Raw genomic sequence first — 230,686 nt, forward strand, 5'->3', positions numbered from 1 at the left:
GATAACCACTTTACTGGCGTCTGGTGCGGTATAGTCGGTGATCAGCACAAAGTCATCTGATTCCGGACTGGTATTACCCGCCTCATCGGTTGCGGTGGTGGTGATATGGTGCTCGCCTTCCGGCAGCGCTGTGGTTGGCGTGAACTGCCAGCCACCATTCTCATCCACAACAGTGGAGCCAATCAGCTCGCCGTTGTCATAAATATCAACACGGCTGCCCGGCTCTGCGGAACCTTTGAAGGTTGGGTTCGCGTCATCGGTGGTGCTGCCGCTGCTGAGATCGCCACGGCTGGAGCCCACGTCATCTGTCGCAAGGCCCACGACCGGTTTTTCCGGTGCCACAGTATCTACCGTGATATCGAAGGCTGGAGACGTAACGTCGTTACCCGCCGGGTCTTTGGACACTACGGTCAGGCTGTGATCGCCCTCAGCAAGATCCTGATCTGGCGTGAACGTCCAGTTGCCATCCGGATCGACAACGGTAGAGCCCAGAACGTCGTCACCATCTTTGATGGTCACGGTGCTGCCTGGCTTGCCTTTACCGCCCAGTTCCGGACGCGCATCATCGGTCACGTTGCCTGGCTTCAGGTTACCCACGATCGGCCCCTGATCGTCCACCACTTCACCTACGGTGACCTGGTTTGGATCCGGATCGACGGTGAAGGAGATGTCCGGAGACGGTTCACTGGTGTTGCCTGACGGATCGGTGACCGTGGTGGTGAGCTCATGGTCACCTTTATCCAGCGGTTTGTCCGGCGTATAGGACCACTTGCCTTCGTCATCAACGATAACGGAGCCAATCTTCTCGTCGTTGTCGTAGATATCGACCACGCTGCCCGGCTCGGCTTCGCCGCTCAGGGTTGGAGACTGGTCGTCGGTGGTGTCACCCTCGCCTACCGGTCCCTGTTTGTCGCCCACGTTATCATCAAGGATGATATTGTCCGCCGGAGCCGGTGCCGTGGTGTCGATAACAATCGGGAAGCTGCCGCTGGTGCGCGCGTTGCCTGCCGCGTCGGTCGCGGTGACGGTGAAGGTGTGCTTGCCGTCAGCCAGCGCGGTGTCCGGCGTGAACGTCCACTTGCCGTTGCTGTCCGCGGTGACGGAGCCAATCACTTTACCGTTGTCGAGAATAGACACGGTATCGCCCGGCGCAGCGCTGCCGCTCAGGGTTGGAGTGGTGTCGTTGGTGGATTCGCCTTTCTGCAGCGGACCAACGTGCGGCTCTGAGTTGTCCACCACGCTGTTGATGGACGGCTCGGTGCTGACCGGGATCAGAACGGTAATGTCGTAAGACGGTGCTTCACCCGCAACACGGTTGCCTACTGCGTCCTGAGTTTCGAGCGTCAGCTTATTCAGCCCTTCCACCAGCGGAGTATCCAGCGCCAGCGTCCAGTTGCCTTCGCTATCAACCACAGCTGAGCCCAGCAGGTGTTTGCCGTTTGCATCCGTGCTGTAGACGAATACGGTGCTGCCCGCTTCGCCGATACCGTTGATAACCGGCTTGCTGTCGTCGGTAACCTCGCCGCTGGCGATATTACCCTGACGGCCGCCGACGTCATCCATCACGGAGGTAATGTTCAGTACATCGCTGGTTGCCGCAGGTGGCGTATAGTCCGTCACCAGCACAAAATCATCAGACTCAGGGCTGGTGTTGCCCGCCTCATCCGTTGCGGTAGTGGTGATATGGTGCTCACCCTCTGGCAGCGGCGTGGTCGGCGTAAACTGCCATGCGCCTTTATCATCAGCAACCGTCGAACCGATATGCTCACCATTGTCGTAAATATCGACACGGCTGCCCGGCTCTGCGGAACCGTTGAAGGTTGGGTTTGCGTCGTCGGTGGTGCCGCCATTGCTCAGATCGCCGCGGATAGTGCCCACGTCATCCGTTGCAGATCCCAGCACTGGTTTTTCCGGTGCGGTCGCATCGACGGTGATATCGAAGGACGGTGAGGTCACCTCGTTACCCGCCGGATCTTTGGACACCACGGTCAGGCTGTGATCGCCGTCAGCCAGATCCTGATCTGGCGTGAACGTCCAGTTGCCATCTGGATCGACAACGGTGGAGCCCAGAACGTCGTCGCCATCTTTGATGGTCACGGTGCTGCCTGGCTTGCCTTTACCGCCCAGTTCCGGACGCACATCATCCGTCACGTTGCCTGGTTTCAGGTTACCCACGATCGGCCCCTGATCGTCCACCACTTCACCTACGGTGACCTGGTTTGGATCCGGATCGACGGTGAAGGAGATTCCCGGAGACGGTTCACTGGTGTTGCCTGACGGATCGGTGACCGTGGTGGTGAGTTCATGGTCACCTTTATCCAGCGGTTTGTCCGGCGTATAGGACCATTTGCCTTCGTCATCAACGATAACGGAGCCAATCTTCTCGTCGTTGTCGTAGATATCGACCACGCTGCCCGGCTCGGCTTCGCCGCTCAGGGTTGGAGACTGGTCGTCGGTGGTGTCGCCCTCGCCTACCGGTCCCTGTTTGTCGCCCACGTTATCATCAAGGATGATATTGTCCGCCGGAGCCGGTGCCGTGGTGTCGATAACAATCGGGAAGCTGCCGCTGGTGCGCGCGTTGCCTGCCGAGTCGGTCGCGGTAACGGTGAAGGTGTGCTTGCCGTCAGCCAGCGCGGTGTCCGGCGTGAACGTCCACTTGCCGTTGCTGTCCGCGGTGACGGAGCCAATCACTTTACCGTTGTCGAGAATAGACACGATGTCGCCCGGCGCAGCGCTGCCGCTCAGGGTCGGGGTGGTGTCGTTGGTGGATTCGCCTTTCTGCAGCGGACCAACGTGCGGCTCTGAGTTGTCCACCACGCTGTTGATGGACGGATTGGTGCTGACCGGGATCAGCAGATTGATGTCGTAAGACGGCGCATCGCCCGCAATGCGGTTACCCGCTGGATCCTGCGTCTCCAGGGTCAGCTTGTTCAAACCTTCCGTCAGTGGGGTTGATGGCGTCAGGCTCCAGGTACCATCGCTGCCCACAACCGCTGAACCAATCAGGTGTTTACCGGATGAGTCGGTGGTGTAGACGAATACGGTGTTGCCTGCTTCGCCAATACCGCTAATGAGCGGTTTGCTGTCATCGGTGATTTCACCGCTGGCAACGTTGCCCTGACGATCGCCCACGTCATCCGCTACGGCAGTAATTTTCAGAACATTTGCTGAAGCATCAGGCGCGGTAGTGTCAACTTCAAACTCCAGCGCTTCCGAGGGATCGCTGGTGTTGCCCGCCTTATCCGTTTGCGTAACGGTGATGCTGTGGTCGCCTTCGCCCAGCGGTTTCTCTGGTGTCAGCGTCCAGTTGCCTTCATCGTCAATGACGGTAGAGCCCAGAACCTCGTCACCATCATAAATGGTCACGGTATCGCCAGGTTCACCTTTACCGCTGAATACCGGACGCGTTTCGTCAGTGACGTCACCGCCCTTCAGCTGACCGGTAATCGGACCGGTATTATCCTCAGCATCAACCCTATCCGGTTTTGCTGGCGGCGTAGTGTCAACAATGATCTGAATAGGATCGGAAGGCTCGCCGACATTACCCAGCGGATCTTCCTCAATCACCTCAACATTGTGCTCACCCTCGCTGAGATCTTTCTCAGGCGTGTAAGTCCATTTCCCTTCGTCGTCGACGATAACCGAGCCGATCTCTTTATCGTTATCTTTGATAACGATGGTATTGCCCGGCGTGCCTTCACCACTGAAGGACGGCTTGCTGTCATCAGTCACGTCGCCTGGCTTAAGTGGACCCGTTACCGGACCCGTATTGTCATTAACTTCAGGCGTTTCTGCTTTCCCAGGAGGTTCGGTCAGAACAATGAATTCACGTTCATCTGAAGGCTTGCTGACGTTGCCCGCTTTATCCGTCTGGCTGACCGTAATGCTGTGGTTGCCGTCCGCCAGGTTTTCGGAAGGTTTGAAATACCAACGTCCATCGTCGTTGACCGTGGTTTCGCCGATCTTTTTACCGTTATCGTAAATAGTAATCGTCGCGCCCGCTTCACCGGTGCCGCTCATTTCCGGTTTTGGATCGTCGGTGTAGGTGTCGTCAAGAATTTCGCCGGTGACTTTACCCACCTTATCCATGATGTGTTCAATCGTTGGCGCATCTGGCGCAACGGTATCGACAACGATGGTGATCGGGTCAGAAGGTGGGCTTTTGTTTCCGTCAGGATCTTCAACCACAACGGAGAGGTCATGTTCGCCGTCGCTCAGCGGTTTGTCTGGCGTATAGCTCCACTCGCCTTCGTCATCGACGATGACAGACCCGATTTCCTTATCATTATCGATGATATGGATGGTATCGCCCGGATTTCCTTTCCCCGTCAAAGACGGTTTGGTGTCATCGGTCACGTCACCTGATTTCAGAGGGCCTTTGATTGAGCCTTCATCATCAATTGTCTGGCCAATGCTCGGCTTTTCAGGTGTAGCGTGCTTGTCGCCATCCTCGTCATCGAGTTCGGACAGCGCAAAAGCCGCCCCTACGCCCGCCGCCGCAAGCGCAAACCATCCCAGCATGCCGAACAGCATGTCGTTGTCGTCATCAGGGGCCGTCAGAATTGGGCCACCAGCACCTAACGGATCGCCGCCCAGGGCAACCGGAGACATGCTGCCATCCGCAATGAGATAGCCAGTATCGTAGCTTTCGCCTGACACGGGAATATAGGCATACAGAAGCCCATCTTCTGCCATACCCATCAGCGTTGGGTTATTTTTATCACCATCGAAGTAATCCTCAATGATGATGCTAGGCTGTGTGTCACCTTCCTGAATAATATGTAATGCTTTACCTACACGTTGAAGGGTAATATTTTCTGGTGCGAAGTCGTCATTGACGTTCTTCAGCAGATACTTATTGCCGGCGATCAGCTTTATCTTAACCGTCCGGCCTGCGTCCGCTGTCAACAACCGAGTTTTTCCGTCTCCGCTGTTCACTGCTAAAATGACTTTACTTTCCGTCATATAAAAGTCCTTGGTGAATTTCACTCGCTAAATTAAGGACATATAAGCACTTCTGTGATTACATCCTTTACTGCTTTGCACTTATGTCTTCCATACATAATTCATGTCTATTGGGTTCATTGACATGATGCTTAAAAATATCATGTCTGGTTTCTTTATATGCTTAGGAAAAAACCACACAGAAATATACGCAGCATTAGGAATAGTTAACACCGGACAGGGAATTAATGAGAGGGTATGAAATAATAAAAGGAGCGAGAATTAATCGTAATTAACTTACACCAAAATAAAACAGAAATAAAAGTAATATATTAAAAATATAAAGATATCTTATTAAATAAGAGAAAAAGTAAGGGACGTGGTATGTCGAACCACTGCGGAAGTGGCAAGGGTGGAGACAGAAGGGAAAATGCATCGGAATGCAGAAATGAAAAAGGCCCACGTTATAAATAACGTGGGCCTGAATAGTGGCGGAACGGACGGGACTCGAACCCGCGACCCCCTGCGTGACAGGCAGGTATTCTAACCGACTGAACTACCGCTCCACTGTTCCCGCTTGGGGAACGAGGCGCATATTACGGTTTGCCTCTGGACTCGTCAACGCTTTTTCTCACGTTTTGAATCGTTTGCTGCAAAATTCACCCAAACGGTGATTTAACAAACGTTTCGGCCTCTTTTCAGGCGCGCCACATGCAGCTTCCGCCCTTCTTCTGCACCAGATCGAGCCGGGATTCATGGTTAAGCAGCTCTTCATCGCTGGCTAACACAACCCGCAAACGACTCGCCTGACGCACAACGCGCTGAATGCCCCCTGCGTCGCGCGTCTGCTGGGACTCATTTTCCATACTGAATTTCATCGACGTCTGACCGCCGGTCATCGTCAGATAAACATCCGCCAGGATCTGGGCATCGAGCAATGCGCCGTGCAGCGTTCGCTTAGTGTTGTCTATTTCATAGCGCGAGCAGAGTGCATCGAGGCTGTTACGCTTGCCGGGAAACATCTTCCTCGCCAGCGCCAGGCTGTCCGTCACTTTACAGAACGTGTTGGTCTTCGGAATATCACGATTAAGCTTGCTGAATTCATAATCCATAAAGCCGATATCGAACGATGCGTTATGGATGACGAGTTCTGCACCTTTGATGTACTCAAGGAATTCATCCGCGACATCTGCAAAGGTCGGTTTATCCAGCAAGAACTCATCCGCAATACCGTGAACGCCGAACGCTTCCGGGTCCACCAGCCGGTCAGGTTTGAGGTAAACGTGAAAGTTGTTGCCCGTTAGACGACGGTTCACCACTTCAACAGCACCGATCTCGATGATCTTGTGCCCTTCATAGTGTGCGCCGATCTGGTTCATACCGGTGGTTTCGGTATCAAGAACAATCTGGCGAGTAATTGCAGTGCTCATAGCGGTCATTTATGTCAGACTTATCGTTTAACTGAACGTTTCGAATACAGGAAGTCTACCAGAGATGCGTAAACAGGTAGAAATTTTCACCGATGGATCTTGTCTCGGCAATCCGGGCCCGGGCGGTTATGGCGCGATTATGCGTTATCGCCAGCACGAAAAAACTTTTAGTGAAGGCTATTTTCTCACCACCAACAACCGCATGGAGTTGATGGCGGCCATTGTGGCGCTGGAAGCCTTAAAGGAACATTGCGACGTGGTGCTGAGCACCGACAGCCAGTACGTGCGCCAGGGCATCACCCAGTGGATCCATAACTGGAAAAAGCGCGGCTGGAAAACGGCAGATAAAAAGCCGGTCAAGAATGTCGACCTCTGGAAGCGTCTGGATGCGGCCTTAGGTCAGCACCAAATCAAGTGGGAATGGGTAAAAGGCCACGCAGGTCACCCTGAGAACGAACGCTGCGACGAACTGGCTCGTGCGGCTGCGTCCAATCCCGCGCATGAGGATGCGGGCTACCAGCCTGAATCCTGATCAGGGTTTTCGATACTGCCGCGTGGCGCCGACGGTCTGACGAATTTGCGTTTTCGATTTGCTTTGCTTCATCGGATTCAGCGTCAAAGGGATTGTTCGCTTACGCGCCACGATAAACTGCATACAGCCCAGAGCGGGCAAATGGGTACTTAGCACAACGCCCCCCTGCCGTGACCAGGGCAGTACCTGAAATCCCCCGTAGCCGAGCACCTCAAAGTTAAGCAGTGAAAGCCAGTCCAGCTGGCGCATCATCGTGAACATGCGGCTGTTATACGGCGGGGTGCGGCGTAAAACCGGGACGAGCTTGCGCAGCCCCATCAGGCTCAGTGGATTGAAACCGCTGAGTATTAGCCAGCCATCATCAATCAGCACACGGTCAGCTTCGCGCAGCAGGCGATGGGGATCGCTGCACCAGGGCAACGTATGCGCCAGCAGACAAGCATCAACGGATTTTTCGGCAAAAGGTAAATGCAGCGGGTCGGCTTTCACCTGAACAGGCAATCCCGCGAGCGAAACGTTGACCTGATGCGAGATAGCGCAGCTTTCGGTATTGATTTCCGCGCTGAGATTGCCAATCTTAAGCAGGTGAAAGCCATACATTTTCGCGAGCCACGGCTTAAGCTGCTGTTCTAACGCCTCGCGATAGTACTCACCCCAGGGCAGGTCAGCCCAACGTTCCGGTGCTGCGACAGTCTGAGGTATCCTTGCCGGTTTCATCAACACATCCGCCACGCAGTTAGAGGTAATGTATGAATCTTATCAGTATTCCAGCCTTTCAGGACAATTACATCTGGGTATTAGTCGATGACGATCGCAGATGTATCATTGTCGATCCGGGTGAATCCGCGCCGGTTTTGCAGGCAATCGAAGAAAATGGCTGGCGTCCCCAGGCCATCCTTCTTACTCATCACCATAACGATCACGTGGGCGGCGTTCCCGATCTTGTGGCGGCCTTCCCGCATCTTGTGGTGTATGGACCGGCTGAAACACAAGATAAGGGCACGACGCAAGTAGTCGAAGAAGGCGAAAATATCCTCATAGTGGGATACGAATTTTCCGTATTTGCTACGCCAGGTCACACATTTGGACATCTGTGTTTCTACAGAAAACCTTATGTATTTTGCGGTGACACACTCTTTTCAGGCGGCTGTGGAAGGCTATTCGAAGGGACGCCAGCCCAGATGTATCAGTCATTACAGAAGATTAACGCATTGCCCGACGATACCCTCATTTGTTGCGCACATGAATATACATTAGGAAATATGAAGTTTGCCGCGAGCATTTTGCCGGACGATCTGGCGATTTTAGATTATTACCAGAAAGTGAAGGAGTTACGTGCAAAAAACCAAAAAACACTACCCGTTATTCTGAAAAACGAGCGAGAAATAAATTTATTTTTACGAACTGATGATATTGATTTAATTAATAAAATTAACCAAGAAACAAAGTTGCAACAACCAGAGCAGCGTTTTGCATGGTTAAGGTCAAAGAAAGATAACTTCAGATAATTGCGGGTTGCCTTTTCAAAATTTCGCCGTTATCATCGCTCGTCTTTTAAGCAACTATTGACACACACATGAAGGCAAAAGCGATATTACTCGCCTCTGTCCTGCTTGTAGGTTGCCAGTCGCAAAATGGCAGCAACGTACAACAGCACGCACAGAGCCTTTCTGCAGCTGGTCAAGGGGAAGCAGGGAAGTTTACAAGTCAGGCGCGCTGGTTGGACGATGGGACAACTTTCGCGCAGGAACAAGACTTGTGGGCCTCTATTGGCGACGAGCTAAAGATGGGAATTCCGGAAAACAGCCGGATTCGCGAACAGAAGCAGAAGTATTTAAGAAATAAGAGCTATCTCCACGATGTAACGTTACGGGCAGAGCCGTATATGTACTGGATAGCCGGGCAAGTTAAGAAACGTAACATGCCTATGGAGCTGGTACTCCTACCCATAGTGGAGAGCGCTTTTGACCCACACGCAACGTCTGGCGCCAATGCCGCAGGCATTTGGCAGATCATTCCGAGCACTGGGCGCAATTATGGTTTGAAACAGACCCGCAGCTATGATGCGCGTCGTGATGTTGTCGCTTCAACGACAGCCGCTCTCGACATGATGGAACGTCTGAACAAGATGTTTGACGGTGACTGGTTGTTAACGGTCGCAGCGTATAACAGCGGCGAAGGTCGTGTACTGAAGGCAATGAAAGCGAACAGAGCGCGTGGTAAATCTACCGATTTCTGGTCGCTCTCACTGCCACAGGAAACCAAGGTTTACGTACCGAAGATGCTGGCCCTGAGCGATATTCTCAAGAACAGCAAGCGTTACGGTGTACAACTGCCAACACCAGACGAAAGTCGTGCACTGGCGCGCGTTCGCCTTAGCAGCCCGGTTGATATTCAACAGGTTGCCGATATGACGGGTATGTCGGTCAGTAAACTGAAAACCTTTAATGCAGGCGTTAAAGGCTCAACCCTGGGAGCAAATGGCCCACGGTATGTGATGGTTCCGCAGAAGCATGCTGAACAATTACGTGAGTCTCTGGCTTCTGGTGAGATTGCCGCCGTTCAGTCTACGCTGATCGCCGATACCTCTCCCGTTTCCAGCCGCAGCTATAAGGTGCGTTCAGGTGATACGCTTTCGGGCATTGCATCACGTCTTGGCGTGAATGCGAAAGATCTGCAGCAGTGGAATAACCTGCGCAGCTCCGGTCTGAAAGTGGGTCAAACTCTGACGGTGGGTGCGGGTAGCAGCGCACAGCGTCTTGCCAGGAACAGCGACAGTATTACCTATCGCGTTCGTAAGGGTGATTCGCTGTCCAGTATCGCAAAACGTCACGGCGTGAACATCAAAGATGTAATGCGCTGGAATAATGATACTGACAATCTGCAACCGGGTGACCAGCTAACGCTGTTTGTGAAAAACAGCGCGACGCCAGATTCCTGATGAGACATTCCTGAGATAAAAAGGCACCGATTCCCCTCGGTGCCTTTTTTGTTTTAACCCGCCTTTTGCGCTTCAGCCATAATGGTGTCGCTGGTGAACGAGCCATCTTCCTGCAGTTCAAAGTAAGCCTTCACTTCCGCAGATGCGCTTTCCTGATATATACGAATCGCCCGGCTCAGCGCTTCCGGCGTGCGCATACGTGCGATCCAGGCGTTATATTCCAGCGGCAAGCGGTCTGTTATCAGTGAGCGGGAAATCAACCCGGCCTCCGTTATCAGCGATAACCATTGACCGCTGGAGTAGTTCTGCACGTGAGAAGTGTCGCGCAGCGCTTCAACCGTTTGCAGCCAGATATCCCGCACCGGATGACCCGGAGACATGACGTCCATAATGATGAAGACGCCTCCCGGCTTCAATACGCGCTTCACTTCCCGTAAGGCCTGGCCGACATCATGCCAGTGGTGGGCGGAGTAGCGGCTAATGACCACATCAAACGACGCATCGTCGAAAGGCAACGATTCGGCGTAACCCTGGCGCGTAGCCACGTTGCTCAGCCCTTTGGCTTTTGCAGCTTCTGCGACCACCTCGAGCATCTGGCTGGATAAATCATACGCGGTCACCTGTGCCACCTGCTGTGCGGCCGTAAAGCTGGCATGCCCTGCTCCACACCCTAAATCCAGCACGTGTGCCTGTGGGAATGCCGCCAGACGCTCCCCGAGACGCACCAGATCGCGCCCAGACGCATGCACGGCGCTGCTCAGATAAGCACTTGCCTGAGAACCAAACTGTTTTTCTACGTTGTCATGATGGGTGTGTGTTGTTGTCATCGTACTGTCCTTTTGTTGGTTAAAAAGTAAAGGGCAGCACCCGCAGAGGCCTGCCCCACGGCAGACCTGACGCACCATTATTTATCAGGTTTGCCGGGACTGAATTCAACGAGTAGAGGATTGTGATCGGAAGCGCGCGTTACCAGAACGGAGGCATCATGCACATTCAAACCACGATAGAAGACAAAATCGAGAGGACGACCAAACGCTTTCTTGCGCTGATCGTCGCTAAAACGGACCTCACGCAGCGACATTTCGCGCGCAAAGCGGTACAACGCATTCATGCGCGGGCGGCTCCAGGCATTAAAGTCCCCGGCCATAATGATCGGCCCGCTGTGATGGGCTATCTGATCGCCAATTGGGAGTAACTGCTTACTGTACACATCCACCCCCAGGCTAAAGTTCACCGCATGGATGTTTACCACCATCAACAGGCGCGTATCCGGTAACGGATAGACCGTCACCAGCGCCGACTTGGCCAGGCGCAAAATCGGCTCACGTTCACGCAGCGGGCAGCAATAGACCGGATGCGCGGCTGACAGAGTCATCACCCCAGAGGGGTGCTGCGGTAAGACGAACGCAGGGACCTGATCGGCGGCAAGATAGTTAGTCGTTGCAAACCTGACCAACTCCGGCGTGGTTTGTGCCTCTTGCAAGAGAACCAGATGCGCATCTTTACCGAAATTCTTCAGTACGGACAACCACTCCGCGCGCTGCTGCTTGAAGATGTTCCAGACCAGTACCCGGATTTTTTCGTCACTGCTTAAGGGTGTACCGGCTGGCAATGCCTGGCTAAGGCTCGCAAACGACCCCGGAGGCAAGATCCTCTCCGCGGGCATTCCGGCAACATAACGCATGGCATAGGTATTTTTTCGCACTTTTGGAAACGGCCTCTATAACGTGAACCAGCCCGGAAAAACGGACTGGTTCTAATGTTATAGGGATTTTAGGTCACACTTTCAACGCAATTACTGAGAAACCGCTTTCCAGTTTTGTAAGCAAGCACTTACTGCTACTTACCCAAGCGCAACACGAGCCGGTTTATCAAGCCGTCCACTGAGGCCAATCAGCAGGAAAGCGACAAGTACAATGACCGCACCAATCCACGGCGTTTGGGTTAACCCGAAGTGTTCTACGGTTTGTCCGCCTACGATGGAACCGATCGCGATACCAATATTGAATGCGGCAATGTTCAGGCCCGATGCAACATCTACCGCATTTGGCGTATACAGTTCGGCCTTTTGCACCACGTACACCTGCAGACCCGGCACGTTACCAAAGGCGAAGATCCCCATAACCAGCACGGTGATCAGCGCGGCGTACTGAATCGATGCGGTGAACTGGAAAATCATCAGCAGAACAACCAACGCTGCGAAGATAAATTTAAGAGCCGGTACCGCACCATGCTTATCCGCAAGTTTGCCGCCCCAGATGTTACCAATCGCGACAGAAATACCGTAGCCCAGCAAAATCCAGCTTACCGCCGTTGGGGAGAAGCCCGCCAGATCCTGCATCATGGGTGCCAGGAAGGTGAAAGCAGTGAATACGCCACCATAGCCAAGAGCCGTAACTGCGTAAATGATCAGCAGACGCGGATGCGTGAGCACCTTCAACTGATCGCTCAGGCTTGCGCTCGCCCGGCCAGGGATATTGGATGGCACCAACAGCATACTGGCGACCAGGGCAATCACGCCCAGCAGTGATACGGCCAGGAAAGTTTCACGCCAGCCAAAATGTTGACCAATAAAGGTACCTAACGGCACCCCAGTGACCAACGCAACGGTTAACCCACCAAACATGATGGCGATAGCGGATGCGGCTTTCTCTTTAGGCACCAGGCTGGTTGCAATGGTTGAACCGATGGAGAAGAACACGCCATGCGCGAGGCCGGTCAGAAGGCGGGCAATCACCAGCGTGGTGTAGTCCGGCGCCTGCCAGGCCAGCAGGTTGCCCGCGGTGAAGAGCACCATCAGGGCAACTAATAGCTGTTTACGCGGGAAACGCCCTGTCAGCGCGGTCAGTACAGGTGCACCAACAGCAACACCCAACGCATAGATTGACACCAGCAAGCCCGCAGAAGGGAGCGAGATGGCAAGTTGATTAGCGATGGTAGGAACCAATCCGACAATAACGAACTCGGTCGTGCCTATCGCAAAGGCACTGATCGTGAGGGCAAGTAGCGCCAGTGGCATAAAATACTCCGTCTTTACAGGATTAAGATGACAGGAAGTATGCGCCAGTGCTTAAATAACAAAAATGGTCAGAATATCAATTGAATTTTGCAGGTGGTGCAACAATGAAAGCAACCTCGGAAGAGCTAACAATCTTTGTCGCCGTCGTCGAGAGCGGTAGCTTTAGCCGCGCAGCGGAACAGCTGGGTCAGGCAAATTCCGCGATCAGTCGCTCGGTGAAAAAGCTGGAGATGAAGCTTGGGGTGAGTTTGCTCAACCGAACAACACGACAGCTGAGCCTGACGGAAGAAGGTGAGCGTTATTTCCGCCGCGTGCAGTCCGTCCTGCAGGAGATGGCCGCAGCGGAGACAGAGATTATGGAATCGCGCAGCACACCGCGTGGATTGCTGCGTATCGATGCGGCAACACCTGTGGTTTTGCATTTTCTGATGCCGCTAATCAAGCCCTTCCGCGAACGTTATCCAGAGATGACGTTATCGCTGGTGTCCTCCGAAACCTTTATCAATCTTATTGAACGCAAAGTTGATGTCGCGATCCGGGCGGGAACCCTGACTGATTCAAGCTTACGTGCTCGCCCCCTCTTTACCAGCTACCGTAAAATCATCGCGTCGCCGCAGTATATTGCTGAGCATGGAAAGCCCGAAACGGTAGAAGAGCTGGCGCAACACCTGTGTCTGGGCTTTACGGAACCGGTGTCGCTAAATACCTGGCCTGTCGCCTGTCATGATGGTCAGCTTCATGAAATTACCTGCGGATTATCCTCAAACAGTGGGGAAACGCTAAAACAGCTGTGCCTTACCGGAAATGGTATCGCCTGTTTGTCTGATTACATGATTGATAAAGAGATCGCACGCGGAGAGCTTGTGGAGCTGATGGCAGATAAACGTCTGCCGGTAGAGATGCCTTTTAGCGCGGTTTATTACAGCGACAGAGCCGTCAGTACACGTATTCGTGCCTTTATCGACTTCCTGAGCGAACATATAAAAACAGCTCCCGAAGGAGCTGTGCGAGGGTTTTAGAATACAGAGGGTTGGGTCAATATTAATCCCAGTTCGGCGCTAACCCTTCCGGGCTCACCAGACGATCGTTGCAATCCAGTGCCGCGATCGCTTTTTTATCATCTTCGTCCAGCTGGAGATCCAGTGCTAACAGGTTGCTTGCCAGGTTTTCACGCTTGGTTGAGGACGGGATCACGGCATAACCTTCACCCATTGCCCATGCCAGGATCACCTGGGCCGCTGTCGCGTTGTGTTTCTCCGCGATACGGGTAATCACCTCATCTTTCAGCGCTTTACCGTAGGCCAGCGTCATGTAAGAAGTAATATGGATACCGTGCTGTTTTGCCCAGTCCACTACTTTGCGGTTTTGCAGGTATGGGGACAGTTCAATTTGGTTGGTCGCAATATTTTCTGCGCCAACAGCAGCAATCGCTTTTTCCATCAGCGGGATAGTAAAGTTGGAGATACCAATTTCACGCGTTAAGCCCTGCTTTTTCGCTTCCAGCAGCGCCTGCATGAATTCTTCCACCGGGACGGCATCATTCGGTGATGGCCAGTGAACCAGCGTCAGGTCCACATAGTCAGTACGCAGTTTTTTCAGGCTCTCTTTCAGACTTGGGATCAGCTTATCTTTACTGAGATTCTCAATCCAGATCTTGGTGGTGATGAAAAGGTCGCTGCGCGGTACGCCGCTCTCTTCAAGTGCCTGGCCAACAGCCGCTTCGTTTTCATAAATCTGCGCCGTATCAACGGTGCGATAGCCAAGTTCAAGTGCAGTTTTTACAGATGCAATTACAACGTCGTCTTTCAGGCGGAAAGTGCCCAGACCAAATGCAGGGATAGTCATGTTATTCCTCGTTAATCATTATGTTCGTAAACTGAGGAAGATTATGGCGGGTAGTGTTATGAAGAAAAAGAGCGCAGAAAGCAGAGGATTTTTGCTAATTTCGCAATAATTAAACGGCAGATAAGAAAAAAGCCCTGAGCGTTAGCTCAGGGCTTTTAATAAGTGGCGGAACGGACGGGACTCGAACCCGCGACCCCCTGCGTGACAGGCAGGTATTCTAACCGACTGAACTACCGCTCCACCGAAGACTGCTTGTAACCACCGGATTAATGCACCGGCTTACTACTTAATTTGATGCCTGGCAGTTCCCTACTCTCACATGGGGAGACCCCACACTACCATCGGCGCTACGGCGTTTCACTTCTGAGTTCGGCATGGGGTCAGGTGGGACCACCGCGCTAAAGCCGCCAGGCAAATTCTGTTAAATCTGTATCAGGCTGAAAATATCGTGTCTGTCTCTTCGCCAAAACACCTTCGGCGTTGTAAGGTTAAGCCTCACGGTTCATTAGTATCGGTTAGCTCAACGCATCGCTGCGCTTACACACCCGACCTATCAACGTCGTAGTCTTCAACGTTCCTTCAGGACCCTTAAAGGGTCAGGGAGAACTCATCTCGGGGCAAGTTTCGTGCTTAGATGCTTTCAGCACTTATCTCTTCCGCATTTAGCTACCGGGCAATGCCATTGGCATGACAACCCGAACACCAGTGATGCGTCCACTCCGGTCCTCTCGTACTAGGAGCAGCCCCCCTCAATTCTCCAGCGCCCACGGCAGATAGGGACCGAACTGTCTCACGACGTTCTAAACCCAGCTCGCGTACCACTTTAAATGGCGAACAGCCATACCCTTGGGACCTACTTCAGCCCCAGGATGTGATGAGCCGACATCGAGGTGCCAAACACCGCCGTCGATATGAACTCTTGGGCGGTATCAGCCTGTTATCCCCGGAGTACCTTTTATCCGTTGAGCGATGGCCCTTCCATTCAGAACCACCGGATCACTATGACCTGCTTTCGCACCTGCTCGAGCCGTCACTCTCGCAGTCAAGCTAGCTTATGCCATTGCACTAACCTCCTGATGTCCGACCAGGATTAGCTAACCTTCGTGCTCCTCCGTTACTCTTTGGGAGGAGACCGCCCCAGTCAAACTACCCACCAGACACTGTCCGCAACCCGGATTACGGGTCTACGTTAGAACACCAGCCATTAAAGGGTGGTATTTCAAGGGCGGCTCCACGCAGACTGGCGTCCACGCTTCAAAGCCTCCCACCTATCCTACACATCAAGGACCAGTGTTCAGTGTCAAGCTATAGTAAAGGTTCACGGGGTCTTTCCGTCTTGCCGCGGGTACACTGCATCTTCACAGCGAGTTCAATTTCACTGAGTCTCGGGTGGAGACAGCCTGGCCATCATTACGCCATTCGTGCAGGTCGGAACTTACCCGACAAGGAATTTCGCTACCTTAGGACCGTTATAGTTACGGCCGCCGTTTACCGGGGCTTCGATCAAGAGCTTCGCGTTGCCGCTAACCCCATCAATTAACCTTCCGGCACCGGGCAGGCGTCACACCGTATACGTCCACTTTCGTGTTTGCACAGTGCTGTGTTTTTAATAAACAGTTGCAGCCAGCTGGTATCTTCGACTGATTTCAGCTCCACCCGCAGGGGCTTCACCTACACATCAGCGTGCCTTCTCCCGAAGTTACGGCACCATTTTGCCTAGTTCCTTCACCCGAGTTCTCTCAAGCGCCTTGGTATTCTCTACCTGACCACCTGTGTCGGTTTGGGGTACGATTTGATGTTACCTGATGCTTAGAGGCTTTTCCTGGAAGCAGGGCATTTGTTACTTCAGCACCGTAGTGCCTCGTCATCACACCTCAGCGTTAAAAGAGTTCCGGATTTACCTAAAACTCCCGCCTACATGCTTAAACCGGGACAACCGTCGCCCGGCTAACATAGCCTTCTCCGTCCCCCCTTCGCAGTAACACCAAGTACAGGAATATTAACCTGTTTCCCATCGACTACGCCTTTCGGCCTCGCCTTAGGGGTCGACTCACCCTGCCCCGATTAACGTTGGACAGGAACCCTTGGTCTTCCGGCGTGCGGGCTTTTCACCCGCATTATCGTTACTTATGTCAGCATTCGCACTTCTGATACCTCCAGCAACCCTCACAGGCCACCTTCAACGGCTTACAGAACGCTCCCCTACCCAACAACGCATAAGCGTCGCTGCCGCAGCTTCGGTGCATGGTTTAGCCCCGTTACATCTTCCGCGCAGGCCGACTCGACCAGTGAGCTATTACGCTTTCTTTAAATGATGGCTGCTTCTAAGCCAACATCCTGGCTGTCTGTGCCTTCCCACATCGTTTCCCACTTAACCATGACTTTGGGACCTTAGCTGGCGGTCTGGGTTGTTTCCCTCTTCACGACGGACGTTAGCACCCGCCGTGTGTCTCCCGTGATAACATTCTTCGGTATTCGTAGTTTGCATCGGGTTGGTAAGCCGGGATGGCCCCCTAGCCGAAACAGTGCTCTACCCCCGAAGATGAGTTCACGAGGCGCTACCTAAATAGCTTTCGGGGAGAACCAGCTATCTCCCGGTTTGATTGGCCTTTCACCCCCAGCCACAAGTCATCCGCTAATTTTTCAACATTAGTCGGTTCGGTCCTCCAGTTAGTGTTACCCAACCTTCAACCTGCCCATGGCTAGATCACCGGGTTTCGGGTCTATACCCTGCAACTTAACGCCCAGTTAAGACTCGGTTTCCCTTCGGCTCCCCTATACGGTTAACCTTGCTACAGAATATAAGTCGCTGACCCATTATACAAAAGGTACGCAGTCACCTAACAAGTAGGCTCCCACTGCTTGTACGTACACGGTTTCAGGTTCTTTTTCACTCCCCTCGCCGGGGTTCTTTTCGCCTTTCCCTCACGGTACTGGTTCACTATCGGTCAGTCAGGAGTATTTAGCCTTGGAGGATGGTCCCCCCATATTCAGACAGGATACCACGTGTCCCGCCCTACTCTTCGAGTTCACAGCAAGTGTGCTTTCGTGTACGGGACTATCACCCTGTACCGTGCGACTTTCCAGACGCTTCCACTAACACACAAGCTGATTCAGACTCTGGGCTGCTCCCCGTTCGCTCGCCGCTACTGGGGGAATCTCGGTTGATTTCTTTTCCTCGGGGTACTTAGATGTTTCAGTTCCCCCGGTTCGCCTCGTTAACCTATGTATTCAGTTAACGATAGTGTGTCGGAACACACTGGGTTTCCCCATTCGGACATCGCCGGGTCAAAGGTTCATATCACCTCGCCGGCGCTTTTCGCAGATTAGCACGTCCTTCATCGCCTCTGACTGCCAGGGCATCCACCGTGTACGCTTAGTCGCTTAACCTCACAACCCGAAGATGTTTCTTTCGATTCATCATCAAATTGCGAAAATTTGAGAGACTCGAACACACATAACATGTGTGTCGTTTCAATTTTCAGCTTGATCCAGATTTTTAAAGAGCAAATATCTCAAACGTCACCCGAAGATGAGTTTTGAGATATTAAGGCAGGTGACTTTCACTCACGAACCAGCAAGTGGCGTCCCCTAGGGGATTCGAACCCCTGTTACCGCCGTGAAAGGGCGGTGTCCTGGGCCTCTAGACGAAGGGGACACTGAAGTCTCAATCGCAAGACGCCTTGCTATTTACTTTTCATCAGACAATCTGTGTGGACACTACAAAGGCAGGTTCTTTAAGGTAAGGAGGTGATCCAACCGCAGGTTCCCCTACGGTTACCTTGTTACGACTTCACCCCAGTCATGAATCACAAAGTGGTAAGCGCCCTCCCGAAGGTTAAGCTACCTACTTCTTTTGCAACCCACTCCCATGGTGTGACGGGCGGTGTGTACAAGGCCCGGGAACGTATTCACCGTAGCATTCTGATCTACGATTACTAGCGATTCCGACTTCATGGAGTCGAGTTGCAGACTCCAATCCGGACTACGACGCACTTTATGAGGTCCGCTTGCTCTCGCGAGGTCGCTTCTCTTTGTATGCGCCATTGTAGCACGTGTGTAGCCCTACTCGTAAGGGCCATGATGACTTGACGTCATCCCCACCTTCCTCCAGTTTATCACTGGCAGTCTCCTTTGAGTTCCCGGCCGAACCGCTGGCAACAAAGGATAAGGGTTGCGCTCGTTGCGGGACTTAACCCAACATTTCACAACACGAGCTGACGACAGCCATGCAGCACCTGTCTCAGAGTTCCCGAAGGCACCAAAGCATCTCTGCTAAGTTCTCTGGATGTCAAGAGTAGGTAAGGTTCTTCGCGTTGCATCGAATTAAACCACATGCTCCACCGCTTGTGCGGGCCCCCGTCAATTCATTTGAGTTTTAACCTTGCGGCCGTACTCCCCAGGCGGTCGACTTAACGCGTTAGCTCCGGAAGCCACGCCTCAAGGGCACAACCTCCAAGTCGACATCGTTTACGGCGTGGACTACCAGGGTATCTAATCCTGTTTGCTCCCCACGCTTTCGCACCTGAGCGTCAGTCTTTGTCCAGGGGGCCGCCTTCGCCACCGGTATTCCTCCAGATCTCTACGCATTTCACCGCTACACCTGGAATTCTACCCCCCTCTACAAGACTCTAGCCTGCCAGTTTCGAATGCAGTTCCCAGGTTGAGCCCGGGGATTTCACATCCGACTTGACAGACCGCCTGCGTGCGCTTTACGCCCAGTAATTCCGATTAACGCTTGCACCCTCCGTATTACCGCGGCTGCTGGCACGGAGTTAGCCGGTGCTTCTTCTGCGGGTAACGTCAATTGCTGAGGTTATTAACCTCAACACCTTCCTCCCCGCTGAAAGTACTTTACAACCCGAAGGCCTTCTTCATACACGCGGCATGGCTGCATCAGGCTTGCGCCCATTGTGCAATATTCCCCACTGCTGCCTCCCGTAGGAGTCTGGACCGTGTCTCAGTTCCAGTGTGGCTGGTCATCCTCTCAGACCAGCTAGGGATCGTCGCCTAGGTGAGCCGTTACCCCACCTACTAGCTAATCCCATCTGGGCACATCTGATGGCAAGAGGCCCGAAGGTCCCCCTCTTTGGTCTTGCGACGTTATGCGGTATTAGCTACCGTTTCCAGTAGTTATCCCCCTCCATCAGGCAGTTTCCCAGACATTACTCACCCGTCCGCCGCTCGTCACCCGAGAGCAAGCTCTCTGTGCTACCGCTCGACTTGCATGTGTTAGGCCTGCCGCCAGCGTTCAATCTGAGCCATGATCAAACTCTTCAATTTAAGTTTGATGCTCGTGAATTAAACTTCGTAATGAATTACGTATGTTCACTCAGAGACTTGGTATTCATTTATTGTCCGAAGACATTAAGAATCCATGTCACTTTGAGTGCCCACACAGATTGTCTGATAAATTGTTAAAGAGCAGTGCAACGCGGCTTTCGCTCACCGTTGCGAGGTGGCGTATATTACGCTTTCCTCTTTCAGAGTCAACCCGTTATTTCAGGATTTTTTCTCTTCAACCGACCCGGTTGTTTGTGAAGTGATTCACATGTTCCGTGTCGATGGAGGCGCATTATAGGGAGCCGCCGAGGAATGACAAGCGGAAATATGCATTTTTATTTCGACCGCTCACCTTTTCACCAAAAAGGCTATTTTTGGTGCTTTTTAATCTCTTCAGGCAGGTCTGCCAGACTATTAATTACCCAATCTGCCGCATTCTCTGCTTCTGGCGTCACTGGCTTACCGGTGCGAACTAATATTTTGGTCCCAACACCCGCAGCAGCAGCTGCCTGCATATCTTCCAGTTTATCGCCCACCATATAAGAGGCAGCCATATCAATGTGCAGAAATTCCTGCGCAGAGATGAACATCCCCGGATGCGGTTTACGGCAATCACAGGTCTGGCGATACTCTTCTACCGTTCCCTGCGGGTGATGTGGACAATAATAGATGCCGTCGAGATCCACACCGCGATCGGCCAGCGACCAGTCCATCCATTCCGTCAGCGTCTCGAACTGCGCTTCGGTGAATTTACCGCGTGCAATACCGGACTGGTTAGTCACAACCACCAGCGCATAACCCCTCTCTTTCAGCTGGCGCATGGCATCTATTGCGCCCTCGATAAACTCGAACTCATCAATCTCGTGGACGTAACCATGATCCACATTAATAGTGCCATCACGATCGAGAAAAATTGCGGGTACTGATTTTGCCACCGGTTTGCTCCTGAAAAAGGCATGTTTCGCTAGTATCTCATGAATCGCAGCGCAATAAAGTGCTCATCGCACAGAGTTGGATTGATTTAGACGTCTGGATGCCTTAACATCCGTTTTGTTTACGGTCATCACCCGTATCTGGCAGAACAAAATGCCACGGCTAACTTACATATGATAAAAATAATCTAATGATTAAACTTTCCAATATCACCAAAGTGTTCCAGCAGGGGAACCGAACCATTCAGGCGTTGAACAATGTCAGCCTGCATGTTCCTGCTGGTCAAATTTATGGCGTCATTGGCGCATCGGGTGCAGGTAAAAGTACGCTGATCCGTTGTGTTAACCTGCTTGAGCGTCCAACCCAGGGCAGCGTTGAAGTTGGCGGGCAAGAACTTACCGCCCTCTCAGAGAAAGAACTCACTAAAGCACGCCGCCAGATTGGCATGATCTTCCAGCACTTCAACCTGCTGGCTTCCCGTACCGTTTTCGGTAACGTCGCATTACCGCTGGAGCTGGACAACACGCCTAAAGAAGAAGTGAAGCGTCGCGTCACCGAACTGCTCGACCTCGTGGGTCTGGGCGATAAACATGATAGCTACCCGGCGAACCTGTCCGGTGGGCAGAAACAGCGTGTGGCCATTGCCCGCGCGCTGGCAAGTAATCCTAAGGTGCTGCTGTGCGATGAAGCGACCAGCGCGCTGGACCCGGCGACCACTCGTTCGATTCTGGAACTGCTGAAAGATATTAATCGTCGCCTGGGCCTGACGATCCTCCTTATTACGCACGAAATGGATGTGGTGAAACGCATCTGTGACTGCGTGGCGGTCATCAGTAACGGTGAACTGATCGAGCAGGACACGGTAAGTGAAGTGTTCTCGCATCCGAAAACTCCGCTGGCGCAGCAGTTTATTCAGTCCACGCTGCATCTGGATATTCCGGAAGATTATCTGGAACGTCTGAAAACAGAAGCAACGGCAGACAGCGTCCCAATGCTGCGTATGGAATTCACCGGTCAGTCCGTTGACGCTCCACTGCTTTCCGAAACTGCACGTCGCTTTAACGTGAACAACAACATCATTAGCGCGCAGATGGATTACGCTGGTGGCGTGAAGTTCGGCATAATGCTGACGGAAATGCACGGGACTCAAGAAGAAACCCAGGCAGCGATTGCCTGGCTGCAAGAACACCATGTAAAAGTAGAGGTACTGGGTTATGTCTGAGCCGATGATGTGGCTGCTGGTTCGCGGCGTTTGGGAAACGCTGGCAATGACCTTTGTATCGGGCTTCTTTGGTTTTGTTATTGGTCTGCCGGTCGGCGTCCTGCTGTACGTGACGCGTCCGGGTCAAATCATTGAGAACGCGAAGCTGTATCGCACCCTCTCTGCGCTGGTGAATATCTTCCGTTCCATCCCGTTCATTATCCTGCTGGTATGGATGATTCCGTTTACCCGCGTGATCGTCGGGACGTCTATTGGTCTGCAGGCGGCCATCGTTCCGCTAACCGTAGGTGCAGCGCCGTTTATCGCCCGTATGGTGGAAAACGCCCTGCTGGAGATCCCAACCGGTTTGATCGAAGCCTCCCGCGCAATGGGTGCTACACCGATGCAGATCGTACGCAAAGTGCTGCTGCCTGAAGCGTTGCCTGGCCTGGTGAACGCAGCGACCATTACGCTTATTACGCTGGTCGGCTATTCCGCGATGGGTGGCGCAGTGGGCGCTGGCGGTTTAGGTCAGATCGGCTATCAATATGGCTATATTGGTTATAACGCTACCGTAATGAATACCGTTCTGGTATTGCTGGTTGTGCTGGTTTACTTAATCCAATTCTCTGGCGATCGCATCGTCCGGGCTGTTACTCACAAATAACGTTACACACAACACAAACTCGACGAGTTAAGGATAAAACATGGCGTTCAAATTAAAGACCCTTGCAGCGGTAGGCGCGCTGATCGGCTCTCTGGCACTGGTGGGTTGCGGTCAGGACGAAAAAGATCCAAACCACATTAAAGTGGGCGTTATCGTGGGTGCTGAGCAGCAGGTTGCTGAAGTTGCGCAGAAAGTGGCGAAAGAAAAATATGGTCTGGACGTTGAGCTGGTAACCTTCAACGATTACGTGCTGCCGAACGAAGCGCTGAGCAAAGGCGATATTGACGCCAACGCCTTCCAGCACAAACCATACCTGGATCAGCAGATCAAAGATCGCGGCTACAAGCTCGTTGCGGCCGGTAACACCTTCGTTTACCCAATTGCCGGTTACTCGAAAAAAATCAAATCGCTTGATGAACTGCAGCCTGGCTCCCAGGTCGCGATCCCTAACGACCCAACAAACCTCGGTCGCTCCCTGCTGCTGCTGCAGAAAGTGGGCCTGATTAAACTGAAAGACGGCGTGGGTTTGCTGCCGACTGCACTGGACGTTATCGAGAATCCGAAAAATCTGAAACTGGTTGAGCTGGAAGCGCCGCAGTTGCCACGTTCACTTGACGATGCACAGATCGCACTGGCGGTGATCAACACCACTTACGCCAGCCAGATCGGCCTGACCCCTGCGAAAGACGGCATCTTCGTTGAAGATAAAGACTCTCCATACGTCAACCTGATCGTGACTCGTGAAGACAACAAAGACGCGGAAAACGTGAAGAAATTTGTTCAGGCTTATCAGTCTGACGAAGTTTACCAGGAAGCCAACAAGGTGTTTAACGGCGGTGCTGTTAAAGGCTGGTAATCTCCTCTCAGTGTAATATCATCAGGACGGGCTTATGCCCGTCTTGTCATTTATGCAGGCAACTGATTCAATATCCGTTGTTTTGATTATCCATTGAGGAACTATTATGCGTGCTTTACCGATCTGTCTCTTAGCACTCATGCTGAGCGGCTGTTCTATGCTAAGCAGATCTCCTGTTGAACCTGTTCAAAGCACAGCAACCCCGCCAAAAGCGGAGCCAGCAAAACCGAAAGCGCCTCGCCCTGCACCGGTACGCATTATCACTAAAGCCGACGATCTCGTGGGCAAGCCATTCCGTGAACTGGGTGAAGTGAGCGGCGAATCCTGCCAGGCAACGAATCAGGACTCTCCTCCAAACATTCCAACGGCCCGCAAGCGTATGCAGATTAACGCGTCCAAAATGAAAGCCAACGCGGTGCTGCTGCACAGCTGTGAAGTGACCAGCGGTACGCCAGGATGTTATCGTCAGGCTGTTTGTATCGGTTCTGCACTAAACATTACGGCGAAATGAGTGCATTTCAGTTTGAGCAAATAGGCGTTATCCACTCTCCTTATAAAGAGAAATTCGCCGTACCGCGCCAGCCCGGTCTGGTGACACGGGGCGGCGGCGAGCTTCATCTGATCGCGCCCTACAATCAGGCCGATGCGGTACGCGGGCTCGACGCCTTCAGCCACCTGTGGGTTGTCTTTGTATTTCACCAGACCATGGAAGGTGGCTGGCGCCCTACGGTGCGCCCTCCCCGTCTGGGAGGAAATGCAAGAATGGGCGTTTTCGCCACCCGTTCGACCTTTCGCCCCAACCCCATCGGCATGTCGCTGGTTGAACTGAAAGGTATACGCTGTCAGAAGGATCAGGTGATCCTCGAGTTAGGCAGTCTTGACCTGGTGGATGGCACGCCGGTTATCGACATCAAGCCATATTTGCCTTTCGCTGAAGCGCTACCGGACGCCCGGGCAAGTTATGCTCAGGACGCCCCACAGGCTGATATGCCGGTACACTTCACGCCTGAACTCACCGTCCAGATACATCAGCTCGAGAAGCGTTATCCCCATCTTCGGGACTTTATCGTTGAAGTACTGGCGCAGGACCCTCGTCCCGCCTACCGAAAAGAAGAGGAAGCCGGTAAAACCTATGCCGTCTGGCTACTGGATTTTAACGTCCGCTGGCGCGTTACCGGGGCAGGTTTTGAAGTGTTTGCCCTGGAACCCAGGTAATTTTAACCTCCTCTCTTTTGGCATCTTTGCCACACTGGTAAACTAAACCACTTTTTTTGTGTCAGGTTGGCCTTTAAGCCAGCCCTACTCGTCGAAACGGAACCGTAACAACATGCGTACTAGCCAATATCTGCTCTCCACGTTAAAGGAGACACCTGCCGACGCCGAAGTGATCAGCCATCAGCTGATGCTGCGCGCCGGGATGATCCGCAAGCTGGCCTCCGGGTTATACACCTGGCTGCCGACCGGCGTGCGCGTCCTGAAAAAAGTCGAAAACATCGTGCGTGAAGAGATGAACAACGCCGGTGCTATCGAGGTGTTAATGCCGGTTGTTCAACCCTCTGAACTGTGGCAGGAGAGCGGTCGCTGGGAGCAGTACGGTCCGGAACTGCTGCGTATTGCCGATCGCGGCGATCGTCCGTTTGTCCTCGGCCCAACGCATGAAGAAGTCATTACCGACCTGATCCGTAATGAGCTGAGCTCATACAAGCAGCTGCCGCTGAACTTCTTCCAGATCCAGACCAAATTCCGTGACGAAGTGCGTCCACGCTTTGGCGTCATGCGCTCTCGCGAATTCCTGATGAAAGACGCCTACTCTTTCCATACTTCTCAGGAGTCGCTGCAAGAGACTTACGACGCCATGTACGCTGCGTACAGCAAAATCTTCTCCCGCATGGGTCTGGATTTCCGCGCGGTGCAGGCTGATACCGGTTCTATTGGCGGTAGCGCATCCCATGAGTTCCAGGTACTGGCACAGAGTGGTGAAGACGATGTGATCTTCTCTGACTCCTCTGATTACGCGGCAAACATCGAGTTTGCTGAAGCATTGGCACCAAAAACGCCACGCGCTGCTGCCACCGAAGAGATGAAGCTGGTTGATACGCCAAACGCGAAAACCATCGTTGAGCTGGTTGAACAGTTCAACCTGCCGATTGAGAAAACGGTAAAAACCTTGCTGGTGAAATCCACCGAGGGTAGCGCATACCCGCTGGTTGCCCTGCTGGTCCGTGGCGATCACGAGCTGAACGAAGTGAAAGCCGAGAAGCTGCCGCAGGTTGCCAGCCCGCTGACCTTCGCCACGGAAGCGGAAATCCGCGCCGTTGTAAATGCGGGTCCAGGTTCACTGGGTCCAGTCAATCTGCCGGTTCCGGTTGTTATTGACCGCACGGTTGCCGCAATGAGCGACTTCTCTGCTGGAGCAAACATCGACGGTAAGCACTACTTCGGCATCAACTGGGATCGCGACGTGGCGACGCCAGAAGTGGCTGACATCCGTAACGTGGTTGCAGGCGATCCAAGCCCGGACGGCCAGGGTACGCTGATGATCAAGCGTGGTATCGAAGTGGGTCATATCTTCCAGTTAGGCGATAAATACTCCCGCGCGATGAACGCTGCCGTTCAGGGCGAAGATGGCCGTAACCAGGTTCTGACAATGGGCTGCTACGGTATCGGGGTGACGCGTGTTGTTGCTGCGGCTATCGAGCAAAACTACGACGAGCGCGGCATCGTCTGGCCGGACAACATCGCGCCGTTCCAGGTTGCGATTCTGCCAATGAACATGCATAAGTCTTACCGCGTGCAGGAACTGGCGGAAAAACTTTACGCTGAGCTGCGTGCCAAGGGCATCGACGTGCTGATGGATGACCGTAAAGAGCGTCCTGGCGTGATGTTTGCTGATATGGAACTGATCGGTATTCCGCACACCGTTGTCATCGGCGACCGTAATCTCGACAGCGACGAGATTGAATACAAATACCGTCGCAGCGGCGAGAAACAGATGATCAAGACTGGCGACATTCTTGATTACCTGGTGAAAGCCATTAAAGGTTAAGAAACAAAAAACCCCGCTCCGGCGGGGTTTTTTAATGGCGTGACGTCAGCTTATTTACTGTCGCAGTTTTTACCTGCAACAAATTTCGCGTCTTTATCGGCCACCAGTGTTTTCACCATCTCACCGCTGTCCGGGTTCGGCTCCAGGGTAAAGTGACCATCCACCGTCAGCAGAACCGGCTTGCTGTCGTTGCCGCGCGCCACGGCGTAATCACGCTCCAGCTGAGCATTGTTTGCCACGCTGACTTTCTTACCGGTGACGCAATCGGTGAAGATTGCCGCATCTGCCATGTAGAAATACATTCCTCGCATCGCCATTGGCGTAGCAGGCAGTGCCGCTTTTACCGGGGCGAGCGTGTAGTTGAACTGAGACTCAATAGGATTGCCTTCACGGTCAAGCATTTCCATGCTGTCACCTTTAGGGCGGAACCAGGTTTTCTCACCGGTCGTATCCGTCAGGACCAGCTTCTCAGCCGTACGTGCCCAGGTTCCGTAAGTCCCAAACGAAGAAGGCTCTTTCGCGCCCTGATAGCGCTGGTTCATTACCCATGTGCCGTCTTTTTGCAGGAACAGGGATGTTTCAATGCCCTCACAGTCTGCACAAGGCAATACGCCACGCCAGCTCTGCTGCATCGGCTTTAATTCTTCGGTTTGCGTAGGCTGTAATACCTGCGTTTCCGAACGGTTGTTACACCCAAAAAGCGCAAACAGCGTACTCACTGCCAGCGCTGACCATAATACTTTTTTCACAATGAATTCCTTATGAAAAGTGTGTTCCCTTTCGTCACTCTGTAGGGCGACGAACTTTACCGCGTAGTGCTTTCACTGTGGATTTCTGCGCCTTTGACGACAGCCGGCGCTCTTTCGATGCACGTGTGGGCCGCGTTGCCCGACGGCTTTTCTGCACTGCCGTTAAGTCTTTAATCATCGCCACCAGCCTCGCAATCGCCGCTTCCCGGTTTAACTCCTGGCTGCGGTACTCCTGCGCTTTAATCACAATGACGCCATCGCTGGTGATCAGATGATGGCTGGCGGCAAGCAGACTTTCTTTGTAATACTCTGGCAGGCTGGAGGCCCGAATGTCAAAGCGCAAATGGATAGCCGTTGAGGCCTTGTTAACGTGCTGACCGCCCGCGCCCTGCGCCCGGATGGCAGTGATCTCCAGCTCGTTATCCGGAATGCTGACGTTTCGGGACAAAACAATCATGACGCCGGTTGCCACGCCGTTAAATGGATTTCCAGATTATTCTGAGAATCAGAAAGCCAGATCGCACCGTCCTGAATCGTCGCCTGCAGGACCATCGTTCGGCCAGCAAACTCGCTCAGCTGCGCCAGCTGCTCATCATCCAGATACCAGACGGTGAGATTTTTAAACTGTCCGCACTTGCTCTTGTTTTGCTGCCACCAGATCTCCGCAGCGCGTTGATTATACGCGAATAACGCCACGTCAGCGGACTGGGTGCACGCCTTTTTAATCCTGCGCTCATCCGGCAGGCCAAGCTCAATCCACAAATCGATACCGAGATGATCGTTGCGCAGCCAGGCTTCAGGTTCATCTTCCGCACTCAAACCACGCGTAAATTGCAAACGCTCGTCGGCGTATTTAATCCACGCCAGCAGGCGCAGCATCATGCGTTCCTGGGTTTCAGAGGGGTGACGCGCCAGCGTCAATGACGCATCAAGGAACTGGTTGCGGTCAAGATCCGCCACATTGACCACAGCTTTATAAATTGTCGCTTTCAGCGCCATCAGAGAACTCCTTTCGATTCAGGCGGACATTGTAGCGAAAACCGGAGCAAAACGCTGTTACGAGGTGATGAATAGTGCGCTATCAAGGCGCTGATATTGCTTAAATGAGTATGGTATAGTCACCTTGCTAAACCGAGTTTATCTTCGTAGGCTTAATGATATCTCACAGTAAGTCAGTGCGCTGGCGGGAGGGGATGTGAATAATTATTGTGAGTTAATTCGCAAACGGTATGCGGAAATCGCCAGCGGCGATCTAGGGTATGTCCCGGACGCGTTGGGCTGTGTATTGAAGGTGCTTAATGAAGTGGCCTCTGATGAGAGCCTTTCAGAGTCGGTCAGGGAAAAAGCAGCGTATGCTGCGGCGAATTTACTGGTGAGCGATTATGTCGATGAATGATACTTATCAACCCATCAATTGTGATGACTATGACAACCTCGAACTCGCCTGCCAGCATCATTTAATACTGACGCTGGAGCTAAAAGATGGCGAAGTGTTGAAGGCGAAGGCCAGCGATTTGGTTTCACGTAAGAATGTGGAATATCTGATAGTGGAAGATGCCGGCGCGACGCGCGAGCTTCGTCTGGACAAAATTGCCAGCTTCAGCCACCCGGAAATCGGTACCGTTGTGGTAAGCGAAACCTGATGACACTCACGGGCAGCCCGGCTGCCCGTTACGCATTCCACTCAAACGAAACGCCCTTTTCTGTCCACCCTTCTTCAGTGATAAACACGCCCGCAGCGGCAATAAGCGTCTCACCATAAAACAGCAGCGGCGTGGTATCGCGCAGCCAGGGCGGCACATTGTTCTCCTGCCAGATTTTCTTCAGCTTTCGTCCGCCATTACGCCCGACGATATGCAGCAAACCACCGGCTTTAAAACGCACCGTAACGGGCTCATCCGCTTCTGGCAGACGCACGTGACCGGCATTCGTCAGGGATACACTACCCGCGCCAGCGGGTAACATCAGCGCTTCCACCACGCAGGGCCAGTCGAGAACAACATCAGAAAGAGAAGAACGGGATTTAACCCACCACAGTTTCCCCTGATAGCGCCTGACCTCGAAGCCGTTCAGGTAGACGCTCGGCGTGGCATCTTCTCGCGCCTTCGCCACTTCATCCCATATTCTGCCGAGCATTGCTCGCGACGGCATGACGGCATGATGAGAGGCCAACCAGCGGCGTAAAACTGCAGCACGGCGTACCGCACTCATCGCTTCCAGCGGCGCAATTGCCACCGCGCCCTCAGAGGAAATCAGCTCGGCCAGCTCTTCACTCAGCAACTCATCCAGCAGGCTCTCCTGCTCGGCACAAAGCGTGGCGCTACGGGCCGTCGCTTCAGCAAAGTGCTCCCAGCGTTCGGTCAGTAGCGGTAAGACCCGCAGACGCAGGAAGTTACGATCGTAGCTGTCGTCCTGATTGCTTTCGTCCTCAATCCAGCTCAGCTGATATTCATGCGCCCAGGATTCAAGAGAAGCACGTGTTTCACCCAGCAGCGGGCGGATTAATTCGGTCCCGGCAAAACGCGCGCGCTCAGGCATGGCGGATAACCCCGCCGGACCACTGCCCCGCTTAAGCGCAAGTAAAAACGTTTCGCACTGATCGTCAAGATGCTGCGCCGTAACGAGTGCTTCACCGGGCCGTAAGGCGCGAGCAAAAGCGGCATAGCGGGCCTTGCGCGCCTGCGCCTCAATGCCCAGCCCTTCCTCGTGGAGAATCACGCGTTCAACCATCAACGGAATGCTCCACGCCTCACAGAGTGCTTCACAGTGCGCTCCCCATGCATCAGCATGAGGACTTAACCCGTGGTGGATATGTATCGCCCGGAGCTGGACGTCAGACACCTGGTCACGCCAGAGCTTAAGGCGGTGGAGCAACACGGTGGAATCCAGCCCACCGCTAAACCCCACCAGCAGCTGGCGGTACGGTGAAACGGCTTGTGCGATAGCGGGTAAGGTCATAGGAAATTACACATAAAAAATGCCCGGACTAAGCGGGCATTATCACACATGACGGCGATTACTGCTGGTAAAGCTCCAGCGGCAGGCCATCGGGGTCGCTGAAAAAGGTAAAACGCTTGTCGGTGAACGGATCGACGCGTATCGCTTCGCACATCACGCCGTGCGATTCCAGATGCTTGACCGCGCTATTAAGGTCATCAACGCTAAAGGCCAGATGGCGCAGGCCGCAGGCTTCCGGGCGGGAAGGACGCGCAGGCGGAAAAGGAAATGAGAACAGCTCAATCACATATTGCCCGTTTAACGCCAGATCGCCCTTCCAGGAGTCGCGCTCCTCGCGATAAGCCTCACTGAGCAGCGTAAAGCCAAGGATATCGCAGTAGAAGGACTTACTTTTTGCGTAATCGGTTGCAATAATCGCAATATGATGAACAGCTTTTAAACCCAGCATAGCTTCTCCTTTTTATGATGCCTGAACGTTACAACCGAAAACCCGCACCTTGCAAGCGGTCACCTTTATTTTAGGACTCGCACCCAGTACACACCCTGCTCATCGCGCTTCGCACCGTGGATATCGGTCTCAAAGCCCGGATAATGGCGTCCGACAGAGCAGAGCATCAACAGGAAATCGAGCACCGCCCGACTCTCCTCGGTGATCATCTCACCGGGCATTAAAAGCGGAACACCCGGCGGATAAGGCAGGATCATGTTGGCCGACACCCGCCCGACCAAATTTTCCAGCTCGATGGTTTCCACCTCGCCTTTCACCTGCCGCTGCCACGCTTTGTGTGGCGTGAGTTTCATTTCCGGTAGGACATCAAACGCCTGCAGCATCAGACGCGGCAGGTCGTGCTGGCGGATCAGTTTGTGGATCCCCTGAGCCAGATCCTGAATGCGCATATTCCGATAGAAGTCAGGATCCTCCGCGTAAAGATCCGGCAGCATGTTCTTCACCCGCAGGTTGAGATCGTAGGCGCGCTTAAACTCCATCAGGCCGCGCAACAACCCCATCGCGCGGGTTTTGTCGATCCCAATGCTGAACAGGAACAGTAGGTTATACGGCCCGGTTTTCTCCACCACCACGCCGCGCTCGTCCAGGAACTTCGCCACCAGAGCGGCGGGGATCCCTTCATCACCCATAATGCCCTGCTCGTCCATGCCCGGTGTCAGGATCGTCACTTTGACCGGGTCGAGGAACATATGGTCGGCATCGGCATCCCGGAAACCATGCCAGTCTTCGCCGGGCGAGACGGGCCAGCATTCAGCTTCATCAATCTCTTCCGGCTGCCAGATATCAAAGAACCAGCCGTCGGCTTCATCTTTCAGCCGCTGAACTTCTTTGCGGAAATGCAGCGCGCGCTCCACCGAGCGGTTGATCAGGCGTTTGCCCGGATTGCCACGCAACATCGCCGCGGCCGTTTCAATCGAGGCCACAAGCGGATAGCTCGGCGAGGTAGTGGTGTGCATCATAAAGGCTTCGTTAAACGTATCTTCGTCGTACTCACCTTTGATGTGAATTAACGAAGCCTGCGAAAACGCAGCCAGCATTTTATGCGTCGACTGCGTTTCGAAGAACACTTTGCCCGGCACACGCTCGCCGCTCATACCGCTTTTACCGGCGTAAATCGGGTGGAAATTGGTGTACGGCACCCACGCTGAATCAAAGTGGATCGACGGCACATCCAGCGTCTGCTTGATCCAGTTGGTGTTGTACAGCAGGCCGTCGTAGGTGGAGTTAGTGATCACCGCGTGAACAGGCCAGCTCGCGCCGGGGATCGTCGCGACCTTACCTTCTATGGCGTCATGCGTAAACTCACGACGCGGGATGCCGCCAAGAATACCGAGCGCGTTGCGCGTGGGTGACAGCCAGAGCGGCACGACGTCGCTCATCATCAGCAGATGCGCCAGCGATTTATGACAGTTGCGGTCAATCAGCAAGGTACTGCCTGCAGGGGCAGCGTACATCCCGACGATTTTGTTCGAGGTAGAGGTGCCGTTGGTCACCATATAGCTCTGTTCAGCACCAAAGGTGCGGGCAATATACTCTTCGGCCTCCAGATGCGGGCCGGTGTGATCCAGCAGAGAGCCTAATTCGGTGACTGAAATCGACACGTCCGCTTTCAGCGTGTTGCCGCCAAAGAAATCATAGAACAGGCAGCCCACCGGACTTTTTTGATAGGCCGTTCCTGCCATATGGCCTGGCGTACAGAAGGTATATTTGCCTTCCTTCACGTAGGTGAAGAGCGCGCGGGTAAACGGCGGCGTGATGTTATCGAGATATTCACCGGTATATTGCTGAATGCGGGTCGCAATATCGTCCGCCACGCCGAGCGAATATTCAAAGAACCACAGCGCCATTCGCATATCATTGGCGCTGACGTCCATCGTCGAGTGGGTATTGATGAACGCGTAAAGCGGGAGATATTCGTTCAGCTTGTTGATATCGCTGCACAGTTCGAGGTCATATTCATCCCAGTCGAAGATCACGCCACAGATACGCGGATTATGCTCGATGAACTTCAGCAGGTCGGCGCTGTTGTGCGGCCAGATTAGCTGATACCCGCGCGACTGCAGGGCTTGCTCCAGCTCCTTAATCGGCTCATCTTTATAAAAGACGCCGTGTGGCCCCATAATGGCAATGATTTTCATGGGCTTCCTCCTTAAAAAACATTAGCTAAGCATAGCCCGGCTAAACCGCAGGTATAAAAAAAGCCGCAACAGTGTGCGGCTTTTCAGATAATTATGAAGCTTACGCGTAACCGTAGGTCATCAGACGCTGGTAGCGACGGTTGAGCAGATCGTCTTTGCTCAGCACGTCCAGATCCGCCAGGTCAGCCAGCAGCTGTGCTTTCAGGGAAGCGGCCATCACTTCCGGCTTACGATGCGCACCACCCAGCGGTTCCGGGATGATGGAGTCGATCAGCTTAAGCTCTTTCAGGCGCGGCGCAATGATGCCCATTGCTTCTGCAGCCAGCGGCGCTTTGTCTGCGCTTTTCCACAGAATGGACGCACAGCCTTCCGGGGAGATAACGGAATAGGTGCTGTACTGCAGCATATTCACTTTATCGCCCACGCCAATGGCCAGCGCACCACCGGAACCGCCTTCACCAATAACGGTACAGATGACCGGCACCTTCAGACGAGACATCTCGCGCAGGTTGCGCGCGATAGCTTCAGACTGACCGCGCTCTTCTGCGCCCACGCCAGGGTAAGCGCCCGGGGTGTCGATGAAAGTGATGATAGGCATGTTGAACCGTTCAGCCATCTCCATCAGACGCAGGGCCTTACGGTAGCCTTCTGGTGCCGGCATCCCGAAGTTACGACGGATTTTCTCTTTGGTTTCACGACCTTTCTGATGACCAATGATCATCACCGGGCGTCCGTCCAGACGCGCGATACCGCCAACGATAGCTTTATCGTCAGCGTATGCGCGATCGCCTGCCAGTTCGTCAAATTCGTCAAACGCCAGGCGGACATAATCCAGGGTGTACGGACGCTGTGGATGGCGTGCCAGCTGGGCCACCTGCCATGCGCCGAGATCGGCAAAGATTTTGCGCGTCAGCTCTACGCTTTTCTCGCGCAGACGATGCACTTCTTCGTCGATGTTAATATCCAGTTTTTCATCCTGACGGCTTACCGCTGTCAGAGAATCGATTTTCGCTTCCAGCTCTGCAATCGGCTGTTCGAAATCAAGGAAATTCAGACTCATAGTATTCCTGTATTAGTCAAACTCCAGTTCCACCTGCTCCGAACCAATGAGGCCACGGAGATCGTTCAGTAAACGATCGCTCGGAGAGACACGCCACGTTGCACCAAAGCGCAACCGCGCACGTGCATCCGCCCTCTGATAGTAGAGATGTACTGGAATGGTCCCCGAGCGGTGGGGTTCCAGAGACTGACGGAGTCGGTTTAAAAGCTGGTCATCAATTTGCCTGTCCGTCAGCGAGATAGCAAGCCCGCGAGCATATTTTTCCCGGGCTTCGTCAATGTCCATCACTTCGCGGGCGGTCATTTTAAGCCCCCCGCTGAAGTCATCAAAGCTGACCTGTCCGCTGACGATAAGTATGCGGTCTTTTTCCAGCAAGTGCTGGTATTTATCCAGCGCGTCGGTGAATAACATCACCTCCAGACGCCCGGAACGGTCATCCAACGTACAGATGCCGATACGATTGCCGCGCTTGGTGACCATTACCCTTGCAGCAATCACGAGCCCCGCAGCCGTGGTGATTTTACCACGATCTGTCGGATGCATGTCTTTTAGCCTGTGGCCGCCGACATAGCGCTCAATTTCTTTGATGTACTGGTTGATTGGGTGCCCCGTCAGGTACAAGCCTAACGTTTCACGCTCCCCATCCAGTACCACCTGTTCAGGCCACGGCTGGCAGTTGGAGTATGACTGTTCAATCTGCTCTGGCTCTTCCGCCAGCACGCCAAACATATCCGCCTGACCAATCGCTTCCGCTTTTGCATGCTGATCCGCCGCTTTCAGGGCGTCGCCCAGCGAGTTCATCAGCGCGGCGCGGTGCGGTCCCAGCCTGTCAAACGCGCCGGACATGATCAGTTTTTCCAGCACGCGGCGGTTCAGTTTTTTGGTATCGGTACGGGCGCAAAGATCGAACAGCTCGCGGAAATACCCGCCGTTGTTACGCGCTTCGATGATCGCCTCGATCGGGCCTTCGCCCACGCCTTTGATCGCGCCGATCCCGTAAACGATCTCCCCGTCGTCGTTGACGTGGAAGTGGTAGAGACCCGAGTTAATGTCCGGCGGCAGGATCTTGAGCCCCATGCGCCAGCACTCGTCCACCAGGCCAACCACCTTCTCGGTGTTGTCCATATCGGCCGTCATTACCGCCGCCATAAATTCAGCAGGATAGTGCGCTTTCAGCCACAGCGTTTGATACGACACCAAAGCATAGGCGGCGGAGTGGGATTTGTTAAATCCGTACCCGGCGAATTTCTCCACCAGGTCAAAGATCTTAATCGCCAGTTCACCATCAACGCCGTTTTTTCTCGCGCCTTCTTCGAAAGTGCCTCGCTGCTTGGCCATCTCTTCCGGCTTTTTCTTACCCATTGCACGACGCAGCATGTCCGCGCCGCCGAGGGTATAGCCGGAAAGCACCTGGGCAATCTGCATCACCTGTTCCTGATACAGGATGATGCCGTAGGTTGGCTCCAGTACCGGCTTCAGGCTTTCGTGCTGCCACTGAACGTCCGGATAGGAAATCTCTTCGCGTCCGTGCTTACGGTCGATAAAGTTATCTACCATCCCGGACTGCAGCGGGCCCGGACGGAACAGGGCCACCAGTGCGATCATATCTTCGAAGCAGTCAGGCTGCAGACGTTTAATCAGATCTTTCATGCCGCGGGATTCAAGCTGGAAGACGGCGGTAGTCTCCGAGCGCTGCAGCATGTCGAAACTTTTTTTGTCATCCAGCGGGATAGCAGCGATGTCTATTGGCTCAAGGCCCTGCTTTTCCCGGCGCGGGTTGATCATCTTCAGCGCCCAGTCGATGATCGTCAACGTACGCAGGCCAAGGAAGTCGAACTTCACCAGCCCGGCGTATTCTACGTCGTTCTTATCGAACTGGGTAACCGGGTGCTGGCCCGCTTCATCGCAGTATAGCGGTGCGAAGTCGGTGATTTTGGTCGGGGCGATAACCACGCCCCCCGCATGCTTACCGGCGTTACGCGTGACGCCTTCCAGCTTGCGCGCCATGTCGATCAGCGCTTTAACTTCTTCGTCGGCTTCGTAGATTTCCGGCAGCTGAGGTTCGGCTTCAAACGCTTTTGCCAGCGTCATGCCCGGATCGGGCGGCACCAGCTTGGAGATACGATCAACAAACCCGTACGGGTGGCCCAGCACGCGGCCGACGTCACGGATAACCGCTTTCGCCGCCATCGTACCGAACGTAATAATCTGCGATACCGCATCACGGCCGTACATATCGGCGACGTGCTCGATCACCTGGTCGCGTTTCTCCATGCAGAAGTCGACGTCAAAGTCGGGCATGGAAACACGTTCCGGGTTTAGGAAACGTTCGAACAGCAGGTCAAACTCCAGCGGGTCGAGATCGGTAATTTTAAGCGCGTAGGCCACAAGCGATCCCGCACCGGAACCACGGCCCGGACCTACCGGCACGCCGTTATCCTTCGACCACTGGATAAACTCCATAACGATCAGGAAGTAGCCGGGGAAGCCCATCTGGTTGATCACCTGGAGTTCAATATCCAGACGTTCATCGTACGGTGGGCGTTTCTCTTTGCGAACGGCTTCATCCGGGAACAGGAACTCCAGACGCTCTTCCAGGCCTTCCTTCGATTTTACGACCAGGAAATCTTCCGTGGTCATGTCACCCGTCGGGAACTGCGGCAGGAAGTACTCGCCGAGACGCACGGTGACGTTACAGCGTTTTGCTATTTCAACGCTGTTTTCCAGCGCTTCCGGGATGTCAGAGAAGAGCTCACACATCTCCTCTTCGTTGCGCATATACTGCTGAGAGGAGTAGTTACGCGGACGTTTAGGATCGTCGAGGGTGAAGCCGTCATGGATCGCCACACGAATTTCATGTGCGTCAAAATCACCCGCTTCAAGGAAACGGACATCGTTGGTGGCCACCACAGGCAGACCGCGCTCTTCGGCGAGTGCCACGGCGGCATGCAGATAGCTCTCTTCGTCCGCGCGCCCGGTGCGGATCAGCTCAAGATAGTAGCGATCCGGGAAATACTCTTCGTAGAACGAGACGCACTGATCCACCAGCGCACTGTTGCCACGCAGCAGACACTTGCCGACATCGCCCATGCGACCGCCAGAAATCAGCAGCAGGCCTTCGTTCAGCTCTGCCAGCCAGTCGCGGTCGATCCACGGGCCCATCGCACCATATCCACGCTGATAGGCTTTAGAGATAAGCAGGGTAAGGTTCTGATAACCGGTGTTGTTCATCGCCAACACGGAGATCTGCGTCATTTCATCGCCGAGCAGCTCGCTCTGGACATGAAAATCTGCGCCGACAATTGGCTTTAACCCGGCACCATGCGCGGTTCCGTAGAACTTCACCAGGCCACACAGGTTGGTAAAATCGGTGATCGCCAGCGCAGGCATGCCAAGCGCGGCCGCCTTTTTTACCAGCGGTCCGGTCTTTGCCAGCCCATCGATCATGGAGTAGTCGCTATGCACCCGCAGGTGTACGAAACGTGGTTCAGCCATCTTCAGATTCCGCGTTACTTAATGACTTGCGTATTGATTCAGGACACCCGTCCCAGCGCGCGCTTCACCGGGCCAAAGCTGCGACGGTGGTGTTCGGTTGCGCCATGTTCAGCCAGCCTTTCCAGATGGAAAGGTGTGGGATACCCCTTATGCTGGGCGAAACCATACTGAGGGTAAGTGAGGTCCAGCGCGGCCATTTCGGCGTCGCGCGTCACTTTGGCAATAATAGAAGCTGCGCTAATTTCTGCGACCCGGCTATCGCCTTTGACGACCGCCATTGAAGGCATAGGCAATGCCGGACAGCGGTTTCCGTCAATCAGGACATATTCAGGAGAAATTTTCAGGCCCGCTACCGCACGCTGCATCGCCAGCATCGTAGCATGCAAAATATTCAGCTCGTCTATTTCATGCGGTTCAGCGCGCCCCAAGCTCCAGGCCAGCGCCTTCTCCTGAATCTCGCTAAACAACGCCAGCCGGCGCTTTTCAGACAATTTTTTAGAGTCGTTCAGCCCGATAATGGGACGAGCCGGATCGAGGATCACCGCCGCGGTGACCACTGCGCCTACCAACGGGCCGCGTCCTACTTCGTCCACGCCCGCTACAAGGTGGGTGTGAGGATAAACAAATTCCATCATTTTGCTAGCTCCAGCACCGCATCAGCCGCTTGCTCATCAGCATTACAGCGGATCAGTTGATGCAGTTCACGGAAGGTATCGTGCATCTCGTGGCTGGTCTTTCCGTTTGCCAGCAGCGGCAGCAGTGCATCCGCGAGCGCCTGCGGCTGACAATCATCCTGCAACAGCTCTTTCACCAGCTCGCGACCGGCAAGCAGGTTTGGCAGGGAGACATAATCCGTTTTCACCAGACGTTTTGCCAGCCAGAAGGTGAACGGCTTCATGCGATAACCGACCACCATCGGGCATTTCGCCAGCATACACTCCAGCGCCGCCGTGCCGGAGGCCAGCAGCGCGGCATCGCTCGCATACATCGCTTCCCGCCCTTTCCCGTCCAGCAGGCGGACGTGAAGATCCGGGGCGACTTCCGCTTTGATGCGCTCAAACTGCTCGCGGCGTTTGGCATTCACCAGCGGCACAACCACTTCAAGGTCGGGATAGGTCTGGCGAAGAATTTGCGCTGTTTTGAGGAAATCGGCGCTCAGCATTTCAACTTCAGCACCGCGGCTGCCAGGCAGCAGTGCCAGACAGTGCACGTCATGGGGAATACCCAGTACGTCGCGCGCCGCGTTTTTATCCGGATCCAATGGCATCGCATCCGCCATGGTATGACCGATAAAACGGCACGGAACATTAAATCTGTCGTAAAACGCTTTTTCGAAAGGCAGGAAAGCCAGCACCAGATCGGTGGATCTCCCGATTTTGAAAACGCGTTTCTGTCGCCACGCCCAGACGGACGGACTGACATAATGAATGGTTTTGATCCCCTGCTTTTTCAAATTCCCTTCGAGGGTAATGTTGAAATCAGGCGCATCGATACCGACAAACACATCAGGTTTGAGGTCGGTAAAACGGCGAGTGAGATCGGCACGAATATGAAGTAAGCGACGCAGACGCCCTAGCACCTCAACGATGCCCATCACGGCCAGCTCTTCCATCTCATACCAAGCTTCGCAACCTTCAGCCTGCATCAGCGGGCCAGCAACACCCACAAAGCGAGCATTAGGTACGCGAGCTTTTAGCGCGCGGATGAGACCAGCACCAAGAATATCGCCGGAGGTTTCTCCGGCGACCAGGGCTATCGTAAGCGGACGACTGTCGACCATTAACGAATCAGACCCCTTGTTGAACGGTCAAAGAACTCCATGAACGCGTTCACTTCAGGGTGTTTGTTCGCCAGCTCGGCAATTTCCGGCTTCGCCTCTTCCAGCGTTTTCCCGCTACGGTACAGCAGTTTGTACGCGTTGCGGATGGCTGTAATCGCTTCACGGCTAAAGCCACGGCGCTTGAGGCCTTCGATGTTCACGCCAAATGGCGTGGCATGGTTACCCTGCGCAATAACGTAAGGTGGAACGTCTTGCGCCACACCTGAGCAGCCGCCGACCATCACGTGTGCACCAATGATGCAGAACTGATGAACTGCGGTCATACCACCGATAATTGCGAAATCATCTACCGATACGTGCCCCGCCAGCGTTGCGTTGTTGGCGAGGATACAGCGGTCACCCACGGTACAGTCGTGCGCGATATGCGCATTAACCATAAACAGGTTGTCGCTGCCTACCTTCGTCAACCCACCGCCCTGTACTGTTCCACGATGAATGGTGACGCTTTCACGAATACGGTTACGATCGCCAATTTCCAGACGGGTGGCTTCACCAGCATATTTCAGATCCTGGTTAACTTCACCGATGGAAGCGAACTGATAGATCTCGTTATTACAGCCAATGGTCGTGTGACCATTCACCACAACGTGAGATTTCAGTACTGTACCCTCACCAATTTCGACATGGGGTCCAACAATACAGAACGGACCAACGTGGACGTTAGCACCAATGATGGCACCGGTTTCCACGATGGCAGTAGGATGAATAAAGGCAGATTTATCAATCACGTATCAGGACTCCCGGCTACGAGCACACATCATCGTCGCTTCGCAAACAACTTTGCCGTCAACCAGAGCTACGCCTTTGAAGCGAGTCAGGCCGCGACGCGTTTTTTCAAAAGTGACTTCCATGATCATCTGATCACCAGGCACAACTGGACGCTTAAAGCGCGCCTCATCGATACCTGCGAAGTAATAGAGTTCACCCGGCTCCAGTTTACCTACGCTTTTAAACGCCAGAATACCGGTTGCCTGTGCCATTGCTTCCAGGATCAACACACCCGGGAAGATAGGCTTACCAGGGAAGTGTCCCTGGAAGAAAGGCTCGTTAACGGAGACATTTTTCACTGCGCGCAGAAAACGACCTTCTTCAAAATCCAGCACACGGTCTACCAGCAAAAACGGGTAGCGGTGCGGCAGAAGTTCTAAAATCTCTTCAATATGCAGAGTATGAGTGTCAGTAGTCAAAATACTCTTCCTGTCAAATGTACTAAGTAGCAATAATAACACGGCCTGCCGGTTTATAAAAAAGCCGACAGGCCGGGAAAATTAGCGTTAAACGGATGAACGCTTAGTCTTGTTGATCGATTTTGCGCTCAATCGCTTTGAGACGCTTGCTCATATCATCAATATTCATCACCAGAGCAGCTGTTTTACGCCAGACCTTGTTCGGTTGCAGCGGAATGCCTGAGGAATAGACGCCAGGTTCAGTGATAGGACGCATAACCATGCCCATACCTGTCACCGTCACTTTGTCGCATATTTCCATATGGCCGTTGATCACGCTGGCACCGCCAATCATGCAGTAACGGCCAATTTTGAGGCTGCCTGCCATGATCACGCCGCCCGCAACTGCGGTATTGTCGCCAATCACAACGTTATGTGCAATCTGGCACTGGTTATCAATGATAACACCATTGCCAATAATGGTGTCGTCAAGCGCACCGCGGTCAATAGTGGTACAGGCACCGATCTCAACACGATCGCCGATAATCACGCGACCCAACTGTGGGATCTTAACCCAGTTACCCCGATCGTTGGCGTAACCGAAACCGTCAGAGCCAATCACCGTGCTGGATTGAATGAGGCAATTTTCGCCAATCTCAACCTCGTGGTAGACAGATACATTGGCCCACAAGCGGGACCCTGCACCAATCTTCGTATTTTTACCAACAAAGCAGCCAGGACCAATCACCACGTTGTCACCCAGCACTACGCCGGATTCAATGACAGCGTTTGCGCCAACTGCAACGTTGTTACCCAGCTGAGCCGTCGGATCAATTGAGGCACTAGCCGCAATGTTCTGCGCCGGCTGCGGCGTGGTATCAAGAATTTGGGCCATGCGTGCATACGTCAGGTAGGGATTTTTCACTACCAGAGCAGCGCCAGTGGCAAACGGAAGATCGTCCTGCGTCAGAACAACGGCAGACGCCTGGCATTGAGCCAGGTGTTCACGGTACTTAGGGCTTACCATGAAAGTGATGTTGCCAGCTTTAGCAGATTGCATGGACGCAACAGCGGTGATGACGATATCGCCATCACCGTGTAATTCTGCACCCAACTGCTGAGCTAAATCAGCCAGTCGAATTGAAGGCATTACTTATTTAACCTGTTTCAGAACATCAGCGGTGATGTCTTTAACATCGCTGCTGTTGAAAGCAACGGCGTTCGCATCAACAACCAGATCGATGCTCTGGTCGGCAGCAACAGCTTTAACTGCAGACTGAATGCGAGTAACCAGTTTACCGCGCTCTTCGTTAGAACGACGCTGACGATCCTGCTCGAAAGCCTGCGCTTTCTGGGAGAAGGTCTGGCGCTGAGCCATTACGTCTTTTTCCAGCTTGCTGCGATCGCTTGCTTTCATGGTAGAACCATCGCGCTGCAGACGCTGCATTTTAGTCTGGAGGTCGCCTTCCATACGTTGCAGTTCGCTAGCACGGCCTTTGAATTCGTTTTCCAGCGTCGCAGAAACGCCCGTTTTCTGTGCAACTTGCTGGAACAAATTACCCATGTTGACGATTGCGATTTTGTCCGCTGCCTGAGCAGAAGTTGCCATCGCTAAACCGAGACCTGCAGCTAATAACCACTTTTTCACAATTAACTCCTTACCATCCCATTGGCACCTGAAGGTACCGTTCTTTGCGTGGCAAGGCGATCGTGTTACCGATCGCCAGTTGTCAGCGCTACACTGCCAACGCATTCCTTTGCAGCGAATTATTACCAGGTTTTACCAATGTTAAACTGGAATTGCTCCGCTTTGTCTCCATCGTATTTCTTAAACGGCTGGGCGTAAGAGAAGACCAACGGCCCCAGCGGTGACATCCATTGTAATGCGATACCTGCGGACATGCGAATGTTGCCCGGATCGCTGTAGTCTGGAACACCTGCCGCACGCATCTGGGCGGTATTCTCCCAGTTGGTATCCCACACCGTACCCGCATCCATAAAGAAGGAGGTACGGACAGAGTTCGCGTACTTGTCGCTGATGAACGGCGTAGGCGTGATGAACTCAAGGCTCGCCACGGCCATGGCGTTACCGCCGACTGCATCATCAGAGCTACATACTTGTTTCGGATCACGGCTTGCGCAGTTATCTTCGTCATTACCGCCGTAGTAGACCGCTTTCGGACCAATGTTATTGGACTGGAAGCCACGAACGGTGCTGGAACCACCCGCATAGAAGTTCTCATAGAACGGCAGCTCTTTACTGCCAATCCCGTCACCGTAGCCCCAACGAGTACGACCCAAGACAACCCACTTGTGGTCATCATCAATTGGGAAGTAAGACGCCGTGTCCAGCGTCAACTTGTAGAACTCGTTATCAGAGCCAGGAATGGTCACTTTACCGTTCAGGTTGACGCGAGAACCTTCCGTAGGGAAGTAGCCACGGTCAAGGCGGTTATATGTCCAGCCGTAGTTGAAGGTGAAGTCATCCGCCGCGAAACCGTTGTCATCACTGGACGTACTTGCCGACTGGCCAATGGAATCCAGATAACGCCACATTGCCACCTGCGGCTGCATGTTGGACAGGTCGTTATGCACATAACCTAAGCCCGCACGCAGGGTGTTGTATTCGTTCACCGGGAAGCCGAGCGTACCGTCTACACCGTAACTCTTGTTGGTATAGGAGGACAGATCCGCGTCGTCTGCTTTAAAGTCGTTATAGAAGATACGACCACCCAGGCTCACACCGTCAACGGTGAAGTATGGGTTTGTGACAGAAAACTCAGAGTAGGTCTGGTAGTCGTTTTTGGTACCGTTGATACCAACAGAGTACCCCGTACCCAGCCAGTTATCCTGCTGAACACCGACCTGGAAGCTCACACCGCTTTCAGTACCGTAGCCCACACCGAAGTTGAAGCTACCGGTGTTACGCTCTTTTACTTTATAGACGACATCAACCTGATCCGGGCTGCCTGGTACACGCTGGGTATCAGTATCAACCGTCTCGAAGTAACCCAGACGATTCAGACGCTCTTTACCCTGGTCAACCAGGTCGCTACCCAACCACGCCCCTTCCATCTGGCGCATTTCGCGGCGCAGAACGGAATCTTTAGAAGTATCGTTACCTTCGAAGCGGATCTTACGCACGTAGAAACGGTTACCCGCATCAACGTTCACGTGCAGCTTAACGGTTTTCTCTGCGTCGTTGATTTCCGGCTGAGTTTGTACGCGCGGATAGGCGTAACCATAGCGGCCGAGCAGCTTTTTAATACTGTCTTCCATTTTGGTGACTTTAGAACCGCTATACAGATCGCCGGGCTGAATTTTGGTCAGCGACTCAATCTCAGCAGAATGCCCCGCCAGGTTTCCACTTACTTCAACGCCAGAAAGCTTGTACTGATCGCCTTCTGTGATGTTAACCGTAATGTAGATCCCTTTCTTGTCCGGAGTCAGACTGACCTGAGTTGAATCAATGTTGAAACGGGCATAACCGCGATCCAGATAATAGCTGCGCAGGGTTTCAAGGTCGCCTGCCAGTTTCTGTTTCTGGTATTTACGATCGCCCACCACGTTCCACCACGGCACTTCGTCACGCAGCTGGAACGTTGAGATAAGCTCGTCGGTGCTGAACGCGTGGTTACCCACAATGTTGATCTGTTGGATCTTCGCAGAAACACCTTCCTGGAAGACCAGTTTCAGGTCAACACGGTTACGCGGCAGCGGCGTCACTACCGCTTTCACGCTGGCGCTGTATTTACCGACGCTGTAATAGAAGTCTTCCAGACCTTTTTCAATGTCTGCAAGGGTTGTGCGGTCCAGGGACTCCCCCACACGAACACCGGATGCTTCAAGGTTTTGCTTGAGCATGTCATCTTTCACCGACTTGTTGCCGGAGAAGGTGATACTGGCGATCGTTGGACGTTCTTTTACCTGTACCAGCAGCGTATCACCATCGCGCAGAACGCGAACGTCCTCAAAGTTGCCAGTGGCAAACAGAGCACGGATGGTGTTACTGATATCTTCATCATTAACCGTATCGCCGGGGCGCACAGGCATACTGAGGAGGGCCGCACCAACGGCGACACGCTGGAGGCCTTCGAAATGAATATCTTTCACTACGAACCCGTCAGCACCGTATACGGTGGCGCTGCTAAACAGCAGCGACGCTATGAGCAACTTTTTCATCGCCATCGTTATTATGCGTTCTTCCTAACACTCTCTTACAACCGAGAGAAATCATTGAAAAGTGCAAGCCCCATTAACAGCACCAGCAAAATCGAGCCAATGCGATAACTAAAGTCTTGAACTCGCTCGGATACCGGTCCGCCTTTTAGCTTTTCAATGGCTAAAAACAGCAGATGGCCCCCGTCTAATACGGGAAGCGGGAACAGGTTGATTATCCCGAGGTTCACGCTAATGAGCGCGAGAAACATGAGATAGTAAATCACCCCGAACTCCGCTGACATCCCAGCCCCCTGAGCAATCGAAATAGGCCCACTGAGGTTGTTCAGTTTCACATCACCGGTTATCAATTTCCCCAACATGTTTACCGTCAGCTTCATCAGTTGCCATGTTTTATCCGTGGCTTCAAGGATGGCGCTGAACGGCCCATACTGGCGTATTGTCTTGTACTCATCTGGCAGTGGGATCACTTTCGGCACAACGCCTGCAAACCCTTCTGCCTTTCCGCTGCTCGATTTGGTATCCGGAATCAGCGTCAGTGAGAGCGGACTCCCCTGTCTTTCCACTTCCAGCGCGAGCGATGTACCCGGATTATCGCGTACCAGAGTAACAAAGGTCATCCATTGTGTTAATGGTTGACCATCGACTTTAACGATCCTGTCGCCCGCTTGCAAACCCGCTTTACTCGCTGCGGAGTTAGCCTGTACTTCGGCTAATACCGGTTCGATTTGCGCGCTGCGCGGCCGAATCCCCAGAGCGGAAACGGGATCTTCTTTGTCGGGTTCGAAACTCCAGTGGCGTAAATCCAGCACTTTTTCCTGCCGCTGGTCTGATCCAAAAGGCGACACGCTGACAGTCGTCTTCTCATCACCAATTTTCGCAACCAGCTGCAATCGCACGGCATCCCAATCAGGGGTTTCGATGCCATCAATCGCTTTAAGTTCCATCCCAGGTGCAATTTGCCCACTCGCTGCGATAGAGCCAGGGGCAATTTCACCGACAACCGGACGCACGCCAGGGACACCGATGATAAACACCAGCCAGTAAGCGAAGATAGCAAAGATGAAATTGGCTACCGGACCGGCAGCAATGATGGCAGCACGTTGCCCAACGGTTTTGTTGTTAAACGCGCTGTGTCTCAGTTCTGGCGCAACAGGCTCGACGCGCTCGTCGAGCATTTTAACGTAGCCACCCAGCGGAATAAGGGCGATGACAAACTCGGTGCCATGGCGATCGGTACGCTTCCAGAGCGATTTACCAAACCCGATGGAGAATCTCTCCACCCGCACGCCACAGCGTCGAGCAACCCAGAAATGGCCAAATTCATGCACGGTAATCAGTACACCCAGTGCAACAATGAACGCCGCCAGATTCCAGAGAATGCTCAGCATAAAACCTTCCGTTAAATCGTCCCGAATACCAGTAAAAGCAAGCAAGCAAACACTGGAACAGCCGCCGTCAGGCTGTCAATACGATCCAGTATCCCGCCATGGCCTGGAATCAAGTGACCACTGTCTTTAATCCCTGCTTCACGCTTGAACATACTTTCGGTGAGATCACCCAGTACCGAGGCCAGCGCAGCGAAAATTGAGCACACCAGCAATGTTGACGGTGCAACCTCCAGATTCGCCCAGAGGCCATAACCCCAGGAGATGATCGCCGCCGTAAATAGGCCGCCGATGAATCCTTGCCAGGTTTTACCTGGGGAAACCTTCGGCGCCAGTTTATGTTTGCCGAACAGTTTACCAAACATATAGGCTCCAGAGTCAGCCCCCCAGACGAGAATCATCACATAAAGCAGCCAGAGGGCACCGCTATAGTGGTTTTCGTCATAGTGCCAGGCGCGCAGCGCGACCATACCCCAGAAAAATGGAACAATTGTGAGCAGACCAAAAATAAGGCGCAACACTTTAGAATTTCGCCACAGCGCCGCAGAGCCTGGATAAAAAAGCACCAATACAAGCGCAGCAACCCACCATGCCAGCGATATCCATAAGGATCCGGCAACCAGCGGTTGGTGAATATCGTGATGATATTCAGGCAACGTGAACAGCATCAGGGCCAGGATAAAGCCACAAAGCACCGCCAGCCATACCCGCTGTGTGCGCGAGGTAAAGCCGCTAAACTGTCCCCATTCCCAGGCGGCAAGCATGCACACCACCAGCGTAACAATCGCGAATCCCACTGGGGGCAGTAAAAACAGCGCCGCAATGACAATGGGTATTAATACAAAAGCGGAAATCAGGCGATACTTCAGCAAAAGCTACCCCCATCAGGCTTTGTCGCCACCAGGCTCGGTGCCGCCGAAACGACGCTCTCGATTGGCAAAGGCATGCAGCGCACCTTCAAAGTCTTGTTCATCAAAATCGGGCCAAAGAACATCAGTAAAGTAAAGTTCGGCGTAGGCGATTTGCCAAAGCAAAAAGTTACTTATGCGGTGTTCTCCCCCTGTCCTTATTACCAAATCCACAGGCGCCAGTTCATTCATGCAGATTTGCCGACTGAGCGCCTCTTCATCAATTTGGTCGGGTCTCAACAGCCCTTCCTGAACCTGCTCGGCAAGATGCCGAACGCCCTGAATAATATCCCAGCGTCCGCCGTAATTCGCCGCGATATTGAGCGTCAGGCCGGTATTATTTTCCGTCAGCGCTTCTGCTTTGCGAATCCGTTCCTGCAAACGTGAGTTAAAACGACTGGTTTCGCCAATAATACGCAGGCGGACGTTGTGGCGGTGCAGGCTTTTTACTTCGCTATCGAGCGCCCACACAAACAGTTCCATCAACGCAGTCACTTCCTGCGGTGGTCGATTCCAGTTCTCACTGCTAAAAGCATAGAGCGTTAACGCATCAATGCCGTTATTGGCGGCAAAAGAAACGGCGCGGCGAACGGACTTCGCCCCCGCTTTATGCCCAAAGGCTCGTATCTTCCCTTGTCTTTTCGCCCAGCGGCCGTTGCCATCCATGATGATTGCTACATGACGACAGCCATGCGCTGGCAAGTTTTCGCTCATTGGTTGATTCGCAGACAACATAACGCGTTTTTAGTCCCTGAAAAGGATTTAACGGTACACAGGAATACTGAAGCCTATACATAAAAAAGCCGTGTCAAACCACGGCTTACCTGACCACATAAAGTCAAATACCTGCGATCAGGTGGCGCAGACTATATCACTGAAGCACAACGCTAACAAATAGCACGACGACTAGTGGCTGCTTTATCACCAGCTTGCGAGACGTGTCACCAGTTTACGCGCAACAATGCGAGCCTCTGCATCGACCGCCAGCACCTCTTCCACGCTTTGTGGCTCGCGCAAATCCATCAATTCAAGCACTGAAAGATTCATTGCTGCGATATCGGTAAAGCGGATCTGCTGATTCAGAAATGCCTCAACGGTCTCTTCATTCGCTGCATTCAGTGCCGTCGTCGCCGCCTGCCCTTGGTCAAAGGCCGTCATCGCGAGCTTAAGGCACGGGTAACGGTCGTAATCAGGCTCGCTAAAGGTCAGTGAACTCAGCTTGCAGAAATCGAGCGGTTTTGCCCCGGATATCACACGGTTTGGCCACGCCATGGCGTGAGCAATAGGCGTGCGCATATCCGGTTCGCCCAACTGAGCAAGCACGCTGCCATCCTGATAGCGCACCATAGAGTGAATCACCGATTGCGGGTGGATCAGCACTTCCATCTGTTTCGCTGACGCATTAAACAGCCAGCGCGCTTCAATGTATTCCAGACCTTTATTCATCATGGTGGCTGAATCAACGGAGATCTTACGACCCATCGACCAGTTCGGATGACGGCACGCCTGATCCGGCGTCATTGCGCTCAGTTCTGACAGTGGCGTTTCACGGAACGGGCCACCAGACCCGGTGAGCAGAATCGACACGACGCCATTCTGCTCCAGGTCAGCGTACCCCAGGTTCTGTTGAAAAGGTTGCGGCAAACTCTGAAAAATGGCGTTGTGTTCACTATCAACCGGTAAAAGACGTGCTCCGCGCTGCTTGACCGCCTCCATAAACAGGCGTCCGCAGGTCACCAGCGACTCTTTATTCGCCAGCAGAACATCTTTACCGGCATCAATAGCGGCAAGCGTCGGCAGGAGCCCAGCCGCACCAACGATGGCGGCCATCACCTGATCGACCTCATCCAGCGCCGCCATCTCGCATGCCGCCTGCTGACCGCTGAGCACCTCGGTGCGGCTGCCCTTTTCCTGCAGCTGCGCTTTCACCTGGCGAGCACTCTCTTCGTCATCCATCACCGCAAAGCGGGGCGTAAACTCCAGACACTGCTCCACCATGCGCTGCACGTTTTTACCGGCCACAAGGGCGGTCACGGTGTAGCTTTCAGGATTATGGCGAACCACGTCAAGAGTGCTGCAACCGATAGAGCCGGTTGAGCCAAGGAGTGTTAAATGCTTCATGAGATGCCCGGAAAAAAGTTAGACCAGATAAAAGCAAAACGCCGCCAGTAAGACACAACGTCCCCTGAACGGCGTTTATCAGTGTACGACAGAAATCAGAACTGCATCAGTTCCGCTTCTTTATCTGCCAGCGCCGCATCAATTTTCTTGATAGCCGCGTCGGTCATCTTCTGCACGTCATCCTGGGAACGACGGTCATCATCTTCGCTGATCTCTTTTTCTTTCAGCAGCGCTTTTACTTTATCGTTCGCGTCGCGACGTACGTTACGTACGGAAACACGACCTTGCTCAGCTTCACCGCGCACCACTTTGATCAGGTCTTTACGACGTTCTTCGGTCAGCGCAGGCAGCGGAACGCGGATGTCAGCACCCGCAGAGCTTGGGTTCAGACCGAGGTCAGACGCCATGATCGCTTTCTCAATAGCCGGGCTCATTGAACGATCGAATACGTTGATTTTCAGCGTACGGGTATCTTCTACGGTAACGCTCGCCAGCTGACGCAGTGGAGTTGGCGTACCGTAGTATTCTACGATGATGCCATCCAGCAGGCTTGGAGAAGCACGGCCAGTACGGATTTTGCTGATTTGGTTTTTGAACGCTTCTACGCATTTATCCATGCGTACTTCAGCATCTTTTCTGATGTCGTTAATCACGTTACGGATCCTTGAAAACTTGTCTCAGGCAGACTAACCGCCAGCACAGCGCTACAGGTGTGCTAAGTATAGTCGCGTTTAATTCATGACAACGCCAAAGGCGCGTCCGGGTAAGATACCACTACAAAGTAAAGCGGAATCTTACCTGTATTTATCGCCGACGGAAATTATTCCGTGATCAAAGTGCCTTCTTTTTCGCCCATTACAACGCGGCGCAGTGCGCCCGGCTTGTTCATGTTGAAGACACGGATCGGCAGTTTGTGGTCACGAGCCAGCGTGAAGGCGGCAAGATCCATTACTTTCAGCTCTTTATCCAGCACTTCGCTGTAGCTCAGCTGATCGTACATGGTCGCAGACGGATCTTTTGCCGGATCGGCAGTAAACACGCCATCCACTTTGGTCGCTTTCAGCACCACATCGGCTTCGATTTCGATACCGCGCAGGCAGGCAGCGGAATCGGTGGTAAAGAACGGGTTACCCGTACCGGCGGAGAGGATCACCACGCGGTTGTTGCGCAGCAGGCTGATGGCTTCTGCCCAGCTGTAGTTATCGCACACGCCGTTCAGAGGAATAGCGGACATCAGGCGGGCGTTCACATAGGCGCGATGGAGCGCATCACGCATGGCCAGGCCATTCATCACGGTTGCCAGCATACCCATGTGGTCGCCCACAACGCGGTTCATCCCCGCTTTCGCCAGACCAGCACCACGGAAAAGGTTGCCACCGCCAATGACCACGCCAACCTGAATACCCAGTTCGACCAGTTCTTTGATTTCCTGTGCCATGCGGTCAAGGATGCTTGCGTCAATACCGAAGCCTTCCGTTCCCTGCAGCGCTTCGCCACTCAGCTTAAGCAGAATGCGTTTGTACACGGGTTTTGCATTGGTAGCCATGTTTCTTTCCTGAGACTGTCAACGATTAAGATGGGGTTAATTCTGGCGACATGTTATGCCGCAAACCAGCGCAGGGATACAGTAACCTGTCTGATTTTGTATGACGGGTGACAAAAAGAAGCCGCCCTCAGGCGGCTCCTTTTCAATCATTAAGACTGCTTGGACATTGCAGCAACTTCTGCTGCGAAGTCAGTCTCAACTTTCTCGATGCCTTCGCCCACTTCGAAGCGGATGAAGCCAGTTACGTCAGCGTTGTGCTCTTTCAGCAGCTGAGCAACAGACTTGCTTGGATCCATAACGAAAGGCTGGCCAGTCAGAGAAACTTCGCCGGTGAATTTCTTCATGCGGCCTTCAACCATTTTCTCTGCGATTTCTTTAGGCTTACCAGACTGCATCGCGATGTCCAGCTGAACCTGGTACTCTTTCTCTACCACTTCAGCAGACACGTCTTCTGGCTTAACGAATTCTGGCTTGCTTGCAGCGATGTGCATTGCCAGCTGTTTAACCAGCTCTTCATCAGCGCCTTTAGCCGCAACCAGAACACCGATACGTGCGCCGTGCTGGTAAGAACCCAGTACTTCGCCTTCCAGGGAAGATACGCGACGGATGTTGATGTTCTCACCGATTTTAGCAACCAGCGCAACACGTTCTTCTTCGAACTGTGCTTTCAGAACTTCAACGTCAGTGATTTTGCCAGCAACAGCTGCGTCCAGTACTTTGTTCGCAAATGCCTGGAAACCGCCATCTTTAGCAACGAAGTCAGTCTGGCAGTTAACTTCCAGAATGATACCGTAGGTGCCGTCGATTTTAGTGATGATCACGCCGTCAGCAGCAACGTTGCCTGCTTTCTTAGCTGCTTTGATCGCACCGGATTTACGCATGTTTTCGATTGCCAGCTCAATGTCGCCGTTCGCTTCAGTCAGCGCTTTTTTGCAATCCATCATGCCTGCGCCAGTACGCTCGCGCAGCTCTTTTACCAGGGATGCGGTAATTTCAGCCATTCTTAAATCCTCGGGAGATGTGAACTGCCCGGCCATAAGCCAAACAGTATAAATTGAAAAAAGGGGCCGATAATTGGCCCCTATTCATACACGGTACTAATAAGGGGTAAAACCTTATTATTCAGCTTCTACGAAGCTTTCTTCCGCCTGAGAAGCCAGATCCTGGGAACGGCCTTCACGAACGGTAGCAGCTACAGCGCTCAGGTACAGGCTAACAGCACGGATTGCGTCGTCGTTACCCGGGATAACGAAGTCAACACCGTCCGGATCGGAGTTGGTATCAACGATAGCGAATACCGGGATACCCAGGTTGTTAGCTTCTTTGATTGCGATGTGCTCGTGGTCTGCATCGATTACGAACAGCGCGTCTGGCAGGCCGCCCATATCTTTGATACCGCCCAGGCTGTTTTCCAGCTTGTCCAGTTCACGAGTACGCATCAGCGCTTCTTTCTTAGTCAGCTTATCGAAAGTACCGTCCTGAGACTGGGTTTCCAGATCTTTCAGGCGTTTGATGGACTGACGAACAGTTTTCCAGTTGGTCAGCATGCCGCCCAACCAGCGATGGTTCACGAAGAACTGGTCGCAGCTGTTAGCAGCATCTTTCACAGCTTCGCTTGCAGCGCGCTTAGTACCAACGAACAGAATCTTACCTTTACGGGAAGAGATCTTGTTCAGCTCAGCCAGGGCTTCGTTGAACATTGGTACAGTTTTCTCAAGGTTGATGATGTGAACTTTGTTACGTGCGCCGAAGATGAAAGGCTTCATTTTCGGGTTCCAGTAACGGGTCTGGTGACCAAAGTGAACACCAGCCTTGAGCATGTCGCGCATGGAAACAGTTGCCATGTTTAAAACCTCTATAGTAAAAGTTGGGGTTATGCCTCCACGTATCCCATATTACCGACCCCAAAGGGCACCCCGGAATATGTGCCGATACGTGTGTGTTGTTACACAAAGTGAGATTTGTCGCTTCCGTCCAGCCTGTGTATCTGAAATGGATCGGAAGTCCGGCGCGCTTTATACCACAAAACACGGCCAGAAACCAATAATTGTTGACGGTGTGTGCTGTTAATGATTCTCAATTTGGCAGTGGGTGCGCCAGACTGTTACCATTGACGACACTTGAACTAGTATTGTCGAAAAAATCGACACCGATGGACAGATTACATGGCTATCTCTATTAAGACTCCTGAAGAAATTGAAAAGATGCGCGTCGCCGGTCGTCTGGCCGCTGAAGTGCTGGAAATGATCGAGCCGTTCGTGAAGCCGGGCGTCAGCACTGGCGAGCTGGATCGCATCTGTAATGACTACATCGTCAACGAGCAGCACGCGGTCTCCGCCTGCCTCGGCTACCACGGTTTTCCAAAATCCGTGTGCATCTCTATAAATGAAGTGGTTTGTCACGGTATTCCGGACGACGCAAAACTGCTGAAAGATGGCGACATCGTTAACATCGACGTGACCGTCATTAAAGACGAATACCACGGCGACACCTCTAAGATGTTCATCGTAGGCAAACCGACCATCCTCGGCGAGCGCCTGTGTAAAGTGACGCAAGAGAGCCTCTACCTGGCACTGAAGATGGTGAAACCAGGCATCCGTCTGCGCACTATCGGTGCGGCTATCCAGAAGTTCGTGGAAGCGGAAGGTTTCTCCGTGGTGCGCGAGTACTGCGGGCACGGCATTGGTCGCGTCTTCCACGAAGAGCCGCAGGTTCTGCACTACGATGCGGATGACGGCGGCGTGGTGCTGCAGAAAGGCATGACCTTCACCATTGAGCCAATGGTCAACTCTGGCGATTACCGCATCCGCACCATGAAAGACGGCTGGACGGTGAAAACCAAAGACAGAAGCTTGTCTGCACAGTACGAGCATACTATTGTGGTAACAGACAACGGCTGCGAAATTATGACGTTGCGCAAGGATGACACCATCCCGGCGATACTGACGAACATTGAGTGATAAAAGAGCCGGCGAATGCCGGCTTTTTTAATGGCGATAGCTTTTTCTTATGGGTGGCGCACGATGAGTAATCTTTTACCCGAACAGTATGCTAACACAGCCCTTCCCACCCTTCCCGACCAGCCCGACAACCCGGGCGTCTGGCCGCCGCATGAGCTGAAGTGTGCCGATATCAAAGCACATATGGATGTCTTCCAGCGCTGGCTCAGTAGCGCGTTTGACGCAGGCATTTCCGCCGAGCAGCTCATCGAAGCACGCACCGAGTTTATCGACCAACTGCTGCAACGCCTGTGGATCGATTACGGCTTCGGGCAGATTAGCGACGTCGCGCTGGTTGCCGTCGGGGGCTATGGTCGCGGTGAACTGCATCCGCTTTCCGATATCGACCTGCTGATCTTAAGCCGCAAAAAGCTGCCGGACGAACAGGCGCAAAAAATTGGCGAACTGCTGACCCTGCTCTGGGACGTGAAGCTGGAAGTGGGCCACAGCGTGCGCACCCTGGAAGAGTGTCTGCTGGAGGGGCTATCTGACCTGACCGTCGCCACCAACCTGATTGAAACCCGCCTGCTGATTGGTGACGTCGCGCTGTTCCTGGAGCTACAAAAACACATCTTTAGCGACGGTTTCTGGCCGTCAGAAAAGTTCTTCGCCGCGAAGGTCGAGGAGCAAAACCAGCGCCACCAGCGTTACCACGGCACCAGCTATAATCTTGAACCCGATATTAAAAGCAGCCCCGGCGGCCTGCGCGACATTCATACCCTGCAGTGGGTCGCCCGTCGCCACTTTGGCGCGACGTCAATGGATGAGATGGTCGGCTTCGGCTTCCTCACCGAGGCCGAGCGTAACGAGCTAAACGAGTGCCTGCACCTGCTGTGGCGCATCCGGTTTGCCCTGCATCTGGAAGTCACCCGCTACGATAACCGCCTGCTGTTTGATCGCCAGCTCAGCGTGGCTCAGCGCCTGAATTACCAGGGTGAAGGCAACGAGCCGGTTGAGCACATGATGAAGGATTTCTTCCGCGTCACCCGCCGGGTGACCGAGCTGAACCAGATGCTGCTGCAGCTGTTCGACGAGGCCATTCTGGCCCTGACGGCAGACGAGAAACCGCGCCCGATTGATGATGAGTTCCAGCTGCGCGGGACGCTTATCGATCTGCGCGACGAAACGCTGTTCATCCGCGAGCCGGAAGCGATTCTGCGGATGTTCTATACCATGGTGCGCAACAGCACCATCACCGGGATCTACTCCACCACCCTGCGTCATCTGCGCCATGCGCGCCGTCATCTGACTCAGCCTTTGTGCTATATCCCGGAAGCACGCGCCCTGTTCCTGAGCATGCTGCGCCACCCGGGCGCCGTCAGCCGCGGCCTACTGCCGATGCACCGCCACAGCGTGCTGTGGGCGTATATGCCCCAGTGGTCGCATATTGTTGGTCAGATGCAGTTCGATCTTTTCCACGCTTACACCGTGGATGAACACACCATCCGCGTCATGCTTAAGCTGGAAAGCTTTGCGAAAGAAGAGACGCGATCCCGCCACCCGCTGTGCGTTGAACTGTGGCCACGCCTCTCCCATCCTGAACTGATCCTGATCGCCGCCCTGTTCCACGATATCGCCAAAGGTCGCGGCGGCGACCACTCGGTGCTGGGGGCGCAGGACGTGCTGAAATTTGCTGAGCTGCATGGGCTGAACTCACGCGAAACGCAGCTGGTGGCCTGGCTGGTCCGTCATCACCTGCTGATGTCGGTTACCGCACAGCGACGTGACATTCAGGATCCTGAAGTCATTAAGCAATTCGCCGAAGAGGTGCAAACGGAAAACCGCCTGCGCTATCTGGTCTGCCTGACGGTGGCGGATATTTGCGCCACCAACGAAACCCTGTGGAACAGCTGGAAGCAGAGCCTGCTGCGCGAACTGTACTTCGCTACCGAAAAACAGCTGCGTCGTGGTATGCAAAGCACCCCGGACATGCGCGAGCGCGTGCGCCACCATCAGCTGCAGGCGCTGGCGCTGCTGCGGATGGATAATATTGATGAAGAGGCGCTGCATCAGATCTGGGCGCGCTGTCGCGCCAACTACTTTGTGCGCCACAGCCCAAACCAGCTTGCCTGGCACGCGCGGCATCTGCTGAAGCACGATTTGTCGAAGCCGATGATCCTGCTCAGCCCGCAGGCCACGCGCGGGGGCACGGAGATCTTCATCTGGAGCCCGGACCGACCCTATCTGTTTGCCGCCGTCTGCGCCGAACTGGACAGGCGTAATCTGAGCGTTCATGACGCGCAGATTTTCACCACCCGCGACGGCATGGCAATGGACACCTTTATTGTGCTGGAGCCGGACGGCAGCCCGCTGTCGTCGGACAGGCATGAAGGGATTCGTTTTGGTCTGGAGCAGGCCATTACCCAGCGCAGCTGGCAACCGCCGCAGCCGCGTCGCCAGCCTGCAAAATTGCGTCATTTTACCGTCGATACCGAGGTCAATTTCCTGCCGACCCACACCGACCGTAAATCGTTCCTGGAGCTGATCGCGCTCGACCAGCCAGGGCTGCTTGCTCGCGTCGGCCAGGTTTTTGCCGATCTGGGAATTTCGCTTCACGGGGCCCGAATTACAACCATTGGCGAGCGAGTAGAAGATTTATTTATAATCGCCACAGCGGACCGGCGTGCCCTTAATAATGACCTACAGCTTGAAGTGCAACAACGGTTGACAGCAGCCCTCAATCCAAACGATAAAGGGTGACGTGTTTTTTAGTGAAATGGAAAGAGTAAACAATGCAGCAGTTACAGAACGTTATTGAGTCCGCTTTTGAGCGTCGCGCCGAGATCACCCCGGCAAATGTGGATACCGTGACCCGTGAAGCGGTAAACCAGGTTATTTCCCTGCTGGATTCCGGCGCATTACGCGTGGCAGAAAAAATCGACGGTCAGTGGGTCACTCATCAATGGCTGAAGAAAGCCGTGCTGCTCTCTTTCCGTATCAACGATAACCAGGTTATCGACGGAGCAGAAAGCCGCTACTTCGATAAAGTGCCAATGAAATTCGCTGACTACGACGAAGCGCGCTTCCAGAAAGAAGGCTTCCGCGTGGTACCACCTGCGGCAGTGCGTCAGGGCGCGTTCATCGCACGCAATACCGTGCTGATGCCATCTTACGTGAACATCGGTGCTTACGTTGACGAAGGCACCATGGTGGACACCTGGGCGACAGTCGGCTCTTGCGCGCAAATCGGTAAAAACGTTCACCTGTCCGGCGGCGTCGGCATCGGTGGCGTACTGGAACCGCTGCAGGCTAACCCAACCATCATCGAAGACAACTGCTTCATCGGCGCACGTTCCGAAGTGGTTGAAGGCGTGATTGTGGAAGAAGGCTCCGTGATCTCCATGGGCGTTTACATCGGCCAGAGCACCCGTATTTATGACCGCGAAACCGGTGAAGTTCACTACGGTCGCGTTCCAGCGGGTTCTGTGGTGGTTTCCGGCAACCTGCCGTCTAAAGACGGTAAATACAGCCTGTACTGCGCGGTTATCGTGAAGAAAGTGGATGCGAAAACCCGCGGTAAAGTGGGCATCAACGAGTTGCTGCGCACCATCGATTAATCGGGTATAACAAAAAGCGGGGGCAACCCCGCTTTTTTTGTATCTGAGGGTGGCGAAAATAGATTTTTTCGTTAATTATTCAAAGGTTATGTTGAGATCAAGGGTACCGCTATGTACGATAATCTGAAAAGTCTGGGCATTACCAATCCTGATGAAATTGATCGTTACAGCCTCCGTCAGGAAGCCAATAACGATATTCTTAAAATCTATTTTCACAAGGACAAAGGTGAGTTTTTCGCCAAAAGCGTGAAGTTTAAATATCCACGCCAGCGCAAAACCGTGGTGGCTGACGGCATCGGTCAGGGTTACAAAGAAGTACAGGAAATCAGCCCTAACCTGCGCTATGTGATCGATGAACTCGATCAGATCTGCCAGCGCGACCGCACTGAAGTTGATCTCAAGCGTAAGATCCTTGACGATCTGCGTCACCTTGAAAGCGTTGTGACGAATAAGATCAGCGAGATTGAAGCAGATCTTGAGAAATTAACTCGCAACAAATAAGTTGGGTGCGGCCTGATGCCCTCACCCCGGCCCTCTCCCACAGGGAGAGGGTGAAAACCGTACACACCATCATCTCTGTTCGTCCAGCTGCAGCGCCACATACAGCAGCAGCCTGTCGTCAAAATTCCCCAGATCCAGCCCCGTCAGCTCCGAAATCCGGTTTAACCGATACTCCAGGGTATTGCGGTGAATAAACAGCGCCTTCGAGGTCGCCAGCGGCTGCACGTTGTGACGGAACCAGGCCTGCAATGTGCGGCGCAGCAGGCCGTTGTTGTCCATGGCTTTCAGGCGCACTAATGGCCGCGCCAGCTCGTTGGCCTGCCAGCCGCCGCGCAGGCTGTCGAGCAGCACCGGCAGCATCAAATCCTGATAGAAATAACTGCGGCTTTCCGGCATACGCTGTTTACCCACCATCATGGTGGTGCGTGCGGTCCGCCAGGAGCGGGCGATACTGCCCGGCCCGGTGAAGTAGTTGCCCAGCGCAACGCGAAAACGCAGCTGGCCGTTCTCCTGCATGCGTGCAATCAGCTGATCCACACGGCGGCGATGGTCTTCTGCATCCCAGCGGCCAAACTGATTGAGCGCGGGTTTAAGCACCACCATTTCAGTCAGAGACACAATCGCCACCAGGTTATTGCGTTCCGGCGTCGCCAGCGCATTTTGCAGCTGCTGCAACTCTGCCATGGCGCTGTCCACGCCAAGCTGGCCGCTATCGACCTCAATCACCGCCACCACGCGCGGCTGGTTCAGATCGATCCCCAACCGCTGCGCCCATTCGCTGAGTGCAGGCGTATGCTCATCCGCCTGTATGAGGTTCATGACCAGCTCTTCGCGCAGGCGGCTGTCCTGGGCGAGAAGGTGCATCAGGCGCGACTGCTCCAGCATCATCTCCGCCGTCATACAGACCAGCTCGCCGTATTTACGCAGCGACTCCGGCTCGCCGGTCAGACCGATTACCCCCACAATCTCACCTTCAAGGCGCAGCGGCAAATTGATGCCCTGACGTACGCCATGCAGGTGTTTCGCTACCGCATCGTCGATATCGACCACGCGGCCCTGGGAGAGCACCAGCAATGCACCTTCGTGCAATTCCCCAATACGCTCGCGATCGCCGCTGCCGATAATGCGCCCGCGAGCATCCATCACGTTGATATTGGTATCAATGATGCGCATGGTGCGCGCCACGATATCCTGCGCCATTTTGGTATCAAGATGCCAGCCAGCCATGTAACCCTCCTGTGAGCAGAGCTCAAGCATAGGGAAGTTCAGCGACGGCTGCATTGTGCGAATGCACAAAGAGAGAGGGAGAAGTATGGAGTTGTGGTAACAGTCACAGAAACGAGAAAGCCCCTGCGAACAGGGGCTTGAGAGGATTACTGCATCAGCAGATAAAGCGAGGTATCACCACGCTGGATATTCAGCGCCAGCACGGAAGGCTTGCTGTCGAGAATTTTGCGCAGTTCAGCGATGTTTTTCACCGGCTGCTGGTTAGCGCCCATGATCACATCACCTTTTTTCAGGCCGATACGGGCTGCCGGTGAATTCGCTTTCACGTTGTTCACCACCACGCCTTTATCTGCGCCTTTATTGCTCATCTCGGCACCTTCAATCCCGCTGAAGATGGTGCTGGAATCCACCTGATTCTGGCTGCTCTGCTGCAGCTCCAGGCTCACGTTAACCGGCTTACCGTCGCGCAGCAGGCCGAGGGTGACTTTGCTGCCAATCGGCATCGAGCCTACTTCGGCACGCAGGGCGGCAAAGCTGCTGATCGGCTTACCGTTCAGGGAAGTGATCACATCCCCCGCTTTAATGCCCGCCTTCGCCGCGGAGGAATTCGGCATCACCTGGCTGACGAATGCCCCACGCTGGGCGTCAACCTTCATCGCTTTCGCCAGCTCGGAGTTCAGCTCAGTCCCGAGGATACCCAGCTCACCGCGTTTCACCTGGCCATACTGCACCATCTGCGCGGTCAGGTTTTTCACCATGTTGCTCGGGATAGCAAAGCCGATACCGATGTTGCCACCGTCCGGTGCCAGAATGGCGGTGTTGATACCGATCAGTTCACCGTTCAGATTCACCAGCGCACCGCCGGAGTTACCGCGGTTGATCGCCGCATCCGTCTGGATAAAGTTTTCGTAGTTTTCCGCGTTCAGGCCGCTACGACCCAGCGCAGAGACGATACCTGAAGTCACGGTTTCGCCCAGGCCAAACGGGTTACCGATTGCCACGGTGTAGTCACCCACGCGCAGCGCGTCGGAATCGGCAAGCTTAATCGCCGTCAGGTTTTTCGGATCCTGAATCTGGATCAGCGCGATGTCGGAGCGCGGATCTTTACCCACGACTTTGGCATCGAATTTACGCCCGTCGCTCAGCTGAACTTTAATGGTGCTGGCGTTATCCACAACGTGGTTGTTGGTCACCACGTAGCCTTTTGCGGCGTCAATGATGACACCCGAGCCAAGCGCCATGAATTTCTGCTGCTGGCCGCCGCCCTGGCTGTCATCTCCTGCCCCACCGCCCTGACAGAACGGGGAACTCTGGAATGGCGAACCGTCCTGGCAGAACGGCGAGTTGTCGCCGAAGAACTGCTGGAAGTTACGCGGCATACGCGGCGTATTGACGGTCGTGCTGCCCTCAACGTTAATACTCACCACCGATGGCATCACTTTTTCGAGCATCGGTGCCAGGCTTGGCATCTGCTGCGCGGTTGCTGCCGACGACGCGGTCTCGGCTGCAGTAGCAGTCAGAGGAGACAGCGCTAAACCTAAACTCAGAGCCAGTGCACTCATTGCTAATGTGGTTTTTTTCATGTTTCTCAATCTCGATTTACCAGATAACGCAAAATTGCTGTGTAACTCAGATTCGTTTTATACCGCTTAGTTCCGGGATTAAGTTTATGGAAAAAGTAAAAATTTATTGGTCGTCTTTACAAAACTCAGCGCTTATTCCACGGCCATGAGCTTGCGGTACTCATCCCAGGCATATAAATCTGTCATGCCGCTGATATAGTCCTGGATAAGGCGACAGCGATAATAATATTCCATCACTGGCCATTCCGGGGAGTGGCGTTCCAGCTTACCAATCGCTTCGACATACGCCAGACGATGACGGGTAGAAAGTTTCTGATAAAGCCGGGATTCGATAGGTATTCGCCGCACGCGCTCGTGTTCCACCAGCTCGCTGAATTCATCGACTGATAAGTGAAGCAACGGGGAATAAATTTCCAGTAACCCACTGATCACCCGGTATCCTTGCAGCTCTAATTGCTCCACGTCCGGATGGCTGAACACATGGCGCATCGCCACATGTTTATAAAGCTCAAGGAGTTGACTGAAACTGCTGTCATCTTCCAGCAGCGCGTGATTGAATTCCCCGCTGAAAATCAGCGGCAAATTATCAATAAAGCGCGACGCCGCGTAAGGCACCAGCTTATTTAATGTATTGACCCGTAAATACATAAAGAACTGATCTTCGGTACTGCGGCTGAGGGAATTCGAGCGCGATTTTTCCCAGGCATTTTCGACGACCTGAGAAAACAGCGACCCTTTTTCATGTTTACCCCAGGCATCATAAAGATGCTGATAAAGCTCCTCGACGCTGAATATTCTTTTCTCAACGGCGTCTTCCAGGTCGGCCACGCAATAGGAAATGTCATCGGCGGCTTCCATAATCCACGTTAATGGGAAACGCCCCTTTGGCGTTAATGAAAGTTCTTTACGCAGCCGCTCAATATAGGCCTCTTCGGAGAGATAGTAGCCCGGCTTTTTCATCAGGTAGCTGTGCGTGGCAGGCGTTTCTTCCATCCACCAGGCCGGGCGCGTGTATTTGAGTATGCAGCCCACCTGCGCCCACGTCAGATTCATGCGCATCAGGGAGTGCACCAGGCGGATCCCCTGCGCGTTACCTTCAAAATGGCAGAGATCCTGACGGACTTTGCGACGCAGATCGTTAAGGCTCTCTTCACCCTCACGCAGGCGTAAATCCCTCACCACGCAGCGATCGTCGCTCAACGGCTGGCTTTTCGCGTCCAAAGGGAAAAGCCGCTGCTTAAACCAGTCGTTGATTGCCGCCTCGCCGAAATGCCCGAAGGGCGGGTTGCCGATGTCATGCATCAGGCAGGCCATCTCAACGATGCTTTCAAACGGCCCGGTCAGTTCATCCAGACCATAAGTTTCCAGCAGCCGCTGCTCTTTCAGGCGGCTCAAAATCTCTTTGGCAATGTAGCGCCCAACCTGCTGAACTTCCATAGAGTGGGTTAAGCGCGTGCGCACCGCGGCGTTACGCTCCAGCGGGAACACCTGGGTCTTTTGCTGCAAGCGCCGGATAGCGGGCGAGTTAATGATCCTCCCGCGATCGCTCTCGAAGATACGCAGGATCTCATGTTCGCTCTTTTCGCCCTGCGGCGAACGGAAACGTCGGTGCCAGTTAATTTTGGTGCGAAAATCGATTGGTGCCATGTGCTCCCCCGCGTGAGAATGCGTTTCCCCTTAACCGCATGATAGACTATGCATCTTAACAAGGCACATCGCGAGTAAATCTATGAAAATCGGCATTATTGGTGCAATGGAAGAAGAAGTTACGCTGCTGCGTGACAAAATTGAGAACCGTCAGACTCTCTCTCTGGGTGGTTGTGAGATCTACACCGGCCAGCTGAACGGTGTTGACGTGGCTCTGCTGAAATCTGGCATCGGTAAAGTTGCGGCTGCGCTGGGTGCGACCCTGCTGCTCGAACGCTGCAAGCCGGACGTGATCGTCAACACTGGCTCTGCGGGCGGTCTGGCGCCGACGCTGAAAGTGGGTGATATCGTCGTTTCCGACGAAGCACGTTACCACGATGCCGACGTGACCGCCTTCGGCTACGAATATGGTCAGCTTCCAGGTTGCCCGGCCGGGTTTAAAGCCGACGACAACCTGATTGCCGCGGCAGAAAGCTGCATCGCAGAACTGAACCTCAACGCGGTACGCGGCCTCATTGTCAGCGGTGATGCGTTCATTAACGGCTCCGTGGGCCTGGCGAAAATCCGCCATAACTTCCCGCAGGCGGTTGCCGTTGAGATGGAAGCAACCGCGATTGCTCATGTTTGCCATAACTTTAGCGTACCGTTTGTGGTGGTTCGCGCGATCTCTGACGTGGCAGACCAGCAGTCCCACATTAGCTTTGACGAGTTCCTTGTTGTGGCGGCAAAACAGTCCACCGTGATGGTGGAGCGTCTGGTGCAGAAACTGGCTCGTGGCTAAACATACCGTCAGGGCGCTGGCCGCCCTGCTTCTTCTCGCACCGGCATGGCTTTTCGCCATGCCGCGTGTGATTACTCTCTCCCCCGCGAATACCGAACTGGCCTTTGCTGCCGGGATCACCCCTGTGGGCGTGAGTAGCTTTTCGAATTATCCCCCCCAGGCCGCCAGCATTGAGCAGGTCGCGACCTGGCAAGGAATGAATCTCGAGCGCATTGTGGCGCTTAAGCCTGACCTCGTGCTGGCCTGGCGTGGCGGCAATGCCGAGCGGCAGGTCAACCAACTGACCTCACTGGGTATTAAGGTCATGTGGGTGGACGCAGTCAGTATTGAGCAAATCGCCCAGACGCTGCGCGATCTGGCCCCTTTTAGCCCCACGCCCAAAAAAGCCGAGGACGCTGCGAAACAGATGCTCAGCGACTATGCAGCGCTGAAATCCCGGTACAACACCCCCGCCAAAAAACGCATCTTTCTGCAATTTGGTAGCCAGCCGTTGTTCACCACCGGAAAAGGGTCGATTCAGAACCAGGTGCTGGAAATCTGCGGCGGCGAAAATATCTTTGCAGCCAGCCGGGTACCCTGGCCTCAGGTCAGCCGTGAACAGGTGCTTGCACGCCAGCCGCAGGCCATCGTCGTGGTCGGAAATGCGAGCGATATTCCTAAAGTTGAACACTTCTGGCAAAGCCAGCTTAAAATTCCGGTGATCCCGCTCAACGGTGACTGGTTTGAACGCGCCAGCCCGCGTATTATCCTCGCCGCAAAACAACTCTGTGCCGCGCTGGCAGAGAGTCACTAACATAGATAAATACTTTTCGAGGATTTAACGATGCTCGTGTATTGGCTGGATATTCTTGGCACAGCCGTTTTTGCTATCTCCGGCGTTTTACTCGCCGGAAAACTGCGCATGGATCCGTTTGGCGTGCTGGTGCTGGGCGTTGTGACCGCCGTGGGCGGCGGAACAATCCGCGATATGGCGCTGGCAAATGGCCCGGTGTTTTGGGTAAAAGATCCCACCGATCTGGTGGTGGCGATGGTCACCTGCATGTTGACCATTGTACTGGTTCGTCAACCCCGCAGATTACCCAAATGGATATTGCCTGTGCTGGATGCCGTCGGCCTCGCCGTGTTTGTCGGTATTGGCGTTAATAAGGCGTTTAATGCGGGTACCGGTCCGATGGTGGCGATCTGCATGGGTGTATTAACCGGCGTGGGCGGCGGGATCATTCGCGACATTCTGGCGCGTGAAGTGCCGATGATCCTGCGTACTGAAATTTACGCGACGGCCTGTATTGTAGGGGGAATTGTTCACGCCACCGCGTATTACACCTTTGCGGTCCCGCTGGAAAATGCCGCGATGCTGGGGATGGTCGTGACGCTGGTGATACGTTTAGCGGCGATACGCTGGCACCTGAAGCTGCCGACGTTTGCGCTGGATGAGAATGGCAGGTAAATGCAAAACGGTAACCGCAAGGTTACCGTTTTTAGCGTTTTGCCGGGGTGAGGGCATCTTCCCGCACCCTCTTAAATACTGAACGACGAACCACACCCACAGGTGCTTGTTGCGTTCGGGTTGGTCACCACAAAGCGCGAACCTTCCAGACCTTCGGTGTAATCAACCGAACCACCGACCAGGTATTGCAGGCTCATCGGGTCAACCACCAGCGCGACGCCCTGCTTCTCGATGGTCATGTCGCCCTCGTTCACCTGGTCGTCAAAGGTAAAACCATACTGGAAGCCGCTGCAGCCACCACCGGTAATATAAACACGGAGTTTCAGTTCCGGATTGTCTTCATCGGCAATCAGGACTTTTACTTTTTTGGCTGCTGCTTCGGTAAATTCGAGCGGTACAGCTACTACGTCATCACTCATCTTATGCTCCCATGAATACTGCATACTGCTATTGGGTAAAAATCACCCAATTCTTTTTTTCATTATCTAATACCCTGGTAATTCATTCAAGTATTCTGCGTTGAGGCCCGTTCAGCCTCCTGTTTCGCCAGGGTCCGTGCAAGAATGGTGGAGTATAGCGGTTTTCCACCCAGGAATTGGGCTAATAGTGTCGCGCCGAGACAGGTAATGATCATTGGCAAAATGAGCTGGTAATTGTCCGTCATCTCAAGCACCAGCACGATCCCGGTCAAGGGTGCACGCAGGGACGCGGCCAGCAACGCCCCCATTCCGGCGACGGCAAACGTCCCGGCTTCAAGATGATAGGCCGGGAAAACCACGGCCGCCGCCATGCCAAAAGCGGTTCCCAGCAGCGTGCCCAGCGCCAGCATCGGGGCAAAAATGCCGCCAGGCGCGCCGGAGGAGAAGCAGAGTACGGTAGTGATCACCCGCGAGATGAACATGAACAGCAAAAGACCAATGCTGAAATTCCCCGCTGCCGCAATGGGGATAAGCCCAAAACCGCCACCTGCCGCGTTAGGTTCGATAAAGCCCAGAACCCCGCACATGCCGCCGAGCAGCCCCCCCACCAGCACCCATTTGGTCGTGTTACCACCGTGGATCCGCTGGAACATGTCCTGAGCACGTAAAATAAGGCTGTTAAACAGCGGGCCAACAATGCCAAAAATCATGCCGAGGATCAGATACAGCCACAGCGTATTGACCGGCGCATTGGTGAGCTTTCCGACCTCGATGACCGCCCCTTCGCCATTGAAAAGGCGAAAGACGATGCTCGACATGATCACCCCGGTAAACACCGCTTTTATCGAGATCAGGTTATAGCGAAACTGAGCGCGCATCTCTTCGATAATAAACAGGATCCCCGCCAGCGGGGCATTAAACGCGGCGGAAAGCCCTGCGGCGGCACCGGTTGCCAGCAGCGTATGGCGGGCTTCAGCACTGCGCATCCTGAACAGATCGCTGACCATACGGCCAACATTACCGCCCAGTTGTACGGTCGGCCCTTCGCGCCCGAGCACCATTCCCGCACCAAGCGTCCCCAACCCGCCGATAAACTTCACGGGAAGCACGCGCCACCAGCGGACCGGACGCAGCTCTTCGAGCGCCCCTTCTATTTCCGGGATCCCTGAACCGCCCGCTTCCGGGGCAAATTTCCGTACCAGAAAATAGCCCATCATGGCGAGCAGTGCAGATAAACCAAACGCCAGGATCCAGACCAGCCATTCGCGATCGGCATAACCCGCAACGGTGCCAATACGCCAGTTAAGCACGCCATTGACGGCCTTTTCGAACGCGACGCCCACCAGCCCCGCCAGCGTTCCCACCACGGCAGCGCCCAGCAGAATCGCCAGCGGCGTCTTGTCGCGGTTGAGCAGTCGTCGGATGCTGATACGGTGTCGCGCGCGCGCAAACTGTTGTTCTTCAAATGAGGGTGAGTCTGATTTCATTGCCTGTTCTTTTCGTCATACAAATCGCCGTCAGGATTTTACCAGAGACCGCCCCACCGTCTCCTGAAAATTACTTAACAAATCTTAAAGCATTGCCAGGGTAAAAATTTCATAACCATCCCCGAATCACTTAGAATAGTGTGCTTAATCATTTTATACGAACCAGGAACGACGCCATGAGCAAGTCTGAAAACCTCTACAGTGCAGCCCGCGAGCTTATTCCGGGTGGCGTGAACTCACCTGTGCGCGCCTTTACCGGCGTGGGCGGCACGCCGCTGTTTATCGAACGTGCTGACGGCGCGTATCTGTATGATGTCGATGGCAAAGCCTATATCGATTACGTCGGCTCCTGGGGCCCGATGGTGCTGGGGCACAACCACCCAACCATTCGTAACGCGGTGATTGAAGCGGCTCAGCGCGGCCTGAGCTTTGGTGCGCCAACCGAAATGGAAGTCAAAATGGCGGAGCTGGTGACCGAACTGGTGCCCACCATGGACATGGTACGTATGGTGAACTCCGGCACCGAAGCCACCATGAGCGCCATTCGTCTGGCGCGTGGTTTTACCGGTCGCGATAAAATCATCAAATTCGAAGGTTGCTACCACGGCCACGCCGACTGTCTGCTGGTGAAAGCGGGCTCTGGCGCGCTGACGCTCGGCCAGCCAAACTCGCCGGGCGTACCGGCCGATTTCGCTAAGCATACCCTAACCTGCACCTACAACGATCTGGACACCGTTCGCGCGGCATTCGAGCAGTATCCGCAGGAGATCGCCTGCATCATCGTTGAGCCGGTTGCGGGCAACATGAACTGCATCCCACCGCAGCCTGACTTCCTGCCAGGCCTGCGCGCCCTGTGCGACGAGTTCGGCGCACTGTTAATCATTGATGAAGTGATGACCGGCTTCCGCGTGGCGCTCGCGGGTGCCCAGTCTTACTACGGCGTCGAGCCGGACCTGACCTGCCTCGGCAAAATCATCGGCGGCGGCATGCCGGTCGGGGCATTCGGTGGTCGTAAAGACGTCATGGAAGCGCTGGCACCAACCGGTCCGGTTTACCAGGCGGGCACGCTCTCGGGCAACCCCATCGCGATGGCAGCGGGTTTCGCCTGCCTGACCGAAGTGGCTCAGCCGGGTATTCACGAAACCCTGACCGACCGTACCACGCAGCTGGCAAACGGTCTGCTGGAAGCGGCAGAAGAGGCCGGTATTCCTCTGGTGGTCAACCACGTGGGCGGGATGTTTGGGATTTTCTTCACCGAGGCGAAAACCGTGACCTGCTATCAGGACGTGGTGAAGTGCGACGTTGAACGCTTCAAGCGCTTCTTCCACCTGATGCTGGACGAAGGCGTGTACCTGGCACCGTCAGCGTTCGAAGCGGGCTTTATGTCCGTGGCGCACAGTGAAGAAGATATCAATAACACCATTGACGCGGCGCGTAAGGTGTTTGCGAAGCTGTAAGGGCATTGCCGGGTGGCGCTAACGCTTACCCGGCCTACGATTGTTCTCCCTCTCCCCGTGGGAGAGGGCATCAGGCCGCACCTGACTACCGGCTCTGCTTTCTCAACAGATAAATAAAGTACGGCGCACCGATAAAGGTCGACAGCAGACCCGCAGGGATCTGATACGGGAACAGCACCATTCTTCCGCACCAGTCCGCGAACACCAGCATCACCCCGCCCGTCAGGGCCGACATCACGATATGCGGCATCGTCCGGCGGAAGCCCATCATTCTGGCAATATGTGGCGCCATTAACCCCACAAAACTCAGCGGTCCGATAGTCATGGTTGCCGTCGCCGTCAGGCACGCAGCCAGCAGCAGCAGCGCCACGCGCGCTGGCGTCAGCGCCATCCCCACCGCACGCGCGGTTTCACCGCCAAGCGGCAGGATGGTCATCCAGCGACGGCACAGCGGAACCACCGCCAGCAGCGCTATCATAACGATCCCTGACCAGACAACCTGACTGCCGGTGGCATTGTAGGTTGAGCCAGAAATCCATGTCAGGATCTTCGCCATACGCGGATCGCCGCTGGCCTGCAGCATCATCAGAAGCATCGTGAAGGCGGTGCTCAGCGCCATCCCGGCCAGCAGCATACGGTGAGGTGAAAATCCGCCGCGACCGGCAGCAATCAGGATAATCATCAGCGTGACCGCCGCACCGATACTTCCGGCTGGCAGTAGCCAGCCAAACGCATTGCCCGGCACGAAGAACAGCATCAGCACCACGCCAAACGCCGCGCCAGAACTGATACCCAGGACTTCCGGGCTTGCCATCGGGTTGCCGGTGAGACGTTGAATAATGCACCCCGCGACCGCCAGCATCACGCCTGCGATCAGCGCAGCGAAGATACGTGGCCAGCGCCACTGTAGCAGTTCATTGAGTAGATCACCCGTTGCCCAGTGCCAGCCCGAGGCATCGCGTCCGAAGGAGAGCGCCGCGAACGAGGCAATGATCAGTACCGCCAGTCCCGCCAGGCTAAACCACAGGACCGACTGCCTTTCAGCATGGACCTTATCACCCGCATCCATAGCGGGCGCGCTCATGCTGCGCAGGCGCGGCAGCAGCCACAGCAGCAGTGGCGCACCGACGAGTGCGGTCACCGACCCGGTAGACACTTCCATCCAGACTCGCGCCAGCCAGAGAATGATTTGATCGGAAAGCCAGAGGATCAGCGCCCCAATCAGTGGCGCCAGCATCAGACGCGTCAGCAAACGACGCGCCCCGAGCATTTTCGCCAGCAGCGGCGCAAACAGGCCGATAAACCCGATGATGCCGACCGCGTTTACCAGCAAAGCACTTAGCACAATCGCCAGCGCCAGCGCGCCCAGACGCGCCAGCGACAGGGCAAGACCCAGATTGCGCGCCACGCCGTCGTCCAGCCCCATTAGGGTCAGCGGACGTAGCAGCAGCAGCGTCAGCACCACGCCGCCAATCAACTGTGGCCACAGGCGCTGCACGATGCTCCAGTCGGTCTGGGTGAGCGTCCCGGTACTCCACATGAACATGCTTTGCAGCTGGTCGTGATGGAACAGCACCAGCAGCTGGTTGATCGCCCCGCAGTAAAGGCTGACCACCAGACCCGCGAGGATCAGCGTGACCGGTGAAAGACGTTTACCCCACGCCACGCCAAAGACCAGCGCGCCCACCACGCATGCCCCCGCGAGTGCTGCAAACTGCGAGGTTAACGCACCCAGTAGCGCCCACAGCGTGGTAATGGTGATCCCAAGCTGTGCGCCGGTTGCGACCCCCAGCGTGGTCGGTTCGGCCAGCGGGTTACGTAAAACCTGCTGGAACAGCACGCCCACCAGCCCTAAACCAGCACCGACTAAAAGGGAGATCGCCAGACGCGGCAGCAGGCTGTAGTGGAACAGCATTTGCTGAATATTATCGATATCCGGCGCGGCAAAGGCAGCGCCCCACTGTTCGCGCGGTAACGCGGTCGAGAGGTTGAACCAGGTTAACGCCAGCGCGACAAGGCAAAGCAGCGCCAGCAGAAGCGCCGGGAAACGGGCAATACGTGTACTCATGCCTTGCCTCCCATCGCGTTGTCCAGCACGCGGGCAAAATGCATCGCCGACAGCGTCGCGCCGTAGAACCACACCGCCGGCGCGCGCAGGAAACGTTTCTCGCGTACGAACGGCATCGCCTGCCAGAGCGGGGTCGCCATCAGGGTTTGCATTTCGCGCTCGTTGCCGTGATCGAAGCACAGCACGTCAACATCGCGAAATGCCGCAAGGCGATCAATGCCGACGGCGGTGCTCCCCCAGAAGGTCATCTCCCCTTCCCAGGCGTTGCGAATACCGAAGCTGTCGAGCACTTCCTGGAACAGGCAGTTATTACCGAAGACCAGCATATGTCGGGCATCCAGCAGCGTCACCATCAGTAAAGGACGGTCGCCCCGGTGAGCAAAGCGCGGCTTCAGGGAGTCAATCAGGGCATCAAATTCGTCGAGGTGTTTTTTGGCTTCCGCCTCGCGGTTGAGGAAATGCGCCATCTCGTTAATGGAGTTTTTTGCCATAGCCAGCGGTTTTTTACCGTCGCTGAAAGAAAATCCGCGTCCTGGCGCAATGCGCGCCATGGTCTCTTCTGACGGACCGTAGCCCGCTGACCAGAACAGGAACGACGGTTTCATCTGGGTAAGCAGTTCGAGGTTTGGCTCCGTTCGCAGGCCGATGTCGATGACCGAGTCCGGCAGCTTAGGCTCGTTCACCCAGAGGTTATAGTTAGGAATGTCCGCCACGCCATACGGCGTGACGCCGAGCGCCATCATCAGCTCGACCGGCAGCCATTCCAGCGCCACAATCCGATGTGGATCTATCGCGGCGGCACGGGCAGTATTCATTTTTAACAGCAGCGGTGACAGCGCCATCGCCATCAGCAGGCGACGGCGGCTCATTGAGATTGAATCCAGCATCAGTAGACGAAGCTCACCGGTGCAGCCCCGGCTGGGTGAGGCAAAATCCCCATCGGAATACCGTAAATGGTTTCCAGCGTTTCGCTACGCATCAGCTCGGACGGCGTTCCCTGCGCAATCATCTCGCCCCCGCGCAGCGCGACGAGATAATCACAGTAGCGCGCTGCCATGTTGATATCATGCAGTACCGCAATCACCGTCAGCCCACGCTGCTGGCTTAAACGATGCACCAGCGCCAGAACGTCGACCTGGTGGGCAATATCCAGCGCAGAGGTCGGTTCGTCGAGCAGCAGGCAACGGCTGTCCTGCGCCACCAGCATCGCAATCCACGCGCGCTGACGCTCACCGCCGGACAGGCTATCCACCAGACGGTGCGCCAGCGGCTTTAATCCTACCAGCGCAATCGCCTCTTCCACTTTCTCTCTGTCGGCCACGCCGAAGCGACCAAGCGCCCCGTGCCACGGATAACGACCAATCGCCACCAGCTCACGCACCGTCATCCCTTCTGCCTGCGGTAACTGCTGCGGCAGATACGCCACCTTGCGGGCAAAGGCCTTGCTGTTCCAGCTTTCCAGCGGCTGACCGTCCAGCAGGATATCGCCTTCCGACGGCGGCTGATGGCGTCCAAGCATCTTAAGCAATGTGGACTTACCAGAGCCATTATGACCAATCAGGCCAGTGACTTTACCTGCGGGGAATGTCAAAGAGAGCGGATGCAGCAGGGTGCGCCCGGGTACGCGAAAGGAGAGATTGCTGAGCGAAAAGGTGGTGTCGGATTGCGTTTGATTATCCTGCATATCAGCCAACTTAAATAAAAAGGGCACGGCGAACCGTGCCCGAAGAGAGATTAGAAGCGGAAGGTCGCGGTGGCAACAACCTGACGTCCAGCACCCCAGTAGCATGCATATTCGCTGTAGCAGCTGGAAACGTACTCGCGGTCAAAGATGTTGTTCACGTTGACGCCGACTGAAGAGCCAGGCATTCCGAAGCGCGCCAGATCGTATTTAACCGTCGCATCTGCCAGCGCGTAACCCGCCACATTAAACGACTCGTAGGCTTTCGGTGAGGCGGCGGAGTAGTAGGACACGGTATTGCCGATATAACGGGTACCCGCACCGACAGTCAGACCGCTCAGCGCCGTTTCGTGGAAGGTATAATCCGCCCACAGAGAGGCCATGTTGCGTGGCACTTCCGCCGGGCGACGTCCTTCATACCAGGTATCATGCGTATATTCCGCATCGGTGTAGCTGTAGGATGCCGTCACGTTCACGTTGGCAGACACGGCCGCTTTTGCTTCCAGTTCGAAGCCACGGGAACGGATTTCTCCACCCTGTACGCTAAAGCCGCTGGTCGGGTTCGCAGGATCGGCGGTCAGATTGTTATTCTTGGTCAGCTGGTACACCGCTGCAGTGACAACAACAGGCAGATCTTTCGGGACATACTTCACGCCCGCTTCGTACTGCTTGCCGCGAGCCGGATCGAACGGCTTACCGTCCTGGGTCGTCCCCGAAATCGGTTCGAAAGATTCGCTATAGCTAAAGTACGGCGTGATACCGTTGTCGAACAGGTAGTTGATTCCCCCGCGCCAGGTGAATGCCTGGTCGTTAATTTCCGCGGTGGTTCCGCTGGCGCGATTCAGGGCTGACGTTTTTGCAAAGTCATAGCGGCCACCCATCGTGAGCACCCACTTATCCCATTCAGCCTGGTCCTGAGCGTACAGGCCCGTTTGCTCCTGACGGTTAAGCATCTGATACAGGTAGTAAACATCGACGTTCGGATTACCGTACTCAGGCTTCGTCATGCTGATAGGATCAGCGGTGCCATAGTCAGCATTAATGTCATTACGCATGCGGAGGTAATCGACACCCGTCAACAGAGTATGATCAACTGGGCCGGTCGCAAATTTGGACTGAAGCTGCGTATCAACGGTGAAAGAATTCAGATTTTCATCAGAACGGACATAGGCACGGCTGATTTGTGCCGGGGCGATATAGCCATTGCCGTAGACTGAGCGGTAAAGGGTATTGATTTTGCTGTAGCGCAGATTTTGACGCACGGTGAAGGTGTCGTCGAATTGATGCGAGAAGCTATACCCCACCATCTTCTGACGACGGGAGATCTTGTTATCTTCCTCGCCTTCATTGAAATCAGTCGGCAGTTTATGCGCGTTGCCGTTGGCGTCGTAGTAAGGCACAACGGTGCCTTCCCGCGGCAACCAGCCGTAATAGCCTGCATCCGGATCGCTCTGGAAGTTACTCAGGAAGGTAAAATCGGTTTTATCATCAGGACGCCAGCTGAAGGAAGGCGCAATCGCGTAGCGGGTAGACTTCACCATTTCCTGCTGCGCATTTTCGCTGCGCCCCAGACCGGTGAGGCGATACGCCCATACGCCGTCATCGTCAATCGCATCGCTGAAGTCAAACCCGGTTTGCCACAGGTTATCGGTGCCCATTTTGAACTGAATTTCTTTCAGCGGCTCGGTGGTCGGGCGCTTGCTGACCATGCTGACGACGCCGCCCGGGTGGCTTTTGCCGTACAGGACGGAAGTAGGACCACGCAGCAGTTCGACGCGCTCAAGGAAATAGGGATCCATAGAGGCTTCAGAATAGTTATCACCCTGCAGCTTCATGCCATCCAGATACTGGTTGGTGTTTACGGTGCTGGAGGTGGTGAAACCACGAATAGAAACTACATCATAGGTCGTTGATGCGCCGCGCGTTGAAAATACGCTCGGCGTATAGGCCAGAGCCTGTTTAACCGTACCCGGCTGTTTCATGTCCATTTCTTCACGTGTTACCACGGAAATGGACTGCGGGGTTTTCTCAATTGGAGTATCGGTTTTGGTCGCTGTCGCGGTCCGTTTTGCTGCAATTGTCGGTGCTGGCCCCCAGGCACTTTCCTGCGCAGCAGGTGCGGCAGTAACGGTGATGGTTTCTTCTTTTTTCGGGGTTTCGGCAGCCTGTGCGTAAGTAGACATGCCGGCAACCGCTGTGGCTACGACAACCGCGATTTTACGCAGCGACGTGTTAATTGGCTGAGCAGTATTGGAAAGCGCCATGTTGTTCTCTGATGGAAAATTGAATGATAACGTAAACGAGAATTATTATTATGACCGCAGAATAATATGCGAAACGCTGGTTGCATAGCAAGCAGTAAGCGGCCCTACAAGATTTAAGGGTTTAAGAATTAACCAGATGAAAACAGGGGGTTAATGAGGTTAGCGAAATGATCGCTAAAGCCCGCCGAAACGGGCAGAAAGGATTAATGGTAAAACACCTCGAACGTGGCGACGGAATCGACTTTGCCCGCTTTAACCTCCCCCGTTTTGACGTAGCGCGCCTTGAGGGGAATTTCGACGGGAACCTTGTCCTGCGTACTGGTTATCGCCGTGTAGTTCTGATCAAACTGCAGCACCGTATCGTTCTTGTCGAGAATTTGGATGCCGACACCCACAGCGGCGGAATCTCCTGCGGCAATGCCGAGGATATTACCGTTCGTCACCCCCGTCGAACCCGCGCTGGTGAACTGATAATCGACCTTTGTCCCCGCCGCGCAGTCGGTGATTTCAATCTTAAAACTGCCGTCGGTGAGAATGTCTGAGTATTGTCCGTTAAAATCCTGCACATTAACCGTTTTTAGGGGCACATAGATGTTACGGTCGACCAGATTACAGGTGTTGGTGGTGATATGAACGCTGGTGGGCGAAAAACGCATTTCACCAATCACGACTCCCCCTAACGTATCCTGAGCGGTTAACCGCGAGGTATCCAGATCCCCCTCCTGAATATCGCCAATGACGATGAGCTGCGCGGCGGCACGAAAAACGGATGTGTAATGAGAATAGCCGTGAATCGATCCAACGCTATGCCACGGGCGAGTCAGGTTTTCTTCAGTATAATCAGGAAATTGTTCGGAAGAAGAGGCCGCGCGGATCCCAATCCCCGGCACGTTCGTTTTATACACTCCCGGCAACACATCTTCGCGAGCATCCCCCTCCGTTAGCGTCAGATACCCTCGTCGAATCTGGGCGTCAGCGCCGCCGCAATCTACTCTGACTTCGCCGCTTTCCGCGTTGTTATCATAAATCACCGTCCCCACCGGCGTATCGGGATCGAGAACAATCGCGGGTGGGATTTGGAACGTAACCACCCCGTCCTTTCCCCCCTCGCCTGTGAAGGTGCAGTTAGCATACGCCGGATGCAGAAAAACGGTGGCGATCAGCAGCGCAACCCCTGCGCAAAAGGAGTGTATCGTCATACGTTGGCTCATCGGGTTTCCTTATTCACCTGCACGTTACCGTTGCCTTAACCATGTCAGTCACGCCGTCGTCGGGCATGTCGATTTCCCCCTGACACTGTTGTTCAGCCGCTTCTCCCCACTGCACGCTGAACGTCGTTTTGTCATGAAGACCCGTCAGATAGGCTTCTCCGCCATCTCCGACAATGGCGGTGGTGGTATCCAGCGCAACCACTGCGCCAAACGGAACAGGCTTGCCCGCAAAGAGCAGGGTCACCAGCGCGCGCCGTCCAACGCGTGCATCGAACGAGACCTTTATGGCTGCCCCTTTCGTCGGCACGAGATCCTGTGTTGCCGCGTCAATATCGATATCCTGCCGATCCTGGGTATTCACCGTGATGGTGTTGTGTCGATAGGCCGTCAGAGAGGGGACAATTGCATTGCCAAAAGCATCGGTATAAATGCCACGCCCGTTTTGCACCTTGACGTTTTCGCCCTTATTGATGTGCACAATGGCGAAGGCGTCACGCACCGGTTGTCCCAGCGTCACGCCATGCTCATGGGCAACAACCGAGCCCTGCGCGCTATAGTTCCACTGTCGGTTATCGCCACCGTAGCTGTACCCCATCCCGACTTCACCGGAAGCGCCACGGTAACGCCCGGACAGGCTGCCGCCGTAGCCGGTGTTCTGATTGGCATAGCTCTGCTGGAGGTTGTAGCTCAGCTTGTTGTCCTCCAGCGCGGTGCCGCCGAGCCCGACCTGATGCGAGACAAACCCACCGCTGGCGGTATTCGCGCTGTAGGTTGCCCAGGTATCAGGAAGCCACTTTGAGAACGGAATGTTGACCGTCAACGCCATTTGCCGGTCGGTATCGGCATCCGGCGTGCGGGTCAGGTTGTAGCTTATCGACCAGGTGATATCGCGCCAGCTGGAGCTCAGCCCGACGCTGACGCTACGCTCATGGCCGTCCATATCCCAGTAATCCTGCTGATAGCCGTTGAGATACGCCGAGCCCCAGTCTGAAATACGCTGAGAAAGGTTTAGCTGCATGCGGCTACGGCGGTTGTTGGTTCTGCGGTAGGTATAAATGCCGTCATCGATCTCGCTGTCACGCCGATCGATAGCCTCCTGAAAGGTATAAAACCCCGAGGTGGAGTAGCGGTAGCTGGCAAGCGTGACGGTCGTATCCGTGTCGGGAATATCTTTTGAGTACTGAGCCCGCCACGATAAACCGCTGGCATCGTCACGCCCGTCATCAAACGCGGTACGAGCGGTCGTTAAATCGACAGATGCGGAGCCGAAGTGCCCCAGATCGGCACCAATCCCCAGCAGCAGCGCATGATACAGTGACGCCCCCAGCGCGCCGGTATAGGCCGTCACACCGTAAGGCAGACCATAGATAGCCGTACCTTGCGCAAAGATAGGTTCATCTTCACCTTCGTTACCACGATAGCGCCCAGCGGCCAGCGAGTACTTAAAACCGCCTTCTCGCTGTAACACTGGCACCGAGGCGCTGGCCTGTATGAAGCTGTGCTCGCTGCCATCCGCCTCTTCGACGGTCACTTCCAGATCGGCGCCGGATGTCACCTGGCTCAAGTCGCGGATCTCAAAAGGCCCCGGCGAGACGTTTGTTTGATAGATGATGTAGCCGTTTTGCTTGATGGTGACTTTCGCGTCGCTATTAGCAATACCCCGCACAACAGGCGCAAAGCCTTGCTGGCTGACGGGCAGCATAGCGGTGTCCGTTTCCAGCTTCACGCCGGTCATCTGGACGCTGTCAAAAAGCTCGCCATTGGTATAGGTCTGCCCCATCTCAAGCTGGCTTTTCAACGCTTTGATGTCACGCTGCAACGTGCTGGCGATAGCCTCCCAGCCGGAAGCATCGCTCCAGGTGCTGTTATTGCGCAGTCGCCACGCCCCAAGGTTAATTCCCGACTCCAGACCGAGCCAGGTTGAAGAGGTATTGCCCGAGCTATAGTGCTGCTGAGAACCGCTGAGCTGATAGCTTGTCCAGGCGGCAGGCGCACCGTCATCCCAGAACTTCGGGTTAATCGCCCCGGCGGCGGCGCGATCGCGATAGATCTGCGGAATGACCAGCTTCAGGGTCTGGTTATCCTGATTGTAATCGTAGCGTGCATTTTCAATGAAATGAGAGATGTCCCGAACGTAAGCCTGGTCGTCCAGTTCTTTCAAATCCGGGATCGTGTCGACTTTCACGCCAAATTCACGCAGGTCCGCTTTGGTCAGTTCCGGCAGCAGATGCTGTTTATCGTCAGAAAGCACATAGGTGAGCGTACGTATATCCAGCACGTCCCGATCCCACATAATCGTCGTGGGGTGGCTCCCCGCAAGTAACCCGTTATCATTGATGAAGTTTTTTAGCGTGGAGGTATTTTCGAGAGGGGTATCCAGTTCAAGGATCCGCAGGTTGAATTCGTCATCCGCATTTGCAGGCTGGATCGCGGCGAGCAGCGCCAGCGCGATCCCGGACAGTACCTGTTTGTGAAGTAAAGATGACGACATAACTTACCAACATGATCGATTCAAAGAGCCTGCTTGCGTTGAGGAGTCTGGGCGCCGAAATCATTAATAGCCGTCCAGGTCACCGCGCCATTTGCCGCTTTTGGTAGCGCGAAACTCTGCTTGCTAAACGGTGCAGCCATCATTGAAATGGCACCCGGCGTGGTTTTGGTCTCTTTCACCGGTACACTTTTTCCGCCAACGGACAGTTCGCCAAAAGAGACGTAAAAAGGCGTAGGGTTGTTTGCGATTAGCGTGTCCCCCTGACGATGGAACGTGATCTTTTCATAGGCTCCCAGGGCATCAGCTTCCTTCAACTGAGCGGGACGCCAGAAAAGCTTCAGGCGCGTTTTCATAGCGAACTGCAGGGTATTCTTCTCTTTCAGGTCGGGAGACAGAGCAGAGACAGATTTCACATTCGCCAGAAACAGTGATTCGCGATCTGCCGGCAGGCTGTTTTTATCACCGGTAAAAATAACGTGTAACAGCGTCTGACGATTTTCCTGCAACTTATAGACAGGCGGCGTAATAATAAAGGGAGCCTTTGCATCATTGGGATAACTGACCCAGCTTTGCACCAGATAACGCGTATGAGGATCTTTATTTTTAAGTGCGATTTGTACTTCAGATTTATTCGATGCATAAATAATTCGCGTACCACCGAGAACAACGCTTGCCTGCACTGAACAGCAAGAAATAATTAAACAGCCACATAACAATTTAAATAACGGCTTCATACAGCATTCCAGAAGGCAGCCGTTCTGGCTGCCAGTCATTGTTTAGCGATAGACAACCTCAAATGTGGCTGAGGAGGAGTAATGACCCGCGGTTGGCGCGGTATCACCGACCTGAATCACTTTCGCGGTGTAGTTAAAGACAGAAGCCGCTGCGCCGGTCGCATCGTTAGCCACGTCGGTGCCCGCATCCGGTACTGAACCGTCGAAGACCACATCGCCTTTAGAGCCATTATCATTGCTGACAATGATGCCAACGTTAGTGGCGTTGCCTGCGCCGGAGAGATCGTTCTTCAAACGCTTGTACGCAGCGTCTGTTGTTGTGCCGCTGAACTTGAGGTTCAGGTTGGCGACCAGCGGGTCACATTTTTTCACTTCAATCTTAAACGCTTTAGACGTCCCGACCTGACCGTCGATGCCAAAATCTGAAGGATAAGTATCTGCGAATGTAACGGTGGAGGTATTGGTCCCCGTACCATCAACATTGATCTCGCATGTATCCGCCACAATTTTTCCGGCGAAATTTACCGTACCTGAATCATTCGCCGCAAAGACCGGCAGCGACAACGCCGCCATAACGCTTCCGGCCAATAAAGAAGAAATAAATGTCTTATTCATAACAACATCCTTATATATGCTTATAACGGAATCCATTCCTGGGAAGAATACTTTTCGCCAGAATGTTTTTTAAAATGGGATATCACCTAGCCCCGGGAAATCATTAATAAGAACATCCCATGAGGAAAGTAAAATTCACGAGCTCAATTACATCAGATTAATCTTTATCGTGTCCAGCAGGCTGGCGAATGAAATAGTTTAAAGTAACACCAACATACTGATTACAATAAGAAAACTCACGCATTAATAATTCTTAATTAGAATTTTACTAAAATTAAAATAAGAACAAATGTAAACACAAAAAAAAGCCGCTTATCACTAAGCGGCTTTTTTATTCAGGAAACTAATCAGTTTCCGCCAAACATGTCCTTGATCCAGCCCGCTACGCCATCACTGTCCTTCTTCTCATTCTGCTGCTGCGGCTGTTGTTGCTGCGGCTGCTGAGGTTGAGAAGACTGATCGAACGGATTGCCCGTCGGCTGTTCTGGCTGGCTCTGCTGGCACAGCGAGTCTGGATTGGTTGTCCAGACCGGCAGCGTGCGCATACCGCCACCGCAGATAAAGTTACCGGACCCATCAACGCCCATATCAACGATATCTTCCGGCGCAACAAGGTTCAGCGGCACCGGAGACTGATTCGCCAGATAGCGCTGGTAAATCGACATCGCCCCGCTCGCCCCGTACAGTTTGGTCGGCTGGTTGTTATCGCGGCCTACCCAGGTGATCACCACTTCACGGCCATCAATACCGGCAAACCAGGTATCGACGTTGTTGTTAGTGGTACCTGTTTTACCCGCCAGATGCAGACCCGGGTATTTCGCCCCCAGCTGACGCCCAGTACCGCGCTGCACAACCTGCTGCATGGTCCACAGCGTCATATACGCCGCCTGCGCCGGAACAGCACGCTCCGCCTGCGGGAAGCTTTGATAGAGCACAGAACCGTCTTCGGCAATGACCGAGCGCAGCGCAGAAAGCTGTGCACGGTTACCGCCGCTGGCGATGGTCTGGAACGCCTGCGCCACTTCGATTGGCGTCAGGTTAAGCGCCCCCAGAATCATCGCCGGGACCGGATGCAGCTGATCTTTCGGCACGCCCAGCTTCTGCCAGGTATCGGTGATAGCAGGCAGGCCCAGCGCCATACCGAGGTTAACGGTTGGTACGTTCATGGAACGCGTTAACGCATCCACCAACATTACCTGACCGCTGAACTGTTTATCATCGTTCTGCGGAGACCACACCTGACCGTTTGGCTGACGCAGGGAGATCGGTGCATCGGCGATCCAGGTATTCAGACGATACTGGTTCGGCTGGCTCAGCGCGGTAAGGTAGGTCGCCGGTTTTGCCAGAGAACCAATTGAACGACGCGCCTGCATTGCACGGTTATAACCCGCAAACTGCGGCTCAGCGCCGCCCACCATGGCGCGCACTTCACCGGTATTACGGTCAACCACCACCATCGCGGTTTCCAGATCGCTCAGCTTGCGCTGTTTCTTCAGCGCTGGAATGCCCTCAACGGCCGCTTTTTCTGCCGCGTCCTGCGCCACGGAGTCGAAGGTGGTAAAGATCTTCACGCCGGAGAGATCCTTCACCTTATCACCAAGCTTAGACTGCAGCTCCTGACGCACCATCTGCATAAACGCAGGCTGCGGGGAGATCACGCCGCCGCGCGGCTGAACGCCGAGTGGACGCGCGCTCAGCATGTCGTACAGTTCCTGGTCGATCACCTGCTGTTGTTGCAGCAGACGCAGCACCAGGTTACGACGCTCCAGCGCCAGTTTCGGGTTACGCCACGGGTTATAGATGGACGCCCCTTTCACCATGCCCACCAGCAGCGCCTGCTGGTCAAGGCTCAGCTCTTCCACCGGACGGCCAAAGTAGTACAGGCTCGCCAGCGGGAAGCCGCGGATTTCGTTATCACCGCTCTGACCGAGGTACACCTCGTTCATGTACAGCTCCAGGATACGATCCTTGCTGTAACGGGCATCCATCAGCACCGCCATATACGCTTCGTTGGCTTTACGCCAGTAGGAGCGTTCGCTGGAGAGGAACAGGTTCTTCACCAGCTGCTGGGTCAGGGTACTTGCCCCCTGCACGGTACGTCCGGCGGTCAGGTTCGCCAGCACCGCACGACCAATCGAGTAAAGGCTAATACCGTCGTGCTCGTAGAAGTGACGGTCTTCGGTTGCCAGCAGGGTATCCACCAGCAGGTCCGGGAAGCCGTTACGCGCCACGAACAGACGTTGCTCGCCGTTGGCCGACGAAAGCATGGTGATCAAACGCGGATCGAGACGGAAGAAACCGAACTGGCGGTCGTTATCCATGTTCTCGATCGTTTCCAGGCGATCGCCGTCGAAGGTCAGACGCGCGCGCACCTGCCCTTCTTTGCTGTCCGGGAAGTCGAACGGACGACGGATCATCTCAATGCTCTTCGCCTGCACCGTAAACTCGCCTGGGCGGGTCATTTTCGTGACCTGACGATACTGTGTCGCCTGCAGCAGTTTGACCATCTCGTTCTTGCTGATGGACATATCCGGCTCAAGGTTCACCATACGGCCATAGACTGCCGCAGGTAACTGCCAGACTTTCCCGTCAATACGGCTGCGGATCTTCTGATCCAGATACACGCCGTAGATCGCGATCAGCACCACAAAAACAATAAACAGCTTCAGCAGCAGCCAGAACCAGCCGCGCTTACCACGAGGCTTCCGCCCTTTGCCTTTCCCTTTACGCGGCATTGGCTCATCATCCTCATAATCGTCTTCGTAGTCATCGTCATACTCCTCATCTCTGAGGCGACGACGGCTCACCTTTTCTTTCGCCGGACGCGTTGGCTTTCCCTTACGTCCTATTGGCTCGCGGTCATTCCCCGCCATGCTTTTTCTCCGCAACATTCAGGCGCAAAGGCCAGATTTTCTTATCTTTCACAGGTCTATGAAAGAAGAAATCTCTCAAAATTGGTTTTCTCCCTCTCCCTGTGGGAGAGGGCCGGGGTGAGGGCATCAGGCCGCACTCCCCTTTTACGAGTACTTCTTCGTCCGCCTCGTCGGCGCCGTATTTGCCGGGTCGTCCGGCCAGACGTGTTTGGGATACCGCCCCTTCATCTCTTTTTGCACTTCACGGTAGCTTCCCGCCCAAAACGCCCCCAGGTCACGAGTGATCTGCAGCGGGCGATGCGCCGGGGACAGCAGTTCGAGCACCAGAGAAACGCGTCCTTCCGCGATGGACGGCGTGGTGGCCTCCCCAAACATCTCCTGCATCCTTACCGCCAGCGCCGGAGGATTATCCTCGTTATAGCGAATGGCAATCCGGCTTCCGGTCGGCACAGTGTAATGCCCAGGCAGTTCACTATCCAGACGTTGACGTAATGACCAGTCGAGTAAATTCTGTAACGCGGCCTTAACATCGAGCGCTTTCAGCGCCCTGAGCGAATGTACGCCGCTCATTTGCGGCAGCAGCCAATCTTCCAGGGAAGCCAGCAGCGTCTCATCATCAACCGTCGGCCAGCCATACTCCGGCAGCCAGCGTGCGGCACAGTGCAGCCGAATACGGTACTGCTCGGCCTCTGGCGTCCAGTTCAATACGCTCAGCCCTTTTTCGCGAATGCCGTTCAGCATGGCCTGATGGAGTTCTTCTTCCGACGGCTTCGCCAGCGGCTTTGTACCTAACGTCAGCTTACCGATCTGGCTACGACGGAACGCCTTAAGCGTGCCCTGGTTATCATCCCACTCAACGATATCGGATTGCTGGAGCAATTGCGGGCAGCTGCGCGTCAGGGCGTCAATATCAACGGCAATTGCCTGTAAAATACGCGCGTCCGGGGAATGGCTGCCCTGCAGTAATAGCGGTGCAATCAGCCATTCATGGCGCGTCAGGGCGTCATTGCTGTCCAGCATCGCCCCCATGCCGTTTGCCAGCTGATAACGTCCGTCCAGCCCGCGACGGCGGGCGATCCGGTCCGGGAAGGCCTGTGTCAGCAGGAAGGCAATCTTATCGCTGTCAGGCGATCCCCCCCGGCTATTCAGGCGTTTGCACAGCTGCTGCGCCCGCTGCTGCCAGTTCCCCTGATTGCGCGAAAACGCCTGCCCCAGATCGCTGCTGCCACCGCGAGGCGGCTCCTCAAGAATAGCCGCCAGTTTTGCCGCCGTAGCAATTTCGTCGTCGCCCTGCGCTGACACCAGCATCGCGGCCAGACGCGGCTCGTTGCCCAGTGTCGCCATTTTCTGGCCGCGCGCCGTCAGGCGCTCGCCTTCGAGCGCGCCAAGCTGCGTCAGCAGGTTGCGCGCAGCGGTGAGGTTCACGACAGGCGGAGGATTAAGCCAGGTGAGCTGTTCAGGGTTCGGGCAGCCCCACAGCAGCAGATCCAGGACCAGGCCAGATAAATCACTTTGTAAAATTTCCGGCGTGCTTTGCTGCGCCGCGCGTTCCGCCTGCTCTGTGCCCGTCAAATGCAGGCAGATACCCGGCTCAAGACGCCCCGCACGGCCCGCACGCTGCACCATCGATGCCTGGCTGATGCGCTGCGTAAGCAGTTTGGTTAGCCCGGTGCGCGGGTCAAAACTTGCCACCCTCTCCTGCGCGCTATCCACCACCAGACGAATGCCTTCAATGGTCAAACTGGTTTCAGCAATATTGGTTGCCAGCACCACCTTGCGCTGCCCCACCGGGGCCGGAAGAATGGCTTTACGCTGATCCTGTAGCGACAACGCGCCGTAGAGCGGGCAAAGCAGCACATCGTCGCCTACGCGGGAGGAAAGCTGCTCCTGCACGCGCTGGATTTCACCGACACCCGGCAAAAACAGCAGCAGCGAACCGGGTTCCTGGCGCAGCAGTTCTGCCGTCGCAATAGCGACTGCCTCATCAAAACGCTGATGGGCGGGAAGCGCCTGATAGCGGCGTTCAACCGGAAATGCGCGTCCTTCTGAGCTGATGACAGGGGCATCGGGCAATGCCTGCTGCAGCCGCTCGTTATCCAGCGTTGCCGACATAATCAGCAGCCGAAGATCGTCTCGCAGCCCCTGCTGCACGTCCAGCAGCAGCGCCAGCGCTAAATCCGCCTGCAGGCTGCGCTCGTGGAATTCATCCAGAATCACCAGCCCGACGCCCGTCAGTTCCGGGTCGTTTTGCAGCATTCGGGTGAGGATGCCCTCGGTCACCACTTCAAGGCGCGTTGCGGTGCCGACGCAGGTTTCTGCACGCATCCGGTAACCTACCGTCTCGCCCGGTTTTTCATTAAGCAGTTCGGCCAGGCGCTGCGCCACGTTACGCGCCGCCAGCCTGCGCGGCTCCAGCAGGATTATTTTCCCGCGAATATTCCCCTCTTTGAGGATTTGCAGCGGCAACCAGGTGGATTTACCCGCCCCCGTTGGGGCATTCAGCAAAACCTGCGGGGCATCGTTTAGGGCAGCGAGAAGCTCAGGAAGGACGGCGGCGACCGGCAATGAGGACACTAACAGCTCCAGAGGGTTAACATTAGTCGGCGTACATTGTAGCATCGGCGCATATCATTACCGAGTCATCCGTATGTCTGAGTCGAAACGACTGTTTTTCGCCATTGAACTTCCCGCCACGCTTCAGCGGCAAATCGTCCGCTGGCGCGCGGAACATTTCCCTTCGGAGGCGGGTCGTCCTGTTGCGGCGGCGAATATGCACCTGACGCTGGCCTTTCTGGGTGAGGTAAGCGCGGATAAACAGCGCGCGTTAGCCGCGATGGCCGGACGCATTTCCCAGCCGGGGTTTACGCTGCACCTTGACGATGCCGGTCAGTGGCTACGCTCACGCGTGGTCTGGCTGGGCACGCGCCAGCCGCCGCGCGGGTTGTTACAGCTGGCAAATATGCTGCGCGCCCAGGCAGCACGCAGCGGCTGTTACCAAAGCCCGCAGCCGTTTCATCCACATATCACGTTGCTGCGCGATGCCGGTCAGGCCGTTGCCATTCCACCACCGGGCTTCCACTGGGCCTTTCCGGTGACCGAATTTGCGCTTTATGAATCTGTCTTTGCACAAGGACGCACCCGCTACACGCCGCTACAGCGCTGGACGTTGGGTGACGCACTAAGGAAATCCGATGAAGTTTAGTCCTGCTCTACAGCACGCCACGCTGATCCAGCGCTACAAACGCTTTCTCGCCGACGTGATCACACCCGAAGGTGAACAGCTCACCCTGCACTGCCCCAACACCGGTGCGATGACCGGTTGTGCGACGCCGGGTGACAGGGTCTGGTATTCCACATCAGAAAATACTAAACGCAAGTATCCCCATACCTGGGAAATGACCGAAACCCAAAATGGGGCATTTATTTGCGTTAATACCCTGCGCGCAAATCAACTGGTTAAGGAAGCGCTGACCCATGGCACAATTCCTGAACTGGTAGGATATGGCACGCAAAAAAGCGAAGTGAAATATGGCGATGAAAGCAGCAGAATTGACTTCATGTTACAGGCGGAAGACAGGCCTGAGTGCTATATTGAAGTAAAATCAGTGACGTTAGCGGAACAGGAAAATGGCTACTTTCCGGATGCGGTAACGCTACGTGGCCAGAAGCATCTGCGAGAGCTAATGAGTGTAGCGGCGGCGGGCAAACGCGCCGTGTTGCTGTTTGCGGTTTTGCATTCAGCCATTGAACGATTCTCCCCCGCCCGCCATATCGATCCTAAATACGCGCAATTGTTGAATGAGGCACAAAAGCAGGGGGTGGAGGTTTTCGCTTATAAAGCGGAACTTTCTGCCGATAATATGACTCTGAGATCCTCTCTTCCCATTGTCTTATAAGGGAATAGACGATTGACTATTATGTGTTCTGGCCGCGTGCGCAAATACGCTTTTCCTCACAGGCTTGTCAAGTGTTACGTTTAGATAATTGCCATACGGAAAAGCATCTGCTATTTATAGCGACCTGATTTTTCCCCCAACACGGGGATCGATAGTGCGTGTTAAGGAGAAGCAACATGCAAGAAGGGCAAAACCGTAAAACATCGTCCCTGAGTATTCTCGCCATCGCTGGGGTGGAGCCGTATCAAGAGAAACCGGGCGAAGAGTATATGAACGAAGCCCAGCTGTCGCACTTCAGGCGTATTCTTGAAGCATGGCGTAATCAACTCAGGGATGAAGTCGATCGCACCGTTACACATATGCAGGATGAAGCTGCAAACTTCCCGGATCCGGTAGACCGTGCCGCTCAGGAAGAAGAGTTCAGCCTCGAACTGCGTAACCGTGACCGCGAACGCAAACTGATCAAAAAGATCGAGAAAACGCTGAAAAAAGTCGAAGACGAAGATTTTGGCTACTGCGAATCCTGCGGTGTTGAAATCGGCATTCGTCGCCTGGAAGCGCGTCCAACCGCCGATCTGTGCATCGACTGTAAAACGCTGGCCGAAATCCGCGAAAAACAGATGGCTGGCTAATGCCACCCCTCTAACTACTGCAAAGGCGGGAGTCTCTCCCGCCTTGTTACTGTTGATATGTCTGAATCACACTATATTGGGCGCTTCGCGCCATCTCCTTCCGGCGAATTACACTTCGGCTCATTAATTGCCGCGCTCGGCAGCTACCTGCAAGCTCGTGCCCGCCAGGGCAAATGGCTCGTCCGCATTGAAGATATTGATCCTCCGCGTGAAGTTCCCGGTGCAGCAGAAACGATTCTGCGTCAGCTGGAACATTACGGTCTTCACTGGGACGACGATGTACTGTGGCAGTCACAACGCCATGATGCCTATCGGGAACGTCTGGCGTGGCTCTATGAACAAGGGCTGTCCTATTACTGCACCTGCACCCGCGCGCGTATTCAAAGCGTGGGTGGCGTCTATGACGGCCACTGCCGCACGTTGAACAACGGTCCTGAAAATGCCGCCGTGCGTATACGGCAGCGTTCCCCGGTGACGCACTTTACCGATTTACTCTCCGGCGAAATCTACGCCAACAAACGTCTTGCCTGTGAAGATTTCATCATCCACCGCCGCGACGGCCTGTTCGCCTATAACCTGGCGGTGGTGGTGGACGATCATTTCCAGGGCGTGACGGAAATTGTGCGCGGGGCGGATCTGGTTGAACCGACGGTGCGGCAAATATCGCTTTATCATCAGTTTGGCTGGACAGCGCCGGATTACATCCACCTGCCGCTGGCGGTCAATGCGCGGGGCGTTAAGCTCTCCAAGCAGAACCACGCGCCCGCCCTGCCAGGCGGCGATCCGCGCCCTGTTTTGATCGACGCGCTGCGGTTTCTCAACCAAAATGTAACCAACGAATGGCAGGATTTGCGTATAGACGAACTGCTGGATCTGGCCGTCGCCCACTGGACGCTCGAGGCCGTGCCAAAAATCCAGCATTCTCAAATGCGTTGCGCTGAGCTATGATTAGCCGCTTTTTTCATAACAAAACACACTACGAGGTGTACTATTTTTACCCGAGTCGCTAATTTTTGCCGTAAAGTGCTAAGCCGCGAAGAGAGCATGGCTAACGACGCTATTGCGCAAAACCGCATGTCGGTTATTCCGCGTGAGCAGCACACTATTTCCCGCAAAGATATCAGTGAAAATGCCCTCAAGGTGCTCTATCGTCTGAATAAAGCAGGCTACGAGGCCTATCTCGTTGGCGGTGGGGTGCGTGATTTACTGCTGGGCAAAAAACCAAAAGATTTCGACGTGACGACCAGCGCCACGCCAGAACAGGTACGCAAATTATTCCGTAACTGCCGTCTTGTTGGCCGCCGTTTCCGCCTTGCGCACGTCATGTTTGGTCCGGAAATCATCGAAGTGGCGACATTCCGTGGCCATCACGAAGCGGGCGTATCGGATCGCACGACGTCCCAGCAGGGTCAGAACGGCATGCTGCTGCGTGATAACATCTTCGGTTCCATCGAAGAAGATGCCCAGCGCCGCGATTTCACCATCAACAGCCTTTACTACAGCGTGGCGGATTTCACCGTACGGGATTACGTTGGCGGTATGCAGGACCTGAAAGAAGGCCTGATTCGCCTGATCGGCACGCCGGAAACCCGTTACCGCGAAGACCCAGTGCGTATGCTGCGCGCCGTGCGTTTTGCGGCCAAATTAAACATGCGCATCAGCCCTGAAACCGGTGAGCCGATCCCGCGTCTGGCAACGCTGATTAACGACGTGCCGCCCGCGCGTCTGTTTGAAGAGGCGCTGAAGCTGTTGCAGGCGGGTTACGGGTATGAAACCTACAATCTGCTGCGCGAATACAGCCTGTTCCAGCCCCTCTTCCCAACCATCACGCGCTGCTTTACCGAAAACGGTGACAGCCCGATGGAACGCATTATTGCGCAGGTGCTGAAGAATACCGACACCCGCATCCAGAATGACATGCGTGTGAACCCGGCATTCCTGTTTGCCGCAATGTTCTGGTATCCCCTGCTGGAAGCAGCACAGCGAATTGCGCAGGAAAGCGGTCTGGCCTATTACGATGCCTTTGCGCTGGCGGCAAACGACGTGCTGGATGAAGCCTGTCGTACGCTCGCGATCCCAAAACGTATCACCACGCTGGTGCGCGACATCTGGCAACTTCAGTTGCGCATGTCCCGTCGCCAGGGCAAACGCGCCTGGAAGCTGATGGAGCATCCTAAATTCCGCGCCGCGTTCGACCTGCTGGCACTGCGCGCTGAAATTGAAAAGAACCAGGAGCTGCAGCGTCTGGCGCAGTGGTGGGGCGAATTCCAGGTCTCTGCACCACCCGAGCAAAAAGGGATGCTGACCAATCTGGATGAAGAGCCAGAACCGCGTCGTCGCCACCGCCGCCCGCGCAAACGCGCACCGCGTCGCGAAGGCTCAGCGTGACCCTCGCCTACATCGCCCTCGGCAGCAATCTGGCCTCTCCGCTGGAGCAGGTTAACGCTGCCGTTCAGGCGCTCGGGGAGATGCCGCAAAGCCGGATTATTGCGGTCTCCTCTTTTTATCGCACGCCGCCGCTGGGCCCGCAGGATCAGCCTGATTACCTGAATGCCGCCGTCGTGCTCGACACGGCTCTGGATGCCGAAACGCTGCTGGATAATACCCAGCGTATTGAGCTACAACAGGGTCGCGTACGCAAAGCCGAACGCTGGGGGCCGCGCACGCTCGACCTCGACCTGATGCTGTTTGGCAACGAGATAATCAATACCGAACGCCTCACCGTTCCGCATTACGACATGAAAAACCGCGGTTTTATGCTCTGGCCGCTGTTTGAAGTTGCCCCCGATCTTATCTTCCCCGACGGCCTCTCTTTGAAGGCCGTGCTGGAAAGCCTCCGCGCGGAAAAACCCGCCTGCTGGTAAACCTGTTTTATTACTGATTAACCATTAAATAATTATGGTTAATCGGTTACCTAAAATCATTGTTACCTCCAATGTTACTGTTAGAATGCGCAAAGATTCGTTTTTGGGTTACCAGGAAACAGTATGAAACCAACCACCATCTCCTTACTGCAGAAATGCAAACAGGAAAAAAAACGCTTCGCCACCATCACCGCGTATGACTACAGCTTCGCCAAACTCTTTGCCGAAGAGGGTATCAACGTCATGCTGGTCGGAGATTCGTTAGGGATGACGGTACAAGGACATGATTCCACCCTGCCGGTCACGGTTGAGGATATCGCTTACCATACCCGCGCCGTGCGCCGTGGTGCCCCAGCCTGCCTGCTGCTTTCCGATCTGCCGTTTATGGCCTACGCCACGCCGGAACAGGCATTCGAAAACGCGGCGGCAGTGATGCGCGCCGGGGCTAATATGGTCAAAATCGAAGGCGGAGCCTGGCTGGTTGAGACGGTGAAAATGCTCACCGAGCGCGCCGTGCCGGTGTGCGGCCATTTAGGCCTGACGCCGCAGTCCGTCAACATCTTTGGCGGATATAAGGTGCAGGGCCGCGGTGACGCCGCCCAGACGCTGTTTGATGATGCCCTGGCGCTGGAAGCCGCAGGCGCGCAGCTGCTGGTGCTGGAGTGCGTGCCGGTTGAGCTGGCGAAACGTATTACTGAGGCCCTGTCCATTCCGGTGATTGGCATTGGTGCTGGTAACGTGACCGACGGCCAGATTCTGGTGATGCACGACGCCTTTGGCATCACCGGCGGGCATATCCCGAAGTTTGCCAAAAATTTCCTCACTGAAGCGGGCGACATGCGCGCTGCGGTCAGGCAGTATATTGCCGACGTTGAATCCGGTGTTTACCCGGGTGAAGAACACAGTTTCCATTAAGGAGTCTCGTTGTGCTAATCATTGAAACCCTGCCGCTGCTTCGCCAGCATATCCGTCGCGCGCGTCAGGAAGGTAAACGTATTGCACTCGTCCCGACCATGGGCAACCTGCATGACGGCCATATGAAGCTGGTCGACGAAGCGAGAGCGCGGGCAGATATCGTGGTGGTCAGTATCTTCGTTAACCCCATGCAGTTTGACCGCGCCGACGATCTGGCACGCTATCCGCGCACCCTGCAGGAAGATTGCGAGAAGCTTAAAAAACGCCATGCGGATATCGTCTTCTCTCCGGCACCAGCGGACGTGTACCCTCAGGGTACGGAAGAGGCAACCTACGTTGACGTACCGGGCATCTCCACCATGCTGGAAGGCGCAAGCCGTCCGGGTCATTTCCGCGGCGTGTCGACCATCGTCAGCAAGCTCTTTAACCTGGTGCAGCCCGACGTCGCGTGTTTTGGCGAGAAAGATTTCCAGCAGCTGGCGCTGATCCGCAAGATGGTGGCGGATATGGGTTACGATATCGAGATTGTCGGCGTACCGATTGTACGCGCCAAAGACGGTCTGGCGCTCAGCTCCCGCAACGGCTACCTGACCGCTGACCAGCGCAAAATCGCGCCGGGCTTAAGCAAGGTGATGAACGCTATGGCGGAACAACTGCTGGCGAAAGAACTAAATGCAGAAGAAATCGTCGCCCTTGCAGAGCAGACCCTGAACGACAAAGGCTTCCGCGCTGACGATATTCAAATCCGCGATGCTGATACCCTGCTTGAACTGACAGAGACCAGTAAACGCGCGGTGATTCTGGTGGCGGCATGGCTCGGTCAGGCCCGCCTAATCGACAATAAAGTGGTTGAGCTGGTGTAGTTCTTCACCCTTGATAATTAAAGGTAAATGTAATGATTCGCAAAATGCTGCAAGGTAAACTTCACCGTGTGAAAGTCACCCAGGCCGACCTGCACTATGAAGGCTCCTGCGCGATCGATCAGGATTTTCTCGACGCTGCGGGCATCCTTGAAAACGAAGCGATTGATATCTGGAATGTGAACAACGGCAAACGTTTCTCAACCTACGCGATTGCTGCCGAGCGCGGGTCTAAAATCATTTCCGTTAACGGTGCTGCCGCACATTGCGCGGACGTAGGTGATATCGTCATTATCGCCAGCTTCGTGATGATGTCTGATGAAGAAGCGCGTCGCTGGCAGCCGAAGGTGGCTTATTTCGACGGCGACAACGACATGAAACGCACCGCGAAGGCGATTCCGGTTCAGGTGGCCTGATATTTTTATAATATGGCCCATTCCCGAATATTATTCATATGAATGGGTCATTTAAAATCATTTAAAAATTAAATACTTTATATCATTTATATAAACAATCCAGCCTGGCACATACACCCCATTGATTATTAATAGCTTTAAATATTCTAAATTATTCATTTAGATTTAATAACGAAGCAGCCTCTATTTTTCATAAAAAATATCAATATAATCCTTTTCGAAATTTAATTTCAAACAATGGCTTTACTGGCATTTATTATTTAAACAACGAATATGGATATTGAAATGATTTCTAAAAAATATGGTTTGGCAATTGCAATGGCAAGCATTCTGGCTGCGGGTTCAGCGGTAGCAGCAGATCCTGACACGGGTACTATTACTTTCCACGGCATGGTTTCTAACAATACTTGCCAGGTCTCCCTTGACCAGAAAATCGATCAGGACGGTAACGATTTTGACGTGACTCTGGATACTGTATTTGTACGCGATTTCACAAATTCACTGGGTACCACCAGCACCCTGGGTGAAAAGAAATTCTCCCTTTCACTGACTGGTTGTGATACTGCGACTGCGAAGAAAGCATCTGCACAGTTCTCTTCATGGGCGGGTTCCTCTTCAACCGAAGGCGGCCTGCTGGTTCCACCAAGCAATGCTCAGGGTTCAGCTAAGAACGTTAACCTGGTGCTGTCAAACGACGGTAACTCCGCAACCGACCAGATCAAAGTTGACCAGACCAATAACACCCAGAAAGCGGATATCGACGCAGCTACCGGCGCAGGTAACCTGTACTACCGCGTAGCATACACCCAGGCTCAGGGTTGGGATGCAGCCGCTAACCCAGTATCTGCGGGTACTGTGCAGGCACAGGTTGCCTTCACCATGATTTACGAATAAGAGATTCGTAAATTTTAAATCTAAGCAATCCTTCATTGTAAATGAAGGATTGCTTGTATAATTCCAAAAGGAAGTGGAAAAATGTCTAATTCAGTATTCATTAAAGGCTTTAAAGCCGCATTGCTCGTTACTGCTTTTTTGTCCGCATCGAATGCAAATGCGGATATTGTTATTTCCGGCACGCGTATCGTATATCCGCAATCATCAAAAGATGTCGTTGTTAATCTCGATAACCATGGGACTAAACCCCTTTTGGTTCAAACATGGCTTGATGACGGCCGCGATGGTGTAAACCCGCAAGAGCTGAAACTCCCTTTTATCATTACCCCCCCGGTATCGCGCATTGACCCGAAAAAAGGCCAATCTGTACGCATTACTTACATGGGTACCCCTTTACCACAGGATCGTGAATCGCTTTTCTGGTTCAACGTCCTGGAAATTCCGCCAAAATCAAAAGCTGCGGGCAAAGAGAACCTTAACCAGCTTCAACTGGCATTCAGAACACGTATTAAATTCTTTTTCCGCCCTGATGGATTAAAAGGCACGGCAGGTGAAGCAGCCGAACATTTGACCTGGACGCAGAAGAAAGAAGGGAATGAGGTTAAGCTTGTTGCTCACAATAATTCACCTTATAACGTCGCCGTTTCGACGGTAACTATTAAAACCAGCCAAAAAACATACGACGTTGTTCACCAGGCCGTTCAGCCGTTCAGCGATGCCGCTATGGTAGTGAAAGGTTTATCTTCAGCAGTAAATGGCAGTGTAGAGTTTGACACCATTAATGACTATGGTGGCACAGACCATCACAAGGTTGAGCTTAAATAAATTGAGCCCCCTTTCATTCATATAATAATTGATAGCATTAACTCTGCAGAGAGTATTCTCTCTGCACTGATTAAGTGGATGTGCCATGTTATTTAAACGTTCTCTTTTATGCCTTGCTATAAGCGCAACATTTCCTTTCTATGTTTGTGCAGAAAGCACTACGTCTGCAAATGACCAGCCTGAAAATGAAGAAGCAATTGAGTTTAACGATCAGTTTCTTTTAAGTGGCAGCACAAATATTGATATCAATCGTTTTGCACATGGCAACCCGGTCTTGCCGGGTACGTATCGCACAAAGATAAACCTGAACGGTAAACTCAAATCTACTGTCGAGGTTACGTTTAAAGATAACGGGACACCGCGTGCGACACCTTGCATAACAAAACTGCTGTTGGCACAAGCTGGCATCGACACCAGCGCGCTAACTGAAGAATCGGAAGATGATGCGACGTGCATCGATATTAAAAAAACCTTCCCCGGTGCAACGGTAAGCTATGACAGCGGTAAACAGGCTATGGATCTCAATTTCCCGCAGATCTATGTCCTGAAACGGCCGGCAGGTTATGTCGATCCTTCTCTTTGGGAAGATGGTATTCCTGCCGCCCTGCTCTCTTATGACATGAACGCGTGGCATAGCGAGAGCAACGGCAGCACATCGGAAAGCGCGTATATGGGTTTACGCTACGGGCTCAACATGGGTCCATGGCGCCTGCGTTCACGCGGAAACCTCAACTGGGACAAAGATAACGGCACAAAGTATTCCAGCCAGGATATCTATTTGCAGCGGGATGTTACCCCGCTCAGTGCTCAGTTCGTGATCGGAGATTCTTATACCCGTGGTGAAGCATTTGACTCGTTAAGTCTGCGCGGTACGCGTATGTACAGTGATGACCGTATGCTGCCGATGGGTTCAACAGGCTATGCGCCGGTGATCCGAGGCGTAGCAAACAGCAACGCAAAAGTCAGCGTAACGCAGAGCGGTAATAAGATTTATGAAACAACCGTACCGCCAGGCTCATTTGAGATAAATGACCTTAGCACGACAGGTTATGGTAATGATTTACTGGTAACCATTGAAGAAGCGGACGGTAGCAAGCGCTCCTTTACCGTTCCTTTCTCATCCGTCACCCAAATGCTCCGTCCAGGTGCTACTCGTTGGGATGTTGGATTAGGGGAATTAAATGATGATTCCCTGATTGATACGCCTAAAGTCGGTTATGGCACGCTTTACTATGGCCTGAATAACACCTTTACGGGCTATATTGGCGCGCAGTATAGCGACATGGATTTTTACGCCGGTATTTTAGGCCTGGCCATGAATACTTGGATCGGTGCTTTTGCGCTTGATGCCACGCAATCCCATGCAGATATTGAGGGTCTTGATACGCTTAGCGGTCAAAGTTATCGCCTGACCTACAGTAAAATGATTGAGGCAACGGATACGTCCTTTAACGTTGCGGCCTATCGTTTCTCGACGGAAGATTACCTCAGTCTTAACGACGCAGCGCAGCTCCAGGACAGCATTAAGCGACAGAAATACTCGAACCGCAGCTATGATTCAAACGAAGCACTGTATGCTGACTATCAGCGAACCAAAAATCAGGTGCAAATTAGTCTTAACCAGCCGCTAACCTCGGGAGAAAATAATTTTGGATCCCTGTATGTCAGCGGCACCTGGGAGGATTACTGGAACGCCACAGGATCGACCTCCAACTATAACATTGGCTATAACAATAGTTTCACCTATGGCAGTTACAGTCTGTCATTACAACGAACCTATGACCAGTATGGTAAAAAAGACGACAGCGTTTATTTAAGCATGAGCATTCCATTAAACGTGTTTTCACATAACAACGCGGGTACACGTTCAGGTGGCTTTAATAACATTAATATGGGTATACGTTCCGATCTTAAAGGTGGCACTAACTTTAACACCTCTGCGGGTGGAAACACTGAAGATAATAAAGTGAGTTACTCCGTCAGCGCCTCATCAAATAGCGGTAATTATGGCGACCTGAATCAGATAAGTGGTTATGGTTCACTTAATAGCGCCTACGGCCCTCTTGGACTATCGGCTTCATTCGGTGACGACAACAGCAAGCAATATTCCGCTTCCTATAACGGGGGAATGGTATTGCATTCAGGAGGCATTGCCTTTGCACCTGGCAGCATTGGCGACAGCGATGCGCTGGCGCTGGTAAAAGCCAGCGGCGCGAAAGGCGCGGGTATTGGCTTCGGCAGTAGTGAAATTGGTGATTCTGGTTATGGTATTTTGCCGTATATGTCGGCTTATCGTGAAAACAGGGTGTATCTGGATATCACCACGCTTGAAAATGACGTCGAAATAACAAATACCAGTGAAATTACCGTTCCTCGCAGCGGTTCCGTCGTGCTGGTGAACTTTGAAACGAACGAAGGTCGTTCACTTATTTTAGAACTCCAGCGCACGGATAAAGGATTTATTCCTCTGGGTGCCGATGTGTTAAACGAGAAGAATGAATCTGTCGGGACCGTCGGGCAGGCAGGGCAAGCCTATGTCCGAGGCGTCGAAGATCAGGGAGTTCTACACGTGGTCTGGGGAAATAGTAAGGACAGTACCACTATCAGGTTTTACCAAATGCTCAAAAAGTAGGACTTACAACGGTACTTAATAACCAACAGTGCCAAATGTAATTATTCAGGAAAATAGATGAGAGTGAGTATGAAAAAAAATCTTTTTAGCCTGTCCATCGTTGCCACAACGATGCTGGCGTTATCAGGTTCAGCGCTTGCTGAAGGCACTAATTTGGATGTTAACTTCACCGCCAATATCCGCGAAACCACCTGTGATATGAAACTGGTTGGCGGTACAGGTTCAGATACACAGCAAACGCTGACTATTGGTAACAATGGCCAGGTACGACTTGACGATGTCAAAGCCGGAACGGCAAATGCCAATTTCAAAATCGTGATAGTTGAATGTCCGGCGTCCCTGACTTCACTGAAGACAACGGTAAAAGGAACAGCATCGGGCATTTTACCAACCGGGCTTACTAACCAGATTACCGGACCAAACGGCGGAGCGGATTATGCTGCCGTTGAAATCGCCCGAGAATCTACACCAACGGCGCCATTTACCATCAACTCAAGCACGGATTCTAAACGTCTGGTCTGGACCCCAACAGAAATCCAGAATAAGGAAGTTGCTCTGGTGGCCACGTTGCGTGAAACCAGAGCGAACAGCATGGGAATTGGCGATTTTCAAGCCGTGGCAACATTTGAGTTTAGCTACGAGTGATTGGTGCAGGAAAACGGAGCAACATTATGAAATTTAAATCAACTTTTATCGCCCTGTCCGTTTCTGCCCTTCTGTTCTCTGGAATGGCAAGTGCAGCAATTACAGGCACCAGCAGTGTCGAATTAACGATTAAATCAAAAATTGTCTCGGGCACATGTACAGCAAAAGTGCTTAACAGTGCTGGTACAACATCCACAGAAATTGCATTTGGCGACGTCTATAAATCTGAGCTGGTGAACAAAACTCGCGTCGAGCCGCTGAAAATTAGCCTCACCAACTGTTCTGGAGTGACGAAGGCCACGGTAGCCGCAGCGAAAGGCGCTGGGGGGGCATGCAGTGGTACAGGCGCGAACGGCGACTCTTACTCTGGCGGCTTAGCAACCGGCTTTGAAATCTGGTCTGGTGTTGTCGATACGGGCGTGCTGATGAGCTGTAACACACCGCCAGCGGCTCAGGAAGTCACTATTACGGACGGCGCGGGCGAGCTGCCGATGAACTCTCGTATCGTCGTTGGGCAAGGCCAAACCATTGCTGATGTAGGCACAGGTGCCGTTACCGCGCCGGTAACCTTTACTGTTTCCTACCAATAACGCCAGGAACCATCATGCAACAATCACCGTTTACTTTACGCCAGCCCGGTCTTGTGTTGCTTATCGGTCTGGCTGGTAGCACTCTGCCTGGCGTAAGCCAGGCAGGTTCGGGTGTGGATATCAACCTGACAGCAAATATTGTTAATAACACTTGCCAGTTAAGCGTTGAAAATGGCGGAGAGATTTATTTGCCGACAGTGGCTCGAGACTGGTTTTATAACAGCGACAAGAGCAATCGTCTATCGCCAACCGATGATGAAGCAGGCACGCCTTTTACGATTAACGTAGATAACTGCTACGCGATCAATGCGGAAGGTGCAACAATTAACCAACTGAAATTTAGTTTCACTCCACAAAATGGTTTTTGGAGTAATCAAAACCAGGTGTTCAAAAACGATGCCACAGCCGGCGCGGCTGAAAATGTGGGTATCGTTATTTTTTCTAAAAAGTACAAAACTAACGTCTTGAAAAGTGATGGGACGTCCAACGTTATTTACGATGTCAGTGGAAGTAGCGAGAGCTATATAAAGGATTATGGATTTTACGCGCGTTACCAGAATGTTGGAACGATCACCAGCGGTGTGGTCATGAGTAGTGTTCTGGTTAATGTCAGTTACGAATAAAGGGATTTAACGTGAAAAAAAACCTTTTCATATTAACGGCGATGCTGCTGGCTATTTCCGGCGCATCACATGCCGCATTAGAATGTAAATTTGACAGCAATGATACGCTGCTCATTATGTCTCCGGGCATACAGCCGGTCATTACTCCCCTGCCTGTTGGCACGGTAACAACACCCGTGCAGATCAGCAATACCATTATTATGGAGACGACACCCTCACTGTCATCGCACTGCGCTGTTGGTAACGACGGGGAAAACGTGTATCAGATGACGAACAATGCCATGCTGGAAGGTGAGATTGACGGCAAAGCCACGTTTCGGACAAACGTCCCGGGGATTGTCTACACGCTGGCGTTTTACCCTGATGGCAACGGGGTCACTGCCTGGTTCCCCCCCAATGCAAACGGATTTTACCTCACTGGCAACGATCATGATAACGAAGATGCCGTAGATGGAAAAACCTGGCATGTGCGCATGGAGTTCTGGCAAACAAACGGATTTAACGGTGTTCCTACTGACGAGAACTTTTTGACCGCGAGCAGCGGCCCTATCGGGCAAATCATTCTTGGCAAGCCGGATGGGACGACAACAGAAGATCACCCACGCCCTCTGGTGAATATGTCCCAGATGTCGTTCAGCATACCGTTGAATCGACCAACCTGCGTATTACGCGCGCCACCGACGGTCGATCTGGGTGACTGGTATCCTGGAGAAATCGAAAACAATAATACCCCCAAAGTCGAGTTTCATATTTCGGGAACATGTGTAAATACCACACTGGTTGAGTACACTCTCTCATCCCCCCATACAACCGCAGATAAAAAATATTTTACCAATGCCGTTGAGGGTAATAGTGGTGTCACTGCGGCAGGTGGTGTCGGCGTACAGATTTTCGATAATTATAGTGATAACTATCCAGTCCCTGCCGACAGTTCCAAACGCGTCATTGCTGCTGGAGCAATAGTTGGCGATCCCGTAAATATTGTAGACAGATCAATCTGGGCCAGGCTGGTCAGGATTGGCAGCGATCCGGTAACCGTCGGTGGTTTTGGCACCACCGTGACCTTTCAGGTTACCTACCAATAACCTACCCCTGCGGCTGATTGCTGATCAGCCGCGACATCGTCTCCAGCGAATCCGTTCTTAAGATATACAGGCGTTTCAGTAAGAACGGATTATCCCCCGGCTTAACCTTCCCTTTCACCGTCGTTACCGCCAGATGAAAACCGGCATCGTTCGCCGCCTTTATCGCTTTATTGTCATAGCCGCCAAACGGATACGAAAGGTAAAGCACGCGCGGGTTAAACTGCGCCAGCGCACGTCGTGAGCGTTCAAAATCAAACAGGGTCACGTGGTAGCTGCGGCTCAGTAAAATCGGATGCTTGTTACCATCAACGCGGTGCAGGAAGTGCGTGTGGGACTGAATATCGAACACATCCTGAATGCCCTTAATTTCATGAACGCTCATAAACTGCAGCGATTTCGGGTCCCACTTCTGCGCATGGCCTTTAATACGTGACGATATGATAAACGCCGTCGCGTTAAAACCGTACTCTTTCAGAATGGGATACGCATAGCGGCTGACCGATTTCAGGCCATCATCAAAGGTGATTACCACCGCCTTCGCGGGCAGGTTCATCTTGTTACGCACGTACCCTTCCAGCTGGTACATCGTCAACGTGGCATAGCCTTGATCGCGTAGCCAGGCCATCTGGTTGTTGAACGCGCGTACGCTGGTCGTCGTGGAGGTATGGCGAAAACGCGTGTTCTCTTCATCACGCAAAATATGATGGTAAGTCAGGACCGGAAGGCCGTTATCTTCCTGTGCATCCAGACTACTGACCCATGCCAGACGGTTGCCGATGCGGATCTGGAACCAGGTCTGGTTAAGGCGGTCTTTCAACTTACTGAGGATGGGATACCGGAGGTTGGGGCTCATGGTACCGAAGGGCGCGCTCCCGCTACTGGGAGCGTTATACACCGGCGTGTCTTTCCAGGTGATCAGGTTCTGATTGCTCAGCGGCTTGTTCAAATCGCCAAGGCTGTCTTCTACACGCTGCTTGCCCTGCACCTCTTCAAGATGCCCTTTATCAATAAACCCCGTGCCAAAACCAAAACGAAACTCGTAATAGTCAGCAGAAGTCGGCACCACGGCAAGAATTTGTCCGGCCCTGACGTTTCCCACGTTGATCACATTACTTCCCACCTGTGCCCAGATGGCCGCATCTTCGGTGGTTTGCATATAGCGGGCCGGAAGCCCTTGCTGGCTAATCAGACTGGCAGAAGTGCCGCCGGAAACCAGCAGCAACAGCAGGAAAATAACGCGCATTAACATGGGATATAAATCGATACGGGAAATCAGTCGCCATTGTAACAAATGCGACATCAATACCAACGTTTAATGCTTATACAGATCGTGAAGCAGAACGAAAGGCGGGTTTTTCTGCTGCTGATGCCACAGGCTACTTACGCCCGGAACCTGCATACCCACGAGGGTATTGCGAAATTCGGCGCTGCTCAGGCTCTCACGCAGCGGGTACATCGCTTCCAGCAGCGCATAGTTGATGCCGGAAATGACTTCGCAATTTTCGTGCTTGTGGCTTAACAGGGCGGCGGAACGATAAGGCGCCGCGCCGGATTTATCGGTCAGAAAGATCACGCCATCGCCCGTGTCGGTTTCATGCAGCGCATCACACATCATGCGGCTGAGCATATTGGTGCTTAACCCACGCCAGTAATTTACCGCCCGGCATTGTGCCAGCGGACCAAATTTAGCTTCAAGCTTATCCAGCATATCCTGCGCGTGTTCATCGTGGCAGGTGATGACCCATCCCAGCATACGTCTCTCCTTAGCAGGCGAGTAGTTTAGCGTAGGGAAGGTTTGCTTACGGTGATAACTGTCAAAGAAAAATGCCCGGCAACCAGAATGTCGCCGGGCAGAAGGTTAGCTGCGCAGACCGCGTCCGCGCTGGATCAGATACCAGCACAGCAGGTAGAAGGCGATGATGAACACCACCAACACCACCACCGTGGTAAACAGCGGCACATCGGTAATGCCGAGGAAGCCAAAGCGGAAGCCGCTGATCATGTAGACAATCGGGTTCAGATGCGACAGCGCCTGCCAGAACGGTGGCAGCAGCGTCAGGGAGTAGAACACCCCACCCAGATAGGTCAGCGGCGTCAGCACGAAGGTCGGGATCAGGCTGATGTCGTCGAACGTTTTGGCAAACACCGCGTTCAGCAGGCCCGCCAGCGAGAACAGGATCGCGGTCAGCAGAAGCGTCAGCGCGACAAACAGCCACGAGTGCACCTGGAACGGCACGAAGAACAGCGAAATCGCCGTCACCAGGATCCCCACGCACAGCCCGCGCGCCACCCCGCCGCCCACGTAACCAGCAATAATGACGTGTGTTGGCACTGGTGCCACCAGCAGCTCTTCAATGTTGCGCTGGAACTTAGCGCTAAAGAATGAGGATGCCACGTTGGCATAGGCGTTGGTGATCACCGCCATCATGATCAGGCCCGGCACAATAAATTGCATATAGGTAAAGCCGTGCATTTCACCAATCCGGGAACCGATCAGGTTACCGAAAATAATGAAGTACAGCGTCATGGTGATCACCGGCGGCACCAGGGTTTGCACCCAAATGCGCATAAAGCGGTTGATCTCTTTCGCCCAGATACTTTTCAGCGCGACCCAGTAAAGATGCGTCATGCCTTGTCTCCTTGTTTTTCATGCACCAGAGAGACAAACAGCTCTTCCAGTCGGTTCGCTTTATTACGCATACTCAATACCTGAATGCCCTGCGCGCTCAACTGTGAGAAGACGCTGTTGATGCCCTGCTCGCGCAGCACTTCCACTTCCAGCGTCGAGGTATCCACCAGACGGTAGTTATACCCTTCGAGCTTCGGCAGCGCGCTTTTCGCCGCCAGATCGAGAATAAAGGTTTCGGATTTCAGCTTAGAGAGCAGATCCTTCATCGACGTGTTTTCCACCAGCTCACCATGCTGAATAATGCCAATATTGCGGCACAGCATTTCCGCTTCTTCGAGATAGTGGGTGGTCAGAATAATGGTGGTGCCTTTATCGTTCAGATCCTTCAGGAAGCCCCACATGGAACGGCGCAGTTCAATATCCACGCCCGCAGTCGGTTCATCGAGGATAAGCAGCTTTGGCTCGTGCATCAGCGCGCGGGCAATCATCAGGCGGCGCTTCATCCCACCGGACAACATGCGCGCACGTTCGTTACGCTTTTCCCACAAATCGAGCTGTTTTAGGTACTTTTCGCTACGCTCAATTGCCTCTTTATACTCAACGCCGTAATAACCCGCCTGCTGAACGACAATCTGCTGTACCGTCTCGAACGGGTTGAAGTTGAACTCCTGCGGCACCAGCCCCAGCTGGCGCTTGGCGTTGACCACATCTTTCTGCAGATCGTAGCCAAAGACGCTCACGCGACCTGAGGTTTTGTTCACCAGAGAACTGATAATGCCGATAGTGGTGGATTTCCCCGCCCCGTTCGGTCCAAGAAGCGCATAGAAATCCCCCGCCTCTACTTTGAGATCTATCCCGCGCAGCGCCTGAACGCCGCCCGGATAGGTTTTTTTAAGCTGCTCAAGCTCCAGTGCAATTGCCATGAATTAAACTTACCTTCAGTTCTTACACACCTTGTGTGGTTTCATTAAAAGTCGGGTTACCCTATAGTAGCGCAACGCAATTACCAGGTTACAGGCCGTTAACGTCCATGAATAACATAGATACACTCATCAGCAATAATGCACTATGGTCAAAGATGCTGGTTGAAGAAGACCCCGGATTTTTCGGGAAGCTGGCGCAAGCGCAAAACCCACGCTTTCTATGGATTGGATGTTCCGATAGCCGCGTCCCGGCAGAACGCCTGACCGGTCTCGAACCTGGCGAACTTTTTGTTCACCGTAACGTCGCCAACCTTGTTATTCATACCGATCTCAACTGCCTTTCTGTCGTTCAATATGCCGTTGACGTGCTGGAAGTTGAGCACATCATTATTTGCGGCCACTACGGCTGCGGCGGCGTACAGGCGGCGGTTGAAAATACAGAGCTGGGGTTAATCGATAACTGGCTGCTGCACATCCGCGATATCTGGTTCAAACATAGCTCACTGTTGGGTGAAATGCCGCAGGAGCGTCGACTTGATACCCTTTGCGAGCTGAACGTAATGGAGCAGGTCTATAACCTGGGCCACTCAACGATTATGCAGTCCGCGTGGAAACGTGGGCAGAAGGTTTCCATCCACGGCTGGGCGTACGGCATTCACGACGGCCTGCTGCGCAATCTGGAAGTCACCGCCACCAACCGCGAAACGCTGGAGCAGCGTTACCGTTCGGGCATTGCCAACCTCAAGCTTAAGCATGTGAACCATAAATAAGTGCACGTTAAAAAGCCGGGTGGCGGCTGCGCCTAACCCGGCCTACATGTGCCCATTCGTAGGCCCGGATCGCTGCGCGCCACCGGGCAACAAACCGCAATTACTCGTCCAGAATCACGACTTTTCCGACATACGGCAGATGGCGATAGCGCTGCGCGTAGTCAATGCCGTAACCGACGACGAATTCGTCCGGAATCGAGAAGCCCACGAACTCTACCGGCACCTGCACTTCACGACGATCTGGCTTATCCAGCAGCGTACAAATCGCCAGCGATTTAGGCTGACGCAGGCTCAGGATCTCGCGCACTTTAGAGAGCGTGTTACCGGAGTCAATAATGTCCTCAACGATCAACACATCTTTGCCACGAATATCTTCATCCAGATCTTTCAGGATTTTCACATCACGGGTTGTGGACATGCCGCTGCCGTAGCTGGAGGCGGTCATAAAATCGACCTCATGGGACACCTGCACTTCACGGCACAGGTCTGCCATGAACATGAAAGAGCCACGTAAAAGACCGACCAGCACCATTTCGCTGCCGCTGTCCTTGTAATGTTCGGTGATTTGACGACCCAGTTCGGCGATACGCGCTTTGATCTCGGCTTCCGGGATCATCACTTCAACAGTATGTTTCATATTACTAACCATATGATTTTAATGAAAATCTCTCAATGCAGGTGAATCTATTTCCGGCATCGATACGCAAGCCCGTCATTATACCAGCAAATGGATAACCCTGGCGTATGAGTTACAAAAAGCAAATATTGTGATTCCGATCACACTTGTTAATACCTATAATTAGTTGCTAGCAAATTATTAACAAAAACTGACGAGTACACTTTCTATGGCTGAAACAAACTCTAAACAGCCGCGTCTACTGGTGACATTAACAGCCGCGTTCGCAGCCTTCTGCGCGCTGTATCTGTTAATCGGTGGCGTCTGGCTGGTCGCTTTAGGCGGCTCCTGGTACTACCCGATTGCGGGTCTGGTTATGGTTGCCGTAACCGTCCTGCTGTTGCGTAGAAAACAATCCGCACTGTGGCTGTATGCCGCACTCCTCCTTGCCACCATGATCTGGGGCGTCTGGGAAGTCGGGTTCGACTTCTGGGCACTGACGCCGCGCAGCGACATCCTGGTCTTCTTTGGTATCTGGCTGATCCTGCCGTTCGTCTGGCGTCGCCTGATTGTGCCTTCCAGCGGTGCTGTGGCGGGCCTGGTTGTTGCTCTGCTGATTACCGGCGGCATTCTGACATGGGCCGGTTTTAATGACCCACAGGAGATCAACGGTACGCTGAACGCGGAATCCACGCCTGCGGCTGCTATCTCGCAGGTCGCTGACGGTGACTGGCCTGCGTATGGTCGTAACCAGGAAGGTCAACGCTACTCTCCGCTGAAGCAGATCAACGCGGACAACGTGAAGAACCTGAAGGAAGCCTGGGTATTCCGTACCGGTGACCTGAAAATGCCGAACGATCCGGGCGAGTTGACCAACGAAGTCACCCCGATCAAAGTGGGCAACATGCTCTACCTGTGTACGGCGCACCAGCGTCTGTTCGCGCTCGACGCGGCCACCGGTAAAGAGAAATGGCACTTCGATCCACAGCTGAACTCTAATCCGTCGTTCCAGCACATCACCTGTCGTGGCGTCTCTTACCACGAAGCGCGTGCCGATAATGCCAGCCCGGAAGTCATCGCCGACTGCCCGCGCCGCATTATGCTGCCGGTGAACGATGGCCGTCTGTTCGCCATCAATGCCGAAACGGGCAAGCTGTGCGAAACCTTTGCCAACAAAGGTATCCTGAACCTGCAGACCAACATGCCGGACACCACGCCGGGTCTGTATGAGCCCACCTCACCGCCAATCATCACCGATAAAACCATCGTGATTGCCGGTTCGGTAACGGATAACTTCTCTACGCGTGAAACCTCCGGCGTCATCCGCGGTTTCGACGTAAACACCGGTAAACTGCTGTGGGCCTTCGACCCGGGCGCGAAAGATCCCAACGCGATCCCGTCGGACGAGCACACCTTTACCTTTAACTCACCAAACTCCTGGGCCCCGGCGGCGTATGACGCGAAGCTGGACCTGGTCTACCTGCCGATGGGCGTAACCACGCCAGATATCTGGGGCGGTAACCGCACGCCGGAGCAGGAACGTTACGCGAGCGCTATCGTGGCGCTGAACGCAACGACCGGTAAACTGGCGTGGAGCTATCAGACCGTTCACCACGATCTGTGGGATATGGATATGCCGTCCCAGCCGACGCTGGCAGACATTACCGTCGATGGTAAAACCGTGCCGGTGATTTACGCTCCGGCCAAGACGGGCAACATCTTCGTCCTGGATCGCAGCAACGGCAAGCTGGTTGTGCCTGCACCGGAAAAACCGGTTCCTCAAGGCGCGGCTAAAGGCGACTACGTCAGTAAAACCCAGCCGTTCTCTGACCTGAGCTTCCGTCCGAAGAAAGACCTCAGCGGTGCAGACATGTGGGGTGCCACCATGTTTGACCAGTTGGTGTGCCGCGTGATGTTCCATCAGCTGCGCTATGAAGGCATCTTCACGCCGCCTTCTGAGCAGGGCACGCTGGTCTTCCCGGGTAACCTGGGGATGTTCGAGTGGGGCGGGATCTCCGTCGACCCGAACCGTCAGGTGGCAATTGCCAACCCAATGGCGCTGCCGTTCGTTTCCCGTCTGATCCCACGCGGTCCGGGCAACCCAATGGAGCAGCCGAAAGACGCGAAAGGCAGCGGCACCGAAGCCGGTATCCAGCCGCAGTACGGCGTACCGTTCGGCGTAACCCTGAACCCGTTCCTGTCTCCGTTTGGTCTGCCGTGTAAACAGCCTGCCTGGGGGTATATCTCCGGTCTGGATCTGAAAACCAACCAGATCGTATGGAAAAAACGTATTGGTACGCCACAGGACAGCATGCCGTTCCCAATGCCGGTTCCGGTGCCGTTCAATATGGGTATGCCAATGCTGGGTGGCCCAATTTCCACCGCCGGTAACGTGCTGTTCATCGCGGCAACCGCAGATAACTACCTGCGCGCGTACAACATGACCAACGGTGAGAAACTGTGGCAAGGCCGTCTGCCTGCCGGTGGACAGGCCACGCCGATGACCTATGAAGTGAACGGCAAGCAGTACGTTGTCATCTCTGCAGGTGGCCACGGTTCGTTTGGCACGAAGATGGGCGACTATATTGTCGCGTATGCGTTGCCGGACGAAAACAAGTAACTGAAAAAGCCGGGTGGCGGCTACGCCTTACCCGGCCTACGGAAAGATGCAAAACGGCAACCTCGGTTGCCGTTTTTGTGTTTGTTCCCTCTCCCCGTGGGAGAGGGCCAGGGTGAGGGCATCAGGCCGCACTGTTTTATACGGTGAACCCGAGCATCATCCCCGTATCCTCATGCTCCAGCAGATGGCAGTGCGCCATATAGGCAAACTCCTTCGGCGCATCGTGGTCGAACTTCACCAGCACCTCGCTGACGCCACCTTCCACTCTCACCGTATCCTTCCAGCCCGCGCGGTGCGCATCCGGCGCTTTGCCGTTTTCTGAGAGAATGCGGAACTGGGTGCCGTGGATGTGGAACGGATGCAGCATCATGTCCCCTTCGCCCGAAATCACCCAACGCTCAAACTGACCCTTTGTCGCAGCAAACATCGGCGTGTTCATGTCGAACGCTTTGCCGTTGATCATATTGGCGTTGTGGAAATCAAAGCCGTGGTCGCCGTGATTCATGTTCCCCATGCCGCCCATTTTGCCATGGTCCATATTCATATGGCCCATCATCTGCCCGTGGTGCATCCCCGCCATCGCCTGATCGCCATATTTCGCCATCAGCGCCTGCATGCCCATCATGTCGAGCATCGGGTTCATGGAGAGCTGCAGCTTGCGCTGCGTAAGCCCGTCAAGCGACGGGAGCGCTGGCAGGGTAGTTAATGTATCCGGTAACGTGCCGGAAGCGGTCACCAGTAAAGGCTGAATACGCAGCACCGGATGCGGCTTATCAAATGGCGCAACCGTCATCCCCATCTGGCTGACTGGCAGGGTTACGAGGTCAAACGCCTTGCCGTCGCTGATGTCCACCAGCACCTCGAAGCGCTCGCCCATCAGCATCGGCAACTCGTTCACTTTTACCGGCTCCGGCAGGAGTCCACCGTCGCTTGCCACCACGTACAGCGGGCGCTTATCGCTGGCGGCGAAGTTCAGCGAACGGGCGTTACAGCCGTTAAGCAGACGTAAACGCAGCCAGCCTTTCGGCGCGGCATGCTGAGGGTAGATCGCGCCGTTGGTCAGCAGCGTGTCGCCAAACCAGCCCACCGCCGCACTCATCACGTCCAGCTGGTAGTCAATTTGCCCGTCAGCATTGAATTTCTTGTCCTGCACAATCACCGGAACGTCGTCGATGCCCCACTGTTTCGGCAGGCGCAGCAGGCGGCTTTCGTCGTCTTCAATCAGCACCAGCCCCGCCAGCCCCATCGCCACCTGATGGCCCGTTTTGCCGTGCTGATGCGGGTGGAACCAGCAGGTCGCCGCACGTTGGTCAGGGGTAAAGGTCACGCTGCGTTTGCCACCAGCCTTGATAACGCCCTGTGGTCCCCCGTCTACTTCACCCGGCACTTCCAGCCCGTGCCAGTGCAGCGTGGTCTCTTCCGACAGCGTGTTATGGATATCAACGGTGACGGTTTTTCCTTTGCGTAACTGGAGCGCCGGACCGAGGAGATTTCCGTTATAGCCCCAGGTTGTGGCGGTATTCGCACCAAAGGTCGTTTTGCCTGATTGCACCACAAGCTGGATACGACTGCGGGCATCAGCAGTCAGCAATTCAGGAATGGGTAAGGCGGGTCTGTCAGCCGCGAAAACGGCGCGACTCCAGAGTGGTAATGCGCTGGCAGCCCCCAGCGCAGCGGAATATTTTAAAAAATCACGACGTTGCATGTTCATTTCCTTATTTCCAGCCGGCGATCTTTTGAGCATAAACCCTCCCCTTACCGGAAGGTCAAGTAAAGCGGCAATAATAAAGGTCGTCGGCCTGGCATCAAGTATGCTAACGTTAATTTTCCGTGATGCAGTGGTAGAAGCAATGAAGACGTTTTTCAGAACAATTTTGTTCAGTGGCCTGATGGCGATGTGTGCGAACAGTTACGCGCTGAGTGAAAACGAAGCAGAAGATATGGCCGATCTAACGGCGGTGTTTGTGTTTCTGAAAAACGATTGTGGTTACCAGAATTTACCCAACGGGCAGATTCGTCGCGCACTGGTCTTTTTTGCCCAGCAGAACCAATGGGATCTCAGCAACTACGACAGCTTCGACATGAAGGCGCTCGGTGAAGACAGCTACCGCGATTTGAGCGGTATCGGTATTCCCACTGCTAAAAAATGCAAAGCGCTGGCTCGTGATTCACTCAGCCTGCTCGCCTACGTGAAGTAACCTTCCCGACGCCCCTTGTTGACTCGCTAACCGCTTCACAGCGGTGATGTGTTGCGCCCCTTCTGCTGAATGTCAGGATGTAAACGATGGAGAGGACAGCCCATGACCGAGAAAACGGTATGGCAAGAAACGCTGCACGATCAGTTTGGTCAGTACTTTGCCGTTGATAACGTGCTTTATCACGAGAAGACCGATCATCAGGATCTGATCATCTTCGAGAACGCCGCCTTTGGCCGCGTCATGGCGCTGGACGGCGTGGTGCAAACCACCGAGCGCGATGAGTTTATTTATCATGAGATGATGACCCACGTTCCGCTGCTGGCCCACGGCCACGCAAAGCACGTTCTGATTATTGGCGGCGGCGACGGCGCGATGCTGCGTGAAGTGTCCCGCCATCAGTCCGTCGAAACCATCACGATGGTGGAAATCGACGCGGGTGTGGTTTCGTTCTGCCGTCAGTACCTGCCCAACCATAATGCCGGCAGCTACGACGATCCGCGCTTTAATCTGGTTATCGACGACGGCGTCAATTTTGTTAACCAGACCACGCAAACGTTTGATGTGATTATCTCTGACTGCACCGATCCGATCGGCCCTGGCGCGTCGCTGTTTACCTCCTCGTTCTATGAAGGCTGCAAGCGCTGCCTGAACCCAGGCGGTATCTTCGTCGCACAAAATGGCGTCTGCTTCCTGCAGCAGGATGAAGCTCTCGACAGCCACCGCAAGCTGAGCACCTACTTTAGCGACGTCAGCTTCTACCAGGCCGCGATCCCGACCTATTACGGCGGGATCATGACCTTCGCGTGGGCGACCGACAACGAGGTGCTGCGTCATCTCTCTACCGAAATCATTCAGGCGCGCTTCCACCAGGCGGGTCTTAAATGTCGCTATTACAACCCGGCCGTCCATACCGCGGCGTTTGCCTTGCCACAATATCTGCAAGACGCACTGTCCTCAAAGGGGGTGAGCTAATTGAAAAAGCTGAAACTGCATGGCTTTAACAACCTGACCAAAAGCCTGAGTTTTTGTATTTACGATATCTGCTACGTCAAAACTGCAGAAGAACGCGATGGCTACATCGCCTATATCGATGAACTCTACAACGCTAACCGCCTGACGGAGATCCTGTCAGAAACTTGCTCAATCATTGGCGCTAACATCCTGAACATCGCGCGTCAGGATTATGAACCACAGGGCGCGAGCGTCACCATTCTGGTGAGCGAAGAGCCGGTAGACCCGAAGCTTATCGACAAAACCGAGCATCCGGGCCCGCTGCCGGAAGTGGTCGTCGCGCATCTCGATAAGAGCCACATCTGCGTACACACTTACCCGGAAAGCCACCCTGAAGGCGGGCTATGCACCTTCCGCGCGGACATAGAAGTGTCGACCTGCGGCGTGATCTCGCCGCTAAACGCACTGAACTATTTAATCCACCAGCTGGAATCGGACATCGTCACCATTGATTATCGCGTGCGCGGTTTTACCCGTGATATCAACGGCATGAAGCACTTCATCGACCATGAGATCAACTCTATTCAGAACTTTATGTCTGAAGACATGAAATCGCTGTACGACATGATGGACGTGAACGTATATCAGGAGAACATCTTCCATACCAAGATGTTACTTAAGGAGTTCGACCTTAAGCACTACATGTTCCATACCAAACCGGAAGATTTGAGCGAAGAAGAGCGTAAGGCGATTACTGACCTGCTCTGGAAAGAGATGCGCGAGATCTACTACGGCCGCAATATTCCGGCCGTGTAAGAGCAAGCCGGAGCAGGGATGCTCCGGTCTGTTATTTCTGTTTCATAAAGTCGCGGTACGCATTTACCACCTGAAGGAAATCCTCGACGCCGCACATCGACAGGCTCTCTTCGTCGTAGTAGCTCATCCCCTCTTCCATCTCGTCACCTGAAAACTCGAGCTGGTTGGCGCGCACCATCACCTCTTCGCCATCCATCCACAGGGTGTATTCATGCCCGGCGCGCTGCCAGGAGCGCTCACTGCCTTTTACCGTCTTCGCCGCCTCTTCCACTTCATCAAGAAGTGCGAGATTCTCCTTCACCTCTTCGTTAAACCAGTGTCCAACGGCTTCGTGGCCCATCGACATACGCACTTTCACCACTCCGGTGATGTCGCGCAGAAATTCGTAATCCATAGTGTTTTCCTCTGCAAAGCCATTAGGGTAATTATCGCAGCAGCGAGGAAGAAAAAAAGCGGGAGAGGCGGGAGGAATGAAAATAAAAAGGTGAGAGCAAGACCCTGCGGCCTGATGCCCTCACCCCGTCCCTCTCCCACGGGAGAGGGTGCAAACACTAAAAACCGTCTCTATGAGACGGTTTTGCTGTTTATACCGCGGTCTGGAAGATCACCCCGTCAGCCTTCTCAGTATATTGAGAGAGCTGGTCGAAGTTCAGATAGCGATAGGTATCCACCGCTGTCTTATCCACCTGAGCCACAAAGGTCTGGTACTCTTCCGGCGTTGGCAGTTTGCCAATCAGCGCCGCAACCGCCGCCAGCTCCGCAGAGGCCAGGAAGACGTTCGCACCGGTACCTAAACGGTTCGGGAAGTTACGGGTAGAGGTGGACACCACCGTCGCACCGTCAGCCACGCGCGCCTGGTTACCCATACAGAGGGAACAGCCAGGGATTTCAATACGCGCACCGCTCTTACCAAACACGCTGTAGTAACCCTCTTCGGTCAGCTGCGCCGCGTCCATACGGGTTGGCGGTGCCACCCACAGACGGGTCGGCAGCTGGCCTTTATGGGTATCCAGCAGCTTACCGGCAGCACGGAAGTGACCGATGTTGGTCATGCAGGAACCGATGAACACTTCGTCGATTTTCTCACCCTGCACTGCAGACAGCGGACGCGCATCGTCCGGATCGTTCGGTGCACAGAGGATCGGCTCTTTAATATCCGCCAGATCGATGTCGATCACCGCTGCGTACTCTGCGTCAGCATCGGCTTCCAGCAGCTGTGGATCCGCCAGCCATTTTTCCATGCCCTGAATACGACGCTCCAGGGTACGACGGTCGCCGTAGCCTTCCGCAATCATCCACTTCAGCAGCACGATGTTGGAAGTCAGGTACTCTTCGATTGGCGCCTGGTTCAGCTTGATGGTACAGCCCGCAGCAGAACGCTCGGCGGAGGCATCGGTCAGCTCGAACGCCTGCTCCACTTTAAGATCCGGCAGACCTTCAATTTCCAGAATGCGGCCAGAGAAGATGTTTTTCTTCCCTTTCTTCTCAACGGTCAGCAGGCCCTGTTTAATCGCATACAGCGGGATCGCGTGAACCAGGTCGCGCAGGGTGATACCCGGCTGCATTTTACCTTTGAAGCGCACCAGCACCGATTCCGGCATATCCAGCGGCATCACGCCGGTCGCAGCAGCAAACGCCACCAGACCAGAGCCCGCCGGGAAGGAGATACCGATTGGGAAACGGGTGTGAGAGTCACCGCCAGTACCCACGGTATCCGGCAGCAGCATGCGGTTCAGCCAGGAGTGGATGACGCCGTCGCCCGGACGCAGAGAGACGCCGCCGCGGTTCATGATGAAGTCTGGCAGCGTGTGGTGCGTGGTCACGTCAACCGGCTTCGGATACGCCGCGGTGTGGCAGAAGGACTGCATCACCAGATCGGAAGAGAAGCCCAGGCACGCCAGGTCTTTCAGCTCGTCACGGGTCATTGGACCGGTGGTGTCCTGAGAGCCCACGGAGGTCATCTTAGGCTCGCAGTACGCGCCCGGACGAACACCCGCTACGCCGCACGCACGGCCCACCATTTTCTGCGCCAGAGAGTAACCACGGCTGCTCTCCGCCACATCTTTCGCCTGACGGAACACGTCACTGTGCGGCAGACCCAGCGCTTCACGCGCTTTGGTGGTCAGGCCACGACCGATAATCAGCGGGATACGGCCACCTGCACGCACTTCGTCGATCAGCACGTCGGTTTTCAGCTCGAAGCTTGCCAGAAGTTCGTTGGTCTCGTGGTTGCGCACTTCGCCCTTGAACGGGTAAACGTCAATCACGTCGCCCATGTTCAGGTTGGACACATCCACTTCAATCGGCAGCGCGCCCGCATCTTCCATGGTGTTGAAGAAGATCGGCGCAATTTTGCCACCCAGGCACAGGCCACCGCCGCGCTTGTTAGGCACGTGAGGAATATCGTCGCCCATGAACCACAGCACGGAGTTGGTTGCGGATTTACGAGAAGAGCCGGTACCCACAACGTCACCCACGTAAGCTAGCGGGAAACCTTTCTCCTGCAGGGCTTCGATCTGTTTGATCGGGCCGACGCTGCCCGGCTGATCCGGCTCAATGCCTTCACGGGCGTTTTTCAGCATCGCCAGGGCGTGCAGAGGGATATCCGGGCGAGACCACGCGTCCGGTGCCGGAGAGAGGTCGTCGGTGTTGGTTTCACCGGTCACTTTAAAGACGGTAACGGTGATTTTTTCAGCCAGCGCTGGACGGTTCAGGAACCATTCGGCATCCGCCCAGGACTGCATCACCTGCTTCGCATAGACGTTGCCCGCTTTGGCTTTTTCTTCTACATCGTAGAAGTTATCGAACATCAGCAGCGTGGAAGAGAGCGCTTTAGCGGCAATCGGTGCCAGCTTATCGTTATCCAGCGCGTCAATCAGCGGATGAATGTTGTAACCACCCTGCATGGTGCCGAGCAGTTCAATGGCTTTTTCAGGAGTAACCAGTGGGGAGGTGGCTTCGCCTTTGGCGATAGCAGCAAGGAATCCGGCTTTTACGTAGGCAGCTTCATCTACGCCAGGCGGTACGCGGTTGATCAACAGATCTAACAGGAATTCTTCTTCGCCCTTAGGCGGGTTCTTCAGCAGCTCGACGAGCGCGGCCATTTGGGTTGCATCTAAAGGTTTGGGTACAATTCCCTCGGCGGCACGTTCTGCTACGTGCTTACGGTATTCTTCTAGCACGACGGTTCTCCTCGCTCTCATTGTCATATGCGGCGGGCGTTCTCTTCACGCTCCTGTGAGACAGCAGTTTGTAGGGTAAATGCCCGATACCGCGTCGGGCAGCATAGCAGGATTTCTGCACAGTGTTAATCCGTTTACAAAAAAGCAACATTAAAAAATTTGCTGAATCGTTAAGCATGGTGTAGCGGGGAGACGAGACGAATTTTGGGTACAAAAAAACCGCCTGGTAGCGGTTTATTTGTTGCCTTGCGGTGGTAGCACACCGTGTTGGCAGATTTGCGGCAATGCACTCGTCATGAATAATGCGCCTGAGTATGTAGATCCGCAAGCACATATTTTGTGTTTACGAGCCGACATCCAGTTTCGAATGAAAAAGGATGAAACTGCATTTCACCTCTTTTCAGTCCATTCCGGCTGTAATACTGTTGCGCCCGGCCTGCTTCGCTGGTGTAGCAACCAGTCACCGGGCCCGGAAGCAGTTCCGTAACCTACGCGGCAATGTACTCATTTGCCTGGTTCTGCCTTTCCCGGTGGAGAATGAACCCGCGTAGCCTGCACAGGAACGCACGCAATGGAGATGCGAATCACTGCGCTGATCGTTGCAATCGGTTTACTGCTAACCGCGCTGCACGGTGGCTGGAACATATCCGACATCACGGTGCTGTTTGTCGTCAACCTCGGCAACTAGCTGCTGGCCGCTCGCAAGAGCGGCCTTCTGAATTCCCGGCGCCTTTTCCCGCATCGCATATAATTGTGTAATAAATGCACACACTCTTTATCCGGACGCTTCGCTGGTTTCCCAAGAAAAGTCAAAACTGTCATACACGGGTGAATAATACTCGCGGCAACAAGAACGCCTCACGGCACAGCGCTTGTCTCGTTGGAGTCATTTTATGAAGTTGCCCTTTAAGCCACACCTGCTTGTCCTTCTCTGCAGTGCCGGGCTGTTTGCCGCCTCAGGCGTTATGTTTGTCAAAAGCCGGGCAACGGAGCCCGTTGCACCAGCCCCCGTCGCACAACAACCGGCAGCACCTGCCGCAGCCCAGCCCGCCCCTGTCGTCGCACCCACGTACACGGCCGCGCAGATCGATCAGTGGGTTGCCCCAGTTGCGCTCTACCCGGATGCCCTGCTGTCGCAAATTTTAATGGCCTCGACCTACCCGTCAAACGTTATCCAGGCGGCACAGTGGTCAAAAGATAATCCCAAAATGCAGGGCGATGCCGCCATTCAGGCCGTTGCTGGTCAGCCGTGGGATCCGAGCGTAAAGTCGCTGGTGGCGTTTCCTCAACTCATGTCGCTAATGGGTGAAAACCCGCCGTGGGTACAAAATCTGGGCGATGCGTTTCTAGCCCAACCGAAAGACGTAATGGATTCCGTTCAACGCCTGCGCTTGCTGGCGCAACAAACCGGTGCATTGCAATCAACGCCACAGCAAACGGTCACGACCGTGACGAAACCTGCCCCTGCAAAAACCACCACCAGCGAGTCAACAAACACCACCACTACAAGCCCGACGGTGATCAAAATTGAATCCGCCGATCCGCAGGTGGTTTACGTTCCGACCTATAACCCCAATACGGTTTACGGTACCTGGCCAAACGCGGCCTACCCGCCCACCTATTTACCGCCCTCACCCGGGGAGCAATTTACCGACAGTCTGGTCAAGGGTCTCGGCTTCAGTCTGGGGGTGGCGACAACCTATGCCATCTTCAGCAATATCGACTGGGATGACGACGATGACTGGGACCACCACCATCACGATGATGACTGGGATAATCATGGCGGCTATAACCGCAACGGCGATAACAACATCAATATAAACGTTGATAACTTCAATAAAATCAGCGGACAGCGGCTGACGGATGCCAACCGCACCTGGCAGCACAACCCGGCCTATCGTGAAGGCGTGCCGTACCCGACCAATCAGCTCAATACCCGTTTCCACTCCACGAAAGCGGCGACAGGGCTCAGTGCGACGCAGCAAAAACCGGTCAATCGGGACAGCCAGCGTCAGGCCGCATTGAGCCAAATGGAAAAATCGACAGGAAAAACGTTCCCTCAGGCAACGCGCCCGACAACCCGAGATGCACAGCGTCAGGCTTCCAGCCAACAGCTGAAGCAGATTTCACAGCGCAATAACTACCGCGGCTACGACACCAAACCGCACATCGCGAAGCGAACTGAGAACAACCGTGCGGCCACACAACGACAGGAAAAACGGGTTTCGCAACCCTCACAGCAGCGCACGACCCAGCAGAGAAATGTTCAGCAGCGAACCAGCCAGCATCGCGCAAATGCGCTGAGCGGCAACGACAGCCGGTCCGGCAACTGGCAAGCCCAGCAGCGTCGGGGCGAGCAGAGCAGGCAAGTCGCTGCCCGCCATCAGCAGCCCCGTCAGGCCTCAGCCGGACGCGCAGAACACCGTGAATTCCGTCACCGTTAAGGGAGCTGACATGAAAAGTAAACTTCTTTGTGGAATGGCGTTATTCATGCTTTCGGCCACCGCGATGGCACAGCAATCATTCAGCACGCCAGGCCAGGCAACCGACGCGCTGGTGAGCGCCATCAGTAAGCATGATGAACGTGCAATGAGCGACCTGCTTGGGGAGAACTGGCGCGACTTCCTGCCGCCTGAAGGGGTCGACCCGGATGCCGTCGATCGTTTCCTGAGAGACTGGAAAGTTCGCCATGATACCGCCATCGAGGGCGATGTGGCGCATCTGGTTGTTGGAGAGAGCGACTGGCAGTTGCCGATCCCGGTGATGAAAACCGCTACCGGCTGGCAATTTGACATTAAAGCAGGCGCCGAAGCGATCCTCACGCGCGAGATTGGGCGTAACGAACTCGGTGCCATCGAGGCGCTGCATGCCTATGTCGATGCTCAGCAGAGCTATTTTGGGTTGAATCAGAAGTATGCGCAGAAAATTGTCAGTTCAGAGGGGAAAAAGGACGGTCTGTACTGGCCCGTCTCGCCAGGCGAAGCGCCAAGCCCGCTGGGTCCGGCCTTCAGTCCGAAAGAGCCAGGAGCAGGCTATCACGGCTATCGTTTTCGCATTTTGCCGTATAATAACGGTTTCGCAATGATCGCCTGGCCAGTCACTTACGGTCAGACGGGGGTGATGAGCTTCACCATCAATCAGGACGACAAGGTGTACCAGAGCGATCTCGGCAGTGATTCCGCGAAGAAAGCAAATGCCCTGACCGCATACCCTCTGGATAAAACCTGGCAACCCGTCGCCCCGTAATGCAGGCAGGCCGGGTAAGGCGACGTCGCCACCCGGCTGTTTTCCTACAGAATATTGGCGACCGATTTCGCCAGCTGCGCTTCCAGAACCGGCTTCGCCTCTTCGAACTTCAGGTTCACCTTGTTGGCGTTAGACACCACGCGGGTCTGATACTTCGCACGATCGCCCTGCTCGGTGCTGGTCTGCAGTTTCACGCCAGAGGTACCCTGACGCAGGGCAGCGATATTATCGGTTGTGACTTTTGCTTTGCTGCGCTCAGAGATCTGCAGGTCAGTCACCATGGTGTAGTTTACATCTTCCACCATGGCGTCTGCCGCCATGCCGATCAGACCCGCCGCCAGACCCACGCCCAGCGCTGCGCCGGAAGAGTTACTGTTATAAGCGGTGATCCCGGCACCCAGTGCAGCGCCCACAGCCGCACCTTCGTACCCGGTTTTCAGGTAGCCCTGAGCTTCACGCAGGTCCATTTTGTCGGCTTTCAGGACGTTTGCCTGCACCCAGTAGTATGCGCCGTCAGGGGAGCTGGTCACTTTATAGCCCTTGGCAATCAGGTCGTTCGCCAGCAGGGTCTGCAGGTTGCTCATGTCTTTATCGGAGGTGTTTTTAACCTGAATGTAGACCGTTTTCTCGTTGGATGGCTCAAGCCAGACGGTTTCACTCATCTGGGTTTTAACTTCCAGGTTGCGTTTCTTCACCGCCGTCGTTACCGCACCGCACCCTGTCAGCGTCAGCGCTGCCGCCACTAAGCCAATTACCGCAACTTTCTTCAAAGACATGTATTTTCCTTTTTTCGTGTAATAAAAGAGTCCAGAACCCCTAAACCGCGTGGCCAGTAGCCACACAATGGTGAAAAAAGTATCGGCAGATGAAGGGAAATTTTTAGCGGAAATATCAACAGGATGACTACTAAATCAGGTAGTTACAGGCAAAAAAAAACGCCTCCGGAGAGGCGTTTATCAAGCGCAGAGAAACTTATTTCTTCTTCGCTTTCGCGTTTGGCAGGTCGGTGATGCTACCTTCGAACACTTCTGCCGCCAGGCCCACGGACTCGTGCAGAGTCGGGTGAGCGTGGATGGTCAGCGCGATGTCTTCCGCGTCGCAACCCATTTCGATAGCCAGACCGATTTCACCCAGCAGCTCGCCGCCGTTGGTACCGACAATTGCACCACCGATCACGCGGTGAGTCTCTTTGTCGAAGATCAGTTTGGTCACGCCATCCGCACAGTCGGAAGCGATAGCACGGCCAGAAGCAGCCCACGGGAAGGTGGCGGTTTCGTAGCTGATGCCTTTCTCTTTCGCTTCTTTCTCGGTCAGACCCACCCAGGCAACTTCTGGTTCGGTGTACGCGATAGATGGGATCACTTTCGGATCGAAGTAGTGCTTCATGCCGGCGATAACTTCAGCGGCAACGTGACCTTCGTGAACACCTTTGTGCGCCAGCATTGGCTGACCGACGATGTCGCCGATAGCAAAGATGTGCGGCACGTTGGTGCGCAGCTGCTTATCAACGCGGATAAAGCCACGGTCGTCCACTTCCACGCCAGCTGCGCCAGCATTGAGGTTTTTACCGTTCGGCACGCGGCCGATCGCCACCAGCACGGCGTCGTAACGCTGCGCTTCTGCAGGGGCTTTTTTGCCTTCCATGGAAACGTAAATACCGTCTTCTTTCGCTTCAACGGCAGTCACTTTGGTTTCCAGCATCAGGTTGAATTTCTTGCTGATACGTTTGGTGAAGACTTTTACGATGTCTTTGTCGGCTGCCGGGATAACCTGGTCGAACATTTCAACCACGTCGATCTCTGAACCCAGCGCATGGTACACGGTACCCATTTCCAGACCGATGATACCGCCGCCCATGACCAGCAGACGCTTAGGAACGGTTTTCAGCTCCAGGGCATCGGTGGAATCCCACACGCGTGGATCTTCATGCGGAATGAATGGCAGTTCGATTGGGCGAGAGCCTGCCGCGATGATCGCGTTGTCGAAATTGATCACGGTTTTACCGTTTTCGCCTTCCACTTCCAGGGTGTTCGCACCGGTGAATTTACCCAGACCGTTTACCACTTTCACTTTACGGCCTTTGGCCATACCCGCCAGACCGCCGGTCAGCTGAGTGATAACTTTCTCTTTCCAGGTACGAATTTTGTCGATATCGGTTTTCGGCTCGCCGAAGACGATACCGTGTTCAGCCAGCGCTTTGGCTTCTTCGATAACTTTCGCTACGTGCAGCAGCGCTTTAGAAGGGATACAGCCGACGTTCAGACAAACACCGCCGAGGGTGCTGTAACGTTCTACGATGACGGTTTCCAGACCTAAATCCGCGGCGCGGAATGCTGCGGAGTAACCTGCCGGGCCTGCCCCAAGTACTACGACCTGAGTTTTGATTTCTGTGCTCATCATGACCTCTTAATTTATACCCGTCGTCCACCGGGTCGTTCTATCCGCCCGCAGTTTACAAAATTGTTAACAATTTTGAAACAACAAACGGCTCACGAATTGTCGCTTTCGCCAATAACCCCACAAACACCGTGAGATTATCAGAAAAAAGCCGGCCGACTGGCCGGCTTTTCGATTACATCACCAGGCGGCGAATGTCGCTCAGGGTGTTGTTGATGATGGTGATGAAGCGCGCACCATCAGCACCGTCGATCACGCGGTGGTCGAAGGACAGAGAGATTGGCATCATCAGACGCGGCACGAACTCTTTGCCATTCCACACCGGCTCCATCGCGGACTTGGACACACCGAGGATAGCCACTTCCGGCGCGTTCACAATCGGCGCGAAGTGGGTGGTACCCAGGCCGCCGATGCTGGAGATAGTGAAGCAGCCGCCCTGCATTTCGCCGGCAGTCAGCTTACCATCACGCGCTTTCTTGGAGATCACGGTCAGTTCACGGGACAGCTCGGTAATGCTCTTCTTGTTCACGTCTTTGAAGACCGGAACAACCAGACCATTTGGCGTATCAACCGCAACACCGATGTTGATGTATTTCTTCAGCGTCAGCTTCTGACCGTCTTCGGACAGGGAGCTGTTGAAGCGTGGCATCTGCTCAAGAGCAGCGGCAACGGCTTTCATGATGAAGACCACTGGGGTGAATTTCACGTCCAGCTTGCGCTTCTCAGCTTCGGCGTTCTGCTGTTTACGGAACGCTTCCAGATCGGTGATATCGGTCTTATCGAAGTGCGTAACGTGCGGGATCATCACCCAGTTACGGCTCAGGTTAGCACCAGAGATTTTCTGAATGCGGCCCAGCTCCACTTCTTCGATTTCGCCGAACTTGCTGAAGTCCACTTTTGGCCATGGCAGCATGCCCGGGATACCGCCACCGGCGGCTGCAGCAGGTGCAGCTTCGGCGCGTTTCACCGCGTCTTTCACGTAGGTCTGAACGTCTTCGCGCAGGATACGACCCTTACGGCCGGTCCCTTTCACTTTCGCCAGGTTCACACCGAATTCGCGCGCCAGGCGACGAATCAGCGGGGTAGCGTGGACGTAAGCGTCGTTTTCAGCGAACTCAGATTTGCCTTCCGCTTTTGCAGCAGGAGCCGCAGCAGGTTTAGACGCCTGAGCCGGTGCAGCAGCTGGTGCCGGAGCAGCCGCGGCAGCCGGAGCTGCGGCAGGCGCAGCGCCTTCCACTTCGAAGACCATGATCAGAGAGCCGGTAGACACTTTGTCGCCGGTGCTGATTTTGATCTCTTTAACGGTACCCGCGAACGGCGCAGGGACTTCCATAGAAGCCTTGTCGCCTTCAACGGTGATCAGTGACTGTTCAGCGGCAACTTTATCGCCCACTTTCACCATCACTTCGGTTACTTCAACTTCGTCACCGCCGATGTCCGGTACGTTAACGTCTTTCGCGCCGCCAGCAGCTGCTGGTGCAGCGGCCGGAGCCGGAGCAGCGGCCTGTGCTGGCGCGGCGGCGCCTTCTGCACCCGCCACTTCGAAGACCATGATCAGGGAGCCGGTAGACACTTTGTCGCCGGTGTTGATCTTGATCTCTTTAACGGTACCGGCGAACGGAGCGGGCACTTCCATAGAGGCTTTGTCGCCTTCTACGGTGATCAGTGACTGCTCAGCTGCAACGGTGTCGCCCACTTTCACCAGGATTTCAGTGACTTCAACTTCGTCACCGCCGATGTCAGGCACGTTCACTTCTTTCGCGCTCGCGGCAGCGGCTGGAGCAGCGGCGGCCGGAGCGGCTTCTTTCTTCTCTTCCTGCGCAGGTGCAGCAGCTGCTGCACCGTCGGCGGAATCGAAAATCATGATCAGTTTGCCGGTCTCGGTTTTATCGCCAACAGAGACTTTGATCTCTTTAACGATGCCAGCCTGAGGAGACGGGACTTCCATAGAGGCTTTATCGCCTTCTACGGTGATCAGCGACTGTTCAGCTTCAACTTTGTCGCCTACTTTGACCAGGATCTCGGTGATTTCAACTTCATCAGCCCCGATGTCCGGTACATTGATTTCGATAGCCATTATTCTTTTACCTCTTACGCCAGACGCGGGTTAACTTTTTCTGCATCGATGTTGAATTTGGTGATTGCGTCCGCAACCACTTTCTTATCGATTTCGCCACGTTTAGCCAGTTCGCCCAGTGCTGCTACAACCACGTAAGAAGCATCAACTTCGAAGTGGTGACGCAGGTTTTCGCGGCTGTCAGAACGACCGAAGCCGTCAGTACCCAGAACGCGATAATCATCAGCTGGAACGTAAGTACGAACCTGCTCTGCGAACAGTTTCATATAGTCAGTAGACGCCACCGCTGGTGCATCGTTCATCACCTGAGCGATGTACGGAACGCGTGGGGTTTCCATTGGGTGCAGCATGTTCCAGCGCTCACAATCCTGGCCATCACGCGCCAGCTCAGTGAAGGAGGTCACAGAGTACACGTCGGAACCCACACCGTAGTCTTTCGCCAGGATCTGCGCTGCTTCACGTACGTGACGCAGGATAGAACCGGAGCCCAGCAGCTGAACTTTACCTTTGCTACCTTCGAGGGTTTCGAGTTTGTAGATACCTTTACGGATACCTTCCTCGGCACCTGCTGGCATTGCCGGCATGTGGTAGTTTTCGTTCAGGGTGGTGATGTAGTAGTAAATGTTCTCTTGCGCTTCACCGTACATGCGGGTCAGACCGTCATGCATGATGACTGCCACTTCGTACGCGTAAGACGGGTCGTAAGAGATACAGTTAGGGATAGTCAGAGACTGAATGTGGCTGTGGCCATCTTCGTGCTGCAGACCTTCACCGTTCAGAGTCGTACGACCGGAGGTACCGCCTACAAGGAAGCCGCGAGCCTGCTGGTCGCCTGCCTGCCAGCACAGGTCACCGATACGCTGGAACCCGAACATGGAGTAGTAAATGTAGAACGGGATCATCGGCAGGTTGTTGGTGCTGTAAGAGGTCGCAGCAGCCAGCCAGGATGCGCCTGCGCCCAGCTCGTTGATACCTTCCTGCAGGATCTGACCTTTCTCGTCTTCTTTGTAGTATGCAACCTGCTCACGGTCCTGCGGGGTGTACTGCTGGCCGTTCGGGCTGTAGATACCGATCTGACGGAACAGACCTTCCATACCGAAAGTACGCGCTTCGTCGGCGATGATTGGAACCAGACGATCTTTGATCGACTTGTTCTTCAGCATCACGTTCAGGGCACGAACGAAAGCGATAGTGGTAGAGATCTCTTTGTTCTGCTCTTCCAGCAGCTGAGAGAAGTCTTCCAGCGCTGGCAGTTCCAGCTTCTCGGTGAAGTTAGGCTGGCGAGCTGGCAGGTAGCCTTTCAGCGCCTGACGACGTTCGTGCAGGTACTTGTGCTCTTCAGACCCTTCCGGGAAGGTGATGTAAGACAGGTTTTCTACCTGCTCATCGGTCACAGGAACGTTGAAACGGTCGCGGATATAACGCACGCCGTCCATGTTCATTTTCTTAACCTGGTGAGCGATGTTTTTACCTTCTGCGGTATCACCCATGCCGTAACCTTTGATGGTATGGGCCAGGATTACAGTCGCTTTACCTTTGGTTTCCTGCGCTTTTTTCAGTGCAGCGTAGACTTTCTTCGGATCGTGACCACCGCGGTTCAGGGCCCAGATCTGCTCATCAGTCCAGTCTGCAACCAGTGCTGCGGTTTCAGGGTATTTGCCGAAGAAGTGCTCACGCACGTAGGCACCGTCTTTGGATTTGAAGGTCTGGTAGTCACCGTCAACGGTTTCGTTCATCAGCTGGATCAGTTTACCGCTGGTGTCTTTACGCAGCAGCTCATCCCAGCGACCGCCCCACATGACTTTGATCACGTTCCAGCCAGCACCTGCGAAGATGCCTTCCAGTTCGTTGATGATCTTGCCGTTACCGGTTACCGGACCATCCAGACGCTGCAGGTTACAGTTGATGATGAAGCACAGGTTGTCCAGCTTCTCACGGGTTGCGATGGTGATCGCACCTTTGGATTCTGGCTCATCCATTTCGCCGTCGCCCAGGAAGGCGTAAACGGTCTGCTCAGAGGTGTCTTTCAGACCACGGTGTTCCAGGTATTTCAGGAATTTAGCCTGATAAATCGCACCGATTGGGCCCAGACCCATAGATACGGTCGGGAACTGCCAGAATTCAGGCATCAGTTTAGGGTGCGGGTAAGAAGACAGACCTTTACCGTGAACTTCCTGACGGAAGTTGTTCATCTGCTCTTCAGTCAGACGACCTTCCAGGAATGCACGTGCATAGATGCCCGGAGAGATGTGGCCCTGGAAGTACACCAGATCGCCGCCGTCTTTCTCGTTCGCTGCACGGAAGAAGTGGTTGAAGCACACTTCGTAAACGGTCGCGGAAGACTGGAAGGACGCCATGTGGCCACCCAGTTCCAGGTCTTTCTTGGATGCGCGCAGAACGGTCATGATGGCGTTCCAGCGGATTGCAGAACGGATACGACGTTCCAGATCCAGATTGCCCGGGTATTCCGGTTCGTCTTCGACGGCAATCGTGTTTACGTAGTTGCTAGCCCCTGCACCTGAAGCAACCTTCACACCGCCTTTGCGGGCTTCAGAAAGCAGCTGATCAATCAGATACTGAGCGCGCTCAACACCTTCTTCACGGATGACCGATTCGATCGCCTGTAGCCAGTCGCGAGTTTCGATCGGATCCACGTCATTTTGGAGACGTTCTGACATGGGGGTATTCCTTATCTATCTAATACGTTGATTTGTCTGGAACCTGTCCCATTGTGCTCTTGGGCAAGAACACAATAAGACAGGTTCTGCGTTTAGTTGCCGCGCTCTAAAAGTACCTGGCGCTTAATCCTTTCGTTGCTGTATGCGGCGTAATGAACGTTCGCGACGCGATTGTTCACGGCTGCGGTCCAGCAAGATTTCCTCAATGAAAGCCAGATGGCGGTGCGACGCTTCACGCGCCTGCTCCGGTTCCCCGGCCATTATCGCCTCGAATACTCGGGTGCGATGGTTGCTTACCAGTGGGAGCATCTCCCGACGGGCATACAACAATTCAAAATTCTGACGAACGTTCTGGGCCAGCATCGGCTCCATGCAGCGTAGCAGATGGAGGAGCACCACGTTGTGGGCCGCTTCGGTGACGGCGATTTGATACTGGACAACGGCGCTGGACTCGGCGTCTAAATCGCCGGACTGCTGTGCCCGTTCAATGGCCTGATGCAGTTCGCGGATACGCACGCGATCTTCATCAGTGCTGCGAAGGGCGGCGTAATAGGCCGCAATACCTTCAAGCGCGTGACGGGTCTCAAGCAGATCAAACTGGGATTCTGGGTGGTCAGAGAGAAGTTCTACCAGCGGATCGCTGAAGCTCTGCCACAGGCTGTTTTGCACAAAGGTTCCGCCGCCCTGGCGACGAAGCAGCAAGCCCTTTGCTTCGAGACGTTGAATCGCCTCACGCAGAGAGGGACGTGAAACGTCGAACTGTTTTGCCAGCTCGCGTTCTGGCGGAAGTTTCTCACCCGGGCGCAGAGTCCCTTCGAGGATTAAAAACTCCAGCTGCTGCTCAATCACATCAGATAGTTTTGGTTGGCGAATTTTGCTGTAGGCCATATTCCCTGTCTTACGCCTTTTTGCCCGGAGTCAATTGGTCTTACCAATTTCAAGTTCGTATCGCTAAAGTAACAAAGTATTCACCTTCTGTCCATATTGGTTTTGATTGAAATCAGTAAACCCTGCACATTTTAACAACCTTACAGAAATAACGTTTCAGAAATGTAACTTTGCACAAATGAGTTGATTACTCCCAAAGAGGCAGTTTTAACCTTAATGAAACGAGGGTTTTTGCAATCTGAAGCGATTCAACAAGGCAAATAACGAAAATTCGCCCACTTCTGGCGCATTTCTATTCTATAGGTTGGGTTAGGAAGACTGAGCGGACCGATTTACAAATGCTTTCTTTTTATTCAAGTCGTCATCAGCCCTTCATAAAGCAGGTGCATTCACAGGCGCTTACCACTATTCTTGCGCTTACGGAAGTCATCTCCGCTTTTTTCGGTCTCGTTAACCGTAAAGAAATAAATACAGAATATGGATTTTCATAATTACACACGCACAGCGTGAACATAACAACCACACACGAGGTTTCAAATGGAAGCTCAACAGCACGGCGATCAGCTAAAGCGCGGGCTTAAGAACCGCCACATACAGCTCATTGCACTGGGTGGTGCTATCGGTACTGGCCTGTTTCTCGGCAGCGCGTCCGTTATCCAGTCAGCCGGTCCGGGCATTATTTTGGGGTACGCAATCGCAGGCTTTATTGCCTTTCTGATTATGCGTCAGTTGGGTGAGATGGTCGTTGAAGAGCCGGTTGCAGGCTCGTTCAGCCACTTTGCCTACAAATACTGGGGCAGCTTTGCCGGTTTCGCCTCTGGCTGGAACTACTGGGTGCTGTACGTCCTGGTTGCCATGGCTGAGCTTACCGCCGTCGGGAAATACATTCAGTTCTGGTATCCGGAGATCCCAACCTGGGCCTCCGCTGCGGCTTTCTTCGTCATTATTAACGCCATTAACCTGACTAACGTAAAAGTGTTCGGTGAAATGGAGTTTTGGTTTGCGATTATTAAGGTGATTGCCGTAGTGGCGATGATCATCTTCGGCGGCTGGCTGCTGTTCAGCGGCAACGGCGGCCCGCAGGCGACAGTGCGCAACCTCTGGGAACAGGGCGGCTTTCTGCCTCACGGCATGACCGGCCTGGTAATGATGATGGCTATCATTATGTTCTCCTTCGGCGGCCTCGAGCTGGTGGGCATCACCGCCGCGGAAGCCGACAACCCGGAGCAGAGCATTCCAAAAGCCACCAACCAGGTTATCTACCGCATTCTGATCTTCTATGTGGGTTCGCTGGCCGTGCTGCTTTCCCTGCTGCCGTGGACCCGCGTGACCGCTGACACCAGCCCGTTTGTGCTGATCTTCCACGAGCTGGGCGATACCTTTGTGGCAAACGCACTCAACGTGGTTGTTCTGACCGCGGCGCTGTCTGTTTATAACAGCTGCGTCTACTGCAACAGCCGCATGCTGTTCGGTCTGGCTCAGCAGGGCAACGCCCCGAAAGCGCTGCTCAACGTTGATAAGCGCGGCGTGCCGGTGAACACCATTATTGTGTCTGCAGTTGTCACGGCGCTGTGCGTGCTGATCAACTACCTGGCGCCGGAGTCAGCCTTCGGCCTGCTGATGGCGCTGGTGGTCTCTGCTCTGGTGATTAACTGGGCGATGATCAGCCTGGCGCACATCAAGTTCCGCCGCGCCAAGCAGCAGCAAGGCGTTACCACGCGCTTCCCTGCCCTGCTTTACCCGCTGGGTAACTGGGTGTGCCTGGTGTTTATGGCGGCCGTGCTGGTGATCATGCTGATCACCCCGGGGATGGCGATTTCCGTTTACCTGATCCCGGTCTGGATTGCGATCCTCGGCGTGGGCTACCTGGTGAAACAGAAGAACCAGAAAGCCGTGAAAGCGCACTAAGCCTCTCTGCGCTGTACCCGTTTTTTGCGGGTACAGCGTGTTGTTACCTTCCTCACAAATTCAGGCCTTCAGCCGTTTCATCCATATCACCGCCTTTATCCTGCAACGCATATATTCATGAGCCAGCGAATAATTCTCTCCATACCGTAAACCGGAGAGCTGTCGATGGATAACAACAAACTGTCAGTAAAAGAAAAGATCGGCTATGGGATGGGCGACGCGGGATGCAACATCATCTTCGGCGCCATCATGCTGTTTGTTAACTATTTTTATACGGATATTTTTGGCCTGGCGCCTGCGCTGGTCGGCGTACTGCTGCTGTCCGTCCGCGTGATTGACGCCGTAACGGACCCGATCATGGGGGCGATTGCCGACCGTACCCGCAGTAAATATGGCCGATTTCGTCCATGGCTGCTGTGGATCGCCTTCCCCTACGCGCTGTTCAGCATCCTGATGTTCACCACGCCGGACTGGAGCTATAACAGCAAAGTTATCTATGCGTTTGTCACCTACTTCCTGCTCTCTTTGACCTATACGGCGATCAATATTCCTTACTGCTCGCTGGGTGGCGTGATCACCAACGATCCGAAAGAGCGCGTCGCCTGTCAGTCGTATCGTTTTGTGATGGTCGGTATCGCCACGCTGCTGCTCTCATTAACGTTGCTGCCGATGGCCGACTGGTTTGGCGGGGATGACAAAGCCAAGGGCTACCAGATGGCAATGACCGTCCTGGCCCTGATTGGAACCTGTATGTTCCTGTTCAGCTTCTCTACCGTACGCGAGCGCGTGCGCCCGGCGGTGCAAACCCACGACGAGCTGAAAAACGATCTGAAAGACGTGTGGAAAAACGACCAGTGGGTACGCATTCTGCTCCTGACCCTGTGCAACGTCTGCCCGGGCTTTATCCGCATGGCGGCCACCATGTATTACGTCACCTGGGTGATGGGCCAGAGCACCCACTTCGCCACGCTGTTTATTAGCCTTGGCGTCGTGGGCATGATGCTCGGCAGCGTGCTGGCTAAAGTGCTGACCGACCGCTGGTGTAAGCTGAAGGTCTTCTTCTGGACCAACATCGTGCTGGCGATTTTCTCCTGCGCCTTCTACTTCTTCGACCCGAAAGCCACCGTCACCATCGTGGTGCTCTACTTCCTGCTGAACATCCTGCACCAGATCCCGTCACCGCTGCACTGGTCGCTGATGGCCGACGTGGACGACTACGGCGAGTGGAAGACCGGGAAACGCATTACCGGGATCAGCTTCTCCGGCAACATCTTCTTCCTGAAGCTGGGGCTGGCGATTGCCGGAGCGATGGTCGGCTTCCTGCTCTCCTGGTACGGTTATGACGCGGGCGCAAAAGCGCAGAGCGCGGACGCCATTAACGGGATCGTGCTGCTCTTTACCGTCATTCCCGGCATTGGATACTTAATTACCGCGGGCGTAGTACGCCTGCTGAAGGTAGACCGTGAAACGATGAAACGCATTCAGGAAGACCTGGAAAAACGTCGCACCAATTACCGTGAACTGAGCGACTATCAGGAACTGAAAGCCGCAGAGACAAAATAAGGAGAGCCAAATGCATCAGTGGCCAAACCCGTTTATCGAACAACGTGCCGACCCGTACATTTTACGCCATGAGGGGCAGTACTATTTTATCGCCTCCGTGCCGCAGTACGACAGGCTGGCGATCCGCCGCGCAGCGTCGCTGGAAGGCTTACGTAAAGCTGAAGAAGTTGTGGTCTGGCGCAAACCCGAGACCGGCCCGATGAGCCAGTTGATCTGGGCGCCGGAACTGCACCACATTGACGGCAAGTGGTACATCTACTTTGCCGCGACGCACACCCAGGCGCTCGACGAACTTGGGATGTTCCAGCACCGGATGTTTGCGCTGGAGTGTGCCGACGGCGATCCGCTCACCGGTACGTGGACGGAAAAAGGTCAGATAAAAACGCAGTTCGACACCTTCGCACTGGACGCCACCACCTTTGTTCATCAGGGAAAACGCTGGTATCTGTGGGCGCAAAAAGCGCCGGACATCTCCGGGAACTCCAATCTTTATCTGTGCGAAATGGAAAACCCCTGGACGCTGAAAGGCGAGCCACTGATGCTCAGCAAGCCGGAGTATGACTGGGAGCGTCGCGGGTTTTGGGTCAACGAAGGTCCGGCGGTGCTGGTTCACGACGATAAGCTGTTTATCAGCTATTCCGCCAGCGCCACCGACGAGAACTACTGCATGGGGCTACTGTGGATAGACCTGAATGCCGATCCGAAAAACCCGGCAAACTGGCAAAAATCCTCGCGCCCGGTGTTCGTCACCAGTTACGAAAACCGCCAGTACGGTCCGGGACACAACAGCTTTACGCTAACGCCGGAAGGGGAAGATGTGCTGGTGTATCACGCGCGTAATTACACCGAAATTGAGGGCGACCCGCTGTACGATCCGAACCGCCATACTCGCCTGAAGCTTGTCCGCTGGGACGAAAACGGGATGCCTGATTTCGGCATCCCGCCCGCGGATACGCTTTAGTCTTTGCGGCGCGCTGGCTTACACCAGCGTGCCGTAGATAGTCAGCAACGCCACGACCACAACCACCACGAACGACGTTTTCTTCGCCATGGAGACAGCGGCTTTCGGCGTTTCAATCTTGTCGGTGTGCGGCTCACGCGCCAGCGAGAACTGCGCCAGACGCGTTAACACCTGGTACTGCGCCGTATGGCGGTCGGCAAGCGAGGCGAACCATGCGGGCAGCGCTTTTTCACCGTGACCGATTAACGCGTACACCACGCCCACCAGACGAACCGGGAGCCAGTCGAGCACGTGCAGGATGGCATCAATGCCTGACAGCAAGCGTTCATGCGGCGTCAGGTACCGGGCCAGCCAGGTCTGCCAGGCGCGCAGGAATGCATACCCCATCAGCAGTACCGGCCCCCACGGACCGCCCACCACGAACCAGAACAGCGGTGCCAGATAGTAGCGGAAGTTAATCCACAGCAGCGCGTTTTGCAGCTCGCGCAGAAACTCGCGCTCGTCGCAGTCCGGCGGCACGCCGTGGATCATCGTCAGCTCGCTCGCCATGGCTCCGCGCGCATGGGCATCGTCACGGGAGGCGGCTTTAAGATAAGCGTGATAGTGCATACGCACTTTGCCCGCACCAATGCACAGCACCCCAAGCAGGATCCACACCACCAGCAGCGGCACGTTGAAAAACAGCCCGTACAGCGAGCGCAGGAGGAGGAAGGTAATAAGCATGACGCCCGCCATCATCAACAGCGTACGCAGCATGGAAAAATGTTTGATCCGGCGGAAAATCACCTCCAGCCGGTGATCCAGATGCCAGTGCTCGCCAAGTTTAAACAGGCGTTCAGCAATCATTACCAGCAGCATGGTAAATAACGTCATGGTATCTCCTTATTCTGACGACGCGGCGAGCATGGCGCGAAACCGGGACCAGTCAAAAGCCGGACCGGGATCGGTTTTTCTCACCGGGGCGATATCACTGTGTCCGGTAATATTTTCAGCGATTGCCGGATAGAGCCCGATAAGCGTTCGGGTCACGGCCGCTAACTGTTGATACTGTGAATCGGTGTAGGGCGTGGTATCCGTGCCTTCCAGTTCGATCCCAATGGAGAAATCATTGCACCGTTCGCGCCCGTGATACATCGACACCCCAGCATGCCAGGCGCGCTTATCAAAAGGAACATATTGAACCACTTCTCCGTCGCGACGGATCAGACAATGTGCCGATACGCGCAGATGAGCAATTTCAGCAAAAAAGGGATGAGCATCGGGATCAATCGTTCCCGTGAATAACGCATCGATCCACGGACCGCCAAACTCACCCGGCGGGAGACTAATATTATGAACCACCAGCAGTGTGGGCTTTTCATCCTCCGGGCGGCAATCGTGGTGCGGCGAGGGCACGTGCCGCGCATCCACCAGCCATCCGTCTTCTAACAACATGCTGGAACTCCTTCTGTATGGTGCAATGACTCGGTTCAGAGTAGCATGTTTCAATATTATGATTCGTTACCAATTTGGAGTTTTATCATGCCGCCTCGCCGCTACAACCCCGACCACCGACGTGAAGCCCTTCTGGAACGTATTAACATGGATATCCCGGCAAGCGTTGCCCATGCGTTGAAAGAAGACCTGGGCGGTGACGTCAGCGCCGACAACGATATTACCGCACAGTTGTTGCCAAAAGAGACACGCTCCCACGCGGTCATCATCACGCGTGAAGACGGCGTTTTTTGCGGCAAGCGTTGGGTTGAAGAGGTCTTTACCCAGCTGGCAGGCGATGATGTGCAGGTAACCTGGCACGTGGAGGACGGCGACACCGTCACGGCGAACCAGCCGCTATTTGAGCTCGATGGCCCGTCCCGCGTGCTGCTCACCGGCGAACGCACCGCGCTGAACTTCGTCCAGACCTTGTCCGGGGTAGCAAGCGAAGTACGTCGCTACGTTGACCTGCTGGCCGGTACCCGCACGCAGCTGCTGGATACCCGCAAAACCCTGCCGGGCCTGCGTACCGCGCTGAAATACGCGGTGCTCTGCGGCGGCGGCGCAAACCATCGTCTGGGGTTGTCAGATGCCTTCCTGATTAAAGAGAACCACATTATTGCCTCTGGCTCCGTGCGCCAGGCGGTGGAAAAAGCCTTCTGGCTCCACCCGGACGTGCCGGTTGAAGTGGAAGTGGAAAATCTGGAAGAGCTTGAGCAGGCGATTAAGGCCGGGGCTGACATCATCATGCTGGATAACTTTGAAACCGAGCAGATGCGTGAGGCGGTAAAACTGACGAACGGACAAGCGCAGCTTGAGGTATCCGGCAACGTGACGTTCGATACCCTCCGTGAATTCGCGGAAACCGGCGTTGATTTTATCTCCGTAGGTGCCCTCACCAAGCATGTGCGGGCTCTCGATCTCTCCATGCGCTTTAAGTAATCCCGTTCTCCCCCTTCACGCGAAGGGGGAAATACAGCCTTCATCGCAAATCTTTTGCCCTTCACTGTAACGCTACGTTAAATCCCTGAAAGCCCATTCACGTTTCCTTTTTTGCCCCTCGTTTCTGCGCCCTCTCACTGCCAGAGTAGCGGCACTTAACCTAAGGAGCAGACATGAACAGACAAAAAGGATTCACGCTCATTGAGCTAATGGTGGTGATTGGCATTATTGCCATCCTGAGCGCCATCGGCATACCCGCGTACCAGAACTACCTGCGAAAAGCCGCACTCACCGATATGCTGCAAACGTTTGTCCCTTATCGCACGGCTATCGAGCTTTGCGCGCTGGACCACGGTGGCGTGGAGGGTTGTGATGCGGGCACGAACGGCATCCCCTCTCCGACGACGACACGTTATGTTTCAGCGATGAGCGTGGCGAAAGGCGTCGTGTCGTTAACGGGGCAGGAGAGCCTGAACGGGCTGGAGGTTCTCATGACGCCGCTCTGGAGCGACGGCAATGGTATGACGGGCTGGACGCGTGACTGCAAGATCGACTCTGACAGCGCACTCAAGCAAGCCTGTGAAGACGTTTTCCGCTTCGACACGCACTAACGGGAGCGGATGATGAATACCGAGCAACTCGTCGCACTCTGCCTGCGTCATCACGCCGTGCTACTGACCAGCGATAACGACACGATCAGCATTGCCGTTGCGAGAAATCCCGGCAATGAACTGATGGAAGCATTGCGTTTCGCGACGCAAAAACGGATTGATATCGAATGCTGGAGCGTTGAACGCATGGAAAAGCACCGGCAGATGGCGTCACAATCTCATCTCCCCGTCGTATCAGCACCGCACTCTGCGGTAGATATTCTCAACCACACGCTGCAGCAGGCGATAAGCCAACGCGCATCCGACATTCATATTGAACCGATGGAGCACACCTGCCAGATCCGTTTACGCATCGACGGCGTGCTTTGCCCGCAGCCGCCGCTTTCCGCGGCGCTGGCGACCATGCTCATCGCGCGCTTAAAGGTGTTGGGCAATCTGGATATTGCGGAGCGCCGTTTGCCTCAGGATGGTCAGTTTACGGTTGAGGTAGCCAACGAGCCTGTCTCCTTCCGAATCTCTACGCTCCCCTGTAGCGGTGGTGAGAAAATTGTGCTGCGCCTGCTGCATCAGGTTCAACAGGCGCTGGAACCCGCTAAGCTGGGAATGAATGCCGAACAGCTGGCCTGCTTTAACGAGGCCCTTCATCGCCCGCAAGGTTTGATCTTGGTGACAGGCCCCACCGGCAGCGGGAAAACCGTATCGCTTTACAGCGCGTTACAGGCGCGTAACACTCAGGACGTCAACATCTGCAGCGTGGAAGATCCGATTGAGATACCGCTTGCCGGGTTGAACCAGACGCAGATTAATCCCCGAGCAGGATTAACCTTCCAGAGTGTGCTGCGGGCGCTGCTTCGTCAGGATCCCGACATCATCATGGTGGGCGAAATCCGTGACGGCGACACCGCAGAGATCGCCATCAAGGCCGCGCAAACCGGGCATCTGGTGCTGTCTACGCTCCATACCAATTCAACAGCGGAGACGCTTATTCGTCTTCAACAAATGGGGGTCGCCCGGTGGATGATCTCCTCAGCGCTTTCGCTTGTGATTGCCCAGCGGCTGGTTCGCCGCCTGTGTCCCCACTGTCGCCATGAAGCCAGCGGCCGTGAAGAATTACCTCGCGATCTTTGGCCCAGGCCGCTTCCGCGCTGGCAACCTACAGGCTGCGATCGCTGTTATCACGGTTTTTATGGCCGCGTGGCGATTTTTGAAGTGCTGTCCATCGACAGCACGCTTCGGCAGGCGATTGCCAGCGGAGCAAGCATAGAAGTGATAGAGGGCAGCGCCCGTCAGGCGGGAATGACATCGCTGTTTGAGCATGGCTGTATGGCTGTAGAAGAAGGGCTCACCACGATCGAAGAGGTAGTCCGCGTCATGGGAATGCCCGATGGCTGTTAATCAACTCTGGCGATGGCGGGCGCTTACTGCGGAGGGTGAAATCCGCACGGGCACGCTTTGGGCTATCAGTCGAGAAGCCGCTTGCAGCAGCTTAGAACAACGGCATCTTCATCCGCTGGCGCTCAATCGGTCATTGCAGCGTCCTCGATGGCAGCGTCATCACTGCTACGATATCTTTCGCCAGCTCGCGACGCTGCTGCAGGCTGGCCTGACGTTGTCCCACAGCCTGCAAATGCTGGCGGAACAGCATCCGTTAAAGCATTGGCAGGCTCTGCTTCACAGCCTTGCTGACGATCTCAGTGGAGGCTGTTCCTTTTCTGCGTCAATGAATAAATGGCCGGAGGTGTTTAGCCCGCTTTATGTCTCCATGGTAAAGACAGGCGAGCTAACGGGGAAGCTGGAGGAGTGCTGTCGCCAGCTCGCACAGCAACAAAAAGCCCAGGAGCAGCTCGGTGCAAAAGTCAAAAAGGCGCTGCGCTATCCCACGATCATTCTGACCCTTGCAGCGCTGGTGGTGCTGGCGATGGTGACGCTGGTGCTGCCCGAGTTCGCCGCGATCTATAAAACGTTTAATACTCCCCTGCCCTGGCTCACGCAGGCTGTCATGGGGTTAGCCGCCGCTATTCAGGGGCACATTGTCACGCTTTTTGCCCTGCTTCTTATTTTGGCTGTTGCCGCCTGTAAGCTACGACGGCATCCGCGCTGGCAGCGCATGCTGCTGCATCTGCCCGTAATGGGCGTACTGGCGCGTGGGCAAAAATTGGGGCAGATATTTACCGTACTGTCATTAACCCAGCGAGCCGGGATCGCCTTTTTGCAAGGGCTGGAAAGTGTGGAAGAGACGGTTGAAAGCGGGTACTGGCAAACCAAAATGCGGGAGGTACGCGAACATATCGAGCAAGGAATGCCCGTGTGGTCAGCCTTTCAGCAGGCATCTGTCTTTACACCGCTGTGCATACAGCTGATTCGAACCGGTGAAATCGCGGGTGCGCTTGATGTGATGCTGGCGAACCTTGCCCGCCACCATACGGAACAAACATTTCAACAAGCAGACAATCTGGCTGCGCTTCTGGAGCCACTGTTGTTGATTGTGACAGGGTTGATTATCGGCACGCTGGTGGTCGCAATGTATCTGCCGATATTCCATCTGGGGGATGCCATGAGTGCGGGATAGTACAGAATAGTGCTGGCGCACGGACATGCGCCAGCCAGCGGTATTACAGGCTATTGAAAACGCGGTTTTCCTGTTCCTGAACGCGAATAAACGTTGTGCGTTTCGTCAGCTCTTTCAGGCGGGATGCTCCCACGTAGGTGCAGGCCGAGCGCAGGCCGCCGAGGATATCGCGCGCGGTATATTCAACCGGGCCGCGCAATGGCAGCTTCACGGTTTTGCCTTCCGCCGCACGGTATTTTGCCACGCCACCGACGTGACGGGTCATCGCGGATTCAGAGCTCATACCGTAGAACAGCATGAATTTCTCGCCATCTTCTTCAACGACGGTACCACCACTCTCTTCGTGGCCTGCCAGCATACCGCCGAGCATCACGAAGTCCGCACCGCCGCCAAAGGCTTTCGCAACATCACCCGGCATGGTGCAACCACCATCGCTGATGATCTGACCGCCCAGGCCGTGCGCGGCGTCAGCGCATTCAATCACGGCAGACAGCTGCGGATAACCGACACCGGTTTTCACGCGCGTAGTACATACGGAACCCGGACCAATGCCTACTTTTACAATATCTGCACCGGAGAGGATCAGTTCTTCACACATTTCACCGGTCACCACGTTGCCCGCAATGATGGTCTTAGTCGGCCAGGCTTCACGCGCTTTGCTGACAAACTGGACGAAGTGTTCGGAATAACCATTCGCCACATCAATGCACACAAAGTTAAGCGCCGGGTTAGCGTTCAGGATCTGTTTGGTTTTTTCGAAATCCGCGTCTGAGGTGCCAGTAGAGACCATCACATGCTTCACCACATCCGCGGATGCAGAGGCGACAAACGCATTCCACTCTTCGGTACTGTAGTGTTTGTGAACCGCGGTAAGAATATCGAACTGTGCCAGGGCCGTTGCCATCTCAAAGGTACCGACCGTATCCATATTGGCAGCGATAATCGGCACGCCAGACCAGGTCTGACCGGAATGTTTAAAGGTGAATTGACGTTCGAGTTCAACGTCTGAGCGACTTTTCAGTGTAGAGCGTTTAGGGCGGATAAGAACGTCTTTAAAACCTAACTTCAGATCTTCTTCGATACGCATGTGCGGATTCCTGGGGTTAGAGGCAAATATGTTAAAAGCACAACTCCAGTGACGTTATCATACGCACTAATACCTGCTCCGCAAGACTGCGAAATTCTCTTTTTTTACGTTACAATCCTATAAATTTACCTGGTAAAAAGCAGGTAACGAGAGCTAAACACTCGCGGTAGAAAGTTTGAATTTCAACCAATTGATTTTAATAATGAATAATTCCCAGGATTCGATTTAATGGGGTATATCGTCGCATTAACCGGCGGCATCGGTAGTGGAAAAAGTACCGTTGCGGACGCGTTTTCTCGTCTGGGTATCACGATTATTGATGCCGATATCATTGCCCGTCAGGTGGTAGAGCCAAATACACCCGCACTCAAGGCCATCAAGGCACACTTTGGCCCCGTCATCCTCAATGCGGATGGCACGCTCAATCGCCGCCTGCTTCGTGAATGCATTTTTTCTGATTCTGCAGAAAAAGCCTGGCTTAATGCCCTGCTGCATCCCATTATCCACCAGGAAACCCAGCGTCAGATTGCCGCAGCACGTTCGCCTTATGTGCTTTGGGTCGTTCCACTGTTGGTAGAAAATCAGCTGCAACATAAAGCCGATCGGGTATTGGTGATAGATGTCTCCCCCGAAACGCAAATCCTACGAACCGTGGCGCGGGATCGGGTCTCACGTGAACATGCTGAACACATTCTTGCCGCACAGGCCACGCGCGCTCAGCGCCTTGCCGTTGCGGATGATGTTATTGATAATAACGGCGCACCAGATGCCATTGCATCGGATGTTGCCCGTCTGCACGCGCAGTATCTGACGTTCGCCGCGCAGGCCGTTGCACAGGAAAAACCATAATGTCGACCCACATCCTTTTTGAGCACCCGCTTAACGAAAAAATGCGTACCTGGCTACGCATCGAATTTCTCATTCAACAGCTTTCGCATCATCTGCCTGTTAACGATCATGCCACCGCCCTGCATTTCTTCCGCAACGTTGGCGATCTGCTGGATGTGATTGAACGCGGCGATGTCCGCACAGAATTGCTCAAAGAGTTGGAGCGCCAGCAGCGTAAATTACAGGCATGGACAGAAGTGCCAGGCGTAGACCAGAGCCGTATCGACGCGCTCCGCCAGCAGTTGAAAAGCAGCAGCGCCATTTTGATGGCCGCGCCGCGCGTCGGGCAGTTTTTGCGTGAAGATCGCCTGATCGCTCTGGTGCGCCAGCGTCTCAGCATCCCTGGCGGTTGCTGCAGCTTCGACCTGCCGACCCTGCACATGTGGCTTCATATGCCGCAGGCACAGCGTGACGCGCAGGTGAACAGCTGGCTGGCAAGCCTGGAACCAATGAATCAAACGCTCTCGCTGATCCTCGATCTTATCCGTAACTCAGCCCCGTTCCGCAAGCAAACCAGCCTGAACGGTTTCTACCAGGATAACGGGGATGATGCCGATCTGTTACGCCTGAATTTATCGCTGGGTGAGCAGCTTTACCCGCAAATTTCGGGGCATAAGAGTCGTTTTGCGATTCGCTTTATGCCGCTGGACAGTGAAAATGGCACCGTGCCGGAACGCCTCGATTTTGAACTGGCCTGTTGTTAAGGAGTGCCGATGTCTGACGTAACCACCGTAAACTGCCCGACCTGTGGCAAAACCGTTGTCTGGGGCGAAGTGAGCCCTTTTCGCCCATTCTGTTGCAAGCGCTGCCAGCTCATTGACCTGGGCGAATGGGCCGCGGAAGAGAAACGCATTCCAAGCGAAGGCGATCTCTCTGACAGTGATGACTGGAGCGAAGAGCAGCGATAGCCTTTAATGCCTGCTGGCGCTTCGCTTAGCAGGCCTACAGGTTGCCCGTCAGGCGGGATATGACGGGCGCATTTGCCGGAGGAAATTTGTCGGCATCACTTGCCTTTAGCGCAACCCAGTTACCCGGCTGTCCCTCTTTCCCCCAGGGCTCGCCTTCCCAGCTTTCCACCAGCCAGAACCACAGCGTGATGTGCCTGTCCGGGAACTGGTATTCGAGCTTATCAAACAGCGTTGCGCCAAGCGGGGTGATCCCCACCTCTTCCTGAAGCTCCCGAACCAGCGCCTGTTCCGGCGTTTCACCCGACTCGATTTTTCCGCCAGGAAACTCCCACTTGTTCGCCATATGGGCGTCGGCAGCGCGCTGGGTGATGAAAATTTGGTTTTGCGGGTTGCGAATAATCCCGACGGCAATTTGCAGTGTTTTCATATTGTGACTTCCATAAAAAAGGCGCAGTAATCTGCGCCTTTTCGGGTTGTTAACGTCTTAGCTCAGACGGCCGTGGCACGCCTTGTACTTTTTACCGGAACCACATGGGCACGGATCGTTACGGCCCACTTTACGATCGCCAGTCTGCGCTGCGATCGCCGCTGCGGCTTCGCTTTCGTCAGTCTGGTGACTCAGCTGTTGCATCTGTGCCAGACGCTCAGCTTCTTCACGACGCTGCTGCTCCATCGCTTCTACTTCTTCCGGCATACGCACCTGAACTTTGCTCAGAGTGCTGATAACTTCATACTTCAGCGATTCCAGCATAGCGGCAAACATGGAGAAGGATTCACGCTTGTACTCCTGCTTCGGATCTTTCTGCGCATAGCCGCGCAGGTGGATACCCTGGCGCAGGTAGTCCATCGCCGCCAGGTGCTCTTTCCACAGGGAGTCGAGCGTCTGCAGCATCACGCCTTTTTCGAAGTGACGCATCATCTCTTCGCCAACGACTTCTTCCTTACGCTTGTAGACGTCCAGCGCAGTTTCGAAGATACGTTCACGCAGCGTCTCTTCGTGCAGCTCAGGCTCTTTGTCCAGCCACTCTTTGATTGGCAGCTCAAGGTCGAAATCATTTTTCAGACGTTCCTGCAGACCTTCGATATCCCACATTTCCTCCAGAGACTGCGGAGGAATATGCGCATCGATCGTCGCTTTGAACACGTCTTCACGGATACTGTTGATGGTTTCACTCACGTCGGACACGTCCAGCAGTTCGTTACGCTGGGTATAGATTGCACGACGCTGATCGTTGGCAACATCATCATATTCCAGCAGCTGCTTACGAATATCGAAGTTACGGCTTTCCACTTTACGCTGTGCGTTAGCAATCGCTTTGGTGACCCATGGGTGCTCAATCGCTTCGCCAGGCTTCATACCCAGTTTACGCATCATGCCGGACACGCGGTCGGAGGCAAAAATACGCATCAGCGCATCTTCCATAGACAGGTAGAAGCGAGAAGAACCGGCATCACCCTGACGGCCCGCACGGCCACGCAGCTGGTTATCGATACGACGAGATTCGTGACGCTCGGTACCAATGATGTGCAGACCACCCGATGCCAGCACGGCATCGTGACGCACCTGCCAGTCGGCTTTGATCTGCGCAATTTGTTCTGGTGTTGGGTTTTCCAGCTCCGCCACTTCGGCCTGCCAGCTACCGCCGAGCATAATATCCGTACCACGACCCGCCATGTTGGTGGCGATGGTCACGGCTCCCGGATAACCCGCCTGCGCAACGATATCTGCTTCTTTGGCGTGGAATTTGGCGTTAAGAACGTTGTGCTTAATGCCCGCTTTAGTCAGCTCGTTGGAAACCACTTCGGATTTCTCAATGGAGATGGTCCCCACCAGCACCGGCTGGCCCGCCGCGGTACGATCGCGAATATCTTCGATGATCGCCTGAATTTTTTCCGCTTCGGTCATGTACACCAGATCCGGCATATCCTTACGGATCATCGGACGGTTGGTAGGAACAACCACGGTATCCAGCTTGTAGATAGAGCTGAATTCAAACGCTTCGGTATCTGCAGTACCGGTCATCCCTGCCAGCTTCTCGTACAGACGGAAGTAGTTCTGGAAGGTAATAGACGCCAGCGTCTGGTTTTCGTTTTGAATATCAACGCCTTCTTTCGCTTCAACCGCCTGGTGCAGACCGTCAGACCAGCGACGCCCTTGCATAGTACGGCCGGTATGTTCATCAACGATGATCACTTCACCGTCTTTAACGATGTAATCAACATCGCGAGTGAACAGCGCGTGCGCGCGCAGTGCGGCCGTCACGTGGTGCATCAACATGATGTTAGTTGGAGAGTAAAGAGACTCACCCTCTTCCATAATGCCCTGAGCCACCAGCAGTTCTTCAATCTGAACCAGACCACGTTCGGTCAGGTTAACCTGGCGCGCTTTTTCATCAACAGAGAAGTGACCTTCACCCTGGAAGGTATCGGAGTCTTCTTTCTCCTGACGCAGCAGGTGCGGAATGATTTTGTCGACTTTACGGTACATTTCAGAGCTGTCTTCGGCCGGGCCGGAGATGATCAGCGGGGTACGCGCTTCATCGATCAGGATGGAATCCACCTCATCCACCAGCGCATAGTGCAGCTTGCGCTGTACGCGCTCTTCAGGGCTGAACGCCATGTTGTCGCGCAGGTAGTCGAAGCCGTATTCGTTGTTGGTGCCGTAGGTGATGTCTGCGTTATAGGCTTCACGCTTGGCTGGTGCAGGCAGACCGGACATGTTGATGCCCACGGTCAAGCCTAAGAATTCAAACAGCGGGCGGTTGTTTTCGGCGTCACGCTGTGCCAGATAGTCGTTGACGGTAACGACGTGAACGCCTTTACCGGTCAGTGCGTTCAGGTAAGCGGGCAGCGTCGCGGTCAGGGTTTTACCTTCACCGGTACGCATTTCCGCGATGCAGCGCTCGTTGAGCACCATACCACCCAGCAGCTGCACGTCGAAGTGACGCATACCGAAAACGCGTTTACTCGCTTCACGCACGACAGCGAACGCTTCCGGGATCAGGCTTTCCAGGGTTTCGCCTTTTTCCAGACGCGCGCGGAACTCCGCCGTTTTCGCCTTCAGCTCGTCATCTGACAGCTTTTCCATCGCCGGTTCCATACCGTTGATGACGGCAACAGCTTTACGCATACGGCGCAGGGTACGATCGTTACGACTACCAAAAACTTTGGTTAATAATTTGATTAACATAATAAATTCTCAAACGCCCCAGATGGGCAGATAAATTAAGGTATTGAAATAAGGTTAATTTAGCTGAGGCGTTGCGGTCCGGCACGGATGCCGTGAACCTGGCTTATCCATGTCGAGACAGAAAATGTGGCAGGCGGAATGAATGCGAATTGCGCCGTCTGACGAACCATGACCGGCGGCTGGCTGTCCTGCGTGAGCAGCGCGTTGAGCGTGTCCAGCAGAGCAAGGTGCTGAGCCTGAACCGGCAGCGTCTCTTCAGCAACAGGCATGGTCTGCGGTGCCATCGCGAAGGACAGATGACGGATAACCGTGCGGATGGCGTGTTGATGCCAATAATCAACCGAGAAGTTTGGGCGGCGATTCGCTTCAAGCAGTGCGAGGTTGGTAAAATTAACCCGCGTGGTGAGATCGTGCTTGGTGGTGGAGGTTTTTGTCGGTGTTGCCGCTTCAGCACTGTTGCTGAGCGCAGGCAAGCCGAGGCTCGCCGCGACCATCCCCAATAAGAGATGCGGCCAGAAGTAACGTCTGCCAAATTGTCGCCAGCGCGTCAGTATTCCGCTCACTTGCTCCACCCAATAAGCCAGCCTTGCAGAGGCTGAGTTCAGTTATTCTTTTTAGCGCCCAGATATTACCACTAAAGCCAATGCGCAGCAGCAGGAATGACGTAATGCAGCAGGGAAAAACGGTCAAGAATGCAGCTAACGCACAGATTTTCTACGCCAGACGGGCGTGAGGATAAACCGGGGAAAACAAAGAAGTGTAAAAATAAAAACGACTGGTCTTCCTGGTCGGAGAGAGTACCAGGTTAACCAGTCGATTTTTTACGAACGGTATAGACCGTTACGCCAGAACCATGTTTGGTGCTTTGAAGGCCAGCGGCAGTTCAGCTTCGTCTTCAAAGGTCACATATTCCCAGGCTTCCTGTTTTGCCAGGACGGCCTGCAACAATTTGTTGTTCAGCGCATGACCGGATTTAAACGCGGTAAATGCACCAATGATGTTGTGACCACACATAAACAGGTCGCCGATCGCATCCAGCATTTTGTGACGAACGAATTCATCTTCAAAACGCAGGCCGTCTTCGTTCAGTACGCGATAATCGTCAACAACGATGGCACAATCGAAGCTACCGCCCAGGCACAGGCCGCGGGACTGCAGATATTCGATATCACGCATAAAGCCGAACGTACGAGCACGGCTGATCTGACGCATAAACGCATCAGCAGAGAAGTTCATCGCATAGCGCTGGGTGCTGGAGTCAATCGCCGGATGGTTAAAGTCGATGGTAAAGTCCAACGAGAAACCATTGTACGGTTTGAATTCAGCCCACTTGTCGCCATCTTCGACACGAACGGTCTCTTTGATGCGAACAAATTTCTTCGCGCAGTTCAGTTCTTCGATGCCGGCATCCAGCAACAGATAGACGAACGGTGCAGCACTACCATCCATGATCGGGATTTCTGGTGCATCGACTTCAACAATAATGTTGTCGATACCCAGACCCGCCAGGGCGGCGTTCAGGTGCTCTACGGTAGAAATCCGCACGTCATGCTCGTTCACCAGGCAAGTACAGAGCATTGTATCACGCACAGATTTGGCATCGGCCGGAAAATCTACCGGTGGATTCAAGTCGGTGCGACGATAGATGACCCCGGTATTGGCCGGCGCAGGGCGCAGCGTCAGGGTGACTTTCTTGCCGGTATGTAAACCGACACCAGTCGCCTGAACGATACGTTTAAGTGTCCTTTGTTTGATCATCGTATAATCTCGCCAAATTAACTATCCAACCGAGAGTGTATATCACTAACGGTGGGCCAGTTTAGCACAAAGAGCGAAAATCCCCAAATTCCAGCCAATTCCTAGTCAGCTTGCTTACGCAGGAACGCCGGGATATCCAGATAGTCTGGCTCTTTTGCCGTTTGTGGAGTCGGGTCGTTTACCACTTTCGCGGCCGGTTTCTGCTCCTGAGTCAGTGGAGACATACCGTGCTGCTGGTAACGATCCATCACCGGCTGCTGAGTCTGTTTGTTGGTGACCAGCGTGATCTCAGGACGCTTGTCCATACCGATACCGGTGGCAACAACAGTGACGCGCAATTCGTCGTTCATTTCCGGGTCAAGGGAGGTACCGATTACCACGGTAGCGTTGTCAGAGGCGAACGCACGGATGGTGTTACCCACGGTTTCGAACTCATCCAGACGCAGGTCAAAGCCAGCGGTAATGTTGACCAGCACGCCGCGCGCACCAGACAGATCGATATCTTCCAGCAGTGGAGAAGAGATAGCCATTTCAGCCGCTTCTTCTGCACGGTCTTCACCGCTCGCCACGCCAGAGCCCATCATCGCGTAGCCCATTTCGGACATCACGGTACGAACGTCTGCAAAGTCAACGTTCATCAGACCAGGGCGGGTAATCAGTTCAGCGATACCCTGAACCGCGCCTTTCAGCACGTCGTTTGCTGCGCCAAAGGCGTCCAGCAGGGAGATACCGCGACCCAGAACTTTCAGCAGTTTGTCGTTCGGGATGGTAATCAGAGAGTCCACATGTTTGGACAGCTCGGTGATACCCTGCTCCGCGAAGGCCATACGCTTCTTGCCTTCGAAGTTGAAAGGCTTGGTCACGACAGCAACGGTCAGGATACCTAAATCTTTTGCCACTTCAGCCACGACAGGTGCTGCACCGGTACCGGTACCGCCGCCCATGCCCGCTGCGATGAAGACCATATCCGCACCTTCCAGTGCAGCACGCAGGGCTTCACGATCTTCTTCAGCCGCGTTGCGACCGACTTCCGGGTTAGCCCCAGCGCCCAGCCCTTTGGTGATGCCACCGCCGATCTGGATAGTCTGGCCAACTGCCGTCTTACGCAGTGCCTGCGCATCGGTGTTAACTGCAAAGAATTCAACACCTTCAATGCGTTCACGTACCATATGCTCTACGGCGTTACCGCCGCCGCCACCGACGCCGATGACTTTAATCACCGCGTCGTTGGTCAGTTCCATAGGTTCAAACATAATTTCTCTCTCCGTTGTGCCTGTCGCCCGAGACCGCTAATTCTCTCCGGTCTCTTAAAAAAATTAAAACTCTTTTCGCAACCAGGTGTTAAGTCGTTTGACCCACGACCCCACCGAGACGCGTTTTTCCACTTCTGCCTCACCACTCAAATGGGATTCTTTCCCGTAGTGCAGCAGGCCCACGGCCGTTGAATAATACGGCTCCTGAGCGTAATCCGTTAAACCGGTGATATTCAGCGGCGCACCAATACGCACCTGCGTATGGAACACGCGCTGAGCGCAGGCCGCAAGACCTTCAATTTGCGCTGCCCCGCCGGTTAATACAATCCCCGCCGCAAGATGATGCTTAACACCCTGCTGACGAAGCTGTTCCTGTAACTGCAAAATTTCTTCGTTGACCAGGTTGAGCAGCTCGGTATAGCGCGGCTCAATTACCTCTGCCAGCGTCTGGCGCTGCAGGCTGCGCGGTGGACGACCACCTACGCTCGGCACTTCAACGCTCTCATCTTTGCCCACGATAGAACCCAGTGCGCAACCGTGGCGGACTTTAATGGCCTCTGCATCGCTCGGTGGCGTACCAAAGGCGTAGGCAATATCGCTGGTCACAACGTTCCCTGCGTAAGGGATCACTTTGGTGTGGCGCAACGCGCCGCCGGTATAGACAGCCATGTCCATTGTACCACCACCAATATCGACCACACAGACGCCCAGTTCACGTTCATCTTCGGTCAGCACGGAATAACTCGCGGCCAGACCGGCGAAAATAAGTTGGTCAACTTTCAGTCCACAACGTTCAACGGCTTTAACGATGTTCTTCGCCATATCGTTGTGACATGTGATCAGGTGCACTTTTGCCTGCATACGCACGCCGGAAAGACCCACCGGGTTCTTAATCCCTTCCTGGTAGTCGATCGCATATTCCTGCGGGATCACGTGCAGTACGCGATGCTCATCGCGCACGCGCACGGACTTCGCCGTATGCACAACATTCTCTACATCTTCCTGCGTCACTTCTTCTTCTGAAATCGGCACCATACCGATTTCGTTCTGGCAGCTGATGTGCTTGCCAGAAAGGGCCAGATAGACAGAAGAAATCTGGCAATCTGCCATTAATTCAGCCTGATCGATGGCGCGCTGAACGCATTTCACCACCGACTCAAGGTCGTTTACCCCACCTTTATCCATACCACGGGATGGGCAACTCCCCACGCCAATGATATTGACCATACCGTCGGGCAGAACTTCCCCTACTAAAGCGGCAACCTTCGCGGTGCCAATCTCCAGTCCAACTACCAGTTTTCTGTCCGTCGCCTTGATCATTGTTGTTCTGCCTGTACCTGTGCCTGATTCTGTTGCTGATTAGGTTCCTCGACCGGAGCCGGCTCCCAACCGACTGCTGCGCCTGAGTCATAGCGCAAATCAACGTAGCTTATCCGTTTGCCGTCCGTCTGCGCCTGCTGCTGTAAAACCGGGTAAAGTTCTACAAATCGCGCCAGACGTTTCATTGTGTCGCCGCGGCCAAGGTTGAGCTTGATCCCGTTCGTTAACGTCAATTGCCAGGAGCGGCGCGCCGTCATTGCGGCATCTTTTAACGTAAAGCGATCCTTAGCCAGCATCTGGCCCATCTCGCGGAAACCTTGTAACACTTCGTTTTCGCTGCCTTCAGGGCCATACAACATCGGTAAATTTTGCTTGTTGACACGATCGCTTGGGACGCTGAAGGAATTTCCGTCTACGTCTACCATGTGCTGATCATTCCAACGCGCAATGGGCACATATTCAACCAGATGAATCTTCAATTCATCAGGCCATTGCTTTCTTACACTCGCCTGTTTTATCCACGGCAGACGTTCAATCTGGCTCTGGATAATATTGACGTCCTGGGTCATAAAGGTGCCAGGTGAGCCCAGGGCCAGAATAGACTGGCGAATATCATCGTTACGCGTGTAGTGACGCTCGCCGGTCACCACCAGCTTAGAGAGCGGTAAACGCTGCGCATCTTCCATCCAGCCCAGCACCATCCAGCCGCTGATAAACACGGTGCACAGCACCCCGAGCAGGAAGATAATTCCTGCAAGACGCGTTCCATTACTCCGGCGTGAAGACGTATATTCTTCCTCTTCATCGCGGTTGCGCGTGTTCAATGCAGCCTGAGACATATCAGCCCGCCTGGTCCAGAATACGTACGACTAACTGTGAGAAGCTCATCCCCGCCTGACGCGCTGCCATCGGTACAAGGCTATGGCTCGTCATACCTGGAGAGGTGTTGGCTTCCAGCAGGTAAAATTGCCCGTCACCGTCGAGCATGATATCAATGCGTCCCCAGCCGCGGCAGCCTAAAACATTCCAGGCTTTGAGCACCAGAGACTGTAAATCGGCTTCACGTTCTGCTTCAAGACCACTTGGACAGAAATATTGCGTCTCATCAGAGAGATACTTCGCCTCATAATCATAGAAGACTCCGGCGGGTTGGATGCGAATTGACGGTAAAATTTCTTCGCCAAGCATCGCAACAGTAAATTCCGGCCCGCTGAGCCATTTTTCAATCAGAACTTCTTCATCATGTTGAAATGCCAATGTTAAAGCGGCAGATAAATCCTCAGCTTTATCCACTTTAGACATCCCGACGCTCGACCCTTCACGGCTCGGCTTAACAATAACCGGTAAGCCCAGCGCGGCAATGCGTGTATTAACGCTGTCCGAGAGGCCCAATTCAAATTCAGTACGCGTCAGAGCAACCCATGGCGCAACGGGGAGACCCGCGCCCTGCCACAGCAGTTTGCTGCGCAGTTTATCCATGGAAATGGCGGACGCCATCACGCCGCTGCCGGTGTACGGCAGGCCGATTAACTCCAGCAGACCTTGCAATGTACCGTCTTCACCGCCACGACCGTGCAGCGCAATGAAAACTTTATCGAAGCCCATCGCTTTCAGCTGGGTCACATCAATCTCTTTCGGATCGACCGGATGCGCATCGACGCCACCTTCACGCAGGCCCGCCAGAACGGCAGCGCCTGAATTCAGGGACACTTCGCGCTCGGCGGAGGTGCCGCCAAACAGGACAGCAATCTTATCAGCCATGATGCTCGTCCTCCGGAGTTTGCGGCTTCAGTTTGATTTCGGCTAAGGTACGGGCGATTTTGCCGATATTTCCCGCACCCTGAATCAGAATTAAATCGTTACCCGTCAGCACCGGCGCGAGAATTTCTGCTGCCTGAGCCGGGTCCGAAACCAGAATAGGGTCCACTTTACCGCGTGCGCGAATGGTACGACACAAAGAACGGCTGTCTGCCCCCGGAATCGGAGTTTCGCCCGCTGAATAAACATCCAGCATCAGCAGCGTATCGACCTGCGACAGCACGTTGGCGAAATCGTCATACAGATCGCGGGTACGGGTATAGCGGTGCGGCTGGAAGATCATCACCAGATTTTTGTCCGGCCATCCCGCACGAGCCGCTTTGATCGTGGCGTCCACTTCCGTTGGGTGGTGACCGTAATCGTCTACCAGCATCGCGGTACCCGATTTACCGTTCACTGCGTCCAGCGGGAATTCACCCAGGAAGTCGAAGCGACGGCCTGTACCCTGGAAGCTTTCCAGCGCACGCAGGATCGCATCATCATCAATGCCTTCCTCCGTCGCTACCGCAACTGCCGCCGCCGCATTCAGGGCGTTGTGGCGACCTGGCGCATTCAACGTCACGTGCAGCAGTTCTTTGTCCTGACGCGCCAGGGTGAAATGCCCCTGCGCACCAATCTGTTTGTACTCTTCCACACGAACATCAGCATCTTCGCTGAAGCCATAAGTGGTGATCTGACGCCCGACGCGCGGCAGCAGCTCGCGGATCACCGGATCGTCAACGCACATTACCGCACGGCCATAGAACGGCAGGTTGTGCAGGAAGTTAATAAACGTCTGCTTTAAGTTTTCGAAGTCGCCCTGGTAAGTATCCATATGGTCAGCTTCGATATTGGTGACAATCGCCACCATCGGCTGCAGGTGCAGGAACGACGCATCGCTCTCATCCGCTTCCGCAATCAGGTAACGGCTGTGGCCCAGACGCGCATGGACGCCTGCCGCTTTCACCAGGCCACCGTTAACGAACGTCGGGTCCAGACCCGCTTCCGCATAAATGCTGGATACCATCGCCGTGGTTGTGGTTTTACCGTGCGTGCCCGCAACGGCGATACCGTGACGAAAACGCATCAGTTCCGCCAGCATCTCAGCGCGGCGGATCACCGGAATACGCGCTTCATGTGCGGCAACGATTTCCGGGTTGTCAGAGGAGATGGCGCTCGACACCACCACCACGCTCGCATCGCGCACGTTTTCCGGGCGATGGTTGAAATAGATAGTCGCCCCAAGCGACGCCAGCTGCTGCGTGACAGGGTTTGGCGCCAGGTCAGACCCGCTGATCTGATAACCTTCGTTAGCTAACACTTCGGCAATACCGCCCATGCCAGCACCACCGATGCCAACAAAGTGAATGTGCCGGACGCGACGCATCTCGGGCACGATAGAACGCAGTTTTGCCAGTTGTTGTGTATTCATTCTCTAAACGCCATCGACTACTTAAAAATTCGTGCCGCGCTTCACGCGCTGCGAGGGTTAAGCCTGGGCTGCCAGGCTCACTTCTTTTGCCACTCGTTCCGTTGCATCCGGGATAGCCGCCGCGCGCGCGCGCTGTGCCATTTCCAGCAATGCGTCTCTGTTCCAGCCCGCCAGAGTGGTGGCGACCGCATCGGCGGTAAATTGTGGCTGCTCAAAAATCTTCGCGGCACCGGCTTTCTCTAGCGGCAGCGCATTCCAGTACTGCTGTCGGTCTTTGTGCTGGAACGGCACAAACAGCGCTGGCAGACCCGCGGCAGCGATTTCGCTCACCGTTAATGCGCCAGAACGACAGACCACGACATCGGCCCAGGCATAGGCTGCGGCCATATCGTCAATAAATTCCGTTACGTTGTGCTGCGGTTGCCCCGCTTCGGCGTAAGCCTGCTCAACGGTCTGCTGAGCACCTTTACCGCTCTGATGCCAGATGGTCACGGCATCGCCCAGCTTTGCGGCCACCTGCGGCATCGTCTGGTTCAGGATGCGTGCCCCCTGAGAACCACCGACGACCAGCACGCGTACCGGACCTTCACGACCATTCAGGCGAGCGTCAGGCAGCGGCAGCGCCAGCACATCGACGCGCACCGGGTTTCCGACGACGTCTGCTTTCGGGAACGCGCCGGGGAAGGCCTGCATCACTTTGGTGGCAATTTTCGCCAGCCACTTGTTGGTCAGACCGGCGATACCGTTCTGCTCATGCAGCACAACAGGGATGCCCAGGGACCACGCCGCCAGCCCACCAGGACCAGACACGTACCCGCCCATACCCAGCACCACATCAGGCTTAAACTGCTTCATGATGGTGCGGGCCTGACGCCAGGCGTTAAAAATACGCACCGGTGCCAGCAGCATTGCCTTGAGGCCTTTGCCTCGCAGGCCAGAAATACGAATAAAGTCGATCTCAATACCGTGCTTCGGTACCAGATCGGCCTCCATGCGGTCTGCGGTTCCCAGCCAGCGTACCTGCCAGCCCTGATCCATTAAATGGTGCGCAACCGCCAGCCCCGGGAACACATGTCCGCCGGTACCGCCTGCCATCACCATTAACCGCTTCGGTTGATTCATCGTGAACCTCGTGTAAACGCCTGGGCTTTCTCCAGACGCGTCTCATAATCTATGCGCAACAAAAACATGATGGCCGTCGACATGATCAACAGACTCGAACCACCATAACTGATCAGCGGCAACGTCAGGCCCTTGGTCGGCAGCATACCCGCTGCGGCCCCGACGTTAACCAATGCCTGGAAGCTAAACCAGATACCAATTGAACAGGCTAAGAAACCTGAGAAGCGGTGATCGATCTCCAGCGCTTTTCGGCCAATCGACATGGCGCGGAAAGCGACGAAGAATACCATTAATAGCGCTAATACCACACCGATATAACCCAGTTCTTCCCCAATAATGGAGAAGATGAAGTCGGTGTGTGCCTCAGGCAAATACTCCAGTTTTTGCACCGAGTTGCCCAGGCCTTGCCCCCAGACTTCACCGCGGCCAAACGCCATCAGCGACTGCGTCAGCTGATAACCGCTGCCGAACGGGTCTTCCCACGGGTTCCAGAACGAGGTCACGCGGCGGATACGGTAAGGCTCGGCGAGGATCAGCAGCACAACCGCCGAAATCCCCATTCCGATGATGGCGATGAACTGCCACAGCTTTGCACCCGCCAGGAACAGCATCGCCAGCGTGGTGACAAACAGTACCACCACAGTACCAAGGTCAGGCTGCGCCAGCAGCAGGATCGCTAGCACCAGAATCACGCCCATCGGCTTTAAGAAGCCGCGAAGGTTATTACGAACTTCATCAACCTTACGCACCAGGTAGTTCGCCAGGTAGCAGAACAGGGACAGCTTGGTAAATTCCGCAGGCTGAATACGCAGTGGACCAAAGGCGATCCAGCGCGATGCCCCGTTAACGGAGCTCCCGACAACCAGTACGATCAGCAGCATGATAATGGACGCAATCAGCATGGCTGTACTGTGCCGCTGCCAGAACGTCATCGGCAGACGTAAGGTCACCAGCGCCAGGCAGAACGCCAGAATGATGTACAGCCCGTCACGCTTGGCAAACAGGAAGGGATCGTTAGCCAGACGCTGCCCGACCGGCATGGAGGCCGAGGTCACCATGATAAAGCCGATCGCCGCCAGCCCCAGCGTAAGCCAGAAGAGCATGCGGTCATACATGATCAGGCTATCGGAATCCTTATCCCGGGAAGCCATCACCCAACCCTTCAGTGCCGCAAACAGCCACACCAGAATTCCAAATCCTGGCAGGCGCGGCATTTTCAGGCGAGGGAGAGATAAACGCATCAGCCTAACTCCTTCGCCAGGCGGGTAAAGACATCACCACGCTGTTCGAAATTCTTGAATTGATCGAGGCTGGCGCAAGCCGGAGAGAGCAGCACCATGTCGCCTGGCTTCACGCGCGGCGCGATCAGGCGCAGCGCCTGTTCCATGGTCTCAGTTTGCTCGGCGATCTCCGGGCGCAGTTCAGCCAACTCGCTACCGTCACGACCAAAGCAGTACAGGCGGATGTTATCTCCGGAGAGATACTGTTTCAGCGAGGAGAAATCTGCAGATTTTCCATCACCACCCAGCAGCAAATGCAGCGTACCCTCAACGTGAAGACCGTTCAGCGCGGCCTCCGTGCTTCCCACGTTGGTGGCTTTGGAGTCGTTAATCCAGCGCACGCCGTTATGTTCCAGCGCTAACTGGAAGCGGTGCGCCAGGCCGGTAAATGTGGTCAGCGCTTTCAGGCTGGAAGAGCGAGGCAGGCCAACGGCATCCGCCAGCGCCAGTGCTGCCAGCGCGTTGGTGTAGTTATGCTGACCGCAAAGCGTCATCTCTTTCACGTTCAGCACTTTTTCACCCTTCACGCGCAGCCAGGTTTCACCCTGCTGACGGTTCAGGTGGTAATCACCCATGGTGATCCCAAAGCTGATGCAGCGGTCATCTGCACCGCGCACCGGCATGGTCAGCGCGTCGTCGGCATTAACCACGCAGACTTTCGCATTTTCATAAACGCGCAGCTTAGCCGCGCGGTACTGCTGCAGACCAAAGGGATACCGGTCCATATGATCTTCAGTCACGTTGAGGATCGTCGCGGCAGCCGCGTGCAGGCTGGAGGTGGTTTCAAGCTGGAAGCTGGAAAGTTCCAGTACGTACAGCTCACAGCCTTTATCCAGCAGCATCAGGGCTGGCAGGCCAATATTGCCGCCAACACCAACGTTCTTACCCGCCGCTTTTGCCATCTCGCCGACAAGCGTAGTGACCGTGCTTTTACCATTTGAGCCGGTAATGGCGATAATCGGAGCCTGCGCTTCGCGGCAGAACAGTTCGATGTCCCCGACAATCTCTACGCCCGCATCGGATGCGGCGCTGAGTGATGGGTGCGCCAGCGCCATACCCGGGCTGGCAACAATCAGGTCGGCGGCCAGCAGCCAATCATCATTCAGACCACCAAGGTGGCGTTCAACCTGTTCCGGCAGTTTGTCCAGACCCGGCGGAGAGACACGCGTATCCATCACGCGTGGCGTGACGCCGCGCGCAAGGAAAAAGTCCACGCAGGAAAGGCCCGTGAGGCCCAACCCGATGATAACGACTTTTTTACCCTGGTAATCTGCCATGATTAACGTACCTTCAGCGTTGCCAGGCCAATCAGCACCAGCATCAGCGAAATAATCCAGAAGCGCACAATCACGCGCGGTTCCGGCCAGCCTTTCAGTTCATAGTGGTGGTGAATCGGCGCCATACGGAAGATGCGCTGGCCGCGGAGCTTGAAGGACCCGACCTGCAAAATCACCGACAGAGTTTCAACCACAAACACACCGCCCATGATCACCAGCAGGAACTCCTGGCGCAGCAGCACGGCAATAATGCCCAGCGCGCCACCCAGCGCCAGTGAACCGACGTCACCCATGAAGACCTGCGCCGGATAGGTGTTAAACCACAGGAAGCCCAGCCCCGCGCCGACAATCGCCGTACAGACGATCACCAGCTCACCCGCGTGGCGCAGGTAAGGGATATGCAGATAGTTGGCAAAGTTCATGTTACCGGTCGCCCAGGCCACCAGCGCAAAACCGCCCGCGACGAAGACGGTCGGCATAATCGCCAGGCCATCCAGACCATCAGTCAGGTTCACCGCGTTACCGGTGCCGACAATCACAAAGTACGCAAGCAGGATATAGAACAGCCCCAACTGCGGCATCACGTCTTTAAAGAACGGCACGACCAGCTCGGTAGCTGGCGTGTCTTTGCCTGCCAGATACAGCGCAAAGGCCACGCCCAGCGCGATGACCGACATCCAGAAATACTTCCAGCGGGCGATCAGTCCCTTGGTGTCTTTGCGTACCACTTTGCGATAGTCATCGACGAAGCCAATGATCCCGTAACCCACCAGAACCGTCAGTACACACCAGACGTACGGGTTGGAGGGATACGCCCACAGCAGCACGGAAACAACGATGGCGGTCAGGATCATGATCCCGCCCATGGTCGGCGTGCCGCGTTTGCTGAAGTGCGATTCCGGACCGTCGTTACGCACAACCTGGCCGAAAGAGAGCTTTTGCAGACGGGCAATCATGCGCGGGCCCATCCACAGCGAGATGAACAGCGCAGTCAGCAGGCTGACAATGGCGCGAAACGTCAGATAAGAAAAGACGTTAAAGCCTGAGTAATATTTGACCAAATGTTCGGCCAGCCAAACTAACATGTCCCGTTCTCCTGTAATGCGTGCACAACCTCTTCCATGGCGGCACTACGTGAACCTTTCACTAACACTGTCACAATTTGTTTTTCTGTAATTAATGCTTTAAGGCGCTCAATCAACGCCGCTTTTTCGGCAAAGTGTTCACCGACACCGCTGGCATGGCTAATTGCCTGGCTCAGTTTTCCTGCGCTCAGCACGCAATCAATGCCCGCCGCTTTCGCCGCGTCACCGACCTGGGTATGACAGGCTTCGCTTTCATCACCCAGCTCGGCCATATCGCCAACCACCATCACGCGGTAGCCCGGCATTTCTGACAACACCTGCACCGCCGCCGTCATCGAGCCAACGTTCGCGTTGTAGGAGTCATCCAGCAACAGTTTGTTTTCCGAAAGCTGAATCGGGAACAGACGCCCCGGCACGGCTTTCAGATTCGCCAGCCCAGCTTTGATCGCATCATGCGACGCGCCAACCGCCATGGACAACGCCGCCGCCGCAAGCGCATTGGCGATGTTATGACGACCCGGCAGAGGCAGCAGCACATCCACGCCACCCGTTGGGGTGTTGAGGGTGAACTCCGTGCCATGGGACGTTACATGGATATTGGTCGCCGTAAAGTCACTGTTAGCGGCATTCGGTGAGAAGCGCCAGGTCTTACGGGAACCAATAATGCTTTGCCAGTTCAGCCAGTCATTGTTGTCGGCATTCATAATGGCAATACCGTCAACCGGCAGGCCGGTGTAGATCTCGCCTTTGGCTTTCGCCACGCCTTCCAGCGACCCGAAACCTTCCAGATGCGCGGCGGCCAGGTTATTCACCAGCGCCGCCTCCGGACGAGTCAGGCTCACAGTCCAGGCGATTTCGCCCTGGTGGTTTGCCCCTAACTCGATCACCGCAAATTCATGTTCTTTGGTCAGGCGGAGTAATGTCATCGGCACGCCGATGTCATTATTTAGGTTGCCCGCAGTATAAAGTGTGTTTCCGCACTGGCCGAGAATCGCCGCCGTCATCTCTTTTACGGACGTTTTTCCGGACGACCCCGTCAGCGCGACAACGCGAGCCGGAACCTGCTGACGGACCCATGCCGCCAGTTCACCGAATGCCAGACGGGTATCGTTCACCACTAGCTGCGGCAAATCGATATCCAGCCTGCGGCTGACCAGCAGCGCACCTGCGCCGTGCTCTTTGGCCTGCTGTGCAAAATCATGCGCATCAAAACGCTCGCCTTTCAGCGCCACAAACAGACAACCCGCGGTCACTTTGCGGGTATCCGTGGTCACGGCGTCAATGGTCAGATCCTGACCCAGCAATTCGCCGTGCAGTACCGCAGCGGCCTGGCTTAGCGTGAGGCTAATCATGCCACGACTCCCAGCAGACGAGCTGCCGTTACACGGTCCGAGTAATCCAGACGACGATTGCCGACAATCTGATAATCTTCATGGCCTTTCCCGGCCAGCAGAACCACGTCGTTTTCCTTAGCCTGCATGATGGCGTTGGTCACCGCTTCCGCACGGCCTTCCACCACGCGAGCACGACCCGCATCCAGCATGCCCGCCAGAATGTCGTTAATGATGGCGCGCGGCTCTTCGGTACGCGGGTTGTCATCGGTCACTACCGGAATATCCGCAAACTGCTCGGCAATAGCGCCCATCAGCGGGCGTTTGCCCTTGTCGCGATCGCCACCGCAGCCAAACACGCACCAGAGCTTACCGGCACAGTGCAGGCGAGCCGCTTCCAGCGCTTTTTCCAGCGCATCCGGCGTGTGGGCGTAGTCGACCACAACCGTCGGTTTACCCGGCGCGCTGAACACTTCCATACGGCCGCAAACAGGCTGCAGCCGCTCAGCGGTTTTCAGCAGGTCAGCCATTGGATAGCCGAGCGCCAGCAGTGTGGCTAGCGCCAGCAGCAGGTTGCTGACGTTAAACGCGCCCATCAGGCGGCTTTCAATTTCGCCTTCCCCCCAGGAAGAGGCAAAGCGGATTGTCGCCCCGCTGTCGTGGTAATTCACCTCAACGGCCTTCAGCCAGCGGCAGTGGCAGTTCGGATTGATATGGTCTTCCATCGACACCGCAACCGCATCCGGCAGCTTCGCCAGCCAGCGGCGACCGACTTCATCGTCGGCATTGATGATGGCCTGACCGTGATGGTGGGTGGAATAGAGCAGCCATTTCGCGGCTTCGTAGTGCTCCATATCACCGTGGTAATCAAGATGATCGCGGCTCAGGTTGGTAAACACCGAAGCCGCAAATTTCAGCGCGGCCACGCGGTGCTGTACCAGACCGTGTGAAGAGACTTCCATCGCAGCAAAGGTTGCACCCTGCTCTGCCAGCCCGGCAAGCACATGCTGTACGTCAACTGCCGAACCAGTGGTATTTTCCGTCGGGCTCACTTTACCCAGCAGGCCATTACCCACGGTCCCCATGACGGCACCGGTTTCACCCAGCAGTTGCGCCCATTGCGCCATCAGCTGCGTGGTGGTGGTTTTACCGTTGGTGCCCGTCACGCCAACCAGACGTAACTGGTCGGAAGGTTCGTGATAGAAACGTCCTGCCAGCGCAGAGAGACGCTCATTTAACTGGCTGAGATAGATAACCGGCACACCGTGCATTTCACGGATTTCACCGTCGGTTGCCTCATCTTTGGCCTCAGCAATAATGGCAGCAACACCTTGCGCAATCGCCTGCGGGATATAACGACGCCCGTCCGCCTGATGACCGACCACCGCCACAAAAAGATCGCCGGAAGCAGCCACACGGCTGTCCAGTACCATCTCTCGCAGTGCTCGCTCCGGTGCATTTGGCACCCACGGAGCGAGAAGGTCGCGCAAATTACGATCTGCCACCTGTACCCTCGCCTTGATTAATTACAAATTCACTTTTGTCGCCCGTCGCCAGCGCATCCGGTTCAATGTTCATGGTGCGCAATACGCCGCCCATGATGGCCCCGAACACAGGCGCGGAGACGGCGCCGCCGTAGTATTTACCCGCCTGTGGATCGTTAATGACGACCACCAGCGCAAAACGCGGATTGCTTGCAGGCGCTACGCCTGCGGTATAGGCAATGTATTTGTTGATATAGCGGCCGTCCGGCCCCACTTTTTTCGCTGTACCGGTTTTAATGGCGATGCGATAGCCTTTAATCGCCGCCTTCACACCACCGCCGCCGGGCAGCGCCACGCTTTCCATCATATGAACAACAGTACGGACGGTCGATTCCGGGAAAATACGCTCACCGGGAACCGGTGGATCAACTTTGGTAATCGACAGCGGGCGATAAACACCATAGCTGCCGATCGTTGCGTAGACTCGCGCTAACTGTAACGGTGTCACCATTAGCCCGTAGCCGAAAGAGAAGGTGGCCCTCTCTATGTCAGACCACCGTTGTTTTTGAGGATATAAGCCACTGCGTTCTCCGACCAACCCCAAATTGGTCGCCTTTCCAAGCCCAAAACGTGAGTAAGTCTCTACTAACGCTGAGGACGGCATCGCTAACGCCAGCTTTGAAACACCGACGTTACTCGACTTCTGTAACACCCCGGTCAGGGTCAATTCGCTGTAGCGCGCCACGTCTTTGATTTCGTGACCGTTAATGCGGTAAGGAATGGTATTCAGTACGGTGTTTTCATTGACGATACCGCGCTGAAGTGCCGTCATGACCACCATCGGCTTAACGGTCGAACCCGGTTCGAACACGTCGGTGATGGTACGGTTACGCATAACATCCTTCTGCGTACCGGTAAGATTGTTAGGGTTGTAGGACGGGCTATTGGCCATCGCCAATACTTCACCCGTGCTGACATCAACTAACACGGCACTGCCCGATTCCGCTTTGTTAAAGGCCACGGCATTGTTCAGCTCGCGGTAAACCAGCGCCTGTAGCCGCTCATCGATACTCAGTGCAAGGTTGTGTGCGGCCTGGCTGTCGGTTGAAGAAATATCCTCGATCACGCGACCATAGCGGTCTTTGCGCACAATGCGCTCGCCGGGCTGACCGGTGAGCCATTTATCAAAGCTTTTTTCAACGCCTTCAATCCCCTGGCTATCAACGTTAGTGAAGCCAATGAGGTGAGCAGTCACTTCGCCGGATGGATAGTACCGGCGGGATTCTTCACGCAGATGGATCCCCGGCAGCTTCAATTTTTTGATGTAATCCGCCATGTCAGGGTTCACCTGACGCGCCAGATAGATAAAGCGCCCTCTCGGGTTTGTATTCACACGTGAAGCTAACTGGTCCAGCGGCATCTTCAGCGCGTCCGCAAGGGCCTTCCAGCGGTTATCAAGCGTGATCCCACCAGCATCATGCAGCTCTTTCGGATCGGCCCAGATTGCCTTCACCGGGACGCTCACCGCCAGAGGGCGGCCAGAACGGTCGGTGATCATCCCGCGAGACGTCGACACTTCCTGCACGCGAAGAGAGCGCATATCACCCTGACGCACCAGCATGTCAGGGGCGATGATTTGCAACCACGCCACGCGTCCCAGCAGGAAACCCAGCGCCAGTAAAATGCAGCCGCAAAGCAACGCAAAACGCCAACTGACAAAGTTGGCCTGTTCTTCCTGACGTTTTGGTTTTAGCGTTTTTGCCGCTGCTTTCATGCGTCGCGTTTTCCCTTATTTTTGTACTACGATATTTTCCTGCGATGGATCAACATGCTGCAGCTGCAGCTTTTCCGTTGCGATCCGTTCAACCCGGCTGTGATCGCCGAGCGCGTTTTCTTCAAGGATCAGATTTCGCCATTCAATATCCAGCGCATCGCGTTCCAGCACCAGCTGCTCGCGTTGCGCAGTCAATAAACGTGTATGGTGGGCTGTTGTCACCACCGTTACGGCCGTCACAATGATGCAAATGAACAAGCAGAGTGGCAGCTTCCCAAACCGCAAAAGATCGTCGCCGATCACGCCAGGCAAGGCATGGCGCTCGTTGCTTCCTAACGATCCCTTAACTTTGCTTAGGGTCTCTGTCACTCTGCCGATCATGCGTTCGTCCTCTCTGCAACTCGCAGCACTGAACTACGGGCACGTGGATTCTCTGCCACCTCTTCTTCGCCCGGCATCAACTTGCCTAATGCTCGCAACTGACGGCCACCCAGCTTCCTGAGTTGTTCTTCCGTCATCGGCAGCCCCGCTGGCACCTGAGGACCGCGGCTCTGCTCACGCATAAAGCGCTTCACAATGCGGTCTTCCAGCGAATGGAAGCTGATGATGGATAACCGCCCACCCGGGGCCAGCACGTCGAGCGAGCTTTTTAGCGCCAGCTCTATTTCCTCCAGTTCACTGTTTACCCAGATACGAACCGCCTGGAAGGTACGGGTCGCGGGATGTTTGTGCTTATCCTTCACCGGTGTTGCAGCTGCAATCACCTCGGCCAACTCTTTGGTACGCGTCATCGGCTCAATGCGGTTTCGTTCAACGATGGCGCGCGCGATACGTTTACCAAAACGCTCTTCGCCGAAGGTTTTGATGACCCAGGCGATATCCGCTTCGTCAGCAGTTTGTAACCACTCTGCGGCAGACTGGCCACGCGTCGGATCCATGCGCATGTCCAGTGGACCGTCGCGCATGAAGGAGAATCCGCGCTCTGCATCATCAAGCTGAGGTGAAGAGACGCCAAGATCGAGAAGGATTCCGTCGATCTTACCCGTCAGGCCGCGCTCAGCTACGTAATCCGCCAGCGCAGAAAAAGGTCCATGCACGATGGAAAAGCGTGGGTCATCGATGGTTTGCGCAACGGCAATCGCCTGCGGATCGCGATCGATTGCCAGCAGACGTCCTTCCGCTCCTAGCTGGGAGAGGATCAGACGCGAGTGGCCACCGCGACCAAAAGTGCCATCAATGTAGATGCCGTCTGGACGAATATTCAGACCGTTAACGGCCTCATCCAGCAACACCGTTGTATGTTTATAATTTTCCATCATATTTATAGAGACAAGTCCTGCAGCCGTTCCGACAATGTTGCGGAATCGGACTGCTCAGCGTCGATATCTTCCTTGACCTGTTGATACCAGGTCGTTTCGTCCCACAGTTCAAACTTATTGAACTGCCCGACCAGCATCACTTCTTTTGTCAGACCCGCATGTTGCCGCAATACAGGCGCAATCAGTAGTCGTCCTGCGTTGTCCATCTGACACTCACTGGCATGTCCCAATAACAACCGCTGTACGCGGCGCTCTTGCGGATTCATGCTCGACAGTCGCGACAGCTTTTGCTCAATAATTTCCCATTCGGGCAAAGGGTAAAGCAGCAGGCAGGGGGAGTTGATGTCAATGGTGCAAACCATTTGACCTGAAGCGTTCTCAATCAGCTGGTCGCGGTATCGGGTTGGTACCGATAAGCGCCCTTTGCTGTCGAGATTGACTAACGTAGCTCCACGGAACATGCCAGCCTCACCCCTCCTCACCACTTTAACCCACAAATTCCCACCTAAAGGAGTTTACGGAGCGATGGAAAAGCTTGTCAAGCCAGGACTCTCTCTATACGGACCCGAAAGCCCTCTATTTACAGAGATAAACAGACCTGGTTAATAACTGCACAACTGGCGAGGCAAAATTAACGTTATGAATATTTGTAAGAAAAAAACCGAATATGCACACTAGCGTTAAAGCTCACTCAATATCATCGCAAGGAAATATAAAGTGTCAGTTTGCGACGCGGGCAGCATTTTAAGACATATTGCCAGGGGATAACAGCGCCAGATTCATCGCGGCAACGTGAGCGTTCAACGGCGGGCAGGCTAGCCAGAAGGGAGAGAGAAAAAACGTTTGAATATTCATCACCCGAAGCAGGTTTGTAACAAAACAATACAAAATTAGCCTTTTAAAAACGTATCAGTATTCTTTTAAAGGCAATTTAAACGTGCAAACGAATTAAGAAAAATAGCAGGCTATGATTCCTAAGGAATTATCCTAATTTTAATGCGGGAATTAAGGTAACCATTAATTCTGTAAAAGGGGGGCTGTTTTCACGCCCCCAGGAAATGATTAATGACGGCTTAAAATGCCACGACGATAAAGATTACGTTTGATGCGGGTAAGGCCAGGCTTCGGTTTGCGGGGCTCATCCAGGCTCGCCAGCACAATCTCCAGCACGCGTTCAGCCACGTCGCGGTGGCGCTGAGCCACGGCCAGTACCGGGCACTGCAGGAAATCGAGCAGTTCGTTATCACCAAACGTTGCAATGGCCAGATCCGAGGGCAACTTCCCGTCACGACGCAGCGTCACATCCATCACCCCCTGCAGCAGCGCAAATGAGGTCGTGAACAACGCCTGAGGCATCGGATGCGTTTCGAGCCATTTTTCGAACAATTGTGCGGCGGCTTCGCGTTCATAGCTGTTGGCATAGAGATAGTGAACCTCGCGCGGATCCTCTTTCCAGGCGGTCCTGAAACCTTGCTCACGCAGGAAGCTCACAGAAAGCTCTGGCAGCGCGCCAAGATACAGCACGGTTTCGGCCGGGAAGGTTCTTAGCTCGGCCGCCAGCATTTCAGCATCATCCTGATCGGCGCCGACGACGCTGGTGAAATGCTCCCGGTCAAGGGCACGGTCAAGTGCGACAATCGGGAACGGATCGTTTGCCCAGCGCTGGTAAAAAGGATGCTCTGGCGGTAATGAGGTTGAAACGATGATGGCATCCACCTGGCGCTGGAGCAGATGCTCAATACAGCGCATCTCGTTGTCGGGCTGGTCTTCAGAACAGGCAATCAGTAATTGATAGCCACGCTGGCGTGCCTGACGTTCGAGATAGTTGGCGATACGGGTGTAGCTGGTATTTTCCAGGTCTGGGATAACCAGACCAATCGAGCGGGTGCGTCCAGCGCGGAGACCGGCTGCGACAGCATTCGGATGGTAGTTATGCTCACGAACCACCGCCATGACTTTTTCAACGGTCTTATCGCTGACACGATACTGCTTTGCCTTACCGTTAATCACATAGCTGGCCGTAGTTCGTGACACGCCGGCTAACCGGGCGATTTCATCCAGTTTCACAATTGCCCCTTAAAAAAAGAAAAGAGTCCATGGCCCTGTCAAGGTTATGGTTAAATCTTTTAACATCTAAACGCAGAAAAGCCTTCGCGGCAACCGCTTTTATCTGCGTTGTCGGCTGATTACACAAAAAAAAGCCCGGCTTTGGTGACCGGGCAGAAAGAGGCGAACCTTTTTGACAGCTAACGCATGATTTTATCGCCGCGCGAAAGGCCAACCACGCCAGAGCGCGCAACTTCTACAATTTTTGCCACATCCCGCACGGAGGCCAGGAAAGCATCCAGCTTATCACTCGTCCCCGCCAGCTGAACCGTATAAATAGAAGGCGTGACGTCAATAATCTGCCCACGGAAAATATCCGTATTGCGTTTGACCTCTTCACGTCCGTAGCCGCTGGCCTGAATTTTTACCAGCATCACCTCACGCTCAACATAAGCGCCCTGCCCCAGCTCGCTCACGCGCAGCACATCAACCAGCTTATGCAGCTGTTTCTCAATCTGCTCAAGCACCTTGGCGTCGCCGACGGTCTGGATCGTCATGCGCGACAGCGTGGGATCGTCCGTCGGCGCAACGGTCAAACTTTCGATGTTGTAACCGCGCTGAGCGAATAGCCCGATGACGCGTGACAGTGCGCCAGACTCGTTTTCCAGTAATACAGATAATATCCGGCGCATATCAGGTTCTCTCCGTTTTACTTAACCACATTTCGTCCATACCACCACCGCGAATATGCATCGGGTAAACGTGTTCGGTGCCATCCACAATGACATCCATGAACACGAGGCGGTTGTTTTTCACGTGCTCAAGCGCTTCACCGAGTTTCGTTTCCAGCTCTGCCGGATCGGTCACTCGCATGCCAATATGCCCATAGGCTTCCGCCAGACGGACGAAGTCCGGAAGCGATTTCATATAGGATTGAGAGTGGCGGCCGGAATAGATCATATCCTGCCACTGCTTCACCATCCCGAGATAGCCGTTGTTCAGGTTCAGCACCAGAACCGGCAACTCATATTGCAGCGCAGTCGACAGCTCCTGAATATTCATCTGAATACTGCCATCACCGGTCACACAGACCACGGTTTCATCTGGCAGCGCCAGCTTCACTCCCAGCGCGGCTGGCAAACCGAAGCCCATCGTGCCTAAGCCCCCGGAGTTGATCCAGTGGCGCGGCTTATCAAACGGATAATAGAGTGCAGCAAACATCTGATGCTGGCCGACGTCAGACGTCACATACGCCTCACCTTTGGTCAGACGCCAGATCGTTTCGATCACCGCCTGCGGCTTAATATGCTCACTTTGCGTGTCGTACTTCAGGCACTGACGCCCGCGCCATTGTTCTATCTGCTGCCACCAGTCGCGGATCTCATCCAACGGCTGAGAGACCGTTTCCTGCGCCAGCAGATCCAGCATTTGCTCAAGGACCTGACGCGCATCCCCGACGATCGGCACATCTGCCGGGACCGTTTTCGAAATAGAGGTGGGATCGATATCAATGTGCAACACGGTCGCATTCGGACAGTATTTCGCGAGGTTATTGGTGGTGCGATCGTCAAACCGAACGCCAACAGCAAAGATCACATCCGAGTTATGCATCGTCATGTTGGCTTCATAGGTGCCGTGCATACCCAGCATCCCCAGCGCCTGACGGTGCGTTGCCGGGAATGCCCCCAGCCCCATCAGCGACGATGCGACAGGAAGATTCAGCTTTTCAATCAGCTCACGCAGCTGCGTTTCACAAGCGGAGTTAACGGCCCCCCCACCCACATAGACCACCGGTTTTTTCGCTGCCACAAGCGTCTGCAGCGCGCGCTTAATTTGGCCTTTGTGCCCTTGCGTCGTTGGGTTGTAGGAGCGCATGCTCACCGATTCCGGCCAGACATAAGGCAGCTTATTCGCCGGGTTCAGAATATCTTTTGGCAGATCGACCACTACCGGGCCTGGACGCCCGCTTGCTGCCAGCCAGAAGGCTTTTTTCAGCACGCCGGGAATGTCTTCGGTTTGCTTCACCAGGAAGCTGTGCTTCACCACGGGGCGTGAAATCCCCACCATGTCGCATTCCTGAAAAGCATCGTAGCCAATCAAGGAGGTCGCAACCTGACCGGAAAGAATGACCAGCGGAATGGAGTCCATATACGCTGTCGCGATACCGGTAATGGCGTTGGTCGCACCAGGCCCAGACGTGACTAATACCACACCCACTTCACCCGTCGCACGGGCCAGCCCGTCAGCCATATGTACTGCCGCCTGCTCGTGACGAACCAGAACATGGTCAATGCCGCCTACCGTATGAAGCGCATCATAAATATCGAGGACTGCGCCTCCCGGGTAGCCAAACACTTGCTTCACGCCCTGATCGATCAGCGATCGAACGACCATTTCCGCGCCAGACAACATCTCCATGCTTTGCCTCCAGGCTTTTTGTTATAGACAGAAAGCAGAATTCATTTCCGCCCCGTCTTACGATAGGGATTAACCTATCTTATATAATGCAGAGTGATCGTTACCTTAACCGCTCGTTATAAGGCAGGCAATTGGCAAACAAGGCGGGGGAAAGGCCTTCCGGAGCAGAAAAGAGAGCCCGTCAGGAAGGTTATGGTGAATTCATCTGTAATCAGAGGTTGGGATAATGAATCATCGCTTAAAAGTGAGATGATTCAGGAAATCATCTATTTTTGAAGGTATGACAACGGCCAGAAAAAAATCATTCAGAACAAAATATCATTAACATTAAAAATATCAGGATAAACCGCATGCATTAATGCGATTTATCCTGACGCGCTTATCGACGGCAGACGCTGATAAGCAACTCTTCCATCCACTGATGCCCTTTATCCCGGCCAGCTGCTTCATGCCATGAAAGGTAACAAGTACGGCTATTAAGCTTGAGCGGTAATGGCAAAATTTGCAGATTAAGCTGTTCAGAGAACTCTTCCGCCAGCCAACGCGGGGCAATAGCGACCAGGTGCGTTTGGGATACGACGTTTAATACGCTGACCATTGCCATGCCCTGATAAGCAACGCTCGCTTGTTTATCCGCAGTGTCATACCACGGCAGGCTAAATGAAGCATACCTGTCGAGGGCGACAACAGCATGTTGTTCATTATAGACATCGTTTTCACGCAGCGGAGAATTCATTCTCGGGTGTTTTTTACTGGCGACCAGGACCATTTCATCTTTAAATAGCGGTACGCAGGAAAACTCCGGTCGACGGAACTCTTCGTATCCTAAGACAAACTCCGTTTCCTGATAACGAAGCTGGTGCTCAGTGTTCTGATTTAATGAAGACTTAAAAACCAGATGAATATTTGGCGCAATTGTTTCAACTTTATTATAAATGATTGAGGTCAAATAATTGTCTAGCGGGCTGCAAACGCATAAATGGAATACTCGCTCGCTGCTTAAGGGTTCAAAACCTGAACCAGGCAGTTCATTTTGTACCAGTTGCAGCGCCTGACGAATAGAGCCAAACAGTTGAAATGCGCGGGCAGTGGGTTGGATCCCTCTCCCGTAACGTACAAATAATTCGTCGTTAAACATCAACTTAAGTCTGGCCACCGCATTACTTACCGCTGGTTGAGACATGCCAAGGGATTGAGCTGCTCGCGTGATATTCTGCTCCTGCATTACCGCGTCAAAAACGGTTAACAGATTGAGATCCACAGTGCGTAACTGAGGTTTAACCCCGTCATAAACCTGAGGTTGATTAATATTATTTAATGGCATTCCTGACTCCACTGTCACGCTAAATTCCCTCTGCCAGAGCATTGTAATAAGTTCGGAAAATATGATTTACCATGCATATACGACCAGCGAAAGAGAATTATTAAAAATTCGGAAAATATAAAGGCAAACTCATCAATAGAGGGCAGATGCATCTCATTGACGCAGGGATAAAAATCAACGTGAATTGATATCAATTACATTAGGATTGGCATGAAACCATAGTTCATATGAATAAACAATCACCCCTCAGGTTAATAATAACTTAAGTTTCATTAAACTATTAACGCCAGCATCGTTAAGTTAGTTAACAAACTTTTATCAATACGCCCAACGCATTCGTTTCTGAATCATTCACCACGCGCATAAATTAATGAAATAACACATATTTCAATCCCTGGAGCGATGACAAACAAAGTATGTTTAATTGATACTAAATATATTGAAATCATTCCGGTGATAAATTTCAAGTCCAAAAATAGACAATTAAAGAGGTCCAAAACGAGAAAGCCAGCACAATTAGCTAAATGCAATAATCAGTGCGATCGTGCCAGCAGGTGTAAATTTGTCACCAAGGGTTGACATGTACAGTCGTATCCAGTACCACTAAAAGCATATTGAATTTAACGGAGCACGATTCATGACACGCATCATTCGTTTCACCGGTCTACTACTACTAAACGCATCCACTGTGCGCGGTAGACTGGCGGGCGAAATTCAGCGTTGAATCGTCACCAGTAAGACTAAAAACCCGCGCCACTGCGCGGGTTTTTTTATGCTCGTAGCAAGGCGCCCTAAGACCGACAAGGACCTAACCCATGAGCCAGCAAGTCATTATTTTCGATACCACTTTACGTGACGGTGAACAGGCATTACAGGCAAGCCTGAGTGTAAAAGAGAAACTGCAGATTGCGCTGGCTCTCGAACGTATGGGTGTCGACGTGATGGAAGTGGGTTTCCCCGTCTCTTCACCGGGTGATTTTGAATCTGTACAAACCATTGCGCGCACCATTAAAAACAGCCGCGTATGTGGCCTGGCACGCTGCGTAGAGAAAGACATTGACGTTGCTGCCGAGTCGCTGAAAGTGGCTGAAGCTTTCCGTATCCACACCTTTATTGCGACCTCGCCGATGCACATCGCAACCAAATTGCGCAGCACGCTGGATGAGGTTATCGAACGTGCGGTGTATATGGTCAAGCGCGCACGTAACTATACGGATGACGTTGAATTCTCCTGTGAAGATGCGGGCCGTACGCCAATCGAGGATTTGGCGCGCGTCGTCGAAGCCGCGATCAATGCGGGCGCAAAAACCATCAACATCCCGGACACCGTCGGCTACACCATGCCGTTTGAGTTCTCCAACATCATCACCGGACTGTATGACCGCGTACCAAATATTGATAAAGCGATTATCTCAGTTCACACCCATGATGATTTGGGCCTGGCCGTGGGGAATGCCATCGCGGCCGTTCACGCCGGTGCGCGTCAGGTAGAAGGCGCGATGAACGGTATCGGTGAACGTGCAGGTAACTGTTCGCTGGAAGAAGTGATCATGGCGATCAAGGTGCGTAAAGACATTATGAATGTGAATACGCGCATTAATCACAATGAAATCTGGCGCACCAGCCAGACCGTCAGTCAGATCTGCAACATGCCGATTCCGGCCAACAAAGCGATTGTCGGTACCGGTGCCTTCGCGCACTCCTCCGGTATTCACCAGGATGGCGTGCTGAAGAACCGTGAAAACTACGAAATCATGACCCCGGAATCTATCGGCCTGAACCAGGTGCAGCTGAACCTCACCTCTCGCTCTGGCCGTGCAGCGGTTAAGCACCGCATGGAAGAGATGGGTTATCAGGACAGCGATTACAACATGGATCAGCTGTACGACGCATTCCTGAAGCTGGCCGACAAAAAAGGTCAGGTCTTCGACTATGATCTGGAAGCGCTGGCCTTTATTAACAAGCAGCAGGAAGAGCCTGAGCACTTCCGTCTGGATTATTTCAACGTGCAGTCCGGCTCCAGCGACATCGCCACCGCCTCGGTCAAACTGGCCTGCGGTGATGAAATTAAAGCAGAGGCCGCTAACGGTAACGGCCCCGTCGATGCCATCTACCAGGCGATTAACCGCGTCACCGAGTACGACGTTGAGCTGGTGAAATATGACCTGACGGCTAAAGGGCACGGTAAAGACGCGCTGGGTCAGGTGGATATCGTGGTGAATTACAACGGCCGACGTTTCCACGGCGTGGGCCTGGCGACCGATATCGTTGAATCCTCCGCGAAAGCGATGGTGCATGTTCTGAACAACATCTGGCGCGCCGCCGAAGTCGAAAAAGAGTTGCAACGCAAAGCTCAGAATAAAGAGAACAACAAGGAAACCGTGTAATGTCGAAGAATTACCATATTGCTGTGTTACCGGGCGACGGTATTGGTCCGGAAGTGATGGCACAAGCGCTGAAAGTACTGGAAGCCGTTCGTGCGCGTTTTGCGATGAAAATTACCACCAGCCACTACGACGTGGGCGGTATTGCGATTGATAACCACGGTACGCCACTGCCGAAAGCGACCGTGGAAGGCTGCGAAAATGCCGATGCCGTGCTGTTTGGTTCCGTCGGTGGCCCGAAATGGGAACACCTGCCGCCCGCAGAGCAGCCAGAGCGCGGCGCGCTGCTGCCGCTGCGTAAACATTTCAAGCTGTTCAGCAACCTGCGTCCGGCGAAGCTGTATCAGGGTCTGGAAGAGTTCTGCCCGCTGCGCGCGGATATCGCCGCCAACGGTTTCGACATTCTGTGCGTGCGTGAACTGACCGGCGGGATCTATTTCGGTCAGCCTAAAGGACGCGAAGGCAGCGGACAACACGAGAAAGCGTTCGACACCGAGGTGTATCACCGTTTCGAAATCGAACGTATCGCCCATATCGCGTTTGAGTCGGCGCGCAAACGCCGCCATAAAGTGACCTCCATTGACAAAGCGAACGTGCTGCAGTCTTCCATTTTGTGGCGCGAGATCGTCAGCGAAGTCGCTAAGCAGTACCCGGACGTCGCGCTGTCGCACATGTACATCGACAACGCAACCATGCAGCTGATTAAGGATCCGTCCCAGTTTGACGTGCTGCTGTGCTCCAACCTGTTCGGCGATATCCTCTCTGACGAGTGCGCGATGATCACCGGCTCCATGGGGATGCTGCCATCCGCAAGCCTGAATGAAGAAGGCTTTGGCCTGTACGAGCCTGCGGGCGGCTCCGCACCGGATATCGCAGGCAAAAACATTGCCAACCCGATTGCGCAGATCCTCTCCCTGGCCCTGCTGCTGCGCTACAGCCTGGATGCAGGCGATGCAGCAACCGCAATTGAAAACGCCATTAACCGGGCGTTAGAAGAAGGCATCCGTACCGGTGATTTGGCACGCGGCACGGCAGCAGTCAGTACCGATGAAATGGGCGACATTATTGCCCGCTATGTCGCTGAAGGGGTGTAATCATGGCTAAGACGTTATATGAAAAGTTGTTTGATGCGCACGTTGTCTACGAGGCGCCAAACGAAACCCCGCTGCTGTACATTGACCGCCACCTGGTGCACGAAGTGACCTCACCTCAGGCATTTGACGGCCTGCGCGCGCACAAGCGCCCGGTACGTCAGCCGGGTAAAACCTTCGCGACGATGGATCACAACGTGTCCACCCAGACCAAAGACATTAATGCCTCGGGTGAGATGGCCCGCATTCAGATGCAGGAGCTGATTAAGAACTGCAACGAGTTTGGCGTTGAGCTGTACGACCTGAACCATCCCTATCAGGGCATCGTCCACGTGATGGGGCCAGAACAGGGTATCACCCTGCCGGGCATGACCATCGTGTGCGGCGACTCCCATACCGCGACCCACGGCGCGTTTGGCGCGCTGGCGTTCGGGATTGGCACTTCCGAAGTGGAACATGTTCTGGCAACGCAGACCCTGAAGCAGGGTCGCGCCAAAACCATGAAGATTGAGGTAAAAGGTAAAGCCGCGCCGGGCATCACCGCGAAAGACATCGTGCTGGCGATCATCGGCAAAACCGGCAGCGCGGGCGGTACCGGCCACGTTGTTGAGTTCTGCGGTGAAGCCATTCAGGCGCTGAGCATGGAAGGGCGTATGACCCTGTGCAACATGGCCATTGAAATGGGCGCCAAAGCCGGTCTGGTCGCGCCGGACGAAACCACATTCAACTACGTCAAGGGCCGTCTGCACGCGCCAAAAGAGCAGAATTATGTCGATGCCGTCGAATACTGGAAAACCCTGAAAACCGACGACGGTGCGAGCTTTGATACCGTTGTCACGCTGCAGGCAGAAGAGATTGCGCCGCAGGTGACCTGGGGCACCAACCCGGGTCAGGTGATTTCCGTCAACGACAGCATCCCCGATCCGGCGTCTTTCGCCGATCCGGTCGAGCGCGCCAGTGCGGAAAAAGCGCTGGCCTATATGGGGCTGAAACCTGGCGTTCCGTTGACCGACGTCACCATTGATAAAGTCTTTATCGGTTCCTGCACCAACTCCCGTATCGAAGATTTACGTGCCGCCGCCGAGATTGCCAAAGGCCGCAAAGTGGCACCAGGCGTGCAGGCGCTGGTGGTTCCAGGCTCCGGTCCGGTGAAGGCACAGGCGGAAGCAGAAGGTCTGGATAAGATCTTCATTGAAGCAGGCTTCGAATGGCGTCTGCCTGGCTGCTCCATGTGTCTGGCGATGAACAACGACCGCCTGAATCCGGGCGAGCGCTGCGCATCCACCAGCAACCGTAACTTTGAAGGCCGCCAGGGCCGAGGTGGGCGCACCCATCTGGTCAGCCCGGCAATGGCCGCCGCTGCGGCAGTTACCGGTCATTTCGCCGATATTCGCAGCCTCAAATAAGGAGACAATCATGGCAGAGAAATTTACCCAACATACGGGCCGGGTTGTCCCGCTGGACTCCGCTAACGTCGATACTGATGCGATCATTCCTAAGCAGTTTTTACAGAAAGTAACGCGTACCGGTTTTGGTGCACACCTGTTCAACGACTGGCGTTTCCTGGACGATAAGGGCGAAGTACCTAATCCGGAATTCGTGCTGAATTTTCCGGAATACAAAGGCGCCTCCATTTTGCTGGCGCGGGAAAACTTTGGCTGCGGATCGTCGCGTGAACACGCGCCCTGGGCATTGACCGACTACGGCTTTAAGGTGGTTATCGCCCCGAGCTTCGCGGATATCTTCTACGGCAACAGCTTCAACAACCAGCTGCTGCCGGTCACGCTGAGCGATGAACAGGTCGATGAGCTGTTTGCGCTGGTGCAGGCAAATCCGGGCATATCGTTTGAAGTGGATCTGGAAGCGGAAGTGGTGAAAGCCGGGGATAAGACCTACAGCTTCAGCATTGATGCGTTCCGCCGTCACTGCATGCTGAACGGTCTCGACAGCATTGGTTTAACTCTCCAGCACGAAGACGCTATTTCAGCGTACGAGAAAAAACAGCCTGCGTTTATGGGCTAAAGGCAATGGCCCGCAGGGCGCGGGCCATTGATAAGGGTGCGTTGAGGCTCAACCACTCTGGAGAGGCGGGGAAATTTCCCCGCCAATACCGCTAACGTTTTGCTTCGTAAGCCAACACTGCCGCCAGCTCTGTTTTCTCCTGTCTGAAGTGCAGCTCGCACAGCGAGTCACGCACCATCCAGGTGAAGATCAACAGCGTCGTACAGATCAGAAACAAACCTAACAGCAGAGTACGTTTTGGCATTCCAGCCTCCTTATTGCTTTTCGGCAATGAAGAGACTAACCTCGCAATGTCGGTCGTGAAGTTAGTCTCCCCATCAGTTTTTTTGATGTGGGACTCTCCACTGTTTGCCTCTTGCGAAAGCCTGAGGCAAACAGCCTCAAGCACCCGCCACGCACTCTATTCTCCTTCCAGGGACCTGTCAGAAAGTCGTTTCATTTCGTGAAGCCGCCTTCCAGAATCAGACATCCTTAACCCGGCAGGTCAGCCCAAGCGTAACCACCGAAATCGCGGCAATCATCCAGTAAACTGAGCTATGCCCGTAACTTTGCGCCAGCGCGCCCTGAATCACCCCTGCCAGAATAACGCCCGTTGAAATGCTGTTGGTGAAAAGCGTGGTTGCAGAGCCAGCGCGGCCCGGCATTAAATCCTGGAACCAGAGCATGCCGATCCCGGCAACAATCCCAATAAACACGGCGTTAAACAGCTGAAGCGCCAGCAACGCCTCACGTGAATGGAAAAGAATCAGCCCCGCGTAGAACAGCACCCCGGCCGCCACGGCGACAATCATCATCCGACGCTTTCCGAAGCGCTTAACGTAGTATCCCGCCAGAATCATTGCCGGAATCTCCAGCCCGGCGGCGGTCCCCATGAGGATCCCCGCGAGCTTGTCCGGTAAACCCAAATCGCTACTGATCCACAGCGGCATATCAATGATATACATGGTGTTGCAGGTCCACATCAGCGTGGAGGCAATAAACAGCATGCGGACGTTTTTGTCCTGCCAGCCGCTCACCTGGGTGACAGGTGTATCCGTCGTCTGTTCGACACGCGCCACAGACGGCAGCGCGAAGGCAATCAATGCCAGACTGATGACAAAAATCCCGGCGGCAATGGAGAACATGGTGGTGAAGCCGTAGTTCAATGCCAGCATGAAGGCCAGCGGCGGTCCAATGACCCACGCCAGCGAGAGCTGCGCGCGCATCACGGAGCTAAACATCACCACTTCCCGCGCCGAGCTATCGGCATATTCGCGAGCCAGCGCGAACAGCTGCGGCATGGCAGTGTTCGCCAGTGACGCCAGCAGCACGCCGCAGGTAATGAGGGTCAAATAATGACGGTTAAAGGCAAACAGCAGCGCGTTGCCTACGGCCATCACACAGCAAAAGAGGATCAGCTTGCGCCTGTCACCCTGACTGTCGGACCGTTTTGCCAGCCACAGGCTGACCAGGATCCCCGCAATCGCGTTGACGGTATAAAACAGGCCGACCCAAAACGGCTGTGCCCCCACCTCGCGGCTGAGAAACAGGCTCAGCGTCGGCGCCTGCAGCGCCCCGGCCACGCCCATCATAAAGGCCACCAGCATAAAAGCGGCATACACGCCGTTCAGGCGTCGCCCCATCGTCATCAACCACAGCATGCGCAAGTCCTTGTGAAAGCGAATCGAAATTGGGTGAAAGAATAAACGAAAAAAGCCAGCAAAAACATTTTGCTGGCGGGTGATTAGCACCAATACTCAGTCACACATGATCGAGGCGAGTTAGCGGGAAGAGGTCGGTGTTGTAACGTCCCACTGCATCAATTCTTCTAACGTTTTCAGCCGTTGCTCGGCACACCGGCGGGCCAGCCAGGACGATCCCTTAGTCGCTGAAAAGTATTGCTGATAAAACTGACGTGCGGTAGACCTCTTCATAATTTACCTCCTCACTTCATCGGGAAGGATTATTGTCCTAATATAGGGATTAATAAATTGCTGGTTTTTTGTCAGGAGTTCCCCTTTTATGCCTTCTGGTCGTCTGCAACAACAGTTTATCCGCCTCTGGCAGTGCTGCGAGGGGCAATCGCAGGAGACCACGCTCAACGAGCTGGCTGACCTGCTTAGCTGCTCCCGCCGCCATATGCGCACGCTGCTCAACACCATGCAGCAACAGGGTTGGTTAAGCTGGGAAGCGGAGGCGGGACGCGGCAAACGTTCGCGGCTGACCTTTCTCTATACCGGGCTGGCGTTGCAGCAGCAGCGCGCGGAAGACCTGCTGGAGCAGGACCGCATCGAGCAGCTGGTACAGCTGGTGGGCGACAAAGCCGCCGTGCGCCAGATGCTGGTTTCCCATCTGGGGCGCAGCTTTCGTCAGGGCCGCCATATTCTGCGGGTGCTTTACTACCGTCCAATGAAAAATCTTTTGCCCGGCACGGCGTTACGGCGATCTGAAACCCATATGGCCCGGCAAATCTTCAGCGGGCTGACGCGGATAAATGAGGAAAACGGGGAACTGGAAGCCGATATCGCGCACCATTGGCAGCAGGTTTCTCCGCTTCACTGGCGCTTTTTCTTACGCCCCGGCATCCACTTTCACCACGGCCGCGAGCTGGAAATGAGCGACGTCATCTCTTCTCTGGAACGCGCCCGCAAGCTCCCCCTCTACTCACATATTTCGCGCGTCCACTCCCCTACGGCGTGGACGCTGGATATTGAGCTGTCGCAGCAGGATAAGTGGCTCCCCTGGCTGCTGGGCTATGTGCCGTCGATGATTTTGCCCGGCGAGTGGGAATCGCTGAATAATTTCGCCAGCCAGCCAATTGGTACCGGCCCTTATGCCGTCTCCCGAAACAACAGCAACCAGCTGAAGATCCGCGCCTTTGATGACTATTTTGGCTATCGGGCGCTGATCGACGAAGTGAACGTGTGGGTATTGCCGGATCTCAACGAAGACCTGAGCTGCGGGCTAACGCTGGAAGGCCCCACCACCGGAGAAAAGGCCGTGGAGAGTCGTCTGGAGGAGGGATGCTATTATCTCCTGTTTGACCGCCGCACCCACCGTGGGGCAAATCAGGCCGTCCGCCAGTGGGTCAGCCACGTTTTGTCCCCATCCAATCTGATTTACCATGCGGAAGAGCAGTACCAGACGTACTGGTTCCCGGCCTACGGCCTGCTTCCACGCTGGCACCACGCTCGTCCAGCGCGTAGCGAAAAGCCCGCAGGGCTGGAGTCCATCACCCTGACCTACTACCGCGAGCATGTGGAGCATCGTTTTATCGCAAGAATCATGGCCCGACTGCTGGCGGCCGAAGGGGTAACGCTGGAGGTCAAAGAAGTTGACTATGACGAATGGCACCAGGGAGATATCACCAGTGATATCTGGCTGAACAGCGCCAACTTCACCTTGCCGCTCGATTTCTCGCTCTTCTCGCACCTGTATGAAGTCCCGCTGATCCAGCACTGCATCGATCGAGACTGGCAGCAGGACGCCGCCTTGTGGCGCGCGGGCGAGATGAATTTAGCCACGTGGTGCCAGGCGTTACTTGCCGAACAGGCGATCGTGCCGCTGATCCACCACTGGCTGATGATCCAGGGACAGCGCAGCATGCGCGGCCTGCGGATGAATACCCTGGGCTGGTTTGATTTTAAATCCGCCTGGTTTGCACCGCCGGAGCCATAACGCTTTCGTAATATTCACCAAATCATTACAATAGCGCCGTTCTCAACGGGGTGCTGCATCACTGATGTGCGCTGAGATAATACCCGTCGAACCTGATCCGGATAACGCCGGCGAAGGGATTTGAGGCTGTCGCTCAAAATCCTTTGCCACTCAACTTTGAGGTGCAAAGTGTTAAAAAAAGTTCTCCCCCTGCTGGCGCTGTTTGCGCTGCCTGCTTTTGCCAAGCCCGTTCTGACGGTCTACACCTATGACTCCTTCTCTGCCGACTGGGGCCCTGGACCTGTAGTCAAAAAAGCCTTTGAAGCCGACTGCAACTGCGAGCTGAAGTTCGTCGCGCTGGAAGATGGCGTGTCGCTGCTCAACCGCCTGCGTATGGAAGGGAAAAACAGCAAGGCTGACGTAGTGCTCGGGCTGGATAACAACCTGCTGGACGCCGCCTCGCAAACCAAACTGTTTGCCAAAAGCGGCGTCGCGGCAGATGCCGTTAACGTGCCTGGCGGCTGGAAAAACGACACCTTCGTGCCGTTCGATTACGGCTACTTTGCTTTTGTTTATGACAAAAATAAGCTGAAAAACCCGCCGAAGAGCCTGAAAGAGCTGGTGGAAAGTGACCAGAAATGGCGCGTGATCTATGAAGATCCGCGTACCAGTACGCCGGGGCTGGGCCTGCTGCTGTGGATGCAAAAGGTCTATGGCGATAAAGCGCCGGAAGCGTGGCAAAAACTGGCCGCCAAAACCGTCACCGTAACCAAAGGCTGGAGCGAAGCCTATGGCCTGTTCCTGAAAGGCGAAAGCGATCTGGTGCTGAGCTACACCACCTCTCCGGCCTACCACATCATCGCCGAGAAGAAAGACAACTACGCCGCAGCGAATTTTGCAGAAGGTCACTACCTGCAGGTGGAAGTGGCAGCGCGTACCGCTGCCAGCAAACAGCCGGAACTGGCCGAAAAGTTCCTGAAATTTATGGTTTCACCAGCGTTCCAGAACGCCATTCCCGCGGGCAACTGGATGTATCCGGTCACTAACGTTGCGCTGCCAGCAGGTTTCGATCGGTTGACCAAACCAACAACCTCGCTGGAATTTACGCCGCAGCAGGTCGCCGCGCAGCGTGCCGCATGGGTAAGTGAATGGCAACGCGCCGTCAGCCGTTGATTCCCGGCTGGTTAATCCCCGGTCTGCTCGCCGCCCTGCTGATGGTGGCGGTCAGCCTGGGGGCATTCCTTGCACTGTGGTTTAACGCGCCGGAGAGTGACCTGCTCGCCCTCTGGCACGACAGCTACCTCTGGCACGTGATCCGGTTCTCCTTCTGGCAGGCGTTTCTTTCTGCCCTGCTCTCGGTGATCCCGGCCATTTTTCTTGCGCGAGCACTGTATCGGAGGCGTTTTCCCGGCAGGCAGGCGCTGCTGCGCCTGTGCGCCATGACGCTGATCCTGCCGGTGCTGGTCGCCGTATTTGGCATCCTGAGCGTGTACGGCCGCCAGGGCTGGCTGGCCTCGCTCTTTGCGTTGTCAGGGCTAGAGTGGACCTTCTCCCCCTACGGGCTGAAGGGTATTCTGCTCGCGCACGTCTTTTTCAATATGCCGATGGCGACGCGCCTCTTTTTACAGGCGCTGGAAAACATACCCGGCGAACAGCGTCAGATTGCCGCCCAGCTCGGCATGCGCGGCGCGTCTTTCTTCCGCTTCGTCGAATGGCCGTGGCTGCGCCGCCAGATCCCACCCGTGGCGGCATTAATCTTTATGCTCTGCTTTGCCAGCTTTGCCACCGTGCTGTCTCTCGGCGGCGGGCCGCAGGCCACCACCATCGAGCTGGCGATCTACCAGGCGCTGAGTTACGACTACGATCCGGGCCGCGCCGCGCTGCTGGCGATGGTGCAGATGATTTGCTGTCTCGCACTGGTGCTGCTCAGCCAGCGGCTGAGTAAATCCCTTTCTCCCGGCAGTAATCAGATAGCAGGCTGGCGCGATCCGCAGGATAGCCTGCACAGCCGCGTCATCGATTTTATCCTGATTGCGTTGGCGCTCCTGCTACTGCTGCCGCCGCTTCTGGCCGTTATCGTTGACGGACTGAACCTCAATCTTGTGTCCGTGTTGCAACAGCCCGTGCTCTGGCAGGCAACCTGGACCTCGGTACGCATCGCGCTGGCTGCCGGGCTGCTGTGCGTCATGCTGACCATGATGCTGCTGTGGAGCAGCCGCGAACTCTACGCGCGTCAGGCCCGTAAGGCCGGGCAAATGCTGGAACTGACGGGTATGTTGATTCTGGCGATGCCGGGCATCGTGCTCGCGACGGGCTTCTTCCTGCTGTTCAACAGCACCATCGGCCTGCCGGAAAGCGCCGACGGCATTGTGATTTTCACCAACGCACTGATGGCTATTCCTTACGCGCTCAAAGTGCTGGAAAACCCGATGCGCGACGTGAACAGCCGCTACGGTTTGCTGTGTCATTCGCTGGGCATGCAGGGCTGGCAGCGGCTGAAAGTGGTGGAACTCCGCGCCCTGAAACGTCCGCTCGCCCAGGCGCTGGCCTTTGCCTGCGTGCTGTCGATTGGGGATTTTGGCGTGGTGGCGCTCTTCGGTAATGAAGACTTCCGCACCCTGCCGTTCTGGCTTTACCAGCAAATTGGCTCCTACCGCAGCCAGGATGGGGCCGTCACGGCACTCTTACTGCTGCTGCTGTGCTTTGCGTTATTCACCGTTATCGAAAAACTTCCGGGGCGTGATGTTAGAACTGACTGATGTAACCTGGCTTTATCAGCATCTGCCGATGCGCTTCACGCTCTCCGTGCGTCAGGGGGAGAGGATCGCCGTACTTGGCCCAAGCGGCGCGGGAAAAAGCACGCTGCTTAATTTGATTGCGGGTTTTCTGCAGCCGGCAAGCGGCGCGATCGTTATTGAAAATCACGATCATACCCACACGCCGCCCGCAAAACGTCCGGTCTCAATGTTGTTTCAGGAAAACAACCTGTTTACCCACCTGACGGTGCGACAGAACATCGCGCTGGGGATGCATCCGGGACTCAAGCTGAACGACGCCCAGCGCCAAAAGCTGGAGAGTATTGCCGCGCAAATGGGGATCACCGAGTTCATCGACAGGCTGCCGGGTGAGCTTTCCGGCGGCCAGCGTCAGCGCGTGGCGCTGGCACGCTGTCTGGTGCGCGCGCAGCCGGTGCTGCTGCTGGATGAACCCTTCTCTGCGCTCGATCCTGCGCTGCGTCAGGAGATGCTCGCCCTGGTGCAGGACGTCTGCCAGCGCCAGCAACTGACGATGCTGATGGTGTCGCACAGTATTGAGGATGCCGCGCGGATTGCGCCGCGATCGGTGGTGATTGCCGAAGGGCGTATTTTGTGGGATGGAAAAACAGAAGAACTGCTGAGTGGTAAAGCGGGGGCGTCTTCACTTTTGGGTATTCGTGCGGTCTGATGCCCTCACCCTGGCCCTCTCCCGCAGGGAGAGGGAAAACACCTTAACGGCTCACCACTTTTAATAAAATCTCGCCGTACACCGGCATCAGCGGGTGGCGAATCAGCGCGACCAGCGCCACCACGGCCACACCCAGCGTCAGCGGAGCCAGCCACAAAAGACGAGAGCGCGGAAGATAGCGTGTCACGCGATCGACACTGGCTTTCGCGCTGCGCCATAACCGCCAGCAGAGCCACGCAGCCAGCCACAGCAGTACCGCCGTGCCCAGCAGCAGCCACTTAAACTCACCGCTTTGCATACCGTCAGGAATATCAATGGCAGCACCCGCGAGGATCCCCGGCAGGAAGTAAAACGGCGGCCAGAAGACGCAGCCGATAATGTTCGGCACCACGAATTTCGCAACGGGCAGATCAAGCATACCGGCCACCATCGGCACCAGCGGACGCGTTGGCCCGACAAAGCGGCCGACAAGGATGGTGAACATGCTGTGCTGATGCAGCGCGTGCTCGGTTTTATCCAGCAGCGCCTTGTTCTTTTTCATAAATGACCAGCGGTGCAGCGGCTTTTTAAAGCGCCAGCCCAGCCAGAAGGAGATCCAGTCGCCCAGCAAACAGCCGACGATACCGGCCATCCACGCCTGCCAGAAATTAACCTCACCGCTGCCGATAAGTGCGCCAAGCCCCGCCATCATCACGGTGCCGGGCAGGATCAGCCCAACCAGCGCCAGCGATTCCAGAAACGCCACCAGCGCCACGGCGATGAGCGAGTACATAACGGACTGGGTAATAAAGTGTTCCAGCAATGCCTGCATAACTATTCCGGTCAGAAAACGAATCAGCGATTCTGCTTAGCGCCCCGCACCGCGTCAAGGCATCAATTGTCTGAATAGTTTACAAGATGCTCCTGAAGTTCACCTGAATGTTTACCGTTTATTCACATCCCGCACGGAATTCGCTCGGGCTGGCCCCGGTGCATTTTTTAAATACGCGAGAGAAATAGAGCTGATCTTCGAAGCCCACGTTGCGCCCCACGGTGGCAATAGGCATTCGGGTGGTGCTGAGCAGCAGCTTCGCCTGGCTGATGCGCTGATCTTCGCGCCAGCTCAGCACGCTCACGCCAAGCTGCTGGCGGAACAGATGCGACAGGCGCGAAGGCGACAGGCAAACGTGCTGGGCGACGCTGGCAATATCAAACTGGCTGTCGGCCAGATGATCGCTGATGTACTGGCAGGCGTCGCGGACGCGGTTATCCAGCGGCGGGTTAAGCGATTCATTGATCGCTTCCATCCGGCGCAGCAGCACCTGTTCAAGCAGGTTAATCGCCAGCAGTTCGGCGTAGCGTCCGCCCGCCTGTCCCGCCTCAATAATCTGGGCAAACAGCTCGCGAAACTGCGACAGATGCGCCTCATCCGGGCGATAAAAGCCGGTATGCGCAAAAATGGCGGGCCACGAAAGCCACTCCTGCCAGTAGGCGCGCGGGCGGAAGTAGACCCACTGGTGATACCACTCTTTGGCATCCGGGTGGCGGCCGTAGTGGTGGATCTCCCCAGGCGGGAACAGCAGCATATCGCCGGGGCGGCAGATAAACTGCTGATCGCCGTTTTTGATGACCCCTTCACCGCGCACGGTGAGGTTCAAAATATACCCTTTCATTCCGAGCGGTCGGTCGACATAGAAATCGAGATAGCCCTCAGCCTCAATGGGCGTCAACCCTGCCACCAGGTGAGCATTAAACGAGTAGCCCGGCAGCAGGGGATCATTTTGCGGTTCAGCCATAATTTCAATACTCCCAACGGTCCTGAAGGAAACCAATTGTCCATATCGTTAAAAGCAGTATAAAAATGGCCCGCAAAAAGATCCAAAAAGCATTATGTCTCTTTTACGTCCGCCATGTTTCAGCCTTTCTCTCTGATTTCTCCGCCAGTATGAGCAGATAAGCAGTAACAAAAGTGTCTATAAGCGCGGCAGAAATGTCCACATTGAATATTTGCACGGCGTCACACTTTCAATCGTAACAGCAATTTAGTCCATAAGATTAGCGGATCCTGCCTGACGATTTTCGCCCCCAGTCTCTAATGTTCTTCCATACCTGTTTTTTGATGGAGCAACACCATGGCAATTGCGATTGGCCTCGATTTTGGCAGCGATTCGGTTCGCGCGCTGGCAGTGGACTGTACGTCCGGCCAGGAGATAGCAACCAGCGTTGAGTGGTACCCGCGCTGGCAAGAGGGGCGCTACTGCGATGCGCCAAATAACCAGTTCCGCCACCATCCGCGTGACTATATCGAGTCGATGGAAGCGGCGATCAAAACCGTCCTGGCTGAACTGACGGACGCCCAGCGGGCGGAGATTGTCGGGATTGGCGTCGATAGCACCGGCTCAACGCCTGCCCCGGTGGATGCCGAAGGCCGCGTGCTGGCGCTGCGCCCGGAGTTCGCCGACAACCCGAACGCCATGTTCGTGCTGTGGAAAGACCACACCGCCGTGGAAGAGGCTGAAGCCATCACGCGCCTGTGCCATCAGCCGGGCAAAACCGACTACTCGCGCTATATCGGCGGGATTTATTCCAGTGAATGGTTCTGGGCCAAGATCCTCCACGTTACCCGCGCCGACGCCTCCGTTGCGCAGGCAGCCGCCTCGTGGATTGAGCTGTGCGACTGGGTGCCTGCCCTGCTCTCCGGCACCACGCGTCCACAGGATATCCGCCGCGGCCGCTGCAGCGCCGGGCATAAATCGTTATGGCATGAAAGCTGGGGCGGCCTGCCTCCAGCCGCGTTCTTCGATGAGCTTGACCCGATTATCAACAAGAGCCTGACATATCCGCTGTTTACCGACACCTTTACCGCCGATATTCCGGTCGGCACGCTCTGCGAAGAGTGGGCGAAACGCCTCGGCCTGCCGCAGAACGTGGCGATCTCCGGCGGCGCCTTTGACTGCCATATGGGCGCCGTAGGCGCAGGTGCACAGCCCAATACGCTGGTGAAAGTCATCGGCACGTCCACCTGCGACATTCTGACGGCGGATAAAGCCACCGTCGGCGACCGCGCGGTGAAGGGCATCTGCGGCCAGGTTGACGGCAGCGTGGTGCCGGACTTTATCGGCCTCGAAGCCGGTCAGTCCGCGTTTGGCGATATCTACGCCTGGTTTGGCCGTGTGCTGGGCTGGCCGCTGGACCAGCTCGCGGCGGCGCATCCTGAACTGAAAACCCAGATAGCCGAGAGCAAAAAGCAGCTTCTGCCGCAGCTCACCGAAGCCTGGGCGAAAAATCCCTCGCTCGATCACCTGCCGGTAGTGCTGGACTGGTTTAACGGTCGTCGCACGCCGTTCGCCAACCAGCGTCTGAAAGGGGTGATCGCGGATCTCAACCTGGCAACCGACGCGCCTGCGCTGTTCGGCGGCCTGATTGCCGCAACGGCCTTCGGCGCCCGCGCCATTATGGAGTGCTTCACCGAGCAGGGCATCGACGTGAACAACGTGATGGCGCTGGGCGGCATCGCCCGTAAAAACCCGGTGATCATGCAGGCCTGCTGCGACGTGCTGAACCGTCCGCTGCAGATTGTGGCCTCCGATCAGTGCTGTGCCCTGGGCGCGGCGATTTTTGCCGCCGTGGCCGCAGGCGTCCATGCCGACATCCCGACCGCGCAGCAGCATATGGCGAGTGCCGTCGAAAATACCCTTCAGCCGCGTGCCCAGCAGGCGCAACGCTTCGAACAGCTTTATCAGCGCTACCAGCAATGGGCAAAAAGCGCCGAACTTCACTATCTCCCTGTCGCCGCCCCGGCTAAAAGCACCGCGGACACTACGGCAACCCTGACCCATTAAGGACACGATGATGACCATTTTTAATAACTATGAAGTGTGGTTTGTGATTGGCAGCCAGCATCTGTACGGACCGAAAGCGCTGCAGCAGGTGACGAAACACGCGGAGCACGTGGTTAACGCGCTGAACGCGGAAGCTAAACTGCCGTGCAAACTGGTGTTGAAACCGCTGGGCACCACGCCGGACGAAATCACCCACATCTGCCGCGACGCCAACTACGACGATAAATGCGCCGGGCTGGTGGTGTGGCTGCACACCTTCTCGCCAGCAAAAATGTGGATCAACGGTCTGTCTATCCTCAACAAACCGCTGCTGCAGTTCCATACCCAGTTCAACGCCTCCCTGCCGTGGGACAGCATCGACATGGACTTTATGAACCTGAACCAAACCGCGCACGGCGGCCGCGAGTTCGGCTTCATCGGCGCGCGTATGCGTCAGCAGCACGCGGTGGTCACCGGCCACTGGCAGGATGGCAAGGCGCAACAACGTATCGGCTCCTGGATGCGTCAGGCGGTCTCAAAGCAGGACACCCGCCACCTGAAAGTGGTGCGTTTTGGTGACAACATGCGTGAAGTTGCGGTCACCGACGGCGATAAAGTGGCCGCGCAGATCAAGTTCGGCTTCTCCGTGAATACCTGGGCCGTGGGCGACCTGGTGCAGGTGGTGAATGAAATCAGCGATGGCGACGTAAGCGCGCTGGTGGACGAGTACGAAAGCCGCTACCGCCTGACGCCTGCGGCACAAATCAACGGCGACAAGCGCCAGAACGTGCTGGACGCGGCGCGCATCGAGCTGGGCATGAAGCGCTTCCTGGAACAGGGCGGCTTCCACGCTTTTACCACCACCTTTGAAGACCTCCACGGTCTGAAACAGCTGCCGGGTCTGGCGGTACAACGTCTGATGCAGCAGGGCTACGGTTTTGCGGGCGAAGGCGACTGGAAAACTGCCGCTCTGCTTCGCATCATGAAGGTGATGTCGACCGGTCTGCAGGGCGGCACCTCCTTTATGGAGGACTACACCTATCACTTCGAGAACGGCAATGACCTGGTGCTCGGCTCGCACATGCTGGAAGTGTGTCCGACAATCGCCGTCGAAGAGAAACCGATCCTCGACGTGCAGTATCTCGGCATCGGCGGTAAAGCCGATCCGGCGCGTCTGATCTTCAACACCCGCACCGGCCCGGCCATCAACGCCAGCCTGATCGACCTCGGCGATCGTTTCCGCCTGCTGGTGAACTGCGTCGATGCGGTTGAAACCCCACATTCTCTGCCGAAACTGCCGGTCGCCAACGCCCTGTGGAAAGCACAGCCTGACCTGCCAACCGCCTCAGAGGCTTGGATCCTGGCCGGCGGCGCGCACCATACGGTGTTCAGCCACGCGCTGGATCTGAACGATATGCGTCAGTTCGCGGAACTGCACGATATCGAACTGACCGTCATTGATAACGATACCCGCCTGCCCGCCTTCAAGGACGCGCTGCGCTGGAACGAAGTCTATTACGGTTCAAAACGCTAAGCCCTGAATGCCCGGTAGCACTGCGTTTACCGGGCCTACGGAACCGTAGGCCGGATAAGCGAAGCGCCATCCGGCAGGAGACAATAATGTTAGACGATCTCAAACGTCAGGTGCTCGAAGCCAACCTGGCGCTGCCGAAACATAACCTGGTGACCCTGACCTGGGGCAACGTTAGCGCCGTTGACCGGGAAAAAGGCGTGTTCGTGATCAAGCCTTCCGGCGTGGATTACGCGGTAATGACCGCAGAAGACATGGTGGTGGTCAGCATCGAAACGGGTGAAGTGGTGGAAGGCAGCAAAAAGCCCTCCTCCGACACGCCCACCCACCGCCTGCTGTATCAGGCATTCCCGACCATCGGCGGCATTGTGCATACCCATTCGCGCCATGCAACCATCTGGGCGCAGGCGGGCCAGTCCATCCCGGCGACCGGCACCACCCACGCGGACTACTTTTACGGCACCATTCCCTGCACGCGCCTGATGACCGATGCGGAGATTAACGGTGAGTACGAGTGGGAAACGGGGAACGTGATTGTTGAAACCTTCGAAAAACAGGGTATCGACGCGGCGCAAATGCTCGGCGTGCTGGTGCACTCCCACGGCCCGTTTGCCTGGGGTAAAAACGCGGAAGACGCGGTGCATAACGCCATCGTACTCGAAGAGGTCGCCTATATGGGGATCTTCTGTCGCCAGCTGGCACCGCAGCTCCCGGATATGCAGCAAACCCTTCTGGACAAGCATTATCTGCGCAAACACGGCGCGAAAGCGTATTACGGGCAGTAGCCTGTAGGCCGGATAAGCGCAGCGTCATCCGGCAAAACAGACACTGTATAAAACCCCAGCAAACCCACCTCAACCAGGCTATAATCAGGCCTGGTTTTGTTTTCTGGGATAACGGCGTGGCGCAGGCGCAAGAAGGCTTTTTACTGACCCGACACTGGCGGGATACCCCTCAGGGCACCGAGGTCGCGTTCTGGCTGGCGACGGACAACGGTCCGCTGCACGTTACGCTGCCGCCGCAGGAATCCGTGGCCTTTATTCCTGAAGCCCACGTCGAGAAGGTAAAGCAGCTGCTGCGCGGTGAAAACGGCTGGCGCATCACTCCGCTTGAGTTGAAGGATTTCCACCGCCAGCCGGTTTACGGCCTTTACTGCCGCGCCCATCGTCAATTAATGCGCTACGAAAAGCTGCTCCGCGAAGCGGGCGTGACGCTTTACGAAGCGGATATCCGCCCACCAGAACGCTTTCTGATGGAGCGGTTCATTACCGCCCCTGTCTGGGTTGATGGCATCGAACAAAACGGCAGCGTCGTGAATGCTCGCCTGAAACCTAACCCACACTATCGCCCGCCGCTGAAGTGGGTCTCCCTGGATATCGAAACCACCCGCCACGGCGAGCTTTACTGCATTGGCCTGGAAGGCTGCGGCGATCGGGTTGTCTATATGCTCGGGCCTCCGAATGGCGATGCGTCCGCGCTGGATTTCCGGCTTGAGTACGTCAACAGCCGCCCGCAGCTGCTGGAGAAGCTTAACCAGTGGTTTGCCGACTATGATCCCGATGTTCTGATCGGCTGGAACGTGGTGCAGTTCGACCTGCGCGTGCTGCAAAAACACGCCGAGCGCTACCGCATCCCGCTGATGCTGGGGCGCGGAAACAGCGAGCTGGAATGGCGCGAGCACGGTTTTAAGAACGGTGTTTTCTTTGCACAGGCTAACGGTCGCCTGATTATTGACGGCATCGAGGCGCTTAAGTCCGCCTTCTGGAACTTCTCTTCATTCTCCCTTGAAGCGGTCGCGCAGGAGCTGCTTGGCGAAGGCAAATCCATCGACAACCCCTGGGACCGAATGGACGAGATCGACCGGCGCTTTAACGAAGACAAACCGGCGCTCGCCACCTATAACCTGAAAGACTGCGAACTGGTGACGCAGATTTTCCACAAAACCGAGATCATGCCGTTCCTGCTGGAGCGCGCGACGGTGAACGGACTCGCGGCGGACAGACACGGCGGCTCCGTGGCGGCCTTTAGCCACCTCTATTTTCCGCGAATGCACCGGGCAGGGTACGTTGCCCCCAACCTCGGGGACGTGCCGCCGCAGGCCAGTCCCGGCGGGTACGTGATGGACTCCCGGCCAGGATTGTATGACTCGGTGCTGGTGCTGGATTACAAAAGCCTCTACCCGTCGATTATCCGCACCTTCCTGATCGATCCCGTCGGGCTGGTTGAGGGCATGGCGCAGCCGGACGATGAACGCAGCACCGAAGGCTTCCTCGGCGCACGCTTCTCGCGGGAAAAACACTGCCTGCCTGAAATCGTGGGCAACATCTGGCACGGCCGCGATGAGGCCAAGCGCCACGGCAATAAGCCCCTTTCTCAGGCGCTGAAAATCATCATGAACGCCTTTTACGGCGTGCTGGGTACCAGCGCCTGCCGCTTCTTCGACCCGCGACTGGCCTCCTCCATCACAATGCGCGGACACGAGATTATGCGCCAGACCAAAGCGCTGATTGAGTCCCGTGGCTATGACGTCATCTACGGCGACACGGACTCCACCTTTGTGTGGCTTAAGGGCACGCATTCAGAAGACGACGCAGCGCAAATCGGCAAAGCGCTGGTCGCCTTTGTGAACGACTGGTGGGGCAAGCATTTGCAAAAAGAGCGGTTAACCAGCGCGCTGGAGCTGGAGTTTGAAACCCATTTTGCCCGCTTTTTAATGCCCACCATTCGCGGCACCGATCAGGGCAGCAAGAAGCGCTACGCCGGGCTGATTCAGGAGGGCGACGCGCAGCGGATGGTCTTTAAAGGGCTGGAGACGGTGCGCACCGACTGGACGCCGCTGGCGCAGCAGTTCCAGCAAACCCTCTACCTGCGGGTCTTCCGCAATGAGCCGTATCAGGACTACATCCGCGAAACCATTGCCAGCCTGATGGCGGGCGAACTTGACGCACAGCTGGTGTATCGCAAGCGCCTGCGCCGCCCGCTGGCGGAGTACCAGCGTAATGTGCCGCCCCATGTGCGCGCCGCGCGACTGGCGGATGAAGAGAACGTGCGGCGGGGCCGTGCGCCGCAGTATCAAAACCGTGGCACAATCAAATATGTCTGGACCACCAGCGGCCCGGAACCGGTTGATTACCAGCAATCGCCGCTCGATTACGATCATTATCTGACGCGCCAGCTTCAGCCGGTCGCGGAGGGAATTTTGCCCTTCATCAATGATGATTTTGCTACACTAGTGACAGGGCAACTTGGCCTATTTTGACGCGTGACGAAATGGCTGCCATCCAGTACCATAGCGCCCTTTCCATTCCCGGACCCATTTTTCGATGACCGTCTTTTTGACGGTGGTTGAACTATTGCCTGCAATTAAAGATTAGAGCCGAACAACTATGCCTTTTACACTTGGTCAACGCTGGATCAGCGATACAGAAAGCGAACTTGGATTGGGAACCGTCGTTGCCGTCGATGCGCGCATGGTTACCCTCCTCTTCCCTGCCACCGGTGAAAACCGTCTGTACGCTCGCAATGACTCCCCTGTTACCCGCGTGATGTTCAATCCGGGCGACACCGTGACCAGCCATGACGGCTGGCAGCTCAAGATTGAAGACGTAAAAGAAGAGAATGGACTGCTCGCCTACATTGGTACTCGTCTTGATACGGATGAGGCCAATGTCATCCTGCGTGAAGTGCTGCTCGACAGCAAACTGGTGTTCAGTAAGCCGCAGGACCGCCTGTTTGCCGGGCAAATTGACCGTATGGATCGCTTCTCTCTGCGCTATCGCGCGCGTAAGTTCCAGAGCGAACAGTACCGCATGCCGTGGAGCGGCCTGCGCGGCCAGCGCACCAGCCTGATCCCTCACCAGCTGAACATCGCCCATGACGTGGGCCGTCGCCACGCGCCTCGCGTGCTGCTGGCCGACGAAGTGGGCCTGGGTAAAACCATCGAAGCGGGCATGATCCTGCACCAACAGCTGCTTTCTGGCGCTGCCGAGCGTGTGCTGATCGTGGTTCCGGAAACCCTGCAGCACCAGTGGCTGGTTGAGATGCTGCGCCGCTTCAACCTGCGCTTCTCCCTGTTCGACGACGAACGTTATGCCGAAGCGCAGCACGACGCCGACAACCCGTTTGAAACCGAACAGCTGGTCATCTGTTCGCTGGACTTCGTGCGCCGCAGCAAGCAGCGCCTGGAGCACCTCTGCGACGCCGAGTGGGACATTATGGTGGTCGACGAAGCGCACCACCTGGTCTGGAGCGAAGATGCGCCGAGCCGCGAATATATGGCTATCGAGCAGCTTGCCGAGCGCGTGCCTGGCGTTCTGCTGCTGACCGCAACGCCGGAGCAGCTGGGTCTTGAGAGTCACTTCGCCCGTCTGCGCCTGCTCGATCCAAACCGTTTTCACGATTTCGAGCAGTTTGTCGAAGAGCAGAAGAACTACCGCCCGGTTGCCGATGCCGTCGCCCTGCTGCTGGCGGGCAATCGTCTCTCTAACGATGAGCTGAACACCCTGAGCGATCTGATTGGCGAGCAGGATATCGAGCCGCTTCTGCAGGCTGCCAACAGCGACAGCGACAACGCGGAATCCGCGCGCAAAGAGTTGATCGACATGCTGATGGATCGCCACGGCACCAGCCGCGTGCTGTTCCGCAACACCCGTAACGGCGTCAAAGGTTTCCCGAAACGCGAACTGCATACGATTAAACTGCCGCTGCCGACGCAGTATCAGACGGCAATTAAAGTCTCCGGCATTATGGGTGCGCGCAAAACCCAGGAAGAGCGCGCCCGCGACATGCTTTATCCGGAACAAATCTACCAGGAATTTGAAGGTGATACCGGCACCTGGTGGAACTTTGACCCGCGCGTGGAGTGGCTGATGGGCTATCTGACCGCCCACCGCTCCCAGAAGGTGCTGGTGATCTGCGCCAAAGCGGCCACCGCGCTGCAGCTGGAGCAGGTCCTGCGCGAGCGTGAAGGTATTCGCGCTGCCGTGTTCCACGAAGGCATGTCCATCGTCGAGCGCGACCGTGCGGCAGCGTGGTTCGGGGAAGAGGACAGCGGTGCGCAGGTGCTGCTGTGCTCGGAGATCGGCTCTGAAGGCCGTAACTTCCAGTTCGCCAGCAACCTGGTGATGTTCGATCTGCCGTTTAACCCGGATCTGCTGGAGCAGCGTATCGGGCGTCTGGATCGTATCGGTCAGGCACATGATATTCAGATCCACGTTCCTTACCTGGAAAAAACCGCGCAGTCCGTGCTGGTACGCTGGTTCCACGAAGGTCTGGATGCGTTTGAACATACCTGCCCGACGGGCCGCACGATTTACGATCAGGTGCATGGCGATCTGATCGGCTACCTGGCCGCGCCGGAAAACGCGGAAGGGTTTGATGAGCTGATCAAGTCCTGCCGTGAGAAGCACGATGCGCTGAAAGCGCAGCTGGAGCAGGGCCGCGACCGCCTGCTGGAGATCCACTCCAACGGCGGCGAAAAAGCGCAGGCGCTGGCGGAAAGCATCGAAGAGCAGGATGACGACACCAGTTTAATCAGCTTCTCCATGAACCTGTTCGACATCGTCGGGATCAACCAGGACGATCGCGGTGAGAACATGATCGTCCTCACGCCGTCGGATCATATGCTGGTTCCGGATTTCCCGGGCCTGCCGGAAGATGGCTGCACGATCACCTTCGAACGTGATGTGGCGCTGTCTCGCGAAGACGCCCAGTTCATTACCTGGGAGCACCCGCTGATCCGCAACGGCCTGGATCTGATCCTCTCCGGCGATACCGGCAGCAGCACCATCTCCCTGTTGAAAAACAAGGCGCTGCCAGTGGGCACCCTGCTGGTTGAACTGATCTACGTTGTGGAAGCGCAGGCGCCAAAACAGCTGCAGCTCACCCGCTTCCTGCCGCCGACGCCGGTGCGTCTGCTGCTGGATAAAAACGGTACTAACCTGGCCGCGCAGGTCGAGTTCGAGAGCTTCAACCGTCAGCTGAGCGCGGTTAACCGTCACACCGGCAGCAAGCTGGTCAACGCCGTTCAGCAGGACGTGCACGCCATTCTGCAACTGGGTGAAACCCAGGTTGAAAAAGCAGCTCGTGAATTGATTGATGCGGCACGCAGCGAAGCCGACGAGAAGCTCTCAGCAGAGCTTTCTCGACTGGAAGCGTTAAAAGCGGTTAACCCGAACATTCGTGACGATGAACTGGCGGCGATTGAAAGCAATCGTCAGCAGGTGCTGGAGAGCCTGGATCAGGCAAGCTGGCGTCTGGACGCACTGCGTCTCATCGTTGTGACGCATCAGTAAACGGAGCGCAAGATGGTGATGGAGCCCTACAATCCCCCTCAGGATCCCTGGCTGGTCATCCTTTATCAGGATGAGCACATTATGGTGGTCAACAAGCCAAGCGGCCTGTTGTCCGTGCCGGGGCGTCTGGACGAGCACAAAGACAGCGTGATGACGCGTATTCAGCGCGATTATCCGCAGGCGGAGTCCGTCCATCGCCTCGACATGGCCACCAGCGGCGTGATTGTGGTGGCTCTGCATAAAGAAGCGGAACGCGAGCTGAAACGCCAGTTCCGCGAGCGCGAACCGAAAAAGCAGTACGTCGCGCGCGTCTGGGGCCATCCGGCGACGGCGGAAGGTCTGGTGGATCTACCGCTGATCTGCGACTGGCCGAACCGGCCAAAGCAGAAGGTGTGCTATGAAACCGGCAAGGCGGCGCAAACCGAGTATGAAGTGCTTGAGTACGCGCCGGATAACACCGCGCGCGTCCTGCTTAAGCCGATTACCGGGCGCTCTCACCAGCTGCGCGTGCATATGCTCGCCCTGGGCCACCCGATTCTGGGAGACCGGTTTTACGCGCCGCCAGAAGCGCTGGCACTGGCTCCTCGCCTGCTGCTGCATGCGCAGACCCTCACCATTACCCATCCGGTTTTTGGCAATGCAATGACCTTTAAGGCTCCCGTGGACTTCTAAAAAAAAATGGCCCGATATCATCGGGCCATTTTTTATTTAAAACCTTTTTGCTCTTTTATCAGCTCATAGGCTTTCTGAATTTCCTGCGCTTTCTGCTTCGCCATCTCCATCATCTCTGGCGGTAAACCTTTCGCGACCAGCTTGTCCGGATGATGCTCGCTCATGAGCTTACGATAGGCACGCTTGATCGTGGTCTGATCGTCAGAAGGCTTTACGCCAAGCACGTTGCAGGCATCTTCCAGCGTCGGGCCACGCTGCGTCTGCTGCCAGCCGCCACCGGAGGATTGCTGCTGGTAACCCCCGCCAAACTGCGCGCCACCCTGCATCATGCGCAGGAACTGGTCGAACTGCATGCGGGAGATCCCCAGTTCTTCAGCAATGACGTATAAAACGTCCCGCTCGTTGGGATGAAGGGAGCCATCGGCGAAGGCCGCCTGAATTTGGATCTCCAGAAACATCCGAATTAAATCAAAACGACCGAAGCAGATGCTGCGGAACTGACGCATTTTTTCACGCAGCGGATAGTTATCCGCTTTACCGATACGAAACGCATTTTGCGCTGCCACGCGAGATTCACCGTGCAGATTCATGCGATCCATGAATACGCTGGCAATCTGAATATCGGCTTCGGTGACGCGCCCTTTTGATTTGGTTAAATGCCCCATCACCTCAAAGGTGGTGGAGAAAAAGAGCGACTGACGCTCGCGCTGGTTGGCGAACCAGGCCATTTTGCGGCTGCGTGCCTTATCAAACATATGGCCGATAATAAGGCCCAGTACCACGCCCCAAAAGCCAGCGCCCATGATTAATGCGAACGCAACGCCGATGATTTTACCCCAATACTGCATATACTCCCCGAATAGTCATGTTCCTGGTTCGACGCAACGCCATCATTACAGTGGTCGCGCCACGGTCAATTGAGGGACATCGCCTATAATTTGCATTATCATACTCGTCATTCGATAGCGAGCCTAACACTCTGGCACGCAAACGGGCAGGATTAACGCTGGTACTGCGCTGATGAGTAAGATAGTCTCTGAGCGTTTGTAAGCCGTAGCCACTGATGACGGAACAATAAAATACAACGTATGAAAAAACGTATCCCCACCCTCCTGGCCACAATGATTGGCGCCGCTCTGTACAGCCAACAGGGGCTGGCAGCCGATCTCGCCTCGCAATGTATGCTTGGCGTCCCAAGTTACGATCGTCCACTGGTTGAGGGCGATACGAATGACTTGCCGGTTACCATCAATGCCGACAATGCGAAAGGTAATTATCCTGACAATGCCACCTTTACGGGCAATGTCGATATTAACCAGGGCAACAGCCGTCTGCAGGCAGATGAAGTGCAATTGCATCAGAAGCAACCAGAAGGTGCGGTTGCGCCAGTACGTACGGTGGATGCGCTGGGTAATGTGCACTATGACGACAACCAGGTCATCCTGAAAGGTCCGAAAGCCTGGTCAAATCTGAATACAAAAGATACCAACGTCTGGGAGGGTGATTACCAGATGGTGGGTCGTCAGGGGCGCGGTAAAGCTGACCTGATGAAACAGCGCGGTGAAAACCGCTATACGATTCTGGAAAACGGTTCCTTCACCTCCTGTCTGCCGGGCTCGAATACCTGGAGCGTGGTGGGCAGTGAAGTTATTCACGATCGTGAAGAACAGGTCGCGGAGATCTGGAACGCCCGCTTTAAGCTCGGCCCGGTCCCTGTTTTCTACAGCCCTTACCTGCAGCTTCCCGTAGGCGACAAACGACGTTCCGGTTTCCTGATCCCGAATGCCAAATACAGCACCTCGAACTACTTTGAGTTCTACCTGCCGTATTACTGGAATATCGCGCCAAACATGGATGCGACGATCACGCCGCACTATATCCATAAGCGCGGTAACATCATGTGGGAAAACGAATTCCGCTATCTGACCAAAGCGGGTGCCGGTTTGATGGAGTTTGATTATCTGCCATCGGACAAAGTCTTCCAGGACGAGCACCCCACCGAAGGTGATAAACACCGCTGGATGTACTACTGGCAGCATGCCGGGGTGATGGATCAGGTCTGGCGCTTCAACGTTGACTATACCAAAGTTAGCGATCCGTATTATTTCAACGACTTTGACTCTAAATACGGTTCCAGTACGGACGGCTACGCCACGCAGAAATTCAGCGTGGGCTACGCCATTGAGAACTTTAACGCCACGGTGTCGACCAAGCAGTTCCAGGTCTTTAACACCCAAACGGCCAGTACCTATGGTGCTGAACCGCAGCTGGACGTCAACTGGTATCAGAACGATGTCGGGCCTTTCGACACCCGCGTCTACGCCCAGGCGGTGCACTTCGTCAACACCAACTCGGATATGCCGGAATCAACGCGTCTGCATATTGAGCCGACGATCAACCTGCCATGGTCAAACGACTGGGCGAGCCTGAATACCGAAGCCAAGCTGATGGCAACCCATTACCAGCAGAAAAACCTGGACTGGTATAACAAACAATATAAGACCGATCTTGAAGAATCGGTAAACCGTACGCTTCCGCAATTCAAGATGGACGGTAAGCTGATCTTCGAACGTGATATGGGCCTTCTCGCGGACGGTTACACCCAGACGCTTGAGCCGCGTATGCAGTACCTGTACGTGCCTTATCGCGATCAGAGCAAAATTCAAAACTACGACTCGTCCTTCCTCCAGTCTGACTACAGCGGCCTGTTCCGCGACCGTACCTACGGCGGGCTTGACCGTATTGCGTCTGCTAACCAGTTGACGACCGGCGTCACAACGCGCGTTTATGATGAATCTGCCGTTGAACGTTTTAACGTTTCTGTTGGTCAAATCTACTATTTCACCGAGTCTCGTACCGGTGATGACGACATTAACTGGGAGAAAGGCAACAAAACGGGTTCACTGGTGTGGGCAGGTGATACCTACTGGCGCATGACCGATCGTTGGGGTCTGCGCGGTGGTGTTCAGTACGATACTCGCCTGGATAACATCGCGACGGGCAGTGCTGCCATTGAATACCGTCGTGATGAAGACCGTATGGTGCAGTTGACGTACCGTTATGCCAGCCCGGAATATATTCAGGCGACATTGCCGAACTACGCCAATGCTGACCAGTACAAAGACGGGATTTCGCAGGTGGGTGGCGCCGCGAGCTGGCCAATCGCCGATCGTTGGTCAATCGTCGGAGCCTACTACTATGACACGAATGCCCAAAAACCCGCTGACCAGATGCTAGGTCTGCAATATAACTCCTGCTGTTACGCGCTGCGTGTCGGCTACGAACGCAAGCTTAACGGCTGGGATACTCAAAACAGTCAGGGCAAATACGATAACGTGATTGGCTTTAATGTCGAGCTGCGCGGCCTGAGTTCCAACTACGGTCTGGGCACGCAGCAGATGCTGCGCTCGAACATTCTGCCTTACCGCAGTTCCTTGTAATGTGCTTGATTTGCAACATAATCCGCTTTGCGGTTAATTGAAATGGAAAAAGTATGAAGAACTGGAAAACGCTGCTGCTCGGTGTCGCCATGGTTGCGAATACTAGCTTCGCGGCACCCCAGGTTGTTGATAAAGTCGCCGCTGTGGTTAACAACGGCGTCGTGCTTGAAAGTGACGTTGACGGTTTAATGCAGTCTGTAAAGCTCAATTCGGGCCAGGCAGGTCAGCAGCTTCCGGATGACGCAACGCTGCGCCACCAGATCCTGGAACGTCTGATCATGGATCAGATCGTCCTCCAGATGGGTCAAAAAATGGGTGTGAAGGTTTCTGACGAGCAGCTCGATCAGGCGATCACGAACATTGCGAAACAGAACAACATGTCCCTGGACCAGATGCGCAGCCGTCTGGCCTACGATGGCATCAGCTACGCCACTTACCGTAATCAGATCCGTAAAGAGATGCTGATTTCAGAAGTGCGTAACAACGAAGTGCGTCGCCGCGTCACCATCCTGCCTCAGGAAGTGGACGCGCTGGCTAAGCAGGTGGGTAACCAGAACGATGCCAGCACCGAACTGAACCTGAGCCACATTTTGATCCCGCTTCCGGAAAACCCAACCTCCGATCAGGCGGCTGAAGCGGAAAGCCAGGCGCGTTCTATCGTTGAGCAGGCGCGTAACGGCGGTGACTTTGGCAAGCTGGCCATCACCTATTCCGCTGACCAGCAGGCGCTGAAAGGCGGCCAGATGGGCTGGGGCCGTATTCAGGAACTGCCATCCCTCTTTGCCCAGGCGCTGAGCACGGCGAAGAAAGGGGACATCGTCGGTCCAATCCGTTCAGGTGTAGGCTTCCACATTCTGAAAGTGAACGATCTGCGCGGTCAGAGCCAGAGCATTTCCGTCACGGAAGTTCACGCTCGCCACATTCTGCTGAAACCGTCTCCGATCATGACTGACGATCAGGCGCGTGCGAAGCTGGAACAGATTGCAGCTGACATCAAGAGCGGCAAAACCTCCTTTGCGAATGCGGCAAAAGAGTTCTCTCAGGATCCAGGCTCTGCTAACCAGGGTGGCGATCTGGGCTGGGCTGCGGCCGATATCTACGATCCGGCTTTCCGCGACGCGTTGACGAGAATGAGCAAAGGTCAGCTGAGCGCACCTGTGCACTCTTCCTTCGGCTGGCATCTGATTGAACTGATGGATACCCGCAACGTCGATAAAACCGATGCGGCCCAGAAAGACAGAGCTTACCGTATGCTGTTCAACCGCAAATTCTCTGAAGAAGCGGCAACCTGGATGCAGGAACAACGCGCCAGCGCTTACGTGAAAGTGCTGAGCAACTGATGAAACAGCATCGTGTTGTGATCACGCCCGGCGAGCCCGCCGGGATTGGACCTGACCTCGTCGTCCAGCTCGCCCAGCGCAGCTGGCCGGTGGAACTGGTTGTCTGCGCAGATGCAACACTGTTACAAGACCGGGCAACATTGCTCGGTCTGCCTTTAACGCTCCTCCCTTATGTTGAAGGCCAGCAGCCCGTACCGCAGCAAGCGGGCACCCTCACGCTTCTGTCGGTTCCTCTTCGCACCCCTGTCGTCCCCGGTCAACTCAGCACTGAAAACGGGCGCTACGTTGTTGAGACGCTGGCGCGCGCCTGCGACGGTTGCCTGAACGGCGAGTTCGCGGCGCTGATCACCGGTCCGGTGCATAAAGGCGTTATCAACGACGCGGGGATCCCCTTTACCGGACACACCGAGTTCTTTGAAGAACGTTCGCACAGTCCGAAAGTGGTGATGATGCTGGCAACGGAAGAGATGCGTGTCGCGCTGGTGACAACCCATCTGCCCATCAAAGCCATTCCTGATGCCATCACCCCTGAACTCCTGCGCGAGATCATCAGGATTTTGCATCACGATCTGCAGACGAAATTCGGCATCCCGCAGCCGCACGTGCTGGTTTGTGGCCTGAATCCGCATGCGGGCGAAGGCGGACACATGGGCACCGAAGAGATCGACACCATCATTCCGGTGCTCAACGAAATGCGGGAAAAAGGGATAAACCTCAGCGGGCCACTGCCTGCAGACACCCTTTTCCAGCCCAAATACCTGGATAATGCCGACGCCGTGCTCGCGATGTACCACGATCAGGGCCTCCCCGTGCTAAAATACCAGGGCTTTGGCCGCGGCGTGAATATCACCCTCGGTTTACCCTTTATTCGAACGTCCGTTGACCACGGTACTGCGCTGGATCTGGCAGGCCAGGGGAAAGCGGATGTCGGCAGTTTTATTACGGCGCTTAATCTCGCCATCAAAATGATTGTTAATACTCAATGACTAATCGAGTCCATCAGGGCCACTTAGCCCGTAAACGTTTCGGGCAAAACTTCCTTAACGATCAGTTCGTGATCGAAAGCATTGTCTCGGCTATTAATCCGCAAAAAGGTCAGGCGATGGTCGAAATCGGCCCGGGCCTTGCCGCACTGACCGAGCCAGTAGGCGAACGCCTTGACGAACTCACGGTTATCGAGCTGGACCGCGATCTGGCCGCACGTCTGCAAACACATCCGTTCCTCGGGCCGAAGTTGACCATTTATCAGCAGGATGCCATGACCATGAACTTTGGCGAACTGTCAGAGAAAATGGGCCAGCCGCTGCGCGTGTTCGGTAACCTGCCGTACAACATTTCCACCCCGCTGATGTTCCACCTGTTTAGCTATACTGATGCCATTGCCGACATGCACTTCATGTTGCAAAAAGAGGTTGTTAACCGTCTGGTTGCAGGCCCGAACAGTAAAGCGTATGGTCGTTTAAGCGTGATGGCACAATATTACTGCAACGTGATCCCGGTACTCGAAGTACCGCCGTCAGCGTTCACACCGCCACCGAAAGTAGACTCTGCGGTTGTGCGCCTTGTGCCGCACAAAACGAAACCGTACCCGGTAAAAGATCTGCGTGTACTGAGCCGCGTCACCACAGAGGCCTTTAACCAGCGTCGTAAAACGATCCGTAACAGCCTGAGCAACTCATTTACCGTTGAGGTGTTAGCCGAGCTGGGGATCGACCCGGCAATGCGAGCGGAGAACATTTCCGTAGAGCAGTACTGTAAGCTGGCTAATTACATCAGCGAAAATGCGCCGCCGAAGGAGAGTTAAGCCATGATTGATTCGCCCCGCGTATGTGTCCATGTACAAAGCGTCTATGTTGAATCGCAGTCCTCACCGGATGAAGAACGTTTTGTCTTTGCTTACACAGTGACCATCCGCAATCTGGGGCGGATGCCCGTGCAGCTGCGCGGGCGCTATTGGCTTATCACGAACGGCAATGGTCGTGAAATTGAAGTCCAGGGCGAAGGCGTAGTGGGTGAACAACCGCTTATCGCTCCTGGCGAAGAATATCAGTACACCAGCGGCGCGGTGATCGAAACGCCAATGGGTACCATGCAAGGCCATTATGAAATGGTCGACGTCGATGGCAATGGCTTCCGCGTTGCCATTCCCGTATTCCGTCTCGCCGTTACAACATTCATTCATTAATCCAATGTCTACATATCTGATTGGCGACGTTCACGGTTGCTACGATGAACTGATCGCATTATTAAAGCAGGTCGACTTTACGCCAGGACAGGACATGCTGTGGCTGACGGGCGATTTAGTGGCGCGTGGCCCGGGCTCCCTTGAGGTTTTACGTTTCGTTAAATCACTGGGCGACAGCGTGCGCATGGTTCTGGGCAATCACGATCTGCATCTGCTGGCGGTATTCGCCGGGATCAGCCGCAATAAGCCGAAAGATCGTATTACTCCCCTGCTTGAAGCACCGGATGCGGACGATCTGATCAACTGGCTGCGTCGTCAGCCGCTGCTGCAGATCGATGAAGAGAAAAAGCTGGTCATGGCCCATGCCGGGATCACGCCACAATGGGATCTCGAGACGGCAAAAGCCTGCGCGCGCGATGTTGAGGCGGTGCTGGCAAGCGACTCGTATCCTTTCTTCCTCGATGCCATGTACGGCGATATGCCGAACCACTGGAGCGAGGATCTCAGCGGTCTGGCCCGTCTGCGTTTTATCACCAATGCCTTCACCCGCATGCGTTTCTGCTTCCCGAACGGACAGCTGGACATGTATTCCAAAGAGACGCCGGAAAGCGCGCCTGCACCGCTGAAACCGTGGTTTGCCATTCCGGGACCGGTGACAAGCGAGTACAGCGTGGTCTTTGGTCACTGGGCGGCTCTGGAAGGTAAAGGGACGCCGGAGGGGATCTACGGTCTTGATACCGGATGCTGCTGGGGTGGGGAGTTAACCTGCTTACGGTGGGAAGATAAAACGTACTTCGTACAGCCGTCCAACCGACAGCTGGACTTAGGAGAAGGTGAGGCTGTCGCCTCCTGATACGTTATTCCCTCTCCCGGCCGGGAGAGGGAAAATCACTTAACGACGTTCCAGAATTTCGAAGCAGTAGCTATGTGAGTTCTGTGCATCCGCGTCGTGGAATTCGCTGAAAACGGATTCCCACTCGTCCGGATCGTAATCCGGGAAATGGGTATCCCCTTCCACTTCCGCATCAATGTGGGTCAGATACAATTTCTGCGCTTTCGGCAGGAACTGCTCATACACGCGTCCGCCGCCGATCACCATGATCTCTTCAGCATCACCACAGGCGGCAATCGCTTCATCAACGGATTTCACCCACTGAACGCGATCGTCAGTGCCTGGCTGGCTACTGATCACAATATTCTTACGGCCCGGCAATGGACGACCAATCGACTCCCAGGTCAGGCGGCCCATCACTACCGGCTTGTTTAACGTCGTACGTTTAAACCATGCGAGATCGGCAGGCAGGTTCCACGGCATGGCATTTTCCATGCCGATAACGCGGTCTACCGCCAGCGCTGCAATCAGACTGATCATTGAAAATTTCCCGGATGCAAAAAATTGCCGCCACTATACGGAAAGCTTAATCTTTCGTCGACTGGCGGCAGGGTAAAGAAACAGAAATTTTTTAATATTGCTGGCAACTCCACTTCACGCGGACGGTTTACTTTCCGGTTCATCCTGAGGATCCCCGGTGTGCTTGCCCTCTTCCGTTCCCTGCCAGCCGTGACGCTGGGTAAGCGACAGGTGATTGCGGTCCTCGTTAATAATTTCCGTCAGCATCGCGCTGGTGCGTTTAAACACGGCTGCCCGGTCTGAAGCCGTGCTGCTCGCCATCTCCACCATCTCCTCGACCATTCCGGTGTTAAAGCGGCGGAACAGATCGGCACGCTCACGCGCCTCATACGCCCCCAGTCCCAGGCTTTCCAGCGCCATTCGACCAGATTTAAGCGCACCTTCGAAGGTTTCACGCTCCGGCGCTACGACGCCAGCCTGACGCAGCTGGATGTAGTGATCCACATCGCGCGCGCGGGAGATAATCGTCAGGTCAGGGAAATGCTCTTTGACCAGCTCAACCAGCTGCAGACTGGTTTGCGGATCGTCAATGGCGTTGATCAGCACCTCGGCTTTCGCAGCCCCGGCCGACTCCAGCAAATCGACGCGGGTAGCATCACCATAGAATACTTTCATATCGAATTTACGCAGGGTTTCTACGTGGTCAGGATCGTGATCGAGAATGACCATTTTAACGCCGCTGGAGAGCAGCAAACGGCCGGTGATCTGCCCGAAGCGCCCGAATCCAGCGATAATCACTCGCGGCTGTTCTTCGTCAATCTCATCGGCTTCACGCCCCTGTTCGCTGTCCGATTTTTCCAGACGCGTCAGCAGCACCAGCAGGATCGGCGTGGCGGCCATCGATAATGCCACGGCCAGCGTTAACGCTTTGGCCCACTCGGGATCGAGCACCTTCGCCATCTGCGCTGCACCAAACACCACAAATGCGAATTCACTCCCCTGCCCCAGCAGCGCGGCAAACCAGCGACGTTGTTTACCTGGCACCTTCAGCGGACGGGCAACCAGCCACAGTACCGCCATTTTAATGACCAGGAAACCCACCAGCAGGATAACAATCCGCAGCGGATGCGTGGCCAGCGTGCCGAAGTCGACGGACATCCCGACGCCGATGAAAAACAACCCCAGCAGCAGGCCTTTAAACGGCTCGATATCGCTTTCCAGCGCGTGGCGGTATTCGGAGCTTGCCAGCAGAACGCCTGCCAGGAAGGCGCCCATTGCCATCGACAGCCCGGCTTCTTCCAGCAGCAGACCGAAGCCAAACACCAGGAATAACGCAACGGCACTGAACACTTCGCGCAGGCCCGAGCGCGCAACAAAGCGCAGCAGTGGACGGGTGACGTATCGGCCAAGCAGGACCACCAGCATCAGAGCACCGACGACTTTCAGCGCCGAGAGTGCAAATGCGCCAAGCGTCGTTGATGCTCCGCTGGCGGCCAGCAGCGGGATCATCGCCACCAGCGGGATGGCGGCAATGTCCTGGAACAGCAGCACCGAGAACGCGCTGCGGCCCATCTGGGAGACCGTCAGGTTACGCTCATTCATCGCCTGCATGGCAATGGCCGTCGAGGAGAGCGCCAGCGTCATGCCGATCAGCCCGGCCACTTTCCAGTCCATCCCCAGCAGGATGCAGAACCCGCCCAGCAGCAGGCCACACGCCACCATCTGTAGCGCGCCGCCGCCAAACACGGAAGCACGCAATTTCCATAAGCGCTGCGGATCCAGCTCCAGACCAATCACAAACAGCATCAGCACCACGCCAATTTCAGCGAAATGCAGTATCGCTTCGGCATCGGTGACCAGACGAAGGCCCCAGGGTCCAATCACGCACCCGGCAATCAGATAGCCGAGCACGGATCCCAGCCCCAGTCGAACCGCCACAGGGACAATCAATGCCGCCGCGCCGAGATAAATCAGTGCCTGTATCAGCGTATGGCTATCCATTGTGCGTCTCCTGCCACTCAAGTAAGCGTTGTTTGTAGTGGCGAGCCTGTGCCTGCAAGGTTTCATCGTCGCAAATAAAGGTACAGTGCATCGCAAAAGGAGGCAGCCAGTTCAAACCACAATAGAGCGCGGTCGCCTGTAGCGGCTGCGCCAGCACCTCAAAGCCGGGGAAGGAGCCGATATCAAAGTGGCTTTCACCGCCGCCGGTCGTCACGGCCCACATCAGGCTTTTCCCCTTCAGCGCATGACCGTTATGACCATATGCCCAACCGTGAGAGAAGACTTTATCGATCCACAGCTTCAACAGCGGAGGCGTGCTGTACCACTGCATGGGATGCTGCCAGATAATCAGATCGGCACGAGAAAGCGCCTCCTGTTCGGCGGCGATATCGATATTAAAGTCGGGATAGAGTTGATAGAGGGAACGTATCTCTACGTTATCAAGCGTCCTTACCTGCTCAAGCATCCGCTTATTCGCATGCGAGTGCTGCGGATAGGGGTGCGCGTAAATTATCAGAATCATTGATTAGCCTGTTGTTACTGCTTTCTTTTAACAAAAGAGTGTAGTCAGTAATTCAACAGGCTAATAGTGAATATTATTGACGGGCTTACGTCAGAATTCTGAATTAGTTATCCAGCTCACCCATGGATTTCACCTGGTCGCGGTTAATCTGCTCGGTTTGACCGGTTTCGGCGTTTTTATACGACACCAGACCGGTATCATCATCCACCTGAGGTTTGCCATCGGTGACGATGGTGCGGCCGTCGGTGGTTTTAACTGCCTGATTAGACGAGCAGCCCGCAACGGTAAACATTGCAGTGGCGGCCAGAACGGAAGCGATCAGTAGTTTATTTTGCATGGTGTTTTCCCCTGCTCTCAGTTGAATTTCGTTATCGACCTAACCATTTTAGGCTAACTGACTGAAAGCGGATGAAAAACCAGAAGGTTCTGAAGATGGGGAGAATGCCCGGCAACCGAACGGCACCGGGCATGTGAACTTACTTGCTAATCTGCGCGTGCATTTCCTGCACTGAAATCACCTTCTCGGTGGCATCCGCGTTCAGCGCCATGGCCGTTGCGAAACCGCCGTTCAGGGTGGTGTCGTAGTGCACTTTGTACTGCAGCGCGCTGCGGCGAATCAGCTTGGAATCTTCAATCGCCTGACGTCCTGCGGTGGTATTGATGATGTAGGTGTATTCGCCATTCTTGATACGGTCCTGAATGTGCGGACGACCTTCATGCACCTTGTTCACCAGACGCGGGTTGATACCGGCTTCACCCAGCACAATCGCCGTACCGTGGGTTGCATCCAGCTCGAAGCCCTGTTTCAGCAGCTTGGCGGCCAGGTCAACCACGCGCTCTTTGTCGCCTTCGCGAACGGAGAGCAGCGCACGGCCTGATTTTCTCATGGTGGAGCTACTGCCCAACTGCGCCTTCGCGAACGCTTCTGCGAAGGTGCGGCCCACGCCCATCACTTCCCCGGTAGAGCGCATTTCTGGCCCTAACAGCGGGTCAACGCCAGGGAATTTGTTGAACGGCAGCACCACTTCTTTCACCGAGTAGTACGGTGGAATAATCTCTTTGGTCACGCCCTGCTGCGCCAGCGTCTGGCCCGCCATCACGCGCGCCGCCACTTTCGCCAGCGGGACGCCGGTGGCTTTGGAGACGAACGGTACGGTACGTGCCGCACGCGGGTTCACTTCAATCAGGTAGACTTCGTTGTCTTTCACCGCGAACTGGACATTCATCAGGCCGCGAACCTGCAGCTCGAAGGCCAGCTTCTGCACTTGCTGGCGCATCACGTCCTGAATCTCCTGGCTCAGGGTGTACGCTGGCAGAGAACAAGCGGAGTCACCGGAGTGCACGCCTGCCTGCTCGATGTGCTCCATGATGCCGCCAATCAGCACCATTTCGCCGTCGCAGATGGCGTCAACGTCCACTTCCACCGCGTCGTCGAGGAAGCGGTCGAGCAGCACTGGCGCATCGTTGGAGACGCTTACCGCGGTCTGGAAGTAGCGGCGCAGGTCGGCTTCGTCATAAACGATTTCCATCGCGCGGCCGCCCAGCACGTAGGAAGGACGCACCACCAGCGGGTAGCCAATCTCTTTCGCCTTCTCAACGGCCATTTCAATGGCGGTCACGGTGGCGTTCGCAGGCTGCTTCAGCTTCAGACGGTCAACCGCCTGCTGGAAACGCTCACGGTCTTCCGCACGGTCAATCGCGTCCGGGCTGGTGCCGATAACCGGCACGCCTGCTGCTTCCAGCGCGCGCGCCAGCTTCAGCGGGGTCTGGCCGCCGTATTGCACGATAACGCCTTTTGGCTTCTCGATGCGCACGATTTCCAGCACGTCTTCCAGCGTCACCGGCTCGAAGTAGAGGCGGTCAGAGGTGTCGTAGTCGGTCGATACGGTTTCCGGGTTACAGTTGACCATGATGGTCTCGTAACCGTCTTCACGCAGCGCCAGGGAGGCGTGCACGCAGCAGTAGTCGAACTCGATGCCCTGGCCGATACGGTTTGGACCGCCGCCCAGCACCATAATCTTGTCGCGGTCGACGGACGGATTCGCTTCGCACTCGTCTTCATAGGTGGAGTACATGTAGGCGGTGTCGGTTGAGAACTCTGCCGCACAGGTGTCCACGCGCTTGTAGACCGGGTGCAGGTCGTACTGGTCGCGCAGCTTGCGGATTTCCGCTTCACGTACGCCCGCCAGCTTAGCCAGACGCGCATCGGCGAAGCCTTTACGCTTCAGCACGCGCAGGAAGTCAGCGTCCAGACCGGTGATGCCCAGCTCAGCGACCTGTTCTTCCAGACGCACCAGCTCTTCAATCTGCACCAGGAACCAGCGGTCGATGTTGGTCAGGTTGAACACACCGTCGACGGAGAGGCCAGCACGGAAGGCATCGGCGATGTACCAGATACGCTCAGCGCCCGCGTCCTTCAGCTCGCGGCGGATTTTGGTCAGCGCTTCCGGGTCGTCCAGGCTCACTTTCGGGTCGAAGCCGGTCGCGCCCACTTCGAGGCCGCGCAGCGCTTTCTGCAGGGATTCCTGCTGCGTGCGGCCAATCGCCATCACTTCACCGACAGATTTCATCTGGGTGGTCAGACGGTCGTTCGCGCCCGCAAATTTCTCGAAGTTGAAGCGAGGAATTTTGGTCACAACGTAGTCGATGGACGGCTCGAAGGACGCCGGGGTGCGGCCACCGGTGATGTCGTTCATCAGCTCGTCGAGGGTATAACCCACCGCTAGCTTCGCCGCCACTTTCGCAATCGGGAAGCCGGTTGCTTTAGAGGCCAGCGCGGAGGAACGGGACACGCGCGGGTTCATTTCGATAACAATCAGACGGCCGGTTTTCGGGTTAACGGAGAACTGCACGTTAGAACCGCCGGTTTCCACGCCGATTTCACGCAGTACCGCCATCGAGGCGTTACGCATGATTTGATACTCTTTGTCGGTCAGGGTCTGGGCTGGCGCAACGGTGATGGAGTCACCGGTGTGGATACCCATCGCATCGAAGTTTTCGATGGAGCAGACGATGATGCAGTTGTCGTTTTTATCACGCACCACTTCCATCTCGTACTCTTTCCAGCCAATCAGCGATTCATCAATCAGCAGCTCTTTGGTTGGGGAGAGATCCAGACCGCGTTCGCAAATCTCTTCGAACTCTTCGCGGTTGTAGGCGATACCGCCGCCGGTACCGCCCATGGTGAACGATGGACGGATAATGCACGGATAGCCCACGTCAGCCGCGACGGCCAGCGCTTCTTCCATGTTGTGTGCGATACCGGAACGCGCGGTGTCGAGGCCGATTTTCTTCATCGCCACGTCGAAGCGGCGACGGTCTTCTGCTTTATCAATCGCGTCGGCGGTCGCACCAATCATGGTCACGCCGAACTCGGCCAGCACGCCCTGACGCTCCAGCTCCAGCGCACAGTTCAGCGCCGTCTGGCCGCCCATGGTTGGCAGCACCGCGTCCGGACGCTCTTTCTCGATGATTTTACGCACCACTTCCCAGTGAATCGGCTCGATGTAGGTTGCATCGGCCATTTCCGGGTCGGTCATGATGGTTGCCGGGTTAGAGTTCACCAGGATAACGCGGTAACCCTCTTCACGCAGGGCTTTACACGCCTGCGCACCGGAGTAGTCGAATTCGCAGGCCTGGCCGATGACGATCGGGCCAGCGCCAAGGATCAGGATGCTTTTTATGTCTGTACGTTTTGGCATTGTCTTCTCGGCTCCTGATTATTTAGCGGTCTTACGGTATTGCTCGATAAGTTCGATGAAGTGATCGAACAGCGGCGCGGCATCGTGTGGGCCCGGGCTGGCTTCAGGGTGGCCCTGGAAGCTGAACGCTGGCTTATCGGTACGGTGGATACCCTGCAGGGTGCCATCGAACAGCGACTTATGGGTCACGCGCAGGTTAGCCGGCATAGAGGCTTCATCGACGGCAAAGCCGTGGTTCTGCGCGGTGATCATCACCGTGTTGTTATCGATGTCCTTCACCGGGTGGTTACCACCGTGGTGGCCGAACTTCATCTTAACGGTGTTCGCACCGCTCGCCAGCGCCAGCAGCTGATGGCCAAGGCAGATGCCGAATACCGGGATATCGGTTTCCAGGAAGGACTTGATGGCGGCGATGGCGTAATCGCACGGCGCCGGGTCACCAGGACCGTTGGACAGGAAAATACCGTCCGGATTCATCTTCAGCACGTCTTCAGCAGACGTTTGTGCCGGAACCACCGTCAGGCGGCAGCCGCGGTCAACCAGCATGCGCAGGATGTTGCGCTTAGCACCGAAATCGTAGGCCACCACGTGGAACGGCAGCTCGCTCTCTTTTTTCGCTTCCGGCAGGTCGCCTTCCAGCGTCCAGCTACCCTGCGCCCAGCTGTAGGCCTCAGCGGTAGTCACTTCTTTCGCCAGGTCCATGCCGTTCAGGCCCGGGAAGGCTTTCGCTTTTTCCAGCGCCAGCGTCGCATCGAGGTTGTCACCCGCGATGATGCAGCCGTTCTGTGCACCCTTCTCGCGCAGCAGACGCGTTAACTTACGGGTATCGATATCGGCAATCGCCACAATGTTATGGCGCTTCAGGTAAGAAGAGAGGTCTTCGGTATTGCGGAAGTTGCTGGCAATCAGCGGCAGGTCGCGGATGACCAGGCCTTGCGCATGTACCTGAGAAGATTCTTCGTCAGCCGCATTGGTGCCGACATTGCCGATATGAGGATAAGTAAGAGTAACGATTTGGCGAGAATAGGAAGGATCAGTGAGGATTTCTTGATAACCGGTCATTGAAGTATTGAAAACGACTTCCCCAACCGCCGAACCTGTTGCCCCTATGGCCCGACCGATAAACTGGGTTCCGTCTTCCAGAACCAATAGCGCTGACTTAATCAAAACACCCTCCAGAGAATATTCACTCACTTTATTTGCATATTAATTCACAACCACGTCATAAATCAATGCAAATGTGTTGCCAGCGGATTTTTGGCAAACGGCGGCATTCTGGGGATTTGGTGGGTAAAAGTCAACTCAAAACGGATATATTGTTTATTCTTTTGCGAGCCTGACGGCTGGAATGCGATTTAACGGGCAAAAAGATCAGGCAAATCATTCTGGAAAACGCTTGCGCTGTAAGTTTAATGGGAATTTCGTGCGCGGGGCAATAAAAAGTGGACCACATGGTCAAAATTTACAATTGCGCAACGCAAAACAGAGAGAAGAGATATAGTTTTAAGGCTTTAACAGGATAACACTCACAAAGATGATAAAATAAAAGGGCAATAAATTATTGCCCTATGCAATCAATATATTACGACTGCAATAACCACATCACGATGGGTAATAATGCTTACAAATTGTTGAGATTGAGTACATCTCGCATATCAAAAAGACCATTACGCCTGCCTTTTAACCACAACGCGGAGCGCACTGCGCCATTTGCAAATGTCATTCGGCTAGATGCCTTATGCGTGATCTCTACGCGTTCGCCGATATCGGCGAACATCGCGGTATGTTCGCCGACGATATCGCCTGCTCGCACAGTTGCGAAGCCAATGGTTCCCGGAACGCGTTCGCCCGTATGACCTTCGCGAGAATAGACCGCAATGTCTTTTAAGTCTTTATCCATTGCATAAGCAATCGCTTCGCCCATTGCCAGCGCCGTGCCTGATGGCGCGTCGACTTTATAGCGGTGATGCGCTTCAACAATTTCAATGTCGGTATAGTCACCCATCACTTTCGCCGCCTTTTCCAGCAGCTTCAGCATCACGTTAACGCCTACGCTAAAGTTGGCAGCGAAGACGATCGCAATCTCGTTCGACGCATCCTGAATTGCCTGCTTGCCGGTATCATCAAAACCGGTCGTGCCGATCACCATCCCTTTGCCATGCTGACGGCAAAACGCCAGGTGATTCAATGTGCCTTCAGGGCGCGTAAAATCGATGAACACATCAAAGTCATCTTTTACCGCCTCCAGGCTGCTCTGCACGGTTACGCCCGTGTGGCCTGCGCCCGCCAGCTCACCTGCATCGGTGCCAAGTAGTGATGAACCTTCACGCTCCAGCGCCGCGCCAAGTGCCACACCATCCATCTGTAGCGCCGCCTGAATCAGCTGGCGGCCCATACGTCCACCCGCGCCCGCAATAGCGACACGGATCTGTGCATCATGCATAGTTATTCTCTTACGTTAAAATGATGTAAACCGTTTTCAGATTAACCAGCCTTCGCTGAGGCTGCCAACTGAAAACACCGATAATTAGAATTTAACGTGAAACCGGCTTAAATATCAGTAAAAGACATGATTTTGTGGTCACGATAAAGTAACGGGTAAAAAAAAGGCCAGCACAGGAGGTGCTGGCCTTTCATCAGAAGAGGGATTATTCCACTTCGCGGGCATCAATTCGCAGTTCTTTCGGAACTTCAAACACGATGTTCTCTTCGCGCCCTTCTAGCGGAACCGCGTCGCCACCGCCCAGCTCCTGCAGACGGGTAATCACGTTCTGCACCAGGATATCCGGCGCGGAAGCGCCTGCGGTAACGCCAACGCAGGCCGCATTTTTGACCCACGCTTCCTGAATGTCCGTCGCATCGTCAATCAGAAACGCTGCTTTCCCCATCCGCTGCGCCAGTTCGGCCAGACGGTTAGAGTTAGAGGAGTTTTTGGAGCCGACAACCAGCACCACATCCGCCTGTTCAGCCAGCGCACGCACTGCTTCCTGACGGTTAGTGGTGGCGTAGCAGATGTCATCCTTACGCGGCCCGACGATTTTCGGGAAGCGCTGGCGCAGGGCGTCAATCACGTCCGAGGTATCGTCTACGGAGAGCGTCGTCTGCGTCATAAACGACAGTCGCGCTTCGTTTTTCACGTTCAGCGTAAAGACATCTTCAGGCGACTCGACCAGATACATCCCCCCTTCCGGGTTGCTGTACTGTCCCATGGTGCCTTCAACTTCCGGATGACCTGCATGGCCAATCAGAATCGACTCTTCACCACGACGGCTGGCGCGCGCCACTTCCATATGCACTTTTGTCACCAGCGGACAGGTGGCATCGAATACGGTCAGATCGCGGCTTTTCGCCTCGTTGCGTACCGCCTGAGAGACGCCGTGCGCGGAGAAGATCAGGATCGCACCGTCCGGCACTTCGCTGATCTGCTCAATAAAGATTGCGCCGCGCTCGCGCAGGCTGTCGACCACGTAGCGGTTATGCACCACTTCGTGACGCACATAAATCGGCGCGCCGTAAATCTCCAGCGCGTTTTCAACAATGCTGATAGCGCGGTCTACACCGGCGCAGAAGCCGCGCGGGTTAGCCAACAGGATCTGCATTTTACTCCTCCAGTGCCGGATCGATCTCCAGCACTTCGACATCAAAATGAACGGTACGCCCGGCAAGCGGATGGTTGAAATCGACGGTGATAGAATCGCCGTTGATTTCGCGGATCACGCCAGGCATTTCGCTGCCGTCCATAGCAGTAAAGAGCATAATCGCCCCGATTTCTGGTTCACCCGCGTCCATGAACTCACGACGCGAGAAATACTGGATCAGGTCCGGGCCTGGCACGCCAAATGCCGCATCCGGCTCCAGCGAAAACGCTTTTTTCTCGCCCTCTTTCAGACCCAGAAGCTGTTGCTCAAGACCTTCAGAAAGTGAGGTATCGCCAAGACGAAACAGGGCCGGTTTGCCGTTATTGCGGGTGGATTCAGCCGTGGAGCCGTCATCCAGCTTCAGCGTGAAGTGAACAAGAACCGCGCTGTTGCTCTGTACGGATTTAGACATGCAAATTGCTCGCTTGTTTTGCCCGGTGACATTACACCACCGGGCGAGTGTATTACGCCTGCTCTTTCGCGGCGGGTTTCGGCAGGAAGCCTTCCAGCACGATTAACGCCGCACCGATACAAATTGCCGTATCGGCCAGGTTAAAGGTCGCGAAGTGCCAGTCGCCGACGTAGAAGTCGATCATATCGACCACAAAGCCGTGCCACAGGCGGTCAAACAGGTTACCCAGCGCGCCGCCAATGATCAGCGCGTAGGCGATGTTATTCAGCTTTTGCGTGGCCTTCGAGCGGTACATCAGCACCGCCAGGATCACACAGATACCGAGAGCGATACCCGCGAAGAACCAGCGCTGCCAGCCACCGCTGTCGGCAAGGAAACTGAACGCCGCGCCGTAGTTGCGGGCGTAGTGCAGGTTAAGCGACGGGAACAGCGGAACCGTATCCCCCAGAGAAAAATTCTGGAGGATCAGGAACTTGCTGCCCAGATCGATAATCAGCACCACCACAACCAGCCACAGCCAGCGCAGTCCTGTTGAACAGAGAGTTTTACTCATCAGGCAAACTTACGTTTTTCGCCGTCACCGGCGACGTTGCTTACACAGCGTCCGCAGATGTCTGCGTGTTCCGCCACCTGGCCAACATCGGTGGTGTAATGCCAGCAACGCGGGCATTTCTCACCGTCGGCTTTGCTCAGTGCGACTTTCAGGCCTTTGAGCAGTTCACTCTGCTGAGCATCAGCAGTAGCGTCGGCATAATCCGCAACTTTCGCACCGGAGGTCAACAGGACAAATCGTAATTCATCGCCCAGCGCGGTCAGTTTGGCCGCCAGCTCCGGTTCCGCGTACAGGGTCACTGCCGCTTCCAGAGAGCCACCGACTTTCTTGTCAGCACGCGCCTGCTCGATAACCTTGTTCACTTCGCCGCGCACTTTCAGCAGTTCGTCCCAGAAGGTGTCGTTCATTGCTTCAGTGCTGGAGAGATCGAACAGACCTTCGTACCACTCGCCCGTGAAGACATACTTCTCACGATCGCCCGGCAGGTAGCCCCAGATTTCATCCGCGGTGAAGGACATGATCGGTGCCATCCAGCGCACCAGCGCTTCTGCAATGTGGAACAGCGCGGTCTGGCAGCTACGACGCGCCACGCTGTCCGCTTTCGCGGTGTACTGGCGGTCTTTGATGATGTCGAGGTAGAACGAGCCCATCTCAATGGAGCAGAAGCGCATCAGGCGCTGCACCACTTCGTGGAAGTCGTAAGACTCATAGGCTTTCAGGATATCGTCCTGCGCCGCTTTCGCGCAGCCTACCGCCCAGCGGTCCAGCACGACCATCTCTTCCGGTTTCACCATATCTTTCACCGGATCGAACCCGTTCAGGTTCGCCAGCAGGAAGCGCGCGGTGTTACGGATACGACGATAGCTGTCGGCAGCACGTTTCAGGATCTCGTCAGACACCGCCATTTCGCCGGTGTAATCGGTGGATGCCACCCACAGACGCAGAATGTCTGCGCCCAGTTTGTTCATCACATCCTGCGGAGAAACGGTGTTACCGATGGACTTGGACATCTTACGGCCCTGACCATCCACGGTGAAGCCGTGAGTCAGTACCTGGCGGTAAGGTGCTTTACCCTTCATGGCGGTGGAGATCATCAGGGATGACATGAACCAGCCGCGGTGTTGGTCAGAGCCTTCCAGATACATGTCCGCAGCGTGACCGGCAAACTCAGGACGCACATCAACCACGGAGGAGTGGGTAGACCCGGAGTCGAACCACACGTCCAGGGTATCCGGCACTTTCTCGTAGCTGTCTGCGTCAGCGCCCAGGATGTCGCGCGAGTCGAGATCCCACCACGCCTGAATGCCGTCAACTTCGACGCGCTTCGCCACTTCTTCCATCAGTTCCAGCGTGTTTGGGTGCAGCTCCTGCGTCTCTTTATGCACGAACAGAGACATCGGCACGCCCCAGGTACGCTGACGGGAGATACACCAGTCAGGACGGTTAGCCACCATGGATTCGATACGCGCCTGGCCCCAGTCAGGGATCCACTGCACGCCTTTGATCTCTTTCAGAGACTGCTCGCGCAGGCCTTTCTGATCCATGCTGACGAACCACTGCGGGGTCGCACGGAAGATGATCGGCGACTTGTGGCGCCAGCAGCACGGATAGCTGTGCTGCATTTTTTCAACGTGCAGCAGCGCGCCGCTGGTGCGCAGCATGTCAACGATGATGTCGTTCGCTTTGAAGACGTTGATACCGTCCAGCGCCGGGTAGGTGCCTGGCAGGTAAGAGCCGTCCGGGCCAACCGGGTTAGCGATTTCCAGACCGTATTTCAGGCTGATGTTGTAGTCGTCAGGACCGTGGCCACCGGCGGTATGTACCGCACCGGTACCCGCTTCCAGCGTTACGTGGTCGCCCAGGATCGCCGGAACGTCGAAGTCCAGGAACGGGTGCTTGAAGCGCATCAACTCCAGCGCGTCGCCTTTCACGGTGCCCAGCACGGTGTAGTCGGCGATGTGCGCGCGTTTCAGCACGCTCTCAACCAAATCTTTCGCCAGGATAACCGCCTGACCGTCAATCTGCACAAGCGCGTATTCGAACTCACCGGAAAGGGAGATCGCGCGGTTCGCTGGCAGGGTCCACGGGGTGGTGGTCCAGATTACCAGAGAGATCGGGCCGTTAACGGCGGAGACGCCAAATTTAGCCTTCACCGCATCCTGATCGACGGCATGGAACGCCACGTCGATAGATGGAGAGGTTTTGTCGTAATACTCCACTTCCGCTTCTGCCAGCGCAGAGCGGCAGTCCACGCACCAGTGCACCGGCTTCGCGCCTTTGTGCAGGTGTCCGTTACCGATGATTTTACCCAGCGCACGGATGATGTTGGCTTCGGTTTTGAAGTCCATGGTCAGGTACGGGTGCGACCAGTCGCCCAGCACGCCCAGACGGATGAAGTCAGCGCGCTGACCGTCAACCTGCGTAGCGGCGTATTCGCGGCACTTCGCACGGAACTCGGCGGCGGTGAACTTCTCACCCGGCTTGCCATACTCTTGCTCCACTTTCAGCTCGATTGGCAGACCGTGGCAGTCCCAGCCCGGAACGTAAGGCGAGTCATATCCCGTGAGGCCTTTGGACTTCACGATAATGTCTTTCAGAATCTTGTTAACCGAGTGACCAATATGAATGCTGCCATTCGCATATGGAGGGCCATCATGCAGAATGAAGGTTTTTTTGCCTTTTTTGGCTGCACGAATGATGCCGTACAGGTCATCATCGGTCCAACGCGCCAGCATTCCCGGTTCACGCTTGGCGAGATCGCCGCGCATCGGGAACCCTGTTTCCGGCAAATTCAGGGTTGATTTATAGTCACTCATCAGATTCTCGGTTCCGTATTTATCACGTAGGCAGTTAAGCCGGTTCTAAAGCCCAAAAAACTCGCGGGCCGTCAATTCATCTCGCGCAATTTGCGCTTTGAGTTCATCCAGCGAACCAAATCGCTGCTCGTTGCGTATCTTTTTACGCAGTATTACATCTATATGGCGACCATAAAGGTCCATTACAACGTCCAGCAGGTGCACTTCTAACTGCTGACGCACACCGGCAACGGTAGGACGCGTGCCGATATTGGCGACACCGTAAAATGGTTTATCGCCCAGTCCTGCCACTTCTACCGCATACACCCCTTTAACCGGGGAGACCTGACGACGCAGCGGTATATTCGCCGTCGGGAAACCTATCGTGCGGCCCAGCGCATCGCCATGCACCACGCGGCCAGAGATGGTGAACGGATGACCCAGCAAGTTTTCTGCGGTGTCCAGTTCATCATTGGCCAGCGCCTGGCGTACCGCCGTGCTGCTGACGCGCACGCCGCCTTCACAGAAAGTCATTGCGCTGGTGACGTCAAATCCGTACTCCAGACCAGCCTTCTGTAATAGCAAGAAATCGCCCTGACGACCAGCGCCAAAGCGGAAATCATCACCCACGGCAAGAAACTGCACGCCAAGACGCTTCACCAGCAGGTCGCTGACAAACGTTTGTGCTGTCAGCGCGGCAAAGCGGCGATCGAAACGCACGCACAATACGTAGTCCACGCCGGACTCTGCCAGATAGCGCAATTTCTCGCGCAGGCGAGTCAGACGGGCGGGAGACTTTTCGCCCGCAAACAGCTCAAGCGGCTGCGGCTCAAAAATCATCACCACAACGGGCAGGCCACGGGCCTCCCCTTCTTTACGCAATCCCTGCAACAGCGCCTGATGACCACGATGCACGCCGTCGAAATTACCAATGGTCAGCACGCACCCATGCGGGGCTTTGCTGAGATTATGTATGCCGCGTATCAGCTTCATGTGTGGCTCAAAACAGTGAAAATCGCCAAAGTATACCTTGTACAGCGGTTAAGGTTAACCGGCGATTGTTCACGCAAAACAGAAAGCCGTAATGATTTCATCAGGCTGACCTTTCACAGCGAAAAAATCTGTCCGGGAACTGCGATTTTTATGCCGAAAGGCTGTATTCACGGAAGACAAGCTGGTAGAATCCTGCGCCATCACTACGTAACGTAGCGTCGCTAATTAACGGCGCTTATTTGCACAAATCCATTGACAAAAGAAGGCAAAGAGGGCATATTCCTCGGCCTTTGAATTGTCCACATAGAACATATTTGGGAGTTGGACTTGGCTAATATCAAATCAGCTAAGAAACGTGCCGTTCAGTCTGAAAAGGCTCGTAAGCACAACGCAAGCCGTCGCTCTATGATGCGTACTTTCATCAAGAAAGTATACGCAGCAATCGAAGCTGGCGACAAAGCTGCAGCGCAGAACGCATTTAACGAAATGCAACCAATCGTGGATCGTCAGGCTGCTAAAGGTCTGATCCACAAAAACAAAGCAGCGCGTCATAAAGCAAACCTGACCGCGCAGATCAACAAACTGGCTTAATCGCTACTTGTTGTTGCTTGTTTAAAGAACCCGCTTAACGCGGGTTTTTTTATGCCTTCAGATTGCCGATGGCGTAAACAGTGCCGAGTAATCACGGTTGCAGATACGCTGCACCGCCGGGTGCTGAATCATTCTTTCGGCGAATATCGCGTGGTACTCCTCCATCACGTTATCTACCCTGCCAATCTCCGTAATCTTGTCGTCTGAATAGAGATCGTGCGCGTACAGCGTTGGCGCAACGAAGATCGCGTTATGCGCTTCGCCAAAGGCTTTCATTAATGCAGCGTCGTCGAACTCACCGAGTATTTCCACGTTCAGCCCCTGCGAGTTAAACCAGTTCAACAGCTTGCGTCCGAGCATGGAGCGCCTTCCCGGCACCAGCAGGCGACGCTCTTCCAGGCACGCGGGGAACGGTTTTTCCGGCGGCGGGTTAATGCACCAGAAGCTGACGCCGCATTCGCCAATTTTTACTGAGAACAGCCCTTCCTGCTGGGTGGAGTCGATCGGGCAGTCCGAGATAATCATGTCCAGCTTATGCTGGCTCAGCTGTTCCAACAGCATCTCGTGAGTGGATTCAAAGCAGCGCAGGTGGATTTGCTCGTCTTCTACCACCGCCGCATCCAGCACGCCGCTCACCAGCCGTTTCGACAGCGCATCCGCCACGCCCACGTCAAAGAGCAGGTTCGACTCTTTGCGGTAGTTGACGATGTCCAGCATCTCCTGGCTCAGGGTGAACATCTTGTCAGCATAGCGAAACACCAGCTCGCCCAGTTCGCTGGGTTCAATGCCGCGACCTTTACGCTTGAACAGCTTGCCCTGCAGACGCTCTTCAAGCGCCTTGATTTGCCCGGTGATGGTTTGCGGCGTCAGGTAGAGCGCCTCTGCCGCCCCCACCACCGAGCCCTGTTTATAGACGTGCCAGAAGTAGTACAGATGGTTGTAATTTAAATGAGACATCGCGTGTTCTCTCCCTGAGTGTGTATCGGGAGAAGGAGCCCCTCCTCCCGGTTTCCTGTTATGCCTGAACAGCCTGTCCGGGCAATTTCGCCTTCAACAAGGTATAACCGATGACCGCAGCCAGTAATGACCCGATGAGAATGCCGAGTTTTGCCCAGACGATAAGCTCAGGCGCATGCGCCCCAAACGCCAGCGTCGAGATAAAGATCGACATCGTAAACCCGATTCCGCAGAGCACGCCCACGGCCATAATCTGCTTAAACGTAGTGCCATTCGGTAAAGACGCCAGCTTCAGTTTAATCGCCAGCCAGCAAAAGAGGCTGATCCCCAATGGCTTACCGATAAACAAGCCAGCAATGATGCCCAGCGGCAGCACGGATGTCAGGCCGTCCAGCGTCACGCCGCCGAGGGAAACGCCCGCGTTGGCAAACGCAAACAGCGGCAGGATCATAAAGGCGACCCACGGGTGCAGCACATGCTCCAACTGTTTTGCCGGAGATTTGCCATCCTGCGGCTTAAGCGGCACAAGGAAGCCCACAATTACACCCGCCAGCGTGGCATGCACGCCCGATTTCAGCACCGCCGTCCAGAGCACCATCCCCACCAGGATGTAGATACCAATGCGGCGGACGTTAAAGATGTTCAGCAGTGCCAGCACCGCAATTGCCCCAGCGGCCACGCTCAGCGACAGAATTGACAGATCGCTGGTATAGAAGAGCGCGATAATGACGATAGCGCCCAGGTCATCGATGATCGCCAGCGCCATCAGGAAGATTTTTAGCGCCACCGGCACGCGGCTACCCAGCAGGGCTAATACTCCGAGGGCAAAGGCGATATCCGTCGCGGCCGGAATAGCCCAGCCGTGGCGCGCCATCGGATCCTGCCAGGTGAATGCAAGGAAAAGTAACGCCGGAACAACCATCCCACCGAGTGCGGCAATCACCGGAAACGCGGCGCGCTGGCGGCTGGCAAGCGAGCCCAACACCAGTTCACGCTTAACCTCAAGCCCCACCAGCAGGAAAAACACCGCCATCAGCGCATCGTTGATCCACAGCAGCATGTTCTTGTTGATTTCCAGCGCCCCGACCTTCAGCTCAACGGGCGTTTCCAGAAATGCATGGTAGAGATCGCGTGTTAATCCTACGTTCGCCAACACCATCGCGGCCGCTGCAGCAATAATCAGGATCACGCCACCGGACGCTTCACTGCTAAAGAAACGGTGTAGTAATTTCATTTAAGCTCTCTCTTTTACAACAATACCTCGATAAAACCATAATACCAAGCCAAACAACTCGGCAAAAACAGATTAATATTGAGTATAGATTCAGTTTTACCGAGCTATACCTTCAAATAGAAAAAGCCCGGAATCGCTTCCGGGCTTTTTAAGGACACTTAACAGCTAACGGATTAGCGCGTTAAATCATCGAAGAATTTTTTGACGCCATCGAAGAAGCTTTTGGAGCGCGGGCTGTTTTTCTCACCCGTCGGGCCGCCAAAGCTTTCCTGCAGCTCTTTCAGCAGCTGTTTCTGCTTGTCGTTCAGGCCAACCGGCGTTTCCACAACTACGCGGCACAGCAGGTCACCCTGCGCACCACCGCGAACGGATTTAACGCCTTTCCCGCGCATGCGGAACAGTTTGCCGGTCTGGGTTTCGCCTGGTACCTTCAGATTTACGCGACCATCCAGCGTCGGCACTTCGATTTCACCGCCCAGCGCCGCCATCGCGAAGTTGATCGGCACTTCGCAATACAGGTTGTTGCCTTCACGCTCGAAAATAGCGTGCTGCTTCACCTGAACCTGAACGTACAGATCGCCTGCCGGTGCGCCATGCTCGCCCGCTTCGCCTTCACCTGCCAGACGGATGCGGTCGCCCGTATCAACGCCTGCCGGGATTTTAACGGACAGGGTTTTCGTTTTCTCAACGCGACCGTGGCCGTGGCATTTGGTGCACGGATCTTTAATCAGCGTACCGCGACCGTGACAGTGTGGACAGGCCTGCTGTACCGCGAAGAAGCCCTGGCGCATCTGCACCTGACCGGAACCGTGACAGGTTGGACAGGTCTGTGGCTGTGTACCCGCCTTCGCGCCGCTGCCATGGCAAACGTCACACTCTTCCAGCGTCGGGATGCGGATCTCTTTGGTGACGCCGCGAACGGCCTCTTCCAGCGTCAGATCCATGTTATAACGCAGGTCCGCGCCGCGCGCTGCGCGCTGACGACCACGCCCACCGCCGAAGATGTCGCCGAATACATCGCCAAAGATATCGCTGAAATCAGCGCCACCGCCAAAGCCGCCGCCACCGAATCCACCGCCACCCATGCCGCCCTGTTCAAAGGCTGCGTGACCATACTGGTCATAGGCCGCACGTTTTTGTGCATCGGTCAGGACTTCGTAGGCTTCTTTGATCTCTTTAAATTTGGCTTCAGCCTCTTTGTCACCCTGGTTACGGTCCGGGTGGAATTTCATGGCCAGGCGCTTATACGCCTTTTTGATTTCACGCTCTTCCGCTGTTTTGGAAACGCCTAAAATCTCGTAATAGTCTTGCTTAGCCATCTTTTTTATCTGCCCCTAACATGCGTGCACGGGCGGAGAGGAAACCTCTTCGCCCGTGCCAGTAATTACCCGTTCAAAGGGCGATTATTTTTTGTCTTTCACTTCTTCGAACTCAGCGTCGACAACGTCGTCGTCTTTCGCGTTGTTCGCAGATGCATCAGCGCCCGCCTGCTGTTGAGCGTGCTGCTGCTGAGCGATTTCCATCAGCTTCTGGGAAGCCTGCGCCAGCTCCTGCATCTTCGCTTCAATATCCGCTTTATCTTCACCTTTCAGTGAGGTTTCCAGCGCAGTCAGTGCAGCTTCGATAGCAGTCTTGTCTTCCGCTGGCAGTTTATCGCCTGCTTCTTCAACCTGCTTACGGGTGCTGTGCAGCAGATGGTCACCCTGGTTGCGGGTCTGAACCAGCTCTTCGAATTTACGGTCTGATTCCGCGTTAGCTTCGGCATCACGAACCATTTTTTCGATTTCCGCTTCGTTCAGGCCAGAAGATGCCTTGATGGTGATCTTCTGCTCTTTACCGCTGTTTTTGTCTTTCGCAGACACGTGCAGGATACCGTCAGCATCGATGTCGAAGGTGACTTCGATCTGCGGCATGCCGCGCGGTGCCGGGTTGATACCGTCCAGGTTGAACTGACCCAGAGATTTGTTATCCGCCGCACGCTTACGCTCACCCTGAATCACATGGATGGTTACCGCAGACTGGTTGTCTTCAGCGGTAGAGAACACCTGGCTGTGTTTCGTCGGGATGGTGGTGTTTTTGTTGATGAGCGCAGTCATCACACCGCCCATGGTTTCGATACCCAGAGACAGTGGGGTAACGTCCAGCAGCAGTACGTCTTTCACTTCACCGGTCAGTACGCCACCCTGAACCGCAGCACCGATTGCGACCGCTTCGTCCGGGTTAACGTCTTTACGTGGCTCTTTACCAAAGAACTCAGCCACTTTCTTCTGAACCATTGGCATACGGGTCTGACCACCCACCAGGATAACGTCCTGAATGTCAGACACGGACAGGCCAGCGTCCTGCAGTGCAACTTTCAGCGGCTCGATGGAACGGTTCACCAGGTCTTCTACCAGGCTTTCCAGTTTCGCACGGGTCACTTTGATGTTCATGTGCTTAGGACCGGTCGCGTCTGCAGTGATGTACGGCAGGTTCACGTCGGTCTGCTGAGCGGAAGACAGCTCGATCTTCGCTTTCTCAGCGGCTTCTTTCAGGCGCTGCATTGCCAGCGGGTCGTTACGCAGGTCAATGCCCTGATCTTTCTTGAACTCGTCAACGAGGTAGTTGATCAGACGGGTATCGAAGTCTTCACCACCCAGGTGGGTATCACCGTTGGTAGCCAGAACTTCGAAGGTTTTTTCGCCGTCAACTTCGTCGATTTCGATAATAGAGATATCGAAGGTACCACCACCCAAGTCGTAAACCGCGATAGTGCGGTTGCCAACTTCTTTATCCAGACCGTAAGCCAGTGCAGCAGCGGTTGGTTCGTTGATGATACGTTTCACTTCCAGACCTGCGATACGGCCAGCATCTTTGGTTGCCTGACGCTGAGCATCGTTGAAGTAAGCAGGTACGGTGATAACAGCTTCAGTTACCGGCTCACCCAGGTAATCTTCAGCGGTTTTCTTCATTTTCTTCAGCACTTCAGCAGAAATCTGCGGTGGTGCCGTTTTGGTGCCTTTCACATCAAGCCATGCATCGCCGTTATCTGCCGCGATGATTTTGTAAGGCATGATGGAAACGTCACGCTGAACTTCTTCGTCCTGGAAGCGGCGGCCAATCAGGCGTTTGATCGCAAACAGGGTGTTTTGCGGGTTTGTCACTGCCTGACGTTTAGCCGGCTGACCAACCAGAGTTTCACCATCCTGGGTATAAGCAATGATAGAAGGCGTGGTGCGATCGCCCTCGGCGTTCTCCAGCACACGTGCAGTAGTGCCATCCATAATCGCTACACAAGAGTTGGTAGTACCCAGGTCGATACCAATAATTTTACCCATCTAAACGTCTCCACTAAAAATTCAGTCAACATGTGGTTGTGTACCTGTAATAAGGGCAGAACGTGCTTTTTCAACTGCCCAGATTTGATTTTTTTCAGGTCCACACACTGCGGTTGCTTACAAGATGGGGTCGCAACGGCATCCATCAAGGGGGACGTATAAAAAAAATTTTAATTTCCCCCTGATGAGATCATAGACGGCATCGATTGCGCCTATGTTGACGCTAATTTGACAGAATTTTCACTGGCATCGCAAAACGAACAATTGTTTATGCAACTACGACAACCACTTCCAAAAATGCTCCATACATATCTGGTCAAGATCGAGCGCTGCATTTACGAGCGGGGAAAAACAACTTAATCAATCTGACACGATAACATAGATGTTTTCCACAGATAGTTAACCTGGGCGGGGAGTGAAGCTCATGACGATATTCAGCGAAGCATAAAATACGGTGAGATATCTTTGATTTTGATGCTTCATTTTGCAATAAATTTGTTCACTTACGAAAGTTTGGGTTATGTCTTAAGCGGTGTATTATGAGTAAATAACCATCATAAACCTAGGGATAGAAGGATGAAAATGGTATTGCCTATTGATGGCTATCGTTCAGCAACAGAGTTCATGGAGGCCTTACAGGGCAGTGAGGGAGATACTCACTGGTTGATGAAGAAGGCCGAACACTGGCATGGTGGAATCCATATTTATGACAGTTTTGCGGCTAATGCTGTATTCAAGCCCGGCAGCCACGGTCTGAAATGCATGACTGATGGTCAGGTGGTTGCGTGGCGATTAAATGATAATTACCAGACCGCTCAGTTCAAAAAGAAGATGCTGAAATTCAGCACTACCTTTGTTCTCATCAAGTCAACCTGCTCCCCTGATAAAGACAAACCCGATAACTCACTGGATTTCTATACGCTGTGGATGCAAATAGCTCCACTTTCTGAGTACGGGGTTACGGACACACTGACGGCCACCGTGACCGCCAGAGCATTGAAAATCCGTCAGGACAACACATTTTCGGGCTGGATGCGTAACGGAATGTCCCAGGGGATTAGCGTCCCCCGCGATGCATTGCATCACTATGAAGCTCCACGGGACACGCATACTACATTACCGCGCGGTTCAGTCGTAGAGATTGAACAAGAGGCGACTTTTATTCTTAACGGCAAACCGGCTCCATTCATTTTCATTACTGTTGTGTCAGTCCCCGAAGGAGCTAAAACCGGATTATCTGTCGGAGAGTCTGGCTGGATTTCTGGGTTGGATAAGTTTGTTAAGAGGCAAGACATTACATTACCAGCATGGATGCAGGAAGCCCGTAAACATGGCGTATTCAATCAGGTCGTGACGGTATCCGGGGAAGATGCACTTTCGGTTGAGGCCGGGGATGTTATAGGTCACCTTAGCCTGAACGAACAAGCGTATGGCAATCCTCAGTATTTCTCTCATCTGGAAGTATTCAGCCAGGATGCACGAATGAAGGATTTTCTAACAAATAAGGCTGGCGTGACAAAAGGGGTCGCAGAACTGCACACTCTGGCGGATAAAATGCGCTGGCAGCATCGTGAGAGAGATAATTCCTTTGTCATGGCTGGTGTAGGCGGTGACCCTTCGCCAACAACAGCAGAGCGTTACACTCCCGAAACTCAGTGCCGCCGACTGGAGGTCGACGGAAAAACTTGGTATTACATTCCCGACGAACTGGCATGGGTGGCGGTGGAAGATGTGCAGAGAGCAAATCAATTTGATCTTGAAAAACGGGGATTTATAGCTCTGGAACAGGAGGACTCCCCACAAAGTATTTTCCAGACCCCAAAAGAAAGCTGGCTACGACAAGCGTTCGGACGACTTGAAGAATTAGCCAGGGGCGAAACACGGGATATGTATTCCTCCAGCTACACCGAAAAGTATCAGAAGTTGCTAAAGCAGATGGATTCAAACCAGGATGGTGTAATCGACGCTGGTGAACTGTGGCGTTTTCTGCACAACCGTCAGCCACATATCCAGTATCAGGTGCAACGCCTGGTGGTGAAGCATCACAGCGAATGGCTTAAAGATGGTACATCAGCTCTTTGGCAGGCAGCGCTTGATGAACAGGCGAAGAAATATCCTGATCTGGCGCTATTCAACTGTGACTTCATCAATAAACTGGTGTGGATGAGGGACGTACCAGAGATCCGTAGCAGTGAGGCTCTATGGCATATGCATCCGGTGGTGTTCCTTGATGCAATAAAAGCTGATGAATATGATTTCTCAACAAGAGAAAGCACGATCAGAGCCATTGTTGCAGAAAGTAGGAAACAAGGTTTTTCTCTCAACACCCAAGTTGCTTATATTCTAGCCACGGTCAAGCGCGAGACAGGAGATACTTTCAGACCAGTCAGAGAAGGGGATTGGGCAGGCCACACTTCAACGGATGATTTCAGACAAACCCACTACAGGTATTATCCGTATTATGGCCGTGGATTTGTCCAAATCACATGGGATTATAACTACCGAGCTTATTCCGAGAAATTAGGGGTTGATCTAGTTACTGATCCAGACAAAACCTTAGATCCACGTATTGCACTGTTTATTCTTATCGATGGTTTCAAGAATGGAGTGTTCACTGGTAAAAAATTAACCGATTATGTCAGTACCACGAGCACTGATTTTTATCACGCAAGACGATGTATCAATGGTCTTGATCATGCAGAACAAATCAAAGGCTTTGCAGATGATTTTTTAAGCAAAATGGATGCGGGAGAATGGCAATGAGGAAATACATTCCATTAGTGTTAATAATTTTAAGCGGATACACATTTGCCAGTGAACTGAGATGCGGTTGGTTACAAAATCCCAGTCCAGCCAATCTGTGGCTCACCGATCGAGAAGGTACATGGGATATTTCTTTGCAAGGTGGTTATTCTTCATCAGGAGTAGAAGATCTAAAAGATTTTCCTGATGATCAATATGTTAGAACCAATGGAAATTACGGATATGGATGTGCCTGTATCAGGGTTGATGTGAACACCAAAGAGAAAAAAATCACTCAAATATACAGTTCAAAGGTACTCCCACTCGAGCGCTGTCAGTCAGATAAAAAACTCCCCCTTCCCTAAATATTTAAGCATACGCGGAGGTATTCCCTCCGCAAGTATTCATTTTTCTGCTTACCCCACTAATCAAGCATTCGTCGCTTACTAACGAAAGCCTGATGATTTTATAATGCCGACCCCAGCTTTAACAAACACATGAACAGATTTCGGACCATCATGACGTCCTGTCTGGTTAGGAGGCAAAGGTTTTTAACATACGCTCAAAAATCGTAAGAAATAACTTGAGAAATTGTTTTACCTACTTACCAGGTAAAATTTTTTATTTCACCTTATCCAGATCATAGACGCAGCATCTCGCACCCATTATGATGCCGCGCCCAGTCAGGGAGAACTGACGCGGGTTTAACCATTTCACCATATAAATGATGATTTTTTTGAGGACTTATGGGCAACACTAAGTTGGCTAATCCGGCTCCGCTGGGCCTGATGGGTTTTGGCATGACCACTATCCTGCTGAACCTGCACAACATCGGGATGTTCCCGATGGATGGCATTATTCTGGCGATGGGCATTTTTTACGGCGGTATCGCGCAAATCTTCGCGGGCCTGCTGGAATATAAGAAAGGCAACACCTTCGGCTTAACCGCCTTTACCTCTTACGGCTCTTTCTGGCTGACGCTGGTTGCCATTCTGCTGCTGCCTAAAATGGGCCTGGCAGACGCGGCAAACGCGCATTTCCTGGGCGTTTACCTGGGTCTGTGGGGCGTATTCACCCTGTTCATGTTCTTCGGCACCCTGAAAGGTAACCGCGCGCTTCAGTTCGTCTTCCTGAGCCTGACCGTGCTGTTCGCCCTGCTGGCCATCGGCCACCTGGTGGATAACGAAGGCATCGTACACGTTGCGGGCTGGATTGGCCTAGTGTGCGGCGCAAGCGCTATCTACCTGGCAATGGGCGAAGTGCTGAACGAACAGTTCGGCCGCACCATTCTACCGATTGGTGAAAAACACTGATCCCTCTGTCGTGCCCGCCTCGCGGGCACGACATCCCCGCGTCTGCCTCAGCCAAATCCCTAATCCCAGCCCCATCAGCGAGAGCGCCAGCACGTACCAGGCCGGAGCCATGGGAGACACGCCCATCAATACCGTCACCGCAATCGGCGTCAGTCCACCGAAAATGGCATACGACACGTTGTAAGAGAAAGAGATACCGCTGAAACGGACTTCCGGCGGGAAGGCTCGCACCATCACGTAAGGCACTGCACCCACGACGCCCACGCACAGCCCTACCACGCCGTACAGCAGGAACAGCTGTTCAGGATGGCTGCCCGCCAGATGGTAAAATGCCCAGCTCGACGCGGCCAGCAACAGGCTGCCGACGATAAAGGTAACGCTGGCCCCAAACCGATCCGCCGCCAGCCCGGCGGCAAGACAGCCAAAGCAGAGCATAATGGTCGCGATACTGTTTGCCTGCAGCGTCACCGCCGGGGCGAATCCATACTGTTTCTGCAGCCAAACCGGCGACATTAATATCACCACGACAATACCCGCCGAAAGCAACCAGGTAAGAAGCATCGACACCACTACCGCTTTTTTATGGCGTACCACAACCGCCTTCACCGGCAGCTCATCCGCCAGCGCCTTGCGCTGCTGCATCTCGAGGAAAATGGGCGTCTCCTGCAGCCAGCGGCGCAGGTACATCGCCACCAGACCAAACGCCCCGCCCAGCAGGAACGGAAGACGCCAGCCCCACTCATGAACGGCCTGTTGCGTCATGCTGGTATTCACAATCGTCGCCACCACCGACCCCAGTAAGATCCCGACGGTGAGCCCCGCGGTTAAGGTTCCACAGGCGATCCCAATGCGACGGGCAGGCACATGCTCGGACACAAATACCCACGCGCCTGGAACTTCACCACCGATGGCCGCCCCCTGGAGAATACGCATCAGCAATAGCAGCAACGGCGCAAGGATACCCATCGAGGCATAGGTGGGCAGCAGACCGATTGCCAGCGTCGGCACAGCCATCAGCAGGATACTGAGGGTAAACATCTTCTTACGCCCGACCAGATCGCCAAAGTGCGCCATCACAATGCCACCCAGCGGACGCGCCAGATACCCGGCGGCAAAAATGCCGAAGGTTTGCACCTGACGCAGCCATTCCGGGATATCCGCCGGGAAGAAGAGCTCCCCCACCACGGCGGCGAAGAAGACAAAGATGATGAAATCGTAAAATTCCAGCGCGCCACCTAAGGCCGCGAGCGTGAGGGTTTTGTAGTCCTGTCGATTCAGAGGTCGGGTGTTATGTGACATAGCGAACCATTATGCGTGTGTTGTGGATTTATTTTTACAGTGATCGTAAAGAAAAAATTACTATATCGTAAATCCGTTTACACGCTACTGCGGCTGACGCTAATGTCACACTTTCGTTATTTTCAGGAGATTGTTTCGCGGCGAGCGCTTTTAGGACGAAAAGCTGCTACCACTTTTTCATCGGTTTCCACATAGGGGCCGTCAAGCAGCTGTATACAATACGGTACACTTGCAAAGATACCGTGCACAATGACGCTGCCATCTTCTGCTTTCAGCCCTTCCAGCGTCTCTTTGATCGACTTCGGCTGGCCCGGCAGGTTCAGGATCAACGCCTGCTTGCGGATCACCCCCACCTGGCGGGAAAGAATGGCCGTCGGAACAAAGTGTAGACTGATCTGCCGCATCTGTTCACCGAAGCCCGGCATTTCGCGATCGGCAACCGCCAGCGTCGCGTCCGGCGTCACGTCGCGCCGCGCGGGGCCGGTTCCGCCCGTCGTCAGAACAAAATGACAGCTCATCTCATCCACCAGCTCACACAGGGTCTGCTCGATGATCGGCTGCTCGTCCGGGATCAGGCGAGTCTGGATCTCAAACGGGGTGGTCAGCGCGCTGCCCAGCCACTCTTCAAGAGCAGGGATGCCTTTATCCTGATAAACACCGCTGGAGGCGCGGTCAGAAATCGACACCAGGCCGATGCGTAAGGTATTCATATCCATTCCATTCAAAAAGTACTGATTAAAGGGAATGATACACGCAGAGAGGAAATTCAGACAGAGGCGGGGGTAAGAGGCGTGACCGGGAGCCCGGTCACGCGGAATGATTACAGCAGGTCGCCGATCATTTTTTCCAGTTTGCCCTGGTCAACAGCAAACTTACGGATACCGTCCGCCAGTTTGTCTACTGCCATTGGATCCTGGTTGTGCTGCCACAGGAACTCGGATTCCGTGATGCGCTCTGGGCGTGCTTTCACTTCACCGGTGTAGGACAGTTTACGCTCAAGCGCGCCTTCGCTCTCTGCCAGCTCTTTCAGCAGCGCAGGGGCGATGGTCAGGCGGTCACAGCCAGCCAGCTCGATGATTTCACCGACGTTACGGAAGCTTGCGCCCATAACCACGGTCTCATAGCCGTGCTGTTTGTAGTATTCGTAGATTTCAGTAACAGAAACCACGCCTGGATCTTCAGCCGGTGCGTACTCTTTCTTGTCGGTGTTGGCTTTGTACCAGTCCAGAATACGGCCCACGAACGGAGAAATCAGGTATACGCCCGCTTCTGCACATGCACGCGCCTGCGCGAAGGAGAACAGCAGGGTCAGGTTACAGTTGATACCGTCTTTTTCCAGCTGCTCTGCAGCGCGGATGCCCTGCCAGGTAGAAGCCAGTTTGATCAGGATACGGTCGTTGCTGATGCCAGCATCGTTGTACATTTTGATCAGACGTTTCGCTTTCGCGATAGACGCTTCGGTGTCGTAGGAGAGACGTGCATCCACTTCGGTAGAGATTCGGCCAGGAACCAGTTTCAGGATTTCCAGACCGATGTTCACTGCCAGCTTGTCGGTAGCGTCCACAACCTGCTGCGCGCGGTCGCTGCTCTGTGCTTTCGCCCAGGTCACTGCGTCGTCAATCAGTTTGCGATACTCAGGGATCTGTGCGGCGTTAAGGATCAGAGAAGGGTTGGTTGTGGCATCCTGCGGCTGGTACAGCTTCATTGCCGCGATATCTCCGGTGTCAGCTACGACAGTGGTGAACTGACGAAGGGAGGTCAATTTATCCGTCATGATAGTGTTTCTCTTTTAACGTGCCCTGGATAATTCACGCTACCGACAGCATGCCTGCAGCGGAAAAATGACAGGTTTACTTGTTAGGGGGATGTAACCGGTCTGCCCTGATGATAACACGAGTGAGAGGCAGCGCAACCGCAGACAGTGCGCTTAGGCAGAGTATGATAAACTGAGAATATTAACAGGCTGCTAATCAACAGCATGTCCAATCAGTGGTAGCGCTTACATATTCACTTTGGCATCAACAAGAGGGACGTTAATGCCTGATTTCCTGTTCTTTATTAACGAAATTCTCTGGGGTTCGATAATGATATATCTGCTCCTGGGAGCAGGTATTTGGTTCACGCTGCGCAGTGGTTTTATCCAGTTTCGTTATATTCGCAAATTTGGCAGAAGTCTGAAAAATAGCCTCACCCCGCAGCCGGGCGGATTAACCTCATTTCAGGCACTCTGCACCAGTCTCGCCGCGCGGGTCGGCAGCGGTAATCTGGCGGGCGTTGCGCTGGCCATCAGTGCGGGGGGGCCTGGCGCTGTATTCTGGATGTGGGCCACGGCGATTATCGGCATGGCGACCTCGTTCGCTGAATGCTCGCTCGCTCAACTCTATAAAGAGAAAGACAAAAACGGTCAGTTTCGCGGCGGTCCGGCCTGGTATATGGCCCGTGGACTGGGGATGCGCTGGATGGGCGTCCTGTTTTCGCTCTTCTTACTCATCGCCTATGGCCTGATTTTTAACACCGTCCAGGCAAACTCCGTGGCGCATGCCATGCGATATGCCTTTGCCTGCCCGGAATGGATAACCGGTGCTGTTTTAGCGCTTCTCACCCTGCTGACGATATATGCCGGTCTCAAAGGCGTGGCCCGCCTGATGCAGTGGCTGGTTCCGGTTATGGCCCTCATGTGGGTAGCCGCCAGTCTGTTCGTTACCGTACTGCACATCGATCAGTTTCCGGACGTCATCGCCGCTATCTTTAAGAGCGCGTTCGGCTGGCGCGAAGCGGCCTCGGGCGCGCTGGGTTATACCGTCAGTCAGGCACTCACGGCAGGGTTTCAGCGGGGCATGTTCTCGAACGAAGCCGGTATGGGTTCAACGCCCAACGCAGCTGCTGCGGCGGCGTCCTGGCCTCCCCATCCTGCGGCGCAGGGCATTGTGCAGATGATTGGTGTGTTCACGGACACCATTATTATCTGCTCCGCCAGCGCGATGATCATTCTGCTGTCGGGGCCCCTTCCCCATCCCTCTGGCACCGTCGGGATACAGCTGGTTCAGCAGGCGCTGGTCAATCTTGTGGGTGGCTGGGGAGCCGGTTTTGTCTCATTGATCGTGGGTCTTTTTGCCTTTAGTTCGATCACGGTGAACTATCTCTACGCGGAGAACAACCTGATCTTCCTGAAGCTTGACTCGCGACATTCGCGCAACGTGCTTCGCGTGTGTGTCATCGCCATGATAATGACGGGTGCCCTGCTCAGCATGCCGGTGGTCTGGCAACTGGCGGACGTGATTATGGCGCTGATGGCGATCACCAACCTGACGGCAATTTTGCTGCTTTCTCCGGTGGTGACGCTCATTGCTCAGGACTATCTGCGTCAGCGCAAGCTGGGCCTTAAACCCGTGTTTGATCCCACCCGCTACCCCGAAATTGAGGCGCAAATTGCCCCCGGCTCCTGGGATGATTTGCCGCGGCAATAACAGCTATCGATCAATTCAGGGCGATTTTTTGCTAAAGTCGCTCTAAATTTCCTGCAAGGACTGGATATGCTGATTCTGATTTCACCTGCAAAAACGCTCGATTACCAGAGCCCGCTCGCCACCGAGCGCTATACCCAGCCTGAACTGCTGGACTACTCGCAACAGCTGATCCGCGAAGCGCGTAAACTCTCCGCGCCGCAAATCGCCTCGCTGATGAGCATCAGCGACAAGCTGGCCGATCTGAACGCGACCCGCTTTCACGAGTGGCACCCGGATTTCACCCCGGCTAACGCTCGCCAGGCGATTCTGGCGTTTAAAGGTGATGTCTATACCGGCCTGCAGGCGGAAGATTTTAGCGAAGCCGATTTCGATTTTGCCCAGCAGCATCTGCGCATGCTGTCGGGCCTGTACGGCGTACTGCGCCCGCTGGATCTGATGCAGCCGTATCGTCTGGAGATGGGGATCCGCCTGGAAAACACCAAAGGCAAAGATCTGTACCATTTCTGGGGCGATATCATTACCGACAAGCTGAACGCGGCGCTGCGCGCCCAGGGCGATAACGTAGTAATTAACCTGGCCTCCGACGAATACTACAAGTCGGTGAAACCGAAAAAGCTGGATGCAGAGATTATCAAGCCGGTGTTCCTCGACGAGAAGAACGGTAAGTTCAAAGTGATCAGCTTCTACGCCAAGAAAGCGCGCGGTCTGATGAGCCGCTACATCATCCAGAACCGCCTGACGAAGCCGGAGCAGCTGACCGGATTTAACAGCGAAGGCTATTTCTTTGACGAGGCGTCGTCGGGGAAAGGCGAGCTGGTGTTTAAGCGCCACGAGCAGTAAAAACAAACCCCGCCAGCAGGCGGGGTTTTGCATTAATGGTGTTTCCAGTCCGGGCCGCGATTGTCGCGGTGGTCATCGTGATGATGGTCATCATGGCGATTGTCATGTTTACGATGCTCATCATGTGGACGCCAGTGGTTATCACGCCAGTCATAATGCGCCTTCCACCAGTCGTGGTCGCGCCAGCGGCCGCCGTCCCAGTAATGCCCGTTGTTATCCTGGTCGCCAATCTGCAGTTTTACCGCAGGTACGAGGGTAATTTCAGATGCCTGAACCGCCATGGGGGCGACCAGCAACAGTGAAAGCGCGATGAGTGCAGGTTTCAGTGTAGACACAGGTGACTCCTTATTCTTGTTGCCCAACGTGGGCCGATGTAAGGAGATTACGCGAGGGGAACGGGGGATGTTATTCTCTGCAATCCTAAACGCTAAGTGACCGCATTTATTGGGAATTTCTACTTTTTTCCTGCTTACTTTCTCCTTAATTTCTTCACAAAAAAAGCCGGGTGGCGCTGCGCTTACCCGGCCTACGATGAGTTCGCCGTTGTAGGCCCGGTAAGGCGAAGCCGCCACCGGGCAACACAATCACGCACGCGTCATCATCAGTTGTAGGTCGGGTAAGGCGTAGCCGTCACCCGACAAAAATCACGCTCGAGCCATCATCAGCTTACGCAGCGCGGCAAAATCTGCCGGCAATTCATGAGACAGCAGCGGCAGGTCGGCACGCTCGGCCAGCTCTTTCGGCAGTGACAGCGTTTCGCCCAGGATCTCTTCCACGCTCTCTTTGAACTTCGCCGGATGCGCGGTGCCCAGGAACAGGCCATATTCACCCGGATTGAGCTGATCGCGCAGCGCGCGGTAAGCAATCGCCGCGTGCGGTTCAGAGGTGTACCCCACAGCTTTCAGCTCGCGCATGGTCGCTTTGGTGGTTTCATCCGTCACCGCGGCGTAGCCCAGGTCACCCAGACGCCAGATCTTACGGCGGAACAGCTCTTCCACGCGCGGCCAGTTGTTTGGCTGGGATACATCCATTGCGTTAGAGAGCGTCGCCTGCGTGGCGTTCGGCGCCCACTTCCCGTCTTTCAGGAAGCGCGGCACGGTGTCGTTGGCGTTGGTGGCGGCGATAAAGCGTTTCACCGGCAGACCCAGGGATTTCGCCAGCAAGCCTGCCGTCAGGTCACCGAAGTTACCGCTCGGCACGGAGATCACCAGCTGGTTGCGCGCTTCCTGCGGCAGCTGCGCCACCGCTTCGAAGTAGTAGCAAATCTGCGCCAGCAGACGGCTGATGTTGATGGAGTTAGCAGAGTTCAGCCCCAGGGCGACCTTCAGCTCTTCGTCGTCGAAGGCCTGCTTGACCAGCGCCTGGCAGGCATCGAAATCGCCGTCAATCGCCACGGTTTCAATGTTGCCGCCGAGCGTACAGAACAGTTTTTCCTGCAGCGGGCTGATTTTGCCTTTCGGGTAGAGGATCACTACGCGGACGTTTTTCAGTCCGTAGAACGCGTGAGCCACCGCCGCACCGGTATCGCCGGATGTCGCGGTCAGGATGGTCACCGGTTTGTCGCCGCTGATGTGGGTCAGCATCTGCGCCATGAAGCGGCCACCGAAGTCTTTAAACGCCAGCGTCGGGCCGTGGAAAAGCTCCAGGCAGCCAACGTCAGGCTCAACCTGCTTCACCGGTGCCGGGAAAGCAAACGCCGCACGCACGCGCTCTTCCAGCAGCTCCTGCGGGATTTCGTCGCCGATAAACGCCGACAGAATTTTAGTGCTGCGGGTGACAAAGTCCTGCTTCAGCAGTTCGTCGATGTCGGTCAGCTGAAATTCCGGCAGGTCATGGGGAAAAAACAGGCCCTGATTTTTGCCCAGCCCCTGAGTTACCGCCTGCGCGAAGCTGACCTGCTCGTTATGATCTTTAAGGTTGTAGAGTTTCATTAATTATCCCAGTACTCGTGCGCCAGCCGTGTCCAGACGGCAAATATGAACAAAGCCTTCCTGATTTTGCAGGTAGTGTTTAGAGAGCCAGTCCGCCACGCGCTGCGCGGTGTCTGGCTTGTCGCACAGGGCGAACAGCGTCGGGCCTGAGCCGGAGATGCCGCACGCCTGCGCGCCGATATCCATTGATGCCTGTCGCGCCTCGTTAAAGCCAGGCAACAGCTTCGTACGGTACGGCTCGGCAATGACGTCTTTCATCAGCTTCGCCGCCAGCTGCGGCTGACGGGTGTAGCAGGCGTGAATAAAGCCTGCCAGGTGACGCCCGTGGGCGATACAGTCCTGACGACGATACTGCGCAGGCAGGATCGCACGCGCTTCCGCGGTAGAGACCTTAATGCCCGGATAGG

191 protein-coding genes, 3 tRNA genes, 3 rRNA genes, 2 pseudogenes and 1 riboswitch (1 of these 200 cut by a window edge) are annotated in these 230,686 nt (G+C 54.8%); of the genes and pseudogenes, 79 read left to right on the plus strand and 120 right to left on the minus strand.

What is annotated here, in order from left to right; translation table 11 throughout:
- The 3 genes from HV355_RS17480 to dnaQ form a co-directional block, all read right to left on the minus strand.
- On the minus strand, nucleotides 1-4,965 hold a 4,965-nt coding region (locus HV355_RS17480), incomplete at its 3' end, for an Ig-like domain-containing protein (protein WP_182402844.1).
- A 468-nt stretch (nucleotides 4,966-5,433) separates the two neighbouring features.
- Nucleotides 5,434-5,510: transfer RNA gene (locus HV355_RS17485), tRNA-Asp, on the minus strand.
- Nucleotides 5,511-5,642: 132 nt separating this feature from the next.
- Nucleotides 5,643-6,374, minus strand: a complete 732-nt coding sequence (dnaQ, locus tag HV355_RS17490; RefSeq protein ID WP_172411142.1) for a DNA polymerase III subunit epsilon — start codon at nucleotides 6,372-6,374, stop codon at nucleotides 5,643-5,645.
- 64 nt (nucleotides 6,375-6,438) lie between these two features.
- On the opposite strand from dnaQ, the gene rnhA reads away from it, so the two are divergent.
- Nucleotides 6,439-6,906: a ribonuclease HI gene (gene rnhA / locus HV355_RS17495; RefSeq protein WP_010426635.1), complete on the plus strand. Its 468-nt coding sequence runs from the start codon at nucleotides 6,439-6,441 to the stop codon at nucleotides 6,904-6,906.
- On the opposite strand, the gene HV355_RS17500 is transcribed toward rnhA, so the two are convergent.
- Nucleotides 6,907-7,623, minus strand: coding sequence for a class I SAM-dependent methyltransferase (locus tag HV355_RS17500; protein ID WP_010426636.1), 717 nt, complete (start codon nucleotides 7,621-7,623; stop codon nucleotides 6,907-6,909).
- Nucleotides 7,624-7,655: 32 nt separating this feature from the next.
- On the opposite strand from HV355_RS17500, the gene gloB reads away from it, so the two are divergent.
- Nucleotides 7,656-8,414, plus strand: coding sequence for a hydroxyacylglutathione hydrolase (gene gloB, locus HV355_RS17505; protein WP_182402845.1), 759 nt, complete (start codon nucleotides 7,656-7,658; stop codon nucleotides 8,412-8,414).
- A 68-nt stretch (nucleotides 8,415-8,482) separates the two neighbouring features.
- The gene (mltD, locus tag HV355_RS17510) at nucleotides 8,483-9,847 is read left to right on the plus strand and encodes a murein transglycosylase D (protein ID WP_089600679.1); all 1,365 of its coding nucleotides are present in this window, start codon (nucleotides 8,483-8,485) and stop codon (nucleotides 9,845-9,847) included.
- Nucleotides 9,848-9,900: 53 nt separating this feature from the next.
- Here mltD and HV355_RS17515 read toward each other — a convergent pair whose 3' ends face one another.
- From HV355_RS17515 to HV355_RS17525, 3 genes are all read right to left on the minus strand, one after another.
- Complete coding sequence (locus tag HV355_RS17515; protein WP_182402847.1) at nucleotides 9,901-10,674, minus strand: class I SAM-dependent methyltransferase; 774 nt, start codon at nucleotides 10,672-10,674, stop codon at nucleotides 9,901-9,903.
- A gap of 77 nt (nucleotides 10,675-10,751) precedes the next feature.
- Nucleotides 10,752-11,552 carry an endonuclease/exonuclease/phosphatase family protein gene (locus HV355_RS17520; protein WP_042717509.1) on the minus strand — a complete coding sequence of 267 codons (801 nt, stop codon included), beginning with the start codon at nucleotides 11,550-11,552 and terminating at the stop codon, nucleotides 10,752-10,754.
- A 138-nt stretch (nucleotides 11,553-11,690) separates the two neighbouring features.
- Complete coding sequence (locus HV355_RS17525; protein ID WP_089600675.1) at nucleotides 11,691-12,866, minus strand: MFS transporter; 1,176 nt, start codon at nucleotides 12,864-12,866, stop codon at nucleotides 11,691-11,693.
- Nucleotides 12,867-12,970: 104 nt separating this feature from the next.
- Here HV355_RS17525 and yafC point away from each other — a divergent pair, with 104 nt between their 5' ends.
- Complete coding sequence (gene yafC / locus HV355_RS17530; protein WP_182402849.1) at nucleotides 12,971-13,885, plus strand: DNA-binding transcriptional regulator YafC; 915 nt, start codon at nucleotides 12,971-12,973, stop codon at nucleotides 13,883-13,885.
- 22 nt (nucleotides 13,886-13,907) lie between these two features.
- On the opposite strand, the gene dkgB is transcribed toward yafC, so the two are convergent.
- From dkgB to gmhB, 7 genes are all read right to left on the minus strand, one after another.
- Nucleotides 13,908-14,711 (minus strand): 2,5-didehydrogluconate reductase DkgB, encoded by an 804-nt coding sequence (dkgB, locus tag HV355_RS17535; RefSeq protein ID WP_126817863.1) that lies wholly within the window; start codon nucleotides 14,709-14,711, stop codon nucleotides 13,908-13,910.
- A 163-nt stretch (nucleotides 14,712-14,874) separates the two neighbouring features.
- A tRNA-Asp gene (locus HV355_RS17540) sits at nucleotides 14,875-14,951 on the minus strand.
- 56 nt (nucleotides 14,952-15,007) lie between these two features.
- Nucleotides 15,008-15,123: ribosomal RNA gene (gene rrf / locus HV355_RS17545) — 5S ribosomal RNA — on the minus strand.
- A gap of 72 nt (nucleotides 15,124-15,195) precedes the next feature.
- Nucleotides 15,196-18,101: ribosomal RNA gene (locus tag HV355_RS17550) — 23S ribosomal RNA — on the minus strand.
- 192 nt (nucleotides 18,102-18,293) lie between these two features.
- Nucleotides 18,294-18,369, minus strand: a tRNA-Glu gene (locus HV355_RS17555).
- A gap of 85 nt (nucleotides 18,370-18,454) precedes the next feature.
- Nucleotides 18,455-19,994: ribosomal RNA gene (locus tag HV355_RS17560) — 16S ribosomal RNA — on the minus strand.
- Together the 16S, 23S and 5S rRNA genes with 2 tRNA genes alongside form the textbook arrangement of a ribosomal RNA operon.
- Nucleotides 19,995-20,362: 368 nt before the next feature.
- On the minus strand, nucleotides 20,363-20,929 hold the full coding sequence (gene gmhB / locus HV355_RS17565; protein ID WP_042713778.1) for a D-glycero-beta-D-manno-heptose 1,7-bisphosphate 7-phosphatase: 567 nt from the start codon (nucleotides 20,927-20,929) through the stop codon (nucleotides 20,363-20,365).
- 188 nt (nucleotides 20,930-21,117) lie between these two features.
- Here gmhB and metN point away from each other — a divergent pair, with 188 nt between their 5' ends.
- The 6 genes from metN to proS all read left to right on the plus strand — a co-directional run bounded on the left by metN (nucleotide 21,118) and on the right by proS (nucleotide 26,697).
- Nucleotides 21,118-22,149 (plus strand): methionine ABC transporter ATP-binding protein MetN, encoded by a 1,032-nt coding sequence (gene metN, locus HV355_RS17570; RefSeq protein ID WP_028015600.1) that lies wholly within the window; start codon nucleotides 21,118-21,120, stop codon nucleotides 22,147-22,149.
- Complete coding sequence (locus HV355_RS17575; protein ID WP_003856130.1) at nucleotides 22,142-22,795, plus strand: methionine ABC transporter permease MetI; 654 nt, start codon at nucleotides 22,142-22,144, stop codon at nucleotides 22,793-22,795. Before metN ends, HV355_RS17575 begins: the two co-directional genes overlap by 8 nt.
- Before the next feature lie 40 nt (nucleotides 22,796-22,835).
- Entirely contained in the window at nucleotides 22,836-23,651 is an 816-nt protein-coding gene (gene metQ / locus HV355_RS17580; protein ID WP_010426661.1) for a methionine ABC transporter substrate-binding lipoprotein MetQ, read from the plus strand.
- A gap of 106 nt (nucleotides 23,652-23,757) precedes the next feature.
- Nucleotides 23,758-24,162 carry an Rcs stress response system protein RcsF gene (rcsF, locus tag HV355_RS17585; RefSeq protein ID WP_010426664.1) on the plus strand — a complete coding sequence of 135 codons (405 nt, stop codon included), beginning with the start codon at nucleotides 23,758-23,760 and terminating at the stop codon, nucleotides 24,160-24,162.
- Nucleotides 24,159-24,866 (plus strand): tRNA (N6-threonylcarbamoyladenosine(37)-N6)-methyltransferase TrmO, encoded by a 708-nt coding sequence (gene tsaA, locus HV355_RS17590; RefSeq protein ID WP_010426666.1) that lies wholly within the window; start codon nucleotides 24,159-24,161, stop codon nucleotides 24,864-24,866. Before rcsF ends, tsaA begins: the two co-directional genes overlap by 4 nt.
- Nucleotides 24,867-24,978: 112 nt before the next feature.
- Nucleotides 24,979-26,697 carry a proline--tRNA ligase gene (gene proS / locus HV355_RS17595; protein WP_120159260.1) on the plus strand — a complete coding sequence of 573 codons (1,719 nt, stop codon included), beginning with the start codon at nucleotides 24,979-24,981 and terminating at the stop codon, nucleotides 26,695-26,697.
- Nucleotides 26,698-26,747: 50 nt separating this feature from the next.
- Here the strand turns inward: proS and nlpE are convergent, their stop codons facing one another.
- From nlpE to HV355_RS17610, 3 genes are read right to left on the minus strand one after another with little or no spacing between them, the layout of a single operon-like run.
- A complete protein-coding gene (nlpE, locus tag HV355_RS17600; RefSeq protein ID WP_089599129.1) occupies nucleotides 26,748-27,446 on the minus strand; it encodes an envelope stress response activation lipoprotein NlpE in 699 nt (232 codons plus the stop codon).
- Between the two features lie 34 nt (nucleotides 27,447-27,480).
- Nucleotides 27,481-27,903 (minus strand): alternative ribosome rescue aminoacyl-tRNA hydrolase ArfB, encoded by a 423-nt coding sequence (arfB, locus tag HV355_RS17605; RefSeq protein ID WP_182402851.1) that lies wholly within the window; start codon nucleotides 27,901-27,903, stop codon nucleotides 27,481-27,483.
- Nucleotides 27,900-28,445: a YaeQ family protein gene (locus HV355_RS17610; protein ID WP_010426674.1), complete on the minus strand. Its 546-nt coding sequence runs from the start codon at nucleotides 28,443-28,445 to the stop codon at nucleotides 27,900-27,902. The genes arfB and HV355_RS17610 overlap by 4 nt, the downstream gene beginning before the upstream one ends.
- 196 nt (nucleotides 28,446-28,641) lie before the next feature.
- Here HV355_RS17610 and HV355_RS17615 point away from each other — a divergent pair, with 196 nt between their 5' ends.
- Nucleotides 28,642-28,842 carry a YaeP family protein gene (locus HV355_RS17615; RefSeq protein WP_008501889.1) on the plus strand — a complete coding sequence of 67 codons (201 nt, stop codon included), beginning with the start codon at nucleotides 28,642-28,644 and terminating at the stop codon, nucleotides 28,840-28,842.
- Nucleotides 28,829-29,089 (plus strand): Rho-binding antiterminator, encoded by a 261-nt coding sequence (rof, locus tag HV355_RS17620; RefSeq protein ID WP_120159257.1) that lies wholly within the window; start codon nucleotides 28,829-28,831, stop codon nucleotides 29,087-29,089. Before HV355_RS17615 ends, rof begins: the two co-directional genes overlap by 14 nt.
- Nucleotides 29,090-29,117: 28 nt before the next feature.
- Here rof and tilS read toward each other — a convergent pair whose 3' ends face one another.
- The 20 genes from tilS to rpsB form a co-directional block, all read right to left on the minus strand.
- Entirely contained in the window at nucleotides 29,118-30,404 is a 1,287-nt protein-coding gene (gene tilS, locus HV355_RS17625; RefSeq protein ID WP_120159256.1) for a tRNA lysidine(34) synthetase TilS, read from the minus strand.
- A gap of 58 nt (nucleotides 30,405-30,462) precedes the next feature.
- Nucleotides 30,463-30,852, minus strand: a complete 390-nt coding sequence (locus HV355_RS17630; protein WP_010426691.1) for a VOC family protein — start codon at nucleotides 30,850-30,852, stop codon at nucleotides 30,463-30,465.
- Nucleotides 30,853-30,917: 65 nt separating this feature from the next.
- Nucleotides 30,918-33,050 carry a lysine decarboxylase LdcC gene (locus HV355_RS17635; RefSeq protein WP_182402853.1) on the minus strand — a complete coding sequence of 711 codons (2,133 nt, stop codon included), beginning with the start codon at nucleotides 33,048-33,050 and terminating at the stop codon, nucleotides 30,918-30,920.
- Nucleotides 33,051-33,150: 100 nt separating this feature from the next.
- Complete coding sequence (accA, locus tag HV355_RS17640; RefSeq protein ID WP_023310466.1) at nucleotides 33,151-34,110, minus strand: acetyl-CoA carboxylase carboxyl transferase subunit alpha; 960 nt, start codon at nucleotides 34,108-34,110, stop codon at nucleotides 33,151-33,153.
- Between the two features lie 12 nt (nucleotides 34,111-34,122).
- Nucleotides 34,123-37,605 (minus strand): DNA polymerase III subunit alpha, encoded by a 3,483-nt coding sequence (dnaE, locus tag HV355_RS17645; RefSeq protein ID WP_089599133.1) that lies wholly within the window; start codon nucleotides 37,603-37,605, stop codon nucleotides 34,123-34,125.
- Between the two features lie 38 nt (nucleotides 37,606-37,643).
- Nucleotides 37,644-38,240 (minus strand): ribonuclease HII, encoded by a 597-nt coding sequence (gene rnhB, locus HV355_RS17650; protein WP_010426699.1) that lies wholly within the window; start codon nucleotides 38,238-38,240, stop codon nucleotides 37,644-37,646.
- The gene (gene lpxB / locus HV355_RS17655) at nucleotides 38,237-39,385 is read right to left on the minus strand and encodes a lipid-A-disaccharide synthase (RefSeq protein ID WP_108417042.1); all 1,149 of its coding nucleotides are present in this window, start codon (nucleotides 39,383-39,385) and stop codon (nucleotides 38,237-38,239) included. Before lpxB ends, rnhB begins: the two co-directional genes overlap by 4 nt.
- On the minus strand, nucleotides 39,385-40,173 hold the full coding sequence (gene lpxA, locus HV355_RS17660; RefSeq protein ID WP_010426704.1) for an acyl-ACP--UDP-N-acetylglucosamine O-acyltransferase: 789 nt from the start codon (nucleotides 40,171-40,173) through the stop codon (nucleotides 39,385-39,387). Before lpxA ends, lpxB begins: the two co-directional genes overlap by 1 nt.
- Nucleotides 40,174-40,176: 3 nt before the next feature.
- Complete coding sequence (fabZ, locus tag HV355_RS17665; protein ID WP_010426706.1) at nucleotides 40,177-40,632, minus strand: 3-hydroxyacyl-ACP dehydratase FabZ; 456 nt, start codon at nucleotides 40,630-40,632, stop codon at nucleotides 40,177-40,179.
- A 103-nt stretch (nucleotides 40,633-40,735) separates the two neighbouring features.
- Nucleotides 40,736-41,761, minus strand: a complete 1,026-nt coding sequence (gene lpxD, locus HV355_RS17670) for a UDP-3-O-(3-hydroxymyristoyl)glucosamine N-acyltransferase (protein WP_182402855.1) — start codon at nucleotides 41,759-41,761, stop codon at nucleotides 40,736-40,738.
- A gap of 3 nt (nucleotides 41,762-41,764) precedes the next feature.
- The gene (gene skp / locus HV355_RS17675) at nucleotides 41,765-42,259 is read right to left on the minus strand and encodes a molecular chaperone Skp (protein ID WP_010426710.1); all 495 of its coding nucleotides are present in this window, start codon (nucleotides 42,257-42,259) and stop codon (nucleotides 41,765-41,767) included.
- 122 nt (nucleotides 42,260-42,381) lie between these two features.
- Nucleotides 42,382-44,799 carry an outer membrane protein assembly factor BamA gene (gene bamA, locus HV355_RS17680; RefSeq protein WP_042719073.1) on the minus strand — a complete coding sequence of 806 codons (2,418 nt, stop codon included), beginning with the start codon at nucleotides 44,797-44,799 and terminating at the stop codon, nucleotides 42,382-42,384.
- Nucleotides 44,800-44,828: 29 nt separating this feature from the next.
- Entirely contained in the window at nucleotides 44,829-46,181 is a 1,353-nt protein-coding gene (gene rseP, locus HV355_RS17685) for a sigma E protease regulator RseP (RefSeq protein ID WP_042719072.1), read from the minus strand.
- 11 nt (nucleotides 46,182-46,192) lie between these two features.
- Nucleotides 46,193-47,050 carry a phosphatidate cytidylyltransferase gene (gene cdsA, locus HV355_RS17690; RefSeq protein WP_010426717.1) on the minus strand — a complete coding sequence of 286 codons (858 nt, stop codon included), beginning with the start codon at nucleotides 47,048-47,050 and terminating at the stop codon, nucleotides 46,193-46,195.
- 12 nt (nucleotides 47,051-47,062) lie between these two features.
- On the minus strand, nucleotides 47,063-47,821 hold the full coding sequence (gene ispU / locus HV355_RS17695; RefSeq protein ID WP_089599138.1) for a (2E,6E)-farnesyl-diphosphate-specific ditrans,polycis-undecaprenyl-diphosphate synthase: 759 nt from the start codon (nucleotides 47,819-47,821) through the stop codon (nucleotides 47,063-47,065).
- A gap of 186 nt (nucleotides 47,822-48,007) precedes the next feature.
- Nucleotides 48,008-49,207 (minus strand): 1-deoxy-D-xylulose-5-phosphate reductoisomerase, encoded by a 1,200-nt coding sequence (ispC, locus tag HV355_RS17700; RefSeq protein ID WP_182402857.1) that lies wholly within the window; start codon nucleotides 49,205-49,207, stop codon nucleotides 48,008-48,010.
- Nucleotides 49,208-49,302: 95 nt separating this feature from the next.
- Nucleotides 49,303-49,860: a ribosome recycling factor gene (gene frr, locus HV355_RS17705; RefSeq protein WP_006173607.1), complete on the minus strand. Its 558-nt coding sequence runs from the start codon at nucleotides 49,858-49,860 to the stop codon at nucleotides 49,303-49,305.
- A 167-nt stretch (nucleotides 49,861-50,027) separates the two neighbouring features.
- The gene (gene pyrH / locus HV355_RS17710; RefSeq protein WP_006173609.1) at nucleotides 50,028-50,753 is read right to left on the minus strand and encodes a UMP kinase; all 726 of its coding nucleotides are present in this window, start codon (nucleotides 50,751-50,753) and stop codon (nucleotides 50,028-50,030) included.
- A gap of 149 nt (nucleotides 50,754-50,902) precedes the next feature.
- Nucleotides 50,903-51,754 carry a translation elongation factor Ts gene (gene tsf / locus HV355_RS17715; RefSeq protein ID WP_028015579.1) on the minus strand — a complete coding sequence of 284 codons (852 nt, stop codon included), beginning with the start codon at nucleotides 51,752-51,754 and terminating at the stop codon, nucleotides 50,903-50,905.
- Nucleotides 51,755-51,871: 117 nt separating this feature from the next.
- The gene (gene rpsB, locus HV355_RS17720; protein ID WP_003856207.1) at nucleotides 51,872-52,597 is read right to left on the minus strand and encodes a 30S ribosomal protein S2; all 726 of its coding nucleotides are present in this window, start codon (nucleotides 52,595-52,597) and stop codon (nucleotides 51,872-51,874) included.
- Between the two features lie 321 nt (nucleotides 52,598-52,918).
- Between rpsB and map the strand changes: the two genes are divergently transcribed.
- The 4 genes from map to HV355_RS17740 all read left to right on the plus strand — a co-directional run bounded on the left by map (nucleotide 52,919) and on the right by HV355_RS17740 (nucleotide 57,810).
- The gene (gene map, locus HV355_RS17725) at nucleotides 52,919-53,713 is read left to right on the plus strand and encodes a type I methionyl aminopeptidase (protein ID WP_010426734.1); all 795 of its coding nucleotides are present in this window, start codon (nucleotides 52,919-52,921) and stop codon (nucleotides 53,711-53,713) included.
- A gap of 63 nt (nucleotides 53,714-53,776) precedes the next feature.
- Complete coding sequence (gene glnD / locus HV355_RS17730; protein ID WP_148400072.1) at nucleotides 53,777-56,452, plus strand: bifunctional uridylyltransferase/uridylyl-removing protein GlnD; 2,676 nt, start codon at nucleotides 53,777-53,779, stop codon at nucleotides 56,450-56,452.
- 32 nt (nucleotides 56,453-56,484) lie between these two features.
- Complete coding sequence (gene dapD, locus HV355_RS17735; protein ID WP_008501915.1) at nucleotides 56,485-57,309, plus strand: 2,3,4,5-tetrahydropyridine-2,6-dicarboxylate N-succinyltransferase; 825 nt, start codon at nucleotides 56,485-56,487, stop codon at nucleotides 57,307-57,309.
- Nucleotides 57,310-57,420: 111 nt separating this feature from the next.
- Nucleotides 57,421-57,810: a DUF3461 family protein gene (locus tag HV355_RS17740; protein ID WP_010426739.1), complete on the plus strand. Its 390-nt coding sequence runs from the start codon at nucleotides 57,421-57,423 to the stop codon at nucleotides 57,808-57,810.
- Nucleotides 57,811-57,879: 69 nt separating this feature from the next.
- Here HV355_RS17740 and HV355_RS17745 read toward each other — a convergent pair whose 3' ends face one another.
- From HV355_RS17745 to dgt, 3 genes are all read right to left on the minus strand, one after another.
- Nucleotides 57,880-59,037 (minus strand): CdaR family transcriptional regulator, encoded by a 1,158-nt coding sequence (locus HV355_RS17745; RefSeq protein ID WP_010426741.1) that lies wholly within the window; start codon nucleotides 59,035-59,037, stop codon nucleotides 57,880-57,882.
- A 146-nt stretch (nucleotides 59,038-59,183) separates the two neighbouring features.
- A complete protein-coding gene (gene degP / locus HV355_RS17750) occupies nucleotides 59,184-60,620 on the minus strand; it encodes a serine endoprotease DegP (protein ID WP_010426743.1) in 1,437 nt (478 codons plus the stop codon).
- Between the two features lie 132 nt (nucleotides 60,621-60,752).
- On the minus strand, nucleotides 60,753-62,267 hold the full coding sequence (dgt, locus tag HV355_RS17755) for a dGTPase (RefSeq protein ID WP_182402859.1): 1,515 nt from the start codon (nucleotides 62,265-62,267) through the stop codon (nucleotides 60,753-60,755).
- Between the two features lie 82 nt (nucleotides 62,268-62,349).
- Here dgt and mtnN point away from each other — a divergent pair, with 82 nt between their 5' ends.
- From mtnN to HV355_RS17770, 3 genes are read left to right on the plus strand one after another with little or no spacing between them, the layout of a single operon-like run.
- Complete coding sequence (gene mtnN / locus HV355_RS17760) at nucleotides 62,350-63,048, plus strand: 5'-methylthioadenosine/S-adenosylhomocysteine nucleosidase (protein WP_010426746.1); 699 nt, start codon at nucleotides 62,350-62,352, stop codon at nucleotides 63,046-63,048.
- On the plus strand, nucleotides 63,041-63,841 hold the full coding sequence (gene btuF / locus HV355_RS17765; RefSeq protein WP_108417048.1) for a vitamin B12 ABC transporter substrate-binding protein BtuF: 801 nt from the start codon (nucleotides 63,041-63,043) through the stop codon (nucleotides 63,839-63,841). Before mtnN ends, btuF begins: the two co-directional genes overlap by 8 nt.
- Before the next feature lie 30 nt (nucleotides 63,842-63,871).
- Nucleotides 63,872-64,495 carry a TRIC cation channel family protein gene (locus HV355_RS17770; RefSeq protein WP_108417049.1) on the plus strand — a complete coding sequence of 208 codons (624 nt, stop codon included), beginning with the start codon at nucleotides 63,872-63,874 and terminating at the stop codon, nucleotides 64,493-64,495.
- Between the two features lie 71 nt (nucleotides 64,496-64,566).
- On the opposite strand, the gene erpA is transcribed toward HV355_RS17770, so the two are convergent.
- Both erpA and clcA read right to left on the minus strand, forming a co-directional pair.
- Nucleotides 64,567-64,914 carry an iron-sulfur cluster insertion protein ErpA gene (gene erpA / locus HV355_RS17775; protein ID WP_010426752.1) on the minus strand — a complete coding sequence of 116 codons (348 nt, stop codon included), beginning with the start codon at nucleotides 64,912-64,914 and terminating at the stop codon, nucleotides 64,567-64,569.
- Nucleotides 64,915-65,000: 86 nt separating this feature from the next.
- Complete coding sequence (gene clcA, locus HV355_RS17780) at nucleotides 65,001-66,401, minus strand: H(+)/Cl(-) exchange transporter ClcA (protein WP_182402861.1); 1,401 nt, start codon at nucleotides 66,399-66,401, stop codon at nucleotides 65,001-65,003.
- Nucleotides 66,402-66,577: 176 nt separating this feature from the next.
- Between clcA and hemL the strand changes: the two genes are divergently transcribed.
- Nucleotides 66,578-67,858, plus strand: a complete 1,281-nt coding sequence (hemL, locus tag HV355_RS17785; protein ID WP_089599144.1) for a glutamate-1-semialdehyde 2,1-aminomutase — start codon at nucleotides 66,578-66,580, stop codon at nucleotides 67,856-67,858.
- An 85-nt stretch (nucleotides 67,859-67,943) separates the two neighbouring features.
- On the opposite strand, the gene fhuB is transcribed toward hemL, so the two are convergent.
- The 10 genes from fhuB to hrpB form a co-directional block, all read right to left on the minus strand.
- Entirely contained in the window at nucleotides 67,944-69,926 is a 1,983-nt protein-coding gene (gene fhuB / locus HV355_RS17790) for a Fe(3+)-hydroxamate ABC transporter permease FhuB (RefSeq protein ID WP_182402863.1), read from the minus strand.
- Nucleotides 69,923-70,813 (minus strand): Fe(3+)-hydroxamate ABC transporter substrate-binding protein FhuD, encoded by an 891-nt coding sequence (gene fhuD / locus HV355_RS17795; RefSeq protein ID WP_029484922.1) that lies wholly within the window; start codon nucleotides 70,811-70,813, stop codon nucleotides 69,923-69,925. The genes fhuB and fhuD overlap by 4 nt, the downstream gene beginning before the upstream one ends.
- The gene (gene fhuC / locus HV355_RS17800) at nucleotides 70,813-71,610 is read right to left on the minus strand and encodes a Fe3+-hydroxamate ABC transporter ATP-binding protein FhuC (RefSeq protein WP_108417052.1); all 798 of its coding nucleotides are present in this window, start codon (nucleotides 71,608-71,610) and stop codon (nucleotides 70,813-70,815) included. The genes fhuD and fhuC overlap by 1 nt, the downstream gene beginning before the upstream one ends.
- Nucleotides 71,611-71,660: 50 nt before the next feature.
- On the minus strand, nucleotides 71,661-73,871 hold the full coding sequence (gene fhuA / locus HV355_RS17805; RefSeq protein ID WP_182402865.1) for a ferrichrome porin FhuA: 2,211 nt from the start codon (nucleotides 73,869-73,871) through the stop codon (nucleotides 71,661-71,663).
- Between the two features lie 203 nt (nucleotides 73,872-74,074).
- Entirely contained in the window at nucleotides 74,075-75,082 is a 1,008-nt protein-coding gene (locus HV355_RS17810; RefSeq protein WP_182402866.1) for a fimbrial protein, read from the minus strand.
- 13 nt (nucleotides 75,083-75,095) lie between these two features.
- On the minus strand, nucleotides 75,096-77,573 hold the full coding sequence (locus tag HV355_RS17815) for a fimbria/pilus outer membrane usher protein (RefSeq protein WP_182402868.1): 2,478 nt from the start codon (nucleotides 77,571-77,573) through the stop codon (nucleotides 75,096-75,098).
- 20 nt (nucleotides 77,574-77,593) lie between these two features.
- Complete coding sequence (locus tag HV355_RS17820) at nucleotides 77,594-78,307, minus strand: molecular chaperone (protein ID WP_182402870.1); 714 nt, start codon at nucleotides 78,305-78,307, stop codon at nucleotides 77,594-77,596.
- Between the two features lie 42 nt (nucleotides 78,308-78,349).
- Nucleotides 78,350-78,922 (minus strand): fimbrial protein, encoded by a 573-nt coding sequence (locus HV355_RS17825; RefSeq protein WP_182402872.1) that lies wholly within the window; start codon nucleotides 78,920-78,922, stop codon nucleotides 78,350-78,352.
- Between the two features lie 347 nt (nucleotides 78,923-79,269).
- The gene (gene mrcB / locus HV355_RS17830; RefSeq protein ID WP_089599149.1) at nucleotides 79,270-81,795 is read right to left on the minus strand and encodes a bifunctional glycosyl transferase/transpeptidase; all 2,526 of its coding nucleotides are present in this window, start codon (nucleotides 81,793-81,795) and stop codon (nucleotides 79,270-79,272) included.
- A gap of 144 nt (nucleotides 81,796-81,939) precedes the next feature.
- On the minus strand, nucleotides 81,940-84,369 hold the full coding sequence (gene hrpB / locus HV355_RS17835; RefSeq protein ID WP_182402874.1) for an ATP-dependent helicase HrpB: 2,430 nt from the start codon (nucleotides 84,367-84,369) through the stop codon (nucleotides 81,940-81,942).
- 73 nt (nucleotides 84,370-84,442) lie between these two features.
- On the opposite strand from hrpB, the gene thpR reads away from it, so the two are divergent.
- The 16 genes and pseudogenes from thpR to HV355_RS17915 all read left to right on the plus strand — a co-directional run bounded on the left by thpR (nucleotide 84,443) and on the right by HV355_RS17915 (nucleotide 98,672).
- Nucleotides 84,443-84,997 carry an RNA 2',3'-cyclic phosphodiesterase gene (gene thpR, locus HV355_RS17840; protein WP_182402876.1) on the plus strand — a complete coding sequence of 185 codons (555 nt, stop codon included), beginning with the start codon at nucleotides 84,443-84,445 and terminating at the stop codon, nucleotides 84,995-84,997.
- Nucleotides 84,987-85,691 (plus strand): DNA/RNA nuclease SfsA, encoded by a 705-nt coding sequence (gene sfsA, locus HV355_RS17845; RefSeq protein WP_182402878.1) that lies wholly within the window; start codon nucleotides 84,987-84,989, stop codon nucleotides 85,689-85,691. Before thpR ends, sfsA begins: the two co-directional genes overlap by 11 nt.
- 176 nt (nucleotides 85,692-85,867) lie before the next feature.
- A complete protein-coding gene (gene dksA / locus HV355_RS17850; RefSeq protein ID WP_003829221.1) occupies nucleotides 85,868-86,323 on the plus strand; it encodes an RNA polymerase-binding protein DksA in 456 nt (151 codons plus the stop codon).
- 57 nt (nucleotides 86,324-86,380) lie between these two features.
- The gene (gene gluQRS / locus HV355_RS17855; RefSeq protein WP_042716982.1) at nucleotides 86,381-87,271 is read left to right on the plus strand and encodes a tRNA glutamyl-Q(34) synthetase GluQRS; all 891 of its coding nucleotides are present in this window, start codon (nucleotides 86,381-86,383) and stop codon (nucleotides 87,269-87,271) included.
- Between the two features lie 42 nt (nucleotides 87,272-87,313).
- Entirely contained in the window at nucleotides 87,314-88,711 is a 1,398-nt protein-coding gene (pcnB, locus tag HV355_RS17860; RefSeq protein WP_108417062.1) for a polynucleotide adenylyltransferase PcnB, read from the plus strand.
- The gene (gene folK, locus HV355_RS17865) at nucleotides 88,708-89,187 is read left to right on the plus strand and encodes a 2-amino-4-hydroxy-6-hydroxymethyldihydropteridine diphosphokinase (protein WP_108417063.1); all 480 of its coding nucleotides are present in this window, start codon (nucleotides 88,708-88,710) and stop codon (nucleotides 89,185-89,187) included. The genes pcnB and folK overlap by 4 nt, the downstream gene beginning before the upstream one ends.
- Before the next feature lie 123 nt (nucleotides 89,188-89,310).
- Nucleotides 89,311-90,102, plus strand: coding sequence for a 3-methyl-2-oxobutanoate hydroxymethyltransferase (gene panB / locus HV355_RS17870; RefSeq protein ID WP_023334548.1), 792 nt, complete (start codon nucleotides 89,311-89,313; stop codon nucleotides 90,100-90,102).
- Nucleotides 90,103-90,113: 11 nt separating this feature from the next.
- Nucleotides 90,114-90,965 carry a pantoate--beta-alanine ligase gene (gene panC / locus HV355_RS17875; protein WP_182402880.1) on the plus strand — a complete coding sequence of 284 codons (852 nt, stop codon included), beginning with the start codon at nucleotides 90,114-90,116 and terminating at the stop codon, nucleotides 90,963-90,965.
- A gap of 32 nt (nucleotides 90,966-90,997) precedes the next feature.
- Complete coding sequence (gene panD, locus HV355_RS17880; protein WP_023334546.1) at nucleotides 90,998-91,378, plus strand: aspartate 1-decarboxylase; 381 nt, start codon at nucleotides 90,998-91,000, stop codon at nucleotides 91,376-91,378.
- Nucleotides 91,379-91,663: 285 nt separating this feature from the next.
- Nucleotides 91,664-92,272, plus strand: a complete 609-nt coding sequence (locus tag HV355_RS17885; protein ID WP_126816886.1) for a fimbrial protein — start codon at nucleotides 91,664-91,666, stop codon at nucleotides 92,270-92,272.
- 81 nt (nucleotides 92,273-92,353) lie between these two features.
- Nucleotides 92,354-93,097 carry a fimbrial chaperone gene (locus HV355_RS17890; protein ID WP_182402881.1) on the plus strand — a complete coding sequence of 248 codons (744 nt, stop codon included), beginning with the start codon at nucleotides 92,354-92,356 and terminating at the stop codon, nucleotides 93,095-93,097.
- Nucleotides 93,098-93,182: 85 nt separating this feature from the next.
- Nucleotides 93,183-95,770, plus strand: a pseudogene (locus tag HV355_RS17895) (outer membrane usher protein).
- A gap of 28 nt (nucleotides 95,771-95,798) precedes the next feature.
- The gene (locus HV355_RS17900; RefSeq protein WP_182402883.1) at nucleotides 95,799-96,374 is read left to right on the plus strand and encodes a fimbrial protein; all 576 of its coding nucleotides are present in this window, start codon (nucleotides 95,799-95,801) and stop codon (nucleotides 96,372-96,374) included.
- Nucleotides 96,375-96,400: 26 nt separating this feature from the next.
- Complete coding sequence (locus HV355_RS17905; RefSeq protein ID WP_182402885.1) at nucleotides 96,401-96,964, plus strand: fimbrial protein; 564 nt, start codon at nucleotides 96,401-96,403, stop codon at nucleotides 96,962-96,964.
- A 14-nt stretch (nucleotides 96,965-96,978) separates the two neighbouring features.
- The gene (locus HV355_RS17910) at nucleotides 96,979-97,587 is read left to right on the plus strand and encodes a fimbrial-like protein (protein ID WP_182402887.1); all 609 of its coding nucleotides are present in this window, start codon (nucleotides 96,979-96,981) and stop codon (nucleotides 97,585-97,587) included.
- Between the two features lie 11 nt (nucleotides 97,588-97,598).
- Nucleotides 97,599-98,672 carry a fimbrial protein StkG gene (locus HV355_RS17915; RefSeq protein WP_346010241.1) on the plus strand — a complete coding sequence of 358 codons (1,074 nt, stop codon included), beginning with the start codon at nucleotides 97,599-97,601 and terminating at the stop codon, nucleotides 98,670-98,672.
- 1 nt (nucleotide 98,673) lies between these two features.
- Here the strand turns inward: HV355_RS17915 and HV355_RS17920 are convergent, their stop codons facing one another.
- The 4 genes from HV355_RS17920 to HV355_RS17935 all read right to left on the minus strand — a co-directional run bounded on the left by HV355_RS17920 (nucleotide 98,674) and on the right by HV355_RS17935 (nucleotide 102,224).
- Complete coding sequence (locus HV355_RS17920; RefSeq protein ID WP_182403014.1) at nucleotides 98,674-99,921, minus strand: polysaccharide deacetylase family protein; 1,248 nt, start codon at nucleotides 99,919-99,921, stop codon at nucleotides 98,674-98,676.
- A 63-nt stretch (nucleotides 99,922-99,984) separates the two neighbouring features.
- Nucleotides 99,985-100,425 carry a PTS sugar transporter subunit IIA gene (locus HV355_RS17925; protein WP_182402889.1) on the minus strand — a complete coding sequence of 147 codons (441 nt, stop codon included), beginning with the start codon at nucleotides 100,423-100,425 and terminating at the stop codon, nucleotides 99,985-99,987.
- A 105-nt stretch (nucleotides 100,426-100,530) separates the two neighbouring features.
- Nucleotides 100,531-101,301 (minus strand): ABC transporter permease, encoded by a 771-nt coding sequence (locus tag HV355_RS17930; RefSeq protein WP_023324161.1) that lies wholly within the window; start codon nucleotides 101,299-101,301, stop codon nucleotides 100,531-100,533.
- A complete protein-coding gene (locus tag HV355_RS17935; RefSeq protein ID WP_042717872.1) occupies nucleotides 101,298-102,224 on the minus strand; it encodes an ABC transporter ATP-binding protein in 927 nt (308 codons plus the stop codon). The genes HV355_RS17930 and HV355_RS17935 overlap by 4 nt, the downstream gene beginning before the upstream one ends.
- A gap of 107 nt (nucleotides 102,225-102,331) precedes the next feature.
- On the opposite strand from HV355_RS17935, the gene can reads away from it, so the two are divergent.
- Nucleotides 102,332-102,994, plus strand: coding sequence for a carbonate dehydratase (gene can, locus HV355_RS17940; RefSeq protein ID WP_010426907.1), 663 nt, complete (start codon nucleotides 102,332-102,334; stop codon nucleotides 102,992-102,994).
- A gap of 100 nt (nucleotides 102,995-103,094) precedes the next feature.
- Here the strand turns inward: can and hpt are convergent, their stop codons facing one another.
- Complete coding sequence (hpt, locus tag HV355_RS17945) at nucleotides 103,095-103,631, minus strand: hypoxanthine phosphoribosyltransferase (protein ID WP_010426909.1); 537 nt, start codon at nucleotides 103,629-103,631, stop codon at nucleotides 103,095-103,097.
- A gap of 208 nt (nucleotides 103,632-103,839) precedes the next feature.
- On the opposite strand from hpt, the gene HV355_RS17950 reads away from it, so the two are divergent.
- Nucleotides 103,840-106,230 (plus strand): glucose/quinate/shikimate family membrane-bound PQQ-dependent dehydrogenase, encoded by a 2,391-nt coding sequence (locus HV355_RS17950; protein WP_120159230.1) that lies wholly within the window; start codon nucleotides 103,840-103,842, stop codon nucleotides 106,228-106,230.
- Between the two features lie 136 nt (nucleotides 106,231-106,366).
- Here the strand turns inward: HV355_RS17950 and cueO are convergent, their stop codons facing one another.
- On the minus strand, nucleotides 106,367-107,935 hold the full coding sequence (gene cueO, locus HV355_RS17955; RefSeq protein ID WP_182402891.1) for a multicopper oxidase CueO: 1,569 nt from the start codon (nucleotides 107,933-107,935) through the stop codon (nucleotides 106,367-106,369).
- A gap of 145 nt (nucleotides 107,936-108,080) precedes the next feature.
- Here cueO and HV355_RS17960 point away from each other — a divergent pair, with 145 nt between their 5' ends.
- The 3 genes from HV355_RS17960 to speD all read left to right on the plus strand — a co-directional run bounded on the left by HV355_RS17960 (nucleotide 108,081) and on the right by speD (nucleotide 110,195).
- Nucleotides 108,081-108,428 carry a YacC family pilotin-like protein gene (locus HV355_RS17960; protein WP_010426912.1) on the plus strand — a complete coding sequence of 116 codons (348 nt, stop codon included), beginning with the start codon at nucleotides 108,081-108,083 and terminating at the stop codon, nucleotides 108,426-108,428.
- Nucleotides 108,429-108,530: 102 nt separating this feature from the next.
- Nucleotides 108,531-109,400 carry a polyamine aminopropyltransferase gene (gene speE, locus HV355_RS17965; protein WP_010426914.1) on the plus strand — a complete coding sequence of 290 codons (870 nt, stop codon included), beginning with the start codon at nucleotides 108,531-108,533 and terminating at the stop codon, nucleotides 109,398-109,400.
- Nucleotides 109,401-110,195 (plus strand): adenosylmethionine decarboxylase, encoded by a 795-nt coding sequence (gene speD, locus HV355_RS17970; protein ID WP_042718234.1) that lies wholly within the window; start codon nucleotides 109,401-109,403, stop codon nucleotides 110,193-110,195. It abuts the gene before it with no gap.
- Nucleotides 110,196-110,226: 31 nt separating this feature from the next.
- On the opposite strand, the gene yacL is transcribed toward speD, so the two are convergent.
- A complete protein-coding gene (yacL, locus tag HV355_RS17975) occupies nucleotides 110,227-110,589 on the minus strand; it encodes a protein YacL (protein WP_010426919.1) in 363 nt (120 codons plus the stop codon).
- Nucleotides 110,590-110,779: 190 nt separating this feature from the next.
- Complete coding sequence (acnB, locus tag HV355_RS17980; protein ID WP_182402893.1) at nucleotides 110,780-113,377, minus strand: bifunctional aconitate hydratase 2/2-methylisocitrate dehydratase; 2,598 nt, start codon at nucleotides 113,375-113,377, stop codon at nucleotides 110,780-110,782.
- A gap of 893 nt (nucleotides 113,378-114,270) precedes the next feature.
- Here acnB and HV355_RS17985 point away from each other — a divergent pair.
- Both HV355_RS17985 and HV355_RS17990 read left to right on the plus strand, forming a co-directional pair.
- The gene (locus HV355_RS17985) at nucleotides 114,271-115,821 is read left to right on the plus strand and encodes a DUF3300 domain-containing protein (protein WP_182402895.1); all 1,551 of its coding nucleotides are present in this window, start codon (nucleotides 114,271-114,273) and stop codon (nucleotides 115,819-115,821) included.
- Nucleotides 115,822-115,831: 10 nt separating this feature from the next.
- The gene (locus HV355_RS17990; RefSeq protein WP_148401129.1) at nucleotides 115,832-116,623 is read left to right on the plus strand and encodes a DUF2950 family protein; all 792 of its coding nucleotides are present in this window, start codon (nucleotides 115,832-115,834) and stop codon (nucleotides 116,621-116,623) included.
- Nucleotides 116,624-116,667: 44 nt separating this feature from the next.
- On the opposite strand, the gene traT is transcribed toward HV355_RS17990, so the two are convergent.
- The 5 genes from traT to pdhR all read right to left on the minus strand — a co-directional run bounded on the left by traT (nucleotide 116,668) and on the right by pdhR (nucleotide 124,663).
- Nucleotides 116,668-117,399, minus strand: a complete 732-nt coding sequence (traT, locus tag HV355_RS17995; protein WP_089599168.1) for a conjugal transfer complement resistance protein TraT — start codon at nucleotides 117,397-117,399, stop codon at nucleotides 116,668-116,670.
- Nucleotides 117,400-117,595: 196 nt separating this feature from the next.
- Complete coding sequence (gene lpdA / locus HV355_RS18000) at nucleotides 117,596-119,020, minus strand: dihydrolipoyl dehydrogenase (RefSeq protein ID WP_042718239.1); 1,425 nt, start codon at nucleotides 119,018-119,020, stop codon at nucleotides 117,596-117,598.
- Between the two features lie 175 nt (nucleotides 119,021-119,195).
- Nucleotides 119,196-121,097, minus strand: a complete 1,902-nt coding sequence (gene aceF, locus HV355_RS18005; RefSeq protein ID WP_182402897.1) for a pyruvate dehydrogenase complex dihydrolipoyllysine-residue acetyltransferase — start codon at nucleotides 121,095-121,097, stop codon at nucleotides 119,196-119,198.
- A 14-nt stretch (nucleotides 121,098-121,111) separates the two neighbouring features.
- A complete protein-coding gene (gene aceE, locus HV355_RS18010) occupies nucleotides 121,112-123,775 on the minus strand; it encodes a pyruvate dehydrogenase (acetyl-transferring), homodimeric type (RefSeq protein ID WP_089599170.1) in 2,664 nt (887 codons plus the stop codon).
- A gap of 123 nt (nucleotides 123,776-123,898) precedes the next feature.
- Nucleotides 123,899-124,663: a pyruvate dehydrogenase complex transcriptional repressor PdhR gene (pdhR, locus tag HV355_RS18015; protein WP_006173806.1), complete on the minus strand. Its 765-nt coding sequence runs from the start codon at nucleotides 124,661-124,663 to the stop codon at nucleotides 123,899-123,901.
- A gap of 537 nt (nucleotides 124,664-125,200) precedes the next feature.
- On the opposite strand from pdhR, the gene aroP reads away from it, so the two are divergent.
- The 3 genes from aroP (at nucleotide 125,201) to HV355_RS18030 (ending at nucleotide 129,095) form a co-directional block, all read left to right on the plus strand.
- Nucleotides 125,201-126,571: an aromatic amino acid transporter AroP gene (aroP, locus tag HV355_RS18020; protein ID WP_042718224.1), complete on the plus strand. Its 1,371-nt coding sequence runs from the start codon at nucleotides 125,201-125,203 to the stop codon at nucleotides 126,569-126,571.
- Nucleotides 126,572-126,736: 165 nt separating this feature from the next.
- The gene (locus HV355_RS18025) at nucleotides 126,737-128,134 is read left to right on the plus strand and encodes an MFS transporter (RefSeq protein WP_108417081.1); all 1,398 of its coding nucleotides are present in this window, start codon (nucleotides 126,737-126,739) and stop codon (nucleotides 128,132-128,134) included.
- 10 nt (nucleotides 128,135-128,144) lie between these two features.
- Nucleotides 128,145-129,095 carry a family 43 glycosylhydrolase gene (locus HV355_RS18030; protein WP_108417082.1) on the plus strand — a complete coding sequence of 317 codons (951 nt, stop codon included), beginning with the start codon at nucleotides 128,145-128,147 and terminating at the stop codon, nucleotides 129,093-129,095.
- Nucleotides 129,096-129,113: 18 nt separating this feature from the next.
- Here HV355_RS18030 and ampE read toward each other — a convergent pair whose 3' ends face one another.
- Nucleotides 129,114-129,968, minus strand: coding sequence for a beta-lactamase regulator AmpE (gene ampE / locus HV355_RS18035; protein ID WP_182402899.1), 855 nt, complete (start codon nucleotides 129,966-129,968; stop codon nucleotides 129,114-129,116).
- Nucleotides 129,969-129,977: 9 nt separating this feature from the next.
- Nucleotides 129,978-130,529, minus strand: coding sequence for a 1,6-anhydro-N-acetylmuramyl-L-alanine amidase AmpD (gene ampD / locus HV355_RS18040; RefSeq protein WP_108417083.1), 552 nt, complete (start codon nucleotides 130,527-130,529; stop codon nucleotides 129,978-129,980).
- An 87-nt stretch (nucleotides 130,530-130,616) separates the two neighbouring features.
- Between ampD and nadC the strand changes: the two genes are divergently transcribed.
- The 4 genes from nadC to hofC all read left to right on the plus strand — a co-directional run bounded on the left by nadC (nucleotide 130,617) and on the right by hofC (nucleotide 134,690).
- Entirely contained in the window at nucleotides 130,617-131,510 is an 894-nt protein-coding gene (gene nadC, locus HV355_RS18045; protein ID WP_010426944.1) for a carboxylating nicotinate-nucleotide diphosphorylase, read from the plus strand.
- Nucleotides 131,511-131,683: 173 nt separating this feature from the next.
- Nucleotides 131,684-132,121 carry a prepilin peptidase-dependent pilin gene (ppdD, locus tag HV355_RS18050; protein WP_182402901.1) on the plus strand — a complete coding sequence of 146 codons (438 nt, stop codon included), beginning with the start codon at nucleotides 131,684-131,686 and terminating at the stop codon, nucleotides 132,119-132,121.
- Nucleotides 132,122-132,133: 12 nt separating this feature from the next.
- Entirely contained in the window at nucleotides 132,134-133,516 is a 1,383-nt protein-coding gene (gene gspE / locus HV355_RS18055; RefSeq protein ID WP_182403016.1) for a type II secretion system protein GspE, read from the plus strand.
- Nucleotides 133,506-134,690, plus strand: coding sequence for a protein transport protein HofC (gene hofC / locus HV355_RS18060; protein ID WP_174341047.1), 1,185 nt, complete (start codon nucleotides 133,506-133,508; stop codon nucleotides 134,688-134,690). The genes gspE and hofC overlap by 11 nt, the downstream gene beginning before the upstream one ends.
- A 43-nt stretch (nucleotides 134,691-134,733) precedes the next feature.
- On the opposite strand, the gene HV355_RS18065 is transcribed toward hofC, so the two are convergent.
- Nucleotides 134,734-135,777 carry a GMP reductase gene (locus tag HV355_RS18065; protein WP_089599177.1) on the minus strand — a complete coding sequence of 348 codons (1,044 nt, stop codon included), beginning with the start codon at nucleotides 135,775-135,777 and terminating at the stop codon, nucleotides 134,734-134,736.
- 228 nt (nucleotides 135,778-136,005) lie between these two features.
- Here HV355_RS18065 and coaE point away from each other — a divergent pair, with 228 nt between their 5' ends.
- Genes coaE through yacG form a run of 3 tightly spaced genes read left to right on the plus strand, consistent with a single transcriptional unit; the run spans nucleotide 136,006 to nucleotide 137,573 of the window.
- Nucleotides 136,006-136,626: a dephospho-CoA kinase gene (gene coaE / locus HV355_RS18070; RefSeq protein WP_108417088.1), complete on the plus strand. Its 621-nt coding sequence runs from the start codon at nucleotides 136,006-136,008 to the stop codon at nucleotides 136,624-136,626.
- Nucleotides 136,626-137,369 carry a cell division protein ZapD gene (gene zapD, locus HV355_RS18075; protein ID WP_010426958.1) on the plus strand — a complete coding sequence of 248 codons (744 nt, stop codon included), beginning with the start codon at nucleotides 136,626-136,628 and terminating at the stop codon, nucleotides 137,367-137,369. Before coaE ends, zapD begins: the two co-directional genes overlap by 1 nt.
- Before the next feature lie 9 nt (nucleotides 137,370-137,378).
- Nucleotides 137,379-137,573, plus strand: a complete 195-nt coding sequence (gene yacG, locus HV355_RS18080) for a DNA gyrase inhibitor YacG (RefSeq protein ID WP_010426960.1) — start codon at nucleotides 137,379-137,381, stop codon at nucleotides 137,571-137,573.
- 34 nt (nucleotides 137,574-137,607) lie between these two features.
- Here the strand turns inward: yacG and mutT are convergent, their stop codons facing one another.
- From mutT to leuO, 23 genes are all read right to left on the minus strand, one after another.
- Complete coding sequence (gene mutT, locus HV355_RS18085; RefSeq protein ID WP_108417089.1) at nucleotides 137,608-138,000, minus strand: 8-oxo-dGTP diphosphatase MutT; 393 nt, start codon at nucleotides 137,998-138,000, stop codon at nucleotides 137,608-137,610.
- Between the two features lie 57 nt (nucleotides 138,001-138,057).
- Nucleotides 138,058-140,763, minus strand: a complete 2,706-nt coding sequence (gene secA / locus HV355_RS18090) for a preprotein translocase subunit SecA (RefSeq protein WP_108417090.1) — start codon at nucleotides 140,761-140,763, stop codon at nucleotides 138,058-138,060.
- Nucleotides 140,764-140,822: 59 nt separating this feature from the next.
- Complete coding sequence (gene secM, locus HV355_RS18095; protein WP_029484933.1) at nucleotides 140,823-141,326, minus strand: secA translation cis-regulator SecM; 504 nt, start codon at nucleotides 141,324-141,326, stop codon at nucleotides 140,823-140,825.
- Nucleotides 141,327-141,603: 277 nt separating this feature from the next.
- Entirely contained in the window at nucleotides 141,604-142,521 is a 918-nt protein-coding gene (lpxC, locus tag HV355_RS18100; RefSeq protein ID WP_010426966.1) for a UDP-3-O-acyl-N-acetylglucosamine deacetylase, read from the minus strand.
- Nucleotides 142,522-142,622: 101 nt separating this feature from the next.
- Nucleotides 142,623-143,774: a cell division protein FtsZ gene (ftsZ, locus tag HV355_RS18105; protein WP_008501978.1), complete on the minus strand. Its 1,152-nt coding sequence runs from the start codon at nucleotides 143,772-143,774 to the stop codon at nucleotides 142,623-142,625.
- Nucleotides 143,775-143,837: 63 nt separating this feature from the next.
- Nucleotides 143,838-145,094 (minus strand): cell division protein FtsA, encoded by a 1,257-nt coding sequence (gene ftsA / locus HV355_RS18110; RefSeq protein WP_010426970.1) that lies wholly within the window; start codon nucleotides 145,092-145,094, stop codon nucleotides 143,838-143,840.
- The gene (gene ftsQ / locus HV355_RS18115; RefSeq protein ID WP_182402903.1) at nucleotides 145,091-145,933 is read right to left on the minus strand and encodes a cell division protein FtsQ; all 843 of its coding nucleotides are present in this window, start codon (nucleotides 145,931-145,933) and stop codon (nucleotides 145,091-145,093) included. The genes ftsA and ftsQ overlap by 4 nt, the downstream gene beginning before the upstream one ends.
- Before the next feature lies 1 nt (nucleotide 145,934).
- Entirely contained in the window at nucleotides 145,935-146,855 is a 921-nt protein-coding gene (locus HV355_RS18120) for a D-alanine--D-alanine ligase (RefSeq protein ID WP_182402905.1), read from the minus strand.
- Nucleotides 146,848-148,323, minus strand: a complete 1,476-nt coding sequence (murC, locus tag HV355_RS18125; protein WP_108417092.1) for a UDP-N-acetylmuramate--L-alanine ligase — start codon at nucleotides 148,321-148,323, stop codon at nucleotides 146,848-146,850. The genes HV355_RS18120 and murC overlap by 8 nt, the downstream gene beginning before the upstream one ends.
- Before the next feature lie 57 nt (nucleotides 148,324-148,380).
- Nucleotides 148,381-149,445 carry an undecaprenyldiphospho-muramoylpentapeptide beta-N-acetylglucosaminyltransferase gene (gene murG / locus HV355_RS18130; protein WP_108417093.1) on the minus strand — a complete coding sequence of 355 codons (1,065 nt, stop codon included), beginning with the start codon at nucleotides 149,443-149,445 and terminating at the stop codon, nucleotides 148,381-148,383.
- Nucleotides 149,442-150,686, minus strand: coding sequence for a cell division protein FtsW (ftsW, locus tag HV355_RS18135; protein WP_126815983.1), 1,245 nt, complete (start codon nucleotides 150,684-150,686; stop codon nucleotides 149,442-149,444). The genes murG and ftsW overlap by 4 nt, the downstream gene beginning before the upstream one ends.
- Nucleotides 150,686-152,002, minus strand: a complete 1,317-nt coding sequence (gene murD / locus HV355_RS18140; protein ID WP_042718665.1) for a UDP-N-acetylmuramoyl-L-alanine--D-glutamate ligase — start codon at nucleotides 152,000-152,002, stop codon at nucleotides 150,686-150,688. The genes ftsW and murD overlap by 1 nt, the downstream gene beginning before the upstream one ends.
- A gap of 2 nt (nucleotides 152,003-152,004) precedes the next feature.
- Nucleotides 152,005-153,087 (minus strand): phospho-N-acetylmuramoyl-pentapeptide-transferase, encoded by a 1,083-nt coding sequence (gene mraY / locus HV355_RS18145; RefSeq protein WP_003856353.1) that lies wholly within the window; start codon nucleotides 153,085-153,087, stop codon nucleotides 152,005-152,007.
- Entirely contained in the window at nucleotides 153,081-154,439 is a 1,359-nt protein-coding gene (murF, locus tag HV355_RS18150) for a UDP-N-acetylmuramoyl-tripeptide--D-alanyl-D-alanine ligase (RefSeq protein ID WP_089599186.1), read from the minus strand. Before murF ends, mraY begins: the two co-directional genes overlap by 7 nt.
- Entirely contained in the window at nucleotides 154,436-155,923 is a 1,488-nt protein-coding gene (gene murE, locus HV355_RS18155; protein WP_182402907.1) for a UDP-N-acetylmuramoyl-L-alanyl-D-glutamate--2,6-diaminopimelate ligase, read from the minus strand. Before murE ends, murF begins: the two co-directional genes overlap by 4 nt.
- Nucleotides 155,910-157,676: a peptidoglycan glycosyltransferase FtsI gene (locus HV355_RS18160; RefSeq protein ID WP_010426990.1), complete on the minus strand. Its 1,767-nt coding sequence runs from the start codon at nucleotides 157,674-157,676 to the stop codon at nucleotides 155,910-155,912. The genes murE and HV355_RS18160 overlap by 14 nt, the downstream gene beginning before the upstream one ends.
- 15 nt (nucleotides 157,677-157,691) lie before the next feature.
- Nucleotides 157,692-158,057 carry a cell division protein FtsL gene (gene ftsL, locus HV355_RS18165; RefSeq protein WP_006173860.1) on the minus strand — a complete coding sequence of 122 codons (366 nt, stop codon included), beginning with the start codon at nucleotides 158,055-158,057 and terminating at the stop codon, nucleotides 157,692-157,694.
- A complete protein-coding gene (gene rsmH, locus HV355_RS18170; RefSeq protein WP_014068893.1) occupies nucleotides 158,054-158,995 on the minus strand; it encodes a 16S rRNA (cytosine(1402)-N(4))-methyltransferase RsmH in 942 nt (313 codons plus the stop codon). Before rsmH ends, ftsL begins: the two co-directional genes overlap by 4 nt.
- Nucleotides 158,996-158,997: 2 nt before the next feature.
- On the minus strand, nucleotides 158,998-159,456 hold the full coding sequence (mraZ, locus tag HV355_RS18175) for a division/cell wall cluster transcriptional repressor MraZ (protein ID WP_010426995.1): 459 nt from the start codon (nucleotides 159,454-159,456) through the stop codon (nucleotides 158,998-159,000).
- Between the two features lie 601 nt (nucleotides 159,457-160,057).
- Complete coding sequence (gene cra / locus HV355_RS18180) at nucleotides 160,058-161,062, minus strand: catabolite repressor/activator (RefSeq protein ID WP_010426996.1); 1,005 nt, start codon at nucleotides 161,060-161,062, stop codon at nucleotides 160,058-160,060.
- Between the two features lie 179 nt (nucleotides 161,063-161,241).
- Nucleotides 161,242-161,733 carry an acetolactate synthase small subunit gene (gene ilvN / locus HV355_RS18185; protein WP_003856371.1) on the minus strand — a complete coding sequence of 164 codons (492 nt, stop codon included), beginning with the start codon at nucleotides 161,731-161,733 and terminating at the stop codon, nucleotides 161,242-161,244.
- Nucleotide 161,734: 1 nt separating this feature from the next.
- The gene (gene ilvI / locus HV355_RS18190) at nucleotides 161,735-163,459 is read right to left on the minus strand and encodes an acetolactate synthase 3 large subunit (RefSeq protein ID WP_148401122.1); all 1,725 of its coding nucleotides are present in this window, start codon (nucleotides 163,457-163,459) and stop codon (nucleotides 161,735-161,737) included.
- A 379-nt stretch (nucleotides 163,460-163,838) separates the two neighbouring features.
- Nucleotides 163,839-164,783, minus strand: a complete 945-nt coding sequence (leuO, locus tag HV355_RS18195; RefSeq protein ID WP_108417098.1) for a transcriptional regulator LeuO — start codon at nucleotides 164,781-164,783, stop codon at nucleotides 163,839-163,841.
- Nucleotides 164,784-165,598: 815 nt separating this feature from the next.
- Between leuO and leuA the strand changes: the two genes are divergently transcribed.
- The 4 genes from leuA to leuD are packed head-to-tail and all read left to right on the plus strand — an operon-like array spanning nucleotide 165,599 to nucleotide 170,280.
- Nucleotides 165,599-167,170, plus strand: coding sequence for a 2-isopropylmalate synthase (leuA, locus tag HV355_RS18205; protein ID WP_089599189.1), 1,572 nt, complete (start codon nucleotides 165,599-165,601; stop codon nucleotides 167,168-167,170).
- Nucleotides 167,170-168,261 carry a 3-isopropylmalate dehydrogenase gene (leuB, locus tag HV355_RS18210; RefSeq protein WP_182402909.1) on the plus strand — a complete coding sequence of 364 codons (1,092 nt, stop codon included), beginning with the start codon at nucleotides 167,170-167,172 and terminating at the stop codon, nucleotides 168,259-168,261. Before leuA ends, leuB begins: the two co-directional genes overlap by 1 nt.
- 2 nt (nucleotides 168,262-168,263) lie before the next feature.
- Nucleotides 168,264-169,664, plus strand: a complete 1,401-nt coding sequence (gene leuC, locus HV355_RS18215) for a 3-isopropylmalate dehydratase large subunit (protein ID WP_089599191.1) — start codon at nucleotides 168,264-168,266, stop codon at nucleotides 169,662-169,664.
- 10 nt (nucleotides 169,665-169,674) lie between these two features.
- The gene (gene leuD, locus HV355_RS18220; RefSeq protein ID WP_182402910.1) at nucleotides 169,675-170,280 is read left to right on the plus strand and encodes a 3-isopropylmalate dehydratase small subunit; all 606 of its coding nucleotides are present in this window, start codon (nucleotides 169,675-169,677) and stop codon (nucleotides 170,278-170,280) included.
- Between the two features lie 91 nt (nucleotides 170,281-170,371).
- Here leuD and HV355_RS18225 read toward each other — a convergent pair whose 3' ends face one another.
- The 3 genes from HV355_RS18225 to sgrT form a co-directional block, all read right to left on the minus strand.
- Entirely contained in the window at nucleotides 170,372-170,524 is a 153-nt protein-coding gene (locus tag HV355_RS18225) for a Hok/Gef family protein (protein WP_010427008.1), read from the minus strand.
- Nucleotides 170,525-170,741: 217 nt separating this feature from the next.
- Nucleotides 170,742-171,920: a sugar efflux transporter gene (locus HV355_RS18230; protein WP_108417100.1), complete on the minus strand. Its 1,179-nt coding sequence runs from the start codon at nucleotides 171,918-171,920 to the stop codon at nucleotides 170,742-170,744.
- A gap of 120 nt (nucleotides 171,921-172,040) precedes the next feature.
- Complete coding sequence (gene sgrT / locus HV355_RS18235; RefSeq protein ID WP_023334488.1) at nucleotides 172,041-172,193, minus strand: glucose uptake inhibitor SgrT; 153 nt, start codon at nucleotides 172,191-172,193, stop codon at nucleotides 172,041-172,043.
- 88 nt (nucleotides 172,194-172,281) lie between these two features.
- Here sgrT and sgrR point away from each other — a divergent pair, with 88 nt between their 5' ends.
- From sgrR to thiQ, 4 genes are all read left to right on the plus strand, one after another.
- Complete coding sequence (sgrR, locus tag HV355_RS18240; protein WP_108417102.1) at nucleotides 172,282-173,937, plus strand: HTH-type transcriptional regulator SgrR; 1,656 nt, start codon at nucleotides 172,282-172,284, stop codon at nucleotides 173,935-173,937.
- Between the two features lie 36 nt (nucleotides 173,938-173,973).
- Nucleotides 173,974-174,074, plus strand: a riboswitch (TPP riboswitch).
- 31 nt (nucleotides 174,075-174,105) lie between these two features.
- Nucleotides 174,106-175,089 (plus strand): thiamine ABC transporter substrate binding subunit, encoded by a 984-nt coding sequence (thiB, locus tag HV355_RS18245; protein WP_108417103.1) that lies wholly within the window; start codon nucleotides 174,106-174,108, stop codon nucleotides 175,087-175,089.
- Nucleotides 175,065-176,675, plus strand: coding sequence for a thiamine/thiamine pyrophosphate ABC transporter permease ThiP (gene thiP, locus HV355_RS18250; RefSeq protein WP_108417104.1), 1,611 nt, complete (start codon nucleotides 175,065-175,067; stop codon nucleotides 176,673-176,675). Before thiB ends, thiP begins: the two co-directional genes overlap by 25 nt.
- The gene (thiQ, locus tag HV355_RS18255; protein ID WP_182402912.1) at nucleotides 176,659-177,360 is read left to right on the plus strand and encodes a thiamine ABC transporter ATP-binding protein ThiQ; all 702 of its coding nucleotides are present in this window, start codon (nucleotides 176,659-176,661) and stop codon (nucleotides 177,358-177,360) included. Before thiP ends, thiQ begins: the two co-directional genes overlap by 17 nt.
- A 43-nt stretch (nucleotides 177,361-177,403) precedes the next feature.
- Here thiQ and HV355_RS18260 read toward each other — a convergent pair whose 3' ends face one another.
- Together HV355_RS18260 and araC are read right to left on the minus strand one after the other, a co-directional pair.
- On the minus strand, nucleotides 177,404-178,171 hold the full coding sequence (locus HV355_RS18260; RefSeq protein ID WP_120159204.1) for a DedA family protein: 768 nt from the start codon (nucleotides 178,169-178,171) through the stop codon (nucleotides 177,404-177,406).
- 118 nt (nucleotides 178,172-178,289) lie between these two features.
- On the minus strand, nucleotides 178,290-179,135 hold the full coding sequence (gene araC / locus HV355_RS18265; protein ID WP_089599198.1) for an arabinose operon transcriptional regulator AraC: 846 nt from the start codon (nucleotides 179,133-179,135) through the stop codon (nucleotides 178,290-178,292).
- A gap of 336 nt (nucleotides 179,136-179,471) precedes the next feature.
- On the opposite strand from araC, the gene araB reads away from it, so the two are divergent.
- The 6 genes from araB (at nucleotide 179,472) to rluA (ending at nucleotide 189,656) form a co-directional block, all read left to right on the plus strand.
- A complete protein-coding gene (gene araB, locus HV355_RS18270) occupies nucleotides 179,472-181,181 on the plus strand; it encodes a ribulokinase (protein WP_182402913.1) in 1,710 nt (569 codons plus the stop codon).
- 10 nt (nucleotides 181,182-181,191) lie between these two features.
- Nucleotides 181,192-182,694 carry an L-arabinose isomerase gene (gene araA / locus HV355_RS18275; protein ID WP_182403018.1) on the plus strand — a complete coding sequence of 501 codons (1,503 nt, stop codon included), beginning with the start codon at nucleotides 181,192-181,194 and terminating at the stop codon, nucleotides 182,692-182,694.
- Nucleotides 182,695-182,780: 86 nt separating this feature from the next.
- Nucleotides 182,781-183,476 (plus strand): L-ribulose-5-phosphate 4-epimerase, encoded by a 696-nt coding sequence (gene araD, locus HV355_RS18280; protein ID WP_182402915.1) that lies wholly within the window; start codon nucleotides 182,781-182,783, stop codon nucleotides 183,474-183,476.
- A 116-nt stretch (nucleotides 183,477-183,592) separates the two neighbouring features.
- A complete protein-coding gene (gene polB, locus HV355_RS18285; protein ID WP_182402917.1) occupies nucleotides 183,593-185,950 on the plus strand; it encodes a DNA polymerase II in 2,358 nt (785 codons plus the stop codon).
- Between the two features lie 127 nt (nucleotides 185,951-186,077).
- Nucleotides 186,078-188,984, plus strand: coding sequence for an RNA polymerase-associated protein RapA (rapA, locus tag HV355_RS18290; RefSeq protein WP_108417110.1), 2,907 nt, complete (start codon nucleotides 186,078-186,080; stop codon nucleotides 188,982-188,984).
- Nucleotides 188,985-188,996: 12 nt separating this feature from the next.
- Nucleotides 188,997-189,656: a bifunctional tRNA pseudouridine(32) synthase/23S rRNA pseudouridine(746) synthase RluA gene (gene rluA / locus HV355_RS18295; protein ID WP_148401115.1), complete on the plus strand. Its 660-nt coding sequence runs from the start codon at nucleotides 188,997-188,999 to the stop codon at nucleotides 189,654-189,656.
- 32 nt (nucleotides 189,657-189,688) lie between these two features.
- Here the strand turns inward: rluA and djlA are convergent, their stop codons facing one another.
- Nucleotides 189,689-190,504, minus strand: coding sequence for a co-chaperone DjlA (gene djlA, locus HV355_RS18300; protein WP_100165493.1), 816 nt, complete (start codon nucleotides 190,502-190,504; stop codon nucleotides 189,689-189,691).
- Nucleotides 190,505-190,744: 240 nt separating this feature from the next.
- Between djlA and lptD the strand changes: the two genes are divergently transcribed.
- From lptD to apaH, 6 genes are read left to right on the plus strand one after another with little or no spacing between them, the layout of a single operon-like run.
- Nucleotides 190,745-193,096: an LPS assembly protein LptD gene (gene lptD, locus HV355_RS18305; protein WP_182402919.1), complete on the plus strand. Its 2,352-nt coding sequence runs from the start codon at nucleotides 190,745-190,747 to the stop codon at nucleotides 193,094-193,096.
- A 53-nt stretch (nucleotides 193,097-193,149) separates the two neighbouring features.
- Nucleotides 193,150-194,436, plus strand: coding sequence for a peptidylprolyl isomerase SurA (gene surA, locus HV355_RS18310; RefSeq protein ID WP_089599204.1), 1,287 nt, complete (start codon nucleotides 193,150-193,152; stop codon nucleotides 194,434-194,436).
- Nucleotides 194,433-195,422: a 4-hydroxythreonine-4-phosphate dehydrogenase PdxA gene (gene pdxA / locus HV355_RS18315; RefSeq protein ID WP_182403019.1), complete on the plus strand. Its 990-nt coding sequence runs from the start codon at nucleotides 194,433-194,435 to the stop codon at nucleotides 195,420-195,422. Before surA ends, pdxA begins: the two co-directional genes overlap by 4 nt.
- A complete protein-coding gene (rsmA, locus tag HV355_RS18320; RefSeq protein WP_010427042.1) occupies nucleotides 195,419-196,240 on the plus strand; it encodes a 16S rRNA (adenine(1518)-N(6)/adenine(1519)-N(6))-dimethyltransferase RsmA in 822 nt (273 codons plus the stop codon). Before pdxA ends, rsmA begins: the two co-directional genes overlap by 4 nt.
- Nucleotides 196,241-196,243: 3 nt before the next feature.
- Entirely contained in the window at nucleotides 196,244-196,621 is a 378-nt protein-coding gene (gene apaG / locus HV355_RS18325; protein WP_108417114.1) for a Co2+/Mg2+ efflux protein ApaG, read from the plus strand.
- 4 nt (nucleotides 196,622-196,625) lie between these two features.
- Nucleotides 196,626-197,474 (plus strand): bis(5'-nucleosyl)-tetraphosphatase (symmetrical) ApaH, encoded by an 849-nt coding sequence (gene apaH / locus HV355_RS18330; RefSeq protein WP_029484936.1) that lies wholly within the window; start codon nucleotides 196,626-196,628, stop codon nucleotides 197,472-197,474.
- A 39-nt stretch (nucleotides 197,475-197,513) separates the two neighbouring features.
- Here apaH and folA read toward each other — a convergent pair whose 3' ends face one another.
- The 13 genes and pseudogenes from folA to HV355_RS24290 all read right to left on the minus strand — a co-directional run bounded on the left by folA (nucleotide 197,514) and on the right by HV355_RS24290 (nucleotide 212,814).
- Nucleotides 197,514-197,993: a type 3 dihydrofolate reductase gene (gene folA, locus HV355_RS18335; RefSeq protein WP_003856431.1), complete on the minus strand. Its 480-nt coding sequence runs from the start codon at nucleotides 197,991-197,993 to the stop codon at nucleotides 197,514-197,516.
- A 114-nt stretch (nucleotides 197,994-198,107) separates the two neighbouring features.
- The gene (kefC, locus tag HV355_RS18340; RefSeq protein WP_108417115.1) at nucleotides 198,108-199,973 is read right to left on the minus strand and encodes a glutathione-regulated potassium-efflux system protein KefC; all 1,866 of its coding nucleotides are present in this window, start codon (nucleotides 199,971-199,973) and stop codon (nucleotides 198,108-198,110) included.
- The gene (gene kefF / locus HV355_RS18345) at nucleotides 199,966-200,496 is read right to left on the minus strand and encodes a glutathione-regulated potassium-efflux system oxidoreductase KefF (RefSeq protein WP_010427046.1); all 531 of its coding nucleotides are present in this window, start codon (nucleotides 200,494-200,496) and stop codon (nucleotides 199,966-199,968) included. The genes kefC and kefF overlap by 8 nt, the downstream gene beginning before the upstream one ends.
- Before the next feature lie 103 nt (nucleotides 200,497-200,599).
- On the minus strand, nucleotides 200,600-200,833 hold the full coding sequence (locus tag HV355_RS18350) for a YgdI/YgdR family lipoprotein (protein ID WP_010427047.1): 234 nt from the start codon (nucleotides 200,831-200,833) through the stop codon (nucleotides 200,600-200,602).
- A gap of 139 nt (nucleotides 200,834-200,972) precedes the next feature.
- Nucleotides 200,973-204,197: a carbamoyl-phosphate synthase large subunit gene (gene carB / locus HV355_RS18355; RefSeq protein ID WP_024907428.1), complete on the minus strand. Its 3,225-nt coding sequence runs from the start codon at nucleotides 204,195-204,197 to the stop codon at nucleotides 200,973-200,975.
- 18 nt (nucleotides 204,198-204,215) lie between these two features.
- Nucleotides 204,216-205,364, minus strand: coding sequence for a glutamine-hydrolyzing carbamoyl-phosphate synthase small subunit (gene carA / locus HV355_RS18360; protein ID WP_073001075.1), 1,149 nt, complete (start codon nucleotides 205,362-205,364; stop codon nucleotides 204,216-204,218).
- A gap of 454 nt (nucleotides 205,365-205,818) precedes the next feature.
- The gene (dapB, locus tag HV355_RS18365; RefSeq protein ID WP_174341067.1) at nucleotides 205,819-206,640 is read right to left on the minus strand and encodes a 4-hydroxy-tetrahydrodipicolinate reductase; all 822 of its coding nucleotides are present in this window, start codon (nucleotides 206,638-206,640) and stop codon (nucleotides 205,819-205,821) included.
- 205 nt (nucleotides 206,641-206,845) lie between these two features.
- On the minus strand, nucleotides 206,846-207,796 hold the full coding sequence (gene ispH, locus HV355_RS18370) for a 4-hydroxy-3-methylbut-2-enyl diphosphate reductase (protein ID WP_010427054.1): 951 nt from the start codon (nucleotides 207,794-207,796) through the stop codon (nucleotides 206,846-206,848).
- A gap of 1 nt (nucleotide 207,797) precedes the next feature.
- Complete coding sequence (gene fkpB / locus HV355_RS18375; protein ID WP_182402921.1) at nucleotides 207,798-208,247, minus strand: FKBP-type peptidyl-prolyl cis-trans isomerase; 450 nt, start codon at nucleotides 208,245-208,247, stop codon at nucleotides 207,798-207,800.
- A gap of 52 nt (nucleotides 208,248-208,299) precedes the next feature.
- On the minus strand, nucleotides 208,300-208,800 hold the full coding sequence (gene lspA, locus HV355_RS18380; RefSeq protein WP_108417119.1) for a signal peptidase II: 501 nt from the start codon (nucleotides 208,798-208,800) through the stop codon (nucleotides 208,300-208,302).
- Entirely contained in the window at nucleotides 208,800-211,616 is a 2,817-nt protein-coding gene (gene ileS, locus HV355_RS18385) for an isoleucine--tRNA ligase (protein WP_182402922.1), read from the minus strand. Before ileS ends, lspA begins: the two co-directional genes overlap by 1 nt.
- Nucleotides 211,617-211,661: 45 nt before the next feature.
- Complete coding sequence (ribF, locus tag HV355_RS18390; RefSeq protein ID WP_010427064.1) at nucleotides 211,662-212,588, minus strand: bifunctional riboflavin kinase/FAD synthetase; 927 nt, start codon at nucleotides 212,586-212,588, stop codon at nucleotides 211,662-211,664.
- A 7-nt stretch (nucleotides 212,589-212,595) separates the two neighbouring features.
- Nucleotides 212,596-212,814, minus strand: a pseudogene (locus HV355_RS24290) (DUF2575 domain-containing protein).
- Between the two features lie 101 nt (nucleotides 212,815-212,915).
- Here HV355_RS24290 and rpsT point away from each other — a divergent pair.
- Nucleotides 212,916-213,179 carry a 30S ribosomal protein S20 gene (rpsT, locus tag HV355_RS18395; protein WP_003856458.1) on the plus strand — a complete coding sequence of 88 codons (264 nt, stop codon included), beginning with the start codon at nucleotides 212,916-212,918 and terminating at the stop codon, nucleotides 213,177-213,179.
- A gap of 57 nt (nucleotides 213,180-213,236) precedes the next feature.
- On the opposite strand, the gene nhaR is transcribed toward rpsT, so the two are convergent.
- From nhaR to dnaK, 4 genes are all read right to left on the minus strand, one after another.
- On the minus strand, nucleotides 213,237-214,136 hold the full coding sequence (gene nhaR / locus HV355_RS18400; protein ID WP_182402924.1) for a transcriptional activator NhaR: 900 nt from the start codon (nucleotides 214,134-214,136) through the stop codon (nucleotides 213,237-213,239).
- Nucleotides 214,137-214,194: 58 nt separating this feature from the next.
- Nucleotides 214,195-215,370 carry a Na+/H+ antiporter NhaA gene (nhaA, locus tag HV355_RS18405; RefSeq protein WP_108417122.1) on the minus strand — a complete coding sequence of 392 codons (1,176 nt, stop codon included), beginning with the start codon at nucleotides 215,368-215,370 and terminating at the stop codon, nucleotides 214,195-214,197.
- A 173-nt stretch (nucleotides 215,371-215,543) separates the two neighbouring features.
- Nucleotides 215,544-216,689: a molecular chaperone DnaJ gene (gene dnaJ, locus HV355_RS18410; RefSeq protein WP_010427068.1), complete on the minus strand. Its 1,146-nt coding sequence runs from the start codon at nucleotides 216,687-216,689 to the stop codon at nucleotides 215,544-215,546.
- An 84-nt stretch (nucleotides 216,690-216,773) separates the two neighbouring features.
- Complete coding sequence (gene dnaK / locus HV355_RS18415; protein WP_010427070.1) at nucleotides 216,774-218,687, minus strand: molecular chaperone DnaK; 1,914 nt, start codon at nucleotides 218,685-218,687, stop codon at nucleotides 216,774-216,776.
- 576 nt (nucleotides 218,688-219,263) lie between these two features.
- Between dnaK and HV355_RS18420 the strand changes: the two genes are divergently transcribed.
- From HV355_RS18420 to satP, 3 genes are all read left to right on the plus strand, one after another.
- Entirely contained in the window at nucleotides 219,264-221,450 is a 2,187-nt protein-coding gene (locus tag HV355_RS18420) for a hypothetical protein (protein WP_182402926.1), read from the plus strand.
- The gene (locus tag HV355_RS18425) at nucleotides 221,441-221,794 is read left to right on the plus strand and encodes a DUF4087 domain-containing protein (protein ID WP_199906591.1); all 354 of its coding nucleotides are present in this window, start codon (nucleotides 221,441-221,443) and stop codon (nucleotides 221,792-221,794) included. Before HV355_RS18420 ends, HV355_RS18425 begins: the two co-directional genes overlap by 10 nt.
- Before the next feature lie 381 nt (nucleotides 221,795-222,175).
- Nucleotides 222,176-222,742: an acetate uptake transporter gene (gene satP / locus HV355_RS18430; RefSeq protein WP_010427072.1), complete on the plus strand. Its 567-nt coding sequence runs from the start codon at nucleotides 222,176-222,178 to the stop codon at nucleotides 222,740-222,742.
- Here the strand turns inward: satP and HV355_RS18435 are convergent.
- The 3 genes from HV355_RS18435 to tal all read right to left on the minus strand — a co-directional run bounded on the left by HV355_RS18435 (nucleotide 222,719) and on the right by tal (nucleotide 225,815).
- A complete protein-coding gene (locus HV355_RS18435) occupies nucleotides 222,719-224,041 on the minus strand; it encodes an MFS transporter (protein ID WP_042716550.1) in 1,323 nt (440 codons plus the stop codon). The genes satP and HV355_RS18435 overlap by 24 nt on opposite strands.
- Before the next feature lie 122 nt (nucleotides 224,042-224,163).
- Nucleotides 224,164-224,751 (minus strand): molybdopterin adenylyltransferase, encoded by a 588-nt coding sequence (gene mog / locus HV355_RS18440; protein ID WP_182402928.1) that lies wholly within the window; start codon nucleotides 224,749-224,751, stop codon nucleotides 224,164-224,166.
- 110 nt (nucleotides 224,752-224,861) lie between these two features.
- The gene (gene tal, locus HV355_RS18445; RefSeq protein ID WP_042716549.1) at nucleotides 224,862-225,815 is read right to left on the minus strand and encodes a transaldolase; all 954 of its coding nucleotides are present in this window, start codon (nucleotides 225,813-225,815) and stop codon (nucleotides 224,862-224,864) included.
- 262 nt (nucleotides 225,816-226,077) lie between these two features.
- On the opposite strand from tal, the gene HV355_RS18450 reads away from it, so the two are divergent.
- Together HV355_RS18450 and yaaA are read left to right on the plus strand one after the other, a co-directional pair.
- Complete coding sequence (locus HV355_RS18450) at nucleotides 226,078-227,508, plus strand: sodium:alanine symporter family protein (protein ID WP_182402930.1); 1,431 nt, start codon at nucleotides 226,078-226,080, stop codon at nucleotides 227,506-227,508.
- A gap of 66 nt (nucleotides 227,509-227,574) precedes the next feature.
- Nucleotides 227,575-228,348, plus strand: a complete 774-nt coding sequence (gene yaaA, locus HV355_RS18455; RefSeq protein WP_042716545.1) for a peroxide stress protein YaaA — start codon at nucleotides 227,575-227,577, stop codon at nucleotides 228,346-228,348.
- A 32-nt stretch (nucleotides 228,349-228,380) separates the two neighbouring features.
- On the opposite strand, the gene HV355_RS18460 is transcribed toward yaaA, so the two are convergent.
- The 3 genes from HV355_RS18460 to thrB form a co-directional block, all read right to left on the minus strand.
- Nucleotides 228,381-228,683: a DUF2502 domain-containing protein gene (locus tag HV355_RS18460; RefSeq protein ID WP_182402932.1), complete on the minus strand. Its 303-nt coding sequence runs from the start codon at nucleotides 228,681-228,683 to the stop codon at nucleotides 228,381-228,383.
- Between the two features lie 309 nt (nucleotides 228,684-228,992).
- Nucleotides 228,993-230,279, minus strand: coding sequence for a threonine synthase (gene thrC / locus HV355_RS18465; RefSeq protein WP_182402933.1), 1,287 nt, complete (start codon nucleotides 230,277-230,279; stop codon nucleotides 228,993-228,995).
- Between the two features lie 3 nt (nucleotides 230,280-230,282).
- Nucleotides 230,283-230,686 carry the final stretch of a homoserine kinase gene (gene thrB / locus HV355_RS18470; RefSeq protein WP_010427087.1) on the minus strand. The gene runs 526 nt beyond the window's last position, so the window shows 404 of its 930 coding nt (coding positions 527-930); the start codon falls outside the window, past its right edge — the gene reads right to left on this strand; it ends in the stop codon at nucleotides 230,283-230,285.

The sequence above is a fragment of the Enterobacter sp. RHBSTW-01064 genome, assembly GCF_014103035.1.
Classification (GTDB): domain Bacteria; phylum Pseudomonadota; class Gammaproteobacteria; order Enterobacterales; family Enterobacteriaceae; genus Enterobacter; species Enterobacter mori.

Excerpts from the sequence above, each read along its gene's own strand:
- dnaQ (WP_172411142.1), bottom strand. The coding sequence starts at position 6,374 with ATGAGCACTGCAATTACTCGCCAGATTGTTCTTGATACCGAAACCACC.
- rnhA (WP_010426635.1), top strand. The coding sequence starts at position 6,439 with ATGCGTAAACAGGTAGAAATTTTCACCGATGGATCTTGTCTCGGCAAT.
- HV355_RS17500 (WP_010426636.1), bottom strand. The coding sequence starts at position 7,623 with ATGAAACCGGCAAGGATACCTCAGACTGTCGCAGCACCGGAACGTTGG.
- gloB (WP_182402845.1), top strand. The coding sequence starts at position 7,656 with ATGAATCTTATCAGTATTCCAGCCTTTCAGGACAATTACATCTGGGTA.
- mltD (WP_089600679.1), top strand. The coding sequence starts at position 8,483 with ATGAAGGCAAAAGCGATATTACTCGCCTCTGTCCTGCTTGTAGGTTGC.
- HV355_RS17515 (WP_182402847.1), bottom strand. The coding sequence starts at position 10,674 with ATGACAACAACACACACCCATCATGACAACGTAGAAAAACAGTTTGGT.
- HV355_RS17525 (WP_089600675.1), bottom strand. The coding sequence starts at position 12,866 with ATGCCACTGGCGCTACTTGCCCTCACGATCAGTGCCTTTGCGATAGGC.
- yafC (WP_182402849.1), top strand. The coding sequence starts at position 12,971 with ATGAAAGCAACCTCGGAAGAGCTAACAATCTTTGTCGCCGTCGTCGAG.
- dkgB (WP_126817863.1), bottom strand. The coding sequence starts at position 14,711 with ATGACTATCCCTGCATTTGGTCTGGGCACTTTCCGCCTGAAAGACGAC.
- metN (WP_028015600.1), top strand. The coding sequence starts at position 21,118 with ATGATTAAACTTTCCAATATCACCAAAGTGTTCCAGCAGGGGAACCGA.
- HV355_RS17575 (WP_003856130.1), top strand. The coding sequence starts at position 22,142 with ATGTCTGAGCCGATGATGTGGCTGCTGGTTCGCGGCGTTTGGGAAACG.
- metQ (WP_010426661.1), top strand. The coding sequence starts at position 22,836 with ATGGCGTTCAAATTAAAGACCCTTGCAGCGGTAGGCGCGCTGATCGGC.
- rcsF (WP_010426664.1), top strand. The coding sequence starts at position 23,758 with ATGCGTGCTTTACCGATCTGTCTCTTAGCACTCATGCTGAGCGGCTGT.
- tsaA (WP_010426666.1), top strand. The coding sequence starts at position 24,159 with ATGAGTGCATTTCAGTTTGAGCAAATAGGCGTTATCCACTCTCCTTAT.
- proS (WP_120159260.1), top strand. The coding sequence starts at position 24,979 with ATGCGTACTAGCCAATATCTGCTCTCCACGTTAAAGGAGACACCTGCC.
- arfB (WP_182402851.1), bottom strand. The coding sequence starts at position 27,903 with ATGATTGTTTTGTCCCGAAACGTCAGCATTCCGGATAACGAGCTGGAG.
- HV355_RS17610 (WP_010426674.1), bottom strand. The coding sequence starts at position 28,445 with ATGGCGCTGAAAGCGACAATTTATAAAGCTGTGGTCAATGTGGCGGAT.
- rof (WP_120159257.1), top strand. The coding sequence starts at position 28,829 with ATGTCGATGAATGATACTTATCAACCCATCAATTGTGATGACTATGAC.
- tilS (WP_120159256.1), bottom strand. The coding sequence starts at position 30,404 with ATGACCTTACCCGCTATCGCACAAGCCGTTTCACCGTACCGCCAGCTG.
- HV355_RS17630 (WP_010426691.1), bottom strand. The coding sequence starts at position 30,852 with ATGCTGGGTTTAAAAGCTGTTCATCATATTGCGATTATTGCAACCGAT.
- HV355_RS17635 (WP_182402853.1), bottom strand. The coding sequence starts at position 33,050 with ATGAAAATCATTGCCATTATGGGGCCACACGGCGTCTTTTATAAAGAT.
- accA (WP_023310466.1), bottom strand. The coding sequence starts at position 34,110 with ATGAGTCTGAATTTCCTTGATTTCGAACAGCCGATTGCAGAGCTGGAA.
- dnaE (WP_089599133.1), bottom strand. The coding sequence starts at position 37,605 with ATGGCTGAACCACGTTTCGTACACCTGCGGGTGCATAGCGACTACTCC.
- rnhB (WP_010426699.1), bottom strand. The coding sequence starts at position 38,240 with ATGATGGAATTTGTTTATCCTCACACCCACCTTGTAGCGGGCGTGGAC.
- lpxB (WP_108417042.1), bottom strand. The coding sequence starts at position 39,385 with ATGGTCGACAGTCGTCCGCTTACGATAGCCCTGGTCGCCGGAGAAACC.
- lpxD (WP_182402855.1), bottom strand. The coding sequence starts at position 41,761 with ATGCCTTCAATTCGACTGGCTGATTTAGCTCAGCAGTTGGGTGCAGAA.
- bamA (WP_042719073.1), bottom strand. The coding sequence starts at position 44,799 with ATGGCGATGAAAAAGTTGCTCATAGCGTCGCTGCTGTTTAGCAGCGCC.
- rseP (WP_042719072.1), bottom strand. The coding sequence starts at position 46,181 with ATGCTGAGCATTCTCTGGAATCTGGCGGCGTTCATTGTTGCACTGGGT.
- ispU (WP_089599138.1), bottom strand. The coding sequence starts at position 47,821 with ATGTTGTCTGCGAATCAACCAATGAGCGAAAACTTGCCAGCGCATGGC.
- ispC (WP_182402857.1), bottom strand. The coding sequence starts at position 49,207 with ATGAAGCATTTAACACTCCTTGGCTCAACCGGCTCTATCGGTTGCAGC.
- pyrH (WP_006173609.1), bottom strand. The coding sequence starts at position 50,753 with ATGGCTACCAATGCAAAACCCGTGTACAAACGCATTCTGCTTAAGCTG.
- tsf (WP_028015579.1), bottom strand. The coding sequence starts at position 51,754 with ATGGCTGAAATTACCGCATCCCTGGTAAAAGAGCTGCGCGAGCGTACT.
- rpsB (WP_003856207.1), bottom strand. The coding sequence starts at position 52,597 with ATGGCAACTGTTTCCATGCGCGACATGCTCAAGGCTGGTGTTCACTTT.
- map (WP_010426734.1), top strand. The coding sequence starts at position 52,919 with ATGGCTATCTCTATTAAGACTCCTGAAGAAATTGAAAAGATGCGCGTC.
- glnD (WP_148400072.1), top strand. The coding sequence starts at position 53,777 with ATGAGTAATCTTTTACCCGAACAGTATGCTAACACAGCCCTTCCCACC.
- dapD (WP_008501915.1), top strand. The coding sequence starts at position 56,485 with ATGCAGCAGTTACAGAACGTTATTGAGTCCGCTTTTGAGCGTCGCGCC.
- HV355_RS17740 (WP_010426739.1), top strand. The coding sequence starts at position 57,421 with ATGTACGATAATCTGAAAAGTCTGGGCATTACCAATCCTGATGAAATT.
- HV355_RS17745 (WP_010426741.1), bottom strand. The coding sequence starts at position 59,037 with ATGGCTGGCTGGCATCTTGATACCAAAATGGCGCAGGATATCGTGGCG.
- degP (WP_010426743.1), bottom strand. The coding sequence starts at position 60,620 with ATGAAAAAAACCACATTAGCAATGAGTGCACTGGCTCTGAGTTTAGGT.
- dgt (WP_182402859.1), bottom strand. The coding sequence starts at position 62,267 with ATGGCACCAATCGATTTTCGCACCAAAATTAACTGGCACCGACGTTTC.
- mtnN (WP_010426746.1), top strand. The coding sequence starts at position 62,350 with ATGAAAATCGGCATTATTGGTGCAATGGAAGAAGAAGTTACGCTGCTG.
- HV355_RS17770 (WP_108417049.1), top strand. The coding sequence starts at position 63,872 with ATGCTCGTGTATTGGCTGGATATTCTTGGCACAGCCGTTTTTGCTATC.
- erpA (WP_010426752.1), bottom strand. The coding sequence starts at position 64,914 with ATGAGTGATGACGTAGTAGCTGTACCGCTCGAATTTACCGAAGCAGCA.
- clcA (WP_182402861.1), bottom strand. The coding sequence starts at position 66,401 with ATGAAATCAGACTCACCCTCATTTGAAGAACAACAGTTTGCGCGCGCG.
- hemL (WP_089599144.1), top strand. The coding sequence starts at position 66,578 with ATGAGCAAGTCTGAAAACCTCTACAGTGCAGCCCGCGAGCTTATTCCG.
- fhuB (WP_182402863.1), bottom strand. The coding sequence starts at position 69,926 with ATGAGTACACGTATTGCCCGTTTCCCGGCGCTTCTGCTGGCGCTGCTT.
- fhuD (WP_029484922.1), bottom strand. The coding sequence starts at position 70,813 with ATGCTGGATTCAATCTCAATGAGCCGCCGTCGCCTGCTGATGGCGATG.
- fhuC (WP_108417052.1), bottom strand. The coding sequence starts at position 71,610 with ATGCAGGATAATCAAACGCAATCCGACACCACCTTTTCGCTCAGCAAT.
- fhuA (WP_182402865.1), bottom strand. The coding sequence starts at position 73,871 with ATGGCGCTTTCCAATACTGCTCAGCCAATTAACACGTCGCTGCGTAAA.
- HV355_RS17810 (WP_182402866.1), bottom strand. The coding sequence starts at position 75,082 with ATGAGCCAACGTATGACGATACACTCCTTTTGCGCAGGGGTTGCGCTG.
- HV355_RS17815 (WP_182402868.1), bottom strand. The coding sequence starts at position 77,573 with ATGTCGTCATCTTTACTTCACAAACAGGTACTGTCCGGGATCGCGCTG.
- HV355_RS17820 (WP_182402870.1), bottom strand. The coding sequence starts at position 78,307 with ATGAAGCCGTTATTTAAATTGTTATGTGGCTGTTTAATTATTTCTTGC.
- HV355_RS17825 (WP_182402872.1), bottom strand. The coding sequence starts at position 78,922 with ATGAATAAGACATTTATTTCTTCTTTATTGGCCGGAAGCGTTATGGCG.
- mrcB (WP_089599149.1), bottom strand. The coding sequence starts at position 81,795 with ATGGCGGGGAATGACCGCGAGCCAATAGGACGTAAGGGAAAGCCAACG.
- thpR (WP_182402876.1), top strand. The coding sequence starts at position 84,443 with ATGTCTGAGTCGAAACGACTGTTTTTCGCCATTGAACTTCCCGCCACG.
- sfsA (WP_182402878.1), top strand. The coding sequence starts at position 84,987 with ATGAAGTTTAGTCCTGCTCTACAGCACGCCACGCTGATCCAGCGCTAC.
- dksA (WP_003829221.1), top strand. The coding sequence starts at position 85,868 with ATGCAAGAAGGGCAAAACCGTAAAACATCGTCCCTGAGTATTCTCGCC.
- gluQRS (WP_042716982.1), top strand. The coding sequence starts at position 86,381 with ATGTCTGAATCACACTATATTGGGCGCTTCGCGCCATCTCCTTCCGGC.
- panB (WP_023334548.1), top strand. The coding sequence starts at position 89,311 with ATGAAACCAACCACCATCTCCTTACTGCAGAAATGCAAACAGGAAAAA.
- panD (WP_023334546.1), top strand. The coding sequence starts at position 90,998 with ATGATTCGCAAAATGCTGCAAGGTAAACTTCACCGTGTGAAAGTCACC.
- HV355_RS17885 (WP_126816886.1), top strand. The coding sequence starts at position 91,664 with ATGATTTCTAAAAAATATGGTTTGGCAATTGCAATGGCAAGCATTCTG.
- HV355_RS17890 (WP_182402881.1), top strand. The coding sequence starts at position 92,354 with ATGTCTAATTCAGTATTCATTAAAGGCTTTAAAGCCGCATTGCTCGTT.
- HV355_RS17900 (WP_182402883.1), top strand. The coding sequence starts at position 95,799 with ATGAAAAAAAATCTTTTTAGCCTGTCCATCGTTGCCACAACGATGCTG.
- HV355_RS17905 (WP_182402885.1), top strand. The coding sequence starts at position 96,401 with ATGAAATTTAAATCAACTTTTATCGCCCTGTCCGTTTCTGCCCTTCTG.
- HV355_RS17910 (WP_182402887.1), top strand. The coding sequence starts at position 96,979 with ATGCAACAATCACCGTTTACTTTACGCCAGCCCGGTCTTGTGTTGCTT.
- HV355_RS17920 (WP_182403014.1), bottom strand. The coding sequence starts at position 99,921 with ATGTTAATGCGCGTTATTTTCCTGCTGTTGCTGCTGGTTTCCGGCGGC.
- HV355_RS17925 (WP_182402889.1), bottom strand. The coding sequence starts at position 100,425 with ATGCTGGGATGGGTCATCACCTGCCACGATGAACACGCGCAGGATATG.
- HV355_RS17930 (WP_023324161.1), bottom strand. The coding sequence starts at position 101,301 with ATGACGCATCTTTACTGGGTCGCGCTGAAAAGTATCTGGGCGAAAGAG.
- HV355_RS17935 (WP_042717872.1), bottom strand. The coding sequence starts at position 102,224 with ATGGCAATTGCACTGGAGCTTGAGCAGCTTAAAAAAACCTATCCGGGC.
- can (WP_010426907.1), top strand. The coding sequence starts at position 102,332 with ATGAATAACATAGATACACTCATCAGCAATAATGCACTATGGTCAAAG.
- hpt (WP_010426909.1), bottom strand. The coding sequence starts at position 103,631 with ATGAAACATACTGTTGAAGTGATGATCCCGGAAGCCGAGATCAAAGCG.
- HV355_RS17950 (WP_120159230.1), top strand. The coding sequence starts at position 103,840 with ATGGCTGAAACAAACTCTAAACAGCCGCGTCTACTGGTGACATTAACA.
- cueO (WP_182402891.1), bottom strand. The coding sequence starts at position 107,935 with ATGCAACGTCGTGATTTTTTAAAATATTCCGCTGCGCTGGGGGCTGCC.
- HV355_RS17960 (WP_010426912.1), top strand. The coding sequence starts at position 108,081 with ATGAAGACGTTTTTCAGAACAATTTTGTTCAGTGGCCTGATGGCGATG.
- speE (WP_010426914.1), top strand. The coding sequence starts at position 108,531 with ATGACCGAGAAAACGGTATGGCAAGAAACGCTGCACGATCAGTTTGGT.
- yacL (WP_010426919.1), bottom strand. The coding sequence starts at position 110,589 with ATGGATTACGAATTTCTGCGCGACATCACCGGAGTGGTGAAAGTGCGT.
- HV355_RS17985 (WP_182402895.1), top strand. The coding sequence starts at position 114,271 with ATGAAGTTGCCCTTTAAGCCACACCTGCTTGTCCTTCTCTGCAGTGCC.
- HV355_RS17990 (WP_148401129.1), top strand. The coding sequence starts at position 115,832 with ATGAAAAGTAAACTTCTTTGTGGAATGGCGTTATTCATGCTTTCGGCC.
- traT (WP_089599168.1), bottom strand. The coding sequence starts at position 117,399 with ATGTCTTTGAAGAAAGTTGCGGTAATTGGCTTAGTGGCGGCAGCGCTG.
- lpdA (WP_042718239.1), bottom strand. The coding sequence starts at position 119,020 with ATGAGCACAGAAATCAAAACTCAGGTCGTAGTACTTGGGGCAGGCCCG.
- aceF (WP_182402897.1), bottom strand. The coding sequence starts at position 121,097 with ATGGCTATCGAAATCAATGTACCGGACATCGGGGCTGATGAAGTTGAA.
- aceE (WP_089599170.1), bottom strand. The coding sequence starts at position 123,775 with ATGTCAGAACGTCTCCAAAATGACGTGGATCCGATCGAAACTCGCGAC.
- pdhR (WP_006173806.1), bottom strand. The coding sequence starts at position 124,663 with ATGGCCTACAGCAAAATTCGCCAACCAAAACTATCTGATGTGATTGAG.
- aroP (WP_042718224.1), top strand. The coding sequence starts at position 125,201 with ATGGAAGCTCAACAGCACGGCGATCAGCTAAAGCGCGGGCTTAAGAAC.
- HV355_RS18025 (WP_108417081.1), top strand. The coding sequence starts at position 126,737 with ATGGATAACAACAAACTGTCAGTAAAAGAAAAGATCGGCTATGGGATG.
- HV355_RS18030 (WP_108417082.1), top strand. The coding sequence starts at position 128,145 with ATGCATCAGTGGCCAAACCCGTTTATCGAACAACGTGCCGACCCGTAC.
- ampE (WP_182402899.1), bottom strand. The coding sequence starts at position 129,968 with ATGACGTTATTTACCATGCTGCTGGTAATGATTGCTGAACGCCTGTTT.
- ampD (WP_108417083.1), bottom strand. The coding sequence starts at position 130,529 with ATGTTGTTAGAAGACGGATGGCTGGTGGATGCGCGGCACGTGCCCTCG.
- nadC (WP_010426944.1), top strand. The coding sequence starts at position 130,617 with ATGCCGCCTCGCCGCTACAACCCCGACCACCGACGTGAAGCCCTTCTG.
- ppdD (WP_182402901.1), top strand. The coding sequence starts at position 131,684 with ATGAACAGACAAAAAGGATTCACGCTCATTGAGCTAATGGTGGTGATT.
- gspE (WP_182403016.1), top strand. The coding sequence starts at position 132,134 with ATGAATACCGAGCAACTCGTCGCACTCTGCCTGCGTCATCACGCCGTG.
- hofC (WP_174341047.1), top strand. The coding sequence starts at position 133,506 with ATGGCTGTTAATCAACTCTGGCGATGGCGGGCGCTTACTGCGGAGGGT.
- HV355_RS18065 (WP_089599177.1), bottom strand. The coding sequence starts at position 135,777 with ATGCGTATCGAAGAAGATCTGAAGTTAGGTTTTAAAGACGTTCTTATC.
- coaE (WP_108417088.1), top strand. The coding sequence starts at position 136,006 with ATGGGGTATATCGTCGCATTAACCGGCGGCATCGGTAGTGGAAAAAGT.
- zapD (WP_010426958.1), top strand. The coding sequence starts at position 136,626 with ATGTCGACCCACATCCTTTTTGAGCACCCGCTTAACGAAAAAATGCGT.
- yacG (WP_010426960.1), top strand. The coding sequence starts at position 137,379 with ATGTCTGACGTAACCACCGTAAACTGCCCGACCTGTGGCAAAACCGTT.
- mutT (WP_108417089.1), bottom strand. The coding sequence starts at position 138,000 with ATGAAAACACTGCAAATTGCCGTCGGGATTATTCGCAACCCGCAAAAC.
- secA (WP_108417090.1), bottom strand. The coding sequence starts at position 140,763 with ATGTTAATCAAATTATTAACCAAAGTTTTTGGTAGTCGTAACGATCGT.
- lpxC (WP_010426966.1), bottom strand. The coding sequence starts at position 142,521 with ATGATCAAACAAAGGACACTTAAACGTATCGTTCAGGCGACTGGTGTC.
- ftsZ (WP_008501978.1), bottom strand. The coding sequence starts at position 143,774 with ATGTTTGAACCTATGGAACTGACCAACGACGCGGTGATTAAAGTCATC.
- ftsA (WP_010426970.1), bottom strand. The coding sequence starts at position 145,094 with ATGATCAAGGCGACGGACAGAAAACTGGTAGTTGGACTGGAGATTGGC.
- ftsQ (WP_182402903.1), bottom strand. The coding sequence starts at position 145,933 with ATGTCTCAGGCTGCATTGAACACGCGCAACCGCGATGAAGAGGAAGAA.
- HV355_RS18120 (WP_182402905.1), bottom strand. The coding sequence starts at position 146,855 with ATGGCTGATAAGATTGCTGTCCTGTTTGGCGGCACCTCCGCCGAGCGC.
- murC (WP_108417092.1), bottom strand. The coding sequence starts at position 148,323 with ATGAATACACAACAACTGGCAAAACTGCGTTCTATCGTGCCCGAGATG.
- murG (WP_108417093.1), bottom strand. The coding sequence starts at position 149,445 with ATGAATCAACCGAAGCGGTTAATGGTGATGGCAGGCGGTACCGGCGGA.
- ftsW (WP_126815983.1), bottom strand. The coding sequence starts at position 150,686 with ATGCGTTTATCTCTCCCTCGCCTGAAAATGCCGCGCCTGCCAGGATTT.
- murD (WP_042718665.1), bottom strand. The coding sequence starts at position 152,002 with ATGGCAGATTACCAGGGTAAAAAAGTCGTTATCATCGGGTTGGGCCTC.
- mraY (WP_003856353.1), bottom strand. The coding sequence starts at position 153,087 with ATGTTAGTTTGGCTGGCCGAACATTTGGTCAAATATTACTCAGGCTTT.
- murF (WP_089599186.1), bottom strand. The coding sequence starts at position 154,439 with ATGATTAGCCTCACGCTAAGCCAGGCCGCTGCGGTACTGCACGGCGAA.
- HV355_RS18160 (WP_010426990.1), bottom strand. The coding sequence starts at position 157,676 with ATGAAAGCAGCGGCAAAAACGCTAAAACCAAAACGTCAGGAAGAACAG.
- ftsL (WP_006173860.1), bottom strand. The coding sequence starts at position 158,057 with ATGATCGGCAGAGTGACAGAGACCCTAAGCAAAGTTAAGGGATCGTTA.
- rsmH (WP_014068893.1), bottom strand. The coding sequence starts at position 158,995 with ATGATGGAAAATTATAAACATACAACGGTGTTGCTGGATGAGGCCGTT.
- mraZ (WP_010426995.1), bottom strand. The coding sequence starts at position 159,456 with ATGTTCCGTGGAGCTACGTTAGTCAATCTCGACAGCAAAGGGCGCTTA.
- ilvN (WP_003856371.1), bottom strand. The coding sequence starts at position 161,733 with ATGCGCCGGATATTATCTGTATTACTGGAAAACGAGTCTGGCGCACTG.
- ilvI (WP_148401122.1), bottom strand. The coding sequence starts at position 163,459 with ATGGAGATGTTGTCTGGCGCGGAAATGGTCGTTCGATCGCTGATCGAT.
- leuO (WP_108417098.1), bottom strand. The coding sequence starts at position 164,783 with ATGCCATTAAATAATATTAATCAACCTCAGGTTTATGACGGGGTTAAA.
- leuA (WP_089599189.1), top strand. The coding sequence starts at position 165,599 with ATGAGCCAGCAAGTCATTATTTTCGATACCACTTTACGTGACGGTGAA.
- leuB (WP_182402909.1), top strand. The coding sequence starts at position 167,170 with ATGTCGAAGAATTACCATATTGCTGTGTTACCGGGCGACGGTATTGGT.
- leuC (WP_089599191.1), top strand. The coding sequence starts at position 168,264 with ATGGCTAAGACGTTATATGAAAAGTTGTTTGATGCGCACGTTGTCTAC.
- leuD (WP_182402910.1), top strand. The coding sequence starts at position 169,675 with ATGGCAGAGAAATTTACCCAACATACGGGCCGGGTTGTCCCGCTGGAC.
- HV355_RS18225 (WP_010427008.1), bottom strand. The coding sequence starts at position 170,524 with ATGCCAAAACGTACTCTGCTGTTAGGTTTGTTTCTGATCTGTACGACG.
- HV355_RS18230 (WP_108417100.1), bottom strand. The coding sequence starts at position 171,920 with ATGCTGTGGTTGATGACGATGGGGCGACGCCTGAACGGCGTGTATGCC.
- sgrT (WP_023334488.1), bottom strand. The coding sequence starts at position 172,193 with ATGAAGAGGTCTACCGCACGTCAGTTTTATCAGCAATACTTTTCAGCG.
- sgrR (WP_108417102.1), top strand. The coding sequence starts at position 172,282 with ATGCCTTCTGGTCGTCTGCAACAACAGTTTATCCGCCTCTGGCAGTGC.
- thiP (WP_108417104.1), top strand. The coding sequence starts at position 175,065 with ATGGCAACGCGCCGTCAGCCGTTGATTCCCGGCTGGTTAATCCCCGGT.
- thiQ (WP_182402912.1), top strand. The coding sequence starts at position 176,659 with ATGTTAGAACTGACTGATGTAACCTGGCTTTATCAGCATCTGCCGATG.
- HV355_RS18260 (WP_120159204.1), bottom strand. The coding sequence starts at position 178,171 with ATGCAGGCATTGCTGGAACACTTTATTACCCAGTCCGTTATGTACTCG.
- araC (WP_089599198.1), bottom strand. The coding sequence starts at position 179,135 with ATGGCTGAACCGCAAAATGATCCCCTGCTGCCGGGCTACTCGTTTAAT.
- araB (WP_182402913.1), top strand. The coding sequence starts at position 179,472 with ATGGCAATTGCGATTGGCCTCGATTTTGGCAGCGATTCGGTTCGCGCG.
- araA (WP_182403018.1), top strand. The coding sequence starts at position 181,192 with ATGACCATTTTTAATAACTATGAAGTGTGGTTTGTGATTGGCAGCCAG.
- araD (WP_182402915.1), top strand. The coding sequence starts at position 182,781 with ATGTTAGACGATCTCAAACGTCAGGTGCTCGAAGCCAACCTGGCGCTG.
- rapA (WP_108417110.1), top strand. The coding sequence starts at position 186,078 with ATGCCTTTTACACTTGGTCAACGCTGGATCAGCGATACAGAAAGCGAA.
- rluA (WP_148401115.1), top strand. The coding sequence starts at position 188,997 with ATGGTGATGGAGCCCTACAATCCCCCTCAGGATCCCTGGCTGGTCATC.
- djlA (WP_100165493.1), bottom strand. The coding sequence starts at position 190,504 with ATGCAGTATTGGGGTAAAATCATCGGCGTTGCGTTCGCATTAATCATG.
- lptD (WP_182402919.1), top strand. The coding sequence starts at position 190,745 with ATGAAAAAACGTATCCCCACCCTCCTGGCCACAATGATTGGCGCCGCT.
- surA (WP_089599204.1), top strand. The coding sequence starts at position 193,150 with ATGAAGAACTGGAAAACGCTGCTGCTCGGTGTCGCCATGGTTGCGAAT.
- rsmA (WP_010427042.1), top strand. The coding sequence starts at position 195,419 with ATGACTAATCGAGTCCATCAGGGCCACTTAGCCCGTAAACGTTTCGGG.
- apaG (WP_108417114.1), top strand. The coding sequence starts at position 196,244 with ATGATTGATTCGCCCCGCGTATGTGTCCATGTACAAAGCGTCTATGTT.
- apaH (WP_029484936.1), top strand. The coding sequence starts at position 196,626 with ATGTCTACATATCTGATTGGCGACGTTCACGGTTGCTACGATGAACTG.
- folA (WP_003856431.1), bottom strand. The coding sequence starts at position 197,993 with ATGATCAGTCTGATTGCAGCGCTGGCGGTAGACCGCGTTATCGGCATG.
- kefC (WP_108417115.1), bottom strand. The coding sequence starts at position 199,973 with ATGGATAGCCATACGCTGATACAGGCACTGATTTATCTCGGCGCGGCG.
- kefF (WP_010427046.1), bottom strand. The coding sequence starts at position 200,496 with ATGATTCTGATAATTTACGCGCACCCCTATCCGCAGCACTCGCATGCG.
- HV355_RS18350 (WP_010427047.1), bottom strand. The coding sequence starts at position 200,833 with ATGCAAAATAAACTACTGATCGCTTCCGTTCTGGCCGCCACTGCAATG.
- carB (WP_024907428.1), bottom strand. The coding sequence starts at position 204,197 with ATGCCAAAACGTACAGACATAAAAAGCATCCTGATCCTTGGCGCTGGC.
- dapB (WP_174341067.1), bottom strand. The coding sequence starts at position 206,640 with ATGCATGATGCACAGATCCGTGTCGCTATTGCGGGCGCGGGTGGACGT.
- ispH (WP_010427054.1), bottom strand. The coding sequence starts at position 207,796 with ATGCAGATCCTGTTGGCTAACCCGCGCGGCTTCTGCGCCGGTGTAGAC.
- fkpB (WP_182402921.1), bottom strand. The coding sequence starts at position 208,247 with ATGTCTAAATCCGTACAGAGCAACAGCGCGGTTCTTGTTCACTTCACG.
- lspA (WP_108417119.1), bottom strand. The coding sequence starts at position 208,800 with ATGAGTAAAACTCTCTGTTCAACAGGACTGCGCTGGCTGTGGCTGGTT.
- ileS (WP_182402922.1), bottom strand. The coding sequence starts at position 211,616 with ATGAGTGACTATAAATCAACCCTGAATTTGCCGGAAACAGGGTTCCCG.
- ribF (WP_010427064.1), bottom strand. The coding sequence starts at position 212,588 with ATGAAGCTGATACGCGGCATACATAATCTCAGCAAAGCCCCGCATGGG.
- nhaR (WP_182402924.1), bottom strand. The coding sequence starts at position 214,136 with ATGTCTCATTTAAATTACAACCATCTGTACTACTTCTGGCACGTCTAT.
- nhaA (WP_108417122.1), bottom strand. The coding sequence starts at position 215,370 with ATGAAATTACTACACCGTTTCTTTAGCAGTGAAGCGTCCGGTGGCGTG.
- dnaJ (WP_010427068.1), bottom strand. The coding sequence starts at position 216,689 with ATGGCTAAGCAAGACTATTACGAGATTTTAGGCGTTTCCAAAACAGCG.
- dnaK (WP_010427070.1), bottom strand. The coding sequence starts at position 218,687 with ATGGGTAAAATTATTGGTATCGACCTGGGTACTACCAACTCTTGTGTA.
- HV355_RS18420 (WP_182402926.1), top strand. The coding sequence starts at position 219,264 with ATGAAAATGGTATTGCCTATTGATGGCTATCGTTCAGCAACAGAGTTC.
- HV355_RS18425 (WP_199906591.1), top strand. The coding sequence starts at position 221,441 with ATGGCAATGAGGAAATACATTCCATTAGTGTTAATAATTTTAAGCGGA.
- satP (WP_010427072.1), top strand. The coding sequence starts at position 222,176 with ATGGGCAACACTAAGTTGGCTAATCCGGCTCCGCTGGGCCTGATGGGT.
- HV355_RS18435 (WP_042716550.1), bottom strand. The coding sequence starts at position 224,041 with ATGTCACATAACACCCGACCTCTGAATCGACAGGACTACAAAACCCTC.
- mog (WP_182402928.1), bottom strand. The coding sequence starts at position 224,751 with ATGAATACCTTACGCATCGGCCTGGTGTCGATTTCTGACCGCGCCTCC.
- tal (WP_042716549.1), bottom strand. The coding sequence starts at position 225,815 with ATGACGGATAAATTGACCTCCCTTCGTCAGTTCACCACTGTCGTAGCT.
- HV355_RS18450 (WP_182402930.1), top strand. The coding sequence starts at position 226,078 with ATGCCTGATTTCCTGTTCTTTATTAACGAAATTCTCTGGGGTTCGATA.
- yaaA (WP_042716545.1), top strand. The coding sequence starts at position 227,575 with ATGCTGATTCTGATTTCACCTGCAAAAACGCTCGATTACCAGAGCCCG.
- thrC (WP_182402933.1), bottom strand. The coding sequence starts at position 230,279 with ATGAAACTCTACAACCTTAAAGATCATAACGAGCAGGTCAGCTTCGCG.